General features: G+C 66.6%; 202 protein-coding genes and 9 tRNA genes (2 of these 211 only partly in view). 106 read left to right on the top strand and 105 right to left on the bottom strand.

What is annotated here, in order from left to right:
* The 3 genes in view from ACI2KI_RS02945 to phaC are tightly spaced (each overlapping or abutting the next) and all read right to left on the bottom strand, a layout consistent with a single transcriptional unit that may run on beyond the window.
* Positions 1–655: the 5' portion of a rhamnogalacturonan acetylesterase gene (locus tag ACI2KI_RS02945; RefSeq protein WP_404617578.1), read on the bottom strand. Its footprint begins 155 nt before the window's first position; 655 of the gene's 810 nt are visible here — the first part of the coding sequence; it begins with the start codon at positions 653–655; its stop codon lies off the left edge, out of view.
* Positions 652–1,029: a hypothetical protein gene (locus ACI2KI_RS02940; RefSeq protein ID WP_312061864.1), complete on the bottom strand. Its 378-nt coding sequence runs from the start codon at positions 1,027–1,029 to the stop codon at positions 652–654. Before ACI2KI_RS02940 ends, ACI2KI_RS02945 begins: the two co-directional genes overlap by 4 nt.
* Positions 1,026–2,993 carry a class I poly(R)-hydroxyalkanoic acid synthase gene (phaC, locus tag ACI2KI_RS02935; RefSeq protein ID WP_404617576.1) on the bottom strand — a complete coding sequence of 656 codons (1,968 nt, stop codon included), beginning with the start codon at positions 2,991–2,993 and terminating at the stop codon, positions 1,026–1,028. Before phaC ends, ACI2KI_RS02940 begins: the two co-directional genes overlap by 4 nt.
* Before the next feature lie 80 nt (positions 2,994–3,073).
* Here phaC and ACI2KI_RS02930 point away from each other — a divergent pair, with 80 nt between their 5' ends.
* From ACI2KI_RS02930 to ACI2KI_RS02900, 7 genes are all read left to right on the top strand, one after another.
* Complete coding sequence (locus ACI2KI_RS02930) at positions 3,074–3,523, top strand: hypothetical protein (RefSeq protein ID WP_404617574.1); 450 nt, start codon at positions 3,074–3,076, stop codon at positions 3,521–3,523.
* Positions 3,524–3,586: 63 nt separating this feature from the next.
* Complete coding sequence (recJ, locus tag ACI2KI_RS02925; RefSeq protein WP_404617572.1) at positions 3,587–5,389, top strand: single-stranded-DNA-specific exonuclease RecJ; 1,803 nt, start codon at positions 3,587–3,589, stop codon at positions 5,387–5,389.
* A gap of 108 nt (positions 5,390–5,497) precedes the next feature.
* A tRNA-Glu gene (locus ACI2KI_RS02920) sits at positions 5,498–5,572 on the top strand.
* A gap of 159 nt (positions 5,573–5,731) precedes the next feature.
* Positions 5,732–5,806, top strand: a tRNA-Glu gene (locus ACI2KI_RS02915).
* A gap of 162 nt (positions 5,807–5,968) precedes the next feature.
* Entirely contained in the window at positions 5,969–6,517 is a 549-nt protein-coding gene (locus ACI2KI_RS02910) for a cold-shock protein (protein ID WP_292082929.1), read from the top strand.
* Between the two features lie 25 nt (positions 6,518–6,542).
* Complete coding sequence (locus ACI2KI_RS02905) at positions 6,543–7,013, top strand: DUF192 domain-containing protein (RefSeq protein WP_404617570.1); 471 nt, start codon at positions 6,543–6,545, stop codon at positions 7,011–7,013.
* 67 nt (positions 7,014–7,080) lie between these two features.
* A tRNA-Pro gene (locus ACI2KI_RS02900) sits at positions 7,081–7,157 on the top strand.
* Positions 7,158–7,712: 555 nt separating this feature from the next.
* On the opposite strand, the gene ACI2KI_RS02895 is transcribed toward ACI2KI_RS02900, so the two are convergent.
* Positions 7,713–8,432: a polysaccharide biosynthesis/export family protein gene (locus ACI2KI_RS02895; protein ID WP_404617568.1), complete on the bottom strand. Its 720-nt coding sequence runs from the start codon at positions 8,430–8,432 to the stop codon at positions 7,713–7,715.
* Between the two features lie 118 nt (positions 8,433–8,550).
* On the opposite strand from ACI2KI_RS02895, the gene ACI2KI_RS02890 reads away from it, so the two are divergent.
* Entirely contained in the window at positions 8,551–9,996 is a 1,446-nt protein-coding gene (locus tag ACI2KI_RS02890; RefSeq protein ID WP_312061877.1) for a chain-length determining protein, read from the top strand.
* Positions 9,997–10,052: 56 nt separating this feature from the next.
* Complete coding sequence (locus tag ACI2KI_RS02885; RefSeq protein WP_404617566.1) at positions 10,053–10,754, top strand: hfsB; 702 nt, start codon at positions 10,053–10,055, stop codon at positions 10,752–10,754.
* Here ACI2KI_RS02885 and ACI2KI_RS02880 read toward each other — a convergent pair.
* From ACI2KI_RS02880 to ACI2KI_RS02860, 5 genes are read right to left on the bottom strand one after another with little or no spacing between them, the layout of a single operon-like run.
* Positions 10,751–11,698 carry a glycosyltransferase family 2 protein gene (locus ACI2KI_RS02880; RefSeq protein WP_404617564.1) on the bottom strand — a complete coding sequence of 316 codons (948 nt, stop codon included), beginning with the start codon at positions 11,696–11,698 and terminating at the stop codon, positions 10,751–10,753. The genes ACI2KI_RS02885 and ACI2KI_RS02880 overlap by 4 nt on opposite strands.
* Positions 11,695–12,438 (bottom strand): polysaccharide deacetylase family protein, encoded by a 744-nt coding sequence (locus ACI2KI_RS02875; protein WP_404617562.1) that lies wholly within the window; start codon positions 12,436–12,438, stop codon positions 11,695–11,697. The genes ACI2KI_RS02880 and ACI2KI_RS02875 overlap by 4 nt, the downstream gene beginning before the upstream one ends.
* Positions 12,435–13,367, bottom strand: a complete 933-nt coding sequence (locus tag ACI2KI_RS02870) for a glycosyltransferase family 2 protein (protein ID WP_404617560.1) — start codon at positions 13,365–13,367, stop codon at positions 12,435–12,437. The genes ACI2KI_RS02875 and ACI2KI_RS02870 overlap by 4 nt, the downstream gene beginning before the upstream one ends.
* Positions 13,364–14,815, bottom strand: coding sequence for an oligosaccharide flippase family protein (locus tag ACI2KI_RS02865; protein WP_404617558.1), 1,452 nt, complete (start codon positions 14,813–14,815; stop codon positions 13,364–13,366). Before ACI2KI_RS02865 ends, ACI2KI_RS02870 begins: the two co-directional genes overlap by 4 nt.
* The gene (locus ACI2KI_RS02860; RefSeq protein ID WP_404617556.1) at positions 14,815–16,371 is read right to left on the bottom strand and encodes an exopolysaccharide biosynthesis polyprenyl glycosylphosphotransferase; all 1,557 of its coding nucleotides are present in this window, start codon (positions 16,369–16,371) and stop codon (positions 14,815–14,817) included. Before ACI2KI_RS02860 ends, ACI2KI_RS02865 begins: the two co-directional genes overlap by 1 nt.
* 136 nt (positions 16,372–16,507) lie before the next feature.
* On the opposite strand from ACI2KI_RS02860, the gene ACI2KI_RS02855 reads away from it, so the two are divergent.
* Positions 16,508–16,599 (top strand) — tRNA-Ser (locus ACI2KI_RS02855).
* 11 nt (positions 16,600–16,610) lie between these two features.
* On the opposite strand, the gene ACI2KI_RS02850 is transcribed toward ACI2KI_RS02855, so the two are convergent.
* Positions 16,611–16,823: a hypothetical protein gene (locus ACI2KI_RS02850; RefSeq protein ID WP_404617553.1), complete on the bottom strand. Its 213-nt coding sequence runs from the start codon at positions 16,821–16,823 to the stop codon at positions 16,611–16,613.
* Between the two features lie 287 nt (positions 16,824–17,110).
* Between ACI2KI_RS02850 and ACI2KI_RS02845 the strand changes: the two genes are divergently transcribed.
* From ACI2KI_RS02845 to ACI2KI_RS02830, 4 genes are all read left to right on the top strand, one after another.
* Positions 17,111–18,508 carry an ammonium transporter gene (locus tag ACI2KI_RS02845; RefSeq protein WP_312061893.1) on the top strand — a complete coding sequence of 466 codons (1,398 nt, stop codon included), beginning with the start codon at positions 17,111–17,113 and terminating at the stop codon, positions 18,506–18,508.
* Between the two features lie 137 nt (positions 18,509–18,645).
* On the top strand, positions 18,646–19,320 hold the full coding sequence (locus tag ACI2KI_RS02840) for a TorF family putative porin (protein WP_292082915.1): 675 nt from the start codon (positions 18,646–18,648) through the stop codon (positions 19,318–19,320).
* A gap of 117 nt (positions 19,321–19,437) precedes the next feature.
* Positions 19,438–19,740 (top strand): SCP2 sterol-binding domain-containing protein, encoded by a 303-nt coding sequence (locus ACI2KI_RS02835; protein WP_312061895.1) that lies wholly within the window; start codon positions 19,438–19,440, stop codon positions 19,738–19,740.
* Positions 19,741–19,816: 76 nt separating this feature from the next.
* Positions 19,817–21,025 carry an acyl-CoA dehydrogenase family protein gene (locus tag ACI2KI_RS02830; RefSeq protein WP_404617551.1) on the top strand — a complete coding sequence of 403 codons (1,209 nt, stop codon included), beginning with the start codon at positions 19,817–19,819 and terminating at the stop codon, positions 21,023–21,025.
* Between the two features lie 61 nt (positions 21,026–21,086).
* Here ACI2KI_RS02830 and ACI2KI_RS02825 read toward each other — a convergent pair whose 3' ends face one another.
* Positions 21,087–21,323 carry a hypothetical protein gene (locus tag ACI2KI_RS02825; RefSeq protein WP_404617549.1) on the bottom strand — a complete coding sequence of 79 codons (237 nt, stop codon included), beginning with the start codon at positions 21,321–21,323 and terminating at the stop codon, positions 21,087–21,089.
* A 59-nt stretch (positions 21,324–21,382) separates the two neighbouring features.
* Positions 21,383–21,988, bottom strand: coding sequence for a sigma-70 family RNA polymerase sigma factor (locus tag ACI2KI_RS02820; RefSeq protein ID WP_312061900.1), 606 nt, complete (start codon positions 21,986–21,988; stop codon positions 21,383–21,385).
* 171 nt (positions 21,989–22,159) lie between these two features.
* Here ACI2KI_RS02820 and egtB point away from each other — a divergent pair, with 171 nt between their 5' ends.
* On the top strand, positions 22,160–24,313 hold the full coding sequence (gene egtB / locus ACI2KI_RS02815; RefSeq protein ID WP_404617547.1) for an ergothioneine biosynthesis protein EgtB: 2,154 nt from the start codon (positions 22,160–22,162) through the stop codon (positions 24,311–24,313).
* A 75-nt stretch (positions 24,314–24,388) separates the two neighbouring features.
* On the opposite strand, the gene ACI2KI_RS02810 is transcribed toward egtB, so the two are convergent.
* A complete protein-coding gene (locus tag ACI2KI_RS02810) occupies positions 24,389–24,616 on the bottom strand; it encodes a general stress protein (RefSeq protein WP_292082909.1) in 228 nt (75 codons plus the stop codon).
* 188 nt (positions 24,617–24,804) lie between these two features.
* Between ACI2KI_RS02810 and ACI2KI_RS02805 the strand changes: the two genes are divergently transcribed.
* A complete protein-coding gene (locus ACI2KI_RS02805) occupies positions 24,805–25,083 on the top strand; it encodes a hypothetical protein (protein WP_404617545.1) in 279 nt (92 codons plus the stop codon).
* A gap of 1 nt (position 25,084) precedes the next feature.
* On the opposite strand, the gene ACI2KI_RS02800 is transcribed toward ACI2KI_RS02805, so the two are convergent.
* Positions 25,085–25,786: an MBL fold metallo-hydrolase gene (locus ACI2KI_RS02800; RefSeq protein WP_312061907.1), complete on the bottom strand. Its 702-nt coding sequence runs from the start codon at positions 25,784–25,786 to the stop codon at positions 25,085–25,087.
* Positions 25,787–25,955: 169 nt separating this feature from the next.
* On the opposite strand from ACI2KI_RS02800, the gene tig reads away from it, so the two are divergent.
* The 4 genes from tig (at position 25,956) to ACI2KI_RS02780 (ending at position 29,550) form a co-directional block, all read left to right on the top strand.
* Positions 25,956–27,299: a trigger factor gene (tig, locus tag ACI2KI_RS02795; RefSeq protein WP_404617543.1), complete on the top strand. Its 1,344-nt coding sequence runs from the start codon at positions 25,956–25,958 to the stop codon at positions 27,297–27,299.
* A gap of 161 nt (positions 27,300–27,460) precedes the next feature.
* The gene (locus ACI2KI_RS02790; RefSeq protein ID WP_404617541.1) at positions 27,461–28,384 is read left to right on the top strand and encodes a hypothetical protein; all 924 of its coding nucleotides are present in this window, start codon (positions 27,461–27,463) and stop codon (positions 28,382–28,384) included.
* Between the two features lie 113 nt (positions 28,385–28,497).
* Entirely contained in the window at positions 28,498–29,139 is a 642-nt protein-coding gene (locus tag ACI2KI_RS02785) for an ATP-dependent Clp protease proteolytic subunit (protein WP_292082903.1), read from the top strand.
* A gap of 90 nt (positions 29,140–29,229) precedes the next feature.
* Positions 29,230–29,550: a hypothetical protein gene (locus tag ACI2KI_RS02780; RefSeq protein WP_292082902.1), complete on the top strand. Its 321-nt coding sequence runs from the start codon at positions 29,230–29,232 to the stop codon at positions 29,548–29,550.
* Positions 29,551–29,567: 17 nt separating this feature from the next.
* Here ACI2KI_RS02780 and ACI2KI_RS02775 read toward each other — a convergent pair whose 3' ends face one another.
* Positions 29,568–30,215 carry an HAD-IB family hydrolase gene (locus ACI2KI_RS02775; RefSeq protein ID WP_404617539.1) on the bottom strand — a complete coding sequence of 216 codons (648 nt, stop codon included), beginning with the start codon at positions 30,213–30,215 and terminating at the stop codon, positions 29,568–29,570.
* A 204-nt stretch (positions 30,216–30,419) separates the two neighbouring features.
* Between ACI2KI_RS02775 and clpX the strand changes: the two genes are divergently transcribed.
* The 4 genes from clpX (at position 30,420) to ACI2KI_RS02755 (ending at position 34,959) form a co-directional block, all read left to right on the top strand.
* Positions 30,420–31,688: an ATP-dependent Clp protease ATP-binding subunit ClpX gene (gene clpX / locus ACI2KI_RS02770; RefSeq protein ID WP_404617537.1), complete on the top strand. Its 1,269-nt coding sequence runs from the start codon at positions 30,420–30,422 to the stop codon at positions 31,686–31,688.
* Between the two features lie 356 nt (positions 31,689–32,044).
* Entirely contained in the window at positions 32,045–34,444 is a 2,400-nt protein-coding gene (lon, locus tag ACI2KI_RS02765; protein ID WP_404617535.1) for an endopeptidase La, read from the top strand.
* Between the two features lie 121 nt (positions 34,445–34,565).
* Positions 34,566–34,841, top strand: coding sequence for an HU family DNA-binding protein (locus ACI2KI_RS02760; protein ID WP_312061919.1), 276 nt, complete (start codon positions 34,566–34,568; stop codon positions 34,839–34,841).
* Between the two features lie 41 nt (positions 34,842–34,882).
* A tRNA-Val gene (locus ACI2KI_RS02755) sits at positions 34,883–34,959 on the top strand.
* Between the two features lie 211 nt (positions 34,960–35,170).
* Here ACI2KI_RS02755 and ACI2KI_RS02750 read toward each other — a convergent pair.
* Positions 35,171–35,401, bottom strand: a complete 231-nt coding sequence (locus ACI2KI_RS02750; protein WP_312061920.1) for a hypothetical protein — start codon at positions 35,399–35,401, stop codon at positions 35,171–35,173.
* Positions 35,402–36,029: 628 nt separating this feature from the next.
* Here ACI2KI_RS02750 and ACI2KI_RS02745 point away from each other — a divergent pair.
* The 3 genes from ACI2KI_RS02745 (at position 36,030) to ACI2KI_RS02735 (ending at position 39,315) form a co-directional block, all read left to right on the top strand.
* A complete protein-coding gene (locus tag ACI2KI_RS02745; RefSeq protein WP_404617533.1) occupies positions 36,030–36,530 on the top strand; it encodes a pyridoxamine 5'-phosphate oxidase family protein in 501 nt (166 codons plus the stop codon).
* 251 nt (positions 36,531–36,781) lie between these two features.
* On the top strand, positions 36,782–38,866 hold the full coding sequence (locus ACI2KI_RS02740; protein ID WP_404617531.1) for a catalase: 2,085 nt from the start codon (positions 36,782–36,784) through the stop codon (positions 38,864–38,866).
* A 233-nt stretch (positions 38,867–39,099) separates the two neighbouring features.
* On the top strand, positions 39,100–39,315 hold the full coding sequence (locus tag ACI2KI_RS02735; protein ID WP_404617529.1) for a hypothetical protein: 216 nt from the start codon (positions 39,100–39,102) through the stop codon (positions 39,313–39,315).
* 112 nt (positions 39,316–39,427) lie between these two features.
* On the opposite strand, the gene ACI2KI_RS02730 is transcribed toward ACI2KI_RS02735, so the two are convergent.
* Complete coding sequence (locus tag ACI2KI_RS02730; RefSeq protein WP_404617527.1) at positions 39,428–40,246, bottom strand: Crp/Fnr family transcriptional regulator; 819 nt, start codon at positions 40,244–40,246, stop codon at positions 39,428–39,430.
* A 254-nt stretch (positions 40,247–40,500) separates the two neighbouring features.
* On the opposite strand from ACI2KI_RS02730, the gene ACI2KI_RS02725 reads away from it, so the two are divergent.
* Positions 40,501–41,271: a Crp/Fnr family transcriptional regulator gene (locus tag ACI2KI_RS02725; protein ID WP_404617525.1), complete on the top strand. Its 771-nt coding sequence runs from the start codon at positions 40,501–40,503 to the stop codon at positions 41,269–41,271.
* Between the two features lie 270 nt (positions 41,272–41,541).
* Here ACI2KI_RS02725 and ACI2KI_RS02720 read toward each other — a convergent pair whose 3' ends face one another.
* On the bottom strand, positions 41,542–42,285 hold the full coding sequence (locus ACI2KI_RS02720; protein ID WP_292082891.1) for a Crp/Fnr family transcriptional regulator: 744 nt from the start codon (positions 42,283–42,285) through the stop codon (positions 41,542–41,544).
* 505 nt (positions 42,286–42,790) lie between these two features.
* Here ACI2KI_RS02720 and ACI2KI_RS02715 point away from each other — a divergent pair.
* The 6 genes from ACI2KI_RS02715 (at position 42,791) to ACI2KI_RS02690 (ending at position 49,961) form a co-directional block, all read left to right on the top strand.
* Positions 42,791–43,081, top strand: a complete 291-nt coding sequence (locus ACI2KI_RS02715) for a TonB family protein (RefSeq protein ID WP_404617523.1) — start codon at positions 42,791–42,793, stop codon at positions 43,079–43,081.
* A gap of 137 nt (positions 43,082–43,218) precedes the next feature.
* The gene (locus ACI2KI_RS02710) at positions 43,219–46,644 is read left to right on the top strand and encodes a response regulator (protein WP_404617521.1); all 3,426 of its coding nucleotides are present in this window, start codon (positions 43,219–43,221) and stop codon (positions 46,642–46,644) included.
* Positions 46,641–47,477, top strand: coding sequence for a CheR family methyltransferase (locus ACI2KI_RS02705; RefSeq protein WP_404617519.1), 837 nt, complete (start codon positions 46,641–46,643; stop codon positions 47,475–47,477). Before ACI2KI_RS02710 ends, ACI2KI_RS02705 begins: the two co-directional genes overlap by 4 nt.
* Positions 47,474–48,049: a chemotaxis protein CheB gene (locus ACI2KI_RS02700; RefSeq protein ID WP_404617517.1), complete on the top strand. Its 576-nt coding sequence runs from the start codon at positions 47,474–47,476 to the stop codon at positions 48,047–48,049. Before ACI2KI_RS02705 ends, ACI2KI_RS02700 begins: the two co-directional genes overlap by 4 nt.
* Positions 48,046–49,185 (top strand): ATP-binding protein, encoded by a 1,140-nt coding sequence (locus ACI2KI_RS02695; RefSeq protein WP_404617515.1) that lies wholly within the window; start codon positions 48,046–48,048, stop codon positions 49,183–49,185. Before ACI2KI_RS02700 ends, ACI2KI_RS02695 begins: the two co-directional genes overlap by 4 nt.
* Before the next feature lie 194 nt (positions 49,186–49,379).
* The gene (locus ACI2KI_RS02690; RefSeq protein WP_404617513.1) at positions 49,380–49,961 is read left to right on the top strand and encodes a hemerythrin domain-containing protein; all 582 of its coding nucleotides are present in this window, start codon (positions 49,380–49,382) and stop codon (positions 49,959–49,961) included.
* Positions 49,962–50,003: 42 nt separating this feature from the next.
* On the opposite strand, the gene pdeM is transcribed toward ACI2KI_RS02690, so the two are convergent.
* Positions 50,004–50,723, bottom strand: a complete 720-nt coding sequence (gene pdeM, locus ACI2KI_RS02685; RefSeq protein WP_404617511.1) for a ligase-associated DNA damage response endonuclease PdeM — start codon at positions 50,721–50,723, stop codon at positions 50,004–50,006.
* On the bottom strand, positions 50,720–53,182 hold the full coding sequence (locus tag ACI2KI_RS02680; RefSeq protein ID WP_404617509.1) for a ligase-associated DNA damage response DEXH box helicase: 2,463 nt from the start codon (positions 53,180–53,182) through the stop codon (positions 50,720–50,722). The genes pdeM and ACI2KI_RS02680 overlap by 4 nt, the downstream gene beginning before the upstream one ends.
* A gap of 159 nt (positions 53,183–53,341) precedes the next feature.
* Here ACI2KI_RS02680 and ACI2KI_RS02675 point away from each other — a divergent pair, with 159 nt between their 5' ends.
* From ACI2KI_RS02675 to ACI2KI_RS02665, 3 genes are all read left to right on the top strand, one after another.
* Positions 53,342–54,469, top strand: a complete 1,128-nt coding sequence (locus tag ACI2KI_RS02675) for an NAD(P)/FAD-dependent oxidoreductase (RefSeq protein ID WP_404617507.1) — start codon at positions 53,342–53,344, stop codon at positions 54,467–54,469.
* Between the two features lie 73 nt (positions 54,470–54,542).
* Entirely contained in the window at positions 54,543–54,809 is a 267-nt protein-coding gene (locus tag ACI2KI_RS02670; protein ID WP_404617505.1) for a SemiSWEET family sugar transporter, read from the top strand.
* A 217-nt stretch (positions 54,810–55,026) separates the two neighbouring features.
* Entirely contained in the window at positions 55,027–55,218 is a 192-nt protein-coding gene (locus ACI2KI_RS02665; protein WP_404617503.1) for a DUF3008 family protein, read from the top strand.
* A 237-nt stretch (positions 55,219–55,455) separates the two neighbouring features.
* Here the strand turns inward: ACI2KI_RS02665 and ACI2KI_RS02660 are convergent, their stop codons facing one another.
* The 4 genes from ACI2KI_RS02660 to ACI2KI_RS02645 form a co-directional block, all read right to left on the bottom strand.
* On the bottom strand, positions 55,456–57,087 hold the full coding sequence (locus tag ACI2KI_RS02660; protein WP_404617501.1) for a cisplatin damage response ATP-dependent DNA ligase: 1,632 nt from the start codon (positions 57,085–57,087) through the stop codon (positions 55,456–55,458).
* Entirely contained in the window at positions 57,087–58,106 is a 1,020-nt protein-coding gene (locus tag ACI2KI_RS02655) for a ligase-associated DNA damage response exonuclease (protein ID WP_404617499.1), read from the bottom strand. The genes ACI2KI_RS02660 and ACI2KI_RS02655 overlap by 1 nt, the downstream gene beginning before the upstream one ends.
* 425 nt (positions 58,107–58,531) lie before the next feature.
* Positions 58,532–59,302: a type I methionyl aminopeptidase gene (gene map, locus ACI2KI_RS02650; RefSeq protein ID WP_404617497.1), complete on the bottom strand. Its 771-nt coding sequence runs from the start codon at positions 59,300–59,302 to the stop codon at positions 58,532–58,534.
* Positions 59,299–59,511 (bottom strand): ParD-like family protein, encoded by a 213-nt coding sequence (locus ACI2KI_RS02645; protein ID WP_292082875.1) that lies wholly within the window; start codon positions 59,509–59,511, stop codon positions 59,299–59,301. Before ACI2KI_RS02645 ends, map begins: the two co-directional genes overlap by 4 nt.
* Positions 59,512–59,777: 266 nt before the next feature.
* Here ACI2KI_RS02645 and ACI2KI_RS02640 point away from each other — a divergent pair, with 266 nt between their 5' ends.
* The 5 genes from ACI2KI_RS02640 to ACI2KI_RS02620 all read left to right on the top strand — a co-directional run bounded on the left by ACI2KI_RS02640 (position 59,778) and on the right by ACI2KI_RS02620 (position 67,061).
* The gene (locus ACI2KI_RS02640; protein WP_404617495.1) at positions 59,778–61,019 is read left to right on the top strand and encodes a putative DNA modification/repair radical SAM protein; all 1,242 of its coding nucleotides are present in this window, start codon (positions 59,778–59,780) and stop codon (positions 61,017–61,019) included.
* Entirely contained in the window at positions 61,019–62,464 is a 1,446-nt protein-coding gene (locus tag ACI2KI_RS02635; RefSeq protein WP_404617493.1) for a UdgX family uracil-DNA binding protein, read from the top strand. Before ACI2KI_RS02640 ends, ACI2KI_RS02635 begins: the two co-directional genes overlap by 1 nt.
* Entirely contained in the window at positions 62,440–62,649 is a 210-nt protein-coding gene (locus tag ACI2KI_RS02630; protein ID WP_404617491.1) for a hypothetical protein, read from the top strand. The genes ACI2KI_RS02635 and ACI2KI_RS02630 overlap by 25 nt, the downstream gene beginning before the upstream one ends.
* A 243-nt stretch (positions 62,650–62,892) precedes the next feature.
* Entirely contained in the window at positions 62,893–65,367 is a 2,475-nt protein-coding gene (locus tag ACI2KI_RS02625; RefSeq protein WP_404618917.1) for a TonB-dependent receptor, read from the top strand.
* An 11-nt stretch (positions 65,368–65,378) separates the two neighbouring features.
* Positions 65,379–67,061: an alkaline phosphatase D family protein gene (locus tag ACI2KI_RS02620; protein ID WP_404617489.1), complete on the top strand. Its 1,683-nt coding sequence runs from the start codon at positions 65,379–65,381 to the stop codon at positions 67,059–67,061.
* 328 nt (positions 67,062–67,389) lie between these two features.
* Here the strand turns inward: ACI2KI_RS02620 and ACI2KI_RS02615 are convergent, their stop codons facing one another.
* Positions 67,390–70,680, bottom strand: a complete 3,291-nt coding sequence (locus tag ACI2KI_RS02615) for an autotransporter domain-containing protein (protein ID WP_404617487.1) — start codon at positions 70,678–70,680, stop codon at positions 67,390–67,392.
* A 304-nt stretch (positions 70,681–70,984) separates the two neighbouring features.
* Here ACI2KI_RS02615 and ACI2KI_RS02610 point away from each other — a divergent pair, with 304 nt between their 5' ends.
* Positions 70,985–72,235, top strand: a complete 1,251-nt coding sequence (locus tag ACI2KI_RS02610) for a glycosyltransferase (RefSeq protein ID WP_404617485.1) — start codon at positions 70,985–70,987, stop codon at positions 72,233–72,235.
* Positions 72,236–72,342: 107 nt separating this feature from the next.
* Here ACI2KI_RS02610 and ACI2KI_RS02605 read toward each other — a convergent pair.
* From ACI2KI_RS02605 to ACI2KI_RS02590, 4 genes are all read right to left on the bottom strand, one after another.
* Positions 72,343–72,419, bottom strand: a tRNA-Asp gene (locus ACI2KI_RS02605).
* A 172-nt stretch (positions 72,420–72,591) separates the two neighbouring features.
* Positions 72,592–72,668, bottom strand: a tRNA-Asp gene (locus tag ACI2KI_RS02600).
* A 99-nt stretch (positions 72,669–72,767) separates the two neighbouring features.
* Positions 72,768–73,310, bottom strand: a complete 543-nt coding sequence (locus ACI2KI_RS02595) for a GNAT family N-acetyltransferase (RefSeq protein ID WP_404617483.1) — start codon at positions 73,308–73,310, stop codon at positions 72,768–72,770.
* Positions 73,307–75,529, bottom strand: coding sequence for a S9 family peptidase (locus ACI2KI_RS02590; protein ID WP_404617481.1), 2,223 nt, complete (start codon positions 75,527–75,529; stop codon positions 73,307–73,309). Before ACI2KI_RS02590 ends, ACI2KI_RS02595 begins: the two co-directional genes overlap by 4 nt.
* A gap of 66 nt (positions 75,530–75,595) precedes the next feature.
* Here ACI2KI_RS02590 and ACI2KI_RS02585 point away from each other — a divergent pair, with 66 nt between their 5' ends.
* Positions 75,596–76,405, top strand: coding sequence for a trypsin-like serine peptidase (locus tag ACI2KI_RS02585; RefSeq protein ID WP_404617479.1), 810 nt, complete (start codon positions 75,596–75,598; stop codon positions 76,403–76,405).
* Positions 76,406–76,460: 55 nt separating this feature from the next.
* Here the strand turns inward: ACI2KI_RS02585 and ACI2KI_RS02580 are convergent, their stop codons facing one another.
* Complete coding sequence (locus tag ACI2KI_RS02580; RefSeq protein ID WP_404617477.1) at positions 76,461–78,245, bottom strand: acyl-CoA dehydrogenase; 1,785 nt, start codon at positions 78,243–78,245, stop codon at positions 76,461–76,463.
* Between the two features lie 122 nt (positions 78,246–78,367).
* Here ACI2KI_RS02580 and ACI2KI_RS02575 point away from each other — a divergent pair, with 122 nt between their 5' ends.
* Both ACI2KI_RS02575 and ACI2KI_RS02570 read left to right on the top strand, forming a co-directional pair.
* Entirely contained in the window at positions 78,368–78,919 is a 552-nt protein-coding gene (locus ACI2KI_RS02575; protein WP_404617475.1) for a cytochrome b, read from the top strand.
* A complete protein-coding gene (locus ACI2KI_RS02570) occupies positions 78,916–79,839 on the top strand; it encodes an L-threonylcarbamoyladenylate synthase (RefSeq protein WP_404617473.1) in 924 nt (307 codons plus the stop codon). The genes ACI2KI_RS02575 and ACI2KI_RS02570 overlap by 4 nt, the downstream gene beginning before the upstream one ends.
* Here ACI2KI_RS02570 and ACI2KI_RS02565 read toward each other — a convergent pair.
* From ACI2KI_RS02565 to ACI2KI_RS02550, 4 genes are all read right to left on the bottom strand, one after another.
* Positions 79,836–80,876: a patatin-like phospholipase family protein gene (locus ACI2KI_RS02565; RefSeq protein WP_404617471.1), complete on the bottom strand. Its 1,041-nt coding sequence runs from the start codon at positions 80,874–80,876 to the stop codon at positions 79,836–79,838. The genes ACI2KI_RS02570 and ACI2KI_RS02565 overlap by 4 nt on opposite strands.
* 21 nt (positions 80,877–80,897) lie before the next feature.
* A complete protein-coding gene (locus ACI2KI_RS02560; RefSeq protein ID WP_404617469.1) occupies positions 80,898–81,695 on the bottom strand; it encodes a 3-hydroxybutyrate dehydrogenase in 798 nt (265 codons plus the stop codon).
* Between the two features lie 64 nt (positions 81,696–81,759).
* Positions 81,760–82,533, bottom strand: coding sequence for a peroxide stress protein YaaA (gene yaaA, locus ACI2KI_RS02555; protein ID WP_404617467.1), 774 nt, complete (start codon positions 82,531–82,533; stop codon positions 81,760–81,762).
* Between the two features lie 94 nt (positions 82,534–82,627).
* Entirely contained in the window at positions 82,628–84,031 is a 1,404-nt protein-coding gene (locus ACI2KI_RS02550; RefSeq protein WP_404617465.1) for an FAD-binding oxidoreductase, read from the bottom strand.
* Positions 84,032–84,108: 77 nt separating this feature from the next.
* Here ACI2KI_RS02550 and ACI2KI_RS02545 point away from each other — a divergent pair, with 77 nt between their 5' ends.
* Genes ACI2KI_RS02545 through ACI2KI_RS02535 form a run of 3 tightly spaced genes read left to right on the top strand, consistent with a single transcriptional unit; the run spans position 84,109 to position 86,086 of the window.
* On the top strand, positions 84,109–84,576 hold the full coding sequence (locus ACI2KI_RS02545) for an NUDIX hydrolase (protein ID WP_404617463.1): 468 nt from the start codon (positions 84,109–84,111) through the stop codon (positions 84,574–84,576).
* Between the two features lie 25 nt (positions 84,577–84,601).
* Positions 84,602–85,624, top strand: coding sequence for an SPFH domain-containing protein (locus tag ACI2KI_RS02540; RefSeq protein WP_292082854.1), 1,023 nt, complete (start codon positions 84,602–84,604; stop codon positions 85,622–85,624).
* Between the two features lie 3 nt (positions 85,625–85,627).
* Positions 85,628–86,086, top strand: a complete 459-nt coding sequence (locus ACI2KI_RS02535) for an NfeD family protein (RefSeq protein ID WP_404617461.1) — start codon at positions 85,628–85,630, stop codon at positions 86,084–86,086.
* 4 nt (positions 86,087–86,090) lie between these two features.
* Here ACI2KI_RS02535 and rnhA read toward each other — a convergent pair whose 3' ends face one another.
* The gene (gene rnhA / locus ACI2KI_RS02530; protein WP_300202158.1) at positions 86,091–86,543 is read right to left on the bottom strand and encodes a ribonuclease HI; all 453 of its coding nucleotides are present in this window, start codon (positions 86,541–86,543) and stop codon (positions 86,091–86,093) included.
* A gap of 110 nt (positions 86,544–86,653) precedes the next feature.
* Here rnhA and ACI2KI_RS02525 point away from each other — a divergent pair, with 110 nt between their 5' ends.
* From ACI2KI_RS02525 to tatC, 3 genes are read left to right on the top strand one after another with little or no spacing between them, the layout of a single operon-like run.
* On the top strand, positions 86,654–86,872 hold the full coding sequence (locus ACI2KI_RS02525) for a twin-arginine translocase TatA/TatE family subunit (protein ID WP_404617458.1): 219 nt from the start codon (positions 86,654–86,656) through the stop codon (positions 86,870–86,872).
* Positions 86,873–86,897: 25 nt separating this feature from the next.
* Positions 86,898–87,461 (top strand): Sec-independent protein translocase protein TatB, encoded by a 564-nt coding sequence (gene tatB / locus ACI2KI_RS02520; RefSeq protein ID WP_404617456.1) that lies wholly within the window; start codon positions 86,898–86,900, stop codon positions 87,459–87,461.
* Positions 87,458–88,342 (top strand): twin-arginine translocase subunit TatC, encoded by an 885-nt coding sequence (tatC, locus tag ACI2KI_RS02515; RefSeq protein ID WP_404617454.1) that lies wholly within the window; start codon positions 87,458–87,460, stop codon positions 88,340–88,342. The genes tatB and tatC overlap by 4 nt, the downstream gene beginning before the upstream one ends.
* Positions 88,343–88,440: 98 nt before the next feature.
* Here tatC and ACI2KI_RS02510 read toward each other — a convergent pair whose 3' ends face one another.
* The 3 genes from ACI2KI_RS02510 to ACI2KI_RS02500 all read right to left on the bottom strand — a co-directional run bounded on the left by ACI2KI_RS02510 (position 88,441) and on the right by ACI2KI_RS02500 (position 90,630).
* Entirely contained in the window at positions 88,441–88,686 is a 246-nt protein-coding gene (locus ACI2KI_RS02510) for a hypothetical protein (protein WP_312062745.1), read from the bottom strand.
* Between the two features lie 123 nt (positions 88,687–88,809).
* Positions 88,810–90,219: a type I glutamate--ammonia ligase gene (glnA, locus tag ACI2KI_RS02505; protein WP_292082845.1), complete on the bottom strand. Its 1,410-nt coding sequence runs from the start codon at positions 90,217–90,219 to the stop codon at positions 88,810–88,812.
* Positions 90,220–90,291: 72 nt separating this feature from the next.
* Entirely contained in the window at positions 90,292–90,630 is a 339-nt protein-coding gene (locus ACI2KI_RS02500) for a P-II family nitrogen regulator (RefSeq protein ID WP_292082843.1), read from the bottom strand.
* A gap of 120 nt (positions 90,631–90,750) precedes the next feature.
* Here ACI2KI_RS02500 and ACI2KI_RS02495 point away from each other — a divergent pair, with 120 nt between their 5' ends.
* Positions 90,751–91,575, top strand: coding sequence for an NAD(P)H-hydrate dehydratase (locus tag ACI2KI_RS02495; RefSeq protein ID WP_404617452.1), 825 nt, complete (start codon positions 90,751–90,753; stop codon positions 91,573–91,575).
* A 6-nt stretch (positions 91,576–91,581) separates the two neighbouring features.
* Here the strand turns inward: ACI2KI_RS02495 and ACI2KI_RS02490 are convergent.
* Together ACI2KI_RS02490 and ACI2KI_RS02485 are read right to left on the bottom strand one after the other, a co-directional pair.
* A tRNA-Leu gene (locus tag ACI2KI_RS02490) sits at positions 91,582–91,666 on the bottom strand.
* 151 nt (positions 91,667–91,817) lie between these two features.
* Positions 91,818–93,476 carry an amino acid permease gene (locus ACI2KI_RS02485; RefSeq protein WP_292082841.1) on the bottom strand — a complete coding sequence of 553 codons (1,659 nt, stop codon included), beginning with the start codon at positions 93,474–93,476 and terminating at the stop codon, positions 91,818–91,820.
* A 155-nt stretch (positions 93,477–93,631) separates the two neighbouring features.
* On the opposite strand from ACI2KI_RS02485, the gene hrpB reads away from it, so the two are divergent.
* Both hrpB and ACI2KI_RS02475 read left to right on the top strand, forming a co-directional pair.
* Positions 93,632–96,067 carry an ATP-dependent helicase HrpB gene (gene hrpB / locus ACI2KI_RS02480; protein WP_404617450.1) on the top strand — a complete coding sequence of 812 codons (2,436 nt, stop codon included), beginning with the start codon at positions 93,632–93,634 and terminating at the stop codon, positions 96,065–96,067.
* Between the two features lie 64 nt (positions 96,068–96,131).
* Complete coding sequence (locus ACI2KI_RS02475) at positions 96,132–97,421, top strand: MFS transporter (protein WP_404617448.1); 1,290 nt, start codon at positions 96,132–96,134, stop codon at positions 97,419–97,421.
* 3 nt (positions 97,422–97,424) lie between these two features.
* Here ACI2KI_RS02475 and ACI2KI_RS02470 read toward each other — a convergent pair whose 3' ends face one another.
* From ACI2KI_RS02470 to ACI2KI_RS02460, 3 genes are read right to left on the bottom strand one after another with little or no spacing between them, the layout of a single operon-like run.
* Complete coding sequence (locus ACI2KI_RS02470; RefSeq protein ID WP_404617446.1) at positions 97,425–98,237, bottom strand: TrmH family RNA methyltransferase; 813 nt, start codon at positions 98,235–98,237, stop codon at positions 97,425–97,427.
* Entirely contained in the window at positions 98,237–99,148 is a 912-nt protein-coding gene (locus ACI2KI_RS02465) for a class I SAM-dependent methyltransferase (RefSeq protein WP_404618915.1), read from the bottom strand. Before ACI2KI_RS02465 ends, ACI2KI_RS02470 begins: the two co-directional genes overlap by 1 nt.
* 17 nt (positions 99,149–99,165) lie before the next feature.
* Positions 99,166–100,536: a glycosyltransferase gene (locus ACI2KI_RS02460; protein WP_404617444.1), complete on the bottom strand. Its 1,371-nt coding sequence runs from the start codon at positions 100,534–100,536 to the stop codon at positions 99,166–99,168.
* Between the two features lie 103 nt (positions 100,537–100,639).
* On the opposite strand from ACI2KI_RS02460, the gene ACI2KI_RS02455 reads away from it, so the two are divergent.
* From ACI2KI_RS02455 to ACI2KI_RS02440, 4 genes are read left to right on the top strand one after another with little or no spacing between them, the layout of a single operon-like run.
* Positions 100,640–101,329: a TetR/AcrR family transcriptional regulator gene (locus ACI2KI_RS02455; RefSeq protein WP_404617442.1), complete on the top strand. Its 690-nt coding sequence runs from the start codon at positions 100,640–100,642 to the stop codon at positions 101,327–101,329.
* A complete protein-coding gene (locus tag ACI2KI_RS02450) occupies positions 101,326–102,120 on the top strand; it encodes an ABC transporter substrate-binding protein (protein WP_404617440.1) in 795 nt (264 codons plus the stop codon). The genes ACI2KI_RS02455 and ACI2KI_RS02450 overlap by 4 nt, the downstream gene beginning before the upstream one ends.
* Positions 102,117–103,106, top strand: a complete 990-nt coding sequence (locus ACI2KI_RS02445; RefSeq protein ID WP_404617437.1) for a FecCD family ABC transporter permease — start codon at positions 102,117–102,119, stop codon at positions 103,104–103,106. The genes ACI2KI_RS02450 and ACI2KI_RS02445 overlap by 4 nt, the downstream gene beginning before the upstream one ends.
* The gene (locus ACI2KI_RS02440; RefSeq protein WP_404617435.1) at positions 103,103–103,861 is read left to right on the top strand and encodes an ABC transporter ATP-binding protein; all 759 of its coding nucleotides are present in this window, start codon (positions 103,103–103,105) and stop codon (positions 103,859–103,861) included. Before ACI2KI_RS02445 ends, ACI2KI_RS02440 begins: the two co-directional genes overlap by 4 nt.
* Here ACI2KI_RS02440 and ACI2KI_RS02435 read toward each other — a convergent pair.
* A complete protein-coding gene (locus ACI2KI_RS02435; RefSeq protein ID WP_404617433.1) occupies positions 103,858–105,888 on the bottom strand; it encodes a transglycosylase SLT domain-containing protein in 2,031 nt (676 codons plus the stop codon). The two genes, ACI2KI_RS02440 and ACI2KI_RS02435, sit on opposite strands and share 4 nt — an antisense overlap.
* A gap of 119 nt (positions 105,889–106,007) precedes the next feature.
* On the opposite strand from ACI2KI_RS02435, the gene dapA reads away from it, so the two are divergent.
* From dapA to prfB, 4 genes are all read left to right on the top strand, one after another.
* Positions 106,008–106,892 (top strand): 4-hydroxy-tetrahydrodipicolinate synthase, encoded by an 885-nt coding sequence (dapA, locus tag ACI2KI_RS02430; protein WP_404617431.1) that lies wholly within the window; start codon positions 106,008–106,010, stop codon positions 106,890–106,892.
* Positions 106,892–107,359, top strand: a complete 468-nt coding sequence (gene smpB / locus ACI2KI_RS02425; protein ID WP_105563368.1) for an SsrA-binding protein SmpB — start codon at positions 106,892–106,894, stop codon at positions 107,357–107,359. Before dapA ends, smpB begins: the two co-directional genes overlap by 1 nt.
* A gap of 103 nt (positions 107,360–107,462) precedes the next feature.
* A complete protein-coding gene (locus tag ACI2KI_RS02420; RefSeq protein ID WP_404618913.1) occupies positions 107,463–109,847 on the top strand; it encodes a penicillin-binding protein 1A in 2,385 nt (794 codons plus the stop codon).
* Positions 109,848–109,975: 128 nt separating this feature from the next.
* A protein-coding gene (prfB, locus tag ACI2KI_RS02415; RefSeq protein WP_404617429.1) for a peptide chain release factor 2 occupies positions 109,976–111,092 on the top strand; the annotation gives its coding sequence in 2 pieces (ribosomal slippage) (positions 109,976–110,044 and positions 110,046–111,092; 1,116 coding nt in all).
* 50 nt (positions 111,093–111,142) lie between these two features.
* Here the strand turns inward: prfB and ACI2KI_RS02410 are convergent.
* The 3 genes from ACI2KI_RS02410 to tyrS form a co-directional block, all read right to left on the bottom strand.
* Positions 111,143–111,700, bottom strand: coding sequence for a polymer-forming cytoskeletal protein (locus ACI2KI_RS02410; protein ID WP_404617427.1), 558 nt, complete (start codon positions 111,698–111,700; stop codon positions 111,143–111,145).
* Between the two features lie 114 nt (positions 111,701–111,814).
* Positions 111,815–112,282, bottom strand: a complete 468-nt coding sequence (locus ACI2KI_RS02405) for a peroxiredoxin (protein ID WP_404617425.1) — start codon at positions 112,280–112,282, stop codon at positions 111,815–111,817.
* 12 nt (positions 112,283–112,294) lie between these two features.
* Positions 112,295–113,551, bottom strand: coding sequence for a tyrosine--tRNA ligase (gene tyrS / locus ACI2KI_RS02400; RefSeq protein WP_404617423.1), 1,257 nt, complete (start codon positions 113,549–113,551; stop codon positions 112,295–112,297).
* Between the two features lie 182 nt (positions 113,552–113,733).
* On the opposite strand from tyrS, the gene ACI2KI_RS02395 reads away from it, so the two are divergent.
* The 3 genes from ACI2KI_RS02395 (at position 113,734) to ACI2KI_RS02385 (ending at position 116,966) form a co-directional block, all read left to right on the top strand.
* A complete protein-coding gene (locus tag ACI2KI_RS02395; protein WP_404617421.1) occupies positions 113,734–114,876 on the top strand; it encodes an anhydro-N-acetylmuramic acid kinase in 1,143 nt (380 codons plus the stop codon).
* A gap of 5 nt (positions 114,877–114,881) precedes the next feature.
* Complete coding sequence (locus ACI2KI_RS02390) at positions 114,882–115,832, top strand: DMT family transporter (protein WP_404617419.1); 951 nt, start codon at positions 114,882–114,884, stop codon at positions 115,830–115,832.
* A 156-nt stretch (positions 115,833–115,988) separates the two neighbouring features.
* The gene (locus ACI2KI_RS02385) at positions 115,989–116,966 is read left to right on the top strand and encodes a TerC family protein (protein WP_404617417.1); all 978 of its coding nucleotides are present in this window, start codon (positions 115,989–115,991) and stop codon (positions 116,964–116,966) included.
* A gap of 7 nt (positions 116,967–116,973) precedes the next feature.
* Here ACI2KI_RS02385 and ACI2KI_RS02380 read toward each other — a convergent pair whose 3' ends face one another.
* Positions 116,974–117,624, bottom strand: a complete 651-nt coding sequence (locus tag ACI2KI_RS02380; RefSeq protein ID WP_292082821.1) for an alpha/beta hydrolase — start codon at positions 117,622–117,624, stop codon at positions 116,974–116,976.
* A 161-nt stretch (positions 117,625–117,785) separates the two neighbouring features.
* On the opposite strand from ACI2KI_RS02380, the gene ACI2KI_RS02375 reads away from it, so the two are divergent.
* The 11 genes from ACI2KI_RS02375 to ACI2KI_RS02325 are packed head-to-tail and all read left to right on the top strand — an operon-like array spanning position 117,786 to position 127,154.
* Complete coding sequence (locus ACI2KI_RS02375; RefSeq protein ID WP_404617415.1) at positions 117,786–118,253, top strand: Rrf2 family transcriptional regulator; 468 nt, start codon at positions 117,786–117,788, stop codon at positions 118,251–118,253.
* Positions 118,250–119,386 (top strand): cysteine desulfurase family protein, encoded by a 1,137-nt coding sequence (locus ACI2KI_RS02370; RefSeq protein WP_404617413.1) that lies wholly within the window; start codon positions 118,250–118,252, stop codon positions 119,384–119,386. The genes ACI2KI_RS02375 and ACI2KI_RS02370 overlap by 4 nt, the downstream gene beginning before the upstream one ends.
* Before the next feature lie 3 nt (positions 119,387–119,389).
* Positions 119,390–120,856, top strand: a complete 1,467-nt coding sequence (gene sufB, locus ACI2KI_RS02365) for a Fe-S cluster assembly protein SufB (protein ID WP_404617411.1) — start codon at positions 119,390–119,392, stop codon at positions 120,854–120,856.
* Between the two features lie 8 nt (positions 120,857–120,864).
* The gene (gene sufC / locus ACI2KI_RS02360) at positions 120,865–121,614 is read left to right on the top strand and encodes a Fe-S cluster assembly ATPase SufC (RefSeq protein ID WP_404617409.1); all 750 of its coding nucleotides are present in this window, start codon (positions 120,865–120,867) and stop codon (positions 121,612–121,614) included.
* Positions 121,611–122,633 carry a Fe-S cluster assembly protein SufD gene (gene sufD / locus ACI2KI_RS02355; RefSeq protein WP_404617407.1) on the top strand — a complete coding sequence of 341 codons (1,023 nt, stop codon included), beginning with the start codon at positions 121,611–121,613 and terminating at the stop codon, positions 122,631–122,633. Before sufC ends, sufD begins: the two co-directional genes overlap by 4 nt.
* The gene (locus tag ACI2KI_RS02350) at positions 122,612–123,865 is read left to right on the top strand and encodes an aminotransferase class V-fold PLP-dependent enzyme (protein WP_404617405.1); all 1,254 of its coding nucleotides are present in this window, start codon (positions 122,612–122,614) and stop codon (positions 123,863–123,865) included. The genes sufD and ACI2KI_RS02350 overlap by 22 nt, the downstream gene beginning before the upstream one ends.
* A gap of 5 nt (positions 123,866–123,870) precedes the next feature.
* Positions 123,871–124,272, top strand: a complete 402-nt coding sequence (locus ACI2KI_RS02345; protein WP_404618911.1) for an SUF system Fe-S cluster assembly protein — start codon at positions 123,871–123,873, stop codon at positions 124,270–124,272.
* Positions 124,273–124,282: 10 nt separating this feature from the next.
* Complete coding sequence (locus tag ACI2KI_RS02340; RefSeq protein WP_184268193.1) at positions 124,283–124,681, top strand: iron-sulfur cluster assembly accessory protein; 399 nt, start codon at positions 124,283–124,285, stop codon at positions 124,679–124,681.
* Position 124,682: 1 nt separating this feature from the next.
* Positions 124,683–125,672, top strand: a complete 990-nt coding sequence (locus ACI2KI_RS02335; RefSeq protein ID WP_404617402.1) for a methionine ABC transporter ATP-binding protein — start codon at positions 124,683–124,685, stop codon at positions 125,670–125,672.
* A complete protein-coding gene (locus ACI2KI_RS02330) occupies positions 125,672–126,328 on the top strand; it encodes a methionine ABC transporter permease (RefSeq protein WP_404617400.1) in 657 nt (218 codons plus the stop codon). Before ACI2KI_RS02335 ends, ACI2KI_RS02330 begins: the two co-directional genes overlap by 1 nt.
* Before the next feature lie 16 nt (positions 126,329–126,344).
* Positions 126,345–127,154, top strand: a complete 810-nt coding sequence (locus ACI2KI_RS02325; RefSeq protein ID WP_404617398.1) for a MetQ/NlpA family ABC transporter substrate-binding protein — start codon at positions 126,345–126,347, stop codon at positions 127,152–127,154.
* On the opposite strand, the gene ACI2KI_RS02320 is transcribed toward ACI2KI_RS02325, so the two are convergent.
* The 3 genes from ACI2KI_RS02320 to ACI2KI_RS02310 all read right to left on the bottom strand — a co-directional run bounded on the left by ACI2KI_RS02320 (position 127,151) and on the right by ACI2KI_RS02310 (position 130,668).
* Positions 127,151–127,933 (bottom strand): lysophospholipid acyltransferase family protein, encoded by a 783-nt coding sequence (locus ACI2KI_RS02320; RefSeq protein ID WP_404617396.1) that lies wholly within the window; start codon positions 127,931–127,933, stop codon positions 127,151–127,153. The two genes, ACI2KI_RS02325 and ACI2KI_RS02320, sit on opposite strands and share 4 nt — an antisense overlap.
* A 41-nt stretch (positions 127,934–127,974) precedes the next feature.
* On the bottom strand, positions 127,975–129,033 hold the full coding sequence (locus tag ACI2KI_RS02315; protein ID WP_292082805.1) for a GGDEF domain-containing protein: 1,059 nt from the start codon (positions 129,031–129,033) through the stop codon (positions 127,975–127,977).
* Between the two features lie 90 nt (positions 129,034–129,123).
* Entirely contained in the window at positions 129,124–130,668 is a 1,545-nt protein-coding gene (locus tag ACI2KI_RS02310; RefSeq protein WP_404617394.1) for a DEAD/DEAH box helicase, read from the bottom strand.
* Between the two features lie 309 nt (positions 130,669–130,977).
* Here ACI2KI_RS02310 and ACI2KI_RS02305 point away from each other — a divergent pair, with 309 nt between their 5' ends.
* On the top strand, positions 130,978–131,241 hold the full coding sequence (locus tag ACI2KI_RS02305; RefSeq protein ID WP_292082803.1) for a hypothetical protein: 264 nt from the start codon (positions 130,978–130,980) through the stop codon (positions 131,239–131,241).
* Positions 131,242–131,281: 40 nt separating this feature from the next.
* Here the strand turns inward: ACI2KI_RS02305 and topA are convergent, their stop codons facing one another.
* A complete protein-coding gene (gene topA / locus ACI2KI_RS02300) occupies positions 131,282–133,936 on the bottom strand; it encodes a type I DNA topoisomerase (protein WP_404617392.1) in 2,655 nt (884 codons plus the stop codon).
* On the opposite strand from topA, the gene ACI2KI_RS02295 reads away from it, so the two are divergent.
* Positions 133,935–134,297, top strand: a complete 363-nt coding sequence (locus ACI2KI_RS02295; protein WP_404617390.1) for a hypothetical protein — start codon at positions 133,935–133,937, stop codon at positions 134,295–134,297. The genes topA and ACI2KI_RS02295 overlap by 2 nt on opposite strands.
* Before the next feature lie 5 nt (positions 134,298–134,302).
* Here the strand turns inward: ACI2KI_RS02295 and dprA are convergent, their stop codons facing one another.
* Genes dprA through ruvX form a run of 5 tightly spaced genes read right to left on the bottom strand, consistent with a single transcriptional unit; the run spans position 134,303 to position 138,817 of the window.
* Positions 134,303–135,388 carry a DNA-processing protein DprA gene (gene dprA, locus ACI2KI_RS02290; RefSeq protein WP_404617388.1) on the bottom strand — a complete coding sequence of 362 codons (1,086 nt, stop codon included), beginning with the start codon at positions 135,386–135,388 and terminating at the stop codon, positions 134,303–134,305.
* Positions 135,385–136,020: a glycerol-3-phosphate 1-O-acyltransferase PlsY gene (gene plsY, locus ACI2KI_RS02285; protein WP_404617386.1), complete on the bottom strand. Its 636-nt coding sequence runs from the start codon at positions 136,018–136,020 to the stop codon at positions 135,385–135,387. The genes dprA and plsY overlap by 4 nt, the downstream gene beginning before the upstream one ends.
* A gap of 16 nt (positions 136,021–136,036) precedes the next feature.
* Positions 136,037–137,332, bottom strand: coding sequence for a dihydroorotase (pyrC, locus tag ACI2KI_RS02280; protein WP_404617384.1), 1,296 nt, complete (start codon positions 137,330–137,332; stop codon positions 136,037–136,039).
* The gene (locus ACI2KI_RS02275) at positions 137,329–138,312 is read right to left on the bottom strand and encodes an aspartate carbamoyltransferase catalytic subunit (RefSeq protein WP_404617382.1); all 984 of its coding nucleotides are present in this window, start codon (positions 138,310–138,312) and stop codon (positions 137,329–137,331) included. The genes pyrC and ACI2KI_RS02275 overlap by 4 nt, the downstream gene beginning before the upstream one ends.
* Positions 138,313–138,352: 40 nt before the next feature.
* A complete protein-coding gene (ruvX, locus tag ACI2KI_RS02270) occupies positions 138,353–138,817 on the bottom strand; it encodes a Holliday junction resolvase RuvX (RefSeq protein ID WP_296173176.1) in 465 nt (154 codons plus the stop codon).
* Positions 138,818–138,936: 119 nt separating this feature from the next.
* On the opposite strand from ruvX, the gene gatC reads away from it, so the two are divergent.
* The 3 genes from gatC to gatB are packed head-to-tail and all read left to right on the top strand — an operon-like array spanning position 138,937 to position 142,202.
* Entirely contained in the window at positions 138,937–139,224 is a 288-nt protein-coding gene (gene gatC / locus ACI2KI_RS02265; RefSeq protein ID WP_207827071.1) for an Asp-tRNA(Asn)/Glu-tRNA(Gln) amidotransferase subunit GatC, read from the top strand.
* A 3-nt stretch (positions 139,225–139,227) separates the two neighbouring features.
* Positions 139,228–140,706: an Asp-tRNA(Asn)/Glu-tRNA(Gln) amidotransferase subunit GatA gene (gene gatA / locus ACI2KI_RS02260; RefSeq protein ID WP_404617379.1), complete on the top strand. Its 1,479-nt coding sequence runs from the start codon at positions 139,228–139,230 to the stop codon at positions 140,704–140,706.
* A 2-nt stretch (positions 140,707–140,708) separates the two neighbouring features.
* On the top strand, positions 140,709–142,202 hold the full coding sequence (gene gatB / locus ACI2KI_RS02255; RefSeq protein ID WP_404617377.1) for an Asp-tRNA(Asn)/Glu-tRNA(Gln) amidotransferase subunit GatB: 1,494 nt from the start codon (positions 140,709–140,711) through the stop codon (positions 142,200–142,202).
* A gap of 78 nt (positions 142,203–142,280) precedes the next feature.
* Here gatB and ACI2KI_RS02250 read toward each other — a convergent pair whose 3' ends face one another.
* The 3 genes from ACI2KI_RS02250 to ACI2KI_RS02240 all read right to left on the bottom strand — a co-directional run bounded on the left by ACI2KI_RS02250 (position 142,281) and on the right by ACI2KI_RS02240 (position 144,492).
* The gene (locus ACI2KI_RS02250; protein WP_404617375.1) at positions 142,281–143,207 is read right to left on the bottom strand and encodes an RcnB family protein; all 927 of its coding nucleotides are present in this window, start codon (positions 143,205–143,207) and stop codon (positions 142,281–142,283) included.
* A 170-nt stretch (positions 143,208–143,377) separates the two neighbouring features.
* Positions 143,378–143,467: transfer RNA gene (locus ACI2KI_RS02245), tRNA-Ser, on the bottom strand.
* 95 nt (positions 143,468–143,562) lie between these two features.
* Positions 143,563–144,492: a DMT family transporter gene (locus ACI2KI_RS02240; protein WP_404617373.1), complete on the bottom strand. Its 930-nt coding sequence runs from the start codon at positions 144,490–144,492 to the stop codon at positions 143,563–143,565.
* Between the two features lie 137 nt (positions 144,493–144,629).
* Here ACI2KI_RS02240 and ACI2KI_RS02235 point away from each other — a divergent pair, with 137 nt between their 5' ends.
* Genes ACI2KI_RS02235 through ACI2KI_RS02215 form a run of 5 tightly spaced genes read left to right on the top strand, consistent with a single transcriptional unit; the run spans position 144,630 to position 148,680 of the window.
* Complete coding sequence (locus tag ACI2KI_RS02235) at positions 144,630–145,451, top strand: septal ring lytic transglycosylase RlpA family protein (RefSeq protein WP_404617371.1); 822 nt, start codon at positions 144,630–144,632, stop codon at positions 145,449–145,451.
* A 37-nt stretch (positions 145,452–145,488) separates the two neighbouring features.
* Positions 145,489–146,115 carry a dTMP kinase gene (tmk, locus tag ACI2KI_RS02230; RefSeq protein ID WP_292082789.1) on the top strand — a complete coding sequence of 209 codons (627 nt, stop codon included), beginning with the start codon at positions 145,489–145,491 and terminating at the stop codon, positions 146,113–146,115.
* Positions 146,112–147,092, top strand: coding sequence for a DNA polymerase III subunit delta' (locus ACI2KI_RS02225; protein ID WP_404617369.1), 981 nt, complete (start codon positions 146,112–146,114; stop codon positions 147,090–147,092). Before tmk ends, ACI2KI_RS02225 begins: the two co-directional genes overlap by 4 nt.
* Positions 147,089–147,874, top strand: a complete 786-nt coding sequence (locus tag ACI2KI_RS02220; RefSeq protein ID WP_404617367.1) for a TatD family hydrolase — start codon at positions 147,089–147,091, stop codon at positions 147,872–147,874. Before ACI2KI_RS02225 ends, ACI2KI_RS02220 begins: the two co-directional genes overlap by 4 nt.
* Positions 147,871–148,680, top strand: coding sequence for an MBL fold metallo-hydrolase (locus ACI2KI_RS02215; RefSeq protein ID WP_404617365.1), 810 nt, complete (start codon positions 147,871–147,873; stop codon positions 148,678–148,680). The genes ACI2KI_RS02220 and ACI2KI_RS02215 overlap by 4 nt, the downstream gene beginning before the upstream one ends.
* A gap of 7 nt (positions 148,681–148,687) precedes the next feature.
* On the opposite strand, the gene ACI2KI_RS02210 is transcribed toward ACI2KI_RS02215, so the two are convergent.
* The gene (locus ACI2KI_RS02210) at positions 148,688–149,392 is read right to left on the bottom strand and encodes a TetR/AcrR family transcriptional regulator (protein ID WP_404617363.1); all 705 of its coding nucleotides are present in this window, start codon (positions 149,390–149,392) and stop codon (positions 148,688–148,690) included.
* Positions 149,389–150,912: a carboxylesterase/lipase family protein gene (locus ACI2KI_RS02205; RefSeq protein WP_404617361.1), complete on the bottom strand. Its 1,524-nt coding sequence runs from the start codon at positions 150,910–150,912 to the stop codon at positions 149,389–149,391. The genes ACI2KI_RS02210 and ACI2KI_RS02205 overlap by 4 nt, the downstream gene beginning before the upstream one ends.
* 197 nt (positions 150,913–151,109) lie before the next feature.
* Here ACI2KI_RS02205 and ACI2KI_RS02200 point away from each other — a divergent pair, with 197 nt between their 5' ends.
* Positions 151,110–153,344 (top strand): TonB-dependent receptor, encoded by a 2,235-nt coding sequence (locus ACI2KI_RS02200; protein WP_404617359.1) that lies wholly within the window; start codon positions 151,110–151,112, stop codon positions 153,342–153,344.
* Positions 153,345–153,405: 61 nt separating this feature from the next.
* On the opposite strand, the gene ACI2KI_RS02195 is transcribed toward ACI2KI_RS02200, so the two are convergent.
* Entirely contained in the window at positions 153,406–153,786 is a 381-nt protein-coding gene (locus tag ACI2KI_RS02195) for a hypothetical protein (RefSeq protein ID WP_404617357.1), read from the bottom strand.
* 458 nt (positions 153,787–154,244) lie between these two features.
* Between ACI2KI_RS02195 and ACI2KI_RS02190 the strand changes: the two genes are divergently transcribed.
* On the top strand, positions 154,245–154,658 hold the full coding sequence (locus ACI2KI_RS02190; RefSeq protein ID WP_404617355.1) for a P-loop NTPase fold protein: 414 nt from the start codon (positions 154,245–154,247) through the stop codon (positions 154,656–154,658).
* A gap of 10 nt (positions 154,659–154,668) precedes the next feature.
* On the opposite strand, the gene ACI2KI_RS02185 is transcribed toward ACI2KI_RS02190, so the two are convergent.
* Both ACI2KI_RS02185 and ACI2KI_RS02180 read right to left on the bottom strand, forming a co-directional pair.
* Positions 154,669–155,847: an acyl-CoA dehydrogenase family protein gene (locus ACI2KI_RS02185; RefSeq protein ID WP_404617353.1), complete on the bottom strand. Its 1,179-nt coding sequence runs from the start codon at positions 155,845–155,847 to the stop codon at positions 154,669–154,671.
* A complete protein-coding gene (locus ACI2KI_RS02180) occupies positions 155,844–156,914 on the bottom strand; it encodes a phosphotransferase family protein (protein ID WP_404617351.1) in 1,071 nt (356 codons plus the stop codon). The genes ACI2KI_RS02185 and ACI2KI_RS02180 overlap by 4 nt, the downstream gene beginning before the upstream one ends.
* 113 nt (positions 156,915–157,027) lie before the next feature.
* Here ACI2KI_RS02180 and ACI2KI_RS02175 point away from each other — a divergent pair, with 113 nt between their 5' ends.
* From ACI2KI_RS02175 to ACI2KI_RS02165, 3 genes are all read left to right on the top strand, one after another.
* Positions 157,028–158,524: a carotenoid oxygenase family protein gene (locus tag ACI2KI_RS02175; protein ID WP_404617349.1), complete on the top strand. Its 1,497-nt coding sequence runs from the start codon at positions 157,028–157,030 to the stop codon at positions 158,522–158,524.
* A gap of 71 nt (positions 158,525–158,595) precedes the next feature.
* Positions 158,596–160,458: an AMP-binding protein gene (locus tag ACI2KI_RS02170; RefSeq protein ID WP_404617347.1), complete on the top strand. Its 1,863-nt coding sequence runs from the start codon at positions 158,596–158,598 to the stop codon at positions 160,456–160,458.
* A gap of 17 nt (positions 160,459–160,475) precedes the next feature.
* On the top strand, positions 160,476–161,696 hold the full coding sequence (locus ACI2KI_RS02165) for an acetyl-CoA acetyltransferase (protein ID WP_404617345.1): 1,221 nt from the start codon (positions 160,476–160,478) through the stop codon (positions 161,694–161,696).
* A gap of 21 nt (positions 161,697–161,717) precedes the next feature.
* Here the strand turns inward: ACI2KI_RS02165 and ACI2KI_RS02160 are convergent, their stop codons facing one another.
* From ACI2KI_RS02160 to ACI2KI_RS02115, 10 genes are all read right to left on the bottom strand, one after another.
* Positions 161,718–162,203, bottom strand: coding sequence for a PaaI family thioesterase (locus ACI2KI_RS02160; protein WP_404617343.1), 486 nt, complete (start codon positions 162,201–162,203; stop codon positions 161,718–161,720).
* Complete coding sequence (locus ACI2KI_RS02155) at positions 162,200–163,147, bottom strand: NAD(P)H-dependent flavin oxidoreductase (RefSeq protein ID WP_404617341.1); 948 nt, start codon at positions 163,145–163,147, stop codon at positions 162,200–162,202. Before ACI2KI_RS02155 ends, ACI2KI_RS02160 begins: the two co-directional genes overlap by 4 nt.
* The gene (locus ACI2KI_RS02150; protein ID WP_404617339.1) at positions 163,144–164,871 is read right to left on the bottom strand and encodes a class I adenylate-forming enzyme family protein; all 1,728 of its coding nucleotides are present in this window, start codon (positions 164,869–164,871) and stop codon (positions 163,144–163,146) included. Before ACI2KI_RS02150 ends, ACI2KI_RS02155 begins: the two co-directional genes overlap by 4 nt.
* A 37-nt stretch (positions 164,872–164,908) precedes the next feature.
* Positions 164,909–166,387, bottom strand: a complete 1,479-nt coding sequence (locus tag ACI2KI_RS02145) for a class I adenylate-forming enzyme family protein (protein WP_404617337.1) — start codon at positions 166,385–166,387, stop codon at positions 164,909–164,911.
* Positions 166,384–167,613 (bottom strand): thiolase family protein, encoded by a 1,230-nt coding sequence (locus tag ACI2KI_RS02140; RefSeq protein ID WP_404617335.1) that lies wholly within the window; start codon positions 167,611–167,613, stop codon positions 166,384–166,386. Before ACI2KI_RS02140 ends, ACI2KI_RS02145 begins: the two co-directional genes overlap by 4 nt.
* Positions 167,610–169,292, bottom strand: coding sequence for an aldehyde dehydrogenase family protein (locus ACI2KI_RS02135; protein WP_404617333.1), 1,683 nt, complete (start codon positions 169,290–169,292; stop codon positions 167,610–167,612). Before ACI2KI_RS02135 ends, ACI2KI_RS02140 begins: the two co-directional genes overlap by 4 nt.
* On the bottom strand, positions 169,289–170,440 hold the full coding sequence (locus tag ACI2KI_RS02130) for an acyl-CoA thiolase (RefSeq protein ID WP_404617331.1): 1,152 nt from the start codon (positions 170,438–170,440) through the stop codon (positions 169,289–169,291). Before ACI2KI_RS02130 ends, ACI2KI_RS02135 begins: the two co-directional genes overlap by 4 nt.
* 4 nt (positions 170,441–170,444) lie before the next feature.
* Positions 170,445–171,905, bottom strand: a complete 1,461-nt coding sequence (locus ACI2KI_RS02125; protein WP_404617329.1) for a carotenoid oxygenase family protein — start codon at positions 171,903–171,905, stop codon at positions 170,445–170,447.
* A gap of 91 nt (positions 171,906–171,996) precedes the next feature.
* Positions 171,997–172,896, bottom strand: a complete 900-nt coding sequence (locus ACI2KI_RS02120; protein ID WP_404617327.1) for an SDR family NAD(P)-dependent oxidoreductase — start codon at positions 172,894–172,896, stop codon at positions 171,997–171,999.
* The gene (locus ACI2KI_RS02115; RefSeq protein WP_404617325.1) at positions 172,893–173,873 is read right to left on the bottom strand and encodes a DUF1295 domain-containing protein; all 981 of its coding nucleotides are present in this window, start codon (positions 173,871–173,873) and stop codon (positions 172,893–172,895) included. The genes ACI2KI_RS02120 and ACI2KI_RS02115 overlap by 4 nt, the downstream gene beginning before the upstream one ends.
* A 121-nt stretch (positions 173,874–173,994) precedes the next feature.
* Between ACI2KI_RS02115 and ACI2KI_RS02110 the strand changes: the two genes are divergently transcribed.
* Positions 173,995–176,205 carry a TonB-dependent receptor gene (locus ACI2KI_RS02110; protein ID WP_404617323.1) on the top strand — a complete coding sequence of 737 codons (2,211 nt, stop codon included), beginning with the start codon at positions 173,995–173,997 and terminating at the stop codon, positions 176,203–176,205.
* A 21-nt stretch (positions 176,206–176,226) separates the two neighbouring features.
* On the opposite strand, the gene ACI2KI_RS02105 is transcribed toward ACI2KI_RS02110, so the two are convergent.
* The 4 genes from ACI2KI_RS02105 to ACI2KI_RS02090 all read right to left on the bottom strand — a co-directional run bounded on the left by ACI2KI_RS02105 (position 176,227) and on the right by ACI2KI_RS02090 (position 180,886).
* The gene (locus tag ACI2KI_RS02105) at positions 176,227–177,213 is read right to left on the bottom strand and encodes a winged helix-turn-helix transcriptional regulator (protein ID WP_404617321.1); all 987 of its coding nucleotides are present in this window, start codon (positions 177,211–177,213) and stop codon (positions 176,227–176,229) included.
* A gap of 551 nt (positions 177,214–177,764) precedes the next feature.
* Positions 177,765–178,703, bottom strand: coding sequence for an SAM-dependent methyltransferase (locus ACI2KI_RS02100; protein ID WP_404617319.1), 939 nt, complete (start codon positions 178,701–178,703; stop codon positions 177,765–177,767).
* Positions 178,704–178,760: 57 nt separating this feature from the next.
* Complete coding sequence (locus ACI2KI_RS02095) at positions 178,761–179,564, bottom strand: DUF1365 domain-containing protein (RefSeq protein WP_404617317.1); 804 nt, start codon at positions 179,562–179,564, stop codon at positions 178,761–178,763.
* Complete coding sequence (locus tag ACI2KI_RS02090) at positions 179,561–180,886, bottom strand: NAD(P)/FAD-dependent oxidoreductase (RefSeq protein WP_404617315.1); 1,326 nt, start codon at positions 180,884–180,886, stop codon at positions 179,561–179,563. Before ACI2KI_RS02090 ends, ACI2KI_RS02095 begins: the two co-directional genes overlap by 4 nt.
* A 75-nt stretch (positions 180,887–180,961) precedes the next feature.
* On the opposite strand from ACI2KI_RS02090, the gene ACI2KI_RS02085 reads away from it, so the two are divergent.
* From ACI2KI_RS02085 to ACI2KI_RS02075, 3 genes are read left to right on the top strand one after another with little or no spacing between them, the layout of a single operon-like run.
* Positions 180,962–181,627: a sigma-70 family RNA polymerase sigma factor gene (locus ACI2KI_RS02085; protein WP_404617313.1), complete on the top strand. Its 666-nt coding sequence runs from the start codon at positions 180,962–180,964 to the stop codon at positions 181,625–181,627.
* Positions 181,624–182,262, top strand: coding sequence for a ChrR family anti-sigma-E factor (locus ACI2KI_RS02080; protein ID WP_404617311.1), 639 nt, complete (start codon positions 181,624–181,626; stop codon positions 182,260–182,262). The genes ACI2KI_RS02085 and ACI2KI_RS02080 overlap by 4 nt, the downstream gene beginning before the upstream one ends.
* Positions 182,259–183,062 carry a DUF1295 domain-containing protein gene (locus tag ACI2KI_RS02075; RefSeq protein ID WP_404617309.1) on the top strand — a complete coding sequence of 268 codons (804 nt, stop codon included), beginning with the start codon at positions 182,259–182,261 and terminating at the stop codon, positions 183,060–183,062. Before ACI2KI_RS02080 ends, ACI2KI_RS02075 begins: the two co-directional genes overlap by 4 nt.
* On the opposite strand, the gene ACI2KI_RS02070 is transcribed toward ACI2KI_RS02075, so the two are convergent.
* Entirely contained in the window at positions 183,059–183,466 is a 408-nt protein-coding gene (locus tag ACI2KI_RS02070; RefSeq protein WP_404617307.1) for a DUF2177 family protein, read from the bottom strand. The genes ACI2KI_RS02075 and ACI2KI_RS02070 overlap by 4 nt on opposite strands.
* Positions 183,467–183,923: 457 nt before the next feature.
* Between ACI2KI_RS02070 and ACI2KI_RS02065 the strand changes: the two genes are divergently transcribed.
* Both ACI2KI_RS02065 and ACI2KI_RS02060 read left to right on the top strand, forming a co-directional pair.
* On the top strand, positions 183,924–186,140 hold the full coding sequence (locus ACI2KI_RS02065; RefSeq protein WP_404617305.1) for a TonB-dependent hemoglobin/transferrin/lactoferrin family receptor: 2,217 nt from the start codon (positions 183,924–183,926) through the stop codon (positions 186,138–186,140).
* A gap of 46 nt (positions 186,141–186,186) precedes the next feature.
* Positions 186,187–187,155 carry a DUF6607 family protein gene (locus ACI2KI_RS02060; RefSeq protein ID WP_404617303.1) on the top strand — a complete coding sequence of 323 codons (969 nt, stop codon included), beginning with the start codon at positions 186,187–186,189 and terminating at the stop codon, positions 187,153–187,155.
* Positions 187,156–187,218: 63 nt separating this feature from the next.
* Here ACI2KI_RS02060 and ACI2KI_RS02055 read toward each other — a convergent pair whose 3' ends face one another.
* The 4 genes from ACI2KI_RS02055 to ACI2KI_RS02040 are packed head-to-tail and all read right to left on the bottom strand — an operon-like array spanning position 187,219 to position 193,273.
* Entirely contained in the window at positions 187,219–190,437 is a 3,219-nt protein-coding gene (locus tag ACI2KI_RS02055) for an efflux RND transporter permease subunit (RefSeq protein ID WP_404617301.1), read from the bottom strand.
* Between the two features lie 12 nt (positions 190,438–190,449).
* Positions 190,450–191,622, bottom strand: a complete 1,173-nt coding sequence (locus ACI2KI_RS02050) for an efflux RND transporter periplasmic adaptor subunit (protein WP_404617299.1) — start codon at positions 191,620–191,622, stop codon at positions 190,450–190,452.
* On the bottom strand, positions 191,619–192,872 hold the full coding sequence (locus tag ACI2KI_RS02045; protein ID WP_404617297.1) for a TolC family protein: 1,254 nt from the start codon (positions 192,870–192,872) through the stop codon (positions 191,619–191,621). The genes ACI2KI_RS02050 and ACI2KI_RS02045 overlap by 4 nt, the downstream gene beginning before the upstream one ends.
* 53 nt (positions 192,873–192,925) lie before the next feature.
* Positions 192,926–193,273: a hypothetical protein gene (locus ACI2KI_RS02040; RefSeq protein WP_404617295.1), complete on the bottom strand. Its 348-nt coding sequence runs from the start codon at positions 193,271–193,273 to the stop codon at positions 192,926–192,928.
* Between the two features lie 123 nt (positions 193,274–193,396).
* Between ACI2KI_RS02040 and ACI2KI_RS02035 the strand changes: the two genes are divergently transcribed.
* The 3 genes from ACI2KI_RS02035 to ACI2KI_RS02025 are packed head-to-tail and all read left to right on the top strand — an operon-like array spanning position 193,397 to position 198,997.
* Positions 193,397–194,164: an ImuA family protein gene (locus ACI2KI_RS02035; protein WP_404617293.1), complete on the top strand. Its 768-nt coding sequence runs from the start codon at positions 193,397–193,399 to the stop codon at positions 194,162–194,164.
* Positions 194,064–195,611, top strand: a complete 1,548-nt coding sequence (locus ACI2KI_RS02030; RefSeq protein ID WP_404617291.1) for a Y-family DNA polymerase — start codon at positions 194,064–194,066, stop codon at positions 195,609–195,611. The genes ACI2KI_RS02035 and ACI2KI_RS02030 overlap by 101 nt, the downstream gene beginning before the upstream one ends.
* A complete protein-coding gene (locus tag ACI2KI_RS02025; protein WP_404617289.1) occupies positions 195,608–198,997 on the top strand; it encodes an error-prone DNA polymerase in 3,390 nt (1,129 codons plus the stop codon). The genes ACI2KI_RS02030 and ACI2KI_RS02025 overlap by 4 nt, the downstream gene beginning before the upstream one ends.
* A 3-nt stretch (positions 198,998–199,000) precedes the next feature.
* Here ACI2KI_RS02025 and gcvA read toward each other — a convergent pair whose 3' ends face one another.
* The 12 genes from gcvA to rpmF all read right to left on the bottom strand — a co-directional run bounded on the left by gcvA (position 199,001) and on the right by rpmF (position 209,776).
* Entirely contained in the window at positions 199,001–199,951 is a 951-nt protein-coding gene (gene gcvA, locus ACI2KI_RS02020; protein ID WP_404617287.1) for a transcriptional regulator GcvA, read from the bottom strand.
* Positions 199,948–200,952 (bottom strand): cysteine synthase A, encoded by a 1,005-nt coding sequence (locus tag ACI2KI_RS02015; RefSeq protein WP_404617285.1) that lies wholly within the window; start codon positions 200,950–200,952, stop codon positions 199,948–199,950. The genes gcvA and ACI2KI_RS02015 overlap by 4 nt, the downstream gene beginning before the upstream one ends.
* A gap of 67 nt (positions 200,953–201,019) precedes the next feature.
* Positions 201,020–202,426 (bottom strand): dihydrolipoyl dehydrogenase, encoded by a 1,407-nt coding sequence (lpdA, locus tag ACI2KI_RS02010; RefSeq protein WP_404617283.1) that lies wholly within the window; start codon positions 202,424–202,426, stop codon positions 201,020–201,022.
* A 2-nt stretch (positions 202,427–202,428) separates the two neighbouring features.
* The gene (locus ACI2KI_RS02005) at positions 202,429–202,908 is read right to left on the bottom strand and encodes a glutathione peroxidase (RefSeq protein ID WP_404617282.1); all 480 of its coding nucleotides are present in this window, start codon (positions 202,906–202,908) and stop codon (positions 202,429–202,431) included.
* Between the two features lie 15 nt (positions 202,909–202,923).
* Positions 202,924–204,207: a pyruvate dehydrogenase complex dihydrolipoamide acetyltransferase gene (locus tag ACI2KI_RS02000; RefSeq protein WP_404617281.1), complete on the bottom strand. Its 1,284-nt coding sequence runs from the start codon at positions 204,205–204,207 to the stop codon at positions 202,924–202,926.
* Entirely contained in the window at positions 204,207–204,524 is a 318-nt protein-coding gene (locus tag ACI2KI_RS01995; RefSeq protein WP_312062809.1) for a DUF5076 domain-containing protein, read from the bottom strand. Before ACI2KI_RS01995 ends, ACI2KI_RS02000 begins: the two co-directional genes overlap by 1 nt.
* The gene (locus ACI2KI_RS01990) at positions 204,521–205,864 is read right to left on the bottom strand and encodes a pyruvate dehydrogenase complex E1 component subunit beta (RefSeq protein ID WP_404617280.1); all 1,344 of its coding nucleotides are present in this window, start codon (positions 205,862–205,864) and stop codon (positions 204,521–204,523) included. The genes ACI2KI_RS01995 and ACI2KI_RS01990 overlap by 4 nt, the downstream gene beginning before the upstream one ends.
* Before the next feature lie 3 nt (positions 205,865–205,867).
* Positions 205,868–206,899 (bottom strand): pyruvate dehydrogenase (acetyl-transferring) E1 component subunit alpha, encoded by a 1,032-nt coding sequence (pdhA, locus tag ACI2KI_RS01985; RefSeq protein WP_404617278.1) that lies wholly within the window; start codon positions 206,897–206,899, stop codon positions 205,868–205,870.
* 114 nt (positions 206,900–207,013) lie between these two features.
* Positions 207,014–207,334, bottom strand: coding sequence for a septum formation initiator family protein (locus tag ACI2KI_RS01980; protein ID WP_331034204.1), 321 nt, complete (start codon positions 207,332–207,334; stop codon positions 207,014–207,016).
* A gap of 148 nt (positions 207,335–207,482) precedes the next feature.
* The gene (gene eno, locus ACI2KI_RS01975; RefSeq protein WP_404617276.1) at positions 207,483–208,760 is read right to left on the bottom strand and encodes a phosphopyruvate hydratase; all 1,278 of its coding nucleotides are present in this window, start codon (positions 208,758–208,760) and stop codon (positions 207,483–207,485) included.
* Between the two features lie 99 nt (positions 208,761–208,859).
* A complete protein-coding gene (locus tag ACI2KI_RS01970) occupies positions 208,860–209,477 on the bottom strand; it encodes a hypothetical protein (protein WP_404617274.1) in 618 nt (205 codons plus the stop codon).
* A gap of 116 nt (positions 209,478–209,593) precedes the next feature.
* Positions 209,594–209,776, bottom strand: a complete 183-nt coding sequence (gene rpmF, locus ACI2KI_RS01965) for a 50S ribosomal protein L32 (RefSeq protein ID WP_292082756.1) — start codon at positions 209,774–209,776, stop codon at positions 209,594–209,596.
* Positions 209,777–209,985: 209 nt separating this feature from the next.
* Here rpmF and ACI2KI_RS01960 point away from each other — a divergent pair, with 209 nt between their 5' ends.
* The gene (locus ACI2KI_RS01960; protein ID WP_404617272.1) at positions 209,986–210,954 is read left to right on the top strand and encodes a hypothetical protein; all 969 of its coding nucleotides are present in this window, start codon (positions 209,986–209,988) and stop codon (positions 210,952–210,954) included.
* 16 nt (positions 210,955–210,970) lie between these two features.
* On the opposite strand, the gene ACI2KI_RS01955 is transcribed toward ACI2KI_RS01960, so the two are convergent.
* The 3 genes from ACI2KI_RS01955 to lipA are packed head-to-tail and all read right to left on the bottom strand — an operon-like array spanning position 210,971 to position 213,525.
* Positions 210,971–212,089, bottom strand: coding sequence for an NAD(P)/FAD-dependent oxidoreductase (locus tag ACI2KI_RS01955; protein WP_404617270.1), 1,119 nt, complete (start codon positions 212,087–212,089; stop codon positions 210,971–210,973).
* A 4-nt stretch (positions 212,090–212,093) separates the two neighbouring features.
* A complete protein-coding gene (locus tag ACI2KI_RS01950; RefSeq protein ID WP_404617268.1) occupies positions 212,094–212,546 on the bottom strand; it encodes a type II toxin-antitoxin system RatA family toxin in 453 nt (150 codons plus the stop codon).
* A gap of 7 nt (positions 212,547–212,553) precedes the next feature.
* On the bottom strand, positions 212,554–213,525 hold the full coding sequence (gene lipA / locus ACI2KI_RS01945; protein ID WP_331034198.1) for a lipoyl synthase: 972 nt from the start codon (positions 213,523–213,525) through the stop codon (positions 212,554–212,556).
* 200 nt (positions 213,526–213,725) lie between these two features.
* Here lipA and ACI2KI_RS01940 point away from each other — a divergent pair, with 200 nt between their 5' ends.
* A complete protein-coding gene (locus tag ACI2KI_RS01940; RefSeq protein ID WP_404618909.1) occupies positions 213,726–215,282 on the top strand; it encodes an AMP-binding protein in 1,557 nt (518 codons plus the stop codon).
* Positions 215,283–215,389: 107 nt separating this feature from the next.
* The gene (locus ACI2KI_RS01935; RefSeq protein WP_404617265.1) at positions 215,390–215,809 is read left to right on the top strand and encodes a DoxX family protein; all 420 of its coding nucleotides are present in this window, start codon (positions 215,390–215,392) and stop codon (positions 215,807–215,809) included.
* Between the two features lie 21 nt (positions 215,810–215,830).
* Here the strand turns inward: ACI2KI_RS01935 and ygiD are convergent, their stop codons facing one another.
* The 4 genes from ygiD to ACI2KI_RS01915 form a co-directional block, all read right to left on the bottom strand.
* The gene (gene ygiD / locus ACI2KI_RS01930; RefSeq protein ID WP_404617263.1) at positions 215,831–216,586 is read right to left on the bottom strand and encodes a 4,5-DOPA dioxygenase extradiol; all 756 of its coding nucleotides are present in this window, start codon (positions 216,584–216,586) and stop codon (positions 215,831–215,833) included.
* Positions 216,587–216,590: 4 nt separating this feature from the next.
* Complete coding sequence (wrbA, locus tag ACI2KI_RS01925; protein ID WP_404617261.1) at positions 216,591–217,193, bottom strand: NAD(P)H:quinone oxidoreductase; 603 nt, start codon at positions 217,191–217,193, stop codon at positions 216,591–216,593.
* Positions 217,194–217,281: 88 nt separating this feature from the next.
* Complete coding sequence (locus tag ACI2KI_RS01920; RefSeq protein WP_404617259.1) at positions 217,282–217,749, bottom strand: hypothetical protein; 468 nt, start codon at positions 217,747–217,749, stop codon at positions 217,282–217,284.
* On the bottom strand, positions 217,724–218,587 hold the full coding sequence (locus ACI2KI_RS01915) for a D-alanyl-D-alanine carboxypeptidase family protein (protein ID WP_404617257.1): 864 nt from the start codon (positions 218,585–218,587) through the stop codon (positions 217,724–217,726). The genes ACI2KI_RS01920 and ACI2KI_RS01915 overlap by 26 nt, the downstream gene beginning before the upstream one ends.
* 112 nt (positions 218,588–218,699) lie before the next feature.
* Between ACI2KI_RS01915 and ACI2KI_RS01910 the strand changes: the two genes are divergently transcribed.
* The gene (locus ACI2KI_RS01910; protein WP_404617255.1) at positions 218,700–220,064 is read left to right on the top strand and encodes an MFS transporter; all 1,365 of its coding nucleotides are present in this window, start codon (positions 218,700–218,702) and stop codon (positions 220,062–220,064) included.
* A complete protein-coding gene (gene mazG, locus ACI2KI_RS01905) occupies positions 220,065–220,859 on the top strand; it encodes a nucleoside triphosphate pyrophosphohydrolase (RefSeq protein ID WP_404617253.1) in 795 nt (264 codons plus the stop codon).
* Here mazG and ACI2KI_RS01900 read toward each other — a convergent pair.
* Positions 220,850–222,478, bottom strand: coding sequence for a Na+/H+ antiporter (locus tag ACI2KI_RS01900; protein ID WP_404617251.1), 1,629 nt, complete (start codon positions 222,476–222,478; stop codon positions 220,850–220,852). The two genes, mazG and ACI2KI_RS01900, sit on opposite strands and share 10 nt — an antisense overlap.
* Positions 222,479–222,482: 4 nt before the next feature.
* A protein-coding gene (gene hflX, locus ACI2KI_RS01895; protein ID WP_404617249.1) for a GTPase HflX crosses the window boundary here: on the bottom strand, positions 222,483–222,539 show its 3' portion. 1,257 nt of this gene lie beyond the right edge of the window; 57 of the gene's 1,314 nt are visible here — the last part of the coding sequence; its start codon lies off the right edge, out of view — the gene reads right to left on this strand; it ends in the stop codon at positions 222,483–222,485.

Here is a 222,539-nt window from a genome sequence, read left to right as displayed (position 1 = left end):
GCGGCGTGGGCGGGGTGTTTCCCGCCCGCAGATCCGCTTCGAACGACGGCGGCGGAGAGCCGGGCGAAAGGCGCGCGGCCTCCAGCGCGCCAAGGCGCTGGACCAGTTCAGCGCTGGCGGCGTTCAGGTCGATCAGGGGCGTGCCGGTCTCGGCGGCGACGGTGCGCACGGCGTCGGCCCAGGGGACCAGGGTGTTTTGAAGTTGGCCGTCCTTGAAATGGCGACGGGTCAGGGGCGTCAGCAGGACGGGGCGAGCGCCGCGGGCGCGGGCTTCAGCCACATAGGCGCGCAGATTGGCGGGAAACTGGGTCACCAGATCGGTGGAGCTGCGCTTGCCGGGCTGGTCGTTGTGGCCGAACTGGATCAGCACCCAGACCGATTGATAGCCGGGCGTCGCCATCTCGCTCAGCGCCAGATCCCAGGAGCCCTCGGCGCGATAGGTCGAGGTGCTTCGCCCCTGACGACCCAGGTTGACGCAGGTCAGGGCCGACAGGACGTGACGGTCGCAAAAGGCGCCGCCCCAGCCGCTGCCGACCGCCGTGGTGGAATCGCCGACGAGGATGATCTTGTCGGCCTGAATCGCCTGGTCTTGAGCTGAGGCCGCGCCGGCGGCCAGCAGGACGCTCGCCAGCGCGCTGGCAGCCAGACGCCTCATCCGGCCTGACGGGCCTTGATGGCGGATTGCACGGTCACGCCGAACCAGACAGCGCCGATGATGACCAGCAGGCCGTAGTCGTGGCCGGGGAAGAAGACGGGCACGGCGGCGCCGAAGATCAGGGCCAGAGGGAACAGGCTGGCCCAGACGGCGGTCGAGGCGGCCTCGGGGTGGATCATCGGCGGGCGCTGCAGACCCATGCGCCTGGACATCATGCCGTTGAAGACGACGAAGCCGGCCGAGCAGGCCGCAGCCAGAAGAACGTACTTCAGCGTGTGGCCGGGCTCGCCGAACAGGCTGGCGGTGGCGACCAGAAGGGCGAGCGGGACGGCGGTGGCCAGGGCCAGCAGCAGGTTGGGTTCGATACGCTTCAAGACTTCACTTTCACATAGGCGCCGGGCGCGGGCTCGATGGGCTTCAGCGGGCCGTTCTTTGGGTCGCGGGCGGGAATATGTTCACCCGATCTTTCGTGAAGCCAGGCGGCCCAGTGGGTCCACCAGCTGCCCGGATGCTGTTCCGCGTTCGCTTGCCATTCCGCGAGCGTCTCGGGAAGGGCGGGGTTGGTCCAGTGCTGGTATTTGTTGGCGGCGGGCGGGTTGATGACCCCGGCGATGTGGCCCGAACCGGCGAGGGTGTAGGTTACCGGGCCGCCGAACAGCCGCGCCGAGCGATAGACCGAGTTCATCGGGGCGATGTGGTCCTCGCGGCTGGCCAGGAAGTAGAGGGGCGTCTTGACCGTTGACAGGTCGATAGGCTGGCCGCCGATCTCGAACTCGCCTTTCGCCAGGGCGTTCTTGCCGTACATCTGGCGCAGGTAGTCGAGGTGCAGGCGCTTGGGCATCCGCGTCTGGTCGGCGTTCCAGAACAGCAGGTCGAAGGCCGGCGGCGCCTTGCCCATCAGATAGTTGGACACGAAGAAGGACCAGATCAGGTCGTTGGCGCGTAGGGCGTTAAAGGTGTCGGCCATGGCCGCGCCGGGCAGTACGCCGCCGGCGGCGTCCATCTGTTGCTCGATCTCGGCCAGCCAGTGCTCGTCGGTGAACAGCAGCAGGTCGCCGGCCTCGGCGAAGTCGTGCTGGGCGGCGAAGAAGGTGGCCGAGGCGACGCGTTCGTCCTTGTTCGCGGCCATGTGCGCCAGGGCTGAACCCAGCAGGGTGCCGCCGATGCAGTAGCCGACGGCGTTCAGCTGTTTCTGGCCGGTCTGTTCCAGCACCTTTTCGACGGCGCGATAGACGCCCTTGTGCAGGTATTCCTCGAAGCCGAACTGGGCCTTGTCCTGATCCGGGTTGACCCAGGAACAGACGAAGACGGTGAAGCCTTGGGCCGACAGCCAGCGGATCAGCGAGTTCGCCGGCTGCAGGTCCATGATGTAGAACTTGTTGATCCACGGCGGGAAGATCAGCAGCGGGATGGCGTGCTGAGTGTCCGTCGCGGCGTCGAACTGGATCAGTTCGAACAGTTCGTCGCGCCAGACCACCTGGCCGGGGGCGGTGGCGACGTTCTCGCCGACCTTGAACTGGCCGTAGTCGGCCTGGCTGATCTTCAGCTTGCCGGCGCCGCGCTCCAGGTCGGCGGCGAAGTTCTGCATCCCTTTCACCAGGGACTCGCCGCCCGTCTCGGCCAGGGCCTTCAGCGCCGCCGGGTTGGAGGCGAGGAAGTTGGAGGGCGAGAAGGCGTCGGTCAGCAGGCGGGTGAAGAACTCGGCCCGGCGCTTCACACGCGGATCGACGTCCTCGACGCTGGACACCAGACCGTTCATCCAGTCCGACGTGACCAGGTAGGACTGGCGCATGACGTCGAAGACGGGGTTCTCGCTCCAGGCCGGGTCGCGGAACCGCTTGTCGGTCGAGGGGGCGGGGGCGACCTCCTCGCCCATGGCGCGACGGGCGGTCGTGGACCACAGGTCCATGTAGCGGCCGAACAGGTCGGCCTGGGCCTGGAACAGCTTTTCGGGACGGGCGGCCAGGCTGGTCATGACCGAGGTCATGGCCGGGGCGACGTTGAACGGGTCAGGCGACAGGGCAGCGGGGCGGTCGGCCTGCGACAGGGCGGCCTCGGCGATGGCTGACTGGGCCGTCATGGCCGCCTTGGCCAGGTTCAGCGACAGAGTTTCCAGCAGGTGGCGCTGATCGGCGCCAAAGGCGAAGGGATCGGCGGCGGGCTCGGGCCGAGGCGGGGTCTGCGGCTGCGCTTCAGCCTTTGCGGGCGATTCGGGCGCGGCATCAGGTGGCGGGGCCTTTTTCGCGCGGGGCTTGGCTGAGGTCGGACGTCCGGATTTGCGCGGCGCGGCGGCGGCCGGCAGCGGGGCGGGGGGAGCCTTGGTCGGGCGCTTGGCCATGGGCGAACCTCCGGAACCGGCCTCGCGTCGGGTCGCGAGCCTTCCTCCGGGCGCGATGATGGCATATGACCGGGGGTGAGATGAACGTGTTCCTGTCGAAAAAGACCATGGCGCCGGCGATGACCGGCCTGCTGCTGTTTACGGGCGGCTGCGTCGGCTCGTTCGACCCGCAGACGGACGCGACCTCGCCGCTGGCGCCGCACATTCAGGAACTGGTGGACCAGAAACGCGAGTACCCGCGCTGGGCTGATTTTCCGGCCACGCCGACGGACCTGCCGCAACCGGCCCAGGTGGCGGCGAACGTGCAGGCGCTGAACGCTGACAGCGGCGCCCTGGCGCGCCAGGTGGCGGGCATCGACTGGACCCTGAGCGACGATCCGACGGCCTATGTCGAATCGATCACCCGTCGCTTTGATCCGGCGAAGATGGCCCCGATCGGCGCCCAGACGCCGGAGGAGGTCGAGGCCTTCGCCGAGGCCTTGCGTCGTCGCGCCGCTGCGCCGCCGCCGATTGATCGCCCGCGCTCCTGATCGACGTCTCGTCGCCTAAGCGACAGAATCCCGGAATGATGGTCGGGCTGACAAGGATTCCTCATGGCTGACGGCAGCAATGCTCCCGCCTTTCTCGGCGTTTCGCGGTCCCTGTCGGGACGCGCCTGGCGACAGCGTCCGGCCGAGGCGACGACCATCCGCGCCCACATGCAGGCCCTGGATCTGGACGAGCCGATGGCGCGGGCCCTGGCTGCGCGCGGCGTGGCGGCGGATCAGGGCCGCAACTTCCTGACGCCGACGCTGCGGGCTCTGTTCCCCGATCCCTCCAGCTTCATGGACATGGATACGGCGGCCAGCGCCATCGTTGACGCCTTGCAGGCGGGCAGCAGCATTCACGTCTTCGCCGACTATGACGTGGACGGGGCCTCCAGCGCGGCCCTGCTGGTGCGCTGGTTCCGCACCTTGGATGCAGAGCTGCCCATCTATGTCCCTGATCGCCTGACCGAGGGGTATGGCCCCAGCGCGCGAGCGTTCGACACTCTGAAGGCGCGGGGCGCCGATCTGGTCATCACCGTGGATTGCGGGGCGGCGGCCAACGAGGCGGTGGCCCACGCCGCGGCCATCGGGCTGAAAGTCGTGGTGATCGACCACCACATGATGCGCGAGGAGCCGCCGGCCTGTCTGGCCGTGGTCAATCCGAACCGGCCGGGCTGCAACTCGGGGCAGGGCAATCTGGCCGCTGCCGGGGTGGTCTTCGTCCTGCTGGCGGCGCTGAACCGCGAGGCGCGGACGAGGGGGCTGTTCGAGAGCAAGAGCGAGCCGGACATCCGCCAGTGGCTGGACCTGGCGGCCATGGGGGCCATTTGCGACGTGACGGGGCTGACCGGCTTCAACCGGGCCCTGACCAGTCTGGGACTTAAGGTCATGTCGGACTGGAACAATCCCGGGCTGCGCGCCCTGCTGGCGGCCGCCGGGGCCGAGCCGGGACCGGCCAAGTCGAACCACGCAGGCTTCATCCTGGGGCCGCGCATCAATGCGGGCGGGCGGATCGGCAAGTCGGATCTGGGGGCGCGCCTGCTGTCCACCGACGATCCTGATGAGGCGAAGATGCTGGCGCAGGAGCTGGACGGGCTGAACCTCGCCCGGCGCGAGGTCGAGGCCCAGGTGACGGAACAGGCCGTGCGCCGTGTCGAGGCGACGGGCGCGCACGCCGATGAGTCGGCTCTGGTGGTGGTTTCGGGCGAGGACTGGCACCCCGGCGTGGTCGGCATCGTGGCGGGGCGCCTGCGCGAACGCTGGAGGAAGCCGGTCATCGTCATCGGCGTCGACGCGATCAACGGCGTGGGCAAGGGATCGGGTCGGTCGCAGCCGGGCATGAATCTGGGGCGCGCCGTGCAGGCGGCCTGGAACGAGGGCGTGCTGATCGCCGGGGGCGGACACGCCATGGCGGCGGGCCTGACGGTGGCGGCGGACCGCATCGACGAACTGCGGGCCTTCCTCAACGATCGCCTGTCGGGCGAGCGGGCCGAGGCCGTGGCCCAGGATTGGGTCGAGGTGGACGCCCTGATCGATCCGCGCGCGGCTACCCGCGACCTGTTCGAGGCTTTCGAGCAGTTGGCGCCCTATGGTCCCGCCAATCCGGAGCCCCTGTTCGCCCTGCAAGGCGTGCAGGCGCGCGAGCCGGTCGCGATGAACGGCGGCCATGTGCGCTGTCGTCTGGTCGGGCCCGACGGGGCTTCGGTGCGGGCCATCGCCTGGCGCTGCGCCGACCTGCCCGGCGGCAAGGCGCTGCTGGCGGGGCAGGGCGGGCTGAATCTGGTCGGGCGGCTGAAGGCGGACGACTGGAACGGCCGTCGCGGGGTGCAGTTCGAGATCGAGGACGTGGCCGACCCGCGCATGGCCTGAGGTTTCCAGCGTGGCCGAGCGCAGGTCTTTGAAAAAGTCGCACAAACTGCGCAGCAAGCGCTTGCAAGCGGCGGAATCGACGGCTATTACCCCGGTCCTCCGCGCAGCGGTCCCTTCGTCTATCGGTTAGGACGTCAGGTTTTCAACCTGAAAAGAGGGGTTCGACTCCCCTAGGGACTGCCACGCGGAGCCTTCGTTCTCCCCCGACATCGACAGCCTCAATCGTTCCGCAAGGGGCGTTTTCGCGCGCATGGTGCGTAGGCGAAGTCTTTGTTCGGAAAGTTGAAAAACAGACTTGCGTCGTCCGAAGAGGGCGGCTATCAGACCACTCCTCCGCGCAGCGGTCCCTTCGTCTATCGGTTAGGACGTCAGGTTTTCAACCTGAAAAGAGGGGTTCGACTCCCCTAGGGACTGCCACGCGGAGCTATCTCCCTGACATCGATGGTTTTCCGGCAGCGTTCTGCTGCGGCGCGTCTTTTTGTGCGCCTGCGACCTTAAAATCGTCATTTTTGTTTTTCCGCCACTCAAAGAACCGTGTTAATCATAGCGGCTGCGCGCGTTGCAGGCGGGGGTTGTGAGTTGTCGGATTACGACGAGATTGAAGCGCCGGACATCGTTTTGATCGCCGGTACGGTGAAGTGGTTCGATCCGGGCAAGGGGTACGGCTTCATCGTGCCTGACGAGCCGGACCTGACGGAATTGAAAGACGTGCTGCTGCACGTCAGCAGTCTGCGGGACGGGGGGCATGAGGCCGCCGCCGAAGGCGCAGCGATCACGTGCGAGTGCGCGCGCCGGCCCAAGGGCTGGCAGGTCGTACGCGTCATTGATCTGGGCGAAGGCGCGCCCTTGCCGGTGCGGCGCGAGGCGGCGCGCGCTTCGGTGTCGCCGCGGGCGGCGATAGACGCCTCTGCGGACGGTCCCATGGAGACGGCCGTCGTCAAATGGTTCAATCGCACCAAGGGCTATGGATTCGTGGTGCGCGACGGCGCGGCCGGCGATATCTTCGTCCATGTCGAAACGCTGCGGCGCTGCGGACTGGATGATCTGGTGCCGGGCGATGCGGTGCAGGTGCGGTTCGCCGACGGTCCCAAGGGGCTGGTGGTAGCTGCGATCAGGCCGGGCGAATAGGTTTCGCCCTCTAAGGGGCGAAGTCATGGGTTTCTCGCGTCGTATCGTTCTGGCGGCCGCACTGGCGGGCCTGGCCTCGGCCTGCGCGCCCAAGGGGCCGGTGGATGCGGCAGGGCGGCCGCTGGAGCCGCTCAGCATCGTCACGGCCTCGGGCGAGCACAGGTTCATGGTCGAGATCGCGGATGACGAGGCCGAGCGCGAGCGCGGCCTGATGTATCGTCCCCCTCTGGAAGACGACCGGGGCATGCTGTTCCAGTTCCCGGCGGCGACCGAGCAGAGCTTCTGGATGAAGAACACGCCCAGTTCGCTGGACATCATCTATATCGATCCGCAGGGCCGCATCGTCTCCATCGCCAGCCACGCCACGCCCTATTCGGAAACCCCTCTGCCCTCGAACGGGGCCGCCAACGGCGTGCTGGAGCTGCGCGCGGGCCGTGCCGAAGAGATCGGCGCCAAGCCGGGCGACCAGGTCCGCCACAGCTTCTTTCGTCCCTGATCCAGATTAAGGCGTTGAATGCGTTGCGGTCCGGCGCCCGCCGTGTCATGAGGGCGCTCCATCGGATCGGGGTGTAGCGCAGCCTGGTAGCGCATCTGGTTTGGGACCAGAGGGTCGGAGGTTCGAATCCTCTCGCCCCGACCATGGAATAGGCCCGTTTGGGCGGGGCGGGTTTTAAGCTCGCTCAAGCGGTGGAAGCGCTGCCCTTCGATCAGTCCCCTTGATCGGCGTTCACTCTTGGTCCCTGAAAGCCGACCCTGCGAACGTCCACTAGGGGTGGGAAGCGGACTCTGCGCTTATTTAAGGGTACCCACAGCTACAAGCCTCTTCCCTTCGTAAAGCTCAAATCGACGCCCAGACGTCAGAAGCTCTTTGGGAGCTTCGTCTACGAGATACCTAACGTCGGCTGTCCATGAGTAAGGGTCGGGCGCTTCTATTTTTTCCACGACCAAGGACCAGGCAGCGGTAGCCAAGTCACTTTCACCGTCAAACCTAACGACGGTGGTGTAGGGCGGTGATCCTTCGCCTGACGGCGGCCTATCCCTTCCACCCTCGTCGGATCTCATCCATTCAATATGCGCGCGCATTGTCACCTCTCCCGCCTTAAACGCATGATGCGAGCAAGTAGGTGTCCGCAACGGGTCGAAAGCGGAACGATGACGCCCTCCCGAATGTAGGAACTCGCCAGGATGTGTCTGTTCAGGTCGAGGCGTAGCCGCCGTTCAGGGCGTAGCTGAAGCCGATCGGCAGGGCTGAACGGAACAGGGTGAAGAAGGCCGCCAGTTCGCCCAGGGTCGAACGCGGGACGAAGATGATGTCTCCGCGTCGCAGGGCCACTGCCTCGCCCCGACGGGGGCGCAGATCCACCACGCGCATCATGCGCACGCCGCCCGGTCCGCGGCGGATCAGAGCGGCCTGCCGGGTCTTGGCCGAGGGCAGGGCGCCGCCGGCCTGGATCACCGCCTGATAGGCGTCGATGTCGCCGGGCATGTCGAAGACGCCCGGATTACGCACCTCGCCGTCGACCCAGACCTTGAGCGGACCGGCCAGACGCAAGGTGACCTCGACCTCGGGGCGTCTGAGCTGTGTGGCGTAACCCGCTGAAATGTCGGACTCGAGCTGCGACAAGGTGCGGTCTGCCGCCATGACGTGGCCAAGCAGGGGCAGGGAGATACGCCCGTCCGGTCCGATCTTGAGTTGGCGGGTGAGCTCGGAGGCGGTGGGGGTCGCGACCTCGATCTCGTCGCCGGGGTACAGCAGGTATTCGGGCTCGACATCGGTCCAGTCGGCGAAGTCGATGTCGGGAAAGCGGTCGGAGGACACGTCCTGAATGCGGCGAGCGTCACCCGCAGCGGCGCTGCCACAGCCGGTCAGGCCGGCGGCCAGGGCCATCAGGACGAAGCGGCGATCAGGCATCATGGAGGCGGCGACCTGGCTGAGAATGCGGACTGAAGGTGAAGCTGAACGGTTATGGGTAACGCGTGGTTAACGCACAGGCCGCAAAGGTGCGATCGACTTCAACGGAATCCCCTGGTTCATGCGTTCGACAGCCTATGCTGCAGCCCGACCGCGATACGGCGTCATCGACGTCGTGGCGCTGCTGTTGCGCGAGCTGTGGATCATGGTGCTGGTGTTCGCCGTCCTGTTCGCCATCGGCGTGGCGGCCGCGCTGACGATGAAGAAGACCTACACGGCCGGCGCCAGTCTGTTCGTCGGCGTGGGTCAGGAATACGTCTATCAACCGCGCGTGGGCGCGACCGACCGCGCCACGCCGCCCGCCGCGGGCGAAGTGGCGCAATCGGAAGCCGCCATCCTGAACAGCCTGGAGGTCAAGCAGCGGGTCGTCCGTGCTCTGGGGGTCGAGACCTTCCAGGAAGGGCATCCCGCAACAGGAACGTTGCAGGAGCAGGAAGCCTCGGCCGTGCGCGCCGTCAGCGCGGGTCTGGATGTGACGGCCGCGCCGCTGAGTCCGGTCGTCGGCCTGTCCTACAAGAGCGATGATCCCGCCCTGTCGGCGCGGGTTCTGAATACGGTCATCGACCAGTACCTGACCTATCGTCGGGAGGTGTTTCAGGACCGGGCGACCCCCGCCATCCAGACGCAGCGCCAGACCTTCGAGGGCGAACTGGCGGACGCCGACCGGGCCTATGAGGCCTTCCTGAGCAGCAACGACATCGGCGACTTCGCGACGGCGAAGGCGACCTTGGCCGGAACCTATCAGTCGGTCTTTGCGGAACGAATGAATGTACAGGCGCAGTTGAACCAGGCGTCGCAACGGCTGGCGACCCTGGTGGCCCAACAGAACCGCACGCCGGCGGAAATCGCCCTGCAGCAGGATCTGAACATCTCGGCGCAGGACCAGATTCTGCAGCTGCGGACCCAGCGTGAAAGCTTGCTGGCGCGCTATCAGCCCGATGCGGCGCCGGTCCGTGAGATCGAAACCCAGATCGCCCAGTTGCAGTCCTATGTCGGCACCGGCACGGCGGTCGGCGCCAAGGAGGTTCGCACCGGACCGAATCCCATCTGGGTCGAGCTGGAGACCACGCGGATCAACGCCCAGGCGGAACGTGACGCCCTTGCGGCGCGTCTGGCTGTTCTGGACCGCCAGGTGGTGGATCTGCGCGCGCGTCAGGCCCGCCTCACCGAGCTGGAGTCACGCAACGCCACCCTGTCGGGCAATCGCGAGGTTCTGTCCGCCTCGATCCGCGAATTCCAGCTGCGCGAGACCCAGAGCCGCGCCGATAACGAGCTGGTCAAGGCCGGGGCCGATAACGTCACGGTCATCGAGCGCGCCCAACCGCCGTCGAAGGGCAAGAGCATGAAGGCGCTGTTGCTGATCGCCGCCTTCCTGTTCGCCGGGTTCACGGCGCTGTGCGTCGGCCTGCTGCGCGTCTTCCTGCGCAAGGGCTTCTCGACGCCGTCCACGGCCAGCCGGACGCTGCAACTTCCTGTGCTGGCGGTTGCGCCGATGAAGCGCGCCTGATCGGCGGACGGCCATGCTAGGCTGACCGCTTGAGGGCGAGCGTGTAACCGATTCGAATGGTCGATCTGACGACGGAAATGGCGGGACTGTGGGCGGCGCTGGGGCCAGCCTCGGCGCATCGTGGCCGCGTGATCCAGTTCGTCTCGGCTACGTCGGGCGAAGGAACCTCGACCGTAGCGCGCGAGTACGCGCGGCTGGCGGCGGTCCGGGCCAGGAAGCCGGTTTGGCTGATCGACGGCGATCTGGCGCAGCAGGGCCAGATGGACGCCGTTGCGGCGGAACCCGAGCGGTTCGGGCGCTTGACCATGCCGGTGCAGGCTTCGCCCGACGGGTCGGCCTTCTATGTGGTGACCCCGCCCATGCGAGGCCGGGACGGACGGCCGGTCGCTCCGGCGCGCCTGATGACGGCGCGAGCCTGTCTGGGCGGGCGTCTGTTCGTCACTCGTTTCCATATGGAACTGACGCGCGCCGGCCAGCGGGTCGAGGCCTTGGGCGAAGCCCGCTATTGGGACGCGTTACGGACTCATGCCGACACTGTCGTCATCGATACACCCGCCGCGGACCGCAGCGATATGGCGATCACCTTAGCCCCCTTCGTCGACGCCACCATCATCGTCGTGGCGGCAGAAACGACAGCAGCGGGCGATCCCGTGGTCCTGCGAGACGAGATCGACGCTGTGGGCGGCCATATCGCCGGGGTGGTGATGAACCGCTCGATCTGGACGCCGCCGTCGATCCTGAGACGCCTGGCAGGCTAGGACGAAGCCTGGCGCTCCAGCCGCGCCAGTTCGCGCGTGCCGTAAAAATGTGGCTCGAAGCTCTTCATCCAGAACAGTTTTCCGATGCCGCGCGCGCAGCGATCCAGCAGATCTGCGCGACGAGGGCTGGCGACCAGGGTCAGTGCGAGCGCTGCGGCGCCCCAGACAGCAGCCTGTGCCGCGCCGACCGCCATCCAGCGGGTGACGGCCCACCAGTCCCGCGCGGCGGCGGCGGTCTGGCTGGGACCCTGACCATAGGCGAAGGCTCGCGTGAGGGCGTAGCGCAGCGTGGCGCGGTGCGGCGGCGCAAACTCATCGACCCAGGCGTTCGTGGCCCAGCCGAAGCGTCCGCCGCGGGCCGCCAACGCCGCGAACAGGGCGTCGTCCTCGCCGCCGGATTGATCGGCGGCGGCGTTGAAGGGGGCGGCGCCGGGCAGGGCGGTCGCCCGCACCAACAGGGAGTTGCCGCAGCCGTAAGGCGCGTCGATCAACTGGGTCCGGTCAGGGCCTTCGCGACCGAAGAAGCGCTCCAGATAGGGGCGGGTCCAGCCGATTCCGTCCGGCACGCGGCCGCGGATCGGGCCGAAAACGGCGTCGGCGCCGGTCGCCGCCTGGGCCGTGAGCAAGGCGGTCAGCCAACCGGGAGAGGCGGCTTCATCGTCGTCGAGGAAGGCGATCAGCGGCGCGGTCGTGGCGGCCAGCCCGGCATTGCGGGCGGTCGCGACGCCGGGGCGTGGCGCGTGTCGCCAGATGATCGGAATCCCGGCTTCCTCGGCGAGCTGCGCCGTCGTGTCGCGTGAGCTGGCCTGAGGATCATTGTCGACGACGACGATTTCTCTCAGGCGATCCGACACGCCGGTCTGGGCGAGCACCGATCGGACGGCGCGCTCCAGGCTTTCCGGGCGGCGCAGGGTCGGGATGATGACGGCGACGTCGGCGTTCATGCCGCCAGAACCTCGCCGACGGTGCGGATGTCGCATCCGGCCGCGCGGGCGTGGCCGATCAGCCGCTCCAGCGCGTCGGGCGTGCAGCCCCAGGGCGACGGCGTTTCACGTACGTCGTGGGTGTAGAGGATCAGCCAGGCCTTTTCGGCCACGGCACGGTCGATCCAACTGCGAGCGACCAACTCGCCATCGGCGCCCTCTATGCCGACGCTGGGCAACTGGTTGCGGTCGCCGCCGTCATGAACCAGGCCCTTGTGGACCCCGCGTAGCGAGGCATAGCGGGCGCCGAGCTGCTTCTTGGCGCGAGGTGACACCTCGCCGTAGGGATAGGCGAAATGGACGGGGTGTGCGCCGAGGCGGCGCAGGGCGGCGTCGTTGGCGTCCAGATCCGCGTTCAGGTCCGCAGGCGCCGTACGGTGGCAGTCCACATGATTGAGGGTGTGGCCGGCGACCTCGTGCCCCTGATCGACCAGGGCGCTGATCTCGGCGACGTCGGCGAAGCGGCCCATATGTCCCTCTTGTCCGAAAAGGCCGGCGCAGACGTAGAAGGTGCCGCGCGCGTCGTGCTTCTCAAGGGCTGCTGCGCCAGCGTGAGCGGCGCTGGCGGGAATGTCGTCGAAGGTGAAGCTGACCGTAGGCCGCGACAGGTCGAGTTGGGCCGGGCGTTGGTGGGTCAGTCGGGCGAAGCGGCGACGCAGCTTGCCCATCAGGCTGACATCGGGGGTGTAGGGCTGGATCATATCGCCTCCGCATACAGGGCGACGCGGTAGAGCCGCAGGCTGAAGGCGCGCAGCGCGACGGGCAGGATAGGCAGGCGTGCGGCCTGTTTGAACAGCGGGCGGATGGCCTTGAGACCCGGCACGGCCTGCAGGCGCCGCGCGACGCGGTAGCTGGGATAGGCCGCGACGAAATCGGGATGGCGAGCCACCACGCGGGCGAAGTTGGGCGCGGACTGCTCGTACTTGGCGGCCAGGCTGTCGACCGTGTCCAGACCCATGTGGGTGGCCGGGTTGTCGATGTGCTCGACCTTGAAGCGGCGCGAAACCCGCATGGCCCATTCGACGTCTTCCCAGCCCCAGCCGCTGAAGCCTGTGTCGAAGGCCTCGGTCTCGAACACGTCGCGACGGACCAGCAGGTTGGAGGTGAAGACGTGCTTTTCGGGCTGAAGCGCGCGCTGCTCGCGGGGCGTGCAGTCGGAGCGCGCCGCCATGCTGCGATGAACGGCGAAGCGGGCGTCGTCCGGGGCCTGCAGCAGGGAAAAGCCGCCGAAGGCGACGGCGGTGCCCCTTGTCGCAGCCAGGTCGGCCCAGGTCGTGAGGAAGCGGTCATGGTCGGGGCGCATGTCGCTGTCGAGGAACAGCAGGCTGGATCCGCGCGCTGAGGCCGCCAGCCGGTTGCGACCAACCGACCGGCCCTCGTTTTCCGACAGGGAGATGAGGCGGATCGGCAGGGCGCTGGCCTCGATCCGCGCGATCAGGCGCCTTGTCAGGTCGAGGTCGTTTGTGCCGTCGTCAAGAAGGACCAGTTCGGCCGCCCCGTTCAGCCTTGAGGCTTCCCGGTCGAGCAGCTCGATCAAGGTCTCGGGGTCGTCTCTCAGGAAGGGGATCAGCACCGACAGGGCCGGGCGGGCCGAAAACCAGGCGAGGTTGTCGTGAACGGCGGCGGTCATGCGGCGGCCCTGCGGGCTTGAACCGCGCCACGAAGGCGGCGGGCCAGATCGCGGACGCCGCCGGCGTTGATGGCGAAGGCGCAGGCGCCATAGACCGTCGCCCCGACCGAGGCGTCCAGCATCAGTTCGGGGAAGCCGCCGATGGGGGGCAGGAACCAGAGGGCGCAGGCCATGACGACGCAGCACAGGCCGCACTGGACCAGGGTGGTCCACGGCACCGGCAGCGCCAGGACGCGCCGACCCATCGCCCAGGACGCGACCAGGCCGATGGCGAAACTGGCGGCCGTGGCCCAGGCGGCGCCGAGAACGCCGAAAGGGGGAATGAGCACGATATTCAGCGCGACATTGGCCAGGGCCGGGACGCTCATGGCGGCCAGAAGCCAGCCGGTGCGACGGCCCAGGGTGAAGGCCTGATGGAAATAGTACACCGTCACGCCCGACAGCAGGGCCGACAGGGCGATCCACGGCGTGACCAGGGTTGCGGCGTCGCGCAGATCCTCGCCGATCATGAACTCGGACAGGGGGCGCGCCACCAGGGCCACGCCCACCGCGGCGGGCAGGCCGATCAGGATCAGGGTCGAAGCCTGCTCGCGCGCCGCCTTGACCAGTTGCTCGCGCCCGCCGCGTTCCAGCGCCATGACGAGGGCGGGCGTACCCGCCGTCCCCAGCCAGATGAACAGGACGTCGAGGGTCCGATTGGCGATGCTGTAGCCCGCGTGATAGGCGCCGACCGCCGCCTCGTCCATGAACAGGGCCAGCAGGAAACGGTCGGTGGACGCCAGGACCAGGGCCAGGCCCAGCGAGGCGGCGATGGGATAGCCATACACCGCATAGGTTTTCAGACGCTCGCGATCGACGCGGCCCCGACGGGCCTCGCTGAGTTCAGCGGGCAGGATGAAGGGCAGGGCGAACAGGGGGGCGATCAGCAGGCCCGCGAGAGGGGCGGAGGCGCCCCCGCCGGACAGGGCGAAGGCCGCGCCGACGCCGAAGCCGGCCAGGGTGTTCCAGATGTCGAGGCTGGCGGCCTTGCGCACTTCGCCCGCCGCGCGATAGCGCTCCTGCGCCAGCTTGGTCAGGCATCGCACGGGAATGCCGAGCAGGGCCACGGCGATCGGCAGGCGGAAGCCTTCGGGCATGGGCCAAAGCCAGATGGCCAGACCCGCCAAGGGCAGGAACAGGCCGGTCATGATGAAGGTTGTGCGGTACAGGCTGGCGAAATGGCTGGCCATGTCGGCCCCGTCGCGCTGGGCGGCCCAGAAACGCGCCATGGCGGCTTCCAGCCAGCTGAAGGTCGCGACGTGCGCCATGGTCATGACCGAGAAGGCCAGGGCGTAGCGGCCGAAATCCTCGGGGCTGAGCAGGCGCGTATAGACGATGATGGCCAGGAAGCCGACGACGCCCTGGATGATGTTGGCGGGCAGGTAGCCCAGCACTCCGCGCCAGAACATCAGCGCACCGCCATCCGGTCCCCCAGCAGGACGGGAATGGTCACGGCGATGATCCAGAGATCCAGCCAGAAGGACTGGCGCTCGACGTAGTCGATGTCGAGCTGGACGCGGCGACGCACTTCGGGCGCGGTATGCATGGGCCCGCGCGAGCCCTTGATGGCGGCCCAGCCGGTCATGCCCGGCTTGATCCTGTGGCGATGAGCGTAGTCAGCGACCAGCCGGGCCGACTCGACCTCGCCGGTCTTCATGCCGATGGCGTGGGGGCGGGGCCCGACCAAGGACATCTCGCCGCGAATGACGTTGAGCAACTGCGGCAACTCATCCAGGCTGGTGGCGCGAAGGAAGCGACCGATGCGCGTGATGCGGTTGTCGTCGGCGGTGACCTGACGGCTGGCGGTCGCGTCGGCGTCGGCGTGGCGCATGGTGCGGAACTTCCACACCACGATCTCTTCCTGATTGAAGCCGTGTCGACGCTGGCGGAACATCGCCGGACCGGGGCTGTCCAGCCTGACCAGCAGGGCGATGAGCAGCAGGGCCGGCGACAGCAGCACCAGGCCGATGGACGCCAGCACCATGTCTTGCAGTCGCTTGTTGAAGGCGCGGCGCTCCAGATCGGGCGGTCCTTCGAGCGGAGCCATCGGCGCCTGGGCCAGCTTCTCCAGCGCCGCGTTGCGCTGTTCTGCTGTTTTCGGATCGATCAGCAGGGTCAGGCTGATAGGCAGGACGCTCAGGCGGGCGGTCAGGTCTCGCACGCGCGCTTCCGCCTTGGGGTCGATGGCCAGGACGATCCGATCGAGGTAGGGGGTCAGCCGATGATTCAACAGGGCGTCGGCTTCGCCCAGGACCGGCACGCCCTCTACGGCGTCGGGCGATCGCGCCAGGCGGTCGTCAAACACGCCGAGAACATTCACGTCGCGTCGTTGCAGCGCTTCACGGATCAGGCGCTCGGCATGGCGAGTCGCGCCGACCACGGCGATATTGGGGGTGAGCGCGCCCCTGCGTCGCCAGTCCGCGACCATGAGGCTCCAGCCGGCGTGCAAGGTCAGCAGCAGGGCCAGAACCCCGGCGCTCCAACGACCATAGACCGCCCAGGGCGTCGCCGCGCCGTGAAGGCCGTAGCCCAGCGCCGCGGTCAGAGCCGCGCCGATGCCGGCGACGCAGGCCACCGCGCCAAGGTGTGACGGGAAGCCATGCCCCTTGTCGAAGCGGTAAAGGCCCAGGGATCGAAGAAGGCCCAGAATGGCGGCTCCGCCCAGGAAGAGGGGCGCCGCGTCGATCAGACGCACGGCCATCGGTGCGCCGCCTGCAAGCGCTGCGAGGCCGGCGATGACCGCGGCGCTGACTCCCAGAACATCGACAACCCGGAAATAGAAGACGCGCCGCCGCGCGGCGTTGCGCTGACGCGTGTTCAGCCAGAGGTCGGGTCGGAAAGGGCCGCGCCGCGCACGACGGGGAGGGGGCGCCGAATCGCGCGCCGTCGATCCCGAATCAGTGGTGCGTCGCACCCGAAGACCGGCGCCGTCCGCTGTGGGAAGTAGGTTTTCGGCGGACGTCATGGGGCGAACGGCGTGATCCAGAAGCTCATATATCCGCTATTTCCTTGCATGCCGCACGTCTATCCCCCGTTAACGCGATAGAATTCAGCTCCCCCGTTGCGCAGCGTCCAAGGACTCGCTATCCACGCCGCCTGCCGGAGACGTGGCCGAGTGGCTGAAGGCAACGGTTTGCTAAATCGTCGTACCCTGTAAGGGGTACCGAGGGTTCGAATCCCTCCGTCTCCGCCAGAAACTTCCTGTCATTGCCGATCTTTCGCCTTGGCGCCCTTCGGGGCGAGCGAGGGTTGCGGTGTGCTCGTAGTGGAATGGTTCAGGTCTCTGGCCGGGACGCCGTTCTGGAGCAGGATGCGCCGCACCACATCCGGGGCGCCGATGACCGGCATGGGCTGGCCGAAGGTCTCGTTCCACAGGCGGTTCAAATGAGCGTCGTCGGGCGACAGTTGAGGGTTCACTGCGGGGCCTCTCGCATCAGCTTTGAAGGCCATCCTAGGGGGATGCCGAGCGCGCAATCGTAAAAACCTGTCAACTTGGTGATTTGGGGGCGCAGGGATGTGTCAGAGCGCTGGTTGTTGGTGGAAGATTCCACTTCTCTCGAGTTTGAGGGAATTTCATTCCGTGATGCTGTCTCGCTTCATGACTGCGCGGTGAAAAATTCTCAGGTCGCCGCATTTTTCCTCTTGTCGAGTTCGCGGATGCAATAAACAGTTCGCAATTGCGAAACGCATGAGGGGATACGCGCATGACGCAGTTCAAAAACAGCTTACCGGGGCTTCTCGCCCTGCTTTGTCTCACCGGGGGGCTATTCGCGGTCGGCGCGGCGCTCGCAGCGCCCGACGCCGCCGTCGTCGCCAACGTCGCCAGTGCCGCTGTAACAGCGTCGGAGCCTGCTCCGGCGCTGTTTTCACATCAGGTTCCGCTGGAGCTGGACGCTGCGGGCACGGCCTGGCTGGGGACGTCCACCGCCCTGGTCCTGCTGATGACCCTGCCGGGTCTGGCGCTCTTCTACGGCGGCATGGTGCGCCGCAAAAACGTGATCGCGACGATCACCCAGTCGGTCGCCGCCTTCGCCGTGGTGTCGCTGACCTGGTTCATCGCCGGATACACCATCGCCTTCGGCACGAACGGCGACGCCGGGGTCAATCAGTACATCGGCAGCCTGGACGCCCTGTTCCTGAACGGGGTGACGGTCGACACGGCGCACAGCCTGCTGCCTGGCATTCCTGAGTTCCTCTGGGTGTCGTTCCAACTGACCTTCGCCATCATCACCCCGGCGCTGATCACCGGGGCCTTCGCCGAACGGCTGAAGTACTCGGGCATGCTGCTGTTCACGGCCCTGTGGTCGCTGGTGGTCTATGCGCCGATCGCCCACTGGGTCTGGGGCGGCGGCTTCCTGGGCGCGCAGGGCGTGCTGGACTTCGCCGGCGGCGCCGTGGTGCACGTCAACTCGGGGGTGGCGGGTCTGGTTTGCGCCCTGTTCCTCGGGCCGAGGAAGGGCTACGGCGTCGAGCCCATCACGGCGCACAACCCGGTTCTGACGATGATCGGCGCCTCGCTGCTGCTGGTCGGCTGGATCGGTTTCAACGCCGGTTCGGCGGGGGCGGCCAACGGCCTGATGGGCGCGGCCCTGATCAACACCCTGCTGGCGGCGGCCGCGGCTTCGCTGGCCTGGAAGTTCGTCGAGGTCGTCTACAAGAAGAAGTGGTCGCTGATCGGCGTCCTGTCGGGCGTGGTCGCAGGTCTGGTCGCGATCACGCCGGCGGCGGGCTTTGTCGATCCCAAGGGGGCGGTCATCATCGGCCTGATCGCCGGTCCGGCCTGCTACGTCTCGTCGGTCTGGCTGAAGAAACTGCTCAAGTATGACGACAGCCTGGACGCCTTCGGCCTGCACGGCGCGGGCGGTCTGGTCGGCGCTCTGCTGACGGGCGTCTTCGCCTCGACGGCGATCAACAGCCTGTCGGAAGGGGCCAATATCGGGGCTCAGGCCCTGGGTCTGGTCTGGACCATCCTGTGGAGCGCGGTCGGCACTCTGATCATCCTGCTGATCTGCAAATACACGACGGGCCTGCGCGTCACCGACGAGCAGGAGACGGAAGGCCTGGACGCCCACCTGCACGGCGAAGTGCTGGACGGCGTTTGAGGCGAGGGGGCGGGACGCGGCGCCTCCCCGCCGCGTCCCGCCAGGGATTTAACCTTCGCACAAGGCTCGTCGGTCGCTTTTCATCAACGACTTGCGGGCAGACGTGCGGCAATCAAAAGACAATGAGGGGATATGTCATGAAACTAGCTCTTATCGGCGCCAGCGCGCTGGTTCTGTTCGGCGCGGGCTCGGCCCAGGCGCAGACGCAGCCCGAGGTGGCGTTCAACATCGGCGTGGTCAGCGACTACGTCTTCCGCGGCGCCAGCCAGACCAATGAGGATCCGGCGCTTCAGGGCGGGATCGACGCCACGTTCGGCAGCTTCTACGCCGGAACCTGGGCGTCCATGGTCGACTTCGGGGACGACACCGACGCCGAAATCGATCTTTACGGCGGCTATCGCACCGAGGCGGCGGGCTATGCGCTGGACTTCGGCGTGCTCGGCTATTTCTACGTCAATGAGCCGAGCGGCGCGGACTACAACTTCGTCGAGTTCAAGGCCGCGGCTTCGCGGGCCGTCGGACCGGCGACCCTGGGGGCTGCGGTCTATTATTCGCCGGACTTCTTCGGCGTGGACGACAGCGCGACCTATCTGGAAGCCAACGCCGCCTACGCCCTGGCGGACAAGTGGACGGTCTCGGGCGCGGTCGGCCATCAGTGGCTGGACGTGAGCAGCGACTACGCCACATGGAACCTGGGCGTGGCCTATGCCCTGACGGACAATCTGGCGGTGGACGTGCGCTACCATGACACGGACGTGGACGGACCGCTGACCGACGACCGTTTCGTGGTCGGGCTGAAGGCCAGCTTCTAGGGATCGGCGGGGCGGCGACACGGCGCGACCGGTCGCCGCTTTCCCTAGCGTGATCTTGGCGCCGCCCTCGCAGCGGGCTACGCCTGCGCCTCAATCTTGCTCTTGGGAGAGACGCACATGGACCTTAACGCCGTCACTGATCACATCCGTAACGCCGTTGGCGACAACTCGGGCCTGGGCAAGACCGTCAAGCTGGACCTCGGCGACGTCGGCAAGATCTTCATCGACGGGGCTTCGGTGCCCAACTCGGTGACCAACGAAGACAAGCCTGCTGACGCCACCGTTTCGATGAAATGGGATGACTTCGTCGCCCTGTCGGAAGGCAAGCTGGATCCGATGATGGCCTTCATGCAGGGCAAGCTGAAGATCGCCGGCGACATGATGATCGCCCAGAAGCTGGCGCCGCTGCTGAAGCGCTGATGCGTTTCTGAGCAGTCAGAATTATCACGGCGCGGTCCCCCGGGGCCGCGCCGTTTTGCTGTCGGAGGAGCAGCCTATGAATTTCCAGCCGAGCGAGCGCGGCCTGCACTGGCGCGAACGCGTGCGCCGCTTCATGGACGAACAGGTCCTGCCGCGTGAAGCCGAGTACCGCGCCCAGGTTCATGCCGATCCGAAGACCCAGCCGGCGGTGATGGAGGAACTGAAGTCCAGGGCGAAGGCCGAAGGGCTGTGGAACATGTTCCTGCCGGGGGATCACGGCGCGGGTCTGAGCAATCTGGAGTACGCGCCCATCGCCGAGTTGATGGGCCGGGCCCTGTGGTCGGCTGAGGTGTTCAACTGCAACGCCCCTGACACCGGCAACATGGAGGTCCTGCACATGTATGGCGACGCCGCTCAGCAGGAGCGCTGGCTGGCGCCGCTGATGGCGGGCGAGATCCGTTCAGCCTTCCTGATGACCGAGCCCGAGGTTGCCTCGTCGGACGCGACCAACATCCAGACCAGCATCGTCCGTGACGGCGATCACTATGTGATCAACGGGCGTAAATGGTGGTCGACCAATATGGCGCACCCGAACGTCGCCATGACCATCGTCATGGGCAAGACCGATACCGAGGCGGCGACGCACCAGCAGCAGAGCCAGATCATCGTGCCGACGGACACGCCCGGTTTCCGCGTCGAGCGGATGCTGTCGGTGTTCGGCTATGACGAGGCGCCGATCGGCCACGCCGAGGTGGTGCTGGAGAACGTCCGCGTGCCCGCCTCGAACCTGATCGCGGGCGAGGGGCGGGGCTTCGAGATCGCTCAGGGGCGTTTGGGCCCGGGCCGTATTCACCACTGCATGCGTGTGATCGGCGCGGCGGAAAAGGCGCTGGAGCTGATGGTCGAGAGGCTGTTGAGCCGCACCGCCTTCCGCAAGTCCCTGGCCGAGCATTCGGTGTGGGAGCAGCGCGTGGCCGAGGCGCGCACCAATATCGAGATGTGCCGCCTGCTGGTGCTGAAAGCCGCCTGGATGATGGACGAGGTCGGGGCCAAGGGCGCCAAGTCGGAGATCGCCCAGATCAAGGTCGCCGCGCCGCGCATGGCCCTGAAGGTCATCGACGACGCCATCCAGGCCTTCGGCGGAGCCGGCGTGTCTGGCGATACGCCTCTGGCTGAGCTTTACGCCACGGTGCGCACGCTTCGGATCGCCGACGGGCCTGACGAGGTGCACAACCGCACCATCGCGCGGCTGGAGTACGCTCTGCACGGCGGTCTGCGTCGCTAGAAAAAGATCGGGGCCGTGGCGTTCGCCATGGCCCCTCTTGCTTAACCGCCGACCGTGTTCGTCAATGCCGCTTGTCGGGCCGGAACAGCTGATGCCGGTGGTGCGAGCCGATGCCGCCTTCGGTCACGTCGCTGATGAAGAAATTCTCGCTGTGGCGATGCGGCGGCTCTGAGCCGAAGTGCTGCCGAATCCAGTTGGCGAAGCCGGATTTTCTGACTTCTGGTCTGTTGGATTGGGCTGACGACGGCGCGTCCGGGGCGGACGTCTCTCGGGGGGGCATATGCAGGGGGTTCATCATGATCGACTCTCCCAAAAACTGAATCATCAACTTGGGAAATCTGCCCTCGTTCCCTCTGCCTAGCTGTCATTCCCGATTACATTTTGGACAGCTTCCAGAGGCACTTCCATGTCCAGCAGTGTCGCTAACCGATGCCGGGCGCGGTTGACGCGGCTCTTGATCGTGCCGACGGCGCAGCCCGAGATTTCGGCCGCCTCCTGGTAGGACAGGCCCACTGCGCCGACCATGACGATCGCCTCGCGGTGTTCTGGGGGAAGGGCGTTCAGCGCCGCTTGCAAGGATCTTAACTCAGCTGTCCATTCCTGGCTGGGTTCCGCCGTCAGGCCGGCTGCGTAGCGACCTTCTTCGTCAAGCACCTCACGACGGCGTTTGGCGGCGCCGGTGTACCAGCTGTTTCGCAAGATGGTGAAAAGCCAGGCGCGCAGATTGCTGCCTGGCTCGAACCGTGTCCGGTGCGCCCAGGCCTTGGTCAGGGTCTCCTGCACCAGGTCGTCAGCGTCCGCCGCATTGCGCGACAGGGAGAAGGCGAAGGCGCGCAGAGAGGGCAGGAAGTTGGTCATCGCATCGCGCCAGTCGACCGGGTCGATAATGCCGACGGGGCGACGGGAGGCGGTACGACGCGGGCCATTGTCCTGCGGCCCGTCAGGCACGCGAACATGGGGCATGCAACGGGAGTCCTGAAGTCTGGGCCGCGCGCCCCCAGCGCGGGTCGTGAGTGTCAGAAACGTCGCCTCGTCGCGACCGTTCCGCCGAGCGAGCGGGAAGCGGCCCAGCGGAACCGGGTTGCGCCAGCCTGCATTCAAGAGAGCTGGACAAGACTTTCCTTCGAGAGATCAATGACCCAAGCCGTGCGGGCGACGACGATCACTGGACGGGATGTCGAGGTCTATCGGCGGGTGAGGGCTCGCATGCCGGATTTGGCTTCGGGGCTGTCGGCGGAGGATCTGGCCGCCCAGTCCATGCCGGAGGCCAGTCCGGGCAAGTGGCATCTGGCCCATTCCAGCTGGTTCTTTGAGGCGATGATCCTGGCGCGGCGGGCGGGCTATGTTCCCGTTGATGAGCGCCTGAACCGGCTGTTCAATTCCTACTATGAGACCCTGGGCGAACGGGTCGAGCGGGGAGAGCGGGGGCTGATGACCCGCCCCTCGCTGGCGGAGGTCATGGCTTATCGCGACGAGATAGACCTTCGCATGGAGGCGCGGCTGGCCGAGGGACTGGACGACGGGTCTGAACGCTATCTGTTCGAGCTGGGCCTGAACCATGAAGAGCAACATCAGGAACTCTTCCTGATGGACCTGCTGAACCTGATGGCGCGTTCGCCGCTGGATCCGGCGGCCTATGAGTTCGAGCCGCGCGCAAAGTCGCTACAAGAGCGGCGCGAGGGGTGGGTTTCATTCGAAGGCGGGTTGGCGGAGATCGGCGCGGGCGAGGACGACTTCGCCTTCGACAACGAGAAACCCGTCCATAAGGTCTGGCTGGAGCCCTTCTCGCTGGCCGCCGACCTGACGACCAATGCGGACTGGATCGCCTTCATCGACGACGACGGTTATCGGCGAGCTGAGTTCTGGCTGTCGGACGGCTGGGCGCGTGTGAAGGCGGAGGGCTGGACGTCGCCCCTTTATTGGCGGGAGGAGGCGGCAGGGTGGAGCGTCATGACCCTGGCGGGGCGGCGACCCGTCGATCCAGCCGCGCCGGTGCGCCACGTCAGCTTCTACGAGGCCGACGCCTTTGCACGATGGTCGGGACGGCGGTTGCCGACCGAGGCGGAATGGGAGCAGGCCGCGCGGGCCTCAGCCGGGGCCTTCTCGAACCTGTCGGGCGAGGTCTGGCAATGGACGGCCAGCGCCTATGCTCCCTATCCGGGGTTCCGTCCGACCGAGGGGACGGCGGCGGAGTACAACGGCAAGTTCATGGCCAATCAGATGGTCCTGCGTGGCGGGGCGTTCGCCACGCCCGAGGAGCATACGCGGCCCAGCTATCGCAACTTCTACTACCCCCATCAGCGCTGGATGTTCGCGGGGGTCCGTCTGGCGGCGGACGGAGCCTTGGTCGAGGAGACGGGCGCGCACGACGCCTTTCGTCAGGACATGATCGACGGCCTGTCGCGCCGGGTGAAGGCTCTGCCGCCCAAGTGGTTTTATGATGCCGAAGGGTCGCGGCTGTTCGAGGAAATCACCCGTCTGTCGGAGTACTATCCCACCCGGCAGGAGGCGGCCTTGCTGCGGCGGGTGGCGCCGGAATGGGCCGAGCGCTTCGGCCCGGACGCGGTGCTGGTCGAGTTGGGCTCTGGGGCCAGCGAGAAGACGCGGATCGTGTTGAACGCGGCACAAGACCTCGCGGCCTACGTCCCCATCGACATCAGCCCGACGGCGCTGAATGAGGCGGCCGAGCGTATTGGCGCCGATTATCCGGGCCTGAGGGTTCTGCCGGTGGTCGGCGACTTCGAGCATCTGGCGCCGCCGCCGGACAAGGCCGGGCAGGGGCGAAGGATCGGCTTTTTCCCGGGATCGACCATCGGCAATCTGACGCCAGAGGCCGCAGTGGCCTTGCTGCGGTCGGCACGGCAGGTGTTGGGCGAAGGGAGCCTGTTCATCCTCGGCGTCGACCTGGTGAAGTCGCCAGAGGTTCTGATTGCGGCCTATGACGACGCCCATGGGGTGACGGCGGCCTTCAACCGCAACCTCCTGGTTCGCGCCAATCGCGACCTGGGCATGGATTTCGAGCCCGAGGCTTTCGACCATGTGGCGCTTTGGAACGCCGAGCATTCGCGGATGGAGATGCACTTGCGGGCCGTCCGGCCGATGACGGTGCGCCTGGGCAAGCTGGCCTTCCGCTTCGGCGAGGGCGAGACCATCCACACCGAGAGTTCGCGCAAGTATGACGAAGCCTCTGTTCGAGCCTTGGCTTCGGCGGGCGGGTGGCGTCTGGAGGCGTTCGAGGTCAGCGCGTCCCCGGCAGTCGCTCTGGCGCTACTGGCGGCGGAAGATTAGGGCGGAGACCAGTAGCGCGTAAAAAAAAGCGGCGCGCCGAAGGGCGCGCCGCTTCAATGCATGATGCAGACGATCTCAGCCCTTGGGGGCGTCGTTGTCTGTCTTGCTGCGAGATCCATGCGAGGCCTCGCCGCCCTTGCGGCCCGCCTGGGCGGCCAGGCTGCGGTCCTGAGAGAAGCTGCGCTTCTCGCTGGGGACGCTGGCCCCGCCCTTGCGGGCGATCTCGCGTTGGCGTTCGGGGTCCATCGAGGCGAATCCTCGTTTGGAAACACCCGACCCGCGGGTGGGCTGACCTTCGGCCATCGGTTGTTCCTTTCTAAGACGGCGGCGCTTGGCTGATGAACCCGGTCGGAAGGTCTAGGTTCCGGGGAAGGATGATTTCCTCGTTCGCCGACCCGCGCGACCCACGGCGGATGAGCCGCGCCCGGGACGGGCTCGGAACCCCGGCGGGCGCGGCGGGTTGATCGGCCATCCCCGAAAGGACTTGAGACATGCCTGATCCCTATGCGTCCACGCCCTCGCCGGAAGACATCGTCAACGGCAGTTCCTACCGTTCGCAGACGCTGGAAGAGGAGGCCGACGCCATTCTGGTGCGTGGCGCCTCGCCAAGGCCCTTGCGGGCGGCGGTGCGCGAAGACGCGGCCGAGGCGAGGGTCTGGGCTGATCGATGCGTCAGACGGGTGCGCGACGCCATCCGGGACGAGCCGATGCGGGCGACGCTCTATGCCTTGGGAATCGGAGTGATCATCGGCCTGCTGGCCGCGCGCTAGATCAGGACGGACCGCTCGCCGGACGGGCGATCGGCGCGCGCGACATGGCCTGATCCGAGACGTAGGGGTTGCTGCGTCGCTCGGCGCCGAAGGTCGAGTGGGGGCCGTGGCCCGGGACGAAGGTCACGTCGTCGCCCAGGGGCCATAGCTTCTGCGTGATGGCGTGCAGCAGGGCGCCGTGGTCGCTACGCGGGAAGTCGGTGCGGCCGATCGAGCCCTGGAACAGGACGTCGCCGACCTGGGCGAAGCGGGCCTCGCGGTTGAAGAAGACGACGTGGCCTGGGGTGTGGCCGGGGCAGTGGACGACCTCCCAGGTCGTTTCGCCCAAGGTCAGGGTCTCGCCGTCGTTCAGGAAGCGCGTCGGGGTGAAGCTGCGCACGTCAGGCAGGCCGTACTTCTGACCCTGGGTGGGAATCAGGTCGATCCAGAACTGGTCCTCGGCCTGGGGGCCGATGATGTCGACGCCGGACTTTTCCTGCATCTCGGCGGCGGCGCCGGCGTGGTCGAGGTGGCCGTGGGTGATCCAGATGGCGTCCAGCGTCAGGCCGCGCCGCGCGATCTCGCCCAGAATCGCATCCACCGAGCCGCCGGGATCAATGACGGCGGCCTTGTTGGTTCTGGTGCACCAGACCGTCGTGCAGTTCTGCTGCAGCGGCGTGACGGGCGTGATGAAGACGCCGATGGGGGCAGGGGACTGGCTCATGGTTCTTCAGATAGCGAGGCGAAGACGCCAAAGGAACCCGCGTGCGTTGACCTTTCCGCCCCTTCTCGACATAAGGGCGGGCTTCGAGGAGCCGCTCCAAAAGGGCGGCCCTATTGCTTTATCCACCGCGCGCCGTCCGGCGTCGCCCCAGAGCGTCAGAATCCCGACCATGCAAGTCGTCGAAAAGTCGAACGAAGGCCTCAGCCGCGTGATCGCGGTGACCATCCCGGTAGCCGAGCTGAACGAAAAGCTTGAAGCGCGCATCAAGGAAGTCGCGCCCCAGATGAAGCTCAAGGGCTTCCGTCCGGGCAAGGTGCCGGCCGCCCACGTCAAGAAGACCTTCGGCCGTGACTTCATGGGCGAAATCATCAACGCCTCGCTGAACGAAACCAGCCAGAAGGCCCTGGACGAAGCCAAGATCCGTCCGGCCGCTCCGGCCGAGATGAAGCTGGTCTCGGACATGGACAAGGTCATCGCCGGTCAGGAAGACCTGGCCTATGAAATGTCGCTGGAAGTCATGCCCGACTTCACCCCGGTCGACCCCAAGACCCTGAAGCTGGAGCGTCCGACCTACACCGCTTCGGACGAGGACCTGGACGAAGCCCTGAAGGAACTGGCCTCGCAGGCGAAGTCCTACGAAGACAAGACCGGCAAGTCGGTCAAGGCCGCCGAAGGCGACCAGCTGACCATCGACTTCGTCGGCAAGCTGGACGGTGAAGTGTTCGAAGGCGGTTCGGCCGAGGACGCCGACCTGGTGATCGGTTCGAACCGCTTCATCCCGGGCTTCGAAGAGCAGCTGAAGGGCGCCAAGGTCGGCGAAGAGAAGACCATCGAGGTCACCTTCCCGGAAGAATACCAGGCCAAGAACCTGGCCGGCAAAGCCGCCACGTTCGACGTCAAGGTCAAGGCCATCAAGGCCGAAGCCGAAGCCAAGATCGACGACGAGTTCGCCACCCGCATCGGCCTGGAGTCGCTGGACAAGCTGAAAGAGCTGCTGAAGGCCAACCTGGACCAGCAATACGCCGGCGCCGCCCGCTTCAAGCTGAAGCGCGCCCTGCTGGACCAGTTGGACGAAGCCCACGACTTCGCCCTGCCGCCGAAGATGGTGGACGCCGAGTTCGAAGGCATCTGGGCCCAGGTGTCGGCTGACAAGGACGCCGGCCGTCTGCCGGAAGAGGACGCCAAGAAGTCGGAAGACGAACTGAAGGCCGAGTACAAGAAGATCGCCGAGCGCCGCGTGCGCCTGGGCCTGGTGCTCGCCGAAATCGGCCGCGCCAACAATGTCGGCGTGACGGACCAGGAACTGTCGGGCGCCATCATGGCCGAAGCCCGCAACTACCCGGGTCAGGAAAAGATGGTTCTGGACTTCTATCGCCAGAACCCGAACGCCGCCGCCCAGCTGCGCGCGCCCATCTATGAAGAGAAGGTCGTCGACCTGATCGTCGGCGTCGCCGAGGTCACCGACAAGCCGATCTCGAAGGAAGAGCTGCTGAAGGAAGAAGACGAGGGCTAAGCCCCTCTTCGCCAACTGCAGATGATGAACAGGCCCTCGCGTTTCGGCGCGAGGGCTTTTTCACTGGTTCTGACCAAGAATTAATCTGTGCGTCGCCCAGAGCCTCATTCCGGCCTGCATGCTGATTTCAGTAACGTAACAACGAAATCCGGAGGGCGGTAATGGGTGCAGTGTTCGCAGCGGTCCTGATGAGCATGACGATGATGATCGCGCCTGCCGAACGGGCGCAGTCACAGCAAGCCGATGGAGTCCAGGCCACGACCGAACTTGAGGATGTCTTGGTGCGGGGGCGTCGTCTGGACGAGCAGGTGCAGGGCTTTATTGACGAGGTCTCTGCTCCGCCGGTCGGGCGTGGACCCGCGAGATGGCAGGACAACATCTGTGTCGGCGTGGCCAATCTAAGGGGCGACGCGGCGCAGTACCTCGCGGACCGCGTTTCCGAAGTGGCGATGGAAATCGGCCTCGAACCCGGGGAGCCGGGCTGTCGGCCCAACATCCTGATTATCGGAACGGATGACGGCCCCGCGATGGCGCGGGGGCTGGTCGAGGCCCGTCGCAACGTCTTCTGGCCGGGCGGGTCGGGCATGAGCCGAAGCCGGGCCGCGCTCGAGGCCTTTCAGAGCAATACGGACCCCGTGCGCTGGTGGCATATCAGCGTGCCGGTCGACTCCCAGACGGGTGCGGTCGCCGTCCGGCTGCCCGGAGAGAGTGCGCCGATGGTCGCCAAGGCGACGTCCGGTCGCCTGCGCACGACAATCCGGAACGACTTGAGCCGCGTCATCATCATCGTGGATATGGCCTCGGCCGATGGTCTGGATATGCGTCAGATCGCTGACTATGCCGCCATGGTGGCGTTCTCACAGGTCGATCCGGATGCTGACACCCAGGGCTACGATTCCATCCTCAACCTGTTCCGTAATCCGCAGCAGACTCCGGGCCTGAGCGACTGGGATATGGCCTATCTGAGGGCCCTGTATGGCGCCGAGCTCAATCAAGCATCGGCGACGCATCAGGCCGGAGAGATCCAGGGGCTGATGGCGCGGGATCAGAAGCGCGCTCAAGCGGCGGCTCCTGAATCCGATTGAGCGAGCGCAGAAGCAGTCCTCGCGACCCTTGCGCCGTGCGGGTCGGGTGGTGATATCTTGGCGACTAAGGTCGCGGCAGCGAGTCGCGCCGGCAGAATTCGAAAAAGGCCTTCATGCGCGATCCGATCGACTACATCTCCAACAACCTGGTGCCGATGGTGGTGGAGCAATCCAGCCGCGGCGAACGGTCGTTCGACATCTTTTCGCGCCTGCTGCGCGAGCGGATCATCTTCCTGACCGGCCCGTTCGAGGACGGCATGGCCTCGCTGATCTGCGCCCAGCTGCTGTTCCTGGAATCGGAGAACCCGAAGAAGGAAATCAGCATGTACATCAACAGCCCCGGCGGTCAGGTGACCTCGGCGCTCGCGATCTACGACACCATGCAATACATCAAGTCGCCGGTCTCGACCGTGGTCATGGGCATGGCCGCCTCGGCCGGTTCGCTGATCCTGACGGCCGGTGAAGCCGGCCAGCGCATCGCCCTGCCGAACGCACGGGTCATGGTGCACCAGCCCTCGGGCGGCTTCCGCGGCACGGCCTCGGACATCGAGCGCCACGCCGAGGACATCATCGCCACCAAGCGTCGCCTGAACGAGATCTATGTCCACCACACGGGTCGGACCTATGAGGAAGTCGAGCGCACCCTGGACCGCGACCACTTCATGACCGCCGAGGAAGCCAAGGCCTGGGGCATCGTGGACCACGTCTACGACAAGCGCACCGAGGCGGACGCGGACGGCGTCAAGGCCCCCTGAGCCTGAGCTTCAGGACCTGAGATGAGCGAGGCGGGGTCCGGCGACGGGCTCCGCCTCGAATCGTTTCAGGGCGCGTGCTATCAGGCGCTCATGCAGTACACGCGCGATTCCAAAGGCACCGTTGAAGTCGACGGCGACATCTATGAGTGGGAGATCCGCCGACAGCCCCAGCCCAAGTCGGGCGGGCAGTGGGAGGGCATGGCCGTCACCCTGTGCCTGGTCGACTTCAAGCGCGAAGCCATCATCCAGTTCCCGCCGCCTCTGCGCCCCAATGGCCGGCCGGATGTCGAGAAGCAGCGGGTCAACGTCGACGCCGTTCGCAACGCCGTGATCTCGTCGATGGAGGCGGGGTGGAACCCCACCTCGCGCGGCAAGCCCATGGTCTTCGATGTGGACGCCGACGGTCACTGACCGCAACGGCCTCGCGATCAGGGGCGGCCGGTGAAGACGCGGAAGCCCTTTTCCCCGGCGATGGCGATCATCTCGGTGTCGCCGGAGGTATCGCCGTAGGCGGCGGCCAGCGTCATGTCGTCGCCATAGGCCGCGCGCAGGCGGCGCACCTTTTCCTCGCCTCGGCAGTTCTCTCCCACGAAGGCGCCGGTGACGCGGTCCTGAGTATCAAAGACAAGCTGCGTGCCGAGCAGCCCCTCGGCCCCCAGGCGGCGGGCGAACGGAGCGACGGTCGTTTCCGGCGAGGCGGTGACGATGACGCGGTGCGCGCCCTTGTCGCCCCAGGCCTTCCAGCAGGCGAGGGCGTCTGGCCGCATGAAGCGGTCCCAGACCTGATCGGCGTAACGCTGGGCCTCGGCCTCCAGAGCCTGACGCTCCAGGCCGTGCAGGAATTCACGCACCGAGGCGGCCTTGATGCGTCCTCGGTCGCGGTCGCTGATGTAGGCGGCCAGCGCCGGAGCCATCTTCGCCAGACCGATCGCCCAGCCCGCCGCGCCCGCCCGCCAGCGGAGGAAGGCGGTGAAGCTGTCGCGAATCGTCAGGGTGCCGTCGAAGTCGAAAGCGACGATCGGACGACCTTCCGGCGCGGACTGGCGAAACGAGTGTGCGGCGCCCATGTCAGACATTAGCCGTGATCCCCATAGAAACTGTTCGGTCCGTACCTGTTCGCGACACTTCAATGCGTTGTCGCGTCGCAACAGGCTTGTGGCGGAACGTGTGATGGGTGATTGTCTTTTTTTGAAGACCTTCGTGCACAGATTCACGGATCAGTTGCGAAGGAAGCGCCTTTCGTCCCATGTCGGGCCGGATCGCGGGAGTGAGAAGGGTCTATGACCAAAGCCGCCGGCACCGACGCCAAAAGCACCCTGTATTGCTCGTTCTGCGGAAAGAGCCAGCATGAGGTCCGCAAGCTGATTGCGGGACCGACGGTGTTCATCTGCGATGAATGCGTCGAACTGTGCATGGATATCATCCGCGAAGAGCACAAGATCGCCTTCAAGACGACCAAGGACGGCGTTCCGACGCCGAAGGAGATCCGCGACGTCCTGGACGACTATGTGATCGGCCAGAGCCACGCCAAGAAGGTACTGAGCGTCGCCGTTCACAACCACTACAAGCGCCTGAACCACGCGACGAAGAACAACGACGTCGAACTTGCCAAGTCGAACATCATGCTGATCGGGCCGACCGGCTCGGGCAAGACGCTGCTGGCCCAGACGCTGGCGCGCATCATCGACGTGCCCTTCACGATGGCCGACGCCACGACCCTGACTGAAGCCGGTTACGTGGGCGAGGATGTCGAGAACATCATCCTGAAGCTGCTTCAGGCCTCGGACTATAACGTCGAGCGGGCCCAGCGCGGCATCGTCTACATCGACGAAATCGACAAGATCTCGCGCAAGTCGGACAACCCGTCGATCACCCGCGACGTGTCGGGCGAAGGCGTGCAGCAGGCCCTGCTGAAGATCATGGAAGGCACCGTCGCCTCCGTGCCTCCGCAAGGCGGCCGTAAACATCCGCAGCAGGAGTTCCTGCAGGTCGACACCGCCAACATCCTGTTCATCGTCGGCGGCGCCTTCGCCGGCCTTGAAAAGGTGATCTCGGCCCGTGGGGCGGGGGCCTCGATCGGCTTCGGCGCCAAGGTCAAGGAGATCGACGAGCGTCGCACCGGCGAGATCCTGAAGCAGGTGGAGCCTGACGACCTGATGCGCTTTGGCCTGATCCCCGAGTTCATCGGCCGTCTGCCGGTTCTGGCGACGCTCGAGGACCTGGACGAGACGGCGCTGATCAAGATCCTGACCGAGCCGAAGAACGCCCTGGTCAAGCAGTACAAGCGCCTGTTCGAGATGGAGAACGTGACGCTGACCTTCACCGACGACGCCCTGTCGGCGGTGGCCAAGAAGGCGATCACCCGCAAGACCGGCGCCCGCGGCCTGCGTTCCATTCTGGAAGGCATCCTGCTGGAGACCATGTTCGAACTGCCGACCTTCGAAGGGGTCGAAGAGGTTGTGGTCAACGCCGAGGTGATCGAGGGCCGCGCCCAGCCGCTGCTGATCTACTCGGAAGCCTCCAAGAAGAAGGCCGACGGCGCCGCCTGAGGCTGACGACTGTCACAGACGCAGGGGGCGGTCCGGCGACGGGCCGCCCCTTTCGCTTCGTCCTCTGATGAAACGGCGCCACAGGGGGCTTGGGCGCGAAATCGCCGCAAGAACGGCGTGACGGCACGATCTGACCGCGTTCGATGAGAGCGCAGGGCGGGCCGTTCAGCGTCACCGCCGTTTCACGCTTCTGTGGGCCTTGCGTCCGCTACGCTTGAACACGGCGTTCGCAGCGCCACATACTCATACGAAAGCCGCCGATAATGGCGGGCTGAGTCGAGACGTCGACGCATTCGCGCCGAGACGGGTCGGTTCAGTGGGCCGGAGATCCACGAAGGCCCTGGAAAGTACGCATCATGACCGAGAGCAAAATCCTCCCCGTCCTGCCGCTGAGAGACATCGTGGTCTTTCCGCACATGGTCGTGCCGCTGTTCGTAGGACGCGAAAAGTCCGTGCGGGCGCTGGACGAGATCATGAAGGGCGACAAGCAGATCCTGCTCGCCACCCAGAAGAACTCCGTCGACGACGATCCCGCGCCCGACGCCATCTATCAGACCGGCGTGCTGGCCACGGTTCTGCAACTGCTGAAGCTGCCCGACGGCACCGTGAAGGTGCTGGTCGAGGGCAAGGGCCGCGCCCACCTGACGCGCTTCACCGACCGTGAGGACTATTACGAGGCCGAGGCCGTCGAGATCGCCGACGAGGAAGGCGACGCCTCGCAGAGCGAAGCCCTGCTGCGCGCGGTAATCGAGCAGTTCGAAAACTATGTGAAACTGAACAAGAAGGTCCCGCCCGAGGCCCTCAGCTCCATCCCGCAGATCAGCGATCCGTCCAAGCTGGCGGACAGCGTGGCCGCGCATCTGTCGGTGAAGATCATCGACAAGCAGGGCCTGCTGGAAACCATCGCCGTGCCGGCGCGCCTGGAGAAGGTCTATGGCCTGATGGAGGGCGAGATCAGCGTCCTTCAGGTCGAGAAGAAGATCCGCTCGCGTGTGAAGCGCCAGATGGAGAAGACCCAGCGCGAATATTATCTGAACGAGCAGATGAAGGCGATCCAGCGCGAGCTCGGCGAGACCGACGACTCGCGCGACGAACTGCTGGAACTCGAAAAGCGCATCCGCAAGACCAAGCTGTCCAAGGAAGCGCGCGCCAAGGCCGAGGCGGAGCTGAAGAAGCTGCGCAACATGTCGCCGATGTCGGCGGAATCGACCGTGGTGCGCAACTACCTCGACTGGCTGCTGTCTGTGCCTTGGGGCAAGGCCAAGACCAAGCCCATCGACCTGCAGAAGGCCGAGGACATCCTCGAGGAGGACCACTACGGCCTGGAGAAGGTCAAGGAACGGATCATCGAGTATCTGGCTGTCCAGGCGCGCACCGGCAGCCTGAAGGGCCCGATTCTGTGCCTGGTCGGCCCTCCGGGCGTCGGCAAGACCTCGCTGGCCCAGTCCATCGCCAAGGCGACCGGGCGTGAATACGTCCGCATGTCGCTGGGCGGCGTGCGTGATGAAAGCGAGATCCGCGGCCACCGCCGGACCTACATCGGCTCGATGCCCGGCAAGATCATCCAGTCGATGAAGAAGGCCAAGACGACCAACGCCTTCGTCCTGCTGGACGAGATCGACAAGCTGGGCTCCGACTGGCGCGGCGACCCGTCGTCGGCCCTGCTGGAAGTGCTGGACCCGGCGCAGAACTCGACCTTCGGCGACCACTATCTGGAGGTCGACTACGACCTGTCGCAGGTCATGTTCGTGACCACGGCCAACAGCCTGAACATGCCTCAGCCTCTGATGGACCGGATGGAGATCATCCGGGTCAGCGGCTACACTGAGGACGAGAAGGTCGAGATCGCCAGGCGCCACGTCCTGCCCAAGCAGCTCAAGGACCACGGCCTGAAGGAAGGCGAGTTGATCGTCCCGGAAGAGACGATCCGCGACCTGATCCGCTACTACACCCGCGAAGCCGGCGTGCGTTCGCTGGAGCGCGCCCTGGGCGGTCTGGCCCGCAAGGCCGTGCGCGAGATGGCCAAGACCAAGGCCGTATCGATCACCGTGGACGCGGCCAAGCTGGCTGAATATGCGGGCGTCAAGAAGTTCCGCTATGGCGAGACGGACGCCGAGGATCAGGTTGGCATCGTCACCGGTCTGGCCTGGACCGAGTTCGGCGGCGACATCCTGACCATCGAGGCGATCAAGATGCCGGGCCGCGGCCGCATGACCGTGACCGGCAACCTGAAGGAGGTGATGAAGGAGTCGATCTCCGCAGCCGCCTCCTACGTCCGGAGCCGCGCTCTCAGCTTCGGCGTGAAGCCGCCAGTGTTCGAGAAGACCGACATCCACGTCCACGTGCCGGACGGCGCCACGCCCAAGGACGGCCCCTCGGCCGGCGTGGCCATGACCGTGGCCATGGTCTCGGTCCTGACAGGCATCCCGATCCGTAAGGACATCGCCATGACCGGCGAGATCACCCTGCGCGGCCGGGTGACCGCCATCGGCGGCCTGAAGGAGAAGCTGCTGGCGGCCCTGCGCTCCGGCGTGAAGACGGTGCTGATCCCTCAGGAGAACGAGAAGGACCTTGAGGACGTGCCGGAGAACGTGAAGTCGGCGCTGGAGATCGTGCCGATCTCGACCGCCGACGAGGCGCTGAAGTGGGCCCTGACCGGCACGCTGACGCCGGTGGAGTGGGACGAGACGGCCGAGCCGCTGCTGCCCGCGCCGCAGGCTCCGTCGACGCCGGACGGCGCCGCCGTCAGCCACTAGATCCGACGACAATCTGATCGACAGCGCGCGGCTCGGGGCGACCCGGGCCGCGTTGCTTTTGACCTCAGCGTCAGGAAGGCCTTAAGTGAGCCTCGGGGATTTTTGCTGGGGAGCAGAACCGATGAATAAGACCGAGTTGATCGGCGTCATGGCCGAGGCTGCAGGCATCAGCCGCGACCAGGCCAAGCTGGCGTTGGAAGCCTTCACCGACAATGTGACCGCTTCTCTGACCAAGGGCCGCGACGTGCGCCTGGTTGGTTTCGGCAGCTTCATCGCCGTTGAGCGCAAGGCCGGAACCGCCCGCAATCCGCAGACCGGCGAGGCCATCGCCCGCCCGGCGTCGCGCACCGCCCGCTTCCGGGTTGGGGAAGGATTGAAAAGCGCCTTGAACGGCTGAGTGGACACAGGCATTAAGCGCGCCTGACGCACACTTCATGAGGGCGGCTAGCTCAGCTGGTCAGAGCATCTCGTTTACACCGAGAGGGTCGGCGGTTCGAACCCGTCGCCGCCTACCATTATTTTCTATAAAGTTCAGTTGGTTGTTGGGGATTTGGTGACGTCGAATGCTCCGAACTCGGAGCAATCCGGGAAAAGGGGCAAAGGCGGTAGTTTCTGCGGATTTCGCTGAAGCATCCTGAAATGGTTCTGGCGCCTCGAGACCTGTTCGATCCCAAGCGATCACCGCTTGATGATATTTTTGGCACGACGGGAGGGGGGCAGCGTCGACTAGACGCCCGAGCCTGATCCATCGGCCCCGTCGAACCCAGCCGTGGCGATTGCTGCAGGGATCGAGGCCACGGTTTCTTCACCGTGGATCACATGCACCATGACGGCGCTGGCGTGCCGCGCCATCAACCGTTCGGCTTCCCTTGTGGCGGCCTGGGCGCATTCGGCTTCCAGGACCTCGAGGTGCGAGGCGGTCGGGCCACCGGTTTCGATCAAGCAGAAATAGACCACGGCAAAGCTCTCAGACCAAAAGGCGGGAGTTTGCGGCGTGCGCTACCGATCTCTTCCAGTCGCAGGCGCCCGGATGGTCTCGGCCTGCAATGCATCATGGTTACACTGAATAATGCCTGTGCGTTCTAACCTATGTTGGTCGCCATGTTTCCCTTCCGTGTTTCAGTCCGCCGTCGTGAAGGCTCGGGTCGGTTTTCCAGGCTCGGCGGTGGGACAGGTCTCCCCAACCCCTTTGCGCGTTTCGCAAGGCTCCGGGAGTGTCGATGAAGCGTTCTGGATGCAAACTGCTGATCCTCGTGATTTGCGCTACCGCCATCTTCACTCTGGTTAGCCTTGGCGTCCTCGCCCAAGGCATTGTTGCCTTGGGATGAGAACTGCGCACCGGCCGCCCACCTCGCCGACGGTCATCGCTGGCTGGGGGACGCATAAGACTGGGTGAACTTCGTGCTCTTCGGTCTTGGTGTTCTGTTCACGAAAGGCGTCCTTTGGACAGGCGAAGACGGTCGAGACGGCGCGCGATGGTCGTGTTGGGCGCAGGCGGCGCCGGGGCGAGGCCGCTGTGCCGCCTTGTGTGCTCAGGAACCTGTTTCCGGCCGATCGGTTGATCGCTGACAAAAGGAGACGTTTCATGAGTGATCATCTGACTCCAGCCGAGGCGGAGACGGCGTTTTGGAAAAGCCTCGAGCGGTCCAACACGGGCATGCTGGGGATCGAACGACCGGGGTATCATCACCAGCCGATGACTGGATTTGGCGAGCCCGAAACCGGGACGATCTGGTTCTTCACGCGCAACGACACGGATTTCGCGCGAGATGTCGCCGCCGGCGGTCAGATGGGAATGTTCTGTTACCAGGCCAGGGACGAGAAGCTTCAGGCCTGTATTCACGGGAGGCTGGCGATCGATCTGGACCGCGAGCGCATCGACCGCTTCTGGAACCCGGTCGTTGCGGCCTGGTATCCCGATGGAAAGGCCGATCCGCATCTGACGCTCATACGCTTTGATGGCGATGACGGGCGGGTCTGGGTTTCGGACGCGGGTGTGCTCGGCTTCGGTTACCAGATCCTCAAGGCGAACCTGACCAGGAGCACGCCTGACGCTGGCGGCGTAGCGGACGTCAATCTGGGCTGACAAACCGTCGCATATTTAGAGATGGGGCGGATCGTCGGGTTGGGCGTCCCTGCTTGAGGGAGCGCTATGTCGCCTTCCAGACATAGGGACCTGAGGGAAGGACGTTTTAGGTCTTTGCACTCCCCCTGGGAGGAGTCTGCAGACGACCGGTCTCGCCTCCCGAAAGCGCCGCTATGCGGCGCACCCGCCTAGGCGCGCCCGCTATCGCCGGCATCACCCTGTCGTTGGACAACCTGACTGAAGGACCCCCCATGCCCAAGTCGCCCGCTGCAGACGCCCGCCCCGGTGAGGGCGGCGAACTCCACCAGACCGCTTCAGCGCCTGAAGCGCGCCTTACGACCAACCACGGCGCGCCGGTCAGCGACGACCAGAACTCACTGAAGCTTGGACCCCGAGGTTCGACCCTGCTTGAGGACTTCGTGCTGCGCGAGAAGATCCAGCACTTCGACCATGAGCGTATTCCGGAGCGGATCGTCCATGCACGCGGATCGGCCGCCCATGGCTTTTTCGAACTCACCGAGAGTCTGGAAGACTACACAACGGCCAAAATCCTCACCGAGGTCGGAAAAAAGACCGAGGTCTTCACGCGCTTCTCGACGGTCGCCGGAGGCGCGGGCTCGGTGGATACGCCGCGCGACGTCCGAGGCTTTGCCGTCAAATTCTATACGCCCGAGGGCAACTGGGACCTGGTCGGCAACAACATCCCCGTCTTCTTCATCCAGGACGCGATCAAGTTCCCTGACCTGATCCATGCCGTGAAGATGGAGGCGGACCGCGGCTATCCTCAGGCGGCCAGCGCCCATGACACCTTCTGGGACTTCATCGGCCTGATGCCCGAGAGCACCCATATGGTGATGTGGGCCATGTCCGACCGGGCCATTCCGCGGTCGCTGCGCATGATCGAGGGCTTCGGCGTCAACACCTTCCGGCTGATCAACTCAAAGGGGGAGGCGACCTTCGTCAAGTTCCACTGGCGCCCCAGGCTGGGGACCCAGTCCACCTGCTGGGACGAGGCGGTCAAGATCGCCGGAGCCGACCCGGACTATCATCGCCGCGATCTGTTCGAGGCCATCAATCAGGGCGACTTCCCTGAATGGGAATTCGCCGTCCAGCTCCTGAACCAGGCCGAGGCCGACGCCCTGCCGTTCGATATTCTCGATGCGACCAAGCTGATCCCTGAGGAGGATCATCCTCTGCGGGTCATCGGCCGCATGGTGCTGAACCGGAACCCCGACAACTTCTTCGCCGAGACCGAGCAGGCGGCCTTCCTGCCCACCAACATCGTGCCGGGCCTCGACTTCTCGGAGGACCCCCTGCTGCAGGGGCGGCTCTTCTCCTATCAGGACACCCAGCTATCGCGGCTGGGAACCGTCAACTTCCATCAGATCCCGATCAACCAGGCCAAGGGGTGTCCCTTCCAGAACTTCCAGCGCGACGGCCATATGCAGACCCAGGTCTTCAAGGGGCGCGCCAACTACGAACCCAACAGTCTGGCCGAGGCGGGAGAGGAGGGCGGGCCGCGCGAGGACCCGAGAGGCGGCTTCCGCACCGCCGCCGTGCCGATGGAGGGCGAGAAGGTCAGGCTGCGCGCCGAGAGTTTCGCCGACCACTACAGCCAGGCCCGGCTCTTCTTCCGGTCGCAGACGGAGATCGAACAGGCCCACCTGGCCAGCGCCCTCGTTTTCGAACTGTCGAAGGTGACGCTCGACCACGTCCGGGCGCGCGTCCTGGCCAATCTCCGCAATGTCGACGAGGGATTGGCCAAGCGCGTGGCGGACGGCATGAGCCTGCCTCTGCCCAAGGCGTCCAAGCCGGCCGCGACGCCCATCGACCTTGAAGCCTCACCGGCCCTCAGGATTGTCGGCAAGTATCCGGACAGCCTGAAGGGCCGCAAGGTCGCGATCCTGGTCGCTGACGGCTCTGACGGCGCGATTGTCGCGGGTGTCCGCAAGGCGGTGGAAGGCGACGGCGGCGCGATCTTCATCGTCGCCCCGAAGATCGGCGGGGCGAAACTGTCGGACGGATCCCTTCTCCCTGCAGACGGCCAGCTGGCGGGGAGCCCGTCTGTGCTGTTCGACGCCGTGGCCGTCATCCTGTCAGAAGACGGGTGCGCCCAGCTTCTGAAGGAGGGCGCGGCGGTGGACTTCCTCAGGGACGCCTTCGGTCACCTCAAGGCCATCGGACATACGCGCGAGGTCGGCCCCCTTCTGGATCGGGCCGGGATCAAGCCCGATGAAGGGGTCGTCGACCTGTCTGCGGCCAAGGCAGGGGACTTCCTGCCGCCAGCCCGCACTCGTCAGTGGGCGCGGGAGCCAGCCGTTCGCACCCTGGCCTGATCCCTTTTCTGTTCAGGCGGCGGGGCGGGTTTACGACCTCGCGCCGGACAGGCCAGCGACCAAGTCAATGAGCACGGGGCGAAGGTTCAAATCGCGCCCCTTTTCGGTTTCGAGGCCGCGCGCCCGCAACGCTGTAGGGTTCCAAAGGACCAGGACCTGACCTTGGGGTCCTGCGCGATCAGTTCCGGGAACCGTAGCGCTCGGCTTTCGCTCTCTCTGGCCACGGAGGAAGCATGAACCAGATCCATGTCATCGAGCGCGCCTTTCAGATCGCCGACGAGAACCGCGCCTGCATCAAGATCTCCGATCTCCATGAAGCCTTGGTCCGCGAGGGCTATACGATCACCGACCTCATGCATCTGCAGGGGTGGAGTATTCGCGAGCAACTGCGGACTCGAATGAAGGCGCGCGCTGCGGCCCGCCCGGGCCTGCGCACAGCCACGGCCTGACGTCTTTCGCTCCGGGGCGAAGATCGCGGGGCGTCGAGCAAGGGCCTTCAAGGGGGCGAGGTCTGGAGACGCTGAGCCGGCTTGGGGCTGGCGCGCCGTTTTTGGTTGGCCCCTAGCCGGCGCGCGCCAATGGAGCCAGGGCAACCACGGCCCCCGGCGCGGAGAGGTCGCGAGACGGTGAACCAGGATGCGCAGGCGACCAGGAGACGGCTTCCGCATCGAGGCCTGGACTCCTTATCGCGGGCCGGGAGGCCGCAGAGGCCGGCGCGACAGCTTCGCCGCAACCGCACGAGGCCTGACGCAGGCCGTCGAGGTTGAGCACCTGGACCCTTCCTCGCCCGAAACGCACGAGGTCCTGGCTCTGAAGACGGGCGGCGGCGGCGTTGACGCTGGTTCTCTGAACCCCAAGCATCCCGCCGAAATCCGCCTGGGTGAGAAGCAGCGGCGCGTTGTTTCCGCGGCAGTGAAGGCGAACCAGCCATTTGGCCAGCCTTTCAGGCACCAGGTGCGAGGCGTTGCACGCCGCCTCCGTCGCCAGGGCGTCAAGACGGGCGGTTGCATGACGCGCCACGAGACGGGTCAGCCATTCCCGGCCCATGGCCTCTACGAGTGGAGCGGCGGCGACACGGCAGACGACGGTGTCGATCAAGGCTCGCGCCTCCGGGCGACGGGCCCCCGGCTCAAGAGCCTGGTCCCAGCCGTGTACGGACCCGGCTGTCACCGCCGCCACGCAAATGCGGCCGCCGCCCGGGAAGAGGCCGACCACGCCGGAGAGAATGAAATAGAGCCTGCCGTCGTTCGGCAGGACCTCGCCGGCCGCCACCGACGCCCTTCGACCACAGGCCTCTATCCGGGCTTGGGCGTCAGCGGGCAGGGCCTGGAATACCGGGTGATCCTGAACCTCAAGACGAGAGCGAGGGGAAGAGGCCATGGCTGTTAGGCCGGTCCTAGTCTGCATGTCGCACTCCTAAGAGGGGGAGTGTGGCCCATGGCGGGGCGGTCGCCACTTACATGGGTTAGGAGGCCGAGGGGCCGGTTAAACGCGCACGCCTGCGACCCTGGTGAACCGGGATCGTCTCGGCCCGGGGACGGGTTCACCGCCTGGCCCGGGTAAGGCGCCGCTTCGGCGTCGGTTCAACAGTGGAGGCGGCGCGACCTGCAGCGGAGGAACCGGGCGAGGGCTGGATGGTTTTGCAAGCGTTGCCGCAGTGGGCGGTGCGGACTCTGGAGGTCATCCTGATCAGTCCCCTGATCGACAAGCTGTCGCGTCGAGATTTCATCTCTGACGAGGAAAAGGCCGTTCTGGCGGACGTGGTCGCGCCGCCAGTCACCCTGAAGGCCGGCGACAACATCGTCGAACAATATGATCGCCCATCCCGCAGCACGCTTCTGCTCGAAGGCTTCGCGGCGAGATATGTCGTGCTGATGAACGGCGCCCGCCAGATCACGGAACTTAACGTCCCGGGCGACTTCGTCGACCTCCATAGCCTGCTGATGAGTCCGATGGATCATGGCGTGGTCTGTCTGACGGACTGCAAGGTCGGCTATTGTCCCCACGAGGCACTGCGCTTCATTTCCCAGACCCAACCCCACCTGACGCGCCTTCTGTGGTTGGAAACCCTCATCGACGCCGCCGTGCACCGCCAATGGCTGGCGGGTTTGGGGCGGCGCACCGCTTTCGCTCGGTTCGCCCACTTCCTGTGCGAGGTCTATCTTCGTCTGGCCTCCGTGGAACGGGCGGAAGGACATCGGATGGTGCTGCCTCTCAGCCAGGCCATACTCGCCGACGTGCTTGGCCTCTCGGCCGTCCACGTCAACAGGTCCGTGGCCCAGCTCCGCGCCGACGGCCTTGTCGAATGGAGGGGGCGCAACATCAGGATCCTGGACTGGGACCGTCTGGTGCGGGTGGCGGAGTTCGATCCGACCTATCTGCGCATGGGGCGCGATCCAGTCTGAGCCTGCCTAGGCGGCACGGCGTGAGGTCCCCCGGCCGCGTTCCTCAGTGACGCCCGGTGCGTCGGGGCCAATGGGATGGGGCAGGCGTCGGGACGTCCGCATGTCGGGCGTCCGGCCTAGCAAGATGGCGACGAGGCGCCGCCACAGTTCTTCAGGTCGAGGCATGACCGGCCTCCTCGGCAAGGGCGCACTCTGATCCTGCTCCGAGCAAGATCAAACAACATGGGTTATAACCCTGCCTCGGCGGATGAGAGGGTCTCTTGCCCGCCATCAGAGGCTTGGTCCGCAGTCGGCGCTCAGGTTGGCGGCCTGGGCCAGGCTCGTGAGGTTCTGAAGCACCGCCCGCCCGGCTCGGTAGTCGACCAGGGCGTTGCGCCTGAGTTGCTGCAGGGTCCGGTTCATGTGCACCGCGCTGAGGCCCAGGATGTCGGCGAGAATATCCTGGGTCAGAGGAAGATGGAGCACCCCCGCCACGACGGGACCCAGACGCGCCTGGCGTTCGTGGAGCTCCAGCAGGAGATGGGCTGTGCGTTCGTAGGCGCTAAGCCGACCAAGCCTTATCACCTGGCGCGCCATGCGCAGGCGTTCGGCCGTGCGGTAATGCCTCCAGGCCTCCAGCAAAGGCGCGCTCTGTGTGCGCAATTCGGACATCCCGGTCCAGAAGGCGGTGCCGTCGATCGTCACGACGTCCGTCAGGGCCCAGACCAGCATGTCGGTGTCGACGGCGCCCGATGCGACAATCATCTCGCCGGGGAGATTGAGGCCCACGATCTGACGACGTCCGTCCTCCAGCATGGCGCCGCGCGCGGCCCAGCCCTTGAAGACCAGTCTGGCTTCATTGCGCTCTGGAGCCAGGATGACCGGCGTTCCCGCCGCATGGGTCTGCAGCGCGCCGGTGAAGCAGTCCCGGATGTAGGCGATGTCGTCGGCGCCGAGCGGCCCGAAACTGGACAGCATCCGCTCAAGCGACGCGGTGTGCCGAGTTTCGAGATGGGTTTCCGACTGATTCTTCATAGCCTTAGACCAACAGCATGGCTTCGGCGTTTTTGTTCTTCACATAGGTTGGTTTCGCGCGACTTGGCGCGCGGCTCCGGAGGCCCAGGCTCGATAGCAGAACCCTCCGGCCTCATGCATATGTCGGCTCTCCGTACCCGTCCGTTGTGAGGCGGCGGACGGGGAGGCGGGCGCATCACACGGTCTCGCGCTCGCCAGCGCGATGTCTCCAGGGAACTTCGCGGACGAGCCTGGCCGCCGTGTCCCCGATGAGATCAGGAGTTTGCACCATCGACGGCCAAGGCTGTCCCTCAGGTGACCTTCTTCGCGGCCGTGAAGCCCAGGAACAGGAAGATTATGAAGCAATCAAGGCGAGGATGGCGATGACGAGGGGCGGCTGCTGCAAACGCCAGCTCGCACTGCGCCTCCGACCTACGCCTGGACGTCGCCGCTGGCCACGCCGTTGGAACAGATCGCGACCCGCCTGGTTAAAGAAGCGGAGGGTGTTGCTATGATGATCCTAGCCTTGACCGCGGCCGTCCTGCTGGATGCGTCGCCGAAGATCGACCGTCTCCCGAAGGGTGAAAGACCCGCTGCGGCTGCGCAGAATGACGCGCCGGCCCCGCTTCTGACTGTAGCGGTGACCCTGGAGTGCACCGCGCGGGCCGCCGGGCGGGTCGAGGATTGCCGCGTCCTGGGCGAGACCCACCCTGGTCTTGGCTTTGGCGAAGCGGCCATCGCCCTGATGCGTGACGCCGAGGTCGAGCCGGGCCCCAAGGATTATCAGTTCGCCCGCACGATCCAGTTCACGCCCTGAGTTTACCGGCGCACGCCGCTCAGGCGTGAGACCGATGGCCTCGACCCCGCCGAGAAAAACCAGCACAGGTTATTGCGTTGAGCGCTCCGCCCTCTACGCAGGGACACTCCCGTCGCTCACCCGAGGTCAGACTGCTGATGATGTTGTTCCGTCGCCCGCCTGCGGGCTCGAAGACCGAAGCCTGGTCCGGAGCAGGACTGGCCCTGGTCCTGGCCTTCTTTCTGGCGACAAGCAGCGTGGCCTGGCTCAACGTCCAGGTGCTGAGGGCGAATAATCAGCAGATCATTCACACCCATCAGGTGATCGTCGCCGTCGACGACCTCCTGTCGACCGTCCAGGACGCCGAGACAGGCCAGCGCGGCTATCTGCTGACGGGCAACCCCCTCTACCTTCAACCCTACGACATGGCCGCGGCCGCCGTGGAACGCCGTCTGGAGGAGGTGGCGCGCCTGACCCGGGACAACCCGGTGCAGCAGACCCACCTGGGCCAGGTCCGCAGACATGTCGAAGCCAAGATGATCGAGCTGGACGCCACCATCCAGGCGCGTCGCAGCGAGGGTCTGCAGGCCGCCGTGTCCAGGATGAGCACGGATCGCGGCAAGGCGGAGATGGACGCCATCCGGAGCGAGGTGAATCTGATGAGGCAGGAGGAGCAGAAGCTCCGCCTCGCACGCCTCCAGGAGATGGACGCCGCCTATCGCACAGCCCTGGTCAGCGGCGTCCTGTCCGGGCTCCTTGGCGCGGCCCTGACCCTGGGCGTCTACGCCCTCGTCCGGCGCAGCGCCCGTCAGAAGGCCCGCCAGGAGTGGATCCACAAGGGCCAGGTCGGGCTGGCGGACGCCATGATGGGCGATCAATCCGTAGAACAGCTGGCGGACAGCATTCTGGCCTATCTGGCGCGCTACGCCGATGTTCAGGCCGCCGCCCTCTTCAAGGGCGAGGGCGGCGTGTTCCGGCGTGTCGCGGCGCTCGGGGTTCCCGCCGACGCGCCTGTACCCGAGCGTTTCGGCCCCCGCGAGGGCCTGTTGGGGCAGGTCGCCTCTGAAGGGCGCGCCCTGACGGTGCCCGAGGTGCCGGAGAACTATCTGACGATCGGCTCGGCGCTTGGACGCTCCAAGCCCCGGCACCTCGTCATCGCCCCGGGCCGCGCTGACGGCGAGATCAATGCTGTTCTGGAGCTGGGCTTCCTTCGTCTTCCCGACGAGCGTCTCCTCGCGCTCCTGGAGGAAGCCGCGCCGCTGATCGGCACGGGGTTGAGATCGGCACGCTACCGGGCCCGTTTGCAGGACATGCTGGAAGAGACCCAGCGGCAGTCCGAAGAACTTCAGGTCCAGAGCGAAGAGCTACGGGTCTCCAATGAGGAGCTGGAGGAGCAGGGGCGGGCCCTCAAGGAATCCCAGGTGCGTCTGGAACAGCAGCAGGCTGAACTGGAGCAGACCAATAGCCAGCTCGAGGAACAGGCTCAGGTGCTGGAAAACCAGCGCGATGATCTGGAGCGTGGATCGGCCGCACTGGAGCTTAAGGCCCGGGAGCTGGAGCAGGCCAGCCAGTACAAGTCCGACTTCCTCGCCAACATGTCCCATGAGCTGCGCACCCCGCTCAATTCGCTGCTGATCCTGTCGAAGCTCCTGGCCGACAACCCCGACGAGACCCTGTCGGAAGAACAGGTCAAGTACGCGCGCACCATCCAGTCGTCGGGCAATGACCTGCTGACCCTGATCAATGACATTCTCGACCTGTCGAAGATCGAGGCCGGCCATATCCAGGCCCGTCCGGAAGCGGTGTCCCTGCAGCGCCTCGGCGACGATATCCGCCAGATGTTCCAGCCGGTGGCCGACGATCGCGGCCTCGCCTTCGAGATAGACCTGGGATCGGGCGATGACGGGGTTGAGACGGATCGCCAAAGGCTTGAGCAGATACTGAAGAATCTTCTGTCCAACGCCTTCAAGTTCACCGAGAAGGGCAAGGTGAGGCTTTCGGTCTCGGACGCCGGACCGGACGAGGTGGCCTTCGCGGTCTCGGATACGGGCATCGGCATCGCCCCGGACCAGCAGAACAGCGTGTTCGAAGCCTTCCAGCAGGCCGACGGCACCATCAGCCGCCGCTACGGCGGGACCGGCCTGGGCCTGTCCATCTCGCGCGAACTGGCGCGTCTGCTCGGCGGCCGCATTGTTCTGGAAAGCCGGGCCGGCGAAGGCAGCGTCTTCACCCTGATCCTTCCTCGGACCTATGACGCTTCGCGTGTGGCGCCGCCAGAAGCGCCCTCCGGCGCGACGGCTCCGGTCCCGGCGGTCCGTGGTCCAGCGCCGCGTGCGGCGGAAGCGGCGACACTCGCTCGGGCCCTGGACGATGATCGTGATCATCTGGCCGGGACACGTCGCCTGCTTCTGGTCGTCGAGGACGACGATCGCTTCGCCGCCATTGTCCGGGACCTGTCACGGGAGCTGGGATTCCAGTGCATTCTGGCGGGCACAGCCCAGGAGGCGCTCAAGCTCGCCAAGCGCTATCGGCCCAACGCCGTCGTGCTGGACATCGGCCTGCCGGACCAGTCCGGCCTCACCGTGCTCGACGTGCTCAAGCGCGACGACGACACCCGCCATATTCCCATCCATGTCGTCTCCGCCGATGATCACAGCCAGACCGCCCTGTCGCTGGGGGCCGTCGGCTATGTGGTGAAGCCTGTGGGACGAGAGGCGCTCGCCGAGGTGCTGCGATCGCTCGAGGAGAAGCTCACGCGAACCGTGCGGCGCGTCCTTATCGTCGAGGACGACGTGGTTCAGCGCGAAGCGGTCAGCAAGCTGCTGGAATCGGGGGATGTCGAGACGGTGGGCGTCGGCACGGCCGCGGAGTGCCTTGAGCAACTCAAGAACCAGACCTTTGACTGCATGGTCCTCGACCTGACCCTGCCGGACGCGTCCGGCTTCTCCCTTCTGGAGACCCTCAGCCGCGAGGGCGGGCAGGGCTATCCGCCGGTCATCGTCTACACCGGTCGCGATCTGTCGCCGGAGCACGAGCAGCAGCTTCGTCGCTATTCCAACTCCATCATCATCAAGGGCGCCAAGTCGCCTGAACGGCTCCTCGACGAGGTTTCCCTCTTCCTTCACCAGGTGGTCTCGGAACTGCCTCCGGAGCAGCAGAGGATGATCCGCAAGGCCCGCCATCGCGACGCTGTGCTGGAAGGGCGACGGATCCTCATCGTCGAGGACGATGTGCGCAACATCTACTCCCTGACCAATGTTCTGGAGCCGCGCGGCGCCCGCATCGAGATCGCGCGCAACGGCAAGGAAGCGATCGAGCGTCTGGAGCGGTCTGCTGAAGATGCCGAGCAGGCGATCGATCTGGTCCTGATGGACGTCATGATGCCCGTCATGGACGGCCTGACCGCCACGCGCGAACTGAGGAAGGATCCGCGCTGGCGCGACCTGCCCGTTCTGATGCTGACGGCCAAGGCCATGCCCGACGATCAGGAGCGCTGCATCGCGGCGGGGGCGAATGACTACATGGCCAAGCCTCTGGACGTGGACAAGCTGCTCTCTCTCGTGCGCGTCTGGATGCCCCGTTGAGTCCGGTCGCACCCCATGAGGTGGAGGACATAGAAATCCAGCTGCTGCTGGAGGCCCTGTTCCAGCGCTACCATTACGACTTCCGTCACTATGCGCGGGCCTCGATCAAGCGCCGCCTGCTTCAGGCGCGCACCCATTTCGGGCTGCCCAGCCTGACGGCGCTTCAGGAGCGGGTCCTGCATGATCCGGAGATGCTGCCGCGGCTGCTGGGTTTCCTGACGGTCCAGGTCAGTGAGATGTTCCGGGACCCGGCCTATTTCCGGGCCCTGCGCGAACAGGTGCTGCCGCACCTGCGGACCTATCCGTCCCTGAAGGTGTGGATCGCGGGATGCAGCGCCGGCGAAGAGGTCTATTCGCTCGCCATCCTGTTCCGGGAGGAAGGTCTTTTCGAACGGACGATGTTCTACGCCACGGACATCAATCCCGATGCGCTGCGGGCGGCGGAGGCGGGGGTCTATTCGCTGGATCGCATCCGCAAGTTCACCGAAAACCACCAGAAGTCGGGCGGTCGAACCTCGCTGTCGGACTACTACACCGCCGACTACGGGCGAGCGGTCTTCGACAAGTCCCTGCGGGCCAATGTCGTCTTCTCCGATCACAGCCTGGTGTCGGATGCGGTCTTTGGCGAGATGCAGCTGATCTCCTGCCGCAATGTGATGATCTACTTTGATCGTCCGCTACAGGACCGCGCCGTCGGCCTGTTCAAGGATTCCCTGGCTCGCGGCGGCTTTCTGGGGATCGGTTCCAAGGAGAGCTTGCGCTTCTCGCGGCACGCCGACGCCTTTGCCGACTTCGTGCCGGAAGAGAAGATTTATCGCAGGCGCGAGCCATGAACCCCCATCCCGCCCGCGCTGTCGTGATCGGCGCCTCGGCCGGAGGCGTGCAGGCGCTGCTCGCCATCCTGCCGTCGCTTCCCGCCGACTTCGCCCTGCCGATCCTGGTGGTCCTGCACGTGCCCGCCGACCGGAGCAATGTGCTGGCGCCCCTGTTTGCGTCCAAATGCGCTCTCACGGTGAAGGAGGCCGAGGACAAGGAACCTGTGGAGCCAGGCGTGGTCTATTTCGCCCCTTCCGACTATCACCTCCTGGTCGAGGCCGACGGCGCTCTGGCCCTCTCGTCCGACGAGCTGGTCAACTACTCCCGGCCTTCCATCGACGTCCTCTTCGAAAGCGCCGCGGACGCCTACGGAGCCGGTCTGGTCGGTCTGGTTCTGACGGGGGCCAACGAGGACGGGGCGGCGGGGCTGAAGGCGGTCGCCGCCGCCGGCGGTCTGGCCTTCGTCGAAGACCCGGCCTCCGCCCATGCCCGCCCCATGCCGGAGGCCGCGCTGCGCGCATGTCCGGTCGCACAAGTGATGTCGCTCGCGCGCATTCTCGAAGTTCTGAAAGGTCTAGGCCAAGCATGACGCGCCCTGACAAGCCGATCCATCTCCTTCTCGTCGACGATCTCGAGGAGAACCTCCTGGCCCTGGAGGCACTGCTGAAGCGCGACGGCGTGGCCTGTCTTAAGGCCCGCTCCGGCGACGAGGCGCTGGAGCTCCTTCTGGTTCATGACGTCGCCCTCGCCCTGGTCGATGTCCAGATGCCGGGGATGGACGGCTTCCAGCTCGCGGAGTTCATGCGCGGCAACGCCAATGCGCGTCACGTTCCGATTATCTTCGTCACCGCCGGCAGCGCCGATCAGCAGCGGCGTTTCAGGGGCTACGAGGCCGGAGCGGTGGACTTCATCCAGAAGCCCGTCGAAACGGACGTCCTGAAGAGCAAGGCGAACGTCTTCATCGAGCTCTACCGCCAGAGACAGGAGATTCTGTCGCATCGGGATGAGCTCAAGGCCTATGCTGCGGCCCTCAGCGCCGCGGACCGGCGCAAGAACGACTTCATCGCCATGCTCGGACACGAGCTGCGCAATCCCGTCATGGCCTTCCGGGCAGGGCTGCAGTTGCTCGAGCGGCAGAAGGATCCGGAAAAGAGCGCTCAGATCCACGCTCGAATGGAGGTCCAGGCCCACCATCTGTCACGGCTGATCGAGGATCTGCTGGACGTCGCCCGCATCGACCAGGGCAAGATCTCGCTTCAGCGCGAGCGGGTGACCGTGCAGAGCATCATCGACTCGGCGGTGGACACCAGTCGACCCAAGATCGACGCGGGGCGCCACGACCTGACGGTCGACGTCCCGGGCTCACCGATCTGGCTCGACGGCGATTTCACGCGCCTGTCCCAGGTGGTGAGCAACCTGCTGACCAATGCGGCCAAGTACACGCCGTCAGAGGGGCGGATCGAGGTGTCGGCCAACCGGGTCGAGGACCGCGTGCGGATTGATGTCGCCGATAATGGAGTCGGCGTGCCCCAGGATATGCAGGTCCGGGTCTTCGACCTCTTCACGCAGTCCAAAGGGCCGGACGACAGGTCGCGTGAAGGCCTGGGCATAGGCCTCGCCCTGGTTCGCCAACTGGTCGAAATGCATGAGGGCGCCGTTGAACTGGAGAGCGCCGGTGCGGGGGCGGGGAGCCGGTTCACGGTCTGGTTCCCGGTTGTCGCCTAGGCAGACCCTGCCGGCTTTCGGACATTCGGGAACCGGCTGATCGCCGAAAGGTTCGTACTGCGAATGTAGAGCTTGTCGACCTCCGGGGCGGCGGCTCCAGTCAGGAGCAGGGTATGCGGAAATTGGTCTTGGAGAGCGAGCGACGGGCGAAAGCCGGTGGAAAAGAACCGCGGGCGGAAAAGCGGTTGCGGCCTGTGGCGCCCCGGAAGGCCAAGGCTGACGCCGTGGCCAAGGCGCGGGTTGTAGCGCCTGACCTCGCCGCGCGGATCGGCAGCACCCCCGCCACCAAATTCAGGGGGGATCCCGACATCTTCGGTCGGCTGGTCGAGGACCACGATCGCCATCGCGCGCTCCTGGCCATGCTTGAGGAGACGAAGGGTAAGTCTCCTGATCGCGAGCGCCTCTTTGTTGAACTGGTTCATGAACTGAAGGCGCATGCCGCCGCAGAGGAACAGGCGCTCTGGTCCAGCGTGCTGCGAAACCCGGCCACGACGGACTTCGCCCGCCACGCCGTCGCCGAACACAAGGAAATCGATGATCTCCTGGCGGATCTGGCCGCGCGGGACATGGCGTCGCCCGGATGGATCCGCCGTTTCGCCGCCCTGCGCGAAGAATACCTGCACCACATCCGCGAGGAGGAGCAGGAGCAGTTTGTCGCCGCTGAAGAGACGTTGAGCCCTGCAGATCGCCGCTTCATGCGCACCGTCTTCAACAGGCGCAAGCAGGAAGAGAAGGCGGCCGCCGAGGTAGAGAAGAAGTTCCGCCTCAAGGCCTGACGGTAATCTAGGGGGCGTCGCCGCGTGACGTCGGGGAGGCGGTCAGCCGGGCAGCGACCTCTGATCGGGTCGCATCTTGTCAAAGGAGACCGCCGCAACGCGCCGCGCCAGGAGGTAGCCTGTGGGCGGAAGGCGAAAAAGCCCGGAGAAGGCGGGATGGCGCAGGTTGAGTCCGCCGGCATAGGCGCCGAAGGCCGGCAGGATCAGGCGGCTCCCGTCCGACGCGAAGCAGGGGCGGCGAACCGAGCCGGCGGGGCCCTTTACGCGTGCGCAGGGATGCAGGTGTCCCGCGACCTCGGCCTCCACGGGCCCGGGCTTGGGTTCGTGGCGAAGCGAAAGACCCGCGACCTCGAACAGGTCCGCTGTTTCGCCGCCCAGGTCGCCTGCGCCTTCGGGGTCGTGATTGCCGACGACCCAGATCAGCCTGACCCTTTCCGCCAGGGTCCTGAGACGTGCGCGCTCGTCCGAGACGAGACGTGTCGGCGCTCCACGGTCGTGGAGGGTGTCGCCAAGCAGGACGACGGTTCGGGGCAAGAGGGTCGCCACCTCGCGCTCCAGGCGGTTCAGGGTTTCGCGCGTGTCGTAGGGCGGAAGGAGCTGTCCGCGGGCGGCATAGGCGGATCCCTTTTCGAGATGAAGGTCGGCGACCACCAGGGTGCGCTCCGCCGGCAACCAGAGGGCGCCGGACACCCGAAACACCACATCGGTTCCGGCCAGGCGCGTTGCGAAGGCGCCGTCGTCCGCCAGGCTTGAGACGGTCAAGACATGGCCTCGTCAATCAGGGCGGCGTCCTCCAGCATCATGTCTGCGGCGGTGGTCCCAGGCGCACGCTCCTTGCCGATCTCCATCAGCAGGGGCACGGCGAAGGGGGACACATGCTGGAGCCGCTCAAGCCTGATCCGGCCCGAGATGCGGGTGAGAAACTCCCCCAGGCGCGCCAGGTCGAGAAGTCCGCGCGCGGCATCCTCGCGCGCGCAGGACAGGAGCAGATGGTCCGGATCGTGTCGGCGCAAGGCGTCATAGATCAGATCGGCGGAGAAGGTGACCTGCCGTCCGTTCTTCTCATGGCCGGGCATGCGGCGCTCGATCAGGCCGCTGATCAGCGCACATTCCTTGAAGGCGCGTCTCACCATGAAACTCTCGTCCAGCCAGGCTTCGAGATCATCCCCGAGCATGTCCTGCTGGAACAGGGCGTCGAAGTCGAGGCTTTCCATCGGCCGCAGGGACCAGACGCAAAGCGCATAGTCGTTGGCGAGGTAGCCGATCGGCCCGACCCCGGCCCGGTCCAGTCGGCGGGTCACCAGCATGGCCAGGGTGGCGTGGGCCAGCCGGCCCTCGAACGGATAGCAGACCATGTAGTGACGTTTGCCGCGGGTGAAGGTCTCGACCAGGAGATCATCTTCCCCGGGCAGGCTGGAGTGCGACTGCTGGGCGAACAGCCATTCGCAGACGTCGGGCGGCAGCCGGGACCATGACGCCTGGTCGCTGATCATCCGCCGGACACGCTTGGCCAGGAAGGTGGAAAGCGCAAATCTGGAGCCGCCCCAGCTGGGAACCTTGGGCTGTTTCTCGTTCGAGCGGGTGACGATCGCGTCCGTCGCCCGAACCCCCTCGAAACGCCAGATCTCGCCGGCGAAGAGGAAGCTGTCCCCCGGGGTCAGCTGTTCGAAATACCACTCCTCGGCCTGGCCGATCTTGCGCCCGGCGCCGCGTCGGCCCGCTAACCGAATGTTGAGAGTCTGCGCCGTGACGATGACGCCGACATTCATCCGGTGCCGTCGCGCCGTCTCCTCATTGAGGACGCGCCAGCGGCCATCGGGACCGCGTATGATCCTTCGGAAGCGATCATAGTTTCTGAGCGCATAGCCGCCTGTCGACACGAAATCGACGATCTGCTCGAAGGCCTCCCAGGAAAGTCCCGCATAGGGCGCGGCCCGGCGCACCTCCTCATAGAGGTCTGCAAGGTCGAAGGGCTCCGAACAGGCGCAGCCCATGACGTGCTGCGCGAGGACGTCTCTCGCTCCGATCCGGGGCGGATCGCCGTCGAGGGCGTTTTCGGCCACCGCCTCCGCCGCCGCCTGGCACTCCAGCATCTCGAACCGGCTGGCGGGAACCAGGATAGCGCGGGAGGCCTCGTCCAGCCTGTGGTTGGCGCGGCCGATCCTTTGCACCAGCCGCGAGGCGCCCTTGGGCGCCGCAAGCTGGATGACCAGATCAACGGCGCCCCAGTCGATGCCCAGATCCAGCGTCGAGGTGCAGACCACCGCTCTCAGTTCATGGCGCGACATCGCCGCCTCAACCTTGCGGCGTTGCTCGGCTGCAAGGCTGCCGTGATGCAGAGCGATCGGCAGGTTGTCGTCATTGAGCCGCCATAGCTCCTGGAAGGCGAACTCGGCCTGCCAGCGGGTGTTCACGAAGACCAGGGTCGTGCGCGCCGTCTTTAGGGTCTCATAGACCTCCGCCATGGCGTGCCGGGCGGTGTGACCGGCCCAGGGGACCCGGTTCTGCGAAAGCAGAACCTCGAGCCGGGGCGGCGCGCCAGCCTGGCCAAGCACGATGTCGTCGCCTCGGTCCGACAGCCAGCGTCTGACGCGGGCCGGATCGTCCACGGTCGCCGACAGACCGACGCAGCGGACGCCAGGCGCAAAAGTCCTCAGCCGCGCCAGCCCCAACGACAGCAGGTCCCCTCGCTTGGATCCGTGGATGGCGTGGATTTCGTCGATGATCACGCATTCCAGATCCTGGAAATAGTCGCGTGCCCCCTTCCAGGCGCAGAACAGGGCCAGCTGTTCCGGCGTGGTCAGCAGAATGTCCGGGGGGGATGTCCTTTGACGCTGGCGCCGGGCCTGGCCGGTGTCGCCCGTGCGCGACTCCACGAGGATGGGGAGATCCATTTCCCGGACCGGGGTCAGGAGGTTCCGTTCGACATCGACCGCCAGGGCCTTGAGGGGGGAGATGTAGAGGGTGTGAAGGGTCTTGCGGCCCTTGCGCGGGCCGCGTTCGGCGAGTTGCAAGAGGCTCGGCAGGAAGCCGGCGAGGGTCTTGCCGCCGCCTGTCGGCGCCACGAGCAGGACATCGGCGCCGGCTTTCGCTTTCTCGATCATGTCCAACTGATGGGGGCGCAGCGTCCAACCGCGATCCACGAACCAGTCGCAAAAGGGTGCCGGAAGCTGGCGTGTCGGATCCAGGGGAGACGTCGTGATCCGGTGAGGCTTGGCCATGGTTTGAGCAACCCTCGACAGGAGCGCGCGTTCCCAGAAGCGGAGGCGCAGGCTGTGCATGTCGGGGGTTGAATGGCGAGGCTGACCCAGAAGCGCGACCTGAGAAGCGGGCGATCTCTTTGGGCCGACAGCCCATTTACAGCGACGTCGATTCGTCCTTTGAAGCAGGCCATTTCGGTTGATGTCGCCGTCGTCGGCGCCGGGATCAGCGGCGCTCTGATGGCGCATGAGCTATCGCGCGACCACAGGCTGGCCGTCCTTGATCGCAGGGCGCCCCTGATGGGATCGACCATCGCCTCGACAGCGCTCCTGCAATGGGAGATCGATCTTCCACTGGAGGCGCTTGCAAGACGCATAGGCCGACCGAAGGCGCAGCGGGCCTATCTGCGCTCGCGGCGCGCGGTCGACGACCTGAAACAGATCATCGTCCAGGAGGGTATCCGTTGCGGCTACCGCGATCGCGACGCCCTCTATCTTGCGGGCGACGCCTATGGCCGCAGAGCCCTCGAAAGCGAGGCCGCAGCGAGGGCGGAGGCCGGCCTGGAGAGCCGCTTCCTGCCGGCGGTGGAGGTTCTTGATCGGTTCGGGATCGACCGAACCGGCGCTATCCTCAGCGGCGGATCGGCCAGCGCCGATCCTGCTCAACTGACCGCAGGACTTCTGCGGCGCGCCCAGGCCCGGGGCGCAAGGCTCTTCTCACCGGTCGATGTGATCGAAGCCGTGCCGGATCCGGACGGGGTGACACTGCTGACCAGTACGGGTTTCGCTGTACGGGCTTCAGCGGTGGTCTTCTGTTGCGGTTATGAACGTCCCAACGGCGTGACTGCGCCTGACTCCAGAGTGGTCTCGACCTGGGCGCTCGCGTCAAGGCCCGGATTCTCCGGTCCAGCCTGGCTGCGAGACACCCTCGTCTGGGAGGGATCAGACCCCTACCTCTACATGCGCACGAGCAACGACGGGCGATTGATCGTCGGCGGCGAGGATGAGGATTCGCCCACCGCCCACGCCAGCCAAGCGCTTCTGAAACGCAAGACAGCGCGCATCCTTGCCAAGCTTAAACACCTGCTTCCCGAGGTCGTGCTGGAGGTCGACTACGCCTGGGCCGGAGCCTTCGGCGAGAGCGCGACCGGCCTGCCCCATATCGCGCCTGTCCCCGGAATGGCGCACGCCTGGAGCGTCATGGGCTTTGGGGGCAACGGCATCACCTCGTCGGTGATCGCCAGCCAGATCGTGGCGGCCTGGGTGAGGGGCGAGACTGACCCGGACGCGGACCTCTATCGTCCCTGACAGGGAGCCCGCGGGCGTCCGCGGCGTTAGGCCAGATCACTGCGGCCGGACCGGTCGAGTTCGGGACTGACCTATGATCTCCATGGCCGATGTGGTGGGTGTCGCCGCCGCCCTGTGCTCCGTCAGCAGTTTCGCGCCCCAGATCTACAAGATCTGGAAGGAGCGCGGCGCTTCCAGCGTCTCGCTCAAGACCTACGCCCTGACCGTGAGCTGCTTCATTCTATGGGTGTGTTACGGCCTGCTGACCGAGGCATGGCCCGTGACGCTCGCCAACGGCTGCGCCCTTGTCATGGCCAGCGGCGTCTTGCTCATGAAATGGCGCTTTGAACGGAAGGGCTAGGGACGGCCAAACGCACCGGATCGATCGAGGTCGCGCGGCGGCTCGCGGCCTTCTGTTCGGTACAGGACTCTTCGGTCGTTAGGCGGCCGTGGCGCGACCGCGGTCTCGCGTCAGCGCAGTCCCTGAGGAACCCGGGTTTCGGGGGCGGGTTGAACGAAGGCGTCTGACCGGCCTTTCGCTCGATCCGGCGATGACCCGATATCAGGGAGATTTCGACATGCCCGCCAAATCCGCAGCCCAGCAGAAGGCGGCAGGGGCCGCTCTGGCCGCAAAACGGGGCGAAGCGCCGAAAAGCAAGCTTCGGGGCGCTTCGAAGTCGATGGAGGAAAGCATGACCCGCAGGGAGTTGGAGGAAATGGCTTCAACCCCACGCAAGGGCAAGCCGGAGCACACGGGCAAGTCGGCGTGATCCCTGGTTCCTTTGTCCTCTTCGCACACCTGGGAGACGCCTGATGACTCCACTGGATAAACCTGCCGAACGCACCGGCCGCGAGGCCGAAAATGAGAATCTGCGCCCGCCGGACCGGGCCGGACAGCCTCCGCGGCCGGCGACCGAACCCAGGGGCTCCAAAGCCTCCGGGCTATCGACCGAAACTCGGACGGATCCGGGCTCGGGCGAGCCCAATCCTCGACACAGGGACAGTCGCTAGCCGAAGTCAGGGTGCGGGCGAGGGCCATCGAGCATGGCTTCCAGCGTATGCAGCTCGTCCGCCTCCCGGGCCGGCTTGTCCCAGCGGATGCGGCTGATGCGGGGAAATCTCATGGCAACGCCCGACTTGTGGCGTTTGGACCTTTGCAGGCCCTCGAAGGCGACCTCGAGCACCAGCCCGAACTCGCGCGTCGCCGTGACGGAGCGGACGGGGCCGAAACGCTCGACCGTGTGCTCGCGCACGAACCTGTCGAGCTGTTTCAGCTCTTCGTCGGTGAAGCCGAAATAGGCCTTGCCGACGGGAGTGAGCACATGGACGCCGTCGGCGTCCTCAGTCCAGACCCCGAAGGTGTAGTCGGAGTAGAAGCTGGAGCGCTTGCCGTGACCGCGCTGCGCGTACATCAGGACGGCGTCGATCAGACGCGGATCGCGCTTCCACTTGAACCAGGGCCCTCTGGGGCGGCCGGCCTCATAGACGCTGTCGAGCCGCTTCAGCATCAGCCCCTCCGCCGCCCGCGGATCGCCCGGCGGCGGTTCGGCGCGACGAGCCGCCAGGTCTTCCCAGGTCCGGAAGGGAACGAGGGGCGACAGGTCGATGCGGTCTGACCCGATGGCGGCGACGAAGGCCTCCAGCCGCGCCCGGCGATCGGCGAAGGGCAGGGCGCGCAGGTCCTCGCCGTCGGCGGCCAGCAGGTCATAGGCGCGTATGCCCGCCGGATGGCTGACCATCAGCTTGGCGTCGGCGGTCTTGCGGTTCAGCCGCTGTTGCAGGTCGCCGAAGGGGGCGACCCGACCCTCGCGCAGGACCAGCAGTTCGCCGTCGATGGCCCCCTCATAGTCCAATGCGGCGAGGACATCGGGAAAGGCGCCGGACACGTCCTCTCCGGTGCGGCTGTAGAGGCGTTTCACTCCGGCCTCGCTGACCGCCTGGACCCGGATGCCGTCCCATTTCCATTCGGCGGCGTAGGCGGCGGGGTCCAGCCTGGGCAGATCAACGGCCTCGTCGATCGGCTGGGCCAGCATGACGGGACGAAAGCGGCCATGGGCCATGGCCGAGGGACGCTCGGTCTTGCCGTCCAGCCAGGTCAGAAGGTCGGCGTAGGGCGGGCTCTGCGCGTGCCAGACCTCCTGAATGTCCGCGACCTCGACCCCGCCGAAATCCGCCGCCGCCTGCCAGGCCAGCCGCGCCGAGACGCCGACTCGCAAACCGCCCGTCAACAACTTCAGCAAGGCCCAGCGCCCGTCGGCGTCCAAGGCGTCGAGCCAACCTTCCAGCAGGCCTTGGACCTCGCCGCGCTTGGCCGTGTTCAGAGTGTCGATGACCTCGGACAGTTCCGGCTCGCGGTTGGCGCCGTGTCGGGCCGGCCAGATCAGGGCGGCGGTCTCCGCAAGGTCGCCGACATAGTCGTAGGACAGGCGGAAGAGCTCGGGGTCGACCCGCCCCTCGGCGACCTGACGGATGACAGCCGGCTTGGCGGCGGCGAAGGAGAGAGCGCCCGTCAGGGCGGCCAGGGCCCAGCCCCTGTCGGGATCGGGTGCGTCGGCCAGGTGGTCGCGGATCAGCCGCAGCTTGGCGTTGCGCGAGGCGGTAAAGGACAGCCGGTCCAGCAGGGCGGCGAAGGCGCGCATCAGTCGTCGTCCTCGTCTTCATAGCCAACCAGATGCAGGGCGCTCGCCGTCAGTCCCTGCAGTTCGGCCCAGCGGCGCAGGGCGTCGTCGCGGCCGTGGGTGATCCAGATTTCCTGCGGCGACAGTTCGGTCAGGGTGGCGGTCAGCTCGTCCCAGTCGGCGTGGTCGGAGAGGATCAGCGGCAGCTCGACGCCGCGCTGGCGCACCCGCGCCCGGACGCTCATCCAGCCCGAGGCGAAGGCCGTGACGGGATCGGGGAAACGTCGGCTCCAGCGGTCGGCGATGGCGGAGGGCGGAGCGACGACGATGCGCCCGGCGAAGTCGGCCTTTGATCCCGTGGCCGGGGCCAGGGGGCCCAGATCGACGCCGAAATGCTCATACAGCCGGTTCAGCCTTTCCAGGGCGCCGTGGACATAGATTGTCTCGTCATAGCCCGCATCGCGCAGCAGACGGATGACGCGCTGCGCCTTGCCCAGGGCGTAGGCGCCGACCAGATGGGCCCGCTCCGGGAACTGCTGGACCGAGCGCAGCAGCCTTCCGATCTCCTGGGTGTCGGGAGGGTGGCGAAAGACCGGCAGGCCGAACGTCGCCTCGGTGATGAAGACTTCGCTCGGCACGGGCTCGAAGGCGGCGCAGGTGGGATCGCGCCGGCGCTTGTAGTCGCCCGAGGCGGTGACGGTCAGGCCGCCCTGACGGACGGTCGCCTGGGCCGAGCCCAGAACATGTCCGGCCGGGGCCAGGGAGACCTCCACGCCGCCGACCTTGAGCCGCTCGCCATAGGCCAGGGCCTGGGTGCGCCCGGCGAAGTCCGCGCCGTAGCGTTCGCCCATGATGGCCAGGGTTTCGACCGTGGCCAGGACGGCGCCATGTCCCGCGCGGGCGTGATCCGCGTGACCATGGGTGATCACGGCCCGGTCCACCGGGCGCGGCGGGTCGATGTAGAAGTCGCCTCCCGGGCACCACAGGCCGGCGGGGGTGGGCTGAAGGACAGAGGCGAAACCTTGATTGGGCGAGGGCATGCGCTTTCAGGCGTCTCCTGGGGAAGGTCGTCGCCCGGCGGCGGCAAGCGCGCCGTGGGACGGCAAGGGAGAACGCGGCGGGCTCGCCAGCGTTGCGAGGGTCGGGTCGGCGGCCGGGTGGAACGTCGCGAGGGACGAGGACATTAGATCGGCACCCCCTGCGCCGCCCCTGGCCGGGACAGGCGCCACAACGAGGAAGACCCATGTCCGATCGCCTCGCCATGCAGGATCCGCGCAGCCAGTATCCCCGACCGCCCTTTCCCCGTCAGCCCCAGGCTGAACCCGGCCTGGCGGGCCGGATGATCCCGCGGCCCGACCATGGAGAGGACAGCTATGCCGGCCTTCCAGGAAGCCAGCTTCGTCACCGGAGAGGTCTGGGGCGTGACCGGCGGGGCCGGGATCGGCTGACCCAAAGCCCGCCTGATCTAGGCGGCGTGCCGCCCTTCGTCCGGACGAAGGGTCAGGACCCGGACGCCGTCGCGGGTGACGGCGACGGTGTGTTCGAACTGGGCGGAGAGCTTGCCGTCGGCGGTGACGACGGTCCAGCCGTCGTCCAGGGTCTCCACGGTGCGGCGGCCCTGGTTGAGCATGGGCTCGATGGTGAAGACCATGCCTTCGCGCAGCCTCATGCCGGTTCCGGGCTTGCCGAAGTGCAGGACCTGGGGCGCTTCGTGCATCTCGCGGCCTATGCCGTGGCCGCAGAAGTCGCGCACGATGGAATAGCCGTTCTTCGTTGCGTGCCGCTCAATGGCGTGGCCGATGTCGCCCAGCGTGGCGCCGGGACGGACGGTGCGGATCCCCTTCCACATGGCCTCATAGGTGGTCTGGACCAGGCGTCGGGCGGGGCGGGCCACCTCGCCAATGAGATAGGTCTTGCTGGAGTCGGCGATGAAGCCGTCCTTCTCCAGGGTGATGTCCAGATTGATAATGTCGCCGTCGCACAGGATCTCGTCGGCGGACGGCACGCCGTGGCAGACGACCTGGTTGCGCGAACTGTTGAGCACGAAGCCGTAGCCGTACTGGCCCTTGCTGGCAGGTCGAGCTTTCAGTTCATCGACGATGAAGGTCTCGACCAGACTATCGATCTGCAGGGTGCTCATGCCTGCCAGCGTCAGGCCGTCCAGATAGATGAAGACCGAAGCCAGCAGCCGTCCGGCCTCGGCCATCAGTTCGATCTCGGCAGGGGTCTTGGTCATGCGACGGCAGAGCCGGCCAGGTCGGCACAGACGCCTGCCGCCTTGAGTTCGCGCGCCGCCAGTTCCTGAAAGGACAGGCCGGGGTTCAACTCGCCCAGCATGCCGATCCTGATCCAGAAGGCGGCCTGGGCGTTGATGGAGCGACAGGAGGCCTTGCTGGCCCGGCGCAACTGCTCGTGCAGTTCGTCTTCGATATTGACGATGCCCATGGGGATTCTGAATATATGTATCGTATATGAAACATATATTGGCATGTCTTGAAAGGCAAGCGCATGCGGTGATCCGCCTGCGGGCCTCGGCCGCTTCAGACTTCAAACACGCGGTAGGGCTTGTCGCCCAGGTGAGAGCGGCGCGGGTCTGCGAGGGGCTCTGGTCACCGGGATCGGCGTCCTCTGGCAGACGGCTCCATTGGCCTTCTGACCCATGCTTTACAGCCACGCTGTACCTCGTCGAGATTGGAACGTATCATGAACGAATGGCGCGTATCGAACTTCGACGAAAGCTCTCCATCCTGTCCGACGCGGCCAAGTATGACGCCTCGTGCGCATCCTCCGGCGCGCCCAGACGCAACTCCCTCGATGGCAAGGGCGTGGGCTCGACCGAGGGCATGGGCATCTGCCACGCCTATACGCCGGACGGGCGTTGCGTCAGCCTGCTGAAGATACTGCTGACCAACTTCTGCATCTACGATTGCGTCTACTGCATCAATCGATCGTCCTCGAACGTCGAACGGGCGCGGTTCACGGTCGACGAGGTGGTCGACCTGACGCTGGCCTTTTACAAGCGCAACTATATCGAGGGGCTGTTCCTCTCGTCCGGCGTCGTGCGCTCGGGCGACTATACGATGGAGCAACTGGTCGAGGTCGCGCGTCGCCTGCGCGAGGACCATGATTTTCGAGGCTATATCCATCTCAAGCTGATCCCCGAGGCGGACGAACGGCTTGTGGCGCTGGCGGGACGCTACGCCGACCGTCTGTCGGCCAATATCGAGCTGCCGCGCGACGAGGCCCTGGGGCGGCTGGCGCCCGAAAAGGACGCCCGCCTGATCCGCAAGACCATGGGACAGGTCAGGCTGAGGCTGGAAGCGGCCAGGCCCGAAAAGAGGGACCGGGCCCGCCCGCCGGCTTTTGCGCCTGCGGGACAGTCGACCCAGCTGATCGTCGGGGCGGACGGGGCGCCGGACACGGAAATCCTGGACCGCAGCGCCTCTCTCTATGGCGGCTACGGCCTGCGCCGGGTCTATTATTCGGCCTTCAGCCCCATTCCCGACAGCTCCAGCATCCTGCCGCTGTCGAAACCCCCGCTCATGCGCGAGCATCGCCTCTATCAGGCCGACTGGCTGATGCGCTTCTACGGCTTCACCGCCCCCGAGATCGGGGAGGGGGCGTCGGACGGCATGCTGGATCTGGCGGTCGATCCCAAGCTGGCCTGGGCGTTGAAGCGGCGCGATGTCTTCCCCACCGACGTCAATCTGGCGGCCCGCGAAGATCTGTTGCGCGTTCCGGGGCTGGGAGTGAAGGCGGTGGATCGCATCCTGTCGGTCCGGCGCTATCGCACCCTGCGCCTGGAGGACGTGGCGCGTCTGACGCGTTCCATAGACAAGGTGCGCCCCTGGATCGTCGCCCTGGACTGGACACCCGGAGGATTGACGGACGCGGGTGATCTTCGCGCCCGACTGGCGCCGAGCCGCGCGCCGGAACAGTTGAGCCTGTTCTGATGCGCACCATCAGCCTAGAGAACGAGACGGACTTCGTCGGATGGAAGGCGGCCGCGCGCCGGCTGCGCATGGGCGGGGTCGAGCCCGCCAGCGTCCGCTTTGTCACGGCCGGTTCTTTCCAGGGCGGGCTTTTCGACGCTGACGGGGAGGCGAGCGCGATCGCCGTCAGCGACGCCTTCGTCGTCCCTCGAGCCTTCATGGAAACGGCAGGCGACCTGATCCTGCATCGCGCGCCGGATCGGTTCGACCTGATGTACCGGTTGCTGTGGCGGCTGCGGGACGAACCCGATCTGATGCGGGTGGTGTCTGATCCGGATGTCGCCGCAGCGGTCGAGCGTGTGAAGAACGTGCGCCGCGCCAGCCACAAGATGAAGGCCTTCGTCCGTTTTCGTGAGACAAGCGATTCGCAAGGCGACCGCTGGGTCGCCTGGTTCGAGCCGGCGCATCGCGTTCTGGAGAAGACCGCCTCCTTCTTCGCGCGACGCTACAGCACGATGCGGTGGACCATTCTCACGCCGGACGGGACTGCTCACTGGGATGGGAACGGTCTCGTCTTTGGCCCGCCGGGACGACAGGAGGAGGCGCCGCAGGACGACGAGGTCGAGGATTTCTGGCGCACCTACTACGCCTCGACCTTTAATCCGGCACGTCTGCGCACGCGCATGATGCAGTCGGAGATGCCGAAGCGATACTGGAAGAACCTGCCCGAGGCGTCTCTGATTCCCGGACTGGTGGCTTCTGCGGCGACACGCACCGAGGTCATGGTCTCCGAACCCTCGTCCCTTCCCAATGAGAAGTTCCGGCGCCTGCGCCCGCCGACCGTAGATCGGACTGCGACCGATGAGCTTGTCGCCTTGGAACCGGCGGACCTGGAGCGAGGCGTGCAGAACTGCCGTCGCTGCCCCCTTTGGCGGGATGCGACCCAGGGCGTTTGCGGGCAGGGAGCGCGCGAGGCGCGTCTGATGATCGTGGGCGAGCAGCCGGGCGATCATGAAGACCTGGCGGGACAGCCCTTCGTCGGGCCTGCAGGTCAGGTTCTCGACGCCGCCCTGGCTGAAGCGGGCGTCCATCGCGCAGGGGTCTACCTGACCAATGCGGTCAAGCACTTCAAGCATGAGCCGCGCGGCAAGCGCCGCCTGCACAAGACGCCCGGCGCGGGCGAGGTCCAGGCCTGCCGTTGGTGGCTCGATCAGGAACGAAGACTCGTCAAACCGCGGCTCATCCTCGCCATGGGCGCGACCGCGGGCCTGGCGGTCCTGGGACGAAAGCCCTCCATCCTGTCGGAGCGGGGCGCAGTGATTGAAACGTCGGATGGCGCGAGCGTTCTGCTGACGCTCCATCCCGCCTTTGTCTTGCGTGCGCCCGATCCTGAAGCGCGTCGCCGAGCCTATACGACACTCGTCGAAGACCTCAGGATGGCTTGGAAAGAAGCGGAGCTGGCCTGATCCGGTCCGACCTCGGCTGGGCCACGCGCTCGGCCTCGCGGACACAGACCTTCCAGACCCTGGAGGTGTCGCCCGAAGCCGTTGTCTATCGCGCCTTCACCGCGACGGGCCGCGAACTGGACGCCTTCCGTCTGACCAAGGGCGCGAACGGCTTGGCGCGGGTGGACCCCGGCCACGAGCAGTGACCACTCGCGTCGCTTGTCCGCATTGACGGCAGGGGAGGCGTCGGCGAGGGGCGTCTCCCTTGTCTCTTTAAAACTGTTTTGCACCCGGAGTGTTGTTCGCTGAACTGAAGCGCCAGCTTCACTGTGGATTTGCTGAGGCGTCGTGGGTGCGACACCGACGCCCACTACGCCTCCCGGACCTTCAAGGGGGATGCGATGATGAAATCCGTGGCGAACAAGACTGGCCTGCTGACGGGCGCGGCGATGCTGGGTCTGATGGCGGGCGGCGCGGCCCAGGCCCAGAGCGTGGCCCCGGACCATGTCTCGACGGTGGACGACGTCATCGTCACCGCCCAGCTGCGAGCTCAGGACCCGATCGAGGTTCCCTTCGCCCTGACGGCCTATAGCGGTCAGTTCCTAGAGAACCTGGGCGTGCAGGAGTTCGAACAGCTGTCGGCCTTCGTGCCCGGCTTCCTGGTGCAGAACCAGTCGCCGAATAATCCGGGCTTCGTCATGCGGGGCATCACCTCGGACTCGGGCGCGGCCACGGCCGAGCCGCGCGTTTCGGTGTTCCAGGACGGTGTGTCGATCTCCAAGTCGCGCGGTTCCTATGTCGAGTTGTTCGATCTGGAGCGGGTCGAGATCGCCAAGGGACCGCAATCGACCCTCTATGGTCGCGGCGCCCTGATCGGGGCGGTCAATCTGGTGCAGAACCGCGCCCGTCCGGGGCAGTTCGACGCTGAGATGCGCGCCGAGATCGGCGACTACGGCAACCGCTCGGTCGAGGGTTTCGTGAACGCGCCAGTGGGCGAGGATGCGGCCCTGCGTCTGGCCACGCGGATGAAGACCCGCGACGGCTCGGTCGAGAACCTTCTGGGGGGTGAGGACTACAATGGCATAGAGACCAAGGCCTTCCGCCTGTCGGGCGCCTGGACGCCTACAGATAATCTGCGGGCCGACCTGATCGCCAACTATCAGACCGACGCCGCCAGCGGCACCTCGTTCAAGTCCATCGCCTATGATGCGGCCGACCCGACGACGGGTGCGGTTCTGGGCGGGCGGGCGCCCTGGGACGGCGCGGCCCTGACGCCGGGCGCTGCCTTCGACGGCGGAAAGAGCCTGGGTCTGGACCGCGAAGTTTGGGGCGTGACGGGTCTGGTGAAATGGACTCTGACGCCGTCGCTGTCGCTGAACTCGACCACGGCCTATCGCCAGTTTGACTCCTACGAGACCTTCGACGCTGACGGTTTGTCGCTGCCGCTGCTGACGGCGGCGGAGGAGGCCTCAGGCGAGCAATGGAGCCAGGAGTTCCGACTGAACTGGGACAATGGCGGGCGCCTGTCGGGCTTCGTCGGCGCCGGCTGGTTCCGCGAGGAGGGCTATCAGCGCACCCCGACCCAGTTCGACGAGCGCATTGCCCTGGCCCAACTGGCCGGACTGCTGGACGGCTCGCCCACGGCGGTCGGTCACAACACCCTGCCGGTTTCGGCCTATCCGACGGTGGCGCGCCAGTTCCTTCAGGCGACGCTGACGCCGCTGGGCGCCGGGGCCTTGGCCGCGCCGATCGCGGCGAACCTGAAGTCGGCGCACATCGAGATCCCGATCAACAGCGCCGAACTGACCTCCTATGACCTGTTCGCTGATCTGACGTTCAAGGCCACCGACCGGCTCGAGTTCGCGGGCGGGGTTCGCTACACCCGCGACGACAAGACCACGGGCTACGCCAGTTCGGTCGCCAACGGCCGGTCCATCGCCGGGGGTCTGCTGGCGGTGCTGCAGGGCGCGGTCCCGGCAGCCCAGGTTCCGGCCCTGCTGGGCGGTCTAGCCAATCCCAATGCAGTCAACCTGCCTGCCTCGGTCCTGCCGCTCTTTGGCCTGACGGCCCAGCCGACCGCCAACAACGGCGACTTCGTTTATGGGGATCACAAGGACGACGGCTTCACCTGGCGTCTGACCGCCCGCTACGCCTTGTCGGACGACACGAGCGTCTATGCCAACTATGCGCGGGGCCGTCGCCCCGAGGTGCTGAGCGTCAGCGGCCCCTCGGCGCCGCTGGGCGCGCCGACGTTCAAGGTCATTGAGGCGGAGACGGTCGACAGCTTCGAAATCGGCGCCAAGGCGGCGCTGATGGATGGTCGTCTGCGTCTGGACGGCGCGGTCTTCCACTACGCCTATGACAACTTCCAGACCACGGTTCAGGAAGGCACCCGCTTCATCACCACCAATGCGGGCGAGGCCAGCGCCTATGGCTTCGAGGGGCAGGTCTTCTGGGCCGCCGCCGAGAACGTCGATCTGTTCGGCACCTACGGCTACAACCACTCGCGCTTTGAAGCGGGCCTCTATGACGGCAACCGTTTCCGTCTGTCGCCTGACAACATGGCCTCGATTGGCGCAATCTGGCGTCTGCCGGTCGCGGGCGGCATGGTCGAGGTCCAGCCGACCTGGACCTGGCAGTCCAAGGTCTTCTTCGACGACAACAACGACATCCCGGCCCTGCAGACCCAGAACTTCGTCGCTGACCTGGTCCAGGACGAATATCAGGACAGCTATGGCTTGCTGAACCTGCGGGTCCGCTACGCCCCGGCGTCCGGAAACTGGGGCGTGGAGGCCTTCGGCGAAAACCTGCTGGACGAGGAATACATCAAGGACGCGGGCAATACGGGCGATGCGCTCGGCCTGCCGACCTTCATCGCCGGGCGCCCCGCCAGCTACGGCGTGGCCTTCACCGTTCGCTACTGAGGGCCAGACGCATGACCATGAACCGTCGCGGCCTTCTGGGCCTGTTCGGGGCTGGAGCGGCCATCGGCGCGACGCCGGCGATGGCGGAGGCGGCTTCGGTCGCTTTCGCTCACGGCGTCGCCTCAGGCGATCCCGGGACGGACCGGGTGATTCTGTGGACGCGCGTGACGCCGGGGGAGGGCTTCAACGGCCAAATCTCCGTGACCTGGCGCGTTCTGGATGGTGAAGCCGTAGCGGCTTCAGGCCGCTTCGAGACCGGTCCTGAGCGCGACTATACGGTCAAGATTGATGCCGCGGGTCTGCGTCCCGGCCGGGACTATCGTTACGACTTCGTCGTGGGCGAAACGCGTTCGCCGACGGGCCGCACCCGCACCCTGGCGGCCGAGGGCGTGACGCCGGTCAATCTGGCGGTCGTGTCGTGCCAGCTTTATCCGGGCGGCCTGTTTAACGTCTATGAGGCCATCGCCGCCCTGCCGTCGCTGGACGCCGTGGTCCATCTGGGTGACTATATCTACGAATACGGGGCCGAAGCAGACGCCTATGGCATGGTCACGGGCGCCGCGCTGAACCGCATCCCGGAGCCCCTCCACGAGATTGTGACCCTGGCCGACTATCGGAGCCGTCACGCCCAGTACAAGACCGACGCCGACCTGCAGGCCGCCCACGCACGCGCCCCCTTCATCTGCGTGTGGGACGACCATGAGACAGCCAATGACGCCTGGCTGCACGGCGCCGAGAATCACCAGCCTGAGACCGAAGGCGACTTCGCGGTGCGCAAGGCCGCCGCGCTGAAGGCCTACTATGAGTGGATGCCGATCCGCGAGGCGGCGCCGGGGGCGCTGAAGGAGGCCATCTATCGCAGCTTCCATTTCGGTGATGTGGCCAGCCTGATGATGGTTGAGACACGGCTGACGGGTCGAACCGAGGCTCTGGATTACAGCAGGGATCTGACCGTCAAGGAGGGCCCTGACGGCGAACCCGTGCTGGACCTCGATGCTTTCCGGGCCAAGCTCAATGACCCCGCGCGCGATCTGATAGGGTCGGAACAACGCGCCTGGCTGACGCGCGAACTGGCGGCCTCCAAGGCGGCGGGCCGTCCCTGGCAGGTGCTCGGCAATCAGGTCGTGACCGCCCGCGTGGCCGGCCCCGACGTATCGCGCACCATGACGCCGGATCAGATCGAAGGCTTGATGGCGCGCGTGCCGGAGGCTTTCCGCGAGCAGTTCGAGCAGGCCCTCTTCCTGTTCAAGATGGGTTTGCCGTTCAATTTGGACGCCTGGGACGGCTATCCGGCGGGACGCGAGCGCCTCTACGCCGCCTTTGCCGAGGCGGGGGTCCAGCCCATCGTCCTGGCAGGCGACAGCCACGCCTTCTGGGTCAATGAGCTGAAGGATGCGAGCGGCGCCCGTCGCGCGATCGAATTCGGGACCAGCGCTGTCTCCAGCCCCTCGATCGGCGACGCCATCGGCGGCTTCCCGCTAGGGGCCGCGCTCATGCAGGCCAACGACGAGGTCGTCTTCTGCGACCAGTCGGCCAAGGGCTTCATTGTCATGACCTTGACGGCGGACAGGGCGGATGCGGCGTTGATGCGGGTCTCGACCCTCTTGGCCAAGCCGTTCGATGTCGTCCAGCTGAAGCGCTTCAGTCTGGGGCTGGATGGCCGGCTCGCCGAAGAGACGGCCGCTTCGACGTAGGGCGCCCGGCGGAAGCGCGCAGGGGACGGAGGCTCGCTCCAGTCCTTGACGATCAGCTGGTGTCTTCCGAGGCCCCTTGGGGCACAATGGCGCGCGGAATCATGCGTCAGGAGGCTTGCATGTCGATCGGTCGAGCGGGCTTTGAGGTCTATCGCGGGAAGGGCCGCCACGCTCGTCGCGTTCGGATGTCGTCGGGCGGAGTCTTTTTGAACCTCTTCATGGCATGGCTTCGTCAGCGCGGCTGATCGAACCGCGTCGCTGTCGCATCACAAAAAAAGGCCGCCGGGTTCGCCCGGCGGCCTTTTTGCAGTCCGTGATCGGGAGCCGATCAGAACTTGAAGCTGGCTCGCAGCAGCAGGGTGTAGCGGACGTAGTCTTCCAGCAGTTCGGCGTCGCCGGTGATGGAGAGCATGCCCAGATCGTTGCCGACGTTGAGGCGGAAGCCCAGGATGGGGCCGCCGCCCTCGATGCTGGCGGGGTCGAGCGTGAAGGCGTCGCCGCCGGAGGCGAAGCGGGCGATGGTCGAGCCTGCATCGACCGAGAAGTTCTGACGCCAGCCAGCCCGGATTTCGGGGCGGATCCAGCCGTCCTTGCCGAAGCCGTACCCAATGTTCACGGCGGCGACGCCAGAGAACATATGGCCGTCGCGTTCGTCAATCTCGAGGTCGAAGCCGTCCCCGCCGCCCTTTTCAGTGCGAGCGTCTTCGCTCAGCGAGAAGTACTCGCCGTAGATTTCGGGGCGGATGTTCAGGCGACCGAAGTTGCGTTCATACGAGGCCCCGCCGGCAGCGGCCAGAGTAAAGCCGTGCCAGTCGGACTCGTTCTTCAGGTTGATGCCGTCGGCGACCAGCTTGCGGGTCGCGTTGAACGAGGCGTAGCCGCCCGCTGCACGCGCCCATGTCGTCCAGTACTGGCCTTGAGCGCGCCAGTAGAGGCCCAACTCGAGCAGGTTGGCCGACAGGACCTCTTCCGCCGCCGCTTCAGGATCTTCCAGGTCGGAAGACGTGAAAGCTGCCGTGAGGCCGATCGCGCCCATATTGGTGCCGCGCTCGACGCCGCCGGCGACGCCGAAGCCTTCCGAACGGAAGCCGTAGGAGTCGGTCTTGTCCTTGTCGGCGTAGAAGTTGATTTCCTGGACCCAGGCGCTGGTCTCGCCGGGCGCAGCCGAAGCGTTGCGGCCGGTCAGGGCGCGGGTGACGGCATCGACGCCGCTGGCCAGGGAGAGCAGGGGGCCGCCGGAGTGATCGGGCAGCATCTGCTCATAGATGTCGAAGAAGCCGTCCCGGCCCGTCTGGTTCAGGATGGCGTTGCGAATCGCTTCGTTCTGGCCCAGCGCGCCATAGATCGAGTCATAGGCCGCAGCCTCGACGTCGATCATGCCAGCTTCTTCCGCTGTGCGGCGACGCGCATCGATATAGATGTCGCCGGCCGCCAGGTCAGCACCGGCCTTGACCACGAAGGCGTAGGGCGAGTTGGCCTGCACCGCATCGCCGTCAATGGTTCCAACATTCAGCGTGTTGGCGTCGATGATGGTGAAACGCGTCGGATCTTGAAGCAGGGAGTTGAAGCGAACGCCCAGCCCCGCGCCGTTGGCGATATTGGCGACGCCATCAACCTTGAAGCCGCTGCTCGCGCCATTGGCGGGATCAAGGGCGACGATCAGGTCGCCGTCGGCGCCGATATTCAGGTTGCTGATGGTCGTCACGCCGCTCTGACGAGCGTCGAGCGTGCCCTTGGAAATGTCGATATCCAGTTGCCCGTCGGAGTTGGTGATGGCCCCGCGGACGATAGCTCCGCCGGAGATAGACAGGCGGTCAGCGCCGGCGCCGAACGAGATATCGCCCTGGACCAGGCCATTCTGGATGTCCAGGACGTCTGCGCCCGAGCCAAGCTTGATGTCGCCGAAGGTGGTGGGCTCTCGCGAATCCGTCACGCCGTCGCCGTCGGTGTCGGGATCGGAGGTCGTGGCGGTTCCAGCAATGCCTTTCTGGGTGAAGGTGACGCCCGAAGTGTTGGCGCTGACGTCAATGGCCGTCGCCTTGCCGGTGATGGGGCTGCCGTCGGCGTTAGCCGAAACATTGGCCTGGATGGACCGGGTGTTGGTGATGGAGGTCAGGCTGCCGCTGAGATCCGCGATTGCGGTCGTATTGGCCTTGCCGCCGCCCGCCGTGGCCGCGATCGTGCCGTCATTGTTGAGTGAGGCGACGTTGGCGCCGGCTTCGATCTTGATGGCGGTGACCTGATCCGCGTTGGCAGTGGCGGAGGCCGCGCTGATGGTGCCGGTGTTGACCATGGTCGGCGTCGTCGCGCCGGCGGCGAAACGGATGGCGGTGGCGTCAGCCTCGTTGGCCAGAACCGCGATCGAGCCTTCGTTACGAACGCCGCCCTCAATGGAGACCGTCTGACCGCCCGCGACGCCGAACTGGACCGCCGTGGCGGCGACGTCGTCATAGACGCCGATGCCGAAGATCTCGCCGCGATTGACGAAGCCGTAGGCGTTGTTGCCGGTCCCGGCCACGCCGAGCGTCACTGCGTTGTTCGCGGATCCCACAACGACAGCCGGTGCGGCGCCGTACGACGTGATCTTGGCGGCGCCCTCGTTGGCGTCGAGCAAGCCGTCGCCGTCGCGATCCGTGTCCTCGCGGTTCTTAACGCCGTCGCCGTCGTCGTCCTCATCGCCGTTCTTCACGCCGTCGCCGTCATCGTCGCCCTCGATGCCGGCGGCACCATAGCTGGGGCCCACGTCGAAGAGGACGCCCTTAGTGGCGCTGGCCGAGATGCTGACGGCCGGTCCGCCCTGCAGAAGGTCGTCGGCATCGAGGTTCTCGAGGAACAGGACTTCAGCCGGCACCGTACCGGTCGTGGGCTTGCTCTGGGGACGCGTGGTGTAGCGGTAGCCGGTGGAGGTTACGGTCCCTTGAATGTTGAGACGTCCATCGACCGGGCCGTCAACGGCCACGCCGACGGCGTTCTCGCCACGGGCTGTCACGGAGCCCAGGATGTTCACATTGCCGGTGACGGGCCCCGTCACGCTGACGCCGCGCGTATTGTCGCCGGTGACCGAGATGGTGCCGAAGTTGGTGAGATTGCCGATCAGGGGCGCTTCGATGGAAACGCCGTACGAGTTGTTGCCTTCGACGAGGATAGAGCCCGAGGTCTCGACCAGAATGTCTCCGGTCTTGGGGGCGGGGCCCGTAACACGCAGGCCATAGCGGTTGTTGCCTGAGGCGAAAGGACCGTCCGGGTCGCCGTCCTTATCGGTGTCCTTGTATTCGTCGATGTCGTCCGAAATCGAGATCGAGCCGCCGATGGTGATCGGACCGGTCGTACCGCCCTGGGCCAGGATGCCGGTCGCGCCGTCCGCTGCCTTGGCCATCGTGATCGACGAGCCGCTGTCCAGATCGACGCCGTGGCTCGAATCGATGGTCACGGCTGCGCCGCTGGTGACGGCGATCGAACCGCCGCTGGCCAAGCGAATGCTGTCGGGAGTTCCGGCCGCCGTCGCCTTGGAGGTCGTGATCGGCGTGGTGCGTGCGGTCGAGATCACTTCCTCGGCGTGGGCGCCGGCAGCAACCATCAGGGGGGCGATCGCCACTGCGGTCGCGAGTAGAATACGCATTAGTTAGAAACCCCTCGAGGACACACGCGCAAGGACGCCGAACGCCCGTTTAACAGGCTCGACGACACCATGCCCCAAGTTTCTCGAATTTGAGGCGAATGCAAGGCCATGGGTAAAGCGCCCAAGCTGAACGGGGGATGAAAATTCACGTTTCATGGCCGCGCGGACAGGCTGGCTGAAATGGATGCTTGAGCGGAGCAGTTTCCGGCGCTAGGGCCGATTCATGGTGAGTTCCAAACGCGCGCGTCGCATCCAAAGCAGAACCGGTCGCGTTGCGGCGTTAAGTTCCGGAAAGGTCGCTTCCATGAGCGTGACCGACATCGATGTTCAGGAAAGCGAACTACGCCTGTTCCCCGGCCTGGACGAAGAAGTCGCTGAGACGCTGCGCGTTTTGAAGGCGTCGACGTCGGATCCTCGGCCTCGTCTTGTGGACACCACCATGCTGTTTGCGCCCCGTTCAGGGGGAGTGAAGCGATATCTGTTGTCAAAGAAGGCCTGGCTAGAGGCCAATCGGCCGTCGGTGGCGCACACTTTGGTCGTGCCTGGCGCCAAGCACCGCGCCGGCGCAGACGGAATCGTTCAACTGCATGCGGCGAAGCTGCCTTTTGGCGATGGATATCGCTGGCCCAGTTCCGTGCGTCGCTGGGGAGCCTGGGTGGCGTCCATGAATCCTGCGGTGATCGAAGCGGGCGACCCTTACACGCCGGGACAGGGCGCGCTCGAGGCCGGGCAACGCGCCGGTTGCCCGGTTGTCGGCTTCTGCCATTCCGATCCTGCTGGACTCGCCGCGCTGCACTTCGGCGAGTGGGCGAAGAAGCCGGTCGAGAAACGCTGGGCCAAGCTGTTTTCGCAGTTCGATCGAGTCGTATCGCCTAGCCGCTTCATCGCGCGACGGCTGGAGGAGGCGGGAGTTGGGGGCATTGTGATTCGGCCTCTAGGGGTCGAGATCGACACTTTCCGACCGGATCGCCGCGATCGCGAATGGCTGTTGAAGAAATTGGGTCTGGGCGCAGACGCTCGCCTGTTGTGCTTCGCTGGCCGTCCCGCCAAGGAAAAAAACGTCGATGTCCTGATCGACGCCGTTCAACGCCTCGGCGCGCCCTATCATCTGGTGCTGGTGGGCGCCGGCGCCGGCATGCCGCCAGAGGACCGGGTGATTTCTCTGCCCTATGAAAAGGACCCCAAGGCCGTGGCCCGGATCATCGCCAGTTGCGACGCCTTCGTTCACGCCAATGACAAGGAGCCTTTCGGTCTGATCGTGCTGGAGGCCATGGCCTGCGGACGCCCCGTCGTTGGCGTTAACGCCGGCGGCGTGGCTGAGACGGTGGATATGAGCGTGGGGCAATTGGCGCGTTCGGCCGATCCTGCTGACTATGCCGAGGCCATCGAGGCTCTTTTCGCGCGGGACGTAGAGGCCCTCGGCCATGCGGCGCGGGTCAAGACTGTCGAGCAGTTCGCCTGGAACCGCGTCTTTGAAGATCTGTCGATGCTCTACGGCGAACTGAGCGGTCGGCCGGAATTCGTCTTGCCGCAAGAGATCGCGCCGCTGAATTAGCGGCGCAGCGACGGCACGAAACCTGCGATGAGCAGGGCGTTTGTATTTCGATTGAAGAGACGAGGCCCGGCAGAGGCGGTGTGCGCCATTCCCTTCGCTGAAAGGAATGGCGCGAGTGACGGGGCTCGAACCCGCGACCTCCGGCGTGACAGGCCGGCACTCTAACCAACTGAGCTACACCCGCGTTTCCTCCGCGAGGAGGAGTAGGGCGAATAAGGGCGACTCACGTTCCGGTCAAGCGAGGAGCGCGTGCCGCGCCGAAAAAGCGCACGCAAAGAGCCAGGGAACCTTGGCGATCAACCTGAAGGGGAAGGTATTTGGGGAATGGTGTGCGCCATTCCCTTCGCTGAAAGGAATGGCGCGAGTGACGGGGCTCGAACCCGCGACCTCCGGCGTGACAGGCCGGCACTCTAACCAACTGAGCTACACCCGCGTTTCCTCCGCGAGGAGGAGAAGGGCGGGATAAGGGCGACTCATGATCCGGTCAAGCGCAATGTGAGGATGTCGTCGAATTTGGCTGAGAATTCAGCTGTTAGCGGCCGCAATCCAGCCCCGCGGCATCCGGTGCGGCCTCAGCACCCCGGCCCAGGGCTTTTTGCATGAAGACCACGTCACGCCAGGCGTCGAACTTCCATCCGACGGCGTGGAACACGCCGACGTGCTCAAAGCCGGCTGCGGCGTGCAGGGCGATGGAGCCGGCGTTGGCGCTGTCGCCGATCACCGCCACCATCTGACGCATGCCCAGGGCCGTGCAGGCGCTCAGCAGGGCGTCGAGCAGGGCCTTGCCGACGCCCCGCCCGCGAAACGGCTCGGCCACATAGATCGAGTCCTCGACCAGGAAGCGATAGGCGGCGCGCAGGCGATAAGGCCCGGCGTAGGCGTAGCCCGCGACCTGACCGTCGATTTCGGCAGTCAGCACCGGCAGGCCGAGCGAAGCGGGCGCGGCCAGGCGCGCTCGCATGTCCTCCTCCGAGGGGACGTCCAGCTCGAACGTCCCCGTGCCCTTCAGCACGCTGTCAGCGTAGATGGCCGTGACGGCGGCCAGATCGGCTTCCGTGAAAGGCCGGATGATCACGCCTTTTCCCAGCCCTTTTCGACGGCCCAGACGGCGAAGGCGTAGTCGTGGGCGATGTCCTTCAGATAGTCGAAGCGGCCCGACGAGGCGAAGTGGCCCGCCTCCATGTTGATCTTCAGCAGCACCGGCTTGCCCGAGGTCGAGGCCGGACGCAGCTTGGCCACCCACTTCTCGGGCTCCCAGTAGGTAACGCGCGGGTCGGACAGGCCGCCGGTCGCCAGCAGGGCCGGATAGGGCTTGGCCTCGATCTGGTCGTAGGGGCTGTAGCTGAGCATGTAATCGTAAGCCGCGGCGTCCTCGATCGGGTTGCCCCACTCGGGCCATTCCGGCGGCGTCAGCGGCAGGCTGGTGTCGCTCATGGTGTTGATGACATCGACGAAGGGCACGCCGCCGATCACGCCCGCCCACAACTCGGGCCGCATGTTGGTCACGGCCCCCATCAGCAGGCCGCCCGCCGAGCGCCCCTCGGCCACGATGTTTCCGGCCTTGGTGTAGTTGCGCGCGATCAGGTGGTCGGCGGCGGCGATAAAATCGGTGAAGGTGTTCTTCTTGGTGAAGCGTCGGGCCGTCAGGAACCAGTTCCAGCCCTTGTCCGAACCGCCGCGGATATGGGCGATGGCGTAGATGAAGCCGCGATCCACCAGCGACAATCGGTTGGTTGAGAAGCTGGCCGCCATCGGGATGCCGTAGGAGCCGTAGCCGTAGAGCAGCAGGGGTGCCGTTCCGTCGACCGGCGTGTCCTTGCGGCGCAGCACCGTCACCGGAACCAGTTCGCCGTCGGAGGCCGGGGCGTTCAGCCGCTCGACCACATAGTCGGCCGGGTTGTGGCCCGATGGCACTTCCTGAACCTTGCGCAGGGTCCGTTCGCGCGTCTTCAGGTCGTAGTCATAGGTCGAGGTCGGCGTGGACGGCGAGTTGTAGCCGTAGCGCATGACCGTGGTGTCGAACTCCGACGCCCCGCCCAGCGACAGGGCGTAGGCGGGCTCGTCCACGGCGATCTCATGCTCGGCGCCGGCGCGATCGCGAATGACGATCTTCGTATTGGCGTCGGCGCGCTCCTGACGGCCCAGATAGTCCTTCACCAGGGCGACGCCCTCGATGAAGCGGCCTGGCGTGTGCGGGATCAGGTCTTTCCAATTGGCCTTGGCCGGAGCGTCCGTCGGCGCCTCGACCACCTTGAAATCGATGGCGTCGTCGGCGTTGGTGCGGATCACCCAGCGGTCGCCCCAGTGGTCCAGGTCGTACAGACGGCCGGTATGACGCGGCTCGACCACCACGGGCGTGGCGGTCGGAGTCGCGCCCGGGATGATGCGACCCTCCGAGGTTTCCTGATTGCCGATGCCGATGACTATGAAGGCGTCATCCGAGGTGCGGCTGACGCTCTGGAACATGCCGTCGTCGGTCTCCTCATAGACAAGGGAGGTCTCGCCGCCGCGCGCGGGGCGACGGAAGATCTTGTCCGGTCGTCCGTTGTCGTCGCGGTTGGTCCAGAAGATCCACTGGCTGTCGGGCGAGAAGGTGAAGTTCTCGGTCGCCGATTCGATGGGGTTGGGCAGGACCTCGCCGGTGGCCAGATCCTTGACGTAGATCTTGAAGACCTCGGAGCCTTGCGCGTCCTCGGCATAGGCGAACAGGGCGTGGTCGGGGCTGTGTTCGACAGCCGAGACTTCCGAGTAGGCCTTGCCCTCGGCCAGGGCGTTGCAGTCCAGCAGGAGCTGAGGCGTCGGGGCCTTGATGAAGTTCCTGGTCACGGGCTGGCCGTCGACCACCCAGGTCCCCTGGCGCTCGACCCGCATATAGCGCGGGTGCTGCTCTCCGGTGCGGTACTCTGTGTAGTACTCCCAGGCGCCGTCGGCGGCGGGGACGGAGCTGTCGTCCTCCTTGATGCGGCCCTTCATCTCCTCGAACATCGCGGCCTGCAGCGGCAGGGTCGAGGCCATCATGGCTTCGCGATAGGCGTTCTCGGCGGTCAGGTGCTCCTTGACGTCGGCCTTGATCAGCGACGGATCGCGCAGCACGGCCTGCCAGTTGTCGTCCTTCATCCACTGATAGTCGTCGGTGCGGACGCGACCCAGTTGCTCGATACGGACGGGGACCTTTTTGGCGACGGGCGGTTGGGGCAGGGACATCGAGACTCCGGTAGTCGAACGGGCGAGTGCAGGGGAGGCGGCGGCGAGGCCGACGGCGGCGGTCGAGGCGATCAGTTCGCGGCGATTCATGAAGCGGGCTCCCCCTATGGTTCGGGCGGACCTTGTGCCTGTGAACCGGCCGCGTCAAATGGCGGAATGATCACTCAGGACGTTCCACCCGCACCGCCCGCAGCCGTCGCTCCCGTCCCGTGGGACCTGACCGTCGGCATGATCAACGCTACGGTGCAATTGGATCAGCCGCTGAACGAAAGTTCGCGCAAGGTCGGCACCGGCTTCCTGATTTCCGCGCCTCGGGCCGACGGCACGCCTCGGGTCGTTTTGGTGACGGCGGCGCATGTCTTCAACGTGATGCCGAACGGGGAAGCGCGCGTCGGCTGGCGCACCGCCGAGGCGGACGGCGCCTGGAAGTTCTCGCCGGCGAACCTGACGATCCGCGACTCCGATGGAACGCCGCTGTGGACCCAGCACCCCGAGCGTGACGTGGCGGTCATGGAGATCACCGCCCCCGACGCCTTCGCCCGCGCCGCCATCCCGATGGGCTGGCTGGCGAACGACACGACTTTCGACCGTTGGCGCGTCGGGCCGGGGGACGAGTTGATGGCGCTCGGCTATCCGCACGGCCTGTCGGCGAACAAGGCGGGCTTCCCGATCCTGCGCCTGGGTCGGATCAGTTCCTGGCCGCTGACGCCGATCCGGCACTTCCCGATCTTCCTGCTGGATTTCGCGGTGTCGCAAGGCAACTCGGGCGGGCCGGTCTTCTGGACCCCTGCGGTCGATCGCCTGCCCGGCTCGCCGACGCCCGACCATCCCTATATCGCCGGCGTGTTGGTGCAGGAGGTTCAGGGCGGCGGCGAGGGCCTGGAACTGGGCGTCGTCGCTCATGCCCAATACGTGCGCGAGGCGATCGCGCTGCTGGATCAGCCTGCGGCCGCCCCCGCGCCGTAGCGCATCCTACGGCCCCGGATAAGCGCTTGGCGCCTTCCGGGGCGACAGTTGCTCGTTAGCCCGCCAGGGCTTCCACGCTCAGGCCTTGCAGCAGGTCGCCGCCCTGACCGACAGCGGCCAGGCGGCTGGAGACGTGGCCGAGCACGTTGGCGGCGTAGAATTCGTAGAGGTCCAGCTTGCCTTGCAGCCAGACGGGGTCGCCGTTTCCGGCGTCGAGGCGCGCCTTGGCGGCCAGGGCGCCCTTGGCCAGCATCCAGCCGCCGACCACGTCGCCCATCAGCTTCAGATAGGCGTCGGCCCCGGCCAGAACGTCGGCGGCGCCGTCCGCGGCGGCCTTTCGATCGAGCAGCCACAGGGTGGCGTCCTCGACGGCCTCGATGGCGGTGGCGAAGCGCTCAACCGGCTTGCCGACATAGAGGCGATCGATCTGGGCCAAGGTGTCCTTCATGTCGGCGATCAGGGCCTTGGCGGAATCGCCGCCGTCCATCGACAGCTTGCGGCCGACCAGATCCATGGCCTGAATGCCGTTGGTGCCTTCGTAGATGGGGGTGATGCGCGCGTCGCGGTAGTATTGGGCCGCGCCGGTCTCCTCGATGAAGCCCATGCCGCCGTGGACCTGAACGCCCAGGGAGGCGACCTCGCAGCCGACGTCGGTGGACCAGGCCTTGGCGATGGGGGTGAACAGGTCTTCGCGGCCTTTCCACAGCTTGCGCTCGGCCTCGGTGACGGCGTGCTTGGCCAGGTCTGCGGCGACGCCGGTGGACAGGCAGATGGCGCGGGCGGCGGCGATCTTGGCCTTCATCACGCCCAGGGTGCGGCGCACGTCGGGGTGGTCGAAGATCGGGGCGTTCTTCTCGCCGGTCCAGACGCTGCGGCCCTGACGGCGTTCCAGAGCATAGGCCAGGGCGTGCTGGTAGGCGCGCTCCGCCACGCCGACGCCCTCGACGCCGACGGCCAGACGGGCGGCGTTCATCATGACGAACATGTGGGCCAGGCCCTCGTTCGGGCGGCCGACCAGTTCGGCGCGGGCGCCTTCATAGGACATGACGCAGGTGGGGGAGGCGTGGATGCCCAGCTTGTGCTCGACGCCGACCGGGTGGAAGGCGTTGCGCTCGCCCAGCGACCCGTCGGCGTTGACGGCGAACTTGGGCGTCAGGAACAGGCTGATGCCCTTGGGACCGGCCGGGGCGTCGGGCAGGCGAGCCAGCACCAGGTGGACGATGTTGTCCGTGGCGTCGTGGTCGCCCCAGGTGATGAAGATCTTCTGGCCATTCAGGGCATAGGTGCCGTCGCCGTTCGGCGTGGCCGTGGTGGTCAGGGCGCCCAGATCCGAACCGGCGTGCGGCTCGGTCAGCACCATGGCCCCGGTCCATTCACCCGAGACCAGCTTGGGCAGGTAGGTGGTCTTCTGGTGCTCGGTGCCGACGGCTTCCAGCGCCTCGATGGAGGCCAGGGACAGCATGGGGCAAAGGCCGAACGCCATGTTGGCGGCGTGGACGGTTTCATAGGCCGCCAGTTCCAGCGCCTTGGGCAGAGCCTGGCCGCCGGCCTCGACCGAGGCGGTCAGGCCGGTCCAGCCGCCTTCGGCGAATTGTTTGTAGGCGTCGACGAAGCCGGGGGCGGCGGTGACGGCGCCGTTGGCGTATTTGGCGCCCGCCAGGTCGCCGGGACGGTTCAGCGGGGCCAGGACCTGTTCCGAGAACTGGCCGGCGGCCTCCAGCACCGCGCCCATGACGTCGGCGTCGTAGTCGGCGAATGCGCCGGTGGCGGCGACCTGATCAATGCCGGCGACGGCTTCCAGGGCGAAGGCGAGGTCACGGACGGGGGCGCGGTAGCTCATGGCGGTCTCCAGAATCTTCAAACTGCTTCTGACGCCCGAGGCGTCGAGGATGCAAGGGCGCTTGGACTTTGGTCGAGGTTCCGCCACTCTGTGGCCTAGTGCCGTCGCGGAAGGAAAGACCCTTGGCCGAACCTCGCAATCGCTACTCTACCGTGTCGCTGATCCTGCACTGGGTCATCGCTCTGGCTGTGGTCGCCCAAGTGCTGCTGATCATGGCTCACGACGCGACCGAGGGGCCGTTGTCGCGCGAATTCGTGCAGGTCCACAAGGCGGTCGGCCTGACCATCCTAGTCCTGACCTTGGGCCGAATCGGCTGGCGGCTGGCCAATCCGCTGATCGCCTTGCCGGTCGAGATGCCGAGATGGGAGCGGATTCTGGCGCGGACGACCCAGATCGCCTTCTACATCGTGCTGCTGGCCATGCCGCTGACCGGGTGGCTGGCGTCGTCGGCCGCCGGTCGCGAGATCAGCTGGTTCGGCCTGTTCCAATGGCCCCTGCTGCCGGTCGGCGGCGGACGTGAAGCGGCCGGTCAGTTCATGGATGTCCACGGAGCGGTGGCCAAGCTGCTCTATCTGCTGATCGCCCTGCACGTTGTCGGCGCGCTGAAGCACCAGTTCATCAACCGGGACAATGTGCTGCACCGCATGATCCCCCTGATCCCGCGCCGGCCATGAAGGGCGACACCCCCGAAATCGCCGCCGAGGCGTTGAAGACCGGGCGGCTGGTCATGCTGCCGACCGAGACGGTCTATGGGCTGGCGGCGGACGCCTCTAACCCGCAGGCGGTGGCGCGCATCTTCGAGGCCAAGGGAAGACCGCGCTTCAACCCCTTGATAGCGCACGTCGCCAACGCCCTGGACGCCGAGACCATCGCGGTGTTCGACGACCGGGCTCGGGCCCTGGCCGAGGCCTTCTGGCCCGGCCCCCTGACCATTGTGGCGCCGGTGCGGGACCGCGAGCGGGTCTGCGATCTGGCGCGCGCCGGGCTGGACAGCGTGGCTGTGCGGGTGCCGGGTCATCCGCGCGCGCGCGCCGTGATCGCGGCGTTTGGCGGGGCTGTCGTCGCGCCCTCGGCCAACCGCTCGGGACGGCCCAGCCCGACAACTTTTGACGACGCGCTGGAAGAGACCGGCCATGCGGTCGGCGCCGCCGTGGACGGCGGGCCCTGCGCTGTAGGGGTGGAAAGCACGGTCGTTTCAGTGCTGGACGGTCGGGTGGCCCTGCTGCGTCCCGGATCGGTGACGCGCGAGGAGATTGAGGCCGTGGTCGGGCCGCTGGCGGAAGAAGACGGGCAGGGGCATCGCTCGCCCGGTCGCCTGGCCCTGCACTACGCCCCAGATGCCCCCGTGCGGATCGAGGCCGAGGCGGTGAACGAAGGCGAAGTCCTGCTGGGCTTCGGCCCTGGCGTCGGAGAACCGCGCTGGAGCCTGAGCCCGAGCGGCGACCTGCGCGAGGCGGCGGCCAATCTGTTCCGTCTGCTGAGAGAGGCGGATCGGACCAAGCCCGGGGGCATCGCCGTGTCGCCCATCCCGCACAAGGGTCTGGGCGAGGCGATCAATGACCGATTGCGCCGTGCGGCAGGCTTCGTCGGCTAAAGGAAACGGGCCTTCAGGTCGACGCTTGAGGCTTGCCCCACCTGGGGCGCGCAGGTCTTCAGCCATTGCTCAGCCGCCTGACGCCCGCGCGACTTCAGGTCGTTGAGGAAGCTCCATTCCGTGTCGAACTTGGTCGACAGCGACAGACTGCCCAGCCAGTCGTCGGCTTCGATCGCGTGCATGCGGACGGCGCGATGGCGGTCCTCAGTACGGCTGAGTTTGCCGTCGGCGATCAGGTCCTGGACGAAGGCGACGGCGCGCAGTTCGGCGACCAGGGGCGCGTTGAACAGGATTTCGTTCAGCCGATCCATGATCTCGCCCGCTTCACGCGGCGCCTCGTCACGCATGAAGGGGTTGAGCGGCAGCAGCAGGATGTCGTCAGGCGTGTCGGCGTAGAACAGCGGCCACAGCGCTGGATTGGCCAGATAGCCGCCGTCCCAATAGGGCTCGCCCTCGATCTCGACCGCGTGGAAGAGGTGGGGCAGACAGGCCGAGGCCAGCAGAACGTCAGGGGTGATCTCGGCCGAGCGGAACAGACGCGAGCGCCCGGCGCGCACCGCCGTGGTCGAGACGATCAACTGGATTTGGGAGGCCCGAATGGCGTCGAAATTGACGGCGGTCTCCAGCACGCGCTTCAACGGGTTCAGGTTGAAGGGGTTGAAGGCGTAGGGGCTCATGGACATGGCGAGCGTCTCGCCCGCCTTCCACATTGGGCTGTCCTTGAGCCAGCCGGGCGTCAGGGCCTTGGACCAGATGGCGCTGTCGCCGAAGACGTTTCGGCCACCGGACTGATTGACCTCACGCCACAGCCTGTCGAGGGCGACGCGTGCGCCCTCGGCGCCGCCCTGTTCCAGTCCGGTGATCAGGGCCGCGGCGTTCATCGCCCCCGCCGAGGCGGCGGTGACAGCGCGGATATCGAGGATGTCGGCCTCAAGCAGTCGATCCAGCACGCCCCACTGGAAGGCGCCGTGCGAGCCGCCGCCTTGCAACGCGAGGCAGATGGGGCGACGGGCGGGGCGGGATTTCGACTTGGCCATCATCCGCCCCGGTTCGGATCGCTATTGAGCGGTCCAGCCGCCATCGACGGAATAGTGCGAGCCGTTGGCCGAAGCGCCCAGGTCGGACACCAGATAGAGGAAGATGCCGGCCAGTTCGTCGGTCGTGACAAAGCGCTTGGTCGGCTGCGAGCCCAGGATGACGTTCTTCATCACGTCCTCGGGCGTCATGCCGCGCGTGCGGGCCTGATCCTCGATCTGCTTGGCGACGATGGGGGTCTCGACGAAGCCGGGGCAGATGGCGTTGCAGGTGATGTTCTGCTGGGCCAGTTCTAGGGCCACCGTCTTGGTGAAGCCGATCACGCCGTGCTTGGCGGCGACATAGGCCGATTTGAACGGGCTGGCGACCAGACCATGGGCCGAGGCGATGTTGACGATGCGGCCGCGCCCCTGGGCCTTCATGATCGGGATCGCCGCCTTGGTGGCGTAGAAGGTCGAGGACAGGTTGATCGAAATGATCTTCTCCCACGCGTCGGCGGGGAAGTTCTCGACGGCTTCGACGTGCTGGATGCCGGCGTTGTTGACCAGGATGTCCAGGCGGCCCAGTTCGCGATGCGCCATGGCGACCATGTCGGCGATCTGATTCGGCTGGGTCATGTCAGCGGGGTGGTAGAGGACGCGAACGCCCGTTTCGGCCTCCAGATCGGCGCGGGTCTGCTCGATGATCGTCGGATCACCCAGGCCGTTCAGCACCACGTCGCCGCCGCATTGAGCGACGGCGCGCGCCAGCGCAAGGCCGATGCCGGAGGTCGAGCCGGAGACGACGGCGACCTGGCCCTTGAGATCGTTCATGGCGAACATGCAGAGAGAACCCGTGGATTAGTTTGCTGCAACGCAGCCTAACCGCAGTCGTTCAATCTGGCGATCAGGAATTTCCTTCTCTGATGAATATCCAGTCCGCGTCGGTCGAAAGCGTCTTGTCGAAGCGATAGCCGTCGCGGTCGAAGGCCTTGAGATCCTCCGCCTTCTCAATGCGGTTCTCGATAGCGTAGCGGGCCATGGCGCCGCGCGCCTTTTTGGCGAAGAAGGAGATGATGCGGGCCTCGCCGTCCTTGCGCTCCTTGAAGTGGGGCGTGATGACCGGCAGCTTCAGCGCCTTGGCGTCGACCGCGCCGAAATATTCCTGGCTGGCCAGGTTCACCAGAGTCCGGTCGGGCAGGGGGGCTGCGTCTTCGTTCAGGCGAAGCGAGATGCGCTCGCCCCAGAAGTCGTACAGGTTGGCGCCGCGCGGGGTCTTCAGGCGCGTGCCCATCTCCAGCCGATAGGGCTGGATGGCGTCCAGCGGGCGCAGCAGGCCGTAGAAGCCCGACAGGATGCGCAGGTGGTCTTGCGCCCAGGTCAGATCAGCCGGGACCAGAGAGCGCGCGTCCAGCCCGTCATAGACGTCGCCGGCGAAGGCGAAGACGGCCTGCAGCGCGCCTTCGGTCGCCTCGTTGTCGAAGGACTGGAAACGCTCGTAGTTCAGGTCAGCCAGGGCGTCCGAGATCGACATCAGGCGGCGCAGGTCGGCGCGGCTCAGCTTCTTCGTGACTTTCGCCAGTTCCGCCGTCTCTTCGGCGCATCGACGCGGCGTCGAAGCCACGTCGAGGGCAGGGGGCGTGAAGTCCAGCCGTTTGGCCGGGGACAGGACGATCAGCAAGGCGACACAGGCTCCGAAGCATCGGGAAGCGGGCCTCATAGGCCGCTTCCGTGACGATTTGAACCGTCGGCGGCGTCACATCCGGTCATATGACCTAGAAGAGGACGGCCGGGTTCATGATCCGCTGCGGGTCGATGGCCTGGCGGATCGCCCGCATGGTGGCGATCTCCAGCGGCGACTTGTAGCGGCGCGCCTCGTCGGTTTTCAGGCGGCCCAGGCCGTGTTCCGCCGAGATGGAGCCGTTGTAGCGGGCGACGACGTCGTGGACGACTTCGGAGCCTTCCATCCAGCGGGCGATGAAGGCGGGCACGTCTTCGCCGACGCCCGGGATCACATCATAGTGAAGGTTGCCATCGCCGACGTGGCCGAAGACCGAAACGCGGCAGCCGGGGTGGAACTTCTCGACCGCCGCCGTGGCCTCGTCGATGAAGTCGGCGATTTGGGACACCGGCACCGAGACGTCGTGCTTCCAGCCGCCGCCCTCGGGCTTGAGAGCCGCCGAGTGTTCCTCGCGCAGACGCCAGAAGCCGGCCTTCTGAGCGTCGTTCTGGGCGATGGCGGCGTCGTTGATCAGACCTTCCTCGAAGGCGCCGGTCAGCAGGCGCTCCATGGCCGAATCGGCGCCGCCCGGCTCGCCCGAGGTCAGTTCGATCAGGACGTACCAGGGGGGCGTGCTCTCCAGCGGCTCGCGCGTGTCGGGAATGTTCTTGAGCACCAGAGCCATGCCGAGACGCTTCATCAGCTCAAAGGCCTCGACCCCGCCGCCGGTCTCGGCCTTGGCGCGGGCCAGCAGGGCGACGGCGGCGTGGTGGCTGTCCAGGCCGACAATGGCCGTGGCGCGGCTGCGCATGATGGGAAACAGCTTCAACGTCGCCGCCGTGACCACGCCCAGGGTGCCTTCGGCGCCGATGAACAGCTGCTTCAGGTCATAGCCGGTGTTGTCCTTGCGCAGACGCTTCAGGCCGTTGAAGACCTGACCGTCCGGCATGACGGCTTCGATGCCCAGCACCAGGTCGCGCATCATGCCGTAGCGCAGGACGGCCGTGCCGCCGGCGTTGGTCGAGATGACGCCGCCGATGGTGGCCGAACCTTCCGCCGCCAGGCTGAGGGGGAAGAAGCGGTCCTTCTCCTTGGCCAGTTGCTGGGCCTCCAGCAGGGTCACGCCGGCCTCCAGCGTCATGGCGTCGTCCAGCGGCGTGACGTCGCGCACGGTCCGCAGCTTGCGCGTGGACAAAAGGACTTCGCCGAAGGGGATCTGGCCGCCGACCAGGCCGGTGCCGCCGCCCTGGGTCACGACGGCGACGCCGTGGCGGGCACAGACCTCGACGGCCTTGGCCGTTTCCTCGGTCGTGCGCGGCTGTAACAGGATGGGGGTTTCGCCCGTCCACCGCCCGCGCCATTCGGTCAGCCAGGGCGCCATGTCGTCGGCGTCCTGGGTCCAGGCACCGGGCAGGGCGGATTTCAGCTCTTCGAGGGCGGCGGGCGTGGGGAGGGTCATATCCGCCTTGTGGCAAAAGGCGCGGCGTGGTGGAAGCGCAAAACCCTGCCTTCAAGGGCTCAGTTTGCGGAGAAAACATGATTCCGACCCCGGCCGTCGGCGTGGTCTGCCTCAAGGGCGACGAAGTCCTGCTGATCCGTCGCGGCACGCCGCCGCGTCAGGGGGAATGGAGTCTGCCGGGAGGGCGAATCGAGCCGGGTGAACGGCTGGCCGACGCGGCTTTGCGCGAACTGCGTGAGGAGACCGGTGTCGAGGCTGAACTGATCGGCCTGATCGACGTGGTGGACGGCCTGTTTCCTGAGGCGGGGCGGCATTATGTGCTGATCGACTACGCCGCAGTCTGGACCTGCGGCCAGCCGGTGGCGGGCGATGACGCGGCGGAGGCTGTCTTCCTTCCGCTGGAGGAGGCGCTGCAGCGGGTCGACTGGTCCGAGACGCGCCGCATCCTTCGTGAGGCCCACGCCATGGCGACGGATCGTCGCGCTGACGGCCTTGTCATCTTGGTTGAACCGGATTCTCTGGCGTCGGGCCCGGGCGACCGTTAAGCTCCACTCCTAACCGGAGGGGCTTATGGATTTCTCGATTATCTTCTTTGTGATGTTCGCGGCCTTCGCGATCATCTTCCTGTTCAGTGTCATCAAGATCGTGCCGCAAGGCCGTGAATTCACGGTGGAACGCTTCGGCAAATACACCAAGACGCTGAAGCCGGGCATCAGCATCCTGACCCCGTTCGTCGAGCGCATCGGCAAGCGGATGAACATGATGGAGCAGGTGCTGGACGTCCCGACCCAGGAGGTCATCACCAAGGACAACGCCATGGTGAAGGTGGACGGCATCGTCTTCATCCAGGTGATGGACGCCGCCCGCGCCGCCTATCGCGTCGATGATCTGCCCTACGCCATCGCCCAGCTGTGCATGACCAACCTGCGGACCGTGGTCGGCTCGATGGAGCTGGACGAGGTGCTGTCACAGCGCGACGCCATCAACACCCGCCTGCTGCATGTCATCGACGCCGCGACCGAGCCGTGGGGCGTCAAGGCCAACCGCATCGAGATCAAGGACCTGACCCCGCCGACCGATATCACCAACGCCATGGCGCGTCAGATGAAGGCCGAACGCGAACGCCGCGCCGTCATCACCGAGGCGGACGGCGAGAAGCAGGCCGCCATCGCTCGCGCCGAGGGCGCCAAGCAGGCGGCGATCCTGGAGGCCGAGGGCCGCCGCGAAGCCGCCTTCCGCGACGCCGAGGCCCGCGAGCGTGAAGCCGAGGCCGAGGCCAAGGCGACCGCCATGGTGTCGGAAGCCATCGCCCGCGGCGACGTCAACGCCATCAACTACTTCGTGGCCCAGAAGTACGTCGAAGCCTTCGCCGAACTGGCCCGCAGCCCGCAGCAGAAGACGGTCATCGTCCCCGCCGAGATGGGTGGTCTGGTCGGCACTATCGCCGGTCTGGGCGAACTGGTCGGTCTGGCCAAGGAACAGCAACATGTCCGCACGGAGACGCGTGCGGTCGCTCGTCCTGCCCCGGCACCCGCTGCGCCGGCGCGCCCCGCGCCGCGACGCCCCGGCGGCGCCGTGCCGACCACGGAGTAGGGCATGGACTGGATTCTGAACCTCTACGCCGCCCAGCCTTTCTGGCTGTGGTTGGCGGTGGGCGTGGTCCTGCTGGCCATCGAGGCGGCGGCCTCGACCGAGTGGCTGCTGTGGCCTGCGGTCTCTGCCGGGATCGTGGCGCTGATCTCAGCCCTGGCGCCCAATCTGGGCCTGCCGGTCGAGATCGGGATATTCGCCGCCCTGACCGTGGCCTCGACGGTCCTGTCGCGCCGTCTGATCAAGCGGGTGAACCCCGTCGACGAGCCCGACATCAACGATCGGGACCTGCGTCTGGTCGGTGAACGGGCGCGGGTCGTCGAGGCCTTTGTCGACGGTCGCGGCCGAGTCTTCGTCTCGGGGGCCGAATGGCCGGCCGAAATCGAGGGCGCGGCGCCCCTGGCCGGCGAAAGCGTGGTGGTCGAATCGGTCGACGGCCCGCGCCTGCGGGTGCGCGCGATCTGAAGCTTTAGCGGCGGCGCATCTCGTCGACGCCGCGATTCGCCAGGGCGTCGGCCCGTTCGTTCAGGACGTGGCCGGCGTGACCCTTGACCCAGTGCCACTTGACCTCGTGGCGGCTGCGAGCTTCGTCCAGGCGTCGCCAGAGGTCGTCGTTCTTGACCGGCTTCTTGTCGGCGGTCTTCCAGCCGCGCGCCTTCCAACCCCGTATCCACTCGGTGATGCCCTGCATGACGTATTTGCTGTCGGTATGCAGGTCGACGCGACAGGGGCGTTTCAGAGCTTCCAGCGCGGCGATGGCGGCCATCAGCTCCATGCGGTTGTTGGTCGTGTTGGGCTCGCCGCCCCACAATTCCTTCTCGTGACCGCCGCCGGTCTGCAAAATGGCGCCCCAGCCGCCGGGGCCGGGATTACCCTTGCAGGCGCCGTCGGTGTGAATGATGACGTGATCGACCAGACTCATGGCGGGATGCCTACAGCGTCCCTTGGCGCGCCGCCATCAGTCAGCCTATATGACACACAACAATCAGTCGGACGGGACCGCGTTCGTGGTCCCTTTGAGGAGGTAACGCCATGGGCTCCATGAGCATCTGGCACTGGGCCATCGTCATCGTCGTCGTCGCTCTGCTGTTCGGCGGTCGCGGCAAGCTGTCCGGCATCATGGGCGACGCCGCCAAGGGCATTCGCGCCTTCAAGGACGGCCTGAAGGACGACACTGATTCCAAGGGCCCGAAGGAAGGCGTCAGCTCGCTGCCGCGCACCGAGGCTGAAAAAGAAGAACTGAACCGCTAAGCCGGTCGCGGAAAGACGCTGAATCATGGGTGGTCTTGGCCCCGGAATCGGCGGGTTCGAAATCCTTGTCATTGGTCTGGTGGCCCTGCTTGTCGTGGGGCCCAAGGATTTGCCGATGCTGATGCGCAAGGTCGGTCAGTTCGTCGCCAAGGCGCGCGGCATGGCCAACGAATTCCGCGCCAGTTTCGATGAAATGGCTCGCCAGTCCGAGCTGGATGACCTGCGCAAGGAGGTCGAGGCGCTGCGGTCGGGGCAGGGCATGCACCCGCTCGGCGCCGAGGCCGAGGCGGCCTTCAAGGACATCCGCAAGGATCTGGAGGCGCCGCTTGAGGCGCCGGCTCTGGCAGCGCCCGCTGTGGCGACGCCTGTCGCCACCGGCGTGGATGAGTGGCCGGACGAGTTCCAGCCTGCGGTTGAGCCGGCTGCGGAGACCATCGTCGCTGAACCCAAGATAGAGGCGGCTGCAAAGCCGAAGGCGGCGCGCGCCCCGGCCAAGACCGCCGCCAAGACTGCAAAGGCCAAGCCGGTCGCGGCTGAGGCTGTGGCGCCCAAGCCAAAGTCGGTGCGTAAGAAGAAGGTCGATCAATGACGTCGTTCGACCGGGATGAGGCCGAGATCGAGGCCTCGCGCGCGCCCCTGATGGATCACTTGATCGAGCTGCGCGGGCGACTGCTGATCTGCGTCGTCGCCTTCGTCGTGGCCTTCATCGGCTGTTTCGCCTTCTCCGAGAAGCTCTACCTCTTTCTTGTCCAGCCCTATGTGGTGTCGGCGGCCTTCCACCAGACGGTGGGGGCGCACGGTCATGTCTCGCCGTTCGACCTGATCCTGGGGACGGCGCGGCTGATCCCGGTGCCCGATGTGGACCACCAGAGCGTCAAGCTGATCTACACGGCGCCTTTGGAAATCCTGTTCACCAAGATGAAGCTGGCCGGTCTGGGCGCCGTCATTGTGGCCTTCCCGGTTCTGGCCTGGCAGTTATACCGCTTCGTCGCACCGGGGCTTTATCGCAATGAGAAGGGCGCCTTCCTGCCCTTCCTGATCGCGGCGCCGGTGCTGTTTCTGCTGGGAGCGGCGCTGGTTTATTATGTCATGCTGCCGTTTGTTATGTGGTTCTCGCTGAGCCAGCAGATCATCGGCGACGGCGTCGCGGCTGAGCTGTTGCCCAAGGTGTCGGACTATCTAAACCTGGTGACGGCTCTGATCCTGGCCTTCGGCCTTTGCTTCCAGTTGCCGGTCGTCATGACCCTGCTGGGGCTGGCCGGTCTGATCAGCTCCCAGGTCATGGCCAAAGGGCGTCGCTACGCCATCGTGGCCGTGGTCGTGGTCGCAGCCGTGGTCACGCCGCCGGACCCTATCAGCCAGCTGATGCTGGCCGTGCCCATGGTGCTGCTCTACGAGGTCTCGATCTGGTGCGTCCGCATCATCGAACTGCGCCGCAAGAAGGCGCACGTGGACGAAGTCGCCGCCTGACCATCTCCTGGAAGACGTTGCACTGGGCTGGTCTGCCCGGCTGGTTCGCTCTGGCCGACGTAGCCCGACCGTTTTTCACGATTGAGATGCGAGATCGGCTAGTGTCGACCGTCCCGTTCGTGCCTCTTTTCTTGTGACGTCGATCGCTTCTCGTGCTTGGCCTTGGCGGAATGGCCCTTGTGGACGTCGCCTTCGCCTCCGCCGCCTGAGATCTGGCTACGCGGAGACAGATGGTCGGGGGCGTCGGCGTCTTTCACCAAAGGATCAGGGCGAGCCTTGTTCCGGTTCTCATGGCTGGCGCCAGGGCCGCCCCAGCGGTCGGTGTCGGCGTGTTTGTCGGGCATGGCGGGCTTCTCCTTCGGGAGGGGCAACCACGCACAGCGAAGGATGTTCCCGGCCGTTCCGGCCGATGAAAAAGGCGCCGAACGTTTCCGTCCGGCGCCTTGACCGTCAGACTGATCCGGAGATCAGCAGCTGTAGTACATGTCGAACTCGACCGGGTGCGGGTGCAGCTGCAGACGGGCGACTTCTTCCGACTTCAGCGCGATGTAGCTGTCGATGAAGTCGTCATCCATGACGCCGCCCTTCTTGAGGAAGGCGCGGTCGGCGTCGAGGGCTTCCAGAGCTTCCTTCAGCGAACCGGCGACCTCGGGGATCGAGCCGCGCTCTTCGGGCGGCAGGTCGTAGAGGTTCTTGTCGGCGGCCGCGCCCGGATCGATGCGGTTCTCGATGCCGTCCAGGCCCGCCATCAGCAGGGCCACGAAGGTCAGGTAGGGGTTGCCCATCGGGTCGGGGAAGCGGGCTTCCAGACGCTTGGCCTTGGGCGACGAGACGTGCGGGATGCGGATCGAGGCCGAACGGTTGCTGGCCGAATAGGCCAGTTTCACCGGAGCTTCATAGCCGGGCACCAGACGCTTGTAGGAGTTGGTGGTCGAGTTGGCGAAGGCGTTGATGGCCTTGGCGTGCTTGATGATGCCGCCGATGTACCACAGACATTCCTGCGACAGACCGGCGTACTTGTCGCCGGCGAACTGGGGCTTGCCGTCCTTCCAGATCGACATGTGGACGTGCATGCCCGAGCCGTTGTCGGCGAACATGGGCTTGGCCATGAAGGTCGCCGACTTGCCGTAGGCCGCGGCCACGTTGTGGATCACGTACTTATAGAGCTGCAGGCGGTCGGCCATGGTCAGCAGGTCGCTGAACTTCAGGCCCAGTTCGTGCTGCGCCGGAGCGACCTCGTGGTGATGCTTCTCCGGGTCCATGCCCAGGTCCTTCATCACGCCCAGCATCTCGCCGCGCAGGTCCTGGGCGGAGTCGACCGGGTTGACCGGGAAGTATCCGCCCTTGTGACCCGGGCGGTGGCCCAGGTTGCCCTCGGCGTATTCAGCGCCGGTGTTGGACGGCAGTTCGATCGAGTCGAAGCTGTAGCCGGTGTTGTGCGGGGCGGTGTTCCAGCGCACGTCGTCGAAGATGAAGAACTCGGCTTCCGGGCCGAAATAGACCACGTCGCCCACGCCCGAGGATTGGACATAGGCCAGAGCCTTCTTGGCCATCGAGCGGCTGTCGCGGTTGTAGGGCTCGCCCGTGTCGGGGCTCAGGACATCGCAGAACAGGAACAGCGTCGTCTGTTGATAGAAGGGGTCGATGTAGGCGCGCGACAGGTCCGGCTTGAGCAGCATGTCGGACTCGTTGATGGCCTTCCAGCCCGCGATCGACGAACCGTCGAACATGGTGCCTTCTTCCAGGAAATCTTCATCGACCATGTCGATATCGAAGGTCACGTGCTGCAGGCGGCCGCGCGTATCGGTGAAACGGATGTCGACGTACTGGACGTCTTTTTCCTTGATCTCTTGAAGGATCTTTTGGGCGGCGCTCATTCTCGAAGTCCTGTCAGTTCGGGGAGGAGAAACGAAAAGCGGCCGCCCTTGCGGGACGGCCGTGGTGGTGGGTCAGATAGCCTGGGCGCCGGTTTCGCCGGTGCGGATGCGGATCACGTCCTCGAGCGAGGAAACAAAGATCTTTCCGTCGCCGATCTTGCCGGTGCGGGCGGCGGTCTGGATGGCGTCGATCACGGCCGGAGCCAGATCATCGGCCACGACGACCTCGATCTTGATCTTGGGCAGGAAGTCGATGACGTACTCGGCGCCGCGATAAAGCTCGGAATGGCCTTTCTGGCGGCCATATCCCTTGGCCTCCAGCACGGTCATGCCCTGCACTCCGATATCCTGGAGAGCGTCTTTCACTTCATCCAGCTTGAATGGCTTGATGACGGCTTCAATCTTCTTCATGGCGAGTCCCGAGCCGGCTCCCTTGGTTGGTCCGACGCTCGGGGGGTAAAGGGACATTGCATCGCACAATAAGGCAAGCAATTTTCGTGCGTAGAGGCCATCCGTGAACGGAATTCGATCATGAACCCGATCAACGACCCCATGACATGGCAAAGCCGACTGCCCTGGCCCGGCGCCGAGGCGCACAAGCATGCGCGCGGGCGCCTCGGCGTGGTGTCCAGCGGGGCTTATTCGACGGGCGCTGCAAGGCTGGCGGCGCGCGCGGGGCTGAGAATCGGGGCGGGACTGGTGAAGGTCTTCTGCCCGCCCGAGGCTGCGCCGGTGCTGGCGCCTGCGCTGGAGGCGGTCATGCTGGCCAGCTTCGTGTCGGGCGATCAACTGGCGGCGTTGGCCGAGCCGATGGACGCCGTGGTGATCGGCCCGGCGGCGGGACTGACCGAGGCGACGGCGGCCAATGTTGCGGCGCTGGCGCGGACGGGAGCGGTCCTGGTGATCGACGCCGACGCCCTGACCCTGTTCCGTGACCGGCCGGGCGATCTGTTCGCCAGTCTGGATCGCGATGACGTCCTGACCCCGCACGAGGGCGAGTTCGAGCGTCTGTTTCCGGGACTGTTGGCCGAGGGACGCGCGTCGGCGGCGCAGGAGGCCGCCAGGCGGGCGGGATGCGTCCTGGTGCTCAAGGGAAGCGCCACCGTCATCGCCGCGCCGGACGGACGCTGCGTGGTCAACGGCAACGGGGCGCCCTGGCTGGCGACGGCGGGGAGCGGCGACGTTCTGGCGGGAATGATCGGCGGGCTGCTGGCCCAGCATATGGAGAGCTTCGACGCGGCCCGTGCGGCGGTCTGGATGCACGCGGATGCAGCGCATCGTTTCGGGCCGGGGCTGATCGCCGAGGACTTGCCGGACCTGATCCCGGCGGTGCTGGCCGAGCTCCATCCCGGCTGAAGCCCGTGGTGCGGATGAGAGGACTCGAACCTCCACGCCTCTCGGCGCCAGAACCTAAATCTGGTGCGTCTACCAGTTCCGCCACATCCGCATAGGTTCGTTCGAGGCTGTAGGCGAGGGCGAAGAAACAGGCAACCGACAAGGTTGGTTCGCGATAGAAAAAGGCCCCGGATCGCTCCGGGGCCTTCGCTCTTTTGTGGCCTATCGCACTAGCGCTTCTTGAGGCCGAATGGACTGAGTGATCAGTCCTTCTTGTTGTCGACGCCGTGGCCGAGGGCCTCCACAGCCGTTTCCAGCGTGGCGTCCTCGGTGATGTCGATGCCCTTGGCCAGCTTGGAGTGCCAGAAGCCGTAGGCGGCGTAGATGACCGCACCGATGACGGCGTAACCGCCCAGCAGCATCAGCGGCAGAGGGTTGTCCTCGGCGGCGTGCTGGAACATCGGGATCAGGTTCTGGCTGGCCAGGAAGAGGCAGGCCAGGATGCCCAGAACCGCAGTGAAGATGCCGCCCGGCACCTTGAACGGACGCTCCATCTCGGGGTGCTTCACGCGCAGGACGATCACCGACAGGCAGACGATGGCGAAGGCCGTCGCGGTGCCCAGCGACACCAGGTCGCCCAGGATCGAGATGGGCAGGAAGGCCGCCGCGATGGCGATCAGGATGCCCAGGACGATGGTGCCGATCCACGGCGTGCGGAACTTGGGATGGACCTTGGCGAAGGACTTCGGCAGCAGGCCGTCGCGGGCCATGGTGTAGAAGACGCGCGTCTGGCCGTAGCAGAGCACCAGCATGACCGAGGACAGACCGGTGATGGCGCCGATCTTGATCAGGAAGGCGATCAGGTTCAGCTGACCGCTGGGCGAGGCCGCCAGCGGAACATTGGCCCACTCCAGACCCATGCGGTCGATGGCGACGGCGATCGGAGCCGGCGACGCCAGCTCCAGATAGGGCACCACGCCGGTCATGACCGCGGCCACCGCCATGTAGATCAGGGTGCAGACGAACAGAGCGCCCAGGATCCCGATCGGCACGTCCTTGGACGGGTTCTTGGCTTCGGCGGCGGCGGTCGAAACCGCTTCAAAGCCCACATAGGCGAAGAAGATGATGGCCGCGCCGCGGAAGATGCCGCCGACGCCGAACTGACCGGCCTGGCCGGTGGGCTCGGGGATGAAGGGGACCCAGTTGTCCGGGTTGATGTACTGGATGCCGACGGCGATGAAGGTCAGCAGGACGATGATCTTGATGACCACGATGGCGTTGTTGATGTTCGCCGATTCCGACACGCCCAGCACCAGCAGGCCGCAAACGGCGGCGATGCCGACAGCCGCGACCAGGTTGAAGGTGCCCGTCATCGGGAAGGAGGTCGCGCCGGCGTTCTGGACCAGCTGGACCAGGGGTGTGGCCCACTGGGGCCCTTCGCCGCCCGCATATTGGATTGTCGGGAACAGACTGGCGCTGAGGCCGAAGTCGTTCATGATCGACACGACATAGCCAGACCAGCCGACCGCCACGGTAGAGGCCGCGACGCCGTATTCCAGCACCAGCAGCCAGCCCATGATCCAGGCGAAGACCTCGCCCAGGGTGCCATAGGCGTAGGTGTAGGCCGAGCCAGACACCGGCATGGTCGAAGCCAGTTCAGCATAGCACAGGCCCGCAAGGGCGCAGGCGAAGCCGGCGACCACGAAGGACAGCATGATGGCCGGGCCGGCGTTGGCCGAGGCCACCTGACCCGTCAGCACGAAGATGCCGGCGCCGATGATGGCGCCGATGCCCAGGCTCATCAGATTCAACGGGCCCAGGGTGCGTTTCAGCTCGCTCTTGGCGGCTTCCTTCTGGATCTGGGCAATGGATTTTTTAAGAAATAGCCGGTTGCCGGCTGGCTTTACGCCGTCTGCGGACATGAAGTCGCGCCCCCAATTACGCAACGACCCCTCCCGGGTCGTCTTCTTGGGGGCGGACGCTAACCATCCGAAGAGCCGCGCGCAACGCGGTTTCGGTTGGATGAAGCGACGACGACGCTTTCGTGAACAGTGCTGTTGCGGCTAGAGCCCATCTGATGCTGCCGATTCACGCCGTACTGGAGCCGCTGAAAGCGGCCTTGGCCGCGACCAATGCGGTCGTCCTGGCCGCCCCGCCTGGGGCGGGCAAGACTACGGTCGTGCCCTTGGCCTTGCTGGATCAGGCATGGCTTGGCGAGGGCAAGGTGCTGGTTCTGGAACCGCGTCGTCTGGCGGCGCGGGCGGCGGCGGACCGGATGGCGGCGACCCTGGGCCAGAAGGCGGGCGAAACCGTTGGCTATCGCACCCGGCTGCAGAGCCGCGTCGGCCCCGAAACGCGGATCGAGGTCATCACCGAGGGTGTCTTCACGCGGATGATTCTCGACGATCCGGCGCTGGAAGGCGTCGGCGCCGTCCTGTTCGACGAATTCCACGAACGGAGTCTGGACGCCGATCTGGGCCTGGCCCTGGCGCGCGAGAGCCAGTCGGTGCTGCGCGACGACCTGCGGCTGCTGGTCATGTCGGCGACGCTGGATATCGCGGGGGTGTCGAAACTGCTCGATGGCGCGCCGGTGATCGAGGCCGAGGGGCGGATGTTCCCGGTCGAGACCCTCTATCTGGGCCGCAACGTCGCCGAGCGATTCGAGGACGCCGTGGCGCGGGCGGTCATGCAGGCGCTGAGCGATCAGAGCGGGTCGGTGTTGGTCTTCCTGCCGGGGCAGGGCGAGATTCACCGCACGGTTCAGCGTTTGAATGAGCGGCTGCGCGATCCGTCGGTGGATCTCGTCGCTCTCTATGGCGCGCTGGACAAGGGCGAGCAGGACCGGGCCATCGAGCCGGCGCCGCCCGGACGGCGGAAGGTAGTGCTGGCGACCTCGGTGGCCGAGACCAGCCTGACCATCGAGGGCGTGCGGGTGGTGATCGACGGCGGCCTGTCGCGCGTGCCGCGGTTCGAGCCGTCCAGCGGCCTGACCAGATTGGCGACGGTCAAGGTCAGTCGGTCGTCGGCGGAGCAGAGGCGCGGTCGAGCCGGCCGTGTCGAGCCGGGCGTCTGCTATCGCCTGTGGGACGAGGAACAGACGCGGGGTCTGATCCCGCATCAGCGGCCCGAGATTCAGGGAGCCGACCTGACCGCCTTCGCGCTCGATCTGGCGCGCTGGGGCGCCAAGTCGGTCGAGGGATTGGCCCTGCTGGACCCGCCGCCCGCCGGGGCGCTGGCCGAGGCGCGGAAGGTGCTGACCCGGCTGGGGGCGCTGGACGCCAGGGGCGATCTGACGGCGCATGGGCGGCGGCTGACGCGCATCCCCCTGACGCCGCGACTGGCGCACATGGTGGCTGTGGCCTCGGATCAGGACGACGCCCTCAGCGGCGCAAAGATCGCAGCGGTGTTGAGCGAGCCAGGTCTGGGCGGCAACGCCGTCGATCTGCACGACCGGTTGAAGGGGCTGGAGCGGGACCGTTCGCCGCGGGCGCGCGACGCGATGAAGCTGGCCGAGCGCTGGGCGCGAGCGGCGGGAGGCGGAAGCGGTGGAGAGGCGGACACCGGCCTGCTGCTGGCCGAGGCCTTCCCCGAGCGGATCGCGCGGGCGCGGGGCAAGCCGGGCGAGGTGCTGCTGGCCTCGGGGCGCGGGGCCTTCCTCGATCCGACCGAGCATATGGCGCGCGAGCCCTGGCTGGCGGTGGCGGAACTGGGCGGCGGCGACGCACGCGACCGTATCCGTCTGGCGGCGGCGCTGGATGCGGCGACGCTGGAGGCCGATCTGGCGCACCGGATCGAGGCCGAGGACCGCTTGGCGCGCGAGCCCTCGGGCAAGGCGGTGATCCGCCGCATCCGCCGGATCGGGGCGCTGGTGCTGGACGAAAAGGTCATCGGCGCGCCGGACCGGGCGACGATGACGGCGGCGCTGAAATCCGAGGTCGAGGCGGGCGGGGTGAAGGCCCTGAATTGGGGCGAACAGGCGGGCGGGCTGCGGGCGCGGCTGACCTTCCTGCATGGGCTGGATGCGATCTGGCCCGATGTGTCCGATGAGGGCCTGCTGGCTTTGCGCGAGGACTGGCTGTGGCCGTTGCTGGACGGGGCGCGGTCGCTGGGCGACATCGGCGACGGCAAGCTGGCCGAGGCCCTGCGCGGGCTGATCCCCTGGGATTTGCAGCGCAAGCTGGACGACCTGGCCCCGCCGCGCCTGACCACGCCGCTGGGTTCGGCATCCATCGACTACGCCGCCGATGGCGGGCCGCGCGTCGAAATCCGGGTTCAGGAACTGTTCGGAGTGAAGGCGCATCCCACGGTCGGCGGCGGGCGCGTGCCGCTGACGCTATCCTTGCTGTCCCCGGCGCGGCGGCCGGTGCAGGTGACCAAGGACCTGCCGGGCTTCTGGGCCGGGTCATGGGCGGCGGTGCGCAGCGAGATGCGCGGTCGCTATCCGCGCCATCCCTGGCCGGAAGATCCCGCCAACGCAGAGGCCACCAGCCGGGCCAAGCCGCGCGGGACCTGAGGCCTCACCTTGACGATAGCGCGCGACGCGGCGCAATGACCGTGCAGCAATGCAAGGATTTCGCGTGGTCGACGCTAAACTCTCACCGCCCATCGCCTCCAAACGTAGAATTCTGTTCGCCAGCCTGATCGGCACCACGATCGAGTTCTTTGACTTCTACATCTACGCGACGGCGGCGGTGCTGGTGTTTCCGGCCCTGTTCTTCCCCGGGGAGGACGCGACGACGGCCATGCTGTCGTCCTTCGCCACCCTCTCCATCGCCTTCTTCGCGCGGCCGGTCGGGGCGGTCGTCTTCGGCCATTTCGGCGACAAGGTGGGGCGCAAGGCGACCCTGGTCGCGGCCCTCATGACCATGGGGCTGTCGACGGTGGCGATCGGCCTGCTGCCGACCTGGCATTCGGTGGGCGTTATCGCGCCCCTGCTGCTGGCCCTGTGCCGGTTCGGTCAGGGCCTGGGTCTGGGCGGCGAGTGGGGCGGGGCGGTGCTGCTGGCGACCGAGAACGCGCCTCCGGGCAAGAAGGCATGGTACGGTATGTTCCCGCAGCTGGGCGCGCCGATCGGCTTCATCCTGTCGACCCTGAGCTTCATCATTCTGACGGCGACCCTGCCGAACGAGCAGTTCCTGAGCTGGGGCTGGCGCATTCCCTTCATCGCCAGCTCACTGCTGGTCTTCGTCGGCCTGTGGGTTCGGCTGCGCATCACCGAAACGCCCGAGTTCAAGAAGACCATCGACAAGGCCGAGCGCGTCGAGACGCCGATCTTGACCCTGCTGGCGCGGCACAAGTTCGCCCTGCTCACCGGAACGCTGGCGGGGATGGCGACCTTTGTCCTGTTTTACCTGATGACCGTCTTCGCCCTGGGCTGGGGCACGACGGCCATGGGCTATACCCGCGAGCAGTTCCTGCCCATCCAGTTGCTGGGCGTCTGCTTCTTCGGTCTTTTCATCCCGCTGGCGGCGCTGGCGGCGGATCGCTGGGGGCAGGGGCGGACGTTGCTGGCGACGTCAATCGCCATCGCCCTGTTCGGCCTGGTGCTGGCGCCCCTGTTCGGCAGCGGCGGGCTGGCCGGAGTGGTGGCCTTCTTCATCATCGGCTTCAGCCTGATGGGCTGCACCTATGGCCCGCTGGGCGCGGCCTTGGCGCGGCCCTTCCCGACGGAGGTGCGTTATACCGGGGCGTCGATGACCTTCAATCTGGCGGGGATTCTCGGCGCATCGCTGGCGCCCTTCGCGGCGACCTGGCTGGCGGGCCGGTACGGCCTGCAGGCGGTCGGCGTCTACTTGGCCGTCGCCGCCGTCCTGACCATCCTGGCCCTGCTGGGCATGAATCGGATCAGGACAGACGGCGAGGCGTAAGCCCTAGATGTCAGTGCCGTAGGCTGCATCAGTTACGGCATAGACCATGATGCCGGTGGCGATAGCCAGGTTCAGGCTGTCGGCCCGGCCGCGCATGGGAATCTTGACGTTCAGGTCACAGGCGGCGGCCAGTTCATCGGTCAGCCCGGCCTGTTCGTTGCCCATCATGATCAGGGCCGGATGCCGGACGGGGCTGTCGCGATAGCCGTGTTTCGCATCCAAACGGGTGCCGATGACGCTGCCCGGCCACTTGGCGCGCCAGGCCAGGAATTCCTCACGCGTTGCCTTGCTGATGGAGACGGCGAAGACCGAGCCCATGGTGGCGCGCACGGCCTCGACCGAGAAGGGATCGACACAGTCGCCGATCAGGATGACGCCGCCGCAGCCGGCGGAATCCGCCGTGCGGATGATGGTGCCCAGGTTGCCCGGATCGCGCACCTGCTCCAGCGCCACCCAGCAGGGCTTGGCCTCGGGCTGGATGGCGTCCAGCGGCGTATAGACCTGCTCGAACACGCCCAGCACGGTCTGCGGATTGTCGCGGCGGCTGATCTTTTCGAGGATGGCGTGGGTGACGACTATGATCTGACCGCCGGCCCTGACCGTCTCGGCCTTGGCGCGATCCAGCAGGGGGTGAGGGCGAGCTTCGTCGCCGACCAGCAGCATGACCGGAGCGCGGCCCTGATCCAGGGCTTCGCCGATGAATTTCAGGCCCTCGGCCAGGAAACGGCCGGTCAGGTCGCGTTCCTTGCGCATGTGCAGGGCGCGGACCGACTTGATGGTGTCGTTGGTCAGGGAGGTGATTACGCGCTCGTACATCAGGCGCGACCCCCATCTTTACTCCAACGGGCGAAGAACGACAGGCCGATGGCGCGGGCGTCCTTGCCATCCTCGGACAGCGCCAGTTCACCCCAGTCGATGCGCCCGCCGCGATCATGCGTCGCCTCGGCCATCATGTGCGCCAGCGACAGGCCCGAAATTCGTGCCGCATAGGCGTTCAGCAACAGGAAAGAGGCGTCGTCGGACAGCAGGGCCGCGCAGTCCTTCAACAGATCCGGCATGTCCTCGAACAGGCGCCAGACCTCGCCATTGGCGCCGCGTCCGTATTTCGGCGGGTCCAGGATGATGCCGTCGTACTTCGAACCGCGACGAACCTCGCGCGCCACGAACTTGCGGGCGTCCTCGACGATCCAGCGGATCGGGCGGTCGGACAGGCCCGACAGCTCGGCGTTCTCACGGGCATAGGCGACCGACTTCTTGGAGGCATCGACGTGGGTGACGTGGGCGCCCGCCGCCGAACAGGCCAGGCTGGCCACGCCGGTGTAGCCGAACAGGTTCAGGATCCTGGGTTGCTGCAGCGTCCGGACGCGCGCGTCCAGCCAATCCCAGTTGGCTGCCTGCTCGGGGAAGAAGGCCAGGTGACGGAAGGGGGTGAAGCGCCCCATGAAACGCACGTCGCGCCATTTCAGGGGAAAGGCGTCGATCGGGCCGTGCTGGTCGAAGCGCCAGCGGCCGGAATCCTCTTCCTCCTGCTGCGGGTCGAACATGGCGTTGGCCTGCTCGAAGGCGGTTTCGTGGTGGGCCTTCCAGAAACATTGAGGCTCGGGGCGAACGACGGTGTAGCGGCCATACCGCTCCAGCTTGCGACCGTCGCCGCTGTCGATCAGGGCGTAGTCCGACCAGCCTCGCGTGACGAGGGTTTCGGGCGTGGAGGAGAGAACGGGAGCCATGTGCGGCTGATAGGCGGTCAAGCGGCAGCTCGTCCAGCGCTCACGGCGTCATTGGTGTTTTCATTGGGCGATACATCGGGAGCATGAGGGGTCTTGTCCCAACGATGAGGTTCGGTAATCAGGCGATAGGTTGCGTGCACGAAGGCCAGACTGAGCAGGCACCAGTAGGCTGGCGCCGCCGCCATTTCCCTCGGTCCATAGCGGACTCCAGCGCGGCGGGCGCCGGCTAGCTTGGCCAGCCATGCAGTGGCCAAGCCGGCGATAAGCACGCTCATGCCCAGGGGCGGCGCGGGCGGTAGCTTACCGCACACGACCGATGTGAGCGCCACCGCGCCGATCCAGGCGATGGAAGCGGCATGAATGGCCGCTGAGGCGCAGCCAGCGCCGAGGGTCAGTCCCAGGGCGGACCAACCGCGCCAGCCCATTCCGGCAAAGCTGCGAGTATGAACAGCCAGCGTCTGCAGGTGCCCCTTTAGCCAGCGCGTCCGTTGCGGCAACCAGAGCCGCAAGGCGCCGGGCGGCGTTTCATAGGTAGGGCGCTCTAGCATCCCCATCCGTCCTCCTGAGCGCCAGATGCGGAAACCCAGGTCGGCGTCCTCCGTAACATTCCACGCGTCCCAGCCGCCGAGCGCAAGAAGGGCCGAAGCGCGAAAGTGGTTGCTGGTGCCGCCCAAAGGGAAGGGTAAACCCAGAGCCGTCATGGCGGGCAGCGTGACTTCAAAGAGCGCCGCGTACTCCGCCGCGAATTGCGCGTCCAGGAAGGGTGAGGCGCTATGCCGCTTGTCTCGCCGCTGGATGCGGAGCGGCGCCTGTAAGCAGACCAGGTCGTCGCCCTCGGCGGCAAATCGAGCCGCAGCTTCCTTGAGCTGGAGCGGGTCGGGATCGTCCTCGGCGTCATAGATGGTCACCAGATCGCCTTGGGCGACCGAGAGGGCGTAATTCAGGGCGCGGGGCTTGGTCTTCGGCGAGCCGGGCGGGACGATCAGCACTGTCAGCCATTCCGGGCGGTCGGCGGCGAGGGCCGCGGCGATGCTGGCGCTGTCGTCGGCTTCCAGCGCGAGAAAGCCCTCCAGTCGATCAGAAGGGTAGTCGATCCGGCTGAGCCGTTCGACAAGCTGGGGCAGAACCGCAGCTTCGTCATAGAGGGCGGCGATGACTGTGTAGCGCGGCCATGAGAGGGGCGCGGGATCGTTGCGTCCAGCCGGGCGACGGGTCAACAAGGTCACAAGTCGCCATCCTGCCACCACTAAAAAGCCAAGCTGAATGGCGGTCAGAAGGGTGGGGCCGACATAAGGGGAAGCGAAGATACTGATCGTCACCCCCGCAACCAGAGCAGGCAGGGCGACAAGCTGCGTGCGCGAAAGGGTGATCCGCGCGGCGGAGGCCAAGTGGCCGTGCTTCGTGCTCGTTGACGCGCCGTGCATACGAGAAGCCCCCAAGACCCGTTGCAAGCGAGAAGTGTTAAGATCGTTGTTCTTTGAGGGCAAGCGATTGGCGGACTCAGCCATTCCAGCTATTCAAGCGGGGATCCCAGCCATGGAGTCTGGATTGCCCGGTTCATTGCTCCCCACGCCCCGATCAGCGCGCAAGCCCAAGGGTGAAGGCTATGCGCGACGCGCGGAAATCCTGGCTGCGGCGGAGCGCATTTTTGTCGAGCATGGTTATGAGGGGGCGACTATCCGCAAGATCGCGGATGAGGTCGGCTTGTCATCGACGGCGCTCTACATGCACTTCCCTGACAAGGCCGCGATCCTGCACGAAATTTGTCGCGGCGCCTTCGAAACTCTGATCGCGACCCATGAAGGGATCACGGCGGAACCGGCGCCTGCCGATGTTCGGTTACGGAGGATGATCGAAGGGTATGTGCGCTTCGGCTTCGACAACCCGAACGCTTATCGCCTGACCTATCTCACTCGGCCGGTTGAGGCGCGCGAGGGCGCCGAGACGGTGGCGCAGGAGACGGGCTTCGAACTGTTTCGGTCCTTTACGTCTGTGGTGGAGGAGGCGGTGGCCACCGGGCGAATGAAGGGCGATCCGCGCGCCATCGCCCAGGTGATCTGGGCCAGCGGGCACGGCATTGTTTCCCTTATGATCACCAAGCCCTATTTTGATTGGGTGGATCGCGATGAACTGGTCCGCGTCCAGATGGACGCTCTGTTCGCGGGGCTGCTCCAATCGTGATTCAGACGCGCGCCGTCCTCATGGGGCTGGTGATGTTGCTGCCGGGTGTCGCGGAGGCGCGGCCGTTGCGGGTGCTGTCGCTGGACCAGTGCGCGGATCAGTATGTGCTGGCCCTGGCGCCCGAGGCGACGCTGGCCTTGTCGTCGCGGGCGGACGACCCGGATTCCTGGATGCGGCAGGCGGCGCGGGGACGCCCGCGAGTTCGACCGACGCTGGAGGCGGTCGTCGGCTTTCAGCCCGACGTGGTAGTCCGCTACTGGGGCGGCGAGCCGCGCCTTCTGGCGGCGCTGGAAAAGCGCGGGACGCGTGTGCTGGCCGTCAATGACGCGACCGACATGGACGGCGTTCGCCAAAACCTGAAGGTTGTCTCGCACGGCTTGGGACAGGAAGCGCGGGGTGCGGCCCTGATCGCCCATATGGATCGGCGGCTGGCCCAGGCGGCGGGCGCGGGGCGAGGCCGAGAGGCCGTCTATGTCACGCCCGGCGGCTATACGACCGGGTCCGGGTCGCTGATCGATTCCATCCTGAAGGCGGCGGGGTTCCGCAACGGCGTGACCGCTCCGGGCTATCAGCCGCTGGGGATCGAGAAGATCGCCCTGAGCCCGCCGGTCCTGTTCGTGCGGGGCTTCTTCCAGCAATGGCGGGCGGACTGGCGTGGACCGGGACGGCATCCAGTGGTGGCGCGCGCGGCCAAGGGACGGACGGTGGCTGATTTGCCGGCTTCGACGCTGAGCTGTCCTGCCTGGTTCGCGGCTGACGCGGCGGCCTTGCTGGCGGAGGCCGCGCGATGAACAGACATTTGGGCCTGAACCTAGGATTGTCGGCGGCCATCCTGCTGGCATTGGTCGGGGCGGTGTTGCTGGGAGAGACGACGCTGTCGGCCGCCCAGTATGGGCAGGCCCTGGTCGATCCCGCCTCGGGGCCGGGCGAGGTGCTGTGGCAGGTGCGGGCGCCGCGCGCGGTTTGCGCCCTGATGGTCGGGGCGGCGCTGGGGCTGGCGGGGGCGGTGCTGCAAGGCCTGTTGCGGAACCCGCTGGCCGATCCTGGCGTGCTGGGCGTGTCGGCCACGGCGGCGCTGGGCGCGGCGGGAGCTATCGTGCTGGGGGCTGCGGCCATTCCCGGACTGGTCGAGGGCGCGGCCCTGATCGGGGCGGCGCTGGCGGGTCTGTTGCTGGTCGCCCTCGCCGCCAGGGTGCGAGCGCCCGAGGCGCTGATCCTGTTCGGGGTTGCGCTGTCGAGTTTTGCGGGGGCTTTGACCGCCCTGATCTTCAACTTGTCGCCGTCGCCGATCGCCTCGGCCGAGGTGATGAACTGGCTGTTGGGTTCGGTACAGAACCGCAGCTGGATCGACGTTGCTTGGGTCGCGCCGGCGCTGGTCGTAGCTGCTCTTTTTGCTGCGCAGGCGTCGCCGGGCCTACGGATGCTGACGCTCGGCGAGGAAGCGGCGCGGACCTCGGGCCTGTCGATGGGGCGGATGCGGGTTCTGGCCCTGATCGCCTCGGCGGTCGCGGCGGGGGCGGCGGTGGCCGTAGCGGGGGTGATCGGCTTTGTCGGTCTGGCGGCGCCGCATCTCGTGCGGGCGGCCGTGCGCGGCGATCCGGGAAGATTGCTGCTGCCTTCTGCGCTGACCGGCGGGTTGATCTTGGTGCTGGCCGATCTGGCGGCGCGGCTGACGCCGACGGATCAGGAACTGAAGCTGGGCGTGTTCACGGCCCTGGTCGGGGCCCCGCTGTTCGCCCTGATCGCATGGCGCGCGGCGCGGGAGTGGCGGCTGTGAGCGCCTTGCTGGAACTGGACAGCGTGACGGCGCGCATGGGGGCGGCGAGGGTCCTGAACGGGGTCAGCCTGTCGGTGGCGGCAGGCGAACTGGTGGCCCTGTGCGGGCCGAACGGGGCGGGCAAGTCCAGCGCCATTCGGGTGGGCCTGGGCCTGACGCCCTTGCAAGCCGGCGTTGCGAAGCTGGGCGGTGAAGATGTGCGCCGGCTATCCGAGCGGGAGCGCGCGGCGCGGGCGGCCTATCTGCCGCAGGAACGGCAGATCGCCTGGAATCTGCCGGCCCTTGAGGTGGCGGCGCTGGGCGCGCCTTTCCTTTCGGGGGATGCGGCGCTCGAACGGGCGCGCGCGGCGTTGGACGAAGTCGGGGCTGGGCATCTGGCCGAACGCGGAGTGGCCGAGATGTCGGGCGGCGAGCGGGCGCGAGTCCTGCTGGCTCGGGCCCTGGTGGTTCAAGCCCCGCTGTTGCTGGCGGACGAGCCCATCGCCGGGCTGGATCCTGATGCTCAGCTTCTGGTGCTGGAGCGGCTAAGAGCGCGAGCCGATGCGGGCGGGGGTGTGCTGGTCAGCCTGCACGACCTGACGCTGGCGGCGCGGATCGCGGATCGCGTGGTGGTGCTGGAGGCGGGACGGGTGGTCGCGGATGCGGCGCCGGTCGAGGCTCTGTCGCCAGCGGTGCTGCGTGCGGCCTTCCATCTGGACGGGGTCTGGATCGAGGCGCCGGACGGGCCGCTGCTGGCGGCCCGTCGCTTGGCTTAAGGCTGGTAAGCGCGCGGGCCGCTATTGGGCGGCGTGCCGCGCGCTAGGTCGGCGGAGGGCGTCAGCGGGGCGGAACCGCCGTTCAGGCGGGCGCGATAGACCTGCATGTTCTCCATCACCCGCATCATGTAGTTGCGCGTCTCGGTGAAGGGGGCGCACTCGATGAAGTCGATGGGGTCGACCTGTTGGCTGCGGGGGTCGCCGCAACGGGCCACCCACTGCGGCGGGCGGGCGGGACCGGCGTTGTAGCCGACCGTAGCCAGGAGCGGCGAACCGCCGAAGTTGTTGATCAGCTCGCCGAGGTGATAGCTGCCCAGGCGCATGTTGGCGTCCGGGTCCCACAGCTGTTCGGACGAGAAGCCGATGCCCATGCGGCGGGCCACGCCCTGACCGGTGGCGGGCAGAAGCTGCATCATGCCGCGCGCGTCGGCGTGCGAACGGGCCAGGGGATCGAAGCTGGATTCCTGACGGGTGATGGCCAGGGTGAACTCCAGCGGCGCGGCGCCCGAGGTCTGGGGCGGCATGCGGACCGGATACATGCGCTCGGGCATGACGAAGCCGCGCTGGCTGGCGGCGCGACCCACCATCATGGAGCCGAACTGGTCGCCGTAACCCTGCATCAGGTCGAACAACTGGGTCAGGTCGTAGGGCGAGGGCAGGGTGTCGTCGAGGTGATAGGCGAAGACCCGCAGCAGGGTCTTTTCGCCCGCCGCGCCCAGGATGCGGGTGGCGCGCACGACCTCATTGCCCTCGAAGCGGTTGACGTCCTCAGGCGTGGGGGCGGGCTCGCCCGGCAGGGTCAGGGTGGTGATCCCGGCCTTTTCGGCGGCGAGTTGGCCGTAGAAGGTCTGCCAGTGCTCGGCGCCCGCCTTGTACCAGGCTTGCGCGCCCTGACGATCGCCGCGCGCCTCGGCGGCGCGTCCCAGCCAGTAGAGGGCCCGGCCCTGGGTGATCGGGGTCGAGGAGCTGTTGCGCAGAATCTCGAAATGCTGGGCGGCGGCGGCCGGATCGTTCAGCTTGGTCAGGGCGACCCAGCCGGCGAAGAACTCGGCGTCCACCTTGCGCTCGCCCGACGGGAAGCCGTGGCCGTTCATGGCGGCGTAGGCGGCACGGGCATTGCCCTGTTGAAGAGCGTCCAGGAAGTAGTTGCGGCGCTCGCTCCACAGCGTGTCCTGGCCTTCCTTGTGCGAGGGCGCGGCCGGCAGGGCGGACAGGAGGGGGAAGGCCTCGGACTGACGACCGGCCGAGCGCAGCAGGCGGACGCGCTCCAGCACCACGGCCGGGTCGTTGGCGACGGCGGGGCTGAGGCCCGCGACGAGGGCGTCGGGCGAATAGGCGTTGCGCAAGGCCATGGCGGCGCTGGCGACGGCCTGGCGGTCGGAGGGGACCATGGCGGTCATGGCGCGGGTCGCCGGCCCGTGCGGGCCAAGCAACAGCATGTTCAGGCGCGCGACGTGGTCGTCGGTATTGAACCATCCGCCCCAGCGGTTGGCGATGACGGATTGTTGCGCTTCTTCGAAGGAGCGGTTGCGCCACCAGTCGCGGATCAAGACCTGGGCCTCGCGACGCTGTCCCTTTTGCTCCAGTGCGCCAGCCAGGGCGATAGCGCCCTCGGCGGTCGTGGGCTCGGAGCCGTTGAAGAAGGCGATGATCGCGTCGGGCGAGGCGTTGGCCAGGTTCAGCGCGCGTTCGCCCGCGGCCCGGCGCGAATCACCCCGCGGCCAGTTGGCGAGGTCGGTCTGGGCCCGGGCCAGATCGACGTAGGAAAGCTGCTTATCCGAGGTATCGACCAGGGCCCATTCGACCAGCTTCTTCGCCGTGGGGTCGGAAATGCGGCTCATGATCGACTGCGTGCCGATTACGTCGCGGGCGCGAGCCGAGGCCAGGCCTTGCTGGAACAGGGCCATGTCCTGGCCGCTGATGACGCCATTCTGGCTGGAGGCGTAGGGCGCGGGCGTGCTGTTCAGCACGTCCTGGGTCGGCGGAGTCAGAATCGCCAGGGCGGCGGCCACGGTCGTCGCGATCATCAGATGTCCGATCCTCATTCATCTCTGGTTGCGGCCAGGCGGCGAGCAACCTACGCTCCCTGCCTCTTCAAAAGGGCGGCACGCCGCCGCTCGAAACACCGCGCAGGTAACTTGTTTCAATGACCGCCCCCTTGTTCAAGGGCGTGATCACCGCCTTGATCACACCTCTTCGTGACGGAAACGTGGACGAAGGGGCTTTTGAAAAACTCCTGGAACGTCAGATCGCCGCTGGCGTCCACGGCGTCGTCCCGGTCGGAACGACCGGCGAAAGCGCTACCCTGAAGATGGACGAGCACAAGCGTGTCATCGAGCAGTGCGTCCAGATCGCGGCGGGCCGTGTGCGCGTCATCGCCGGCGCTGGATCGAACGCCACGCATGAGGCCATCGAGCTGTCGGCCTGCGCCAAGGAAGTCGGCGCCGACGCGACCCTGGTGGTGACGCCCTATTACAACAAGCCGTCGCAGGAAGGCATGATCGCCCACTTCGAGGCGATCTCCGACGCCGTGCAGATTCCCATGGTCCTGTACAACGTGCCCAGCCGTTGCGGCGTCGATCTGTCCAACGAGGCGGTCGCTCATCTGGCGAAAAATCCGAACATCGTCGGCATCAAGGACGCCACAGGCGACATATCGCGGGTCAACTGGATGCGCCGTCATATCGATGGTCCGTTCGACCTGATCAGCGGCGATGACACCACCTGGCTGGGCTATGCCGCGAGCGGCGGCGTGGGCGTGATCTCGGTTACTTCCAACGTCGCGCCGGAAGCCATGGTGGCCATGTATGACGCGGTCGCGGCCGGCGACTTCGCCACGGCGCGGGCCTGGCAGGACCGTCTGATCGACCTGCACAAGGGGTTGTTCCTTGATAACTCGCCGTCCCCGGCCAAGTACGCCCTGGCCAAGCTGGGTCTGTGCAGCGAAGAGGTCCGCCTGCCGCTGTCCCTGACCCGTGACGCCGTGAAGCCCGCCATTGATCGAGCCATGGCGGAGGCCGGAGTCGGTTGATGGCTGCTGATGCGCCCAAGAAGGTGATCGCCGAGAACCGGCGCGCGCGCTTCGACTACTTCCTTGAGGATTACATCGAGGCCGGGATCCAGTTGCTGGGCACCGAGATCAAGGCGCTGCGCGACGGTCGAGCCAACATCGCCGAAAGCTATGCGGCGGTGGAGGGACGCGAGATCGTTCTGATCAACTCGGACATTCCGCCCTACAAGCAGGCCAACCGGTTCAACCACGAGCCGCGCCGCCACCGGAAGCTGCTGCTGCACCGCAAGCAGATCGACAAGCTGATCGGCGCCGTCCAGCGCGATGGACGCACGATCATTCCGGTCCGCCTGTACCTGAACGAAAAGGGCAAGGCCAAGCTCGAGATCGCCCTGGCCAAGGGCAAGAAGCTGCACGACAAGCGCGAGGCCTCGGCCGAACGCGACTGGCAGCGCGACAAGGCTCGCCTGCTGCGCGACAAGGGCTGAGTTTGCGGTTCCGCTTTGCGGCGCGGCCGACGCGCGATAAACGACAATTCCTGGGGCGCGTCTTGCGGAGTTCACGGTGAAGATAGCCGAACGCTGGTTCGTGATGGCGGGCGTCGCCTTGCTGGCGGGCATCGCCGTGGCCGGGCTGGTCGTGGCCATCTATGCGGCCTGGGTCCTGCACGACATGCCCGATGCATCGGAACTGGCGGATTACCGTCCGGCGACAGCGACGCGCGTTTTCGCCGGCGACGGCACCCTGATCGGCGAGTTCTCGGACGAGCGGCGCATCTACGTCACCTATGAACAGGTGCCGGAACAGGTGATCCATGCCTTCCTGGCGGCCGAAGACAGCCACTTCTTCCAGCACGGCGGCATCGACGTGTCCGGCATCGGCCGGGCCATGTTCAAGAATGTCTTCAACGTCCTGTCTGGGCGGCGGCTTGAAGGCGGTTCGACCATCACCCAGCAGGTGGCCAAGAACGTCCTGCTGACCAACGAATCCAGCCTGAACCGCAAGCTGAAAGAGGCCATCCTCTCCAGCCGCCTGGAAGCGACGCTGACCAAGGAACAGATCCTCGAGCTGTATCTGAACGAGATCTACCTGGGCTATCGCTCCTATGGCGTGGCTTCGGCCGCCTATAACTATTTCGGCAAGTCGCTGAATCAGCTGACGCCGGACGAGGCGGCCTTCCTTGCGGCCCTGCCCAAAGGTCCGAACAACTATAATCCGAAACGCCACCCTGAGGCCGCCAAGGGCCGGCGCGACTGGGTTCTGGGCGAGATGGCCGACAACAGGTGGCTGACCCAGGAGGAGCTGGCCGCCGCCCTGGCCCGTCCGCTGAATACCCGCGCCGCACCACGCCGCGCCGAATACGCCGACGCAGACTTCTTCGTCGAGGAAGCCCGCCGCCGCGCCATCGGTCTGTTCGGGCAGGAAGAGGTCAACCGCGGCGGCTACTACATGCGCACGACGCTGGACCCGCAGCTGCAGTCCGCCGCACGCGAAGCCTTGATGAACGGGCTCGAGAATTATGACCGTCGCCATGGCTGGCGCGGCGCCTGGGGCACGACCGACTTCGCCGAAGGCTGGCAGGCCGAGGCGCTGAAGAAGAACACGCCGCCCGAGCGCCGCACTTGGCAGGCCGCCGCTGTCGAAAACGTCGTCGGCAACAATGTTCGCGTTCGCACGGCGAAGGACGACCGCACGGGCTCGCTGATCGTTTCCGACGCGGCCTGGGCCAACGCCAATAGACCTCTAAAGCGCGGCGATCTGATCTTTGTCGAACCGCGCGGCGGCCAGTTCGCCCTGAAGCAGGTGCCGGCGGTGAACGGCGCCCTGGTGGCCATCGAGCCCCAGTCAGGTCGCGTCCTGGCTATGGTCGGGGGCTATTCCTACGCATTGTCCAGCTTCAACCGCGCGACCCAGGCCCGTCGTCAGCCGGGATCGGCCTACAAGCCCTTCGTCTATGCGGCGGCGCTGGAGGGGGACTTCACGCCGGCCTCGATCGTCCTGGATGCGCCGATCAGCTTCCCCGGCGGCGCCAACGGCGGCCGCTGGACGCCCGAGAACTATAGCCGTCAGTACTATGGTCCGCAGACCCTGCGTCGCGGTCTGGAGCTGTCGCGCAACGTGATGACCGTGCGCCTGGCCCAGGCGGTCGGCATGAAGAACATCGTCGACCTGTCCAAGAAGATGGGCGTGGTCGATGACATGTCGCCGAACCTCGCGATGTCGCTGGGGGCGGGGGAGACGACGCCCTATCGCATCACCGCCGCCTACGCTGCCTTCGTAAATGGCGGTCGCCGGGTCGATCCCTATCTGATCGAAATGGTGCAGGATAGGAACGGTCAGACCATTCACCGTGCCGACCGTCGTCAGTGCCGCGACTGCAGCCGCGGCTTTAGCGGCCAGGAATCGCCGCGCCTGCCTGATCGCGGGGCGCAGGTCATCGACCCGATCACCGCCTATCAGGTCAGCTCCATGCTGGAAGGCGTCATCCAGCGCGGTACTGGCGCCAGCGCGCGCGGACTGGGTCCCTGGGTCGGCGGCAAGACCGGCACGACCAACGAATATCGCTCGGCCTGGTTCGTCGGCTTCTCCAGCGACATCGTGGTCGGCGTCTTCGTCGGCTTCGACGACAACCGCTCGCTGGGCGGCGGCGAGGCCGGGGCGGCGACCGCCGTGCCGATCTTCACCGACTTCATGCAGGTCGCCCTGAAGGAACGGCCGGCGCGGCCCTTCGTCCGACCCAAGAACGCCGTCTTCCGCACGGTCAACGGCATTGAGGAAGCCTTCCGTCCCGGCACCGAGCGTCAGATCCGCGAGGAGGCCCCACGTCCCGTTCAGCCGGTCGGACCGCAGAACTATTACGACGTGATCCGCCGCGAACAGGAGGCTGCGCAAGCCCCGGCGACGCCGCCGCCCGCAGCCGTCGCGCCCCCGCCGCCGAAGAAGCAGCCGGCAGAGGACTTGAGCGGACTCTACTGAGGCTCTAGTTAGACCTACCAACCGGCGCGCCTGTCCGCAGGCGCGCCGGTTATTTTGTTGCTTTCCCTATCGGTCCGCACGCGGTGCGGCCCTGCTTGAGGGAAGGCGTTCGTTCGCAGGAGTTTGCGATGAGACCGGATGTCGAGGCCATGAAGGCCGACATCGAGCAGAGCGTCGCTCTGCTCAGGAGGCGACTTTGACTGGGATGTCGCTCTAAGAAAGCTCGATGAGCTGAATGCACGGGTCGAGGATCCGACCCTGTGGGACAACCCGGAACAGGCTCAGGCTGTCAGCCGCGATCGCTCGCGTCTGGAAGCCCAGATCAACAGCGTCCGTGCGCTGGAGAATGATCTGGAAGAAGGCGTCATGCTGGCCGACATGGCCGATGAGGAAGGCGATGAAGCCACCCTCGAAGACGCCCGCGAACAACTGCGCGGCGTCAAGGATCGCGCCGCCCGCGCCGAGCTGGAAGCCCTGCTGTCCGGTGAGGCCGACGGCAACGACGCCTATCTGGAAGTGAACTCCGGCGCCGGCGGCACCGAGTCCAACGACTGGGCGGGCATGTTGCTGCGCATGTACACGCGCTGGGCCAAGGCCCACGGCTATGAGGTCACGATCGAGGCGCACGAAGAGGGCGAACAGGCCGGGGTCAAGTCGGCCACCGTCCTGATCGAAGGTCCCAACGCCTATGGCTGGCTGAAGTCGGAGTCGGGCGTGCACCGTCTGGTCCGCATCAGCCCCTATGATGCGGCAGCCAAGCGGCACACCAGCTTCGCCTCGATCGGCGTGTCGCCGGTCGTGGACGACACCATCGAGATCGACATCAACCCGTCCGACGTGCGCACCGACACCTATCGCGCGTCCGGCGCTGGCGGCCAGCACATCAACAAGACGGACTCGGCCGTTCGCCTGACCCACGTTCCGACCAATACCGTCGTGGCTTGTCAGGCCGGACGCTCTCAGCACCAGAACCGCGACATGGCGTGGAAGATGCTGCGCGCCCGCCTGTACGAGCTGGAACTGCAGAAGCGTGAGGCGGCCGCCCAGGCCCTGGCGGACGCCAAGACCGACATCGGCTGGGGTCACCAGATCCGATCCTACGTCCTGCAGCCCTATCAGATGGTCAAGGACCTGCGCACCGAGGTCGAGACCTCGGACACGCAGGGGGTTCTGGACGGCGATCTGGACCAGTTCATGGGCGCAGCCCTGGCGGCCCGAGTCGGCGAGACCCGCGACGGGAACTAAAAAAGGGGCGGCCCATCGGCCGCCCCTTTTCATTTGCGCGAAGCGCCGGATCAGGCGGCGGGCTTGGCCTCGACCTTGTCCGTCTTGGCGTTGGCGGCGGCGGGCTTTTCGGCCGGCGTCGGCGCATCCAGCATATTGGCGCCCGGCGTGTCGCGCTTGGCCTGGGTGCAGCGACCCTGGAACCAGGCGCCTTGCTCGATCGAAAGCTGCTCCTGGGTGATGTCGCCCTCGATGCGAGCGGTGGCGAACAGCTTGACCTGCTTGGCGACAATGGCGCCCGAGACGCGACCGCGCACTTCCAGAATATCAGCGTGGACAGTGCCCTCGACCGAGCCGCCTTCGCCGATGGTCACGCGCACGACGCGGATGTCGCCCTTCAGCGAGCCGTCGACCTGAAGCTCGCCGGCGCCCGAGATATTGCCCTCGTATTTCACGCCAGCCGACAGGGTCGACAGGCTGGACGAGCGCGAAGCCGCTGGGCGCGAAGGCTCAGGCGCGCGCGGCGCAGCGGCCGGCGAGGGCGTGGCGGCGGGCGTCGGATCAGGCGCGGGCGGGATACCCAAGCCGCTGGACGGGCCGTTGTCGAAGGGTTTGCTCTTGTTGAACATGGTGCGCTCCGCATCTCGCCAGCAAGGCCGGCCTAATCCTACTGTAGCCCCTTGGCGGGCAGTTAGGATCAGGTCGGCGAGAGAGGCAAGCTTGGCCTCAGAGCATTCCGTCGATCAGAGTTTCTGGGCCGCTTCCAGCACCTGCTCCGCGTGGCCCTTGACCTTGACGCTGCGCCAGACGTGGCGAACCACGCCCGCGCCGTCGATCAGGAAGGTGGCGCGTTCGACGCCCATGTATTCCCGGCCATAGAGCTTCTTCATGATCCACGTGCCGTAGGCCTCGCAGACTACGCCGTCCTCGTCGGAGCCCAGCACAACCTTGAGGTCATGCTTGGCCTTGAAGCGGTCCAGCTTTTTCACCGCATCCCGCGAGACGCCGATGACAACGGCGTTCACCGCCGCGAATTGTTCGGCCAGAGCCGAGAAGTCCAGGCCTTCCGTCGTGCAGCCGGGTGTGTCGGCCTTGGGATAGAAGTAGAGGACGACCGAGCGGCCTTTCAGCCCGTCCAGCGTGACGCGGCCGCCGCCATCGGTGGCGAGATCGAACGCGGGGGCGGCCTGGCCTTCGGTGATGTCGATCATCCTCTTTGCTCCTTAGACCGGCTTGACCAGCACGATCTTCTTCTTGCCGGCGGCCAGCTTCAGCACGCCGTCGGCGTTGACGTCGGCCTCTTCGATCAGCCGCGCGCCATCAGCGATGGCTTCGTCGTTCAGACGCAGTCCGCCCCCCTGCGCCAGGCGACGCGCCTCGCCGTTGGACGTGGTCAGACCAGCCTTGGTCACGACGGCGGCGATCATGGCGCCGATCACCTCATCCTTCGGCAGTTCGACTGTCGGCAGGTCGGCCGAGAGCTGGCCCTTCTCGAAGGCGGCCTCGGCGGCGGCGCGGGCGGCCTGAGCCGCTTCCGAGCCGTGCAGCATGGAGGTGGCGGCGTCGGCCAGGGCCTTCTTGGCCTCGTTGATCCCGGCGCCTTCCATGGCTTCGTAGAGAGCGATCTGGTCTAGCGGCAGATCGGTGAACAGACGCATGAAGCGGCCGACGTCGGCGTCCTCGGCGTTGCGCCAGAACTGCCAGTAGTCGTAGGGGCTCAGTTGTTCGGCGTTCAGCCAGACGGCGCCTTGCGCCGTCTTGCCCATCTTGCCGCCCGAGGCCGTGGTCAGCAGGGGGGTTGTCAGGCCGAACGACGATTTCTGGTCCACGCGACGCACCAGATCGACGCCCGAGGTGATGTTGCCCCACTGGTCCGATCCGCCCATCTGCAGCGTCACGTTCAGCGAGCGGTTCAGCTCCAGGAAGTCCACCGACTGCATCAGCATGTAGTTGAACTCGAGGAAGGTCATCGGCTGCTCGCGCTCGAGGCGCAGCTTGACCGAGTCGAAAGTCAGCATCCGGTTGACCGTGAAATGCGTGCCGTAGTCGCGCAGGAACTCGACGTAGCCGAACTTCGACAGCCATTCGTCGTTGTCGACCATGACGGCGTCAGACGGGCCGTCGCCAAAGGTCAGGAACTTCTCGAACACGGTCTTGATCGAGGCGATGTTGGCCTTGATCGTCTCGTCGGTCAGTTGCGGGCGCGAGGCGTCCTTGCCGGTCGGGTCGCCGACCTTGGTGGTGCCGCCGCCCATCAGGACGACGGGCTTGTGCCCGGCCTGCTGCAGACGGCGCAGCATCATGATCTGGATCAGGCTGCCGACGTGCAGCGACGGCGCCGTGGCGTCGAAGCCGATGTAGGCCGTCACGATCCCGTTCGAGGCGGCCTCGTCCAGTTCCACCGGGTGGGTCACCTGGTGGATGTAGCCGCGCGATTGCAGGGTCTTGAGGAAGTCGGACTTGAAGGCTTGGTCGGTCATGGACGGCTCCGTAGCAGGGATGCCGGCGGCCGTCTTCCTTTCGGGAAGTCGCACCGCCAGCGAAGGCGGCACGAGATCGCGGCCGCTCGCTAGCTCAGCGAACGGTAATACAGGCCGGAAATGGCGCGGGCGGCGATCATGGGCGCTAGCTACGGCGTGCGCGACGTGGCAGTCAACCCGCCATGACGATCTCTTCCTCGACAAAAACCCTTCGCGTGCTCGGCTTCATGACCGGCACCTCGCTCGACGCCGTGGACATGGCGGTGATCGAAACGGACGGCGAAAACATCATCAGCTTCGGCCCAGCCGGCGAGATGAAGCTGGACGCCGAGACGCGCGCCATCATCGAGGACGCCATCGAGGACGCCCTGGACTGGGAGCGCGACGAGGAAGAGCCCGACAGCTTCGAGGACGCCCGCATGGCGGTGGCCGACGCCCATCTGGCGGCAGCGCTCGGCTTCATGGCGGTGAACGGGGTCAAGGCTAGTTCGCTGGACCTGGTCGGTGTGCATGGCCAGACGGTTCTGCACGAGGCGCCGACGCCGGAGCTGCCGGGGCGCACCGTGCAATTGATCGACGCATTGAGCGTGGCCGAGGGGCTAGGCGTGCGCACGGCCTATGATTTTCGCAGCGCCGATGTGGCGGCGGGCGGGCAGGGGGCGCCGCTGGCCCCGGTCTATCACGCGGCCTTGGTCCGGAAGGCGGGTCTGAGCGGGCCGATTGCGGTGCTGAACCTGGGCGGGGTGGGAAACATCACCCTGATCCGCGCCGACGGCGGGCTGGAAGCCTTCGACACCGGCCCGGCCAACGGCATGGTGGACCTGCTGGTCCAGTCGCGCGGCAAGAAGCGCATGGACGAGGGCGGTAAGCTGGCGGCGGCGGGGACGGTCGATCAGGCCATTCTGGACGCCTATCTGGCCCATCCCTACTTCGCATCAACCGGACCGAAGTCGCTGGACCGGTTCGATTTCTCGCTGGACCCGGTGGCGGGTCTGTCGCTGGAAGATGCGGCGGCGACGCTGACGGCCTTTGCGGCAGAGGCCGCGGCGCTGGGCGTGGCGCGCTGCTCTGAACGGCCGACCAAGGTCGTGGCCTGCGGCGGCGGGCGGCATAATCCGGTCCTGCTGGCGGCGATCCGCGACCGGGCGGGCGTGCCGGTCACGACCGCCGAGGACGAGGGTTGGCGTGGGGACTCGATCGAGGCCGAAGCCTTCGCCTTTCTCGCCGCTCGCTGCCTGGTGCGCCTGCCGATCAGCTTCCCCGGCACAACCGGCGTGGCTGAACCGATGACCGGCGGCCGCATCGTGGAGCCGGGCGACCAGTGAGCCTGATGCAGTCCCGGCGCGTCTGGGGCGTGGCCAGCGGCATGGCGGCCGGCGCCCTGTGGGGGTTGGTCTTTCTGGCGCCCCAGGTGGCGCCCGAAGCCTCGCCCATGATGCTGACGGCGGGGCGCTATCTCGCCTACGGCCTGATCGCCGCCCTGCTGATCGCCCCGCGCTGGCGGCGAGTGGCGGCGGCTCTGGATATGAAGGCGTGGCGGGCGCTGGCCTGGCTGAGTCTGGCCGGCAACATCATCTATTTCGTCTTCCTGGTGGTCAGCGTCCATTTCGCGGGCGTCGGGGCCTCGGCCCTGATCGTCGGCATGGTGCCGGTCGTGGTCGCTTTGTGGGGGCTGAAGGACAAGGATTCGCCGCCGCTGGCGCGGGTGGCGCCGTCCATCGCGGTCGCGGCCCTGGCGGTCGGCCTGATCGGCTGGGAATCTTTGAGCCAAACCGGCAACGCGGTCCATGACGGGGTTCAGACACTGATCGGCCTGGCCTGTGCTCTAGCCGCCCTGCTGTCCTGGTCGGCCTTTGCGGTCGGCAATAGCCGTTGGATGGGGCGACTGCCGGAGGTCTCGCCGCATGACTGGTCGCTGCTGACCGGGGTGGTGACGGGCGGGTTCGCCCTGCTGCTGGCCGTTCCGGCGGTTCTGACCATGGGTGCCTGGTCCGGCGAGGCCTGGGTGCGCTTCCTCGGCGTCAGCTTGGGCGTCGCCGTCTTCGCCTCCATCATCGGCAACGCCTTCTGGAACCAGGCCAGCCGTCTTCTGCCGCTGACCATGCTGGGCCAGATGATCGTGTCCGAGACCCTGTTCGCCTTCCTCTATGGCTTCCTGTGGGAAGGGCGCGGTCCGACCATTATCGAGATCGTGGCCATGATCCTGATGGTGGCCAGCGTCGTCTGGTGCGTGCGCGCGCATCGCCCGGCGGCGGTCGCTGCGGCGGAAGGGGAACACTAGGTCGCAGCCGGGCGGCTGAACGACCTCGCCATTTCCGCGTTGCCTTGTCAGCGGACCGGGCCCCTCTGGCGACCCCGTGGGAGATGATGGTCGTGATGTCGGGCCGCGCCGATCGTCCGTTCGGGCGTCGGCGGCGTGAACGGTCCAGAGGCGGTGATGGAGTTCCTGACAGTCGAATGGATGGGCAAGCCCGCCTGGATGTGGGCGGGCTTTCTGGTGGTCGTGGTCGCCCTGCTGGCCTTTGACCTGGGGGTTCTGCATCGCAAGGCGCACGAGATTGGGGTGCGCGAAAGCTTGCTGCTGTCGGCTTTCTACATCGGCGTGGCGCTGTTGTTCGGGGTCTGGGTCTGGCTGCGGCTGGGAGTGGACAGCGGGCTGGACTACCTGACCGGTTACGCCATCGAGAAGAGTCTGGCGATGGACAATGTCTTCGTCATCGCCATGATTTTCAGCGCCTTCGGCATTCCACGCCTGCATCAGCACCGGGTGCTGTTCTGGGGCGTGCTGGGGGTCATCGTGCTGAGGGCGGTGATGATCGCAGCAGGGGCGGCTCTGATCAGTCGCTACGAGTGGGTGCTCTTTGTTTTCGCCGGCTTCCTGATCTTCACCGGCGGGAGGATGATGGCCACCAGCCCCACCGAGGAAGCAGCCACCGGGCAAGGTCTGGTAAATTGGCTGAGACGTCACATGCCAGTGACGGATCAGCTGCACGGATCGCGGTTCTTCGTACATGAGAAGAACTCCGCCGGGCGGATGATCTGGCACGCCACGCCGCTGTTCCTGGCCCTGGTGACCATCGAGTTTGCGGACGTGATCTTCGCTGTGGACTCGGTGCCGGCGATCTTCGCCATCACGACGGACCCCTACATCGTCTACACGTCCAACATCTTCGCCATTCTGGGGCTGAGGGCGTTGTACTTCGCGCTGGCGGCGGTGATCCACCGCTTCGCCTACCTGAAGCAGGCGCTGGCCATCCTGCTGGTCTTCATCGGGGGGAAGGTCATCGCCGCGCCGCTGATGGGACTGGAGAAATTTCCGCCGGCGATCTCGCTCGGCGTGACGGCCGCCATCCTGGCCGCGGGCATTCTGTGGTCGATGTGGAAGACCCGGGCCGAAACCCGGGTCGACACATGACGTCCGATCAGGCCGGGTTCTCGGCCAGTCGCTTGTCCAGATAGGCGCCGACGCGGCGATCGACGGCGTCGATGTGGTCCTGCCAGAAGTGGCTGGCGCCTTCTTCCAGTTCGTAGTCGATGACGATGCCCTTCTGGGTGCGCAGCTTGTTGACGACGCGCTCGACCTCGACCGGCGGCACCACGGTGTCGGCGGTGCCGTGCAGGAACAGGCCCGAGGCCGGGCAGGGGGCCAGGAAGCTGAAGTCGTACATGTTCGAGGGCGGCGACACCGAGATGAAGCCGTCCGTTTCCGGGCGGCGCATCAGCAGCTGCATGCCGATGTAGGCGCCGAACTGATAGCCGGCGACCCAGGTCTGGGTGGCGGCGGGGTTGTTGGCTTGCAGCCAGTCCAGGGCGGTGGCCGCGTCGGCCAGTTCGCCGATGCCGCTGTCGAACTCGCCCTGCGACTTGCCGACGCCGCGCGAGTTGTAGCGCAGAGTGGCGAAACCACGCTGGACGAAGAGCTGGTGCAGGGTCACCGCCACCGGGTTGTTCATGTGTCCGCCCGCCTTGGGGTGCGGGTGCAGGATCAGGGCGATCGGCGCATTGGGGCGCTTGCCGGGCGAATAGCGGCCTTCGATACGGCCCGAGGCGCCGGGAAGAATGACTTCAGGCATGGATCAGCGGCATCCTGTCTTCAACTGTCGTTTCGCGGGCGGACAATACTTGACCAACGCAGTAGGACTTTCTAAGTCCGCTCGGCGTGGCGCACTTGTCTGCGAGGGCGCGGGTTCTAGCACATGAGCCCTGAAAAGCGTGAAATTTTTGAGGGCATTCCATGCGTCTGTCGACAAAGGGACGATACGCCGTGATGGCGATGGCCGATTTGGCGAAGAACGGCGCCGATCGGGCTGTGTCTCTGGCTGAGATCGCGACGCGTCAGGAAATCTCGCTCAGCTATCTGGAGCAACTGTTCGCGCGGCTGCGTAAAAGCGGTCTGGTCAAAAGCGTGCGCGGTCCCGGCGGCGGCTATCGCCTGGCGCGCGAGGCTTGCGAGACCGCTGTGGCTGAGATCGTTCTGGCCGTCGATGAGCCTATTCGCGCCACACGCTGCGTCGGCGCCGGATCGCCCAAGGGCTGCATGATCAAGGGCGAACGCTGCATCACCCACCACCTGTGGGAAGACCTGGGGCAGGAGATCCACCGCTATCTCGCCAGCGTCAGTCTGGAAGACGTCATCCAGCACCGCACGGGTCCGGCGCGTCTGGGCGTGCCGGCCGGCGCGGGTATGGAGGCGGCGGCATGAGCGTCTATCTGGATTACAACGCCTCGGGCCTGGTGCGACCCGAAGTGCAAGAGATCATCGCCAAGGCTCTGGCCGACAACGGCAATCCGTCGGCGGTGCATGCCGCTGGTCGTCGGGCGCGGGCGCGCATCGAGACGGCGCGGGCTCAGGTGGCTGAACTGGTCGGGGCTGATCCGACCGCCGTTGTCTTTTCCTCGGGCGGGACGGAATCCAATGCTCAGGCCATCGTCAGCGCTTTGGCGGCTGGCTGCGAGCGGCTGATCGTCGGCGCGACCGAGCATCCGTGCGTGGCGGAGGCGGCGACGGCGTCGGGCGCGCCGGTCGAGGTCCTGCCGGTCGACGAAAACGGCGTGGTGGATCTGGCCTGGCTGGCCGAGGCTCTGGCGCGTCCGGGCCAGGCGGTCGTGGCCATCCATCATGCGAATAATGAAAGCGGCGTGATCCAGCCCATCGCCGAGGCGGCGGCTCTGGTGCGCGCGGCGGGCGGTTGGCTGCACGTCGACGCCATCCAGTCGGCGGGCAAGGTTCCAGTCGACATGCGGGCGCTGGATGCGGACAGCCTGACGCTGTCGGCGCACAAGCTGGGCGGACCGCAGGGCGTGGGCGCTCTGGTGCTCAAGGAAGGCGTCGCCGCCGTGCGCATCCTGCATGGCGCGGGCCAGGAGCGCGGCCTGCGCGCCGGGACCGAGAACGTGCCGGGCATCACCGGCTTTGGCATGGCCGCCGATTGCGCCGCGCGCGATCTGAACGCGGCCATGGCGCACGCCGCTTGGCGCGACGCGGCCGAGGCTCGGGTCAAGGCGGCGGGTGCGACGATTATCGGCGGCGCGGCCCCGCGTCTGCCCAATACCCTGTTCATGGCGGTCGAGGGCTGGGACAGCCCGCAGCAGCTGATCACGTTGGATCTGGTCGGGGTCATGGTTTCAGCCGGCTCGGCCTGTTCGTCGGGCAAGGTCAAACCGTCCAAGACGATCAGCGCTATGGGTCTGGATCACCTGGCGACCGGGGGCGTGCGCGTTTCCGGCGGCTGGGGCACGACGCAGGGCGACTGGGATCGGTTCGCCGAGGCATGGGTCACGGCCTGGAACAAGCATCAAGCGCGCCTGTCTGAGCGCGTGAAGGAAGTCGCGTAAGTCATGGCTGCTGTTAAGGAAACTGTCGAAGCTGTCGCCGCGCTCGAGAAGTATGAGCATGGCTTCACCTCGGACATTGAAACGGAATATGCGCCGCGCGGCCTGAACGCCGACATCATCCGCTTCATCTCCGGGAAGAAGGGCGAGCCGGAATGGATGCTGGAATGGCGTCTGGCCGCCTATGAGCGCTGGCTGGCGATGGAGGAGCCGACCTGGGCGGCGGTGAAATACGAGCCGGTCGACTATCAGGACCTCTACTACTACGCCGCGCCGAAACAGAAGGGGGGGCCGAAGTCGCTGGACGAGGTCGATCCCGAGATTCTGGAGGTCTACAAGAAGCTGGGCATCCCGCTGAAGGAGCAGGAGGTTCTGGCGGGCGTGCAGGGCGCACCCAAGGTGGCCGTGGACGCCGTGTTCGACAGCGTCTCGGTCGTGACCACCTTCAAGGAAGAACTGGCCAAGGTCGGCGTGATTTTCATGCCGATTTCCGAGGCCTTGCGCGAATATCCTGATCTGGTTCGACAATACCTCGGCTCGGTCGTGCCGGTGTCGGACAACTATTTCGCGGCGCTAAACAGCGCGGTCTTTTCGGATGGGTCCTTCGTTTACATCCCGCCCGGCGTGAAATGCCCGATGGAGCTGTCGACCTATTTCCGCATCAACGCCAGCCAGACCGGCCAGTTCGAGCGCACTCTGATCATCGCCGACAAGGGCTCTTACGTCTCCTATCTGGAAGGCTGCACCGCGCCGATGCGCGACGAGAACCAGCTGCACGCGGCGGTCGTGGAGATCGTGGCGCTGGATGATGCCGAGGTGAAATACTCGACGGTTCAGAACTGGTACCCCGGCGACGCCGAGGGCAAGGGCGGCATCTACAACTTTGTCACCAAGCGCGCGGACTGCCGCGGCGACCGTTCCAAGGTCAGCTGGACCCAGGTCGAGACCGGCTCGGCCGTCACCTGGAAATACCCGTCCTGCATCCTGAAAGGCGAGGAAAGCTCGGGCGAGTTCTATTCCATCGCCATCACCAATGGGCATCAGCAGGCCGACACCGGCACCAAGATGATCCACCTGGGCAAGAACTCGAAGAGCCGGATCATCGCCAAGGCGGTTTCGGCGGGCAAGTCGGACTCGACCTATCGCGGCCTGGTTTCGGTGCACCCCAAGGCGACGGGCGTGCGCAACTTCACCCAGTGCGACAGCCTGCTGATCGGCAAGGAGTGCGGCTCGCACACCATTCCCTACATCGAGGCCCGCAACGGCTCGGCTCAGCTGGAACACGAGGCGACGACGACCCGCCTGTCGGAAGACCAGCTCTTCTACGCCCAGCAGCGCGGCCTGTCGGAGGAGGAGGCGGTGGCCCTGCTGGTCAACGGCTTCGTCCGCGACGTCATGCAGAAGCTGCCGATGGAATTCGCCGTAGAGGCGCAGAAACTAGTGGCGATCAGCCTCGAAGGCTCGGTCGGGTAAAGAAGACAATGCTGAAGATCAACAACCTCCACGTCTCGGTCGCTGACAAGCCGATCCTCAAGGGCCTGACGCTCGAAGTGCCGGCGGGCGAGGTCCATGCCGTCATGGGGCCGAACGGGGCCGGCAAGTCGACGCTGGGCTACAGTCTGTCTGGGCGTCCCGGCTATGAGGTCACCGACGGTTCCGCCTCTTGGGACGGTCAGGACCTGCTGGGCCTGGACCCGGCCGAGCGCGCGGCGGCGGGCGTCTTCCTGTCCTTCCAGTATCCGATGGAGATCCCGGGCGTGCCGGCCATGACCTTCATCCGCACGGCGCTGAACGCCCAGAAGCGCGCGCGCGGCGAGGAAGAGGTCTCGGCTCCCGCCTTCCTGAAGCAGGTCAAGGCGGCGTCGCAGGCGCTGAAGATGGACTTCGATATGCTGAAGCGGCCGCTGAACGTCGGCTTCTCGGGCGGTGAGAAGAAGCGGATGGAGATCCTGCAGATGGCCCTGCTGGAGCCGTCGCTGCTGATCCTGGACGAGACGGACTCCGGCCTCGACATCGACGCCCTGCGCATCGTGTCGGAAGGCGTGAACGCCCTGCGTCGTGCCGACCGGTCCATGCTGGTCATCACCCACTATCAGCGGCTCCTGGACTACATCAAACCGGACAAGGTGCACGTCCTGGCCGCCGGCCGCATCGTCGCCTCGGGCGGGCCTGAACTGGCGCTGGAGCTGGAGGCGGAAGGGTACGACAAGTTCCTGCCGGCCGCGGCATGAGCGCGGCGCCGCAGATCGACCTGACCAACGCCGAGACCTTTCCCTCGCGGCGCACGGAAGCGTGGAAATACAGCGACCTGAAGCGTTGGCTTCGTGAAGCGCCTGAGCCGTCAGGCACGGCGCTGGTCGGCGCGCCTGGGCCCTTCTACGACCTGGGCGGAGAGGCGATCGTCTTCGCCAACGGGCGTCCGGTCGGGGTCACCGACTTCATCGCCTCGGGCGTTCAGACCCTCCGTCTTCGCTTCCTGTCTGACGCGGTCGGCACCGGCCACACGGCGGCGGCACGGATCGTCGCTCGTCCGGGCGCGCGGCTGTTGCTGCTGGAGACGCACGAGGGCAAGGGCTCGGCCTATGTCGCTCACAACAAGGTCGAGATCGACGTCGCCCGCGACGCCGAGGTCACGCGCATCGTCCTGATCGAAGAACCTGAGGACGCCATTTCGGTGACGAACGCCGAGGTGCGGCTGGAGGCGGGTGGTCGCTATCGTCAGACCGTGGTCACGACCGGCGCCAAGCTGCAACGCATCGAGACGCAACTGAGCCACGGGGCCGAGGGCGCCGAGGCGCGTCTGGACGGCCTCTATCTGCTCAAGGGTTCGCGCCACGCCGACCTGACGACTGTGGTGGATCACATGGCCGCCGACGGCACGACCAGCCAGCTGACCAAGGGCGTCGTTCACGACACGGCGCGCGGCGTGTTCCAGGGCAAGATCATCGTCGAGCGCGGGGCCGACGGCACCGACGCCCGCATGGCCCACAACGCCCTGATCGCGTCCGAGCGCGGCGAGGTCGACGCCAAGCCGGAACTGATCATCTATGCCGACGACGTGCAGTGCGCGCACGGCAATACGGTCGGGACGCTGGATGAAAGCGCACTCTTCTACATGCAGCAACGCGGCATTCCGGCGGATGAGGCCCGCGCCCTGCTGGTCCAGGCCTTCCTGTTCGAGGTCGTCGACCGGATCGAAGATGAGGCCGCCAAGGAGGTTGTGCGCGCATGGCTGACGGCCAGACTCTGAAAGGCAGGTCCGTGAAGGCATTCGACCCCTACGCCGCGCGGGCGCAGTTCCCGATCCTGTCGCGACAGGTGAACGGCAAGCCTCTGGTCTATCTGGACAACGCCGCCTCGGCGCAGAAGCCGCGTGCGGTGATCGACGCCCTGGTGGCGTCGATGGAGGGCAGCTACGCCAACGTTCACCGCGGTCTGCACACCCTGTCGAACGAGGCGACCGAGGCGTTCGAGGCGGCGCGCGAGATCGTCGCCCGCTTCCTGAACGCGCCCTCGGGCGAGAACATCGTCTGGACCAAGGGCGGGACCGAGGCGATCAATCTGGTCGCAAACGGCGTCGGCCTGAGCATCGAACCGGGCGACGAGATCATCGTCACCGAGATGGAGCACCACTCCAACATCGTGCCGTGGCATCTGCTGCGCGAGCGTAAGGGCGCGGTGCTGAAATGGGCGCCGATCAATGACGACGGCTCGCTGGACATGGCGGCCTATGCCGAACTGCTGGGGCCGAGAACCAGGGTCGTCGCCGTCACCCACATGTCAAACGTGCTGGGCACCATCAACCCGATCACCGAGATCACCCGTCTGGCCCACGCCGCCGGGGCGCGGGTACTGGTCGACGGGTGTCAGGGCGCGGTTCACGCGACGCCGGACGTTCAGGCGGTTGGCTGCGACTGGTATGTGATCACCGGCCACAAGCTGTATGGCCCGACCGGCGTCGGCGCCCTCTACGGCACGACCGAGGCTCTGGAGAGCCTGCCACCCTATCAGGGCGGGGGCGAGATGATCCAGACGGTCGAGAAGGACCGCATCACCTATGCGGCGCCGCCGCATCGGTTCGAGGCCGGGACGCCGCCGATCCTGGAGGCCATAGGTCTGGGCGCGGCGCTGGAATGGTTGTCGGGCTTTGACCGTGAGGCCGTGGCCGCGCACGAGATGGCCCTCTATGACCACGCCCGCGCCCGGCTGGCCGACGCTGGCTGGCTGCGGGTCCTGGGCGAGGCCGAGGGCAAGGGGGCGTTGCTGACCTTCTCCGTCGAGGGCGCGCACGCCCATGACGTGGCCCAGATCATGGACCGATACGGCGTGGCCGTGCGAGCCGGTCTGCATTGCGCAGAACCGCTGGCGAAAAGACTGGGCGTGACCTCGAGCACGCGCGTTTCCTTCGCCCTATATAACACCGTGGAGGATACAGACGCCTTCGTGGATGCGCTGATCAAAGCGCGGAACTTCTTCGTGTGATGAGTATGGACGACGCCAAGACCGAAACCGCCATCAGCGACAGCGACGCCTTCGCCGCGACCTGGGACGAGCCGCAGAAGAGCGCCTTGTCGCAAGCCGAGCTGGACAAGCTGACCGACGACCTGATCGAGGCGCTGAAGACGGTGTACGATCCGGAAATCCCGGTCGACATCTATGAGCTGGGCCTGATCTACAAGGTCGATGTGTCCGACGACCGCGACGTCCTGATCGAGATGACGCTGACGGCGCCGGGCTGTCCCGTGGCCGGCGAAATGCCGGGCTGGGTCGAGGATGCGGTGAAGAAGGTCGAGGGCGTGAAGTCCGCGCGGGCCAACCTGGTGTTCGACCCGCCGTGGGATTCCTCCAAGATGAGCGACGAGGCCAAGCTGGCCCTGAACATGTTCTAGGGATGCGTCGATGACCGAGCTTCAGACCGCCGCCCGACCACGCCGGCCCCGGCCCAAGGCCGTAACCCTGACCGACGCCGCCGCCGCGCGCGTGCGTGAGATCATGGCCAATGCGGAAAAAGACTACATCGCCCTTCGCGTCGGGGTGAAGAACGGCGGCTGCGCCGGGCAGGAATACACCTTCGCCTATGCTGAACAGATCGAGCCGCTTGACGAGGTGGTCGAGGACAAGGGCGTCACCATCCTGATCGAGCCCAAGGCCGTGCTGTTCCTGATCGGCTCCGAGATCGACTACGAGACGACCAAGCTGGCGTCCAAGTTCGTGTTCCGCAATCCGAACGAGACCGACGCCTGCGGCTGCGGCGAGAGCGTGACCATCATCCCCGCCGCCGCTCTGGACGCCGACTAGAATGATCCGACTGGAGGGTGTGACCCGGCGCTATCGCAGCGCAGCGGGCGAGCGCACGGCGCTGGACGCCGTCGATCTGACCATCGGGCGCGGCGAGGTGTTCGGCGTGGTCGGTCGTTCGGGCGCCGGGAAGTCGACCCTGATCCGCGCCATCAACCGGCTGGAAACGCCCGACGCGGGGCGGATCTTCGTCGACGACCAGGAGATCACGGCGCTAAATCCCGCCGAGCTGCGCGCCGCGCGGCGCCGGATCGGCATGATCTTCCAGCATTTCAACCTGCTGAACGCCAAGACCATCGAGGATAACGTCGCCTTTCCCCTACGGCTGGAAGGGCGGCCAGAGGGGGAGGTGAAGGCGCGGACGGCGCAGTTGCTGGAGCAGCTGGGTCTGGCCGAGCACGCGAAAAAACACCCGGCCCAGCTGTCGGGCGGCCAGAAGCAGCGCGTCGGCATCGCCCGCGCCCTGGCTTGCGGTCCTAGCGTCCTGTTGTGCGACGAGGCGACCAGCGCTCTGGACCCGGAGACGACCGAGGACATCCTGACCCTGCTGGACGGGCTGAACCGCGATCTGGGCCTGACCATCGTCCTGATCACCCACCAGATGGAGGTGGTGCGCCGCGTCTGCGACCGGGTGGCGGTGCTGAAGGACGGCAAGATCGTGGAGCAGGGCGCGACGGCGGACGTCTTCCTGCACCCGCAGCATCCCGTGACCCGCGCCATGCTGGCCGAGGGCGAGGAGGCGTTCGACGCCTCGGTCGTGCCCGCCGGGGCGCGCATGGCCAAGCTGACCTTCCGCGGCGGCTCGACCTATGAGCCGGAACTGAGCCGCGTCGCGCGGACGGTGGGCGTCGACTATTCCATCCTGTCGGGACGGATCAGCCGCATCCGGGGCGAGCCCTATGGCCAATTGGTCGTGGCCTTCACCGGCGGCGACGCCGAGGCAGCCGTGGCGCAATTGACCGCGCGCGGCGTGACGGTAGAGGCGGCCTGATGTTCGACAACGTTGATTGGGCCGAGATCGGCCGCGCTACCGTGGACACCCTGCTGATGCTGGGCGGGTCGCTGGTGCTGACGGTCATTCTGGGCGTGCCGCTGGGCGTGCTGCTCTATCTGTCAGGCAAGGGGCGGTTGGCGGCCAATCCGGTGCTGAACACCCTCCTGTCCCTGATCGTCAACGTCCTGCGCTCGGTGCCCTTCATCATCTTGCTGATCGTCATGCTGCCGGTGACGGTGCTGCTGGTCGGCACCTCGCTGGGCGTGGCCGGGGCCATTCCGCCGCTGGTCGTGGGGGCCGCGCCCTTCTATGCGCGACTGGTCGAGACGGCCCTGCGCGAAGTGGACAAGGGCGTGGTGGAGGCGACCCAGGCCATGGGCGGCTCGACCTTCCAGATCGTCACGCGTGCCCTGCTGCCCGAGGCCATGCCGGGCATCATCGCCGGGGCCACGGTCACGGCCATCGCCCTGGTCAGCTACACCGCCATGGCGGGCGTGGTCGGCGCGGGCGGTCTGGGCGACCTGGCTGTGCGCTTCGGCTATCAGCGGTTCCAGACCGACGTCATGGTCGTGACCGTAGTTCTGCTGCTGATCCTCGTACAAATTCTGCAGATGATCGGTGACCGTCTGGTCGCTAAGGTCTCGCACCGTTGAGTTGAGAAGGCCCGCCATGATCCGTCGTTCGCTTCTGCTGTCCGCCGCCGCCGTCCTGATGCTCGCCGCGTGCGGGCAGGGCGGGGAAGACAAGGCGGGAGGCGAGGGCGCGCCCCTGCTGGTCGGCGCCACCGCCGTGCCGCACGCTGAGATCTTGCAGGTCGTGAAGCCGATTCTGGCCGCTGAGGGCGTGCCGATCGAGATCAAGGTCTTCAACGACTACGTTCAGCCGAACGTGCAACTGTCTGAAAAGCGGTTGGATGTGAACTACTTCCAGACCAAGCCCTATCTGGACGAGTTCAACATCGCGCGCGGCGCTGATCTGGTCACTGTGGTCGGCGTCCACGTCGAGCCTCTGGGCATCTATTCCAAGAAGCACACGACGCTGGCGGCGATCCCGAATGGGGCGCAGGTGGTGCTGCCGAACGACGCCTCGAACACCGGGCGCTCGCTGCTGCTGTTGCAGGGCGCCGGCCTGATCACCCTGCGCGATCCGACCAATCCGCTGCAGACCGTTCGTGACATCGCGACCAACTCCAAGGGACTGAAGTTCCAGGAGGTCGAGGCCGCCACCATCCCGCGCATCCTGCCCCAGGTCGATGCGGCGGTGATCAACACCAACTACGCCCTGGACGCTGGCCTAAAGCCCAAGACCGACGCCCTGTCGCTGGAAGGGGCCGACAGCCCCTATGTGAACTATCTGGTGGCGCGCCCGGACAACCAGAACGACCCGCGCGTTCAGGCCTTGGCGACCGCCCTGCGCAGCCAGGCGGTCAAGGACTTCATCGCCAAGAAGTATGACGGGGCGGTGATCCCGGCGGCTTAGGCCGCCGCAGGCGCTGCGAGCTTGGCGGCTTCGCTGGGCGTGGCGACCTGAACCGCCGCGGTGATCGGCTGGCCGGTGGCCTCGGCGATCAGTTCGGCCGTCTTGCCTTCAATCGCCGCTTCCAGCCGGGCCAGGAACTCATCCTTGGGCAGGCCGGTCGGAATGGGCGCGAGGAATTCCAGCGTGGCGGTACCCGGTGTCTTGCGCGCTTCTTCCTGGGGCCAGAACAGGCCGAGGTTGGTCGCCAGCGGCACGACGGGCATGTCGAAGTCGCGATACATGTGCCAGACACCCGAACGGTAGCGATACTTCTCGCCGACCTTGGCCAGATGGCCTTCAGGATAGATCAGGATCTTGCGGCCTTCACGATGGGCGTCGGCGGCGCGTTCCTTGAGCGCGGCGCGGGCGGTGTGGCCGCCGCAGCTATTGACGACGATGGCCCCGAGCTTCCTCAGCACCTTACCCAGCAGCGGGAATTTCTCGAGATGGTCGCCGGTGACGAAGGCCAGGTCGTCGAACTGATCATAGGTGGCGAAGCCGTCACCCCAGCTCTGGTGCTTGGAGGCGATGATGAAGGCGCCTTGCGGCAGACGCTCCTTGCCGCGCACCTTCAGGTGAATGCCGGCGAACAGGGCCATGGCCTGCACCATGCGACGCACATAGCGGCGGATGACCCAGGTGGTCGCACGTCGACCTGGCGCCAAGGCTGCGAAGGCTGCGGTCAGACCATAGCCGATCGAGAGGGCCCAATAGGCGAGATTGAAGGTGAAGCTTCTCATCCGGTCGATATGACACGGACCCGGGGCGGTTCGGCAACCGTTTAAGCGGCGGCCTTCTCCATGAGCTCGGCATTGGTGACGCAGTTCCGACCGCCGCGCTTGGAGGCGTAGAGCGCGGCATCGGCGCGCTCAAGCAGGCCCAGAGCCGTCTCGCCGGAACCACGCTCGGCGAAACCGACGGAGATGGTCACGGCGCCGAGGTCGTCGTTGGTTGATCGGCGGCGCAAAGAACGCGAACCGATTTCTTCGCGAACCGCGTTGAGGGCGGCTTCCACGGCGCCGGGCGTCTCGCCGGGGAAGATGACCGCGAACTCCTCGCCACCGTATCGGGCGGCGATACGAGGATTGCGTGCGATCCGACCCAGGACACTGGCGACGTAACGCAGCACCTGATCGCCGGTCTGGTGACCCCAGGTGTCGTTGAAGCGCTTGAAGTGGTCGATATCGACGATCGCCAGCGTCAAGCCCTTGCCTTCGGCCTCGGCCTCATCGCAGAGGCGCGCCAACTGTTCATCGAACGTCTTGCGGTTGGCCAGATTGGTCAGGGCGTCGGTCATGGCGTCGCGACGGACCTGCTCAAGGTGTTCGCGCAAACGAACCACTTCGCGGTTCGACGATTCCAGCCGCTTCTCAAGCGCGGAGGTGTGGCGTTGGACCTTGCGCGTCGCGCTGGAAAGGGTGCTGACGATGGCGGAGAGATCTGTCGCTCCGCCCGCGTCCTGCATCTTCGCCGACGCAGAACTGAGCGTCTCGCCGTAGGCAGTCTGGGTCTTGCGGGCGTTGTCGATGGCCTCGGCCACCGCAGCGAGCTCGCGGTTCAGGACAGCCCCGACATCGCGGATTTCCTCGGAGAGGCGGCCGCGCGGAAGGAATTCCGCAGCCAGCATTTCAGCCGTCGCGTCGGTGAATGGCGCGTCACCGGCCAGAAGGCGGTCGAGTTCGCGGCCCAATGGACCTTCGGGGTCGCTGACATAGTGCAGCCAGAGCTCGAAATTCAGCGGCGTCGGCCAGACGGAGGCCTGTTGCATGGCGTCGACGATGCGGTGCGCCAGCTCATATGCCTCCGGTCCCCGAAGGGCGGTTTCGACCTGCGCCGTCATTCTGATTCTCGCGCCCCAATTCTTAGTTGGCGGACACTAGAACGCTGATCCGTAATGACCAGTTAAACCGCAGGCCTGAATGCCTCTGCTTTAATCCTGAAACACCACCGGACGACGCAGGAATGCAGGGATGTCGTCGCCGAAACCGCCGCTGGCGGCGCGAAGCGGCTGTTCCTTCGCCTGCTCGGACTTACGCGGTTCGCGCGATTCAGGAGCGCGATCGCGGCGTTGAGAGGCGGGCTTGGTTGCAGGCGTCGCTTGCGCTGTCGTGTCGACGACGGCGTCCGCAGCTTCCGACGTCGTGACGGGCTTGGCGGAGCGGCGGCTGCGCGAACGGCGGGGGGCTTCCTCGAGGGTTTCCTCTGCCTTGGGAGCGGCGCGGGCGATGGGCTCCATCGACGCGACGTTGTCGCTCTTGGGGATCGGGCACGGGCGGTCACTGCGGCCACGGCCACGGCCCTTGGAGTCGTCGCTGCGCGGGCGGTCCTTGATAGAGGCGAAGTCGATGTCGTCCAGCGACATCTCTTCCGGGGCTTTCTTGATGAGCTTCAGCACCTTGTCCAACGACTTGTCATCGGAGGGCGTGACGATCATGAAGGCTTCGCCCTTGCGACCGGCGCGGCCGGTGCGGCCGATACGGTGCACATAGTCGTCGGCATGGTGCGAGACGTCGTAGTTGAAGACGTGGCTGACGTCCGGGATGTCCAGACCGCGCGCGGCGACGTCCGAGGCCACCAGGATCTTCAGGTCGCCAGCGCGGAAATCGGCCAGAGTCTTCATCCGCAGCGACTGATCCAGGTCGCCGTGGATCGGCGCGGCATCGAAGCCGTGGGTCTTCAGCGACTTGGCGACGATATCGACTTCCGATTTGCGGTTGCAGAAGACGATGCCGTTCTTGACCTCTGACCGTTCGATCAGGGCGCGCAGCGCGGTGCGCTTGGCCTTGGGGTCGCTTGTCGGGATGCGGACCAGATACTGGGTGATGGTATCGGCGGTCATGGCCGGACGCGAGGCCTCGATCCGGGTCGGATCCTTGAGGAACTGCGTGGTCAGGCGCGTGATCTCGGGCGGCATGGTGGCCGAGAAGAACAGGGTCTGGCGCCTGGGCGGGGTCAGCTTGAAGATGCGCTCGATGTCGGGGATGAAGCCCATGTCGAGCATGCGGTCGGCTTCGTCGATGACCATCATCTCGACACCGGTCAGCAGGATCTTGCCGCGTTCGAACAGGTCCAGCAGACGGCCCGGCGTCGCGATCAGGACATCGACGCCCTTGTTCAGCAGGGCGACCTGGTCGCCCATGGACACGCCGCCGATCAGCAGGGCCCAGCTCAGCTTGGTGCCCTTGGCGTATTTGGCGAAGTTCTCGGCCACCTGGTCGGCCAGTTCGCGGGTCGGGGCCAGGACCAGGGCGCGCGGCATACGGGCGCGTGCGCGGCCCGAGCCGAGGCGGTCGATCATCGGCAGGGTGAAGGCGGCAGTCTTGCCGGTGCCGGTCTGGGCGATGCCCAGGACGTCTCGGCCGGCCAGGGCCACCGGGATGGCGGAGGCCTGAATTGGGGTCGCTTCGGTGTAGCCCGTATCAGCGACCGCTTGCAGGGTCGTGGCCGAGAGGCCCAGCTTGGTGAATTCTGTCATGAAACCTTGAGGACGGAGGAAACGTCGTAACGTCTTCGACTTACGGAACCGCCCCTCGTGGGCGAGTGGGCGGCGCGCATCGCCAGTCCAATTCCGAGCCTGCGGCGGTATATGGAAACCCCTACGCCTCAGTCAAGTATTTCCGTTCGGGAACCGGGCGGTTGGCAAAGTCTTACAGCCCTGTAATGTCGCCAAGGGGAAGGGAGGCTCTGTCGTATGCGTATGAAAACGCTTGCGTTCGCCGTGGCCGCTTGCTGCGCGACAGCGCTGCCGGCTAAGGCGGAGATGGAATCAGCTTTTGGAAACACCGTGATCTCCCACTATCCGGATGGAAGTTGGGTAAAGCACTGGTTTGACCGCGACGGCAGCTACCGGGCCGTGTTTTCCGACGGTCGGCGCCTGACCGCGCGCTGGGCTGTCGAAGGCGAACGAGTTTGCCTGAACGGCATCCGACCGCGGATGCTGCTGTCGCGATTTTGTACGGCCATGGTCGAGGCGTCTGTGGGTCAGACCTGGCCCGGACGTGATCCGCTGGGCCGCAGGGTTCGCAACGAACTGGTCGCCGGTCGCTAGACACTCCCGATCCGCTGGGCGGACCGGGAGGTCAGGACGATTACTCAGCCGCAGCCGTCTTCTTGGGGGCGGCCTTCTTCGCGGCCGGCTTCTTGGCCGCTGGTTTCTTCGCCGCTGCAGGCTTCTTCTCGGCAGCAGCCTTGGCTGGGGCCTTCTTCGCGGTGGGCTTCTTGGCCGCAGCCTTCTTCGGCGCCGCGCCGGCCTTGGCGGCCAGCAGAGGCAGGGCGGCTTCCAGCGTCACGTCTTCGGGTGCCATGCCCTTGGGCAGCGTGGCGTTGACCTTGCCCCATTTGACGTAAGGCCCGAAGCGGCCGGCCATGACCTGAACGGGAGCTTCATCGTCCGGGTGAGCGCCCAGTTCCTTGAGCGGAGCCGTGGCTGAGCCGCGACCAGGACGACCGGCGCGCTTTTCAGCCAGCAGGGCGACGGCGCGGTTGATCCCGACCTCGAACACCTCATCGATGTCAGACACATTAGCGTAGGTGCCGGCGTGCAGGACGAACGGGCCGTAACGCCCCAGACCCGCCGTGATCATCTTGCCGTCCTCAGGGTGGGGACCGACTTCACGCGGCAGGGCCAGCAGGCGCAGGGCCTGATCCAGCGTCAGGGACGCGGGGCTCCAGCCCTTGGGCAGGGACGAGCGCTTCGGCTTTTCCTCGCCCGGCGGCGTGGTTTCGACATAGGGGCCGAAACGACCGATCTTCAACTGCACCGGCTGGCCGGTCGCCGGGTCGACGCCCAGTTCGCGGTCGCCGCCGTCCGCGCCGCCTTCGGCCCCGTCAGGCGAGGCCACCGGGCGGGTGTATTTGCAGTCGGGATAGCGCGAGCAGCCGATGAAGGCGCCGAAGCGGCTGGTCTTCAGGCTGAGCTGGCCCTGATGGCACAGGGGGCATTCGCGCGGGTCCGTGCCATCGCCCTTGTCCGGGAAGATGTGGGCGCCCAGGGCGTCGTTCAGATGGTCGAGGATGGCCGTAGTGCGCAGTTCGCCGGCGGCTTGCGTGGCGGCGTGGAAGTCGGTCCAGAAGCTGCGCAGCAGCGCCTTCCAGTCCAGTTCGCCCGCCGACACCTCGTCCAGTTGGGTCTCCAGCGCGGCGGTGAAGTCGTACTCCACCCAGCGGCTGAAGAACTGTTCCAGGAAGGCCGTGACCAGCCGGCCCTTGTCCTCGGGATAGAAGCGATTCTTGTCCATGCGGACGTATTCGCGGTCGCGCAGGGTGGTCAGGATCGAGGCGTAGGTCGAGGGACGGCCGATGCCCAGCTCTTCCAGCTTCTTGACCAGGGTGGCTTCCGAGAAGCGCGGCGGCGGCTCGGTGAAATGCTGGTCGGTGCGGACGGCTTCAACCTTAGCCTTGGCGCCTTCCTTCAGCGCGGGCAGGCGACCGCCTTCGTCCTCGTCGTCCTCGGCCCCCTTCTGTTTCTCGTCGCGGCCCTCTTCGTAGGCGGCGATGAAGCCGTCGAAGACCACGACCTGGCCGGTGGCGCGCAGGCCGGTCTGGCCGTCGGGCGTCTCGATCTCGACCGTGGTGCGGTCCAGACGCGCGCTCTCCATCTGCGAGGCGACCATTCGCTTCCAGATCAGTTCATAGAGGCGCTGCAGGTCGCCTTCGAGGCGCAGGGAGTCCGGGTGGCGCGCGATATTGGTCGGCCGGATGGCTTCGTGCGCTTCCTGGGCGTTTTTGGCCTTGGTCTTGTAGTAGCGCGGTTCGGCCGGGACATAGGCGGGGCCGAATCGGTCGCTGATGACCTCGCGCGCCTGGGCTATGCCCTCCGGCGTCACATAGAGGCCGTCGGTACGCATGTAGGTGATCAGGCCGCCGGTGTCGTCGACACCCTCATACAGCTTCTGCGCCGCCTGCATGGTGCGCTGGGCGGTGAAGCCCAGCTTGCGCGCGGCCTCCTGCTGCAGGGTCGAGGTGGTGAAGGGCGGGGCGGGCGAACGTTTGGCCGGCTTCTTCTCGACCGACTTGATGGTGAAGTCGCCGGCCTTGATGGCGTCGCGGGCGGCGAAGGCCATTTCCTCGGTCGGGATGTCGAGGCGCTGGATGCGCTTGCCCGCGTGCTTGACCAGGCGCGTGGTGAAGGGCGGGCTGTCGGCGACCAGATCGGCCTCGACCGACCAGTATTCCTGAGCCTTGAACTTTTCGATCTCCATTTCGCGATCGACGACGATGCGCAGGGCTACCGACTGCACTCGACCGGCCGAACGGGCGCCCGGCAGTTTGCGCCACAGGACGGGCGACAGATTGAAGCCCACCAGATAATCCAGCGCGCGGCGGGCCAGATAAGCCTCGACCAGCTCCATATCCAGCTGACGCGGATTGGCCATGGCCTCCAGCACGGCGGACTTGGTGATGGCGTTGAAGGTGACGCGCTGGACCTCGGTGTCCTTCAGCGCCTTCTTCTTGTTCAGGACCTCCAGAACGTGCCAGCTGATCGCCTCGCCCTCACGGTCGGGGTCGGTCGCGAGGATGACGCGGTCGGCGCGCTTGGCGGCCTCGGCGATCTCGGACAGGCGCTTGGACGCCTTGGCGTCGACCTCCCACTGCATGGCGAAATCTTCGTCAGGCAGGACGGAGCCGTCCTTGGACGGCAGGTCGCGGATATGGCCGTAGGAAGCCAGTACCTCGTAGCCGGAGCCCAGGTATTTATTGATGGTCTTGGCCTTGGCGGGGCTCTCGACGATGACGAGATTCATGGCGCTCTATCGGGGAAATCGGGGCGCGAACGTGGTTGGCGTCGCGAGGGAAGTCAATCGCATGGATTTCAGGAACTACCTGAAGGCGTTCAACGCGGCTTGTTCGTCTACTCAAAGTTGTGTATTGCCTTTGTCTACAATCGGGAGCGAGACGATGTCGAGCCAAGGCGTTGGGGTGCCGCTGCAGCAAGATGCTTCGAGGACCATGGGTCCGACGCCCGACCTCGCCGACTATCCCGTGCGGGAATACGTCACCTCCATGGCGCGGGAACTGGCCAGAATGGCCCGATGGGACGGCGATGAGGCCTTGGCCGGCGCGCTGGAAGCCGCATCGACCATGGCGTCCGGCCCGAGCAAGTAGCTCGATCAGTTGGAGGCTAGCCCGCTGGGTAGAAGCGTTGCTCGACCGGCCAGGTTCAATTCCAACAGAGCGGCGGCGACAAGTCCGATCGGCAGGTTCAGCGCCCGCGCCAGTTCATCGCGCGGGGTCGGCGTAGGGGACAGAAGGGCGGCGACCTGTTCGATCAGGGCGTCGTTCAGAACGTCCGGCGCGCCGTCGAAGAGCGAATCGGCTGGGGGCTCGCGCAGGGTCCGCAGGGTGGTGAAGGCGCGTTCGACATCCTCCAGCCCCTCGCAGAGGATGGCGCCCTGACGCAGCAGTTCGTTTGGGCCTTTGGAGCGCGGGTCCAGCGGCGATCCCGGAACGGCGAAGACGTCGCGTCCCTGTTCATTGGCGAGGCGGGCGGTGATCAGCGAGCCAGAGCGGATTTCAGCCTCGACCACGATCACCCCGCGCGACAGGCCCGAGATGATGCGGTTGCGGCGGGGAAAGTCGCGGGCCTGGGCGCGGGCGCCGACGGGGCTTTCCGAGACGATGCAGCCCCGTTCGACGATCTGGCGATAAAGGTCGGCGTTCTCGGACGGGTAGATGTCGTCCACGCCGCCGCCGAGGACCGCTACCGTGCCGGTCGGCAGGGCGCCCAGATGCGCCGCCGCGTCGATGCCGCGCGCCAGACCCGACACGACGACATGGCCGGCTTCGCCCAGTTGCTGTGACAGGCCGCGCGCGATGCGCTGGCCGCCCGCCGAGGCGATGCGGGCGCCGACGATCCCGATGCAGGGGCGGGACAACAGGGCGACGTCGCCGCGCGTCCACAACAGGGGCGGGGGCGGATCGACCGCAGCCAGCATGTCAGGATAGTCGGCGTCGCCCAACAGGATCAGTCGCGCGCCGGCACGGTCACCGGCCGCCAGTTCGGCCTCGACGCGATCGACGGCGGGCAGGGCGTAGCCGTCGCGGCCGCTGCGCCGCACCAGGTCCGGCAGGGCCTCGACCGCGCGGACGGCGGAACCGAACCTCTGCAGCAGTTGGGAAAAGGCCACGGGGCCGACGCGGTCGGTGCGGGCCAGCCGAAGCCGGGCGAAACGCTCGGCGTCGGACAGGAGGGTCAAGCCTTCTTGGCCCCGATCTTGGGCTCGGCGCCTTTCAGCAGCCGGGCGATGTTCTCATGGTGGCGGATATAGATGAGCACGGCGGTGAAGATCGCCAGGATCAGGATGGGCGCGGGGGCGGGCAGGCCGAGAATCGACAGGGGCAACAGAGCGTAGAGCGGCGTCAGCGCCGCCGCGACCAGGGCCGCCAGCGAGGAATAGCGCAGAGCGAAGGCTGTGATCAGCCAGGTCGCCGCCGCCATCAGGCCCAGAGGCCAGCAGGCGGCCAGGATCAGGCCGAAGAAGGTCGCGACCCCCTTGCCGCCCTTGAAGCCCAGCCAGACCGGAAAGAGATGGCCCATGAAGGCCGCGCCGCCAGCGATGGCGCCGGCGACTTCACCGAACAGATAGCGGGCGATCAGCAGGGCGACCGCGCCCTTGCCGGCGTCGAGGATCAGGGTGGCGATGGCCAGGTCCTTGCGGCCGGTCCGCAGGACGTTGGTCGCGCCGATATTGCCCGAACCGATATTGCGCACGTCGCCTGCGCCCGCAGCGCGGGTCAGGATGACCCCGAACGGAATTGAACCGAGCAGGTATCCGCCGATAGCTACAAGCCCGAGCGTAAGGAGCGCCGGCCCCGCCAGATCCTGCAAAGTGATTCGCTCCCGTTTAGCGTGCGTCGTGGACGATGCGTCCCCCGACGACCGTGAGCAAGACCTTCCCTTGCAGGCGGCGGCCGTCGAAGGGCGAATTCTTCGATTTGGAGCGAAGCGTGGCCGCATCGACCACAACCGGAGCACCCGCGTCGAACAGGACCAGATCGGCAGGCGCGCCCTGGGCCAGCACACCGGCGTCCAGACCCAGCAGACCGGCGGGGCCCTGGGTCAGCGGACGCAGCACGTCCAGCAAGTCCAGCCCATGCTCGTGATGCAATATCAGGGCGGCGGGCAGCAGGGTCTCCAGACCCACGGCGCCGGGCGCGGCCTCGGCGAAGGGGCGGCGTTTGTTCTCGGCGGGCTCGGGCGCATGGGCCGATGTGATGGCGTCGATCAGGCCGTCGCGCACGGCCTCGACCAGAGCCTGACGATCGCTCTCAGCGCGCAGCGGCGGATCCAGCCGGTAGAAGGTCCGGTAGTCGCCGATGTCGATCTCGTTGAAGCAGAGGTGGTTGATCGACACCGAGGCCGAGACTTCAAGGCCCCGAGCGCGGGCGCGGGCCAGGGTCTGCAGCGCGCCTTCGGTCGAAATCTGGTCGACCAGAAAACGCGTGCCGGTCTGTTCGACCAGGGCCAGGTCGCGTTCCAGCTGGATGCGCTCGGCTATGGAGGGGGCGCCGGAAAGGCCCAGACGGGTCGCCAGTTCCCCCGAGGTCGCCACCGCGCCTTCGGACAGCCAGGGCTCAGCCGGACGGCAGGCGATCAGGGCATTGAAGGCGGCGGCGTAGCTCATCACCCTTTGCAGGGTGCGGGTGTTGACGATGACCCGGTCGCCGTCGGTGAAATAGAGGGCGCCCGCTTCATGCATCAGGCCGATCTCGGCCATGCGCTGGCCGTCGCGGCCTTGCGTGGCCGCGCCCGCCGCGCGGACGTTGACCAGGTCGAGGGCCGCGCCGCGTCGCTGGATGTGGTCGATCAGGGCGGGGTCGTCGATGGCGGGATCGGTGTCGGGCTGGACCACGATGGTGGTGACGCCGCCCGCCGCCGCCGACAGGCTGGCCGACTTCAGGGTTTCCTTGGGCTCATTGCCCGGTTCGCCGGTCTTGACGCGAATGTCGATCAGGCCGGGCGCGAGGCAGCGGCCCTGGGCGTCGATGACGGTCACCCCTTCAGGACGCTGGGTCGCCTGGCCGTGGACGACCTCGACGATGCGGCCGTCCTGGATCAGGACCGCGCCGGGGCCGTCATAGTCGGTCGCCGGGTCCAGCAGACGGGCGTTGACGATCGCGAGCGTATTGGGAGCGGTCATGCGGCGGCTCCCGCGCGGCGGTGGGCGAGGGCGGCCAGAACGGCCATGCGAGCGGCGACGCCCATCTCGACCTGATCCTGAATAAGGGAGACGCTGAGGTCGTCGGCCACGTCGGAGTCGATCTCGACGCCCCGGTTCATAGGGCCGGGGTGCATGACCCTGGCGTTGGGCGCGGCCCAGGCCAGTTTCTCGCGGTCCAGACCCCAGAAGCGGAAATACTCGCGGGTCGAGGGGATCAGGGCGCCGGTCATGCGTTCCAGTTGAAGGCGCAGCATCATGACCACGTCGCAGCCGGCCAGACCTTCCTTCATGTCGTGGAAGACCTCGCAGCCCCAGCGGTCGGCGTCGCCGGGCACCAGCGTCGGCGGACCGATCAGGCGCACCCGCGCGCCCATCATGGACAGCAGGGCGACGTTCGAGCGGGCCACGCGGCTATGGGCGATGTCACCGCAGATGGCCACCGTCAGCCCGCCGACGTCGCCGAAGGCGCGGCGCAGGCTCAGCAGGTCCAGCAGGGCTTGCGTCGGGTGTTCATGACGACCGTCGCCGGCGTTGACGACGGCGCAGCCGACCTTTTGCGACAGCAGGTCCACGGCGCCCGAGGATGAATGGCGGACCACCAGGATTTCGGGCTTCATCGCGTTCAGCGTCACCGCCGTGTCGATCAGGGTCTCGCCCTTGGCCACCGAAGAGGCCGAGACCGGCATGGTGACGACGTCGGCGCCCAGACGCTTGGCGGCGATCTCGAACGACGAGCTGGTGCGGGTCGAGTTCTCGAAGAAGAGGTTCACGACCGTCTGGCCGCGCATCAGATCGATGCCCTTGGCCGACTGTCGATTGAAGTCGACGAAGGCGTCGGCGAGATCCAGCAGCGCCAGGGCGGCGGGCGGGTTCAGATCGCCGGCGGCGAGGAAGTGATCGCGGGGGAAGGGCGACAGCCGTTCCTCGATGGTTTCGGTGACGGAAGCGGCATGGGTCATCGAGACGCCGCTATAAGCCCGACTCTTCGCGAGGGGAAGGTCAGGCGCGCAGACGGTCCAGCGCGCCCTGCAGAATCCAGGCGGCGGCGGTGCGATCCACCACGTCGGCGCGGCGCTTGCGCGTCAGGTCCAGCTCGTCGATCAGGAAGCGTTCAACCGCCGTGGTCGACAGGCGCTCGTCCTGGAAGGCGACGTTGACCGGGCGAATGCGCTCCAGATTGCGGGCGAAGGCGCGGCAGGACTGGGCGCGAGGGCCCTCGGTGCCGTCCATGTTCAGCGGCAGGCCAATGATCAGAGCCGAGACGTTACGGCCGTTCATCAGCTTGATCAGCTGCTCGGCGTCCTGGGTGAATTTCGTCTTGCGGATCAGCTGCAGCGGGCTGGCGATCATGCGGCTGGTGTCGGACACGGCCACGCCGATGGTGTTCTCGCCCAGATCCAGCCCTAGCCAGGCGGTGTCAGGCGGGCAGGCGGCGGGCAGGTCTGTAAGGTCGAATACGGGCACGCACGTCCCATATTGCAATGCGGAACGCTTGTCGAAGCCGCATCGGGCGGTTAACCCACGACAGGAGTCAGTCTGGGCGACTCCCTTGCGCCCCGACTGGATGAATTTCGGAGATTTCCATGGCTATCGACGCCGCGACGGTGAGGCGTGTCGCCCACCTCGCCCGCATCAAGACCCCCGAGGACCGCCTGGAGCCGCTTGCCCAGGAGCTGAACGGCATCCTGAACTGGATCGAGCAGCTGAACGAGGTTGATGTGCAGGGTGTCGAGCCCATGACCTCCAACGTCGCCCAGCCCCTGCGTCTGCGTGAAGACGTCGTCACCGACGGCGCCAAGGTGGATGCTGTCCTGTCGAACGCCCCGAAGTCGGCGGATGGCTTCTTCGTCGTGCCCAAGGTCGTGGATTAAGACATGAGCGATCTGACCAAGCTTACCCTCAAAGACGCCGTCGACGGCCTGAAGGCCAAGACCTTCTCGTCGGAAGAACTGACCCGCGCCTTCCTGACCAACATCGAGGCCTCGAACCCGAGCCTGAACGCCTATGTCGAAGTGACGGCGGACAAGGCGCTGGAACAGGCGCGCGCGTCTGACGCCAAGCTGGCCAAGGGCGAGGGCGGCGATCTGGAAGGCGCGCCGCTGGGCATCAAGGACCTGTTCTGCACCGAGGGCGTGCAGACGACCGCCGGCTCGAACATGCTGCGCGGCTTCGTGCCGCCTTATGAGTCCACCGTCACCGCCAATCTGTGGCGCGAAGGCGCGGTCATGCTGGGCAAGCTCAATATGGACGAGTTCGCCATGGGCTCGGCCAACGAGACCTCGGCTTTTGGTCCGGTGAAGAACCCGTGGAAGGCCAAGGGTTCGGACGCCGAGCTGACGCCGGGCGGCTCGTCGGGCGGTTCGGCCTCGGCTGTGGCCTCTGACCTGTGTCTGGCCGCGACGGCTTCGGATACCGGCGGCTCGATCCGCCAGCCTGCCGCCTTCACCGGCACGGTCGGCATCAAGCCCACCTATGGCCGCGCCAGCCGTTTCGGCATGGTGGCCTTCGCCTCCTCGCTGGATCAGGCCGGCCCGATCACCAAGACGGTGACCGACGCCGCCATCCTGCTGAAGTCCATGTGCTCGTTCGACGCCAAGGACTCGACCAGCCTGGACATCCCGACCCCCGACTGGACCCAGTCGGTCGGCCAGTCGGTCAAGGGCCTGCGCGTCGGCGTCCCCGCAGAATACCTGATCGACGGCATGTCCGAAGAGATCAAGGCGCTGTGGGAACAGGGCGTGGCCTGGCTCAAGGCCGCCGGCTGCGAGATCGTCGAGATCAGCCTGCCGCACACCAAATACGCCCTGCCGGCCTACTACATCGTGGCCCCGGCCGAGGCCTCGTCGAACCTGGCCCGCTATGACGGCATGCGCTTCGGCCATCGCGCCGAAGACTTCTCGTCGCTGGACGACCTCTACGCCGCCTCGCGCGCCGAGGGCTTCGGCAAGGAGGTTCAGCGCCGCCTGACCATCGGCACCTATGTGCTGTCGGCCGGTTTCTATGACGCCTACTACGTCAAGGCGCTGAAGGTGCGTCGCCGCATCGCCGAGGACTTCGACAACGTCTGGGGCAAGGTGGACGCCATCCTGACCCCGTCGACCCCGACGGCGGCGTTCAAGCTGGGCGACAAGCAGATCGACCCGCTGACCATGTATTTGAACGACGTCTTCACGGTGACGACCAACCTGGCCGGCCTGCCGGGCATCTCGGTGCCTGCGGGTTTGAGCAGCGATGGTCTGCCGCTGGGCCTTCAGGTCATCGGCAAGGCCCTTGATGAGGCGACCGTCTTCCAGGTCGCAGCCGCACTGGAAGACTCCGCCGGTTTCGTCGCCAAACCGGCCAAGTGGTGGTGAGCATGTCTGAGAACAAAACTCTGATCAAAGGTCGCACCGGCGACTGGGAAATCGTCATGGGGCTGGAAATCCACGCCCAGGTGGCGTCGAAGGCCAAGCTGTTCTCGGGCGCCGCCGTCGGCTTTGGCGCGGGTCCGAACGAGCAGGTGTCGCTGGTCGACGCTGGCTTCCCCGGCATGCTGCCGACGCTGAACAAGCACTGCGTCGAGCAGGCGGTGAAGTCGGGTCTGGGCCTGAAGGCGCAGATCAATCTGAAGAGCCAGTTCGACCGCAAGAACTACTTCTATCCCGACCTGCCGACCGGCTATCAGATTAGCCAGCTGTATCACCCGATCGTGGGCGAGGGCGTGGTCGAGGTGGAGGCCGAGGACGGCAGCTTCTTCAACGTCGGCATCGAGCGCCTGCACCTGGAGCAGGACGCGGGCAAGCTGATCCACGACCTGTCGCCAACGGAATCCTACGTCGACCTGAACCGGGCCGGCACGGCGCTGATGGAGATCGTCTCGCGCCCCGACATCCGTTCGCCGGAACAGGCGGTCGCCTACGTCAAGAAGATCCGCACCATCCTGATCTATCTCGGCACCTGCGACGGCGACATGGAGAAGGGCAACCTGCGCGCCGACGTCAACGTCTCGGTCTGCCGCGTCGGCAACTACGACAAGTTCAAGGAAACCGGCGACTTCGGTTTCCTAGGCACGCGCTGCGAGATCAAGAACGTCAACTCGTTCCGCTTCATCAGCCAGGCCATCAACTACGAAGCGCGTCGCCAGATCGAGATCCTCGAAGATGGCGGTTCGATCGTTCAGGAAACCCGCCTGTATGATCCGACGGCGGGCGAAACGCGGTCGATGCGCTCCAAGGAAGAGGCGATGGATTATCGCTACTTCCCCGACCCCGACCTGCTGCCGCTGGAAATCGAGCAGGCCTGGATCGACGAGATCAAGGCCAACCTGCCGGAGCTGCCGGACGAGAAACGCCGCCGTCTGATGGCCGACTACGGGCTGTCGCAATACGACGCCGTGGTGCTGATCTCGGAACAGGCCAAGGCCGACTATTTCGAGGCCGCTGCGAAGGGCCGCGACGCCAAGCTGGTGTCCAACTGGGTCACCAACGAGGTCTCGGCGCGTCTGGCTGCGGACGGCAAGGACTTCAGCGAGAACCCGCTGCCGGCGGCGCACGTCGCGCAGTTGGTCGAGTTGATCGAAACCAACGTCATCTCGTCCAAGATCGCCAAGGAGGTTTTCGACTACGTCTGGAACGGCGAAGGCTCGCCCGCCGAGGTGGTCGAGAAACACGGCCTGAAGCAGGTGACCGACACCGGCGCTATCGAGAAGGCCGTCGATGACATCATCGCCGCCAACCCGGGCAAGGCCGCAGCCGTGGCCGAGAAGCCGCAGGCCCTCGGCTGGTTCGTTGGTCAGGTCATGAAGGCCACGGGCGGCAAGGCCAACCCCGCCGCGGTCAACGACATCCTGAAGGCCAAGCTGGGTCTGTAAGACCCTCTGATTAAAAGTCAGATGCTCTAAGAAAAGGCCCCGGAGATCGCTCTCCGGGGCCTCTTGTTTTGGCGTGGACTACCAGTTCCAAGCGTCGCGGACGACTTCGATGATGTAGCCATCGTACTCGTCGATCAGGTAGATCGAGTTGTCGACATAGACCCAGCGGGTCCCCGGAGGCGGGTAGCCGAGGCCGTAGGTCCGCCAGTCGTTGACCTGATAACGCCAGAAGACGTCCGGCAGGTACTGGCCGACGTAGTACTGCCGGTTCCAGTAGGAGCGCGGCACGCTGTAATAGCCGTAGCCCGGCGCGAAATAGAAGCCGAGCCGCACGCCGTTCCAGCCCCGGAAGCGGTTGTCATGACGCCACCAGTCGCTGCGGTGACGACGATCCCAGTCGCGCCGCCACTGGTCGCGGTTCCAGCGATTGTGGAAGTCGCGGTAGTCACGATCGTTGTTCCAGTTCGGCCGGTCGGGCCTGTTAGGGCGATTGGGCTGATCGGGACGGTTGGGCCGATCCGGCCTGTTCCAGTCCGGGCGGTTGGGACGACCCGGCTGTTGCGAGCCAGGGCGATCAGGTCGGTTCCAATCCGGACGGTCGGGGCGGTTGGGTTGTTCGGGACGATCCGGTCGGTTTGGGCGATCCGGCCTTCCAGGACGATCGGAACCCCTTTGATCCGGACGGTTCGGCCATTGACCGTTGGTTCGGTCGGGGCGGTTCGGGCGGTCCGGGCGCGCATCAGGTCTTCCCTGATCGCTCGGGCGATCCGGACGATTGGGCCTGTCCGGGCGCGCCTGACCGCCGGTGCGACCTTCCTCTCCGGACCGCTGAGGACGTTCGGGGCGCGGATTGTCCGACCGGGACAGGGGACGCTCGGCACGACGCTGGGCGCGCGGCGAATCTTCAGCCTGAACCTGCCGCTCCTGGGCCAGTGTCGCGACGGGGGCGAGCGCGGGCAGGGCGAAGCTGGCGATGGCCGTGAACACCATCAGGGAACGTTTCATGGTCTTCTTCCTCGCACGCCAAGACTGGCGGCTTGAGCACCAATCTGACGTCCGCGCCATGAACCCCGGCTGAACGCGGGTCTGCGGAAACTTGCAGGATTCCTCTAGGCCTCGGCGGACCATGCGATCCCCAAGCGCCGTATCTCGCCGGCAGAACGTAAGGGCGGCAGTGGCGGAAGCGGTGGGATTCGAACCCACGGACGGCTCTCACCGTCGCTGGTTTTCAAGACCAGTGCCTTAAACCACTCGGCCACACTTCCTCATTTGGCGCGAGTCGAGACAACGCGCGGAGGCGTGCATAGCGGCAAGTTCGCCATCGCCCAAGCATAAAGCGCAGGCGAGTCGAGCCTGGGCATCAGGCCTTGCCAGGAGCCGATGGCCGCGTCACGAGCCAGATCCCCGCACAGACCAGAGCCAAGGCCGCGAGATAGCTCCAGCGCAGCAGGGATTCGCCCAGGAAGATGGCCGACAGCGCGACCCCGAAGACCGGGATGAGGAAGTTGAAGGCCGCGATCATGCCCACGGGATTATGCTTCAGCAGCAGACTCCAGACGGAGAAGGCTACCGAGGAGAGCAAGGCCATATAGAGCAGCAGGCCGCCGGAGCGGAGATCCAGCCCCTCCATCTGACCCCCGCCAACCATGCCAATCGCGATCAGGATCACGCCGCCGACAGAGAGCTGCCAACCGGTCATGACCATGGGATCCATGTCGGCCGAGAGGCGCTTGCCGTAGATGGAGGCCGCCGCCAGGACGAAGGCGGCGATGATGACGAAGCCTTCGCCCAGCAGGCTGAAGTCGAAACCCAGGGCGCCGCCGCCGAGGTTGACCACCACCACGCCCATGAACCCGATCAGGCAGCCCAGCGCCTTGCGCGTGCTGAGCCGATCATTCGCATAGATGAAGTGGGCCAGAACCACGCTGAAGAACACGCCGGTGGCGTTCATGATCGACGACTTCACGCCGCTGGCGTGGGCCAGGCCGATATAGAAGAAGACATATTGGATTGCGGTCTGGGTCAGGCCCAGCAAAGCCACCTGGCCCATCTGCCGAGCGCTCAGCCCCAGGAGCGGCTTCTTCATCGCCGCGGCGACCAGCAGCAGGATCAGACCCGCCAAGGCGAAGCGCCAGCCCGCGAACAGCATCTGACTGGCGATGTCGCTCGGCGCGATATGCAGCAGGGCATAGCCGTTCTTGATCGCCGGATAGGCGCTGCCCCAAAGGATACAGCACAGGGTCGCCAGGGCGAAGACGCCCGAACGGGTCTGATAGAGGGAGGGTTTCAAGGCGCTCGCTTCAAGAACAAGGCGCGGGCGCTAAGGCGACGCCGCGACTTAGGGACGCATAGCCCAAACCTCTCATTAACCAAACCGGAAACCTCCTGGGCGATGATCACTTCGAGTGAGCAGGAGTGCGTACAGCCATGTTGGCGAAAATGCTGAAGAGCGCAGTGGTCGCCGCCGCCTTTTCCACACTGGCCGCTTGCGCCAGTTTCGGGGGCGGACGGGACGCCCCGCTGCGTCCGCCGGTCGTGACCGATCCCGCGCCGATCGTGTCCGGCACCATGCGGCCCTATCAGATCCGCGGTCGCTGGTATCGGCCCGTCGAGCAGCCGAACTATGACGAGGTCGGGCAGGCGTCCTGGTACGGATCACAGCATCACGGCCGCTCAACCTCGACCGGCGAGCGGTTCGACATGAACGCCCTGACGGCGGCGCATAAGACCCTGCCTTTGCCAAGTCTGGTGGAGGTGACCAATCGCGCCAATGGCCGCCGGGTCATCCTGCGCGTTAATGATCGCGGGCCCTTCGTGGACAGTCGGATCATCGATTTGTCGCGGGCGGCCGCCGAGGAGTTGGGGCTGCTGTCGCAAGGCGTCGGCGAAGTGCGGGTGCGCTATGTCGGGCGGGCGCCGCGAACGGGCGGCGGCATGGCGATGCAGCGCGCGGAAACGACCCCCGCCGCTCGGTCCACGCCCTATAGTCCGCCGACTACGCCAATCCCTGCGGTATCCGAGGCAGCGACCTATTGGGTTCAGGCCGGCGCCTTTTCGGATCGTCGCGCGGCCAAACGAATCGCTGACCGGTTGGGCGAACGAGCCTCCGTTCAAGACATCCGCAGCGACGGGCGGTCGCTGTTTCGGGTGATCGTCGGTCCATGGCCGGATGCCAATGCGGCCGAACAGGCCCGTCAGGCGGTCATCGCACGCGGGTTTGGCGACGCCCTGTTGATATCAGGCGGTTAAGGCTTGCCTGACGCGCCGGGCTCGCCATTGTGCGCAGGTGCAGCGCGGTAAGTTCATCACATTCGAAGGCGGCGAGGGGGCCGGCAAGACCACGCAGGCGCGCCTGCTGGTCGAGCACCTGCGCTCGCTCGGGATCGACGTCATCCAGACACGTGAGCCGGGCGGTTCGCCGGGCGCCGAGGTCATCCGCAACATTGTCGTGGCCGGAGACGCCGAGCGCTGGTCGCCGCGCACCGAGACCCTGCTGATGTACGCCGCGCGCTCGGATCATCTGGAGCGCACCATTCGGCCCGCTCTGGACGCCGGCAAATGGGTGGTCTGCGACCGCTTCGCTGACTCCAGCCGCGTCTATCAGGGCGCGGGCGGCGGCGCGCCGGAAAGCCTGATCGAGGCCCTGGACGCCGCCATCGTGGCCGAGGATCAACCGGACCTGACCCTGGTGTTCGACTTGCCGGTCGAAGTCGGGCTGGAGCGAGCCTTCGGTCGCGGCCTGTTCGAGACCCGGTTCGAGTCCAAGGGGCTGGCCTTCCATCAGAAGCTCCGTGAAGGCTTCCTCGGCGTGGCGCGCCGCCACCCGGAACGCTGCGTCGTGATCGACGCGACGGGCGAGCTTGAGGCCGTTTCCGAACGCCTGCGGAGCGCCGTCGCCGAGCGGCTGCTGTGAGCGAACACCCGCGCGACCGGTTCGATCTGGTCCCGGACATCGCCGCCGAAGAAGCTTTTCTCGACGCCCTGAACCGGGGGCGGCTGCACCACGCCTGGCTGCTGTGCGGGGTCGAGGGCAGCGGCAAGGCGACCTTCGCCTATCGCGCCGCGCGCCGCCTGCTGGGGGCCGCGTCCGATCCGACGCGCGGGCCGCTGGGCGCCGCGCCTTATGATCCGGTCAGCCAGCTGGTTTCGGCCCAGTCCCATCCAGATCTGCTGGTGATGGAGCGGCTGGTCGAGGGCGGCAAGCAGAAGAAGACCATTTCGGTGGATCAGGCCCGCGACCTGCCGGGCTTCTTCGCCAAGAGCCCGTCCCAAGCTCAGTATCGTGTGGCCATTATCGACGCTGCCGACGACCTAAACATCAATGCCGCCAACGCCTTGTTGAAGATTCTTGAGGAGCCGCCTGAGCGGGGCGTCCTGCTGCTGGTGACCCATGCGCCGGGTCGGCTGCTGGCCACGATCCGCTCGCGTTGCCGCCGCCTCAGCTTCCCGATCTGGACCCCGGACCAGTTGGAAGGCCTGGTGCGCAATCGCACGGGCGCCGATCCCGACGACGCGCGACTGGCCGCCGACATGGCTGGCGGATCGCCGGGCGCGGCTCTGGCCCTGTCGTCCGGCGCCATGCAGGAAGTCGACGCCCTCGCGCGCAGCTGGGTGCTGGGCGACGCCGTTGATCGCGCTGAGCAACTGGCCGTCGCCGACGGGTTTCGCGGCGCCGAAGGTCAGGCGCGGTTCGAGGCCCTGATGGATCGTTTGATCGCGGCGGTGAAGACCCGAGCGCTGGAGGCGCCGGCCGGGCAGGGGGCGCGCTGGGCTGAACTGTGGACCCGTCTGGCCGATCTGCCGGACCGCACGGCGGCCATCAACCTGGACCGCGCCGACGTTCTGGCCGGCGCCCTGGCCGACATCGCCCGCACCAAGGCTCTGAGATGATCATCGACAGTCACGTCAACCTGCACGCCCCCCAGTTTGATGAGGATCGCGACGAAGTCATCGCCCGCGCCCGCGAGGCCGGGGTGCGTCTGATGGTCGAGATTTCGGACAAGCTGTCGACCTTTGAGGCGACGCACGCCCTGGCCATGGCCAATGACGACATCTGGTGCACGGTCGGCGCTCACCCGCACGAGGCCAAGGACCATGTCGAGCTGACCGCCGACGAACTGGTCGCCCTGGCCCAGCGCCCGCGCGTCATCGGCATCGGCGAGTGCGGCCTGGACTTCCACTACGACCTCAGCCCGCGCGACGAGCAGGCGGCGGTCTTTCGTCAGCATGTCGACGCCGCGCGCCGCACCGGCTTGCCGCTGGTGGTGCACACGCGCGAAGCCGACGAGATCATGGCGGACATCCTGCGCGAGGAACATGCCAAGGGGCCGTTCAAGCTGCTGATGCACTGCTACACTAGCGGGATCGAACTGGCTGAAACCGCAGCGGAACTCGGCGCCTGGTTCTCCGTTTCCGGCATCGCCACCTTCAAGGCTGCGGAGGACGTGCGCGAGGTCATTCGCCGGATGCCCGAGGACCGGATCATCGTCGAAACCGACTGCCCCTATCTGGCGCCGATCCCGCATCGCGGACGCCGCAATGAACCGGCCTATGTCGGTCTGGTGCTGCAGAAGCTGGCCGAGATCCGGGGGTGGTCGCCCGAAGAAGCCGACCGGCGCACAACCGAAGCCTTCTTCGCCCTGTTCGACCGCATTCCCCGGCCTGCCGAATGAACAAAGCAGGCGAGCTGGAGATCGTCATCCTCGGTTGCGGCTCGTCCGGCGGCGTGCCGCGCGGCGACGGCGACTGGGGCGACTGCGATCCGGGCGAGCCCAGGAACCGACGCACCCGCTGTTCCATGCTGGCGCGGCGTCATGGCCCGAATGGGACGACCAGCGTCCTGATCGACACCTCGCCCGACCTGCGGCAACAGGCCCTGGCCGCCGAGATCCGCCACGTTGATGCAGTCCTCTACACCCACGACCACGCCGACCAGACGCACGGCATCGATGATCTGCGGGTTTTCGCCATCCATGCGCGGCGACGCATCCAGGCCTGGATGGACCCGGCGACCCATCACGCCCTGACCAAGCGGTTCGACTACATCTTCGAGAGCCACCACGGCTATCCGGCCATTCTGGAGGCGCAGCGCATTCCGCCCCATGGCGATGCTTGGAGCATCGACGGCGCGGGTGGCGCGATCCCAGTTGTCACCTTCGACCAGACGCACGGGCCGATCCGCTCGGTCGGCTATCGACTGGGTCCGGTCGCCTATTCCAGCGATGTGTCTGATCTGGACGAGGCGGCGTTGGAGGCGGTGCGCGGCGCCGACCTCTGGATCATCGACGCTCTTCGCTATACGCCCCACCCGACCCATGCCCATGTCGACAAGGCTCTGGACTGGATCGCACGGGCTGATGTCGGGCGGGCGGTTCTGACAAACCTCCACATCGATCTGGATTACAATCGCTTGTCGGCGCTTCTTCCCGATCATGTCGAGGTCGCCTTCGACGGCTGGAACCGCTGCTTCCCGATGTAAACCGGGGTTAGGCGCGGCGGATGGCTTCGAATCCGCCGGTGAAGACGGCTTCCATGGCGTCGCAAATTGCGGCCATTTCCGAGGACTTGCACAGGCCGCCTGACAGGACGTCGATACGGCCGGTCTGAGCCAGCGACAAGGTCAGCGACCCCGACAGTAGGTGATAGAACCAGTAGATCTGGCGTGGCGGAGTTTCTGGCGCGATGCGCTTCAGAACGCCGATGAAGCGGTCGATCACCGGGTCGAAATGCTGGTGCATGGTGTCGCCGCCCCAGACCGGGGTGTTGTTCACCTGGGCCACAAGGGCGGCGTAGTTCAGCCAGGCCTTGTCGCCGTTATCGAACAGGATGAACAGCGGACGCAGGAAGGCGTCGATGGCCCCGCGCACGGTCATGGCGTCGCCGTGCTCGGCCTCATAACGGTCCAGGCTGTCGATACGCAGCCGATTCACCACCTCAGCGCGGCGGCCGAAGACGGTCGAGAAAAGCCGGTTCTTGTCGTCGAAATAATAGTGCAGCAGGGCCGTATCGACCCCCGCCTCCTTGGCCACGGCCTTCAGGGTGACGCCGTGCAGGCCGTCGCGCGCGAACAGGGCTTCGGCCACGTCGAGGATGCGGGTCGTGGTCTCCTCGCGGCGCTGGGCCTTGGGTTTGGGCGGCGCCTTGGCTTTCGACGCGGCCTTGGCGCGCGGCTTGGTCTCGGTGGCGGTCATCGAGTCACTGTAGCCGAGAACAGGGTTCTCAGGCGATCCCGCGCCCGCAGCAGCAGGATCAGCAGTCCGCCCTTGCGTCCATGATGATCCAGCGCCGCCTTCCACCAACCGTGCTTCACCTCGCCGCCGGGCGTGTCGTTGAACACCATCCAGGCGTCGTCAGCGGGGACATAGGCGGGCCAGTCGGCGCCAGGCGCGCCGGTCCGGACGAAATCGACCCATCGCTTGTGCATGGCGGCGCTGATCGCGCGGTCAGCCGGTGTTGCGGGTGGCGCACCGTCGGGACGGTGATCCAAGGTTTCGAAGACGTGGAAAATCTCGGCGGCGTGGGCGGCGCGCGGCATGGCTTCGCGCCGGGCTTCCTCCACATAGTCAAAGGCGTAGAGCCAGGCCTTCGAGCGACGCGGCCGCGATGCGATCCAGCGCGCCGGGGCGGCGAAGGCGAAGTCGCGGAAGCCGAGGCGGATCAGTTGCTCTTCGTCGCCGTTCGCCTGCGGATAGAGGCGGGCCAGCGCCGCGTTCGGCTTGATCAACTGGCCGAAGCGTTTCAGGCCGCCGCCGTAGTTGAGCAGGGAATCCTCGCCGCTGTTGACCCCGATCATCAACGGCACATCGGCGAAGTCCCCGCGCGCAAAGGCGCTGATCGGGTCGCGGTCCAGCAGGCGACCGTCGATGACGGGCCCGAAGGCGCCCTCTACGTCCGTCAGTCGCTCGTACGCGACGGCGCGCAGGGCAGAGGCGTCAGGCAGGGCCAGGCCGAGCGCCGTCGCAGCGGCCACGCCGCGTTTCTGCGCGGTTTTCAGCGGCGTGGCGGGCAGCCAGCCGCCGCCGGACTGGACAATCGCCTTGTGGAACAGGCCGCGCGCCCGCCTGGCCGTCATCAGGGCCAGGATGTCGAGACCCCCGGCGGATTCTCCGAACAGGGTGATGCTGGCGGGATCGCCGCCGAAGGCGCTGATATGATCGCGCACCCATTCCAGAGCGGCGATCTGATCCAGAAGGGCCTGATTGCCCAGCGGTTCGCCATGCGCTGCTTCCTCCGTCAGGGCCGGATGGGCGAAGAAGCCGAGCTGGCCCAGGCGATAGTTGACGCTGACCAGAACCACTCCGTCGCGGGCGAAGGCGGCGCCGTCATAGAAGGGCAGGGAGCCTGCTCCCATCCGGTTCGATCCGCCGTGCAGCCAGACCATGACCGGCGCGGGTGCGACGGCTTCGGCGGGCGCCCAGACATTCAGCGTCAAGCAGTCTTCACCGATCGGCTCCGGCGCGCCGCCGATGGATACGATGTCGGCCACGTCAGCCGGACCGGCCTGAGGCGCGGAGAGGCCGAACTCCGCCGCTTCGCGTACACCGTCCCAGGCGGGGAAGGGCTGCGGCGCCTTCCAGCGCAACTCGCCGACAGGAGCGGCAGCGTAGGGCACGCCGCGAAACACATTGGCCGGGCCCTCGCGACGGCCGCGCAGATCACCGGACGGGGTGTGCGCGACAGGCGACGTCGCGGCTCGGTTGAGCTGATCCATCATTCTTCCTCCAGGCGCGATCTTCGCCGCACTCGTTCATTTGAGAATGAACAACGCTCGCTCGACTGTCGAGCCGTCGCGTGAAACTTCATTCATGCAAGAATGAATGATGTTGACAACGAGGCTGTTCGCGGACCACCGTCGGACCAACACAGATCAGCGGCGATCAAACGACCGCGCGTGGAGAGGAAACGAGAATGCGAACGACAGGACAGTTGCGTCTGGCGCTGATGAGCAGCGTCTTCATCACGGCCTCGATTTGCGCGGCGCCGAGCCTCGCCCAGCAGGCGACGGAGACCGAGCAGGCCTCCAGTGTCGATGACATCGTCGTCACCGCCCGTCGCCGTGAGGAGAGCCTGAAAGACGTGCCGGTCGCCGTCACCGCCGTCAGCAGCGAGCGCCTCGAACAGACCGGCGCCGCCGACATCACCACCTTGCAGCAGCAGACCCCGAACGCCACGGTCCAGATCGCGCGCGGCACCAACTCGACCCTGACCAGCTTCATTCGCGGCGTCGGCCAGCAGGACCCCCTGTGGGGCTTCGAGCCCGGCGTCGGCCTCTATGTTGACGACGTTTATGTGGCCCGTCCGCAGGGTGCGGTGCTGGATATTTTTGATATTGAGCGACTGGAGGTTCTGCGCGGACCGCAAGGCACCCTCTATGGTCGCAACACCATCGGCGGCGCGATCAAATACGTCACCAAGCGCCTGGGCCAGGATCCGGAACTGACGCTCAAAGGCGCCTACGGCAGCTATAACCAGGTTGATCTGATCGCCTCGGGCTCGGCGCCCCTGACCGACACCCTGCGCATCGGCGGCGCGGTTGCCCGCTACACCCGCGACGGCTACGGCACGAACCTGACCACGGGCGCCGAACACTACAACAAGGATGTCACGGCGGGCCGCCTCAGCGTCGAATGGACCCCGACCGACGACCTCTTCTTCCGTCTGGCGGGCGATATCACCGAGGACGAGTCCAACGCTCGGCACGGCTATCGCCTCAAGGCGCCGATGACCGACGGCATCTATGACACCCGCGCCGGCATCGGCGACGACGGCTATGTCCGCACCCGTGGTCTGTCCTTCACCGGCGAGTGGAACGTCAATGACGCCCTGACCTTCAAGTCGGTCACGGCCTGGCGCGACGGCGACACCAAGGGCGACGGCATCGACTTCGACGGTCTGCCGCAACCGATCCTCGACATTCCCGGCTATTACGCCGACAGCCAGTTCACCCAGGAATTCCAGCTGCTGTTCGAGGGCGAGCGCTGGCAGGGCGTGGCGGGCCTCTTCTATATGGACGCCTCGGCCGAGGGGGCGTTCGACACCGTCATCGGCCTCTATCCCAGCATGGGGCCGGGGCTGCCGGCTGGCCTGACGACCTTCACCGGCGGCAAGGTGGACACCGAGAGCTTCGCCGTCTTCGCCGACTTCAGCTACGACCTGACGGACCAACTGTCGCTGTCGGTCGGTGGCCGCTGGACCCAGGACAAGAAGAGCGTCGATCAGCTGCGCCAGAACTATCTGGGCATCAAGAGCCCGTTCTTCGGCAACAGCGCGGCCATCCCTGCGGGCCGCCCCTCGACCGACTACACCAACTCGGACACCTATTCGGAGTTCACGCCCCGGATTAGCGCCAGCTACAAGTTCACGCCGGAACTGACGGGCTACGCCTCCTACGGGCGAGGCTTCAAGTCCGGCGGCTTCGACATGCGCGGCGACGCCAGCCTCTATCCCGAAACGATAAACGGTTATCAGCCGGAACTAGTCGATACCTACGAGATCGGCCTGAAGGGCTCGCTGCTGGACCGGCGGATCACCTTCGCCACGGCCCTGTTCAAGTCGGAGTATACCGACCAGCAGATCACCTCACAGTTCTTCATTCCGCCCGCTTCGGTCGTCAGCTTCGTCGACAACGCGGGTTCCAGCGAGATCTGGGGTTGGGAGCTGGAGGCCAGCGCGCGGATCACCGACAGCTTCATCCCGCGCCTGACGCTCGGCTACCTGGACGCCAAGTTCAATGAGTTCGTCACCTTCAACCCGCTGACCGGCAAGCGCGAGAACATGGCCGACCAGCGCCAGTTCCAGAACACGCCCGACTGGACCGCCAATATCGCGCTGCCCTACAGCGTCGATTTGGGCGATCGCGGCTCGGTCGTCTTCACGCCCATGGCCTCGTATCGGGGCGCGACGCAGATGTTCGAGACAGCCATCCCTCTGCTCGATCAGGGATCGTACTGGCTATACGACGCCACCCTGATGTGGACCGCGCCGGACGCGCGCTATCGCGTCAGCCTGGCCGGCCGGAACCTGGGCGACGAGCGCTATCGCGCGGGCGGCTACAACTTCCCGGGCGCGATTACCGGGGATTCCGTCATCGGCTTCTATGGCGCGCCGCGCACCGTGACCTTGAGCGTGACGGCGAACTTCTAGGATTAAGACGCCCTGTCCCTCCTCCAAAGCCATGGGGCTTGGGGGAGGGGCTCTTCCCCGGCTAGTCGTCAGCGCCGTCAACCGCGCTGGTGACCAGGTCACGCCAGGTAGGATCGGTGTCGTCCACCAGGTCGACGTCGTCCATTAGGGCCACAGCCGTGCTTCCGTCCGGCAGGATCAGGCCCAGCACTTCCATGGTTTCGCCGTCGGATCCGACATGGGCTTCGGCCTGAACGACAATTGCTGCCTGTTCGCCGTCATCTTCCCACCAGATAATCGGTTGGGGCAGGCCCATTTCGATCACCCACGACTCGTCCGTGTCACCCAAGGCGAAGATCGCCCTGTGAGCCTGCACGTCGTCGAGGGTGGCCACGGCGCCGGTAAAGGTCTTCAGGCGCGCCCAGTCGTCGACATCGAATCCTTCGCCATCGTCGTGCTCCATAAGATCTTCAGTCATTGGCGTTTTCGCGGGTTGCTTCGATCATGTCAGGGTCTAGCGCCCGTGAGCACCGAGGCAAGGGCTCAGGCAAGTGTGAGCGCTATGGTATATTTTCTCAGACTGCACAGGTTCGGAAACTGCTGCAGCCATAAGCGGCTGAATTAACGACAAAAATAGCGCAATTTGAGAGATGTGGCTGTTGCACTCGACGACAGCGCTCCTGTTGCAAATCGGAAAGTGCTCGGGCGGCTGCGGAGGCGCTATGGGCACGAAAACACTAGGCGTAGATAGGTTGTGGATAAACGCCAGAAGCGAAGACGGATGTCCGTTTCTGACTCGCCTCGGTCAATCCGAGAGTCCACTTCCAGCATGGATGGTCGCCACGCGTAGCGTAAGCTACGCTTAGCGCATCTGCTGCGCATCTCTGCGTTCGGGTCGAACTCTAACGGTAGCTGGGGCACATGTATCACGCCGACCGTGCTCTTACGGACCGCACGAACGATGAGCTCGGACTCGCCGCAGTAGCCGATGCTGTTGCCGACAAAATAATCAAGCTGCAGCCTGCAGACGGATTGGTGATCGGCCTTCAAAGCCCTTGGGGTATGGGCAAGTCGAGCTTCCTCAATTTCTTGACGGAGAAGCTTGCTGTAGCTCCTCGCCCCATTGTCGTCCCGTTCTCCCCTTGGTTGGTGGATGACCGGAATGCACTGCTGCACGAACTCTTCGGCGAGTTGTCTGCGAGCTTGCTGAAGAAGGAGGCAGTTCACGGCAAGCGTTGGGGCGTTGAAGAGGCGAGAAACAGACGAGCCACTGCGCTCCGGCTGCGGCAGTTCGCGCGTTTAGCTGCGACACTCAAATCGATTCCTGCTTCTTAACCGGCAGGCTCTAGTTCGTCATCTGCCGCTTCACGGCCTTTGCCAGGCTCCAGCGATGGACCTCGCTGGGGCCGTCATAGATGCGGAAGGCGCGGACCTCGCGGAATATCTGCTCGACCATGGTGTCGCCCGAGACGCCGGTTCCTCCCATAATCTGGACGCAGCGGTCGGCCACGCCGAACAGGGCTTCGGAAACCGCGACCTTGGTCATGGAGCTTTCGGTCGTGCCGAGAACGCCCGTGTCCAGAACGCCCGCGCACCAGTCGATCATCAGCTCGGCCTGCTTCAGTGCGATCATGTTGTCGGCCAGCATGAAGCCGACGCCCTCATGGTCGATTAGCGGCTTGCCGAAGGCGTGGCGTTTGACGGCGTAAGCGGCGGCGATCTCATGGGCGCGGCGGCAGGCGCCGAGCCAGCGCATGCAGTGGCTGAGGCGGGCCGGGCTGAGACGGACCTGAGCGTATTTGAAGCCCTGATGCGGGGCGCCGAGGATCTGGTCGCCGGGCACGCGCAGGTCTTCGAGGGCGATGATCGAATGGCCGCCGGGCATGGAGGAATCGATCGTCTCCATCACCCGCTCGACCCGCACGGCGGGGTCGGGCAGGTCGACCAGGAACATCGTGGCGGCGACCTTGCCGTCGCCCGAGTCCGTGCGAGCCATGACGATGCCGACCGAGGCGCCGACCGCGCCGGTGATGAAGGCCTTGCGGCCGTTGATGCGCCAGCCGTCGCCGTCCGGCACGGCGGTGGTCTTCAGCATGGAGGGGTCGGCGCCCGCGCCGTCGTCCTCGGCCGGTTCGGTCATGAAGAAGGCTGAGCGCGCCTGACCGCTGATCAGGGAGGCGAGGAAGCGGCGCTTCTGAGCCTCGGTGGCGACCTGGCCGAGCAGGTACATATTGCCCTCGTCCGGGGCCATGACGTTGAGGGCGACGGGGCCTAGCGGGGATAGGCCCGACGCCTGAAGCACCTGAGCCGTCGCGCGCTGCGACAGGTGCGAGCCGTCGGCCCCGATGTGCGGCGTCATCAGCCCGGCGGCGCGCGCCAGGGTCCGCAGTTCAACGACCAGATCGTCGGTCGGGCCGTGCGACGTGGCGCGCGGGTCCTTCTCATAGGGAATGACGACGTCGCGCACGAAGCGTTCGACGCGCGCGGCGATGGCCTGGCCCTGGTCGAGGTCGTTGCGGTTCATGATGTCGTCTCCGTCTGGGCCCAGGCGAGGGCGGCGAGGGCGGGCAGGTTGTCGGCCATGGTCTGAGCGTGGGCGGAGGCGGCCGTGCCGCGCGCGATACGCCCCTTGATGCCGTGGAAGATGGCCGCCAGCCGGAACATGTTGAACGCCATGTAGAAGCGGAGTTCGTCCGGGGCGGGCGGCGCGCGACCCACCCGCTCGCAATAGGCGGCCAGGTAGTCGGCTTCGCTGGGAATCCCCAGGGTCTTCAGGTCGGCGCCGGCAAAGCCGCCGATCATGGACGGCGGCAGGCGGTACATCGTCAGGTGATAGGTGAAGTCGCCCATGGGATGGCCCAGGGTCGACAACTCCCAGTCCAGCACGGCCCGCACCTCGGCGCTGTCGGGGGCGAAGATGAGGTTGTCGGCGCGGAAATCGCCGTGAACCACGCATGCGGCGCCGTCATCCTCGGGCATGTTCTCGGGCAGCCAGGCGACCAGCCGGTCCATGTCGGGATCGCGCCCCGCCAGGTCGTCCTCCTGATACTGTCGGGACCAGCGCTGGATCTGGCGCGCGAAGAAGGTGCCGGGGCGGCCGTAGTCTTCCAGGCCGAGTGCTCGGATGTCGAGGCTGTGCAGGCGGGCGATGGTGGCGTTCAGGGCGTCGAAATGCGCGGCCCGCTGATCCGGCGTCAGATCGGGCAGGGTGGGCGTCCAGAAGATGCGGCCCTCGACCATCTCCATCACCATGAAGGTCGAGCCGATGACGGCCTCGTCCTCGCACAGGATCAGGGGGGCGGGGACGGGAAAACCGGCGGCGTGCAGGGCCGAGATCACGCGATGCTCGCGCTCGACCGCATGGGCGCCTCTCAGGACGGGGCCGCCCGGCTTGCGGCGCAGGACATAGGACTTGCCCGGCGTGTCCAGCCGATAGGTCGGGTTGGACTGGCCGCCGTTGAACTGGCGGATGTCGAGGGGGCCGCGAACCTGTGGCGCGTGCTGTTGCAGCCAGGCCGACAGGCGCTCGACCGGCAGCTCATGCCCCGCCCGCACGGGGCCGGACCCCTCGAAGGTGATGGTTTGGGACATGGAGAAATCCTCGCCGAACGGGTGATCACACGCCCGGCTCAGCCGCGCCGATCTATGACTTGCGTAAATAGACCAAAAAGGCGAGGGTTCGTCCAGAGCCAGGAGGATGAGCCATGCAGATCGAGCGGTTGTCGCCCATCGTCGCGACCCTGAAGCCCAGCAATCACCCCTACCTCAGCGGGCCGTGGACGCCTCAGCATGAGGAGGTCAACGCGGTTGATCTGGAGGTGATCGAGGGGGCGATCCCGGCGGACATCGACGGCGTCTATATCCGCAACACCGAGAACCAGATTCACACACCCCTGGGCCGTCACCATCCCTTCGACGGCGACGGGATGCTGCATCAGATCAGTTTCCGCAGCGGCAAGGCCGACTATCGCAACCGCTTCGTGCGCAGCCGCTGTTTCCAGGCGGAGCAGCAGGCGGGCGAGAGCCTGTGGGGCGGGATGATGGATGGGCCAGGGGTGTCGAAACGCCCCGGCTTCGGCGCCCATGGGGGCATCAAGGATTCGGCCAGCACCGACGTGGTGGTCCATGCGGGCAAGGCGCTGGCGACCTTCTACCAGTGCGGCGAGGCCTATCAGCTGGACCCGACCTCGCTGGAGGATCAGGGCGTCGCGCCCTGGGCACCGCTGGACGGGGTCTCGGCCCATGCGCGGGTGGACGAGCGGACGGGAGAGCTGCTGTTCTTCAACTACTCCAAGCACGCGCCCTATATGTATTACGGCGTGGTCGGCCCGGATGGGCGGCGCACCCATTACACGCCCGTTCCCTTGCCGGGCGCGCGTCTGCCGCACGACATGATCTTCAGCGAGAACTACACCATCCTGAACGACTTCCCGCTGTTCTGGGACGAGAAGGCGCTGAAGGCGGGCTATCACGCCGTGCGCTATAGCCCCGATATGCCGTCGCGCTTCGCCGTCATTCCCCGCTATGGCGAGGCCGAGGACATCCGCTGGTTCGAGGCGGCGCCGACCTATGTGCTGCACTTCCTCAACGCCTATGAGGAGGGCGACGAGATCGTCATGGACGGCTATTTCCAGGAAAAGCCGATGCCGGACCCGCTGGGCGACCTGCCCGAGATCTACGCCGAGCACGCCCACATGATGGCCTTCGTCGACGAGAACAGCTTCCGCCCGAAACTGCACCGCTGGCGCTTCAATCTGGCCGACGGGACGACCAAGGAAGAGCGGCTGGACGACCGGCTGGTCGAGTTCGGCACCATCAATCAGCAGTACGCCGGCCAGCCCTATCGCTACGCCTACAGCACCACTACCAAGCCGGGCTGGTTCCTGTTCAACGGCTTCATCAAGCACGACCTGAAGACCGGCGAATCCTGGACCGTGACCCTGCCCGACGGGCGCTACGCCAGCGAGGCGCCGTTCGCGCCGCGCATCGGGGCGACGGACGAGGACGACGGCTATCTGGTCAGCTTCATCATCGATGAGAACGCGGGCCGGTCGGAGTGCATCCTGATCGACTGCAAGCGGTTTGAGGACGGCCCCGTCTGCCGTATCGCCCTGCCGCACAAGATCAGTTCCGGCACCCATGCCTGCTGGGCCGACCGCCGCTTCCTGACCGCCGAGGCGGGCGCCGCCGACGCGGCTTGACCCAGCATCGTTCTGCGTCTCATCTTGCTTTTATTAGCAGACCGTCTTGAGGCGGCGACCGGGAGGGGTTCATGGACGCATCGGATCAGATGTCGGAGCAGTGGCGAACCGCAGGCTTCCGCGACGCGGGGCTGATGCCCGTCGATCTGGAGGTGCGGCGCGAGGCGGACGGGGCGATGGTGATGCGCTCGCGCGTGCCTCTGGCCGAGCATGACTGGAACCTGCCGCGCGCTTTTGCCGGGGTGGCGGCGCGCCGGGGGGCGGAGACGGCCCTGGCCCGGCGTGATCCGGCCCAGGGCGGGGCCTGGTCCACGCTGGACTACGCCGGTCTGAAGCACCGCATGGACGCCGTGACCCAGTGGCTGCTGGATCATCCGCAGCATACGGGCGGACCGCTGATGCTGATGGGCGCCAACAATCCGGCCATGGCCGCCTTCCTGTTCGGTGCCATGGCGGCGGGCGTGCCGACCGCGCCGGTCAGCGCCCATTATGCCCTGCTGGGCGGCGATCTGGGGCGGTTGAACCACGTCATTCGCAGTCTGAAGCCGTCCATCATTCTGATCGAGGATGCGCGCATGGTCGCGGGCGCGATCGACGCCCTGGACCTGGGCGACGCCATCGTCATCACCGCGACGCCCGAGGCGCTGACCCGCCCCAGCCTGCCTTTGGCCGAGGTCATGGCGACGCGGCCTGGCCCGGATGTCGCCGCGAGCATCGAAGGGTTGCAGCCCGATCAGGTCGCCCAGTTCATGATGACCTCGGGCTCTACCGGCCTGCCCAAGGTCGTACCTCTGAGCCTGAAATCCGTGGCCGCCAACACCACCCAGGCCGGCCAGGTGATCGGCGAAGGCTATGCCTGGTCGGGGCAGATGCTGGGCTGGATGCCGTGGAACCATGTGGCCGGGGCGGCGGTGCTGCGCGCCGTGCTGCTGGCGGGCGGCGCCTTCTATATCGACGACGGCAAGCCCATGCCGGGCCTGTTCGAGGAGTCGATCTGCAACCTGCGCGAGTTGCCGGTGCGCTACTACGTCAACGTCCCCACCGGCTACGCCATGCTGGCCGATGCGCTGGAGGCGGACGTCGAGCTGCGCCGGACCTTCTTCTCGGATCTGCGGGTCATGGTCTTCGGCGGCGCGGCCCTGAGCCAGTCGGTCAGCGACCGGATACAGGCCATGGCGGTGCAGGAAACCGGCCATCGCATCATGCTGACCTCGGCCTATGGCGCGACCGAGACCACGGCGGGCTTCATGGTGGTGCATCAGTACACCGACCGACTGGGGCTGGGTCTGCCCGTGCCAGGCGTCGAGGTGAAGCTGGTCCCGCACGACGCCGACAAGTTCGAGGTGCGGGTGCGCGGCCCCAACGTCATGGCCGGCTATCACGACGACGCGGCGCGGACCGCCGAGGCGTTCGACGCCGACGGCTATTACCGCATGGGCGACCTGGCGACCCTGGCCGACCGGAATGATCCGGCCCAGGGCGTCTTCTTCGCCGGGCGGCTGGCGGATCAGTTCAAGCTGTCGACCGGCTCCTGGGTGTTCGGGGCGCAGATGCGAGAAGCCGCCTTGCAGGCCCTGGCGCCTTTGGCCGCCGAGGTGGTGCTGTGCGACGACAACCGACCGTGGCTGGGCGTTCTGGCCTGGCCCTCGGCCGCCGGGATCAAGGCGGCGCTGGACATGGAGGTCGTAGAGGCCCTGACCTCGGGCGCCTTGGCGCAGGCGGCGAAGGAACGACTGGCCGCGCACAACGCCTCGGCCCACGGCGCCAGCGGCCGTATCGCCCGGCTGGCCTTCCTGACCACGCCGCCCGATCCGAACGCCCACGAGGTGTCGGACAAGGCCACGATCAACCGCCGCGCCGTCATTGACAACCGCAAGGCCCAGGTCGACGCCCTCTACGCCGAGCCGCCGGGGCCGGGCGTGGTCGTCGCCTGAAACAGAGAGAATATCCGATGGTCTATATCCTGGGCGGTTGGCAGTCCGACTTCAAACGCAACTGGGCCCGCGAAGGGCTGGAGATCGGCGACGGTTTCGCCGAGGCCCTGCACGGCGGTCTCGACGCCGTGGGCATGGCGCCGGGCGAGATCGAGGTCGGCCATGTCGGCAACTTCGTCGGCGACCTGTTCTCGGGACAGGGGCAACTGGGCGGCTTCTTCGCCATGGCCGAGCCGGCCTTCGACGGACTGCCGACCTCGCGGCACGAAGCGGCCTGCGCCTCGGGCAGCATCGCCCTGCTGGCGGCGATGGCGGACATCGAGTCCGGCCGCTATGGAACCACCGCCGTCCTGGGGCTGGAGATGATGCGCAACGTGCCGGGCGAGACGGGCGCGGCCTATCTGGGGGCCGCCGCCTGGGTCGGGCATGAGTATCAGGGTGCGCGCTATGTCTGGCCGCGCGCCTTTTCAGAACTGACCGACGAATACGACCGCCGCTACGGCATCGACGAGGCGCATCTGCGCCGCATCTCCCAGATCAACTTCGCCAACGCCCGGCTGAACCCGAACGCCCAGACGCGCGACTATGTCTTCAACGACGCCAACTTTGCGGCCGATGACGAGGCTAATCCGGTGATCGAGGGGCGGGTGCGCAAGAGCGACTGCGGCCAGGTGACGGACGGGGCGGCCATGGTGGTCCTGGCCTCGGCCGAACGAGCGGCGGACTATGCCCGGCGACGCGGCGTGCCGCTGGAATCCCTGCCGCGCATCAAGGGCTGGGGCCATCGGTCGGGACCGATCAGCTATCAGCGCAAGGTCGAGGCCAGCGCCGGGGCGAACTACGTCTTCCCGCAGGTCAAGCGCGCCATCGACGAGGCGCGGGCGCGGGCGGGCATTTCGCTGGACGGGATCGACGCGGTGGAGACGCACGACTGCTTCGCCATGACCGAGTACATGGCTATCGACCACCTGGGTCTGACCGCGCCGGGCGAGAGCTGGAAGGCCATCGAGGCAGGGGACATCGAGATCGGCGGACGCCTGCCGATCAACCCGTCGGGCGGGCTGATCGGCTGCGGCCATCCGGTCGGTGCGACCGGGGTGCGGATGGCGCTGGACGCCTTCCGCCAGACGACGGGGATGGCGGGCGACGGTCAGGTCGAGGGGGCGCGTAACGTCCAGACCCTGAACATCGGCGGCTCGACCACCACGACGGTCAGCCTGGTGATCGGTCGCGACTGAAGCTTCAGGCCTCGGGGCGGCTCAGCCGTCATGACGCCGGACGCGGATGGCGATGGCGGCGGAGCCGTGGGCGATGGTCAGGCCGTCGGGCGTCGCGACCGTGACCTCGGCCACCACCTTGCGCGGGTCGGCATAGACCGCGCGGCCCTCGGCGATCAGCCGTCCGCAGCCGATGGGGGCGGCGTTGAGGAAGCGCATCGACAGGTCGGTGGACAGCAGGAATTCGCCCGGCTTAAGCAGGGTCATGGCCGCCCCGCCGCCGACGATATCGACCAAAGCCGCCGTCACCCCGCCATGGACCAGGCCGACGAAGTTGGAGTGGCCGGGGTCGATGGCGCACTCGACCCGCATGAAGCCTTCAGCCGCCTCGACCGGACGGGCGGCCAGACGGTTGACGAAGCCGCCCGGCCAGACCGTTTCGATCCACCGCCGCGCCAGCTCCAGCCCGCTCTGCGTCGGGTCGAGGGCGAAGGCGGGCGGCTGGATCATCTGGGGCGACGCTGTCATGCGGCGGCGCTTCGGGGCGCGGTCAGCCCGGCGAAGCGGGCGGCGGCGGTGCGGTATTCCGCCTCCAACCGGTCCACCACGACGGCGGTGGGCTCGACGGCACCGATCTTTTGCAGGCCCTGACCGGCGGCCCAGATGTCGCGCCAGCGCTTGTGCGCGGCGTCGCCGGAATAGTCGCGGGTGATGGGACCGCCCAGGGCGTCCGGGTCCATGCCCGCCGCGCGCAGGCTGGGCTTGAGCCATGAGGCCGGGGTGCCGGTGATGGCCGAGGAGACGATCAGGTCGTCGGGGCCGCAGTCCACGATCATCTGCTTGTAGGGATCCTGCGCCCGGCTCTCTGCGGCGGCCAGGAAACGGGTGCCCATATAGACCATGTCGGCGCCTGCCGCGATCGCGCCTGCCACGCCCGCCCCGTCGGCGATGCCGCCGCCGATGGTCAGCCAGCCGTCGAAGAACTCGCGCACCGCCGAGACGAAGGCGAAGGGCGACAGATGGCCTGTGTGGCCGCCCGCGCCGGCGCTGATGCAGGCCAGGCCGTCGACGCCCGCCTCCGCCGCCTTCTTGGCCAGGGCCATGTTGACCACATCGGCGAAGACCAGACCGCCATAGGCCTTGACCGTCTCCATCACCGGCTTGGGCGAGCCCAGGGCGGTGATGACGATGGGCGGCTTGTACTGGGCCACCAGGGCCAGATCCTCGGCCAGACGGGCGTTGGTCGAATGGGTGATCAGGTTGGCGACCCAGGGGCCGTCGCCGGGCGACAGGGCGTCGGTGATCTGGCCCATCCAGGCGTCCAGATCGGCGACCGTGCGGCAGTTGGGCGTGGGAAAGGCGCCGCCGACGCCCGCCTTGCAGGCGGCGATGACCAGCTCCGGCCCGCTGACAAGGAACATGGGCGCGGCGATCACGGGCAGGCGCATCGGGTGGGGGAAGGCGGTGGTCATGCGGATTTCAGCTGTCCGGATTGGTCGCCCAGGGACTGGCGCAGTTCACGCTTCAGCACCTTGCCGACGGGGTTGCGCGGCAGGATGTCGATGACCTCCAGCCGCTCGATCTGCTTGTAGACGGCCACGTGCTTGTCGCCGGTCAGGAAGCGGTTGATGTCGCCCAGGTCGGCGCTCTGACCGGGCTTGAAGACGACGAAGGCGCACAGGCGCTCGCCCAGGTTCGGGTCGGGCGCGCCGACCACGGCGGCGTCGGCCACCGCCGGGTGGCCGATCAGATGGCCCTCGATCTCCTCGGACGAGATGTTCATCCCGCCGCGGATGATGACGTCCTTCAGACGCCCGACGAAGCGGTAGAATTGCAGCCGGTCGCCGGCCAGTTCGAACAGGTCGCCGGTGCGGAACCAGCCGTCGCCGTCAAAGGCGCGGGCGTTGATCTCGGGCGCGCGCCAATAGCCGGAGAAGACCGTCGCGCCCTTGACCCGCAGCTCGCCGGGAAGGCCCGGCTCGGTGATCTCCTGCTCGGTCTCGGGATCGACCAGACGGGTGAAGATGCGGTCGTGCAGCAGGGCCTTCCATTCAAAGCCCTCGCCCAGACGCGGGAACAGGACGGCGCGTTCGGCGGCGTCGGGCACGTCCTTCTGGGCGCTGGGGAAGGAGGCGCCTTCGTTGGAGCCGAAATAGTTGACGATCTGGACGCCGTATTTCTCGTGGAAGGTGCGGACCATCCATTCCGACAGGGGCGCCGAGCCCGAGCCGATGGCGCGCAGCCGACCGAAGTCCACGCCCTCCAGCAGGGCCTCGTTCTGAAGCAGCAAGTTCAGGATGGCGGGCGGGGCGACGGTGTAGTCGATCTTCTCGTCGCGGACCTGTTGCAGGAAGATCTGCAGGTCGAACGGCTGATGCTGCACCAGCACCCCGCCCAGCAGGAGCCAGGAGACGAAACTGGTCGAGATGCCCGCCATGTTCACCATGGGGAAGGGGTTCAGCAGGACCGCGCCGGGCTTCAGGTCGGCGGCGTCGGTGACGCCGGCGCCCATGATGATCCATTCGTTGTGGCTGCGCGGCACGCCCTTGGGCTCGGCCTCGGTGCCCGAGGTCCAGCAGATAGTGACGATGTCGTCGGCGCAGATGTTCGCCACGCGGGCGGCGGCGCGACCGGCCTCGATCTCGGCATCATCCAGCCTCGCGGCGCGGGCGTCTAGGTCGATGCTTCCGTCGGGCGCATCGCCGCCGACGACCAGGACGGTGTTCAGGGCCGCGGCGCCCGTCTGGACCGCCAGCATCATCTCGGCGTGGGCGTGCTTGCCGATGCGGGCGGCGGTGACGACGGCCTTGGCGTCGGTCTTGCGGAGAATATAGGCCAGTTCGTGCTCGCGGTACTGGACCGGAGCAGGGGTGACGATGGCGCCCAGCCGGATGCAGGCCAGATAGATCAGGCCTAGTTCGATGACGTTGGGCAACTGCACCGCCACCACGTCGTCGCGGCCGACCCCGGTTGCGTGCAGGACAGCGACATAGCGCGCCACCCTGTCCTCGACCTGGGCCCAGGTCAGGCGGGCCGGTGCGCCGCCCATGATGGCCTCGCGGTTGATCGGATCGACCACGGATTCGGCGTCGGGCATAGCGGCGACATGGCGGCGGAACAGATCGTCCAGCGTCTCCTCGCCCCACCAGCCCCTGGCCTTGAAATCGTGGATGCGCTCCTCCGGCACGACGATCATGTCGGTCTTCTCCCTGGTTTTCTTTTGCGTCTTCCGGTCATTGAGGCGCCGGATAGATCAGTGACTTCACATCGCCGCGCACCACCTTGCCCACCGGATTGCGGGGCAGGGCGGCGACGACGTGAAGGGTCTTGGGGGTGCGCACCGGGCCGACCGTCTCGCGCACGAAGGCGGTCAGGGCCTCGGGCGTCACCGAAGAGTCGTCCAGGGCCGCGACGGCCTCCAGCCGCTCGCCCCAGACAGGGTCGGCCACGCCGAAGGCGCAGGCCTCGCGCACGGCCGGGTGGGCGGTCAGCGCGGCTTCGACCTCGCCGGGATAGATGTTGTAGCCGCCGCTGATGATCAGTTCCTTCGAGCGGCCCAACAGGAAGAGATAGCCGTCGGCGTCCAGCCGCCCGATGTCGCCGGTCTTCAGCCAGCCCTCGTGGCGGGCGGCGTCGGTCTGCTCCGGGTCGTCCAGATAGACGGTGGCGGCCAGCTCGCCGCGCACCAGGATCTCGCCCTCCGCTTCGCCCGTGCAGACCTCGCCGTCGGCGCCCAGCAGGGCGACCGGCGTGTCCGGGAACAGGCGTCCGACCGAGGTTCGCAGTTCGGGCCGGGCCATCTCGGCGGGCGACAGGCCGGCGATGGTCATGGGCGCTTCGGTCTGGCCGTAAAGGGTCGAGAGCACCGGCCCAAAGCGTGCCACGGCCTCGGCGATCCGCGCGGGCGGCATGGGGGCGGCGGAATAGGTCAGATGACGCAGGTGGGCGAAGTCGCCCGGAGCAAAACGGCCTTCCTCCATCAGCAGATAGATCAGGGTCGGCGGCATGAAGACGGCGGTGATCCGGCTCTTCAGCTCGCGCAGGATGGCCTCGCGCTCGGGCTTGTCCAGCAGGACATGGGCCCCGCCCGCCGACAGCACCGGCAGGATGTAGTGCGAGGCCCCGTGCGTCAGCGGCGCGACGGCCAGGTTCACATCGTCGGGGCCGAAGCCATAGAAGCTCTGTAGCGAGCGCAGCGCCGCCGCTCCGCTGCGCACGCTTTGCAACACCCCCTTGGGCACGCCGGTCGAGCCGCCGGTGAACTTCAGGGCGAAGGGGCGTTCGGGATCGTCGGAAATCGGGGGCAGGGTCGCCGCATCGGCTGAGGCCGGGCGCCAGTCGTCGAGCGCCAGCGGACGGGCCGTCTCGCCCATGGCCTCGGCGGAAGCCGCGTCGTGCAGGGTCAGGCGCAGACCGGCGCGCTGCTGGAACAGGCTGTTCAGGCGCGGGCCGTTGCGCGGGTTCAGCGGCGTCCAGACCGCTCCGGCGCGCAGGATGGCCAGGTAGGCGACGACATGGTCGGCACTGTTGGCGGCGCACAGGCCGACGCGGTCGCCGGGTCTGACATCGCGCGCGATCAGGTCGGCGGCGGCAGCCTCGACCCGGTTGATCAACTCGCCGTGGCTGAGGACGCGGTCGCCTTCGAACAAAGCGGGACGGTCGCGCTTGGCGGGCAGGTTGTCGTAGAGGGCGAGGATCGGGTGCCGGATCATGCCGCCGGGCGCTCCAGAATGGTGACGACGGTGGCCGCCTCCTCGACGCCGAGGAAACCGCCGCCGTTCTCGGCGGCTGCGATGCGGGCGCCCGCGACCTGACGGTCGCCGGCCTCGTCGCGCAGGTGCTGGATCAGTTCATACAGCTGGCCGATGCCGGTGGCGCCGACCGGATGCCCCTTGGCCACCAGACCGCCGGACGGGTTGACCGGGGTGCGGCCGCCCAGGGCGAAATCGCCCGCTTTGAGGCGCGACCCGACCTCGCCGGGCATGGCCAGGCCCAGGTTCTCGATCTGCTGCAGTTCGGCATAGCTGGTGGCGTCGTGAACCTCGGCCAGATCCACGGCCTTCGGTTCCAGACCGGCCTGTTCATAGGCGGCGCGGGCGGCGCGGCGGCCGATATGGTTGGCGTAGTCGTGGGGCGCGCGGTCGGTGGCGCTGACTAGGGCGCAGCCGCGCACCCGCACGGCGCGGGCGGCGGCGCCCAGCCGCGCCAGCCCCTTGGCCGAACAGACCACCATGGCCGCCGCGCCGTCGCTGACCGGAGCGCACATGGCGCGGGTGAAGGGGAAGACGATGGGCTTGTCGGCCATCACCTGATCGACCGCCATCGGCGTGCGGTATTGCGACTTTGGGTTGAAGGCGGCGGCAGTGTGGTTCTTGGCCGCGAGGCGGGCGAAGTCTTCCTGCGTCGTGCCGAAGCGGGCCATGTGGGCGCGGGCCTGGGCGGCGTAGAGGTCCATGAACAGGCTGCGGCCTTCGCCCGGCGCTTCACCGCCCATGGCGGCGATATAGGCCAGCACGCCCTCGCGGTCGTGGATGTCGGTCCCGCCCATGAAGGCGGCGGCGACGCGCTCGGGTCGGTCGGGCCAGACCATCTTCTCGGCCCCGACGATCAGGGCGACGTCGCCCGCGCCCGCGCGCAGCCACTGGATCGCCTGATGCAGGGCCGTCGAGCCCGAGGCGCAGGCGTTCTCGACGTTGACCACGGAAATGCCGGTCAGGCCCAGCGGGCGCAGGGCGATCTGGCCTCGCACCGTGTTCTGGCCCTCCAGCATGGGCTGGCGGGTGTTGGAGAACCAGGCGGCCTCGATGTCGCCGACCTGCGCGCCCGCGTCGGCCAGGGCGCCGCGCACGGCCTCGGCGGTCAGGCTCTTGACCGTGTCGGCGGGGCGCTTGCCCAGGGCGGTCATCGACACGCCGGCGATGAAGACCGGCGTCGTCATGCGGTCGGACGACGACGCTGGACGATGCGGAATCGCGCGGCGACGAAGGCCAGATCGGCCAGACAGGCGTTGCCCGCCGGGTTCAGTCCGCTGACGTGATAGTCGCTGTAGGCGGCGGCGAAGTTGATCCACATCGCCCCGGTCAGGTTGATCGTCAGATTGGCACCAGCCTGCTCATAGAGCGGCGTCGAGCGGTCGATGAAGGCCTCGTCCGTCGAATAGAGATAGGACGAGATCGAGCCCTTGGTGCGGGCCAGATGCGTCGCCTCCGCCACGGCGGCTTCGGCCTCCATCGTCACCACGAACAGGACCGGGCCGAAATGCTCCTCGGCGTAGAGGTCGGGCGCGGAGCCATCGACGCCCAGTACCAGCGGCGTCAGGGTGCGCGCCTGGGGGAACTGCGGGTGGGCGTACGGCGCGGCTTCGCGCAGGACGCGGACGCCAGGACGCCGCTCGACGGCCCCGCGCACGTCGGCCACGGCCTTGAGGCTGACCTCGCCCTGGACAGCGCCCATGATGCCGGCGGCCATGGCCGGGTCTTCGGCGATGGCGTCGATCTGGGCGACCAGAGCGGCGGCGAAGACCTCGGCCAGAGCGGGGGCGACATAGACCACCTGCGGACTGGTGCACATCTGGGCCGAGAACAGGCTGGCGGCGCGGGCCACGGCGCGTGCGGCGGCGTCCAGATCGGCGACGGATTCGACCACCAAGGTGTTGACGCCCGCCGTCTCGGTGAACAGCAGCTTGCCCGTCACCGTCCGTTCCAGATGGCCGCCGTAGCGGGGACTGCCGGTGAAATCGACGATCTGGACGGCGGGATGATCGACCAGAACCTGGGCTACCGGCTCGGCCAGGGTGTCGACGGCCAGAGTGATCAGGTTGGCATCGAAGCCGAAGTCGGCCAGCACCCGACGGCATTCGCGCGCCACGATGGCCATGGGCAGGACGGCGATGGGGTGGGGCTTGAGGATGACCGGATTGCCGGTGGCCAGACTGGCGAACAAGGCCGGATAGGCGTTCCAGGTCGGGAAGCTGGCGCAGCAGATGACCAGGCCGATCCCGCGCGGGACCAGGACATAGGTCTTGTCCAGGCTGACGGCCTCGCCAGCGAAGTCGCGTTCGTAACGGGCGCTGCGGGTCACGTCGCGCATGGCCTTGGCGGCGTAGGCCAGAGCCTCCAGGCCCCGATCCAGGGCGTTGGGGCCCGAGCCGCTGAAAGCCTGGGTATAGCTCTGACCCGCGACGTGCATGACGGCCTGGGCCATTTCGAAGTTGGCGTCGTAGAGGCGCATCGCCATCTCGGCGCACAGGGCCAGACGCAGTTCCGGATCGGCGGCGCGCCAGTCGGGCCAGGCGGCTTGGGACGCTTCGATCAGGGCCTCGGGATCGCAGCGCGGATAGGTGATCCCCAGCGCCTCGCCGGTGAAGGGCGAGACCTCAGCGCCGACGCGGTCGATCACGCCGGGCAGATCCAGGTCGAAGGGACGATTGAGCTGGGCCTCGAACGCGGCCTTGCCCGCGACGGGCTTGTCCGGGCCGTGGATCTTGGTCGAGGGCGAGTCCTTGAACGGCGACCAGGCGGCGCGGGCTGACACAGCCTTGATCGCGACCTCGATCAGGGCGGCGTGGCGTTCGATGAGGGCGCGGCGGGCCGCGGCGGGCGGGAAGGGCGCGTTCATGCTCGGCCCGTCCGCTCGATGATCATGGCCGAGCCGACGCCTTGCGCGCCCGCCGCCACGACCAGACCGTAGCGGCCTTCGCAGGCGTCCAGCGCATCGAGCAGGGACGACAGCAGAATGGCCCCGGTGGCGCCCATCGGGTGCCCCTTGGCCAGGTGGCTGCCGCCGACATTGACCTTGTCGCTCAGCGTCGGGTGTTCCCGCATGAATTTGGCGATGGTGACGGCGAAGGCCTCCATGAACTCGATCCGGTCCATATCGGCCAGGGTCAGCCCGGCCTGGTCGAGCACCCGGTCCATGGCCGTGAAGCCGGCGGTCAGGGAGGCGGCGGGATCGCCCCCGGCCTCGGCCCAGGCGAGGATGCGGGCGCGGGCGCCTTCGGCCTGGCTGGAGATCAGGGCCAGTCCGGCGCCGTCGCTCATCGGCGGGGCGTGCGACACGGTGTGGCGGTGGTCGATGACCCGTCCCTCCAGCGCCTCGGCGTAGGGCGCGGCCAGGGCGGCGAAGGCGGGGGGCAGCGACGCGAGGCTCTCGCTGCTGGTCTTCGGACGCGCCGCTTCCTCGTGCGACAGGCCGTTCAGCGGAATGCGCGAGGCGGTCAGGGGCGTGCCCTCGGCGAAGGCGGTGCGCTGCTGCGAGGTCAGGGCGGCGGCGTCCATCTCGGCGCGCGTGACGCCGATGTCCTCGGCCAGACGGTCGGCGGCGACGGCGACGGGGAGGTAGCGGGTGCGCGGCGGGAAGCTGGCGTCCTCATAGTAGTCGGCCTTGTCGCCCATGAAGGGGACGCGCGACATCATCTCGACCCCGCCGGCGAGGGCCGAACCCACGGCGCCGGTCTGGACGAGCGCCGCCGCCTGACCCACGGCGGTCAGGCCAGAGACGCAGTAGTTGTTCAGGGCGAAGGCGAAGGCGGCGTCGTCCAGACCCGCGTGCAGCTTGCTGACCAGGGCGACATTCGCCCCCTGGGCGCCGACCTGTCCGACGCAGCCCAGGATCAGGGCCCCGGCGGCGCGGGGCGCATGGCCGCGCGTCTGCATGGCGTCGATCAGGCCCGTGACCAGTTCGTGCGGCTTCAGGGCGGCCAGCCCGCCGTCGGGGCGGGCCTTGCCGCGCGGGGTGCGGACGGCGTCGTGGATATAGGCGCTCATCGGCCTATCCCTTCGCCATCTGGTCGCCGCGCGCCCAGGTGCCGTGGAAGCCGGCAGGCACTCGGACAGGCAACATGACGCGCGCCACCGGCCCGGCCTCGAAGTTCTGGGCGTCGATCACCTGGACCTCGGACTGGCCCGTGTTTTCGTCGGTGACGAAGGCGATGACGTAACCGTCGTCCTCGGCCCGTGCGTCGATACGCGGAGCGAAGGCGGGTTCGGAGCCGAACATCTGCGGCTCGTAGTCATAGGTCCGCGCGGCGCCCGTGGTCAGGTCATACTTGATCAGACCCTTGAAGCGCTGAAGCTCTGTCTTCGACATGGCGACGTGATAGGACCACTGGGTCGGCTGGGCGGAATAGTCGAGGTTGACGACCGGGAACTCGCCGATGCGGTCGTCCAGCTGGCGCTTCTTCACCTCGCCGGTGCGCATGTTCATCCGCCATTCGACGGGCACGGCGTTCAGCGCCAGCACGTTCACCATGGCCGCATAGGGGCCATAGGCGGGGTTCAGCGGATAGCCGTTGGGCGTCATCATGCAGGCGGTCATGACGACCTCGTCGCCGTCCTCCCAGCTGTTGACCACGTGATAGATGTAACAGCTGTCCGTCTCGAACCAGCGGATCTGGTCGCCTCGACCCCGGCGCGGCACGACGCCGAAGCGGGCGGGCTGGTCGGCGAAGTGGATGTTCCATTGGCTGTTCCGCAGGCCCGCCTCGGTGAAGACCACCGGCAGGTCGTGCAGGATGACGTAGTTCTCGGTCAGGCCCATGTCATGCGGCAGGCGAGGACCCGGCAACTCGACGCGCTCGAAGTGGGTCAGTTCGTTATTGGCGCTGACCGTGCCGAAGGTCATCCACGGCTCGTAGAGCGAATAGTCGAAGAAGACGAACTCGCCGGAGCGCGGATCGACCTTGGAGTGGGCCGAGACATGGCGCGGCAGCTTGCCGCCGAAGGTCTCGACGCCGATGGTCTTCAGGGTGCGCGCATCCACCCGAACCGGATGGCCTGAAATGTACCACAGGGCCATCAGCGAGCCATTGTGCAGCACCACGTCGGTGTTGGCCGTGTCCTTGTAAACCTTGTCGCCACGCGTCGATGCGGGGTTGGCCCGCGTTGAAGGCAGCATGACCCCGCCCGCGCCGCAGCCGCCGTTCAGGTCGGCCACATGGTCCGCCGAGCGCACGAAGCGATTGCGGTACTCGGCCTTGCCGTTCTCGAAATAGACGGCGTGCAGCATGCCGTCGCCGTCGAACCAGTGGTGCATCCCTTCCGGCGCCTGGGCCGGGTTCGGGCCGTTGCGATAGAAGCAGCCGTAGAGGTCTTTCGGGATCTCGCCGATCACCTCCAGATTCAGCGCGGTCGTCTCCTTCGCCACGGGTTCATAGGCCCCCTGGAGATAGGGGTTCAGCGTGTTCAACGGGCTGAGCGGTCCGGTTTCGATCCGGCGGGCGTCGTCGGCCATGACGGCTGTTCCTTCCCTGTTCGTGAGCGAGATCGCGCCTCGCTCATCCTTGTCTGCTGCGACCATGAGCGGTTAGGTCGCTTAACGCAAGTCACTTTGACGGCGTCGGCGACAGCGTCGCGGCCATCAGCTGATCAAAGGCGGCATTGCCGTCTGTGAAGGTCTGCCAGCCGTGCAGATTCATCAGGGCGGCGACGTGGGCGGACAGATCGTCGGGGCCGAAGTGGGCGTCGAAGGACAGGCCCGGGCCCTCGACGCGCGCGGCGGGCCGCACCCGTCCGGCGCCCGCCACCAGGGTCTCGCCGTTCAAGGGACAGTCGGGCGACATAAGCCAAGAGGCGACGGGGGCGACCCGCTCTGGGGCCATGCGGGCGGCGCTGTCGGCGTCCAGATAGTCGGCGGTCATGCCGGTGGCGGCATAGGGGGCGATGGCGTTGCTGGCCACGCCGTGCGACGCGCCTTCCAGGGCGATGACCCGCATCAGGCCTATCAGCGCCGCCTTGGACGAGGAGTAGGCGGCCATGCCGTGGACGCCGTGCAGGCCCGCCGCCGAGGTCGACATCAGGATGCGGCCCGCCCCCTGAGCGCGCAGATGGCGATAGACGGGCAGGGTGGGGGTCAGGGCGCCGAAGAAATTGACCTCGAACACCTGACGGAAAGCGTCGGTGCTCTGCTTGTGCAGTGTCCTGGCCTCGGGCGCGCCGGCGTTGTTCAGCAGGCCATCGACGCGACCGAAGGCGTCCAGAGCGACGGCTAGCAACCGCTCGCCGGAATCGGCCTCCTCGACGGCCAGGGGCGCGGCGACGGCGCGACCGCCCAGGGCGAGAATCTCGGCCACGACCGCCTCGGCCGAGCCGGGCGCGTCGGCCGGGCGGGCGCGGGTGTTGACTACCACGGCGGCCCCCCGCCGGGCCAGGTCCAGAGCATAAGCCCGCCCGAGGCCGCGCCCGGCGCCGGTGACGATGACAACCCGATCCTGAAGCGCGCTCATGCGTCTGCGCCTTCGGTCTTGGCGGCGGCCTTCGGGCGCGGCCAGGGCAGGAAGCGGGGGGTGCGGGCGCAATAGGCGGCCCAGGCCTCGGGTCGGGTGCGGGCCATGTGCTGCTCCTTGAACGGCGCGGCCGAGGCGTAGCCCATGAACCAGCCGGTATAGAGGGGGGCGAAGATCGTGACCCAGCCCCACGGATGCGCCAGGGCCAACACGAACCAGCCCGCCCACATGACGCTCTCGCCCAGATAGTTGGGGTGACGCACGAAGGCCCAGGCGCCCGTGTCCAGCAGGCCGCCGCGGTTCGCGGGCGCGCGCTTGAAGGCCGCCAGCTGGCGATCCGCCGTGCTCTGCAACAGGAAGCCGGCCAGCCAGACGAGGACGCCCAGGGCCAGCAGCGCGGTCGGACGCGGGGTCGGCGCCGTCAGGATGAAGGCGAAAGGCGCGCACCACAGCCAGACGGTCACGCCTTGCAGCAGATGGACCTGGAAGCCGCTCCACCACAGCCAGCTGGGGCCGAAGCTCTTTCGCCAATGGGCGTAGGGCTGGCGCTCGGCGTGGATGTTGTGGCCCCAGGTCTGGACCGCCAGCCGGATCGACCAGACGCCGAGGCTGACCAGGAAGAGGCCGCTGAACAGGTCCAGCGGCAGGCCGGATAGGGCGAAGGCCGCGCCCGCCGCCGCCAGCGGGGCCAGCGGATAGGCCACGTCCATTAGGCCGTGATTGCGCTTCAAAGTGCCCGCCAGCCATCCCAGAGCGACGACCGACAGGATCGCGCCGCCGCTGGCGAGCCAGATGAACAAGGTTTCACGCAGCAGGGACGGGGGCGCTGTGAAGGCCGCGCTAAACGCCGCCAGGGGCGCGGCCATCATGACGTAATGCCATGCTTTCCCGCGTGTTTTCGGCGGCATGACGAACAGCCAGATCGCCACGAGGGCGACCCAGGCCAGGGCGGCCAATATCCATCCGTCCGGTCTCATGGGGTCGGCTCCGTTCATGACTTGCATAAAAAGACTTGCAAACACGGTTCGCTAGCGCAAGCTTCATTTCGACCACGGGAGCATCCGATCAACGGAGCCAGGGGGGTCGAGGGAGCAAAAGATGAGGAAGACCGCATTCAGCGCGTCGGTCGCGACGCTGCTGCTGGCCACAGGCATGGCCGTACCCGCCATGGCGCAGACCACGCCGACCACGCCGACCGAGGGCGCCGTCACGCTGGGTGACGTCGTCGTCACGGCACAGCGTCGCGAACAGAGCCTTCAGGACGTGCCGATCGCCGTCACCGCCTTCAACGCCGAGACGCTGGAGCGCACGGCGGCGACGGGCATTCAGGACGTGGCGGGCAAGGCGCCGGGCGTGACCCTGACCCAGTTCAACATCGGCGAGCCGCAGATCTTCATCCGCGGCGTCGGCACCACCAGCGATTCCGCCGCCAGCGATCCGTCCATCGGCGTGTCGATCGACGAAGTCTCCATCGGCCGCGCGGGCGCCAGCTCCCTGGCCTTCCTGGATGTCGAGCGGGTCGAGATCCTGCGTGGGCCGCAGGGCACCCTCTATGGCCGCAACGCCTCGGGCGGGGCGCTCAACGTCTATACGAAGAAGCCGCGTTTCGAGAACTCGGCCCAGTTCACCGGTCGTCTCGGCAGCTTCGAAGAGCGCGGCGTCGAGGCTGTGCTGAACCGCCAGCTGGGCGAGGACACCGCCGGTCGTCTGGCCCTGCGCTGGAACCAGAACGACGGCTACGCCGAGAATGTGCCGACCGGCCGGGGCCTGGAGGGCGGCGAACAGTTCGGCCTGCGCGCCCAGGTGCTGCACAACGCCGGCGACTGGAGCTTCCTGGGCGGGGTCGACTACTCCAAGGACGACATGCAGGGTCACGCCCGCGTTCCGGTCCTGGCCTCCTCAACGCCGCCGGCGTTTGCGACGCTGGTGAACAACTTGCGCGCCGGTCTGAGCGTGCGGCAGAGCTTCTCTTCGGCGGACAATTATCAGAAGCGGGAAAACTGGGGCCTGACCGGGCGCGCCCAGTGGTCGGGCGCCGAGCATTTCGACGTCATCTCCCTGACCTCCTATCGCGACAACGACTACAGCTGGCGCGACAATCTGGGCGGACTGCCGTTCCCGGGCTTCCCCCTGTCGGTCGATGACCGCGCCAGCGAGGCGGCCAGGCAGATCAGCCAGGAATTCCGCCTGACCTCCAAGTCCGGTTCTTCGATCGACTGGGTCGCCGGCGTCTACATGTTCCGCGAAGAGGTGGAGCGGTCGGAGCGGTTCGTGGTGCAGACGGCGCTGCCGATCGCACCGCCTTCGTTTGGGGGCGACACGACCTTCAATCAGGACGCCACCAACTCCAGCTACGCCGTTTTCGGCCAGGCCACGATCCCCTTCGCCAATATCTGGGAGCTGACCGCCGGCGCGCGCTGGACGCATGACGAGCGCGAAGTGCATCAGGTCGCCCTGGACAACGAGAACGGCGCCAACGCCCCTCCCGGCATTCCGCTGGGGCCGACGGGCTCGCCCTATAACGTCAAGGCCGCCGCCACCTTCGAGGAGCCGACCTGGAAGCTGGCCCTGGCGGTCGAGCCGATCGACAATATGCGGTTCTACGTCAGCTATGATCGCGGCTATAAGGCCGGCGCCTTCCCCAGCGCCGCCCAGACCGGCGCCCAGGCGACCAAGCCGCTGCGTTCCGAACTGCTCGACAACTACGAGATCGGGGCCAAGACGACGCTGGCGGGCGGGCGGCTGCGCCTCAACGCGGCGGCCTTCATGCTCGATTACACCGACCTGCAGGTCTATGAACTGTTGGGCCTGACCCTGGTCACGTCCAACGCCGAGGCCGAGGTGCGCGGCTTCGAGGTCGAGACGGCGCTGGCGGTGAACCACAACATCACCATCGGCGGCTCCTATACTCAGCTGGACGCCGAATACACGTCCAACGCCGTGTCGGGCGCCCTGGCCCTGCCGTACAAGGGCAACCGTCTGCCTCGCTCGCCGGAAAGCCAGTTCACCCTCTACGCCGACGGTCAGTGGGACGCATTCGGCGGCACGCTCTCGGCGCGAGCCGACTATCAGTGGACGGATGACTTCTACTTCGACCCGTCGAACGCACCTGAGGTGCTGGTGCCTTCCTACGGCCTGATCAGCGCCTTCGCCTCATGGGAAGCGCCGAGCGGCCTGAAGGTCTCGGTTTACGGCAAGAACCTCGGCGACGAGGAATATCAGCAGCACATCATCAAGAACGCGAGCATCGGCTTCAGCGTCTTCGGCGCGCCGCGCTTCTTCGGCGTGGCGGTCAGCAAGACCTTCTGACGGTCCTTCCTGTCCTCAAAACTATCGCCCGTCCGGCTTCGCGTCGGCGGGCGATTTTTCTTTGCCTGACGCCCCGGTCGCGGCTTCGAGCTCCCAGCGGATGCGACGCGGGTCCAACGGTTCGCCGCTGTCCAGATCGCAGACCACGGGCGTGATCGCCTCGCCGCTGGCGCGGTCCACCAGGGTTAGGGGGGCTTCGTCGGGTTCGATCAACCATCTCTGGCTCCAGCCGTGCATGGCCAGGACGATGGGGTAGAGGGCCAGCCCCGCCTCGGTCAGCCGGTATTCGAAACGCACGGGTGCGGTCTGATAGGGACGCTTTTCCAGCACGCCTTGCAGCACCAGACGGTTCAGCCGGTCGGCGAGGATGTTGGTCGCCACGCCCAGGGCGGCATGGATTTCGTCAAAGCGACGCAGGCGGAAATAGGCCGCCGACAGCACCGCCCAACTCCAGTAGTCGCCCATGATCTCGGTCGAGCGATCGATGATCGGACGATCCGTTTCGATCGGCGCGGATCGCCGGCGGCGCGAGGTCGGAGGAGGGATGATGACGAGGCCTGGACCAGGTTTCCAGTCGACCTTGTCGGGTTTGACCTCGACACCGTGCGCGCGCGTAAGAACGGCGGGGTTCAGCCGACGACCCGTCTCGCGGTCGAAAAAGGCGATGGCGTAGCGTTCCTGAAGCGGGGACTGTGCCCAGACCTTCTCCCATTGGCCCTGCACCACGGCAACGCCGAACATGTCGAGGCCCATCTCGGTCAGGCGGTATTCCGTCCGCGTGCCCGTCGCGATCTGTTCCTGACTGAGCAGGCCGGCCGCGACCAGCTTCTGCAGCCGGTCGGTCAGCACGCTGCGGGGCGTCCCGAGGCGTTCGCGCCATACGCCGAAGCGCCGCACGCCATAGAAGGCCTCGCGCAGGATTAACTGCGTCCAGGCGTCGCCCGTGATGGCGAAGGCGCGCGCCACGGGATTGCCCATGATCAGGGATCGGATGTCGGGTTCAGTCAAATCTCTATCTGGCCCCATAGGCGTTTGTGGTCGTGTCGTAGATACGACCTGTTCCGCTTGTGTTGGCAGACCTATCCATCCCTCACATTGCCGTCAAACAGCGAGCGCAACGGTATGCGAAGGGCCGCTTGCAAAAGCGCCATTCACGCTTTGTCTCAATCCGTTGGTGGGAGTGGCGGCAGTGAATAGCCCGCCCAAAGCCAAGCTGCTGCGCTGTTTGAATGGCTGCGCAGCGGGGCATCGAGCTAGTTGCATGGAGTGTTGCAACACTATCGAACTGGCGTTCTCTTCGCATAATATATCTTAGGCGATAAATCGTTATAGCGACGCTTGGCAGCGAACTGTAACTGATCGCAGACTCTGCGAACCGCGCCTTGATATGCCGGCGCGCTGCCGCAGATATCGCCGTCGGGAGCATGACGATGGGCCTTCCCGGAACGGCCAGCAGTGGGCGTCGTTCCATGTCAGTGTGGCCGAGCGTCTGCCCCTGCATAGCGGGTCCATCAGCGATCTGGAACCGGAACGGCGCTAGATCGCGGGGATCTACGAGATCAAAAACCTCTCTCATGCTCAGAACGGCGGCCGCCTTGCCTGCGGCGAGGGTTGAAGGCGAAACCGTGACGGATTTGCCCATGGTTACGATCGGCTTCGGGCAGATGAGCCTGCCCCTCAACCGGGGGCTGGTGGCAGTGATCGGCCAGAAAGGGTCTGGCAAGTCCGCGCTCGCGGAGGTTATCGCGGCGACGGCGGGCAGCTGGTCGGATATCGGCGCGTTCGGCCAGCCCCGCCTCGAACAGACGACGGCGTGCATAGTCGTGCTGTTCGCGCGAGATAGTGACGCCGGTGACCATGGCTCCGATCTCTCGCGCCGCGAACTCGGCGAACCCGCCCCAGCCGCAGCCGATCTCCAGCACGCGATGACCCGGCCGCAGGTCCATCATCCGCGCCAGAGAAGCATACTTGGCGCGCTGGGCGTCCTGAAGCCCCTGCCCCGCCGTTTCGAACCGCGCCGAGGAATAGGTCATCGAGGGATCCAGCCAGGCTCCGTAGAAGGCGTTGCCAAGGTCGTAGTGGGCGTGGATGTTGCGTCGTGACCCGCGCCGGCTGTTGCGGTTCAACCGATGCCCGACCCAGTGGACCAGGTTCATCAGTGGATTGCCGTCGAACAGACGACGGATCTGTTCGTAGTTGTTGACCAGGGTTTCTAGCAGGAGAGCCAGATCCGGCGTGTCCCACTCGCCCGCCATATAGCCCTCTGCAAAGCCTATATCCCCGCTCTTCAGCACGCGTGCGGCGAAGCGAGGATCGCGGATGTTGAGGATGGCGGCCTTGCCAGGTGTCTGACCGGTCAACTGATGACGGCGGCCATCGGGCAGGACCAAGGTAAGACGCCCCCAGGTCCAGTTGGCGGACAGAAGCCGCAGAAGCAGGCTGAAGACCGGAGACACGGCCCGCCCATCGTTCTGATCGCCGCAATAGGTTGTCGTCATGACGTCAGGCGCCCTTCGCAAGAGAGGCGGGCGATCGTGGCCCGGTGTTTACAGGGGTCAACGCGCGAGACGGCTTTCACGCGCTCTGTGCTGGATCGTCACAGGATCGCGGGCTGGCGGCGGTTGGCGGGTCAGACGCACGCCCTTGATCCAGAGCTTCAGCGCCTCCCAGTGAATTGCGGCCATGACCTTGAGGGTCATCAGGGGCAGGGCCAGGACGGCCGCCCCCAAAGTCTGGTCGTCCAGCGGCCGGCGTTCGGCGGACATGGCGGCGGTGATCAACACGCCCTCGGCGTCCACGCCGTCGATTGTCAGGTCCAAATGGGCGCCGGGCGCATGACCGCGAAAGGCGTAGTCCATCTCCATTCCCATGAAGGGCGAAACATAGAGAGCCTTGGCCGCGCCCTGTCGGATCAAGCCGGCCGCCTGATCCTCGCGCGGCACGGGAATGACGTAGGCGTGTCGCACGCCGAAGGTGCTGGTCACCTCATAGACCATGGCCGCCAGCCGGCCGTCGGGGTGATGACAATAGTAGAGACTGATCGGATTGAAGACGTAGCCCAGCACCCGCGGCATGGTCAGCAGGCGAATCGGGCCGTCGCCAATGTCGATCCCCGCACGAACGAGAAAGTCCTCGATCTGCGGGCGCAGCGGCGCGCCCGAGCCGTCGCCGTGGTCCCGGTCGTGGACGGACAGCAGATTGAAACGATTGCGCGAGAAAAAGCGCATCCGCCGGTCCAGCTCGTCGATCTCCGTCAGATCGAGCAGCAGCCAGAAGACGCGATAGTGCAATCGATGCGCCCTGGGGCGCAGCCGCCGGTGCATGACCGCGCCACGATAGAGGGCCGAGCCCTGGGTCACGCCGCCTTCTCCATCGCGCAGGCGGCGGCCGTCGACAGATGGATGCGCCCGCTCTCGTTCTCGACCGACCAGGGGCGCCGAACGCCGCCCAGTTGCTCCGCCACGGCCAGGCCTGCCTGCAGGCCGTCCTCATGGAAGCCTGCGCCGAAGTGAGCACCGCAGAACCACACGCCCCCCTGCCCCTGCAGGCTCCACAGCTGCTTCTGGGCCTGGATGGCGGCTGGGCTAAAGATCGGATGTTCGTAAAGTTCGCTGCGCAACAGGGTATCGGGCTTGGGCGGACGCGGAGGGTTCAGTGTAACGAACAAGTCCTGGCCCGGCAGGCCCTGAAGCTTGTTCATCCAATAGGTGACGCACAGGCCCTCCTCGGCCCCGATATAGTTCCAACTGGCCCAGGCCCGGCGACGTTGCGGCATCAGGCCGGCGTCCGTATGCAGCACGGCCAGGTTGCGGCTGTAGCGGAAGGCGCCCAGCACCTGCTTTTCCCGCGCGGTCGGCTCGGCCAGCATGGCCAGGGCCTGATCGGCATGGGCGCCGATCAGGACATGATCGAAGCGCTCGACCCGGTCCTGGCTGTCGTGGACCATGACGCCCTGATCCGTGCGGCGCACCGCCGTCACGCCATGATTCAGCCGCACGTCGCCGATCTCGCGCGCCAGACGCTCGACATAGACGCGGCTGCCGCCCTCGACGGTGCGCCACGACGGGCGCCCGACCAGCTTTAGCAGACCGTGGTTGCCGCAGAACCGGATGAAGGCCTCGGCTGGATAGTCCATCAGGGTATGGGCTGGCGAGGACCAGATCGCCGCCGCCATCGGCAGCAGGTGATCATCGCGGAAAGCCTCGCTGAAGCCCTCGCGCTTCAGGTACTCGCCCAGCGTCAGGTTGGGATCGGTCAAGCCGCCCAGGTCGATCGGGGCCTCGCGATAAAAGCGCAAAATCTCGCCTAGCATGGACCAGAAGCGCGGCCGCAGGAGATTGCGGCGCTGGGCGAACAGGCCGGGCGCCGCATATTCGAACCGGCCGTCGTCCAGCGACACGGCGAAGGACATATCCGTCTTGCTGGTCGGGACTTCCAGATGAGCGAAAAGGGCGATCAGATTGGGATAGGTGGCGTCGTTGAAGCAGATGAAGCCCGTATCCACCGCCGTCTCTCCGGTCGCGGTCCCGGCGATCACGGTATTGGAATGGCCTCCGAGGCGATCCGCCTTTTCGTAGAGCGTCACCGTGTGACGCTGCGACAGAAGCCAGGCCGAAGACAGGGCTGCAATGCCCGACCCGACCACGGCGATCTTCAGCGGGCGATCGAAGGAATGCGGCATGACGGCTCCGAAACACGCCTGCCGTGGCTTTGCAGGCTGACCGGATTACGCACCCAGGTCGCGATCGGATTACGAATGATCCAGACTTTTTCCCGAAGCGTATTAGACTCCATGCATGTCGAGGCCGCCTCATTCACACCTTCAACCAGGACCTCGCGCGGCATGACCGCCGACGGCCCCACGCCGGACGCCTTTGCGCACGACCGCTTGATCGAGGCGGTTGCCTTACGGCGTGATCGGGAGGCCTTTGCCGAGCTGTTCAGCTATTACGCACCCCGCCTGAAGGCCTGGCTGATCAAGTCGGGCGCCAGTGCAGCCGCGGCCGAAGATTTCGCCCAGGACGCCATGCTGACGGTCTGGCGCAAAGCTGATCTGTTCGACGCCCGCAAGGCTCGGGCCGCGACATGGATCTTCACTATCGCCCGTAACCGCCGGCTCGATATGCTGCGTCGCGACGCCCGCCCTCTACCCGCTCCGGAGATCGACTTCTCCGACGCCGGGGTGCAGCGCCCGGACGACATCCTGTCCGCCTCCCAGGACGCCGAACGCATCCGAAGCGCCTTGTCCCGTCTCAAACCTGATCAGGTCGAGGTATTGCGCCTCGCCTTCTTCATGGACAGTCCCCATTCCGAAATCGCCCGGCGGCTCGACCTGCCTCTGGGCACGGTTAAATCCCGCATCCGCAACGCCATGAGCAAGCTCCGCCTGATCCTCGAACCATCCGAGGAAGCCACCCGATGAACCCCAGTCGCAATCCCTCTGAGGAACGCCTTCTCGCCTTTGCCGCCGGAACGCTCAGTCCGCCCGAGGCTGTCGTCGTCGCCGCCCACCTGGCCCTGCGCCCGGCCAACGACGCCTGGGTGCGCCGACTTCAGGCGGTCGGCGGCGAGTTTCTGGCGGAGACCGCACCGAGCGCACTGTCCGACGACGCTCTCTCGAGGGCCATGGCGCTCATCGAGACCGACGCCGGCGAGGTCAGGGTTCCCACGCCGCTGAACGACATGCCCGAACTGCCCGAGCCGCTGCGGCGCTACGCGCTCGGCCCCTGGCGCTGGATCGGTCCGGGCATCCGGGTCCGCGACGTCCACGCGCCGCGCGACGGCGCCTGCCGGGTCATCCTGCTGAAGATCGATCCCGGCCGCGAGACGCCGCGTCACACGCACGGCGGCGTTGAGCTGACCTGCGTCATCTCGGGCGCCTACGCCACAGAGACCGAACGGTTCGACGTCGGCGATCTGGAAGAAGCCGACGATGACGTCATGCACCAGCCTCGCGTGGTGTCGGACACTCCCTGCCTTTGCGTCGTCGCCCTGGACGGCGAGATCCAATTGGACGGCTGGCTGGGCCGTCTGATGCAGCCTTTCGTACGACTGTGATCTCATTGCTGGCGCTCTGGGGCACGGCGACGCTCTTTCTCGCCGTCGTCATGAGCGCGGCCTGGGTGGTTCAGCGCCGCACCGGACAAGGAGGTTGGGCCGACGCCTTCTGGTCCTTCGGCTTGGGGCTGGCCGGCGTCGGCGTCGCCCTGTTCCCGCTGGATGGGTCGTCCCCATCCGCGCGGCAATGGCTGGTGGCCGTTCTGATTGGATTGTGGGGTCTGCGGCTTGGTCTTCACATCGCCCATCGGGCCGCGCGCGAAGCCGAGGACCCACGCTACGCTCGGCTGCGTATGGAATGGGGCCAAGGCTTCCAGGCGAAGATGTTCGGCTTTTTGATGCTTCAGGCCGGCGCCGCCGCTTTTCTGGCGCTAAGCGTGCTGGCGGCGGCGCGCAATCCAACGCCGGGACTGACGTTGCAGGACGGCGCGGCCGCCTTGCTGTTCGTATCAGCCCTGATCGGGGAAGCCGTCGCCGATCGACAACTCGCCGCCTTCAAAGCCGATCCCGCCCACAGGGGACAAGTCTGTGATACCGGTCTGTGGGCCTGGTCGAGGCATCCCAACTACTTCTTCGAATGGCTGGGGTGGTGCGCCTGGCCCGTATTCGCGATCAGTTTCAGCAGCCCCTGGCCGTGGGGTTGGCTGGCCCTGACCGGTCCGGCCTACATCTACTGGCTGCTGAACCATGTGTCGGGCGTTCCCTTGCTGGAGGCCCATATGCGCCGGTCGCGCCCCGAGGCCTTCGCCGCCTACGCCGCGCGCACCAGCCGCTTTCTCATTCGCCCGCCGAAGCGCTAGATGGCGCGCAGCAGCCGCATGGCGAGCGCGCACGCCGTCGCCGACGAACCGGCGCTGACGCAAACGCCCCAGGCCATGTCGATCAGCGACAGCTTCAGGCTCCAGGTCTTCAAAGTGGCCAGATTGGTCAGGTCATAGGTCCCGTAGGCGAAGAGGCCGAACAACCCGCCCCACAACAGCGCCTTCTTCCACCCTCCGTCCGCCAGTCCCGGCAGTACGGCGAACACCGTGAGTCCGGCAGCGTAGAGGGCGTAAAAGGCGACAGCGGGCGCCAGTCTGAAGTTCTCCGCCAGCATCGAGCCGATCAGCGGGCGGTAAAGCCGGTCACCCATGCTTCCCAGCCAGGCCGTGTCGATCACGGCGAAAACAACCAGGGTCAGAAGGTAGGCGATTGCTATGTTCATGGCGTAATCCTGTCGGCATTCTCGCGAAATACGTTCGCTACGATCGAACGGATCGTTCGCCGTTTCAGATGGCAGATATGCGCCATGTGTGGATATGCCATCGCCGTCGGTGACCGGGCCTTCACCCCGCCCAATACCGCAAGGCATCGACGATGATCTGGAAGGCGCGCAGCTTCTGCCTGCGGCTTGCCGTCCCGCCCTGATCCACGTCGGCATCGGAGCACGGCTAACGCGGATGTGAACCTGATGGAGGCTTCACCTGCGTGACGTTCGAGGGACGGCCCCCACGCTGCGCAGCCGGGCCTACGCATCGCGGACATGGCGGTCGGTCGCCCAAGTCGCCCTCAACCGCATCGGTCCGGGGCGTCGAGCTGAGTCTCATCTGCAGAATTATTGCGGTTGATTCTGATAATCGTTCGCAGTAATTGCGCAGCCCTCTCCAACCGGGGCTGTAACCATGCGCTCGTTTCTGATGTTCTCCGCCGGGTTGACCGCCCTTTCGACCGCCGCCTTCCCCGCCATGGCGGAAGAGGTCGTCGACCTTCAGAAGGCTGTGCCGGTCGCGCCTGTCACGGTTGTCGGGACCCGCACCCAGCGTCGGATGGACGATGTACCGGCCAGCGTCAGCGTCATCACGGCTGAGACCATCGAGAATAATCTGGTCACCGACATCAAGGACCTGATCCGGTTCGAGCCGGGCGTCAGCGTCCCGACCAGTCCAGCCCGCTTCTCGGCCGCCCTGTCCGGCGCCGGTCGCGACGGGAATTCAGGCTTCACCATTCGCGGGATGGGCGGCAACCGCGTGCTGATCATTCAGGACGGCGTGCGCGTTCCGGACGGCTTCGCCTTCGGCGCCCAGGCGGTCGGTCGCGGCGGTTATAACGACCTGGACCTGGTAAAGTCGGTCGAGATTCTGCGTGGCCCCGCCTCAGCCCTCTATGGCTCGGACGGCATCGCCGGTGCGGTCAGCTTTACCTCCAAGGATCCGGCCGACTTCATCGCCACTGGCGAGAACTTCGGCGCCCGCGCCCGCGTCGGCTACAACTCGGCCGACGACGGCTGGACCGAGGGTCTGGCCTTGGCGGGCCGCACAGGTTCGCTCTCCGGCCTGCTGGCCTACACGCGCCGCGACGCCCATGAGACCGAAAACATGGCCGAGGTCGGCGGTACGGGCGCGGCGCGCACCCAGCCCAACCCGCAGGAATTCGCCTCGAACGCCATCCTGGGCAAGCTGGTCTGGGACGCCAACCCCAACCACACCGTCCGCTTGACTTATGATCACTTCGATCAGGAGATGGATGGCGAGGCGCTGAGCAGCTATTCAGCCACCGTCATCGGCCTGACTGCTCACGACGAGACCCAGCGCGACCGCGTCAGCGTCGATTGGCACTTCAACGACGTCTTCGGCCTGGATGACGGCTCGGTCGCCGCCTACTGGCAGGACGCCACGACGCGTCAGTTCACCTACGAGGACCGCACACCAGCGGTTGACCGCACCCGCGACGTCACCTTCGACAACAGCGTCTGGGGTCTGGCGGCGCAGGGGTCCAAGACCTTCGGCGGCGAGACGATCCAGCACCGCGTCACCGTCGGCGGCGACTGGTCGCGCACCACTCAGGAAGGCATCCGCGACGGCACGGTGCCGCCGATGGGCGAGCCCTTCCCCGCCCGCCCCTTCCCCAAGACGGAATATGATCTGGCCGGCCTGTTCATTCAGGACGAGATCGAGCTGCTGGGCGGCCGCCTCAGCATCATCCCGGCGCTGCGCTACGACTGGTATGAACTTACGCCCAAGGCCGACGCCCTGTTCCCCGCCCCTTCAGCTGGTCAGAGCGACAGCCACCTGTCGCCCAAGATCGGCGCCATCTACTGGGTCGACGACCACTTCAGCGTCTTCGCCAACTACGCCCAGGGCTTCAAGGCGCCCTCGCCGATGCAGGTAAACAACTTCTTCGCCAACCCGGTCTTCGGTTACGAGTCCATCCCGAACCCGGATCTGACGCCGGAAACCAGCGAGAGCATCGAAGGCGGCTTCCGCTTCCGCAACCTCGACATGTTCGGGGGCAACATGTCGCTGTCGACCACGGCCTTCCACACCAACTACGACGACTTCATCAATCAGATCGTCGTGCGCGGGACGGGCGTGCCGGGCGTCGATCCGTTGATCTACCAATACGTCAACCTGACCGAAGTGAAGATCTGGGGTCTGGAAACGCGCGGCGCCATTCGCTGGGACAACGGCTTCTCGGCCATCGTCGCCGCCTCCTTCGCCGACGGCGATCAGGAGACGGACGGCGCCAGGGGAAAGCTGACCAGCATCGACCCGGTCAAGGTGGTCGGCGGCCTGAACTACGCCGCGCCCTCGGGCGTCTGGGGCGGTTCGGCCACCGTCACCTGGTCGGGCAAGAAGGACCGCGCCGGCTGCGGCGGCGGCAACTGCTGGCAGGGCGAGGAATTCGCCATACTCGACCTGACCGCCTTCTGGAACGTGACCGAGAAGGCCACCCTGCGCGCCGGCGTCTTCAACGTCTTCGACGAAAGCTACGCCTGGTGGAGCGACGTGCGCGGCCTGTCGCGCAGCGGCACGCTCACGGCCCCGACCGACCCGGCCACCCTGCCCGCCTTCACCCAGCCGGGCCGCAACTTCGGCATCTCGCTGAACGTCCGCTACTGAGACCCGGGCTCCGAAAATGCGAACGAACGTCACCAAGGAAAACTCCATGCGCGCCCTATTGATCGCCGCCGCCCTCCTGACGGGCGCTGCGCCCGCCGCGACCGCACTGGCCCAGACCGCCGCGAGCGCCACCGCGCCGGCCAACTCGTTCGAACGGGATCGCCAGTCGATCCTGGCTCAGGCTGGCCAGTACCGCGTCCACTTCGACATGCGCGAGAACGTCAGCTTCTCAGCCGACTACGACCCGATGGAGGGCAAGCTGTCGGGGGGCAGCGAGATCGTGCGCGTGGTCTATGACAAGGGCGACAAGATTAGCCTGCAGCACATCCTGGTCATGGAGCACGAGGGCAAGGCCATCGTCATCAAGCACTGGCGTCAGGACTGGGTCTATCAGCCGGAAGCCGTCCTGGCCTACACCGGGGCGAACCAGTGGACGCTGACGCCGGTGTCCGCCGATCAGCGCGCAGGCGCCTGGTCGCAGACCGTGTGGCAGACCGACGATTCCCCCCGCTATGGCGGCGTCGGCCGCTGGACCTACGCCAACGGCATGAAGGTCTGGACCTCTGAGCCGACCTGGCGACCGCTGGCGCGCCGGGATGCGGTGCTGAACCCGATCTACGACCGGTATCTCGGGACCAACCGCCACGCTCTGACCCCGAACGGCTGGGTGCACATCCAGGACAACATGAAGATGTCGGGCCGCGCCGGCGGCGAGCCGATCGCCATCGTGCAGGAAGACGTCGTCAACACTTACGACCGGTCCACCAGCTACTCGCCCAAGGCTGGCGACGACTATTGGGCGGCGACGAAGGACTACTGGGCCGCTGTCCGCGACGCCTGGGACGCCGTCATCGCCCGCGACAATGGCGTCTACGTCGAGGAGGAAGCTCAGACCGGCGTCGTCACTGGCCCTCCGTTGATGGACTTGGCCCAGAAGATCCAGGACGGCGAAATCACCAGCGCCGCCGCCATCATTGAGGCGCGCACCATTATCGAGACCGCCACGCGACGCTGACACCGCGTAGGCGAGGAAGAAGCCCCTCTGATTGCCGGTCAGGGGGGCTTCTGTCGTCTGGAGCTAGTCGTCCATCCTGTCGCTTCGACGCTTAGCCGTCCGGGCGGCGAAGGTCGGCAGGACCAGAAGGGTCAGGGCCGTGGCCGTCAGCAGGCCGCCGATGACCACGGTGGCCAGCGGCTTTTGAACCTCGGCTCCCGCGCCATGGGCCAGCGCCATCGGAATGAAGCCGACGATGGCCACCAGAGCCGTGGTCAAGACGGCCCTGAGACGGCTGGACGCCCCTTCGATAGCCGCTGCGACGGGCTCGATGCCCGCCTGAAGCCGTTCGCGGATCGCCTGCATCAGCACCAGACCGTTCAGGGTCGCGACGCCCGACACGGCGATGAAGCCGACCGACGCCGAAACCGAGAACGGCATCCCCCTTAGCAGCAGGGCCAAGGCCCCGCCGACCAGAGCCAGCGGCACGCAGGCGAAGACCAGGCCCGCCTCGGTGAGCGACCCCAGCGCCATGAAGAGCAGGACGCCGATCAGGACGAAGGCGACGGGAATGACCAGGCCCAGGCGCTGTTCGGCTCGCTTGAGGTTCTCGAACTGACCGCCCCAGTCGAGGCGATAGCCGACCGGAAGGGCGATTTCGGCCACCGACCTTTGCGCCTCGGCGACGAAGCCGCCCAGATCGCGGCCGCGGACATTGGCCTGGACCACCATGCGCCGACTGCCGTTTTCGCGGCTGATCTGGTTCGGACCCTCGGCGGTATGGATGCGCGCCACCGAGGACAGGGGCACGACGACGCCGGTCGATGAGACGATAGGCAGGGCGGCTAGGGTGGCCGGATCATTTCGCGCGTCGTCAGGCAGGCGCACGACGACGTCAAAGCGACGGTCGCCTTCGAAGATGCGCCCGGCCTCGGCGCCGCCGACGGCGGTGGAAACCGCCTCTGAGACATCCGCCGCCGACAGACCATAGTTGGCCGCCGCGAAGCGATCGACGCTGATGGTCAGGGTCGGCAGGCCGGACGCCTGCTCCACCCGCACGTCGGCCGATCCGGGCGTGGCCCGCAGCTTGGCGGCCACCGCTTCCGCCGTCTTTTGAAGCGTGTCGAAGTCGTCGCCATAGACCATGACGGCAAGGTCGGTGCGGACCCCGGAGATCAGCTCGTTGAAGCGCAGTTCGATCGGCTGGCTGAACTCGAAGCTGTTGCCGATCTGCTGGCTGGCGACCTGTTCGATGCGGGCGATCAGGTCTTCCTTGGACAGCTTCGGATCGAGCCAGTCCTTGCGGTCCTTGAGGATGATGACCGCGTCCGAGATGTTGGCGGGCATAGGGTCGACCGCCGCCTCCGCGGTGCCGGTGCGCGAGAAGACGGTCTCGACCTCGGGCTGGGCCTTGATGGTGCGTTCCAGGGCCATCTGCATGGCCAGGGACTGCTCCAACGAGGCGGACGGCACGCGCAGCGCCTGCATGGCGATGTCGCCCTCGTCCAGGGTCGGAATGAACTCCCGGCCCAGGCTGATGAAGGAGACGGCGCCGACGGCCATCGTCGCCAGAGCGGCGATCAGCACCATCTTGGGGCGGGCCACCGCCGCGCCGATGGCGGGCTGTATCCAGCGTCGAGCGAAGCGCAGAACCCGCGTCTCATGTTCCTCGACCTGACCGTCCGCGCCCAGATGTACCGTCTTGGGCTCGCGCACGAACAGGGCCGCCATGGCCGGGACGAAGGTGAAGGAGAAGATGAAGGCGCCGATCAGGGCCAGCATGACCGTCGCTCCCATCGGCACAAAGGTCTTGCCTTCCACCCCTTCCAGCATCAGCAGCGGCGTGAAGACCAGCAGGATGATCAACTGACCGAATGCGGCAGGCTTGACCATTTTGCGCGCCGCCTGAACCGCCACGCCGAGGCGTTCGTTGCGGGTCAGCATCCGCCCCAGCTCGGCCCGTTTCCGGGTCAGCATCAACAGGGTGTTCTCGATCACCACCACGCCGCCGTCGACCATCAGACCGAAGTCAAGCGCGCCCAGGCTCATCAGGTTTCCGCTGATGCCGAACCGGTTCATGCCGATGACGGCGAACAGGAAGGACAGCGGGATCATCAGCGCCGTGAGCGCCGCCGCCCGGAAATTTCCGAGCAGCAGAAACAGCACGAGGATGACGAACAGCGCCCCTTCGATCAGGTTGCGCGCCACGGTCGATATGGTCGAGTTGACCAGATCGCTGCGGTTCAGAACCGGAGTCGCGACGACGCCGGGCGGCAGAGACGCGCCGACCTTTTCCAACTGCTTTGCCGCCGCTTGAGCCACGGTCCGGCTGTTCTCACCGGCCAGCATCAAGGCAGTGCCGAGAACGGCTTCATGGCCGTCGCGGCTGGCTCCGCCCAGACGCGGCGCCTGACCGATCTCGACAGTGGCCACGTCGGCGACACGAACCACCAGACCGCCGCGATTGACGACCGGCGCCTGGGCCAGATCATCGACGGTCGCGGCCAGGGCGTCGGTGCGGACCACCAGCGCCTCGCCCGCGCGTTGAACATAGCCGGCGCCCGCCTGGGTGTTGGCGCGATCCAGCGCCTGCACCAGATCGGACATGCTGAGGCCATAGCGTGTCAGGGCAGCGGTGTCGGGGCGCACAGCATATTCCTTCACATAGCCGCCGTTCACGTCGATTCCGGCCAGACCGGGCGCGGTGCGCATCTGTGGGGCGATGATCCAGTCCTGGACTGTGCGCAGATAGGTAGCGCGTTGTTGCGGGGTGGTCAGCCGCTCGCCTTCAGGCGTCAGATAAGCGCCGTCAGACTGCCAGCCCGGTTTGCCGGTGGCGACCGTGGTCTTGGGGCCGAAGGGCACATAGTCGACCGTCCACATCAGCACCTCGCCCAGGCCCGTCGTGATGGGCGACAATGCGGGCTCGACGCCTTTCGGCAGACTGTCCGCCGCCTGCCGCATCCGCTCAGCGACCTGCTGACGGGCGAAATAGATGTCGGTCTGGTCGGTGAAGACGACCGTGATCTGGCTGAAGCCGTTGCGCGAGAGCGAGCGGGTGCTGACCAGGCCGGGAATGCCGGACATGGCCGTTTCCAGCGGATAGGTGACCTGTCTTTCGATCTGTTCGGGCGCCAGCGCCGGGGCGACGGTCGTGATCTGAACCTGTCGGTTGGTGATGTCGGGAACGGCGTCGATCGGCAGCTTGGTCAGTTCGAACAGACCCAATGCGGCGATGAACGCCACGACCAGGACGACGAACCCGCGAAAGCGGACAGACGCCTCAATGATAGCTTTGAACATATCCGTCGCCCCCTAGTGGCCGTGCTCGGCTTCGCCCTTGGCGAGCTCGGCTTTCAGCAGGAAGGCGTTGGCGCCGGCGATGCGCTCGCCCCCGGTCAGGCCCCGCACGATCTCGGTGCGTCCGGACGCCTGTCGTCCGACCAGAACGGGCGCGGCGCGGAAGCCGGTCTCGGTGCGCACGAAGACCACGCTTGCGCCCTCGACGGTCTGCACGGCGTCGGACGGCACGGTGACGCCCCCGACCGCTTCGCCCGTCGCCACCGCGCCCGTGACCGCCGAGCCTGCGGGCGGCAGGGCGTCGACCGTCGGTCGGGCTCGAATGACGGCCGCGCCGCTTTCCAGACCGCCGCCGGTGGCCACACCGGTCACGACGCTATCCACGTCGCCTGAAGGCGTCGTGACGCGGATCCTGCTGCCGGTGCGGACATGAGACGCCACGGCGGGCGGCGCGCTGAACACCATTTCGACGCGCGCCGGATTGGTGATCTCGGCGACCACGCCGCCTTGAGCAGCGAAGCCTCCGGGGCCGACCAGAACGTTCGTGACGACCCCCGCAATCGGGCTGACGACGCTCAGACGTCCCATGGCGTCGGGCGATCCGGCTGCGGACGACCGCGCGCGCGCGGCGCGGGCGGCGGCCTCGGCGCCCAGGGCCTGAGCATGGGCGACCTCGGCGTCACGTCGCGCGACCACGCCCTGATTGGCCAGGTCCTCTTCGCGGCGGTGCGCCTGCTGGGCGGCGATCGCCGTGGCCTGTGCGGCGTCGGCGTCCGCTTTCAAGGCGGCGGCGTCGCCACTGACCAGGATCGCCAGAACCTGACCGACGCGAACCGACTGCCCCGGCGCGACCAGCACCCGTTCAACGCGTCCCGCAACGGCGGCGGCCACCGCGGCGCGAGCATCCACCATCGGCTCGACGCGGCCGGACAGGCGGACCTCGCCGCCGCCGCCGCCGCCGACCGCGACAACCGAGATGCCGACGGCTTCGATCTGGGCGGGCGACAGTTCGACCACACCCTCGCCTGCGCCTTCGGAAACTTCCTCATCGGCGCGGTTGGTTTCAGTCGCCTCTGGCGCGGCTTTCGGTTGGCCGTTGAGCACATAGAAGCCCGCGCCGCCCAGAAGGGTGACGGCGGCGGCTCCGGCCGTCAGCCAGGTCTTGTTCAGTCCAGCGGTGCGTTTCATTGAACAGCTCCAAACGGGGCGCGGCCTTGCAGGCGCGCCAGGTCGATTTCCGCCCGGACCCGGGCCAGGCGGGCGTCGACGGCGGCGTTGCGGGCAGAGATCAGGGCGGCGCGCGAGACGCGCAGCTCCAGTTGCGAGATGCGGCCGGCGTCAAAGCCGATGCGCGACAGGCGGTAGGCTTCCTGTGCAGCGGTCACACCGGCGTCGGTGGCTGACACCCGGCTGGCCGAGGCGCTCAGCCGCGCCTTGGCGGCGTTTCGATCCGCCTGAGCGTCCTGACGCGCGCTCAGCAGGCGGGCGTCGGCGGCCCGCAACTCGGCCTGGGCGGCGTCGATATTGCCTCGGTTCCGGTCGAACAACGGCAGCGGCAGGCTGAGCCCCAGGGTCAGGGCCGTGGCGTCCTCGGCCTCATAGCGACGCAATCCGACCGAGGCGCTGACGTCGGGACGGGCGCGGATACGCTCGACCGCGATCTGTCGCTCCGCCGTCTCGCGCTCGGCCTCGGCCACACGGACGACGAGCGTGGCTGCGTCCCCAGACATAGCAGCTGAGGGGACCTGATCAATCAGGCTGGCCTTGATCGAAGTCACGGGCGTCGGCAGCATGGCGACCGCCGTCAGCCTTGCGAAAGCGGCGTCGCGTTCAGCCAGGGCTTCGTCCAGGCTCGCGCGGGCGGTGGCGGCTTCGCTCTCGCCCTGAAGGGCGCGAACCATGGGCTCGCGCCCCTCTTCGACCAGGGTCAAAGCCGCGCGGGCGTCGGCCAGGGTGACGCTCAACGCCTCCTCGGCCAGTTGAAAACGACGCTCTGCGGCCTCGGCCTCGGCATAGACCAGGGCCAGACGACCGGCGGCGTCGACCACAGCGAGGTCACGGCGCAGCGCAAGCGTTCCGGCTTCGGCGCGGGCCACATCGACGCGTGCGCCGCGTCGCCCCCAGAGTTCGAGGTCCTGAGTGACGCCAAGCGTCGTTTCCGAATTGCCTAAGCCTTTGAAAGGCCCGTTGCCAAACGCGTTCTCGACGTCCAGCGCCAGCGTGGGGTTGGGGCGAACGCGGGCCTGTCTGACCCGGGCCTCGGCGGCTTCTTGAAGAGCGCCCGCTTCCATGGCTGTGGGCGAGGCGCCGACCTGCTGCAGCAGGATTTCAAACGCGGGCGCGGGATCGGCCCAGGCAGGGCCGGTCGTTGCGGTCGCCAAGGCGACCATGGCGCAGCCCGCCGCGATGCGCGGCAGACGACGATAGAGGGATGGCATGTCCTGTTTCCCAGAGAATTGACGTGAAGGGCGCGCGAAGGCGCGCGATCACGTCAGGTTCTGGGTGGGCGCTCTGGACCGGCGGGCGGGTGCGAAATCAGCTGATGGGCGAGCCCCGTCAGCAAGACTCCGCGTCCCGGCGCAACGTCGAACGAGACGTCCTGGCGCGCCGGCGTCGAGACGCCCCCATGATGGCAATGTCCGTGGGAACAGGCCGCATGGTTCGCGTCGTCGGCGGGGTGCGGCTCGTTGCTGTGGTCATCGACCACCAGAACAGCTTCGGACGGCTCTCCTTCAGTCCCGCAGCTCATGGCGTCAACGGCGGGAACAAACACGAACAGGGTGATGAACGACGCCATCAGCGTCGCCAGTATTCCTCGCCTGATCGAGTTGAAACCCATCAGGCTTTCTAACACGTCCCCCGTCGCCGACAATCGCGCTGTTGTCGCATCCGTGAACGAGAGTTCGGCGGCTCCGCTTGACACCCCCCGGGGGGGCGGGCGCATATAGAACAAATGAAGAACATGTGTTCGCAATCGGATACGCTGACGGCGCTGAAAGCCCGACTGGAGACGCTGAACCGGACCGGTGGCCGTCGCGTGGCGGCGCCCCCTTGCGTCCCTGACGACGCCTTTGCACCACTGGCTGCCGGGGTCATGCACGACCTTTACGCCGCCGCGCCCGCCGACGCCGTAGCGGTCAACGCCTTTGGGCTGGGGATGGCGCTGCGAGCGGCGGCGGGGCGGCCAATCGTCTGGGCTCTGCATGAAATGATGGCGCAGGAAGCGGGGCGGCCGCACGGATCGGGCCTGCATGAGATGGGCTTGTCGCCGCGCGACCTGTTGCTGGTGCGGACGCGCGACGTGCAGACCCTGCTGGCCGTCGGCGAAGAAGCCCTGCGCAGTCCCGCCGTGGGCGCCGTGCTGTTGAGCGCCTGGGGCGAGGCCAAGGCCTTCAGCCTGACGGCCAGCCGGCGACTGGCGCTGGCGGCCGAGACGGGCGGCGCGACGCTGTTTCTGGCGCGGGCGGGGGCCGTCCCCTGCCCCAGCGCGGCCGAGACCCGCTGGTCGGTGGCGTCCTGCGCCTCCGAACCTCTGGAGGGCGGAGCGCCGGGGCGGCCGTCTTTTACTGCGACCCTGCTGCGGCGACGCGGCGGCGGGGCGATTGGAACCTGGATCATGGAGTGGGATCGTGAACAGCGAACATTCCGCGCACCGGCGCCGCTATCTGGCGGTCTGGTTCCCCTGGTTGCCCAGCGACAGACTGCGGCGCCAGGAAGACGCGCCGCCTGAAGCGCCGCCCGTCGTTCTGGCCGAGAAGGTCAAGGGCGCGCTGCGGCTGGCCGCCGTCGATCCGGCGGCGGCGCGGGCGGGACTGACGCCCGGTCTGACCCTGGCCGATGCGCGGGCGCGCACCCCCGCCCTGCGCTCGCTCGCCCATCGCCCCGACGCCGACGCCGCCTTGTTGGTACGGGTGCTCGAGGATTTCGGCCGCTTCACCCCCATGATCGCCGAGGATGCGCCGCACGGTCTGATGCTGGACGTGACCGGCTGCGCCCACCTGTTCGGCGGCGAGGCGGGGCTGATGCAGACGGTGCTGATACGAGCGGGACGGATCGGCTTGCAGGTCCGTAGCGCCTTGGCTGGTACGCCGCAGATCGCGCGGGCGCTGGCGCGCTTCGGTCACGGTGGAATTTTCGTTGAAGGCGAGGACCGGGCCGCTGCACGCCGCCTGCCCGTCGCCGCCCTGGAGTTGCCAGAAAAGGAAGAACAGGCCCTGCGCCGCGCCGGCCTGAAGCGGCTGGGCGATCTGGACGACCGGCCCCGCGCGCCCCTGGCCGCCCGTTTCGGCGCCGACTTTCCCGCCCGGTTGGCGCGGGTTCTGGGCGACGAGGACATGCGCATCACCCCGCATCGCCCGCCCGCGCCCGTGATCGTCGACCGCGTCTTCCTCGAGCCGATCTCGGCGCCCGAGGACATCGAACGAGTTCTGTCCGACCTGCTGGCCGAGACCATGGACAGGCTGGATCAGACCGGTCTGGGCGGCCGCGCCTTCGAGGCCGGCTTCTACCGGGTGGACGGTGAGACGCGCCGGATCGTCGCCCGCACCGGCCGTCCGACCCGCGACGCCCCTGCGACCCTGCGGCTGTTCCGCGAGCGGATGGCGGCTCTGGCCGCCCCGCTGGACCCCGGATTCGGCTTCGATCAGATGCGGATGTCCGTGCCCTGGACCCAGGCTTTGGCGCCGACCCAGCAGGGACTGGACCGCGAGACGCCCGGCGAGGAGGCCTTCAGCCGCCTGGTCGATCGGCTGACCGCACGTCTGGGGCCGGAGGCCGTGCTGCGCTTCGAGCCCTACGCCTCGCACATGCCCGAACGCGCCGCGCGGCTGGTGCCGGCCGCCGACCGTCATGGCGACGAGACCTGGCTCGACCTCGATCCCGACGATCCGCCCTTGCGTCCCCTGCAGATGTTCGACCCGCCCCAGCCGGTCGAGACCCTGGCCGAGGTGCCCGACGGCTATCCCCTGAAGTTCCGCTGGCGCCGCGTCCTGCATGAGGTGACGCGCGCCGAAGGTCCCGAACGGATCGGCGGCGAATGGTGGCGCGCTCCGGGCCAGCGCACCCGCGACTACTACCGCGTCGAGGATCAGGACGGCCGTCGCTTCTGGCTGTTCCGCCAGGGCCTCTATGGCGAGACGCCCGAACCGCGCTGGTTCATCCACGGCCTGTTCGCATGAGGACGCCCCACCCTTGCGGCGACTACGCCGAGCTGGCAGCGGCCAGCAACTTCTCCTTCCTGCGCGGGGCCTCGCATCCCAAGGACCTGGTGCTGACGGCGATCCTGCGCGGCCATGCCGGGCTGGGGCTGGCCGACCGCAACACGGTGGCGGGCGTGGTGCGAGCCTGGAGCGCGCTGAAGGAAATTCGCGTCGATGGTCTGGCCCCGCCGGACAGGGTGCGCGAGGGCGGCAGTCCCGGCGAGATCGCCTTCATCGAGGACCCGCTGAACGATCCGGCCCTATCCGAAGAGGTGAAGCGCCGTGCAGCGGACTTCCGCCTTCTGACCGGGGCGCGACTGATCTTCAACGACGGAACGCCCGACGTCATCGCCTATCCGGAGACGCGGGCGGGCTGGGGGCGGCTAACGCGTCTGCTGACCCTGGGCAATCGCCGGGCCAGGAAGGGCGAATGCAAGATCGGCCTGCGCGACCTGCTGGCCGATCCTGAGGACCTGCTGCTGATCCTCGTCCCGCCGGACCGGCTGACGGGGCTGGAAGAGGTGCTGGCCCGCATGACCGAGGCGGCGCCGGGCGCCGTCTGGCTGGGCGCCGCCCTGCACAGGCGCGGCGACGACCGGCGCCGGCTGGCCCGCTTCAAGGCCATGGCGGAGCGGGCCTGCGTTCCGCTGCTGGCGCTCAACGACGTCCTCTACGCCGGCCCTGAAGACCGCGACCTGCAGGATGTCCTGACCTGCATCCGCGAACGCGCGACCATCGAGACCGCCGGCCGTCGGCTGGAGGCCAACGCCGAACGCTGGCTGAAGCCCGCGGACGAAATGGCCCGTCTGTTCAAAGACGCGCCCGAGGCGGTGAACGAAACGACCGCCTTCCTGTCACGGGCCACATTCGATCTGGGCGACCTCAAGTATGAATACCCCGAGGAGCCCGTGCCGCCAGGATGGGAGCCCCAAAGCTGGCTGGAAGAGCTGGTGCGACGCCGCACCCTGGTCCGCTATCCTGACGGCGCGCCGCACAAGGTCACGGCCCTGCTTGAGAAAGAGCTGGCCTTCATCGCCGAGCGCAGCCTGGCCCCCTATTTCCTGACCATCCACGACATCGTCCGCACGGCCGAAGACAAGGGCATCCTGTGTCAGGGACGGGGCTCGGCCGCCAACTCGGCGGTCTGCTACGTCCTGGGGATCACCAGCGTCGATCCCGCCTGCCACGACCTGTTGTTCGAGCGCTTTCTATCCTCCAACCGCGACGAGCCGCCCGACATCGACGTCGATTTCGAGCACGAGCGGCGCGAGGAGATCATCCAGTACGTCTATGACCGTTATGGTCGTCATCGCGCCGGCATCGCCGCCACCGTCATCCGCTATCGTCCCAAGAGCGCCATCCGCGAGGTCGGCAAGGTCCTGGGCCTGACCGAGGACGTCACCGCGCGCCTGGCCTCGACCCAGTGGGGCAGCTGGGGCTCGGAAATCGGCGACCGCCATATCGAGCAGGCGGGTCTGAACGCCGCCAATCCCATGGTCGAGCGCGCCGTGCGCATGGCGACGCGCCTGCTCGGCTTTCCGCGCCACCTGTCCCAGCACGTCGGCGGCTTCGTCCTGACACAGGCGCGGCTGGACGAGACTGTGCCCATCGGCAACGCCGCCATGGCGGAGCGCACCTTCATCGAATGGGACAAGGACGACATCGACGCCCTGGGCCTGATGAAGGTCGATGTCCTGGCCCTGGGCATGCTGACCTGCATCCGTAAGGCGTTCGACCTGATGAAGGCCCATTCGTGCGTCGAGCACGACCTCGCCTCCGTCCCGCCGGAGGAACCCGAGGTCTACGACATGCTGTGTCGCGGCCAGTCCATCGGCGTCTTCCAGGTCGAAAGCCGCGCCCAGATCAACATGCTGCCGCGGCTGAGGCCGCGAGAGTTCTATGATCTGGTGATCCAGGTCGCCATCGTGCGTCCCGGTCCGATCCAGGGGGACATGGTCCATCCCTATTTGCGCCGCCGCAACGGGGAAGAGGAAGTTCTCTATCCTCCGCCCGGCCGCCTCTATGGTCCGCCGGACGAGTTGAAGCAGGTGCTCCACCGGACCCTGGGCGTCCCCCTGTTCCAGGAACAGGCCATGAAGGTCGCCATGGTCGCCGCCCGCTTCACGGACGCCGAGGCCAACGGCCTGCGCAAGGCCATGGGCACGTTTCGCGGCGACGGGACCCTGCACACCTATGAAGACCGCATGGTCGGGCGGATGATCGCGCGCGGTTACGACCCTGATTTCGCGCGGCGCTGCTTCGAGCAGATCAAGGGCTTCGGCTCCTACGGCTTTCCCGAGAGCCACGCCGCCAGTTTCGCCCGGCTGGTCTATGTCTCTTCGTGGATCAAGCACCGCCACCCGGCGGCCTTCGCCTGCGCCCTGTTGAACAGCCAGCCCATGGGCTTCTACGCCCCCGCCCAGATCGTGCGCGAGGCGCAGGAGGTCGGCGGGGTCCAGGTACGCCCCATCGACGTCTCGCACAGCGACTGGGACAACAGCCTTGAAGGCCCCGCAGACGTCCCCGTCCTGCGTCTGGGTCTGCGCCAGATCGACGGCTTCAGGGAGGATTGGGCCAGGGCCCTGTCGGCGGCGCGGACCGAGGCGCCCTTCGCCGACATCGAGACCCTGGCCCGCCGCGCCGAGTTGCCCGCCGCCGCCATGCGCAAGCTGGCCGACGCCGACGCCTTCCGCTCACTGGGACAGGACCGGCGCGAGGCCCTGTGGGCAGTGCGGCGTCTGCCCGACGACGATCCCCTGCCCCTGTTCGCCGCCGCCGAGGCGCGCGAACGCGGCGCCCGCGAACTGGGCGCGGAGCCCAACGCCCATCTGCCTCTGATGACCTTGGGCGAACACGTCGCCGCCGACTACCAGACCGCGCGCCTGTCTTTGAAGGCCCACCCCATGGCCATCCTGCGTCCCGTCTTCGCCGCCGACCGGATCCTGACCTGCGCCGCGACCGAGGCCAAGCGTGGCGGCTCGGTCGTGCAGGTCGCCGGCGTGGTGCTGGTGCGTCAGCGGCCGGGCAAGGGCAACGCAGTCTTCGTCACCCTTGAAGACGAAACCGGCATCACCAACATCGTCCTGTGGGCGCGGATGCTGGAGCAGTTCCGGCGCGAGGTCATGAGCGCCCGGCTGATGCAGGTCGAAGGCGTGGTCGAGAAGAGCCCCGAAGGCGTCGTCCACGTCGTCGCGCGCCGCGTCATCGACCGCACAGCCGAACTGGCCCGCTTGTCAGAGGATCATGATACCGACATCCAGTTGGCCCGCGCCGACATCGTCGCCCACCCCCAGCTGCCGCGCCACCCGCCCCATCGCCACCCACGCGACGTCCGCATCCTGCCTGGATCGCGCGATTTCCATTAGAGACTAGAGGTCGTCGACCTGATGTTCCGCAGTCCGCGTCTCGTCTTTCAGCCAGCGCACAAAGGCCCGGGCCGGTTCGGACACGCCGCTGCGGCGCGTCAGCACATGATAGGCCAGCGCCGTCGACAGGGCGCCGTCGGCGAAAGGTGCGGCCAGACGACCCGAGGCGAGGTCATCGGCGACAAAGGCGTAGGGCGCCAGGGCCACGCCCTGACCATGGGCCGCCGCCTCGATCGCCAGCGCAGTCTGATCGAAGCGCGGACCGGCCGAGGCGTCGACCTGGGACAACTTGCGCGACGCCACCCAGGTCGGCCAATCGGGACGCGGTTCTTCCAGTTCACCGGGACGCAGATGGATCAGGGTGTGATGGGCCAGATCAGCCGGGCGTTTCAGCGGATGCGCGCCGCTTAGCAAAGCCGGGCTGCACACGGGGGTCACATCGGCCGACAGGAGGCGCTCCGACCGAACGCCAGTGTAGTCGCCCCGACCATAGCGCACCGCCACGTCCACGCGTCCGCCGCCGACGTCGGCCAGCCGCATGTCCGCCGACATCCAGACCTCGACTTCAGGATGGGCGGCGGAGAAGCGCGCGATGCGAGGGGCCAGCCACTTGGCGGCGAAGGAGGGCGGCACGCTGATCGCCAAGGCATGGCGTCGGTTGGGACGGTACAACAGGTCCCCCGCCCGCTTCAGATAGTCGAAACCGTCGTGCAGCAGCGGATAGAGCTCGGCCCCCAGTTCGGTCAGGGCGATCTGGCGCCCCTCGCGATGGAACAGGGGGGCGCCCGCGTGTTCCTCCAGAATGCGGATCTGCTGGCTGATGGCGCCGGGCGTAACCGACAGTTCCTCGGCGGCGCGGGTGATGTTCAGGCGACGCGCGGCGGCCTCGAACGCCTTCAGCGCGTTGAGCGGCGGAATGCGGCTCTCGACTGCCTGCTCCTTCTTGCGACTCATCGGTTCAGCCACTCTGGCGTCGGCAGGCCGCGCGCGGTCAGGAAGGCCGCGTCATAGACCTTGCTGGCATAGCGCTGACCGGAGTCGCACAGCACGGTGACGATGGTCTTGCCCGGCCCCAGGTCGCGCGCCATGCGGATAGCCCCGGCGATGTTGACCCCGCTGGAGGGCCCCAGCGACAGGCCCTCGTGCTGAACCAGATCAAACAGGATGGGCAAAAACTCGGCGTCCTCGATCCGGTAAGGATGATCGACCACCAGTCCTTCCAGATTGCCGGTGATACGGTTGACGCCGATGCCTTCGGTGATCGAACTGCCTTCACCCTTCAGCACGCCCTCGGTGAACCAGCTATACAGAGCGGCGCCCGGCACGTCGGCCAGACCGATGGCGATCTCGGACTTCTGTTCGCGCAGGTAGGCGGCGCACCCCGCCAGCGTCCCGCCCGAACCAACGGCGCAGATAAAGCCATCGATGTTCCCATCCGTCTGCTTCCAGATCTCTGGCGCAGTGCTCTCGTAATGAGCCTCGCGGTTGGACGGATTGTCGAACTGATCGGCGTAGAAGGCGCCGTTCGGCTCGCTCTCGTTCAGTTCCTCGGCCAGACGACGGGAGAAGTGCACGAAGTGATTAGGACTGGCGAAGGGGGCGGGATCGACTTCAATCAAGCGGGCGCCGTGCAGACGAACCGCCCGCTTCTTCTCCTCCGTCTGGCTGCGCGGCATGACGATGACGACCGGATGGCCCAGCGCCGCCCCGACCAGGGCCAGACCCACGCCGGTATTGCCCGCCGTGCCCTCGACGATGACGCCGCCAGGCTTCAAGGCGCCGGACGCCCGCGCCTTTCTGATGATGCTGAGTGCCGCACGGTCCTTGATCGACCCGCCGACATTCATGAACTCGGCCTTGCCGAGGATATCGCAACCGGTCAGCTCCGACGCGCGCTTGAGCCGCACCAGGGGCGTGTTGCCGATCAGGCCGAGGACGTCCGAGGCGACGATCATGAAACTTCCGAACCGTGGAGAAGAGGGCGACCCTCTTAGCCACAGTTCAGATTTTCTAACAACCGGATCAGATGTGGATCACGCGTCCGTAGGCGTCGAGGGCCGCCTCGTGCATGGCCTCGGACATGGTCGGGTGCGGATAGACGATGCCGTGGATGTCTTCCTCGGTCGCTTCCATGGTGATGGCGGTGACGTAGCCCTGGATCATCTCCGTGACTTCGTGGCCGATCATATGGGCGCCGATCAGGGCGCCGGTCTTGGCGTCGAAGATCACCTTGACGAAGCCGTCGATCTCGCCAGCCGCCACGGCCTTTCCGTTCACCCGGAACGGGAAGCGGCCGATCTTGACCTCGCGCTTCTCGGCGCGCGCGCCCTGCTCGGTGACGCCGACCGAGGCGACCTGAGGCTGGGCGTAGGTACAGCCGGCGATGGGCGAATGGACGTTCGGCGTCTTGTAGGCAGCGATGTGCTCGGCGGCGTGGATGCCTTCGTGGCTGGCCTTGTGCGCCAGCCAGGGCGCACCGGCGCAGTCGCCGATGGCGTACAGGCCCTTGACGTTGGTCTGGCAGTGGCTGTCGGTCTTGATGTGACCGCGGTCCAGTTCGACGCCCAGCGCCTCCAGGCCGATGCCGTCGGTGTTGGCGGTAATGCCGACCGCCGAGATGCAGACCTCGGCCTCAAGGGTCTCGGCCTTGCCGTTCACTTCGATGTCGACCTTCACGCCTTTGGAATCCTTGGAGACCTTGGTCACCTTGGCGCCGACCTTGAACTTGATGCCGCGCTTCTCGAAAGACTTCTGAGCGGCCTTGGACACCTCTTCGTCCTCGACCGGCATGATGCGATCGACCGCTTCCACCACGGTCACTTCGGCGCCCAGGGCGCGATAGAAGCTGGCGAACTCGATGCCGATGGCGCCCGAGCCGATGACGACGAAGGTCTTGGGCAGCTTCTTGGGGGCCAGGGCGTCGCGATAGGCCCAGATCTTGTCGCCGTCGGCTTCCAGGCCGATCTGCGGCAGAGCGCGGGCGCGGGCGCCGACGGCCAGCATGACGGTCTTGGCTTCGATAGCGCGCGTGCCGCCGGCCTTCAGGGCGACGACGACCTTGGGCGCGGCAGCGCCCTTCTCGAGCGTGGCCGAGCCCTCGATCACCTCGATCTTGTTCTTCTTCATCAGGAAGCCGATGCCCTTGTTCATCGTCGCCGCCACCTCGCGCGAGCGCTGGACGATGGCGTCGAAGTCAAAGGAGGCGCCGGAGGCCGACAGGCCGTATTCCTTCAGGTGGCTCAAGCTCTCGAACTTCTCGCCCGACTTCAGCAGGGCCTTGGTCGGGATGCAGCCCCAGTTCAGGCAGATGCCGCCCAGATTCTCGCGCTCCACGATGGCGACCTTCAGGCCCAGCTGGCTGGCGCGGATCGCCGCGACGTAACCGCCGGGGCCCGAACCGATGACGACGAGATCGAATTCAGCAGCCATGATCAGATCAACTTCTCGATGTCGGCCTTGATGGCCGCGGGTTCAGTCTGAGGCGAATAGCGCGCAACGACGCGGCCTTCGCGGTCGGTCAGGAACTTGGTGAAGTTCCACTTGATGTTCTGTGAGCCCAGGAAGCCGCGCTTCTGCCGGGTCAACCAGGCATAGAGCGGATGCCGGTCCGGTCCGTTGACCTCCACCTTGTCGAACAGGGGGAAGGTGACGTCAAAACTGGTGGCGCAGAAGGCGGCGATTTCCGCCGCCCTGCCCGGCTCCTGGCCGCCGAACTGGTTGCAGGGAAAGCCCAGCACCTGGAACGGAGCGTCGACGAAGTCCCGGTGCAGCTTCTCCAGCCCGTCATACTGACCGGTGAAGCCGCACTTGGACGCCGTGTTGACGATCAGCAGCGCCTGACCGCGAAAGCGGTCCAGCGCCACATCCGTGCCGTCGATGGCGCGGGCGGAGAAGTCATAAACCGAGGTCATGACTTCACCCTCCCCCTAGGCCAGCATCGCCACGGGATCTTCGATCAGCGGCTTGAACGCCTGCAGGAAGCGAGCGCCCGTCGCGCCGTCGACCACCCGGTGATCGCAGGTCAGGGTCACGGTCATGACCGTGGCCGGCACGATTTGACCGTCCTTGACGACAGCTCGTTGCTCGCCCGCGCCCACGCTCATGATGCAGCCCTGCGGCTCATTGATGATCGAGGTGAACTGCTTGATGCCGAACATGCCCAGGTTGGACACCGAGAAGGTGCCGCCCTGAAACTCTTCAGGCTTCAGCTTGCGTTCGCGGGCGCGCTTGGCCAGGTCCTTCGACTCGGTCGCGATCTGGGCCAGACCCTTGGTCTCGGCCTTCTTGATGATCGGGGTGATCAGACCGCCGTCGATCGCCACCGCCATCGAGACGTCCGCATTGTGGTGCATGGCGATGCCTTCAGGGGTGTAGGAGGCGTTCGCCTCCGGCACCATCTTCAGGGCCAGGGCAGCGGCCTTGATGACAAAGTCATTGACCGAGACCTTGATCCCCTGCGGCTCCAGCATCTTGTTCACCTTGGCGCGAACAGCCATCAGCTGGTCGATCTCGCAGTCAATGAACAGCGGGAAATGCGGGACGTTCTGGATGCTGTCGACCATGCGACGCGCCACGGCCTTCTTCATGCCGTCCAGCGGGATCAGGTCGTAACTGCCGTCCGGAATGCCCATCTGGGCCAGCGACGGAGCCTGACGCGGGGCGATGCCCGAGGTCGCGGCGGCGGTCGCCGTCGAGGCGGCGGGCTGAGCCGCCCCCTTCGGTGCGCCTTCAACGTCGCGCTTGACGATACGGCCGTGCGGACCGGTGCCCTTGATCGACTTCAGATCGACGCCGTTCTGGGCGGCGATGCGACGGGCCAGGGGCGAAGCGAAGATGCGTTCTCCGCTGTCCGACTTCGGCGCAGCGGGAGCCGGAGCAACCGGCGACGCAGCCTTGGGAGCCTCGGCCGCAACCGCCGCAGCCTTGGGCGCCTCTTCCGCCTTGGCGGCTGCCTTGGGGGCCACCGCGCCGCCTTCATCCTTCAGACGGGCGATCGGCGTGTTGACCTTCACGCCTTCGGTGCCTTCGGCGACCAGGATGTCGGTGACTTCACCTTCATCCACGGCCTCGACTTCCATCGTGGCCTTGTCGGTCTCGATCTCGGCGATGACGTCGCCGGCGGAGACGACGTCCCCGACCTTGACGTGCCACTTGGCCAGAACGCCTTCTTCCATCGTGGGCGACAGGGCGGGCATCAGAATGTCAGTCATCAGGCATTCCCCTTCGGCGCAGCAACAGGCTCGGCCACGGTCTGCACATTGTCGGCCTTCACGACCTGGGACAGACCCTGAAGGATGCGATTGTAGGCTTCGCGCTCGTTGTGGCCGTGACGCACGGCGTAACCGTGCGCCATGTGGCGAGCAGCATAGGCCAGCAGCTCGCCGAACTTGATCGGGTCCTCGAAGGCGGGCTTCACGGACATGACCGGTTCGTTGTTCGACCACCACATCCGCAGGATTTCGATAGCCTGCGGATCAGCAGCGACGCTTTCCGGCGTCGTCAGCATGAACTCGGACGCTTCGCTCACGCCATCACCTGCTTCACGGCGGCGACAATCTTGTCCACGCCCGGCAGTGACAGGGCTTCCAGATTGGCGGCGTAAGGCAGCGGCACGTCTTCCTGGTGCACGCGCAGCGGCGGAGCGTCCAGGTAGTCGAAGGCGTGTTCGATCACGCGGGCCACGACCTCGGCGCCGACGCCCATCGGACCCCAGCCCTCTTCGGCCGAGACCAGGCGGTTGGTCTTCTTGACGCTTTCGACGATGGTTTCATGGTCCAGCGGACGCAGGGTGCGCAGGTCCACGACCTCGGCCGAGATGCCTTCCTCGGCCAGCTTTTCGGCGGCCTGCAGGGCGAAGCCGACCATGCGGCTGTGGGCCGTGATGGTGACGTCCGTGCCTTCACGGCGAACCTTGGCCTTGCCGATCGGCACGACGTAGTCCTCGACTTCCGGCACGTCGAACTCGATGCCGTACATCATCTCGTGTTCGAGGAAGACGACCGGGTTCGGATCGCGGATGGCGGCTTTCAGAAGACCCTTGGCGTCAGCCGCATCGTAGGGCGCGATGACCTTCAGTCCGGGAACCTGCGCGTACCAGGCCGAATAGTCCTGGCTGTGCTGCGCGCCGACGCGGCTGGCCGCGCCGTTGGGACCGCGGAAGACGATATCCGCGCGGATCTGACCGCCCGACATGTAAAGGGTCTTGGCGGCCGAGTTGATCACGTGGTCGATGGCCTGCATGCCGAAGTTCCACGTCATGAACTCGACGATGGGCTTCAGCCCCGCCATGGCGGCGCCGACGCCGAGGCCGGCGAAGCCGTGCTCGGTGATCGGGGTGTCGATCACGCGCTGGTCGCCGAATTCCTGCAGCAGGTCGCGGCTGACCTTGTAGGCGCCCTGGTACTGGGCGACTTCCTCGCCCATCAGGAAGACGCGGTCGTCGCGGCGCATTTCTTCGGCCATGGCGTCGCGAAGGGCGTCGCGGATGGTCGTCTTGACCAGCTTGGCGTCGGCCGGGATTTCCGGATCGCGCAGTTCCGTCTTGGGGGCAGCCGAAACAGCAGCGGCGGCCGGAGCAGCCTGAGCGACCGGGGCCGCATCAGCCTTGGCTGCGGGCGCGGGGGCGCTGTCTTCGCCGGCCAGACGCGCGATCGGCGTATTGACCTTCACGTTCTCGGAACCCTCGGCGACGAGGATTTCCAGCACTTCGCCTTCATCGACGGCTTCGACTTCCATCGTGGCCTTGTCGGTTTCGATCTCGGCGATCACCTGGCCGGCCGACACGGTGTCGCCCGCCTTGATGTGCCACTTGGTCAGCGTGCCCTCTTCCATCGTGGGGGACAGCGCCGGCATCAGAATGTCGGTCACGGATCAGGCCTCCACGTAGACGTCAGTATAGAGCTCGGACGGATCCGGCTCAGGGCTTTCCTGTGCGAACTGCACGGCCTCGGCGACGATGGCTTTCACCTCGTTGTCGATGACCTTCAGCTCTTCCTCGGTCGCCTTGGCGGCGGCGAGCAGCATCTTCAGATGGTCGATCGGGTCGCGGGTCTTCTTGACCTCGTCGACCTCTTCCTTGGTGCGGTACTTGGCCGGGTCCGACATGGAGTGGCCCCGATAGCGGTAGGTCTTCACTTCCAGGATGTAGGGACCCTCGCCGGCGCGGGCGCGGGCCACGGCGCGGGCGGTAGCGTCACGCACGGCCAGGACGTCCATGCCGTCGACCTGCTCGCCCGGGATGCCGAAGCTGGCGCCGCGCATGAACAGTTCGGTCGTGGACGACGAGCGCTCGATGCTCGTGCCCATGGCGTACTGGTTGTTCTCGATGATGTAGATGGCCGGCAGCTTCCACAGCTGGGCCATATTGAAGCTTTCGTAGACCTGACCCTGGTTCGAGGCGCCGTCACCGAAGTAGACGAAGGCCACCGAGTCGTCGCCGCGGTATTTGCCGGCGAAGGCCAGCCCGGTGCCCAGCGCCACCTGGGCGCCGACGATGCCGTGACCGCCGTAGAAGCCGGTCGGCACGTCGAACATGTGCATCGACCCGCCCTTGCCCTTTGACGAGCCGCCGATACGACCGGTCAGTTCGGCCATGACGGCGTTCGGGTCCATGCCCGCAGCCAGCATATGACCGTGGTCGCGGTAGCCGGTGATGATCTTGTCGTGGCCTTGCTTGACGCTCTCCTGAACGCCCACCGCCACGGCTTCCTGGCCGATGTAGAGGTGGCAGAAGCCGCCGATCAGGCCCATGCCGTAAAGCTGGCCCGCGCGCTCCTCGAAGCGGCGGATCAGGACCATCTCGCGATAGAAGCGCAGCAGGTCTTCTTTCGAAGCCTGAGGCGTGTTCGGAATCTTGGTGTCGTCCGCGCTGGACGAGGATTTCTGAGCGGCGGCTTTCGCCATCCGGCATCTCCCGGCTGCGCCCCTGCTTTCAGGGACTCTTATCGTTACGGAAAGGGGCTTTAGCAGCCTTCGTTCCCGAAACGCAAAGCGAGCCGCTCAAGCTGTAACAATAGTTCAGGAGGCTCGGATCGCGTCAGAGTTGTGCGCGACAGGCGCACTCAGGCGAACTACGTAGTCGCGCGGATCGGCAAAGCCGAGCACCGCCCTCGCCCGCTCTTCCAGCAGATCCTTCGAAAGACTCTCGGTCCGCAAATAACGCACGCGAACTTCCAGATCGCGGCGCTGCTCGGTCAGGTGGGCCAGTTGGGCCTCGCGTTTGGCGAGAAGGGCGTCGCGTTCGCCGCCGCTCAGCAAGCCGCGCTGCCCGGTCAGGGCCTGAACGCCCAGATAGACGATCAGGAACAGCAGGAAGACGGACGGAAGATAGGGCTTCATCTGCTCAGGCACGACGGACGCTCCTTCTGAGCGTGAACACAGTTTCCTGATGGTGACCGAAAATGCCTAACGAACCGTAGCTTGGCCGCAATTGCGAACGCCGCCTCCGAGGTCGGAGACGGCGTCGCGTGCTTCTTTCTGAGAAGGCTTACTTGAGCAGCATGCCGTCGCCGAAATAGGCGGCCTGGTCGCCCAGCATCTCTTCGATGCGCAGCAGTTGGTTGTATTTGGCCGTACGGTCCGAACGGGCCAGCGAGCCGGTCTTGATCTGACCGCAGTTGGTGGCGACGGCCAGGTCGGCGATGGTGGAGTCTTCGGTTTCACCCGAGCGGTGGCTCATCACCGAGGTGTAGCCGGCGCGGTGGGCCATATCGACGGCGTCCAGGGTCTCGGACAGGGTGCCGATCTGGTTGACCTTGATCAGGATGGAGTTGGCCAGGCCTTCGCCGATGCCGGCAGCCAGACGACGCGGGTTGGTCACGAACAAGTCATCGCCGACCAGCTGAACGCGGTCGCCCAGACGGTCCGTCAGCAGCTTCCAGCCGTCAAAGTCGTCTTCGGCGCAGCCGTCCTCGATCGAGACGATCGGGAAGCGCTCGACCAGATCGGCCAGGTAGCCGACCATGCCATCGGCGTCGAAGGACTTGCCCTCGCCCGTCAGGTTGTACTTGCCGTTCTTGAAGAACTCGGTCGAGGCGACGTCGAGACCCAGGTGGAAGTCCTCGCCCGCCAGGTAACCGGCGGCCTGACCGGCCTTGGTGATGAAGGCCAGGGCCTCTTCGGCCGAGGCCAGGTTCGGCGCGAAGCCGCCTTCGTCGCCGACGTTGGTGTTGTGGCCCGCGTCCTTCAGCGCCTTCTTCAGCGCGTGGAAGATCTCAGCTCCCATGCGCAAGGCGTCCGAGAAGCTGTCGGCTCCGGTCGGCAGGATCATGAATTCCTGAATGTCGATCGGGTTATCAGCGTGGGCGCCGCCGTTGATGATGTTCATCATCGGGGTCGGCAGGATGCGGGCCGAGACGCCGCCGATGTAGCGGTGCAGCGGCAGGTTGGAGCTGATGGCGCTGGCCTTGGCCGCGGCCAGGGACACGCCAAGGATGGCGTTGGCGCCGAGCCGGGCCTTATTCTCGGTGCCGTCCAGTTCGATCAGGGCCTCGTCCAGGCGGCGCTGGTCTTCGGCGTCCATGCCGCTGAGGGCGTCGAAGATCTCACCGTTAACTGCGTCGACCGCCTTCTGGACGCCCTTGCCGCCCCACATATCCATGTCGCCGTCGCGCAACTCAACGGCTTCGTGCGCGCCCGTCGAGGCGCCCGACGGCACGGCGGCGCGGCCGAAGCTGCCGTCTTCCAGGGTCACGTCGACTTCGACCGTCGGGTTGCCCCGGCTGTCGATGATCTGGCGGGCGACGATGTCGGCGATGTCGGTCATGAGGCAGGCGCTCTGTCAGGAGAGGGAAAGTGTGACGGTCGGTTTAGACCAGCCGTCGCCGAATCGCCACCGGGCGACGCGCCTTCCCTGACTTCAGCCCTAGCTGCAGTCTTCGACGTTCTGGATGCTGGGGCCGCCCGCGTGGACGAAGGCCACCTTGCCGTCCTGACCGATCTCGTACACCAGCCCCCGCGCCGTCGGGTCGGTGACATAGGCACCCTGTAGCTGAGGCTTGCCTGGCCAGAGGGTGACATAGGCCGAGGGTGCGCCCTCATACTTATGCGGCGTCACGGTCGCGGCCGCGCCGTAGCGGGCCTTCAACTGCTCGCCTTCATAGCCGACGCCGACGCCGTCCTCGGTCTTAACGGTTGAGCCCTTCATGGCGGTCAGCCGCGTGAGAACCCCATTCTCCACCATGACCAGCAGGCCCTCAGGCGCCCGGAGCGGATGATAGTAGCGGCATTCCGACGGTGCGGCCTCGGCGGCGTTCGCGGGCGGCGGGCCGACGGCGGCGTCCACCTCGGCCTGGGTCATGCCGATCTTCAGCGGTCCATAGCCCAGGGGCGTCAGCACGTTGGCGGCCGAGGCGGCGTCAGCAGTGCCTGCTGGTGCAGGGGCTTCAGGGGTCTTCGCCTCGGGCGTCTTGGCGGATTCCGGGGCGTTGCAGGCCGCCAGGGCCAGCAGGGCGACGGTACTGAGGACGGCTTTGCGGATCATGCGGAAGGCTCCAATGGTTCAGCTTCACCGCGTACAACGCACGAAAACGGCGCGCGATGGCATCGCGCGCCGCTAAATTCTATCGTCCGGCCGAAGCCGGTGCCGAAATGAAGACCTTAGTCTTCCTTCGGCGTCATGACCTGACGCCCCTTGTACATGCCGGTCTTCAGGTCGATGTGGTGCGGACGGCGCAGTTCGCCGGTGTCCTTGTCTTCCACATAGGAGTTGGCGCCCAGGGCGTCGTGAGCACGACGCATGTTGCGACGCGAGGGGGATACTTTGCGCTTCGGAACGGCCATGTCCGTCTCAATCTCTAAGTCGGTGCGCCGTGAAGACGCGAAAACATACAGTAGCGGCCCCCCGATAAGAGCCGCCACGCGAGGGCGGGCTTATGCATGAAGACGTTCCCGATTTCAAGTCGTGCCGCGACAATCAGCCAAGCAAGTCAGGGTGGCGGTCCGAACCTGCCTGGGGCAAGGTCCTGACACCGATGTCATGGGAGGACGACATGCGCAAACTCTGGGTGACCGCCTTGGCTGCGAGCCTCGCCATTCCCGCCTTGCTGGGTCCTACGGCTGGGCTGGCCCAATCAGGCGTGAAGGTCCTGCCGCTTCCTGACGCCGCCGCCTATCCAGAGGGCGTCACGGTCGATCCGACGACTGGGGCCATCTACACCAACAGCGCCAACACGGGCGCGATCTTCCGCATCGATCCCGACACCGGCGCCGCCGTTCGAATTGGCGATCCGCTCGGCATGGGTGATTCGAAAATCGCCAAGCCCGTCTCAGTGGCGCTAGGCCTCAAAGCTGACGGACAGGGCCGCCTGTGGGTGGCCGGGGCGCGGACCGGTTCGATGCATGTCGTCGATATCGCCACTGGCGAGCGGCTGGCGCGCTTCACCACACCGCAAGGCGCCTGGCTGATCAATGACGTCGCCCTGACAGCGGAAGCCGCCTATTTCACCGACACCCTGCGTCCGGTGCTGTGGCGCGTGGCGCGTGATTCGCTCGCCGACGCGGCTCTGGAACCCTGGCTGTCGTTCGAAGGCACGGCTCTGGAATACGGCGAGGAGCCTAATCTGAACGGCATCGTCGCCACGCCGGACGGTCGCTACCTGATCGTGGTCCTGATGAAGACGGGGCGGCTGTTCCGGATCGACACGCACACACGCAAGGTGGCGATGATCGACACGGGCGCTTCGGCGCTGGATGGTGGCGACGGCCTGGCGCTGGTCGGCCAACGGCTGTTCGTGGTGCGTCAGTCAGCCGGCGAAGTCGTGGCTCTGGACCTGTCGCCGGACCTGAGCGCCGCCAGCGAGGTGAAACGGATCAAGCCCGCAGAACTGGCCTGGCCGGCGACTGTCGCCGTTCGAGGTGACCGCCTGATCGTCGCCAATAGTCAGTTGAACCGTCGGGCATCAGGCGATCCGGTCCTGCCGTTCAGCCTGGCGTCGATCCCGCTGTCAGCCTTCGACTAGCCACGCAGTCTTGGGGTCAGGCCTTGGTCAGGGCCACGGCCACGGCCTCGCCAATCGCCAGCGAACTGGTCAGACCGGGGCTCTCGATGCCGAACAGAGCCATCAGGCCGTCGATGCCGTGATGCTCTCGCCCATCCAGTTGGAAGTCGGGCTGCGGCTCGCCCGGCCCGTGGATCTTGGGCCGGATGCCGGCGTAGTCGGGTGTCAGGCGCTCGACCGTCACGCCCGGCCAGAAGCGTCGGATGTAGAGCGCGAACGCCTCAGCCTTGGCCGGATCGACGGAATAGTCCTCGGCCTCCACGTAGGTCAGGTCCGGGCCGAACACCCCCTGCCCGCCAATATCCTTGCGATAATGGGTGCCCAGCGCCCCGTGGATCGGCGGCGGATAGATCAGGCGATTGAAGGGCGCCGGCCCCGTCAGGCGGAAATAGACGCCCTTGCCCAGATGGCGCGCCGGAATGTCGGCTTCCGGATAGCCGTCGATGGCGGCGGCCACGCTCTGGGCCGACAGGCCCGGCGCCGTAACCAGCAGACGGGTGGTCAACACAGCTCCCCCGTCTCCGCCCGCAGTAACGCGGAAACCGCCGTCCGGCAGTGGTTCGGCCCGTTCAAACGGCGTGGAGACCACGACCGATCCGCCCGTGTCCTCGATCTCGCCCTGCAAGGCCAGCATGTAGTCGTGACTGGCGAAGACGCCGCTCTCAGGCGACAGGATGGCGGCGTGAGCGTTCAACTCCGGCTCCAGCGCCCGCGCCTGGGCGCCGGTCAGGTGCTCCAGCCCCTCGACGCCATTGGTTGTCGCCTGCTGGAAGATGGCCTCGATACGCGCGACCTCAGCCTCCTCCGTCGCCACGACCAGCTTGCCGCATTTCCAGTGGTCGATCTTGTGGCTGGCCAGGAAGTCATAGAGGGCGCGCCGTCCCCCGACGCAAAACTTCGCCTTCAGCGAGCCGGTCGGATAGTAGAGCCCGCCGTGAATGACCTCGGAGTTGCGCGAGGACACGCCCTGACCAATGTGCGGCTCTTTTTCGAGCACAAGCACCGACAGGCCGCGCTTCGCCAGCGCCCGCCCGCAGGCCAGCCCCACAGCCCCCGCGCCCACGACCGTCGCATCGAAGTCGAAAGGCGCGGCCATGGTTCTACCTCTTGCCGTACAGGGCCTTGGCGCGGCCCTCGAAACACTGGATCAGCTTGTCGACCGCCCGGTCGAAGTTCGCCTGCAGCATCATGTCCAGCATGCGCGACTTGAAGGCGAAGTCGATGAAGAACTCCAGCCGCGTCCCCTCGGGGTGCGGGTGAAACTCCCAGCGGTTCTTAAGGTGTTTGAACGGCCCGCGGATCAGGCCGACCTCTACCTTGGGCGCGTGGATGTCATGCCGGACCCAGGTCGAGAACCGCTCGCTCAGGAAAGCGAACCCCACGCCAGCCTCGGCGTCCAGCAGACGGACGCCGGGCGCCTCGTCTCGCTTGTTCCAGACGCGCATGGAGGTGATCCACGGCACGAACTCCGGGTAGGCCTCAACACCCGCGACCAGGTTGGCCAGATCTTCGGGCGCATAGGGAAGAATGCGGGTAACGCGATGGATCGCCATTCAGGGCTTAACGCGCCGAACGGCCTGCCTGCGCCTGACGCGCGGCCTTCAGGCGGGCGAAGTCGTCCCCGGCGTGGTGCGACGAACGCGTCAGCGGCGACGACGACACCATCAGGAAGCCCTTGGCGCGGGCGATGGCCTCATAGGCCTTGAACTCTTCAGGCGTAACGAAGCGGTCGATCGGGGCGTGCTTGCGCGTCGGCTGCAGGTACTGGCCGATGGTGATGAAGTCGACGCCGGCGGAGCGCATGTCGTCCATCACCTGCATGACCTCTTCCTTGGTCTCGCCCAGACCGACCATGATGCCGGACTTGGTGAACTGGTTCGGATCGCGCTCCTTGACCATCTGCAGCAGGCGCAGGGAATGGAAGTAGCGGGCGCCGGGGCGGATCTTCAGATAGAGGCGCGGAACCGTCTCGAGGTTGTGATTGAAGACGTCGGGCGTGGCGTCGATCATGACCTCGGCCGCGCCGTCCTTGCGCAGGAAGTCGGGCGTCAGGATCTCGATGGTGGTGTTGGGCGCCTGCAAACGGATCTGGCGCACCACTTCGGCGAAGTGGGCGGCGCCGCCGTCGGCCACATCGTCGCGGTCCACCGAGGTGATGACCACGTGATTCAGGCCCATCTGCTGGACGGCCAGACCGACCTTGGCGGGCTCTTCCGGGTCCAGCGGCTGCGGCAGGCCCGTCTTGACGTTGCAGAAGGCGCAGGCCCGCGTGCAGGTGTCGCCCATGATCATGAGCGTGGCGTGCTTCTGGCTCCAGCACTCGCCGATATTCGGGCAGGCCGCCTCTTCGCAGACCGTCACCAGCCCCTTGGAGCGGACGATGTCCTTGGTCGCGTTGTACTGGCCCGAACCGGGCGCCTTGACCCGCAGCCAGTCAGGCTTCTTCAGCACCGCCGATTCCGGGCGGTTCTGTTTCTCCGGGTGACGCAGCTCGGAAGGCTTCTTCGTCAGGGTATCGATCAGCGTGACCATAGCCGGCGGTCTGGCTCCTGTGCAGAAGGGCGGTATGTCGGCTTTCCGACCGCCGATGGCAAGCCACAGACGGTTTCAGTCGGTGATCGGACTGCTTCACGCGACGTTACGCATCTTTTCAAGGCGACCTTACGTCACTAGGTTCCGGCCTCTTGTAACCGAGAGGGCCGCCGAGAGCTCTCCGAAGGAGGACGTGCTTGCTGCGGGCAGCCCTGGACCCCAAGGTCTATGATGAATCCCTGTTCGACGCGCTGATCGATGCGCGCGCCCGCTATGGCGACAAGGAGATCCTGGAAGATCAGGATCGTCACCCCCTGACCTACACCGGCCTGATCCGCGCCGCCTTCGTGCTGGGTCGCAAGATCGCGGCCATGACGAAGCCGGGCGAGCGCGTCGGCGTCCTGCTGCCGTCCAGCGCAGGCGTGGTCGTCACCTTCTTTGGTCTGCACGCCTTCGGCCGCGTGCCGGTCATGCTGAACTTCACCTCGGGCGAGGCCAATCTGAAGGCGGCGCTGAAGACCGCGGGTGTCAGCAAGATCCTGTCGGCCAAGCGCTTCGTCACCCAGGCCAAGCTGGACGACCTGATGGAGACGCTCGGCGAGGTCGCCGAGATCATCTGGCTGGACGACGTGCGCAAGACCATCGGTCTGGCCGACAAGCTGTATGGCCTGAGCGCAGGCATGGCCCCACGCCGTTTCCGCGTGAAGACCGACCCGGATTCGCCGGGCGTTGTCCTGTTCACCTCGGGCAGCTTTGGCGCACCCAAGGGCGTGGTGCTGAGCCAGCGCAATCTGGTCGCCAACGCCCGTCAGGTCGCGGCCCACATCGACCTGAAGCCGGAATGGGTCATGTTCAACCCGCTGCCGACCTTCCACTGCTTCGGCCTGACCGGCGGGGTCATCCTGCCGCTGCTGCAGGGGATGAAGGCGTTCGAATACCCCTCCCCCCTGCACGCCAAGCAGATCACCGACCTGCTGCCCCAGGTGAAGGCCTCGATCCTTTTCGCGACCGACACCTTCCTGAACCAGTACGCCCGCGTGGCCGAGCCAGGCGACTTCGCCACGTTGAAGTTCGCCGTGGCCGGCGCCGAGAAGGTGCGCGAGGAAACCCGCGCCGCCTTCAACGCCAAATTCGGCGGCCTGACCCTGCTGGAAGGCTATGGCGCGACCGAAGCCGCTCCCGTGGTCGCCGTGAATCATCCCGACCGCAACCGCCCCGGCACGGTCGGTCAAATCATGCCGGGCATGGAATACCGCCTGGACAAGGTCGAGGGGATCGAGGGCGGTGGCCGTCTATACTTGCGTGGGCCGAACGTCATGGCGGGCTATATCTCGCCGAGCGACCCCGAAGGCATCGAACCTCTGGCGGACGGTTGGCACGACACCGGCGATATCGTCGACATCGACGCCGAGGGCTACATCACCATCCTCGGCCGGGTGAAGCGCTTCGCCAAGGTCGGCGGCGAAATGGTCTCCCTGCTCGCGGTCGAGGATATGGCTGGCGCCGTCTGGCCCGAGCATCGCCACGCGGCGGTTTCCGTACCCGACAGCAAGAAGGGTGAGCGTTTGATCCTGGTCACCGACCATGCCGGCGCCGAATCCGCGCGCCTTTCGGAGTGGGCGCGCGAGAACGGCGCGCCTGAACTGGCGGTGCCGAAGAAGATCATCAAGCTGGACGTCATTCCGGTCCTGGGCACAGGCAAGACCGACTATGTCGCCATCCAGAAGCTTGTCGAGGATGCGTTGAAGGCCGGCTGATCGGGACGGCTTGCAGAGCCCACGACTTCGCCTAACCTCCGCCTTTGCGCCTTGCGTCGATCCGGTTTGCGGAACCGGCGGTCGTGCGCCATCGGGAGGAAAGACATATGGCGAGTGCAGCGTCCATTTCGGGTTGGGCCCCGCGTTTTCAGAGCGTTCTGAGGATCGTCGCCGGTTCGCTGCTGCTTCAGCATGGCGCGCAGAAGATCCTGGGCTTTCCGCCCGGAGGAAACGGCGGAGCGTTCGACGTGTCCAGCCTGTCCAGCCTCGCCGGCTGGTCCGGCCCGATAGAGCTGGTCGGCGGCGTCCTGATCGTGCTGGGTCTGTTCAGCCGCCCGACCGCCTTCATCCTGTCCGGCTTCACCGCCGTGGCCTACTGGATGGTGCACGCGCCGCAGAGCCCCTATCCGATCAACAACGGGGGCGAGTTGGCCGCGCTTTATTGCTTCGTCTTCCTCTACCTGTTCTTCGCTGGTCCCGGCCCGATCGCCTTGGACAGCATGATGCGTGGCGGCCGCCGCCGCTGACGCCCCAAGACGGCGCCTGGATCAGCCGATCCGGGCGCCGGTCATCGAAATCGAACCGCCCTCGATGACATCATTAAAGAAGCTCACACCCTCGCCCGGCGCCTGCTGGGCGGCCACATAGAGCAACGGCAGATAATGCTCGTCGGTCGGCACGCTGAACTGCGCCTGTTCAGCCAGATGCACCCAGTCGATCAGGGCGTCGTGATCGCCCGCAACGAAGGCGCGCTTGACCGCCTCGTTGAAGTCGATCGCCCAGTCATAGGGCTCGCCGCCCGCCCGCTTCCACGTCCGCAGATTGTGCACGAAGTCGCCGGAGCCGGCGATCAGGAAGCCTTCATCCCGAAGCGGGCGCAGCTTCCTCGCCAACTCATAGTGGCCCCGCGCGTCGATGGTGCGATCCAGCGACAACTGCACGATCGGCACGTCGGCTTCGGGCCAGACATGGGACAGGACTGACCAAGTCCCGTGATCCAGCCCCCATTGCGTCGTCTGTTGCGCGCCGGTCAGTTCCGCCACCCGGTTCGCCAGAGAAGGCGAACCCGGCGCGGGATACTGCATGGCGTGAAGTTCCTCCGGAAAGCCTCCGAAATCATGGATGGTTTCCGGCCGCTCCTGCGCCGTCACGCCCAGCCCGCGCGTCTCCCAGTGGGCCGAGACCATGACGACGCCCTTGGGCTTGCCGATCTCCTCTCCCAGCGCGCACCAGGCGTCCGCGTAGGGACCGCCCAGGGCGTTCATCGGAGAGCCGTGACCAAAGAAGATAGCGGGCTGGCGCATGATCTTAACCGTGCAGCTTCCTGGCGATCTCGGCGATATGCTGACCCTGATAACGGGCGCCCTCCAGTTCGTTGTCGCTGGGCATGCGCGAGCCGTCGCCCTTGGTCAGGGTGGTGGCGCCGTAGGGCGAACCGCCGGTGATCTCGTCCATGTTCATCTGCCCCTGAAAGCCGTAGGGCAGCCCGGCGACGACCATGCCCTGATGCAGGAAGAAGTTATGCAGGCCGCTGAAGGTGGTCTCCTGACCGCCGTGCTGGGTCGCCGACGCGGTGAAGGCGCCGCCGACCTTGCCGATCAGCTTGCCGGTGAACCACAGGCCGCCGGTCTGATCCAGAAAGGCGCGCATCTGCGAGGCTGCGGTGCCGAAGCGCGTGCCTGCGCCGACGATGATGGCGTCGTAGTCGACCAGGTCATCGACCGTGGCGATCGGCGCGGCCTGATCCAGCTTGTAGCCCGACTTCTGAGCCAGTTCGGTCGGGACTGTTTCGGGGACGCGCTTGATGTCCACCACTGCCCCGTCCACCCGGCGCGCGCCCTCGGCGACGGCTTCGGCCATCTGCTCGATGTGGCCATAGGTCGAATGGTAAAGGACGAGAATCTTGGGCATCGAACGCTCCGCTAAATCTGACTGACACAAAAGCAACTGCATCAGTTTCTGATTTAACGAGATGTCGCAGCGCCGCAAGTCCCGATCGTCAAATTTCCATGCGCCGGGCCAAGGGGCAGACGCGATCGTAGAATGCCTGACTGGCCGGCGCCCGCCCCCCTCGCGACAGGATGAAGCGGTGCTCCACTACCATGGCCTGCTGCTCGATGTTCAGACCGCTCCAGTCGCACAGGTCGTCCAGCGGATAGGCGTAAGCGGCGGGCCCGTCGCCCGCCTCCAGCTTGCTCATCAACAGGTTCAGGCCGCTCTGGGCCTGCCAGACATGGACCAGTTCATGAATGAAGACGGCCTGAGTCCGTAGAGGCGCGCGCGACAGGTCGGGCTCCAGCGTCTTCTTCGGCCAGACGATCCAGTCGCGCCCGAACCAACGCCCCGGCACGAAGGCCCGATCAAAGGGCCAGGGCGAGGCCAGAAAGCGAATATCGTCAAGCCTCAGCGCCGCGCCAAAAACCTCGCGCGCGAGCGCCGCCTCACCGTCCGCCAGCGGCCGTATCATCGCCAGTCCATTCCCAATGCCAAGGCTCGAACACATAGGGCGTGAAACCGAAGCGGGCGGCGTTGGCCACCAGCCAGCGATAGGCCGGCCCCTGGGCCATGTGGCGGCGGCTCATGGGATCGGTCGAATCCACGCCCATGCCGGCGACATGGCCGACATGAATGTCGATCGCGGTTCCCGTGCGATGTGGCGAACAGGCGGCGCGGCGCACGCCATCGCAGTTGCCTTGCGCGGCGCAACGGGCGGCGTCGGCTTCAGGGTCGCGGAAACCCGAGAATATCTGCATCAGCTCGGGATCAGCGGCGATAGCGGGCACCTCGGCGCGGGCAGCGGCCGCCATGCGGCGATAGGCGTCCAGCACGTCGCGGCGCAGCAGCCGGGTCATGCGCTGTGCGTGTTCTTCGGCGGGATCAAGATAGGCCAGCATGATATTCGGCGGCGGCTCAGGACATTCTCCCCTCACCCGCGCCATGACGAAGGGGCGGCGCTCCTGCCACAGGCCGCGGAACACCTGAAAGGTCGCCTGATCGAACTGCCCCGTCACCATCAGGCCATAGCGCGCCTGAAACCCCGCCAAGGCCTCGGCGAAAGCCGGCGACGCGGGATCACACGGCGTGCCGATCTCGCGCTGGATCAGGGGCGTATAGGTTTCCCAGCCCCATTCCGCTGATCCGAACGGCGACCATTCCAGGGTATAGAGCGAAATCCCATTGGCCTGGGCTGCGCCGTCCCATGCATTGGTCGGCCGGTCGCAGATCTGGGCGTCGGCCTTGGCCGCGCCCGCCCCGCCGAGAACCGCGAAGAAGGCCGCCGCTAGGATCGCAATTCGCACTGACATGACGTTAGCAGGCCTCAGGTCGCGCTCGACTGCAAGGCCGTCTTCGCCTGTTCGCGGAAAACCGGCATGGTGAAGCTGCGGCCGACTCAAGGCCGTTCACCCCGGACGCCCGATGTCATCTGTTTCCGCCGCTGACGCCCCACGTCGTTCCAACGCCGTCCTGGCCGCCTTTTCCGGCCCCTGCCTGCCGCTGGCGGCGTTCGGCGTGGCCCTGCCCGTCACCCTGCCCGAGTTCTACGCCACCCACGTCGGGATAGAGATGGGCATGGTGGCCGCCGTCTTCATGGCGGTGCGGGTGATCGACATCCTGTTCGATCCCTTCATCGGCTGGGGCATGGACAAGACCAAGACGGCTTTCGGCCGCTATCGCCCGTGGATGGCGATCTCGACGCCGATCCTGATGCTGTCGGCGCTGATGATGTTCGTCCTGGTCCAGCCCGGCGCCGGGCCCGCCTATCTGTTCGCCTGGCTGCTGGTCCTCTACCTCGGCTTCTCGATCGGCACCCTGGGCCAGTTGGGCTGGGCGGCCGTTCTGGCGCCCCAGTATGACCAGCGCAGCCGCGTCTATGGCTGGTGGCAGGTGTTCAACATCATCGGCGTCATCCTGATCCTGATCCTGCCGACCGTGGTGGTGAAGTCGGGCATCGGCGACTATGCCGACGGCGTGCGGATCATGGGCTGGGCCATCCTGATCGCCCTGCCCGTCACCATCGGCCTGGCCATGATTGCCGTGCCCGAACCCGTCAACGTCGGCGCCCCGCCGCACGGCGGGCCGAGCGCCTATCTGGCGCTGTTCCGCATGAAGACGGTGCGCAAACTGCTGATCGCCGACCTGCTTCTGGGCATTGCGCCGGGCATCACGGGCTCACTGCTGTTCTTCTTCTTCGGCCAGATCAAGGGCTACGACCACAGCCAGGCCGGCCTTTTCATGCTGATCTACTTCATGGCCGGGCTGATCGGGGCGCCGATCTGGGCCTGGTTGGCGACCAGGATCGGCAAGGACAGGGCTCTGGCCGTCGCCAGCCTGATCTTCGCGGTCTTCTATGTCGGCGCGACCCTGGTTCCCGGCGGCAACTTCGCCCTGACGGCGACCGCCATGTTCATCGCCGGCCTGCCCTATGCGGCGGGCCTGTTCCTCTTGCGCGCAATGATGGCGGACGCGGGCGACGAGGTGCGGCTGGAAACGGGCGTGGACCGCACCGGCCTGATGTTCTCCATCCTGTCGGCGACGACCAAGCTGGGCCACGTTTTTGCCCTGCTGCCCTACGCCCTGCTGCCGTTGGCGGGGTTCAAGGCCCTGCCGGGACCGGAGGGCAACAGCGAGTTCTCGCTGCTGATCCTGCAAGTCCTGTTCATCGCCGTGCCCGGCCTGCTATTGGCCGCCACCGCCTGGGTGTTGAAGGGCTATCCCCTGACGCCCAAACGGCACGATGAAATCCGCGAGGCGCTTGCGCTGCGCGACGCCGGGACCGCCTGAATGACCCACTCCGTCGACCGCCTGAAAGAGATCATGGTTCGCTTGCGCGATCCGAACGGCGGTTGCCCCTGGGACGTCGAGCAGACCTTCGCCACCATCGCTCCCTATACGATCGAGGAGGCCTACGAGGTCGCCGACGCCATCGAGCGCGCCGACATGGAGGAGTTGAAGGTCGAACTGGGCGACCTGCTGTTCCAGGTCGTCTTCCACGCCCGCATGGCCGAGGAGGCCGGACATTTCGCCTTCGACGACGTGGCCGACGCCATGGCCGACAAGCTGGTCCGCCGTCACCCGCATGTCTTTGGCGAGGAAGCCGCCAAGCCCAGCGGCTCGGCCCAGAAAGCGCGCTGGGAGGACATCAAGGCCGCCGAGCGCAAGGCGAAGGCGCAGCACGGCGTGCTGGACGACGTGCCGGTCGGCCTGCCCGCCCTGACCCGCGCCGCCAAGCTGACCAAGCGCGCCGGCCGCGTCGGCTTCGACTGGCCCTCCACCGACGAGGTCTTCGACAAGCTGGCCGAAGAGGTCGAGGAGTTGCGCGTCGAGATCGCCGCCGGCGACAAGGACAAGGCGCGCGAGGAACTGGGCGACCTGCTGTTCGTCGTCGCCAACCTGGCCCGCAAGCTGGAATTGGAGCCCGAGGACGCCCTGCGCGCCGCCAACGCCAAGTTCGTCCGTCGTTTCGGCTTCATCGAAGCCGAACTGGCCAAGGACGGCCGCACGCCCGAACAGTCCGACCTGGCGGAGATGAACGCGCTTTGGGACGCGGCCAAGGCGGCCGAGAAGACTCAGACGTAGCGCAGTTCCTGCAGGTCGACTTCGCGGATCAGCTTGCGCGCCGTTTCCTCGTCGACCAGCCGCATCCGCCCCAACCGCACCAGTTCGGCGCGCTCGGCGGCCAGACCGGCCAGGCGCAGGTGGCGTTCGATCACGTCAGCCTGTCGAGCCAGGGTCACGTCGTCGCCCTCGACATGAGTCCGCATTTCGATGCGATGGCGATAGATCTCCATCAGCCGCGCGGCCGTCTCAGCATAGAGGTCGGGGTTGCTCTTACCCTCGGCCATGGCGTGCTGGGTGTCCTCGATGGCGCGCATGGCGGCGGAGGCGGCGGCGATGCGCGAACGATCCTCCTCCTCGAGGTGCGACGGCTCAGGCGGCAGCTCGATCCCCTTCAGCAACCGCGGCAGGGCGAGCGTCGCCAGCACCAGGGAAACGATGATCACGCCCGCCGCCAGGAAGATGGCCAGGTTCCGCGTCGGCATGGGCGTGCCGTCGCCCAGCACGAATGGCAGGGTCAGGATACCGGCCAGGGTGATGGCGCCGCGCACCCCCGCCAACGACATGACGGCCACCAGCCGCAGTCCCACCTTGGGCGGCGCGTTCTTGCCACGTTTGCGGAACAGGGTGAATTTCAGCGAGGTCCACACCCAGACAAAGCGTAGAGCCGCAAGCGCCGCCACGATGGCGAAGACATAGACGGCCAGCCACCAGATCTCCTTGTGCTGAGTCGACTGGATGACTTCCGCCGCGCGCGCCATGATCGACGGCATCTGCTCGCCCAGGATGACGAAGATCAGGCCGTTGGCGACAAACTGCACCGTGTCCCAGACCACGGCGCGTCGGATGCGCGTCGCCGCCATGGCCGAGCCCTGCCGCTCGGTGAAGCTCATGGTCACGCCGGCGGCCACCGCCGCCAGAATACCCGAGGCATGGACGGCTTCGGCGGCGAGATAGGCGGCGAAGGGCATCAGCAGACTGATCAGAATCTGACCGCCGACGTCCTCGCCCCAGCGACGGCTGATCCAGCCCTTGATCAGGCCGATCAACAGGGTGACGGCGACGCCCATGGCGATGCCGGCGACCGCCAGCCAGGCGAAGGTCCCGACCGCGCTGGTCAGAGAGAAGGCCCCGGTCGTCGCGGCGATGACGGCGATCCGCATGCAGGTCAGGCCCGTCGCGTCATTCAGCAGCGACTCGCCCTCGAGGATGTGCATCAACCGCTTGGGAATGGGCGCACGCGAGGCGATGGCCGAGACGGCGATCGGGTCGGTCGGCGACAAGATGGCCGCCAGAGCGAACGCCACCGCCAGCGGCATGGCCGGGATCATCCAGTGGATCAGGAAGCCCAGCCCCACCACGGTGAAGACCACCAGCCCCAGCGCCAGTTCCAGAATAACCACCCGGTCCCGCAGCAAGGCTTCCTTGGGTATCCGCCAGCCGTCGACGAACAGCAGGGGCGGCAGGAACAGCAGGAAGAAGATGTCGGGCCGCAGGTCGACCGCCTCGCCCGTGATCAGCACCACGCCGGCGCCCAGGCCGATCTGCACTAAAGGCAGGGCGATCCGCGTGATCCGCGCCACCCAGCCTGACAGCACCACGGCCAGCAACAGGAACAGGATGGTCTCGATCAGGTGCATGAGCTCAGTCGATAACGTCCGGGTAGAGGCGTTCCAGCCGCCCGAGCGCCGCCGGGTGCAG

The organism is Brevundimonas sp. NPDC046655, assembly GCF_044901625.1.
Taxonomy (GTDB): domain Bacteria; phylum Pseudomonadota; class Alphaproteobacteria; order Caulobacterales; family Caulobacteraceae; genus Brevundimonas.
This window is presented reverse-complemented; position numbering and strand designations above follow the sequence as displayed.

What these genes read in the sequence shown, in the direction of transcription:
- ACI2KI_RS02395 (WP_404617421.1), top strand. Translation starts at nt 113,734, where the DNA reads ATGACGATCTCTTCCTCGACAAAAACCCTTCGCGTGCTCGGCTTCATG.
- ACI2KI_RS02100 (WP_404617319.1), bottom strand. Translation starts at nt 178,703, where the DNA reads ATGACGACAACCTATTGCGGCGATCAGAACGATGGGCGGGCCGTGTCT.
- ACI2KI_RS02745 (WP_404617533.1), top strand. Translation starts at nt 36,030, where the DNA reads ATGAGTGATCATCTGACTCCAGCCGAGGCGGAGACGGCGTTTTGGAAA.
- ACI2KI_RS01950 (WP_404617268.1), bottom strand. Translation starts at nt 212,546, where the DNA reads ATGGCGATCCATCGCGTTACCCGCATTCTTCCCTATGCGCCCGAAGAT.
- ACI2KI_RS02335 (WP_404617402.1), top strand. Translation starts at nt 124,683, where the DNA reads ATGATCCGACTGGAGGGTGTGACCCGGCGCTATCGCAGCGCAGCGGGC.
- ACI2KI_RS02045 (WP_404617297.1), bottom strand. Translation starts at nt 192,872, where the DNA reads ATGCCATCCCTCTATCGTCGTCTGCCGCGCATCGCGGCGGGCTGCGCC.
- sufC (WP_404617409.1), top strand. Translation starts at nt 120,865, where the DNA reads ATGCTGAAGATCAACAACCTCCACGTCTCGGTCGCTGACAAGCCGATC.
- smpB (WP_105563368.1), top strand. Translation starts at nt 106,892, where the DNA reads ATGGCTGCTGATGCGCCCAAGAAGGTGATCGCCGAGAACCGGCGCGCG.
- ACI2KI_RS02005 (WP_404617282.1), bottom strand. Translation starts at nt 202,908, where the DNA reads ATGACCTCGGTTTATGACTTCTCCGCCCGCGCCATCGACGGCACGGAT.
- ACI2KI_RS02145 (WP_404617337.1), bottom strand. Translation starts at nt 166,387, where the DNA reads ATGATCCGGCACCCGATCCTCGCCCTCTACGACAACCTGCCCGCCAAG.
- topA (WP_404617392.1), bottom strand. Translation starts at nt 133,936, where the DNA reads ATGAATCTCGTCATCGTCGAGAGCCCCGCCAAGGCCAAGACCATCAAT.
- ACI2KI_RS02805 (WP_404617545.1), top strand. Translation starts at nt 24,805, where the DNA reads ATGCCTGATCCCTATGCGTCCACGCCCTCGCCGGAAGACATCGTCAAC.
- ACI2KI_RS02055 (WP_404617301.1), bottom strand. Translation starts at nt 190,437, where the DNA reads ATGTTCAAAGCTATCATTGAGGCGTCTGTCCGCTTTCGCGGGTTCGTC.
- ACI2KI_RS01920 (WP_404617259.1), bottom strand. Translation starts at nt 217,749, where the DNA reads ATGATACGGCCGCTGGCGGACGGTGAGGCGGCGCTCGCGCGCGAGGTT.
- ACI2KI_RS02580 (WP_404617477.1), bottom strand. Translation starts at nt 78,245, where the DNA reads ATGAGCTACCGCGCCCCCGTCCGTGACCTCGCCTTCGCCCTGGAAGCC.
- ACI2KI_RS02040 (WP_404617295.1), bottom strand. Translation starts at nt 193,273, where the DNA reads ATGGGTTTCAACTCGATCAGGCGAGGAATACTGGCGACGCTGATGGCG.
- ACI2KI_RS02635 (WP_404617493.1), top strand. Translation starts at nt 61,019, where the DNA reads ATGCGCACCATCAGCCTAGAGAACGAGACGGACTTCGTCGGATGGAAG.
- lon (WP_404617535.1), top strand. Translation starts at nt 32,045, where the DNA reads ATGACCGAGAGCAAAATCCTCCCCGTCCTGCCGCTGAGAGACATCGTG.
- ACI2KI_RS02640 (WP_404617495.1), top strand. Translation starts at nt 59,778, where the DNA reads ATGGCGCGTATCGAACTTCGACGAAAGCTCTCCATCCTGTCCGACGCG.
- ACI2KI_RS02315 (WP_292082805.1), bottom strand. Translation starts at nt 129,033, where the DNA reads ATGACGGCGCAGGTCGAAACCGCCCTTCGGGGACCGGAGGCATATGAG.
- ACI2KI_RS02740 (WP_404617531.1), top strand. Translation starts at nt 36,782, where the DNA reads ATGCCCAAGTCGCCCGCTGCAGACGCCCGCCCCGGTGAGGGCGGCGAA.
- ACI2KI_RS02220 (WP_404617367.1), top strand. Translation starts at nt 147,089, where the DNA reads ATGATCATCGACAGTCACGTCAACCTGCACGCCCCCCAGTTTGATGAG.
- ACI2KI_RS02465 (WP_404618915.1), bottom strand. Translation starts at nt 99,148, where the DNA reads ATGGCTCCCGTTCTCTCCTCCACGCCCGAAACCCTCGTCACGCGAGGC.
- ACI2KI_RS02015 (WP_404617285.1), bottom strand. Translation starts at nt 200,952, where the DNA reads ATGATCGTCGCCTCGGACGTCCTCGGCCTGATCGGCAACACGCCCCTG.
- ACI2KI_RS02865 (WP_404617558.1), bottom strand. Translation starts at nt 14,815, where the DNA reads ATGTTCTGGCGCGGAGTGCTGGGCTACCTGCCCGCCAACATCATCCAG.
- ACI2KI_RS02295 (WP_404617390.1), top strand. Translation starts at nt 133,935, where the DNA reads ATGGCGCTCTATCGGGGAAATCGGGGCGCGAACGTGGTTGGCGTCGCG.
- ACI2KI_RS02670 (WP_404617505.1), top strand. Translation starts at nt 54,543, where the DNA reads ATGATCTCCATGGCCGATGTGGTGGGTGTCGCCGCCGCCCTGTGCTCC.
- eno (WP_404617276.1), bottom strand. Translation starts at nt 208,760, where the DNA reads ATGACCGACATCGCCGACATCGTCGCCCGCCAGATCATCGACAGCCGG.
- ACI2KI_RS02370 (WP_404617413.1), top strand. Translation starts at nt 118,250, where the DNA reads ATGAGCGTCTATCTGGATTACAACGCCTCGGGCCTGGTGCGACCCGAA.
- ACI2KI_RS02840 (WP_292082915.1), top strand. Translation starts at nt 18,646, where the DNA reads ATGAAACTAGCTCTTATCGGCGCCAGCGCGCTGGTTCTGTTCGGCGCG.
- ACI2KI_RS02930 (WP_404617574.1), top strand. Translation starts at nt 3,074, where the DNA reads ATGAACGTGTTCCTGTCGAAAAAGACCATGGCGCCGGCGATGACCGGC.
- ACI2KI_RS02175 (WP_404617349.1), top strand. Translation starts at nt 157,028, where the DNA reads ATGCAGATCGAGCGGTTGTCGCCCATCGTCGCGACCCTGAAGCCCAGC.
- ACI2KI_RS02215 (WP_404617365.1), top strand. Translation starts at nt 147,871, where the DNA reads ATGAACAAAGCAGGCGAGCTGGAGATCGTCATCCTCGGTTGCGGCTCG.
- recJ (WP_404617572.1), top strand. Translation starts at nt 3,587, where the DNA reads ATGGCTGACGGCAGCAATGCTCCCGCCTTTCTCGGCGTTTCGCGGTCC.
- sufD (WP_404617407.1), top strand. Translation starts at nt 121,611, where the DNA reads ATGAGCGCGGCGCCGCAGATCGACCTGACCAACGCCGAGACCTTTCCC.
- ACI2KI_RS02435 (WP_404617433.1), bottom strand. Translation starts at nt 105,888, where the DNA reads ATGATCGCGACGACCGTGGCCGCCGCCCTGGCGATTCTGACTCCGCCG.
- pyrC (WP_404617384.1), bottom strand. Translation starts at nt 137,332, where the DNA reads ATGACCGCTCCCAATACGCTCGCGATCGTCAACGCCCGTCTGCTGGAC.
- hrpB (WP_404617450.1), top strand. Translation starts at nt 93,632, where the DNA reads ATGCTGCCGATTCACGCCGTACTGGAGCCGCTGAAAGCGGCCTTGGCC.
- ACI2KI_RS02080 (WP_404617311.1), top strand. Translation starts at nt 181,624, where the DNA reads ATGAACCCCAGTCGCAATCCCTCTGAGGAACGCCTTCTCGCCTTTGCC.
- dapA (WP_404617431.1), top strand. Translation starts at nt 106,008, where the DNA reads ATGACCGCCCCCTTGTTCAAGGGCGTGATCACCGCCTTGATCACACCT.
- ACI2KI_RS02790 (WP_404617541.1), top strand. Translation starts at nt 27,461, where the DNA reads ATGGGTGCAGTGTTCGCAGCGGTCCTGATGAGCATGACGATGATGATC.
- ACI2KI_RS02190 (WP_404617355.1), top strand. Translation starts at nt 154,245, where the DNA reads ATGTATCACGCCGACCGTGCTCTTACGGACCGCACGAACGATGAGCTC.
- ACI2KI_RS02445 (WP_404617437.1), top strand. Translation starts at nt 102,117, where the DNA reads ATGAACAGACATTTGGGCCTGAACCTAGGATTGTCGGCGGCCATCCTG.
- ACI2KI_RS02200 (WP_404617359.1), top strand. Translation starts at nt 151,110, where the DNA reads ATGCGAACGACAGGACAGTTGCGTCTGGCGCTGATGAGCAGCGTCTTC.
- ACI2KI_RS02420 (WP_404618913.1), top strand. Translation starts at nt 107,463, where the DNA reads ATGGCGGGCGTCGCCTTGCTGGCGGGCATCGCCGTGGCCGGGCTGGTC.
- ACI2KI_RS02085 (WP_404617313.1), top strand. Translation starts at nt 180,962, where the DNA reads ATGATCCAGACTTTTTCCCGAAGCGTATTAGACTCCATGCATGTCGAG.
- ACI2KI_RS02875 (WP_404617562.1), bottom strand. Translation starts at nt 12,438, where the DNA reads ATGATCCAGCCCTACACCCCCGATGTCAGCCTGATGGGCAAGCTGCGT.
- phaC (WP_404617576.1), bottom strand. Translation starts at nt 2,993, where the DNA reads ATGGCCAAGCGCCCGACCAAGGCTCCCCCCGCCCCGCTGCCGGCCGCC.
- ACI2KI_RS01910 (WP_404617255.1), top strand. Translation starts at nt 218,700, where the DNA reads ATGTCATCTGTTTCCGCCGCTGACGCCCCACGTCGTTCCAACGCCGTC.
- rnhA (WP_300202158.1), bottom strand. Translation starts at nt 86,543, where the DNA reads ATGAGTCTGGTCGATCACGTCATCATTCACACCGACGGCGCCTGCAAG.
- ACI2KI_RS02545 (WP_404617463.1), top strand. Translation starts at nt 84,109, where the DNA reads ATGATTCCGACCCCGGCCGTCGGCGTGGTCTGCCTCAAGGGCGACGAA.
- ACI2KI_RS02150 (WP_404617339.1), bottom strand. Translation starts at nt 164,871, where the DNA reads ATGATCGTCGTGCCGGAGGAGCGCATCCACGATTTCAAGGCCAGGGGC.
- tatB (WP_404617456.1), top strand. Translation starts at nt 86,898, where the DNA reads ATGGGTGGTCTTGGCCCCGGAATCGGCGGGTTCGAAATCCTTGTCATT.
- ACI2KI_RS02120 (WP_404617327.1), bottom strand. Translation starts at nt 172,896, where the DNA reads ATGAGCGCGCTTCAGGATCGGGTTGTCATCGTCACCGGCGCCGGGCGC.
- gatC (WP_207827071.1), top strand. Translation starts at nt 138,937, where the DNA reads ATGGCTATCGACGCCGCGACGGTGAGGCGTGTCGCCCACCTCGCCCGC.
- ACI2KI_RS02235 (WP_404617371.1), top strand. Translation starts at nt 144,630, where the DNA reads ATGTTGGCGAAAATGCTGAAGAGCGCAGTGGTCGCCGCCGCCTTTTCC.
- ACI2KI_RS02345 (WP_404618911.1), top strand. Translation starts at nt 123,871, where the DNA reads ATGGACGACGCCAAGACCGAAACCGCCATCAGCGACAGCGACGCCTTC.
- ACI2KI_RS02845 (WP_312061893.1), top strand. Translation starts at nt 17,111, where the DNA reads ATGACGCAGTTCAAAAACAGCTTACCGGGGCTTCTCGCCCTGCTTTGT.
- ACI2KI_RS02485 (WP_292082841.1), bottom strand. Translation starts at nt 93,476, where the DNA reads ATGTCCGCAGACGGCGTAAAGCCAGCCGGCAACCGGCTATTTCTTAAA.
- ACI2KI_RS02870 (WP_404617560.1), bottom strand. Translation starts at nt 13,367, where the DNA reads ATGACCGCCGCCGTTCACGACAACCTCGCCTGGTTTTCGGCCCGCCCG.
- ACI2KI_RS02250 (WP_404617375.1), bottom strand. Translation starts at nt 143,207, where the DNA reads ATGAAACGTTCCCTGATGGTGTTCACGGCCATCGCCAGCTTCGCCCTG.
- ACI2KI_RS01935 (WP_404617265.1), top strand. Translation starts at nt 215,390, where the DNA reads ATGGCGAGTGCAGCGTCCATTTCGGGTTGGGCCCCGCGTTTTCAGAGC.
- ACI2KI_RS02050 (WP_404617299.1), bottom strand. Translation starts at nt 191,622, where the DNA reads ATGAAACGCACCGCTGGACTGAACAAGACCTGGCTGACGGCCGGAGCC.
- ACI2KI_RS02205 (WP_404617361.1), bottom strand. Translation starts at nt 150,912, where the DNA reads ATGGATCAGCTCAACCGAGCCGCGACGTCGCCTGTCGCGCACACCCCG.
- ACI2KI_RS02180 (WP_404617351.1), bottom strand. Translation starts at nt 156,914, where the DNA reads ATGTCCCAAACCATCACCTTCGAGGGGTCCGGCCCCGTGCGGGCGGGG.
- ACI2KI_RS02590 (WP_404617481.1), bottom strand. Translation starts at nt 75,529, where the DNA reads ATGAATCGCCGCGAACTGATCGCCTCGACCGCCGCCGTCGGCCTCGCC.
- ACI2KI_RS02115 (WP_404617325.1), bottom strand. Translation starts at nt 173,873, where the DNA reads ATGAGACCGGACGGATGGATATTGGCCGCCCTGGCCTGGGTCGCCCTC.
- lipA (WP_331034198.1), bottom strand. Translation starts at nt 213,525, where the DNA reads ATGGTCACGCTGATCGATACCCTGACGAAGAAGCCTTCCGAGCTGCGT.
- ygiD (WP_404617263.1), bottom strand. Translation starts at nt 216,586, where the DNA reads ATGCGCCAGCCCGCTATCTTCTTTGGTCACGGCTCTCCGATGAACGCC.
- ACI2KI_RS02060 (WP_404617303.1), top strand. Translation starts at nt 186,187, where the DNA reads ATGCGCGCCCTATTGATCGCCGCCGCCCTCCTGACGGGCGCTGCGCCC.
- ACI2KI_RS02375 (WP_404617415.1), top strand. Translation starts at nt 117,786, where the DNA reads ATGCGTCTGTCGACAAAGGGACGATACGCCGTGATGGCGATGGCCGAT.
- ACI2KI_RS02655 (WP_404617499.1), bottom strand. Translation starts at nt 58,106, where the DNA reads ATGCCCTCGCCCAATCAAGGTTTCGCCTCTGTCCTTCAGCCCACCCCC.
- ACI2KI_RS02510 (WP_312062745.1), bottom strand. Translation starts at nt 88,686, where the DNA reads ATGCCCGACAAACACGCCGACACCGACCGCTGGGGCGGCCCTGGCGCC.
- ACI2KI_RS02130 (WP_404617331.1), bottom strand. Translation starts at nt 170,440, where the DNA reads ATGAGCGCCTATATCCACGACGCCGTCCGCACCCCGCGCGGCAAGGCC.
- ACI2KI_RS02320 (WP_404617396.1), bottom strand. Translation starts at nt 127,933, where the DNA reads ATGAGAAGCTTCACCTTCAATCTCGCCTATTGGGCCCTCTCGATCGGC.
- ACI2KI_RS02185 (WP_404617353.1), bottom strand. Translation starts at nt 155,847, where the DNA reads ATGAACCGCAACGACCTCGACCAGGGCCAGGCCATCGCCGCGCGCGTC.
- glnA (WP_292082845.1), bottom strand. Translation starts at nt 90,219, where the DNA reads ATGAGCGCCGCCCAAAAGATCCTTCAAGAGATCAAGGAAAAAGACGTC.
- ACI2KI_RS02660 (WP_404617501.1), bottom strand. Translation starts at nt 57,087, where the DNA reads ATGCGCGCCTTCGCCGCCCTGCTGGACCGGCTGTCCTTTACCGCCTCG.
- ACI2KI_RS02785 (WP_292082903.1), top strand. Translation starts at nt 28,498, where the DNA reads ATGCGCGATCCGATCGACTACATCTCCAACAACCTGGTGCCGATGGTG.
- ACI2KI_RS02155 (WP_404617341.1), bottom strand. Translation starts at nt 163,147, where the DNA reads ATGACCACCGCCTTCCCCCACCCGATGCGCCTGCCCGTGATCGCCGCG.
- ACI2KI_RS02385 (WP_404617417.1), top strand. Translation starts at nt 115,989, where the DNA reads ATGGAGTTCCTGACAGTCGAATGGATGGGCAAGCCCGCCTGGATGTGG.
- ACI2KI_RS02735 (WP_404617529.1), top strand. Translation starts at nt 39,100, where the DNA reads ATGAACCAGATCCATGTCATCGAGCGCGCCTTTCAGATCGCCGACGAG.
- rpmF (WP_292082756.1), bottom strand. Translation starts at nt 209,776, where the DNA reads ATGGCCGTTCCGAAGCGCAAAGTATCCCCCTCGCGTCGCAACATGCGT.
- gatB (WP_404617377.1), top strand. Translation starts at nt 140,709, where the DNA reads ATGTCTGAGAACAAAACTCTGATCAAAGGTCGCACCGGCGACTGGGAA.
- ACI2KI_RS02135 (WP_404617333.1), bottom strand. Translation starts at nt 169,292, where the DNA reads ATGAACGCGCCCTTCCCGCCCGCCGCGGCCCGCCGCGCCCTCATCGAA.
- ACI2KI_RS02890 (WP_312061877.1), top strand. Translation starts at nt 8,551, where the DNA reads ATGCGTTCGACAGCCTATGCTGCAGCCCGACCGCGATACGGCGTCATC.
- ACI2KI_RS02665 (WP_404617503.1), top strand. Translation starts at nt 55,027, where the DNA reads ATGCCCGCCAAATCCGCAGCCCAGCAGAAGGCGGCAGGGGCCGCTCTG.
- ACI2KI_RS02560 (WP_404617469.1), bottom strand. Translation starts at nt 81,695, where the DNA reads ATGTTCGCCATGAACGATCTCAAGGGCCAGGTCGCCGTCGTCTCCGGC.
- ACI2KI_RS02680 (WP_404617509.1), bottom strand. Translation starts at nt 53,182, where the DNA reads ATGGCCAAGCCTCACCGGATCACGACGTCTCCCCTGGATCCGACACGC.
- ACI2KI_RS02645 (WP_292082875.1), bottom strand. Translation starts at nt 59,511, where the DNA reads ATGGGCATCGTCAATATCGAAGACGAACTGCACGAGCAGTTGCGCCGG.
- sufB (WP_404617411.1), top strand. Translation starts at nt 119,390, where the DNA reads ATGGCTGCTGTTAAGGAAACTGTCGAAGCTGTCGCCGCGCTCGAGAAG.
- ACI2KI_RS02405 (WP_404617425.1), bottom strand. Translation starts at nt 112,282, where the DNA reads ATGATCGACATCACCGAAGGCCAGGCCGCCCCCGCGTTCGATCTCGCC.
- ACI2KI_RS02695 (WP_404617515.1), top strand. Translation starts at nt 48,046, where the DNA reads ATGACGCGCCCTGACAAGCCGATCCATCTCCTTCTCGTCGACGATCTC.
- ACI2KI_RS02540 (WP_292082854.1), top strand. Translation starts at nt 84,602, where the DNA reads ATGGATTTCTCGATTATCTTCTTTGTGATGTTCGCGGCCTTCGCGATC.
- ACI2KI_RS02000 (WP_404617281.1), bottom strand. Translation starts at nt 204,207, where the DNA reads ATGACTGACATTCTGATGCCCGCCCTGTCGCCCACGATGGAAGAAGGC.
- tig (WP_404617543.1), top strand. Translation starts at nt 25,956, where the DNA reads ATGCAAGTCGTCGAAAAGTCGAACGAAGGCCTCAGCCGCGTGATCGCG.
- egtB (WP_404617547.1), top strand. Translation starts at nt 22,160, where the DNA reads ATGACCCAAGCCGTGCGGGCGACGACGATCACTGGACGGGATGTCGAG.
- gatA (WP_404617379.1), top strand. Translation starts at nt 139,228, where the DNA reads ATGAGCGATCTGACCAAGCTTACCCTCAAAGACGCCGTCGACGGCCTG.
- ACI2KI_RS02470 (WP_404617446.1), bottom strand. Translation starts at nt 98,237, where the DNA reads ATGTACGAGCGCGTAATCACCTCCCTGACCAACGACACCATCAAGTCG.
- ACI2KI_RS02615 (WP_404617487.1), bottom strand. Translation starts at nt 70,680, where the DNA reads ATGCGTATTCTACTCGCGACCGCAGTGGCGATCGCCCCCCTGATGGTT.
- ACI2KI_RS01900 (WP_404617251.1), bottom strand. Translation starts at nt 222,478, where the DNA reads ATGCACCTGATCGAGACCATCCTGTTCCTGTTGCTGGCCGTGGTGCTG.
- ACI2KI_RS02700 (WP_404617517.1), top strand. Translation starts at nt 47,474, where the DNA reads ATGAACCCCCATCCCGCCCGCGCTGTCGTGATCGGCGCCTCGGCCGGA.
- ACI2KI_RS02550 (WP_404617465.1), bottom strand. Translation starts at nt 84,031, where the DNA reads ATGACCCTCCCCACGCCCGCCGCCCTCGAAGAGCTGAAATCCGCCCTG.
- ACI2KI_RS01955 (WP_404617270.1), bottom strand. Translation starts at nt 212,089, where the DNA reads ATGGCCGCGCCTTTCGACTTCGATGCGACGGTCGTGGGCGCGGGGGCT.
- wrbA (WP_404617261.1), bottom strand. Translation starts at nt 217,193, where the DNA reads ATGCCCAAGATTCTCGTCCTTTACCATTCGACCTATGGCCACATCGAG.
- ACI2KI_RS02775 (WP_404617539.1), bottom strand. Translation starts at nt 30,215, where the DNA reads ATGTCTGACATGGGCGCCGCACACTCGTTTCGCCAGTCCGCGCCGGAA.
- ACI2KI_RS02825 (WP_404617549.1), bottom strand. Translation starts at nt 21,323, where the DNA reads ATGATGAACCCCCTGCATATGCCCCCCCGAGAGACGTCCGCCCCGGAC.
- ACI2KI_RS02880 (WP_404617564.1), bottom strand. Translation starts at nt 11,698, where the DNA reads ATGAACGCCGACGTCGCCGTCATCATCCCGACCCTGCGCCGCCCGGAA.
- ACI2KI_RS02730 (WP_404617527.1), bottom strand. Translation starts at nt 40,246, where the DNA reads ATGGCCTCTTCCCCTCGCTCTCGTCTTGAGGTTCAGGATCACCCGGTA.
- ACI2KI_RS02330 (WP_404617400.1), top strand. Translation starts at nt 125,672, where the DNA reads ATGTTCGACAACGTTGATTGGGCCGAGATCGGCCGCGCTACCGTGGAC.
- ACI2KI_RS02610 (WP_404617485.1), top strand. Translation starts at nt 70,985, where the DNA reads ATGAGCGTGACCGACATCGATGTTCAGGAAAGCGAACTACGCCTGTTC.
- clpX (WP_404617537.1), top strand. Translation starts at nt 30,420, where the DNA reads ATGACCAAAGCCGCCGGCACCGACGCCAAAAGCACCCTGTATTGCTCG.
- ACI2KI_RS02340 (WP_184268193.1), top strand. Translation starts at nt 124,283, where the DNA reads ATGACCGAGCTTCAGACCGCCGCCCGACCACGCCGGCCCCGGCCCAAG.
- map (WP_404617497.1), bottom strand. Translation starts at nt 59,302, where the DNA reads ATGACCAAGACCCCTGCCGAGATCGAACTGATGGCCGAGGCCGGACGG.
- ACI2KI_RS02275 (WP_404617382.1), bottom strand. Translation starts at nt 138,312, where the DNA reads ATGACCCATGCCGCTTCCGTCACCGAAACCATCGAGGAACGGCTGTCG.
- ACI2KI_RS02710 (WP_404617521.1), top strand. Translation starts at nt 43,219, where the DNA reads ATGATGTTGTTCCGTCGCCCGCCTGCGGGCTCGAAGACCGAAGCCTGG.
- ACI2KI_RS02065 (WP_404617305.1), top strand. Translation starts at nt 183,924, where the DNA reads ATGCGCTCGTTTCTGATGTTCTCCGCCGGGTTGACCGCCCTTTCGACC.
- ACI2KI_RS02310 (WP_404617394.1), bottom strand. Translation starts at nt 130,668, where the DNA reads ATGACAGAATTCACCAAGCTGGGCCTCTCGGCCACGACCCTGCAAGCG.
- ACI2KI_RS02885 (WP_404617566.1), top strand. Translation starts at nt 10,053, where the DNA reads ATGGTCGATCTGACGACGGAAATGGCGGGACTGTGGGCGGCGCTGGGG.
- ACI2KI_RS02160 (WP_404617343.1), bottom strand. Translation starts at nt 162,203, where the DNA reads ATGACAGCGTCGCCCCAGATGATCCAGCCGCCCGCCTTCGCCCTCGAC.
- ACI2KI_RS02350 (WP_404617405.1), top strand. Translation starts at nt 122,612, where the DNA reads ATGGCTGACGGCCAGACTCTGAAAGGCAGGTCCGTGAAGGCATTCGAC.
- ACI2KI_RS02620 (WP_404617489.1), top strand. Translation starts at nt 65,379, where the DNA reads ATGACCATGAACCGTCGCGGCCTTCTGGGCCTGTTCGGGGCTGGAGCG.
- ACI2KI_RS02725 (WP_404617525.1), top strand. Translation starts at nt 40,501, where the DNA reads ATGGTTTTGCAAGCGTTGCCGCAGTGGGCGGTGCGGACTCTGGAGGTC.
- ACI2KI_RS02325 (WP_404617398.1), top strand. Translation starts at nt 126,345, where the DNA reads ATGATCCGTCGTTCGCTTCTGCTGTCCGCCGCCGCCGTCCTGATGCTC.
- ACI2KI_RS01980 (WP_331034204.1), bottom strand. Translation starts at nt 207,334, where the DNA reads ATGAAGCCCTATCTTCCGTCCGTCTTCCTGCTGTTCCTGATCGTCTAT.
- tyrS (WP_404617423.1), bottom strand. Translation starts at nt 113,551, where the DNA reads ATGACCGACCAAGCCTTCAAGTCCGACTTCCTCAAGACCCTGCAATCG.
- ACI2KI_RS01960 (WP_404617272.1), top strand. Translation starts at nt 209,986, where the DNA reads ATGCGCAAACTCTGGGTGACCGCCTTGGCTGCGAGCCTCGCCATTCCC.
- ACI2KI_RS02380 (WP_292082821.1), bottom strand. Translation starts at nt 117,624, where the DNA reads ATGCCTGAAGTCATTCTTCCCGGCGCCTCGGGCCGTATCGAAGGCCGC.
- ACI2KI_RS02170 (WP_404617347.1), top strand. Translation starts at nt 158,596, where the DNA reads ATGGACGCATCGGATCAGATGTCGGAGCAGTGGCGAACCGCAGGCTTC.
- ACI2KI_RS02500 (WP_292082843.1), bottom strand. Translation starts at nt 90,630, where the DNA reads ATGAAGAAGATTGAAGCCGTCATCAAGCCATTCAAGCTGGATGAAGTG.
- ACI2KI_RS02565 (WP_404617471.1), bottom strand. Translation starts at nt 80,876, where the DNA reads ATGGCCAAGTCGAAATCCCGCCCCGCCCGTCGCCCCATCTGCCTCGCG.
- ACI2KI_RS02905 (WP_404617570.1), top strand. Translation starts at nt 6,543, where the DNA reads ATGGGTTTCTCGCGTCGTATCGTTCTGGCGGCCGCACTGGCGGGCCTG.
- ACI2KI_RS02390 (WP_404617419.1), top strand. Translation starts at nt 114,882, where the DNA reads ATGCAGTCCCGGCGCGTCTGGGGCGTGGCCAGCGGCATGGCGGCCGGC.
- ACI2KI_RS02800 (WP_312061907.1), bottom strand. Translation starts at nt 25,786, where the DNA reads ATGAGCCAGTCCCCTGCCCCCATCGGCGTCTTCATCACGCCCGTCACG.
- ACI2KI_RS02585 (WP_404617479.1), top strand. Translation starts at nt 75,596, where the DNA reads ATGATCACTCAGGACGTTCCACCCGCACCGCCCGCAGCCGTCGCTCCC.
- ACI2KI_RS02410 (WP_404617427.1), bottom strand. Translation starts at nt 111,700, where the DNA reads ATGTTCAACAAGAGCAAACCCTTCGACAACGGCCCGTCCAGCGGCTTG.
- ACI2KI_RS02810 (WP_292082909.1), bottom strand. Translation starts at nt 24,616, where the DNA reads ATGGCCGAAGGTCAGCCCACCCGCGGGTCGGGTGTTTCCAAACGAGGA.
- ACI2KI_RS02835 (WP_312061895.1), top strand. Translation starts at nt 19,438, where the DNA reads ATGGACCTTAACGCCGTCACTGATCACATCCGTAACGCCGTTGGCGAC.
- ACI2KI_RS02125 (WP_404617329.1), bottom strand. Translation starts at nt 171,905, where the DNA reads ATGGCCGACGACGCCCGCCGGATCGAAACCGGACCGCTCAGCCCGTTG.
- gcvA (WP_404617287.1), bottom strand. Translation starts at nt 199,951, where the DNA reads ATGAGTCGCAAGAAGGAGCAGGCAGTCGAGAGCCGCATTCCGCCGCTC.
- ACI2KI_RS02090 (WP_404617315.1), bottom strand. Translation starts at nt 180,886, where the DNA reads ATGCCGCATTCCTTCGATCGCCCGCTGAAGATCGCCGTGGTCGGGTCG.
- ACI2KI_RS02830 (WP_404617551.1), top strand. Translation starts at nt 19,817, where the DNA reads ATGAATTTCCAGCCGAGCGAGCGCGGCCTGCACTGGCGCGAACGCGTG.
- ACI2KI_RS02760 (WP_312061919.1), top strand. Translation starts at nt 34,566, where the DNA reads ATGAATAAGACCGAGTTGATCGGCGTCATGGCCGAGGCTGCAGGCATC.
- ACI2KI_RS02035 (WP_404617293.1), top strand. Translation starts at nt 193,397, where the DNA reads ATGTGTTCGCAATCGGATACGCTGACGGCGCTGAAAGCCCGACTGGAG.
- ACI2KI_RS02570 (WP_404617473.1), top strand. Translation starts at nt 78,916, where the DNA reads ATGAAGGGCGACACCCCCGAAATCGCCGCCGAGGCGTTGAAGACCGGG.
- ACI2KI_RS02495 (WP_404617452.1), top strand. Translation starts at nt 90,751, where the DNA reads ATGAACCCGATCAACGACCCCATGACATGGCAAAGCCGACTGCCCTGG.
- ACI2KI_RS02525 (WP_404617458.1), top strand. Translation starts at nt 86,654, where the DNA reads ATGGGCTCCATGAGCATCTGGCACTGGGCCATCGTCATCGTCGTCGTC.
- mazG (WP_404617253.1), top strand. Translation starts at nt 220,065, where the DNA reads ATGACCCACTCCGTCGACCGCCTGAAAGAGATCATGGTTCGCTTGCGC.
- ACI2KI_RS02860 (WP_404617556.1), bottom strand. Translation starts at nt 16,371, where the DNA reads ATGACGTCCGCCGAAAACCTACTTCCCACAGCGGACGGCGCCGGTCTT.
- pdhA (WP_404617278.1), bottom strand. Translation starts at nt 206,899, where the DNA reads ATGGCGAAAGCCGCCGCTCAGAAATCCTCGTCCAGCGCGGACGACACC.
- ACI2KI_RS02195 (WP_404617357.1), bottom strand. Translation starts at nt 153,786, where the DNA reads ATGGAGCACGACGATGGCGAAGGATTCGATGTCGACGACTGGGCGCGC.
- ACI2KI_RS02070 (WP_404617307.1), bottom strand. Translation starts at nt 183,466, where the DNA reads ATGAACATAGCAATCGCCTACCTTCTGACCCTGGTTGTTTTCGCCGTG.
- ACI2KI_RS02780 (WP_292082902.1), top strand. Translation starts at nt 29,230, where the DNA reads ATGCAGTACACGCGCGATTCCAAAGGCACCGTTGAAGTCGACGGCGAC.
- ACI2KI_RS02025 (WP_404617289.1), top strand. Translation starts at nt 195,608, where the DNA reads ATGAGGACGCCCCACCCTTGCGGCGACTACGCCGAGCTGGCAGCGGCC.
- ACI2KI_RS02110 (WP_404617323.1), top strand. Translation starts at nt 173,995, where the DNA reads ATGAGGAAGACCGCATTCAGCGCGTCGGTCGCGACGCTGCTGCTGGCC.
- ACI2KI_RS02165 (WP_404617345.1), top strand. Translation starts at nt 160,476, where the DNA reads ATGGTCTATATCCTGGGCGGTTGGCAGTCCGACTTCAAACGCAACTGG.
- ACI2KI_RS02625 (WP_404618917.1), top strand. Translation starts at nt 62,893, where the DNA reads ATGCTGGGTCTGATGGCGGGCGGCGCGGCCCAGGCCCAGAGCGTGGCC.
- ACI2KI_RS02720 (WP_292082891.1), bottom strand. Translation starts at nt 42,285, where the DNA reads ATGAAGAATCAGTCGGAAACCCATCTCGAAACTCGGCACACCGCGTCG.
- ACI2KI_RS02895 (WP_404617568.1), bottom strand. Translation starts at nt 8,432, where the DNA reads ATGATGCCTGATCGCCGCTTCGTCCTGATGGCCCTGGCCGCCGGCCTG.
- ACI2KI_RS01970 (WP_404617274.1), bottom strand. Translation starts at nt 209,477, where the DNA reads ATGATCCGCAAAGCCGTCCTCAGTACCGTCGCCCTGCTGGCCCTGGCG.
- ACI2KI_RS02140 (WP_404617335.1), bottom strand. Translation starts at nt 167,613, where the DNA reads ATGACGACGCCGGTCTTCATCGCCGGCGTGTCGATGACCGCCCTGGGC.
- lpdA (WP_404617283.1), bottom strand. Translation starts at nt 202,426, where the DNA reads ATGGCTGCTGAATTCGATCTCGTCGTCATCGGTTCGGGCCCCGGCGGT.
- ACI2KI_RS02535 (WP_404617461.1), top strand. Translation starts at nt 85,628, where the DNA reads ATGGACTGGATTCTGAACCTCTACGCCGCCCAGCCTTTCTGGCTGTGG.
- tatC (WP_404617454.1), top strand. Translation starts at nt 87,458, where the DNA reads ATGACGTCGTTCGACCGGGATGAGGCCGAGATCGAGGCCTCGCGCGCG.
- ACI2KI_RS02210 (WP_404617363.1), bottom strand. Translation starts at nt 149,392, where the DNA reads ATGACCGCCACCGAGACCAAGCCGCGCGCCAAGGCCGCGTCGAAAGCC.
- ACI2KI_RS02820 (WP_312061900.1), bottom strand. Translation starts at nt 21,988, where the DNA reads ATGCCCCATGTTCGCGTGCCTGACGGGCCGCAGGACAATGGCCCGCGT.
- ACI2KI_RS01915 (WP_404617257.1), bottom strand. Translation starts at nt 218,587, where the DNA reads ATGTCAGTGCGAATTGCGATCCTAGCGGCGGCCTTCTTCGCGGTTCTC.